This window comes from Leptospira bouyouniensis (assembly GCF_004769525.1).
GTDB lineage: Bacteria > Spirochaetota > Leptospiria > Leptospirales > Leptospiraceae > Leptospira_A > Leptospira_A bouyouniensis.
The window spans coordinates 459708-690393 of the sequence record NZ_RQFT01000003.1; the positions used below are offsets into that span (position 1 = coordinate 459708).

A 230686-nucleotide genomic window follows, 5' to 3' on the forward strand; every position below is an offset into this window, starting at 1 on the left:
ACATCCGCACTTCCATCTGCAAATAAATGTATAGAAACATTATGGTTTGTTGTTTCAAAATATGAAGTTGGTTCTGGGGTACTACTGGTTGAATAAGAGTTAGATGAATGATTTGATTTTGATGAGGACGAACTTGAGGTTGAAGAAGGTTTGTAACTAGAATAAGTAGAGCGACTGCTACTCGAACTTGAGCTGGAAGATCGATAAGAATTTCCCATCCCTGGCCTTGCGCCAATGGAAGTTATCCAAAAGACAGAGACGGAAAGGATTGAGACGAATTTAAGCAAGGTATTTTTTTTCGACTCTAACTTTGTCCATTGGGCTAATTTTGAATTCTTTGGCTAAGTCCTCTAAGAATTGGATTTCTGCTTGGTTTAAGGATCCGTCAGAAGCTACGATACAAACCGCATCTTCAAAAAAATTAAGAGCATACTCATCACTATCTGAAACAACCTTTGAAATGGTTTTCATCGGTAGTGGGTTCTCAAACGTTTTCGACAAAATATCCAGAACTTGTTTTTTTTGGGTTTGGAATCCACTAAGCAAACAATCAGGTTCAAAAAGGACATTCACAAGTTCTCCAACGATTTCCCCTTCTTTTTTTTTGAACTGACCGTCTGCATTACAAGCATAGGACCACAAACTCAAAAGAACTTTCGCATATTCGATATGGAGGTCACTTTCAATATCGAGGGTTTTATGAATGGTTTCCGGGTGACTCTTTTTATTTCCCTTAACTTGTTTCAAATTTTGAACGATTTTCTTAGCCATGACAAACAGGAAGTTTATTGGCGATCGAACTGACTTCAACTTCATTTTTTTTCTCTTTTCTTGATTTTTCTCAAAAATAGGCTGAATTGGAAAATCCCATCAGGAAACTGGAATTAATCTATGTCGAAACACATATTAGTTACAAGTGCTTTGCCTTATGCAAACGGCTCGATCCATTTGGGCCATATACTAGAAGCGGTCCAAACAGACATTTGGGTACGATTCCAAAAGTTAATTGGAAATGAATGTTATTTTTTCTGTGCGGATGATACACATGGAACTCCCATTATGATCGCTGCCAAAAAAGCTGGGAAAACTCCGGAATCTATGATTGAGGAAGTCCAAAAGGAACATTTTCAAGATTTGACTTCCTTTGGTGTTGAGTATGACAATTATTATACAACCAACTCGGAAGAAAACCGCAAGTTCTCAGAATCCATTTATTTAACCCTTAAAAAAAATGGACATATCGTTTCTCGCAACATTGAACAGTCGTATTGCGAACATGATAAAATGTTTTTGCCTGATAGGTTCATTAAAGGGACTTGTCCAAAATGTGGAGCCAAAGATCAGTATGGTGATTCTTGTGAAGTTTGCGGGACAAGTTATTCACCAAAAGATTTAAAGGAATCGTATTGTTCAATTTGTGGCAACACTCCAGTCCTCAAAGAATCGAAACACTTATTTTTTAAACTCCAAGATTTCCAAAACCAATTAAAAACTTGGATGGAAGAAGGGAACCGTTTGAACGAAGGTGCCCAAAAGAAATTACAAGAATGGTTTACTTCCGGATTACAGGAATGGGATATCAGCCGTGATGGTCCTTATTTTGGTTTTGCGATCCCAGAAGAAGAAAACAAATACTTTTATGTTTGGTTGGATGCTCCCATAGGATACATGGCATCTTCTTTAAACCATCTCAAAGACGAAAAAAAATTCAATGAGTTTTGGAAAGATGGAAAAGGAGAGATTGTTCATTTCATAGGAAAAGATATATTATATTTTCATGGTTTGTTTTGGCCAGCGATGTTAATGGGTTCGGGTTACAAAGCACCAAACCAATTAAATGTACATGGTTTTTTAACTGTGAATGGGGAGAAAATGTCCAAATCTCGTGGAACATTTATCAATGCTTCCACTTTTGCAAAATACTTAGATGTGGAACATTTTCGTTTTTACATGGCATGTCGGTTAGGTTCTGGAATGGAAGATGTCGACATTTCATTCGATGATTTTGTATCGCGGGTGAATTCGGATCTAATTGGAAATTTAGTGAATTTGGTTTCGAGAGTTTCTACATCGATTTTGGATAAAATGGATCGAAGACTCGGAAATTTATCAGCAGAAGGTAAATCATTAGTATCCGAGTTACTTGCCAAAGAATCTGAAATTCGAGACGCATATGAATCACGTAATTACTCTAAGGTGATGCGTGAAATCACAGGTCTTGGCGATAAAGTAAATAAATATGTAAATGATTATGCTCCTTGGAATTTAATCAAAACAGACGTAGAAAAAGCAAGAGAGGTTGTCACAACTTCACTCAATTGTGCGAAAATTCTATTCACTTATCTGGCTCCAGTGACTCCGAAAATTGCATATGCAATCACAGAGTTATTCCAGATTCCACCATTAAGTTTTGTGAATTTAACGGAAACCATCGAAAACAAAGTCCTTGGTTCCTACCAGATGTTATCCAAACGAGTTGAGGAAAAAAATATATCACTTATGATCTCAGAAACAAAAGAAGCGTTTGAAAAATCTAATCCAAACCAATCAAAACAGGAACCATCTAAGTCCAATACAAACGAAACAAAAGTTGGTTCAGTATCCGAAGATGGATATATCACAATCGACGAACTTTCCAAAGTGGAACTTCGTGTGGGTCTTATTAAGGAAGCAAATCCAGTAGAAGGTGCCGACAAACTTTTGTTTGTAAAAGTAGATTTAGGAGAAAAAGGGATCAAAAATGTATTTGCGGGGATAAAAGCAAGTTATACTGCCGAAGAATTAGTGGGTAAAAAAGTTGTTGTTGTAGCAAATTTAAAACCACGCCAAATGAAGTTTGGTTTGTCGGAAGCAATGTTACTTGCCTCAGGTAAGGACAAATCTTTATCACTGTTTGTTCCTGATCGAGATGCAAATCCTGGTGATCTTTTGAAATAAAAGAATATGGCAACAAAGGCAGAAAAAATACTAAGGGAAAAAGAAATCCAGGGGATTAAATTTAGTCTCTATGGAAAAATGATAATCTTTAGTCTACTTACGATTGGAACTTTCTTTGTTGCACAAACACTATTTGAATTATTTACTATCACTGCAATTTCCTTAGCACTTAACATTGTTTTGTATATACTTTCTAAATTTTTAAAAAAAGGAAAGTATGTATCTTTTGTAGGACTTTTTTGTGTTGTTATCGATTTGGTCATCATCACAATTTTGCCTTTCATTTGGTATAATGCTGTGGGTGGAGAATCGCAAGTTCCAAGAACCTATTTGATCAAAACATATCTCCATTTTATAATTGCTGGTACTCTTGTGATCAATGCTTTTAGTATTCAACCCATATATCCAATGTTATATGCTCTAGGGGTAGTAATAAGCCAAGCCGGGATTTTAGTGTATGCACAACAAGACCCACGTTTTGTGAGTACGGAAAGTTTTAAGGAAGCATTTCTTGGTCCTGCCGCTCACGTAAACAATTACATCATGTCTATGGGTATCATTGGAGTTTTAGGTTTCTTTTTAGCTTACTTAACATATCGAGTTAGGCGAACAGTGCTTTCTGCTGTTACCAATGAAGTCAAAATGACCCAACTCACGCGTTATTTTTCACCTAACGTTGTGGAAGAAATGGACCAAGCCGATGAGGACTTTTTTAAACCGGGTGGAAAGGAATCTACCGTTGCTGTTTTGTTTTGTGATATTGCTAATTTCACACAAATTTCAGAAACATTGGGACCTGGGAAAACCATGTCACTACTTTCAGAATACCATAGTTTTATGTTGGATATCGTTTTTCAACACCATGGGACTCTTGATAAATTCATTGGAGATGGAATGATGGTAACATTTGGCACTCCTATGACTTCCAAAGATGATGCAACCAATTCAGTAAAAGCAGGAATCGCCATGTTGCAGGCATTAGCTGATTGGAATAAAAAAAGAGAATCAAATGGAGAAAAATCTATATCGATTCGAATTGGTATTCACTATGGACCTGTCATCGTGGGAAATGTTGGGATAGAAAAACGATTAGAATATACCGTCATTGGAGATACCGTTAACGCGGCCAGTCGCTTGGAAGCCCTCGGGAAAGAATTAAAACGAAATTTTCTAATTTCAAAAGAATTATATGATCATATTTCCTTGGAATTCAAACAGAGTTTAAAAATCAAAACAATGGGAACACTTTCACTTCGTGGAAAAACTAAAACTACTGAAATTTTGGGAATTGAGGTAACCACATGATCCAAATTCCCAAGGATAAGGACATCGTTTTATTGACCAAATCCAAGTTTTTATCCCACGATGTTTCCATTCAAATTTTGAATTCAAAACAAACAGAAGTGCTCGTTCAAGATTTTAATTTTACGGAGAATCAGTTGTTTGTGGACTGTGACGAGGATTGTTTTTTAGAAATTTCACCAAAGTACACCAATTTCAATAAACAATTGTTATGGGAAGATGGAAATCTAGTGATGAATAAAGAAAAATTGGATTCTTTATTAAAGTCTATGCCTTTATTGTCACCTTTTTTGGCGCAGGATACTACGGGAAAAGATTTGATGTTGGCATGGGGAAAAAAAGAAAGTTTGTTACATGCGATCGAAACTGGAAACGGAACCTACTTTAGTCGATCAAGGAATGGAAAGTGGGTGAAAGGAGAGGAGTCTGGTCACTTTCAAAAATTGAAACAGATTTATGTTCACTCCGAACCTTTTTTTGTTCAGTATGTTACAGATCAAATTGGGGCAGCTTGTCACACTGGGTATTACTCCTGTTTTTTTCGAGAACTTGGTCAGAATGAAAAGGTTTCATTCGTCTATTCTAATAAAGTAGGAGAGTGAGTTTGAATCGAATGATTTTAATCGCAATCGTAATCGTCGCTGTTTTATTCATTATATACCAATTGAGAAATGCATCTGGAATGAACCAATCGCAACTCAAAGAGAAAATAGATTCAGGTGCCTTGGTTGTCGATGTTAGAACTGTTGCTGAATTTAATGTTGGTCATTATCCTAACGCACGTAATATCCCAATTGATGAAGTTTCCAAACGTGTAGACGAGTTTGGTGATAAAAACCAAACCATCATTGTGTATTGTGCTTCTGGTGGTAGGAGTGGCAGCGCCAAATCCTATTTAGAATCCATTGGCTACAAACAAGTGATCAATGCGGGTGGACTTTCGAATATGCCAAATCCTTAATCGGATTTGGCAGGTTTTCGATCAACACTACATACGTTTACGTTTCATATAAAGTTGTAATCCTGTGACTGCTTCCTTTTTGACTTTATTGCCAAGAGCAGGCCACCATCCAAGTAAATACCCTATGGGGCCCATAGCCATTCCCAGCCATTTCCACATAGAAAATTGGTCTTTGTGTTGGATAATTTTCCCGTCCTTGAAGGTAAACTTAGCGTGGATTTTATTCTGAACAAGCCTCCCGGTTTTGCTAAAACTATAATCGGCTTCCCAGTCAGCAGAACCTTCTGTTTCATTTGCTTTGATATTGGAAAATCGAATGGTTAGATTTTGGCTTCTTTCCAATAACATTTGCCACATAGCTCCTGCTTCTTTTCCTTTTAATTTCCCGAAGGCTGGGTCTTCAAATTGAATCTCGGGATGGTAAACGGACACCATGGTTTGCCCATCTTTGTTTTGGAAGGCTGTGTAAAACTTTTGGATCAACTCTTCATTTGCATTCATTGTGGAAAAGATTATGATTGATCCTTTGGGCACATAGCAAGAAAAAAAGCTATGAAACGGATTCTTCTTTTCGCCTTTGGTACGAGTTTTTTACTAATAGGACTCGTTGTTTTATTTTTAGCAGTGGGTTATTTCCAAGAACCAAAGTTTCATAAAGAAACAAGTGAGTGGTTAAAAGCGGAACCAGAAGACATTTGGAATTATATCACCGATATCAATGACCTTCCGAATCGAAGGAAAGAAGTGGTTGCGATTCAAATTTTGGAATCAAGGCCAGATGGAACGCCCACAAAATGGATGGAAACACCAGATATGGGTGGGTTTATGATCTTTGAACTCAGAGAATTTGTCCCCAATCGTAAATGGAAAATCGAACTGACAGATGCCAGTTTTAAAATGCGTGGAGCATGGACTTATGTATTGGAACCAAAAATTCCGGGAACACTTGTGACTATTATAGAAGATTCGGAAATCACAAGTATACCAGTGAGAGGGGCGTATTTTTTAGCCGGTCGTGATGCCACCTTACTGAAAGAAATGGAACTGGTTCGCAACCGGTTTAGCGGTCGTTAGGGGAATCTGAGGTTATTTTAACCCTTGTATCCACTCATCCATTCCCTTACAAATTTTTCTTACTGTTTCCCCATGGAAAATGATCCCAAGATGACCTTGTTCATAATACGTGGTGACTTTGTTTTCAGATTTGAGATCTTTTAATTCTGTTAAACTTTCTTCCGGAACAATTTTATCAACAGTACCAACCACACTGTAAATTGGCATCGTAAAGTTGTTAAGAAAATTCTCTGTGTAGTTGATACGACCATCGTTAGACCAAAAACTTTGTTCATTGGAAATTTGGCTTTGGAAAAATTGCATGATCACTGAAACGGATTCTTCGCAAAACACGTCTTCCATGAGAAAATACCATTCAGGCGGTGTAATTTCTTTATAACCAACAAAGTCCTTGATCGTTAAAACTTTTGTTCCAATATTATAGCTAAAACTTCGCAGACTTGAATGTAAGTTTAATATCAGTTTAAAGAATTTTTTGAGGTCGATTGTTTGAATCGTGGCTTGCATTGAAAAACTTGCCATACTCAGAATCATATCGGAAATCATTTTGTGTGGGAGTAAACTAAATCCACGTTTTAATGTATCTAAACCAATGAAATTGGATTTCAAACTAATATAGTTCGGAGATGTAATCGAAACAATTCCTGCTATGTATTCTTCTGGTTTTGGTAAATTGAATTCTTCTTTGAGTTCTTTGATTTTTTCATAAGAAGAAACATAAAACCTTGGGATCATTCCTCCCATACTGTGTCCTACAACCACAGTCCTCTCACTTGGATAATGCCAGCGAATCCAACGAAGGACTTCCGGAAAATCGTCTTGGATATAATTGTCAACGGTCCATCCTTCTTTTTTTCCATGTTTTGGCATGGTTTGTCTCGACCGACCCCGCATGTCCATAAGGAACACTCGGTATCCATATTTGAGAGCTAATTCTTTTGCCAGTTTGTCCATTACGGAACGCCTACAAAAAAATCCTGGGATAAGCAAAAGGTTTTTACCGGTGTTGTTTAATTTTTCAGGGATAAAACTTTTGAGTGAGACAGCATAACCATCCGTAGTAGGGATAATAAAAGATGCATCCATCCTGTATTCAATGTTATACTGGTGCGATTTGAATATAATCGATGTTACAGGTTCTTTTTGGTCTTTTGTAGTGGTATAAAAAAGGTTCCTTGAGTTAGAAACCGTATCGGCCTTTTCTATATTTTTTTGAGCAATGTAATGATCATTCCCCGATTCCATTTCCTTTGCTACAACAAACTCTATTACATCAAAAAGAGAATACAATTGTAACGTTAACTGTCTGATTTGGTCTTCAGGGATTGGATCTTTGGTAATTCCCCATAAAATTCCTATTGGGTTTTCATTCACAAAGAGTGGAATCCCAATCGCATGGTTCATGGTTTCAGAAAGTAATACTTTTTTTTCAGGGTGAATCTCTTCTTCTTTCAGATTCACAAAGGTGACTTCTGGACGAAGCCCTTTATTGAAATCAATGATCGCTTTTCGAATGAAACGAGCTGATTCATTCCTTGGGTCAGCTATGTGAATGGGTCTCGATTTTTTAATGTATTCTTCGATTCCTGGGATTTTCCGGCGTTCTGCGATTTCTTTCAGTTTGAAGTGAGTGGCAGTCGCCACAATTTTCATTTCATCTTGGTCGATGACCTCAAAAATGGAAAAATTGAAAATGGGATCATCGTTAAAATCAACAAGGGAAACCATTTTATTAGTGAAGGATTGCCAAATATTTTCCAAAAATTGGAAGGTTGTTTTTGGTACCGGAAAAATGTAAATTTTGTCCGGGCTAACCATGAGATTTTTGTTACTTTCTCTGGAGGAAATTTTGATCAAACGATCTTCCAACGTATTTTCTTCAAGTGCCATTTAGCATCCTTTCTATTTATGTGCCTGTGCGGTACGCTATAACTCTATTTTCGACTTTTCATATGCCTGTGAACTAAAAAATAAAGCTAATATGCAACAATCTGATTTCGAATCCATTTCAAGAGTATCCGTTCCCGAATTAGACTCCATTTTAGGAAAACCATTCCCAATTCTAGATGATGGATTTGTCAGACTCGTGGATTATATGGGTTCAGATGAATCGATCGTTCAGGCAGCACGCGTTTCGTACGGAAAAGGAACAAAAAAGGTAAATGAAGACCGTGGGCTCATTCGGTATTTAATGCGCCATCGCCACAGCACACCATTTGAAATGTGCGAACTCAAGCTACACGTGAGAGTTCCTATGGACACCTGGCGCCAGTGGATCCGCCATCGAATGGCAAATGTCAATGAATACTCTACGCGTTATTCCGTAGCCATCGATTCAGCTCAAACCACTTTGCCTGGAGAATGGCGAGTACAATCCATTGGTAACAAACAAGGAAGTGATGGATTTTTAGAATCATCTAAAGGAGACCACCTAACAAAGCGTGAGACGGAATTTCAAAAATTTGCCAATGATATTTATAATGAGAGATTGGAAATGGGAGTTGCCCGTGAACAAGCAAGAAAAGACCTTCCGCTTGCTACCTATACAGAAGCGTATTGGAAGATCGACTTACATAACTTACTCCATTTTTTGGCACTTCGAATGGATGACCATGCACAATTAGAAATTCGTTTATTTGCAAAAACCATTGGCGAACAAATCGTAAAAAAATGGGTTCCATTTGCTTGGGAAGCGTTTGTGGACTACCGATTGAGCGCCCTCAACTTGACAAAGTATGACACGGAGATCATCGCAGCTCTGAATGCTTCGGGCAAAGAGGGTGCACGTAAAAAAGCAATTGAACTTGGGATGTTAGATGACCAAGGCACAACCGCTAAAAAAAATCGAGAACGTGAGGAATTGGAGTACAAATTAACTAAGTTGGGTTATTCTATCCCCTGGTAAGGTCTTAGGATATCCTTGCTAATTTAGTTTTTGATTGATAATTTATTTCCCTATGGTTGTTAGAGTGATTATGAGCCTCAAAATCCCTCTAACCATCCTTTTTTCCCTCCTAACTTCCGTTTCCCTGTTTGCAGAGGAATTTGCAGTTGCAACTTTCACACGTGGGAAAGTGAGTTTTTTATCCGCATCTGATACTTCCAAACTTTGGAAAACTCTCAAGGTCAACGATGTTCTCAAACCTGGTGACCGGATCAAAACTGGAAATGGATCGAAAGTGGACTTTTTGTACCAAGAAACGGAAATTCGAATCCAACCAAATACAGACTTTACTTTAAAAGAATGGAATTCGGACAAAAAGACTGCAAAAGCTTATGTGCAAAATGGAGCTGCATGGTTTCGGGTAAACAATTTCAAAAAAGGAAGTTTTGAGGTTTCCACTCCAACTACAACTGCGGGTGTTCGTGGGACTGCTTTCGGTGTCTTTTTTGAAGAAAAAGAGAAAAAAGGTTATACCTGTGTTTGTGAAGGTCTTGTGAATATCAACGGAACTGATTTTGCAAAAGGGACAGGTGGTGCCAAAAAAGAAGGTGCCACGGATCTCGAGAAAAACGAATATAAAGATATCATCACAAAAGATGGAGCCACCATTCTTTTGAAAGAAAAACGAAAGGAATTTCCTATGTTGAATCGTTGTTTGCCTTGCCATAAACCAATTGGTTGGGAAGACAAATCGATTACACCGGATGAAACTTACGGCAAAAAGTGAAATTATTTTATCAAATTATCATTGGATTCTCACTCTTCACCTTACCTATATTTGGTGAAGAGGTTGTCACAACCAAAAAAGACGAACCCGATGGTTATTATGGTTTAAAACTTGGTGCCATCATTACACCCACTGCATCTTTACGAATACGAGATAAAGCTTCAGGAACCACAGACCTTTCTCCATCTGATAAATCTGGGTTTTCCATGCCATGGACTATGTTTTCAATTTCCAAAGAATGGGAAGATTTAGGATTAAAAGCTGAATTTTGGGGAGAAATTTTAAGAAATGATGCCCTAACAAATGATACTTCTGCTGGTACTGGAACAAAAGAAAATCCTTATGTATTTCTTGTTAGGCGAGCGAATTTAGCAAAAACTTTTGAACTTGGAAATACAAAACACCAAATCCAATTTGGAATGTTTGAATTACCTCATATGTTCTCTGTTTGGTCAGGTAATTACGATTGGCGATATTTTGATAAATCTCCATTGGAGTCACTTGGGTTTGCAAGAGACCCTGTCGATTTAGGGATCAATTATTTGGTTAGATGGAAATCATTTTCCATTCAAACTGCAGTGGTGAATGGAGAAGGATACAGAAATGTTCAGAATACAACGAACACTGGCTATGATGTTATTGGAAAAATAGGATGGGAACCAACTTGGTCAGAAAATCTAAAAACTGGAATCCATCTCCTTGGCCGTGCTTCGAATGCATTCGGTTATGCGAGTGATGAATGTCGAGAAGGAAAAACAAAATGCCTTTTGGATGATGGAAATCCAAACACAAGAAGGCAAGGACCTGTTTCCCTAAACCAAGAACAAGTGGTCGCTTTGGAATCTCATCTTTTATGGAAAGATACTGTCAATTTAGGATTAGGAGGGATGTTCAAAAAACATCTTGGTGGAAAAATCGTTGATCGATTTTCACCTTACCAACCCGGGACAATGATTCCAGAGTCAACAGGTCGTGGTGCTTACTTTTGGTTGGGAATAGGGAATGGAATTCTAAGACTTGTCGCTAGGGGCGAAATTGCCAATGGAGGGCCAAGTCCTGGTCTCAGGACCACTGAAACTGTTGAAAGAGAACCTTGGGTACGATTCCAACCTGGAGCCACCGAACCACGTTATTCAGATCAGTCTTATTACGTATCGCGACAAATTTTTGGAGAATGGTTTATCACTCCGTCGGCAAGGCTTGCATTGGGATACACAGAAGTTCGTTCTTATGACACAAAAGGAGAACCGAATAAATGGTATGTAGACAGTACTGGGGAGTTGTCAAATCGTGTCGAATATATAGGACAGTTTTCAAAACCGGTGGCGTATCCAATTTCCGAGTACGGTCGATTGGATCGAAGCATCGTTTTGAAAGCTACAGCTACTTTCTAAGATAAAGTTTATGTTTTCAGAAATCCAATCTCTTATCGAAGTCCAATTGTCTTCTGGCAATTTTACTTTTGTGACAGTGTTATTTTTAGCTCTCGGTGGATTGTTATCAGGGTTACTCCCGTGTGTTTATCCATTGTATCCCATCACTGCAGGCATCTTAAAAACTCGTGTTAACAAACACAAATGGACTCATCCTCTAGTATATTACTTTGGGCTTGCTTTGATGTATGCCATATTTGGATTGATCGCGGGAGTGAGTGGAGGTGTGTTTAATTCTTTTTTACGTTATCCAGAAACACAATTGGCTCTTTCCATACTGTTATTCATTTTAGGACTAAGTGTAGCAGAGTTTTTATACCTTCCTTTTTTTTCAGGGGATGTTAAAAACTCAGTTAACGTAAATTATGCGAATACCTTTTTTTTGGGTATGGGTGCCGGATTGTTATCGTCACCTTGCGTTGGACCTGTTGTTGTTTCTATATTAGTCCAACTCATTACTTACCAAACGGAAGGATTTAAAATTTTACCAATTTTATTTACATCCTTTAAGATGTTTCTGTTTGGGATGGGACTTGGAATTCCCTTTTTGATGATTGGAGTGTTTGGATTTTCATTACCAAAATCGGGTAAATGGATGAAGTATATACAGTGGGCACTCGCTATCCTTATCTTTTATTTTTCTTACACCTACTTGGATAAAGCTTTCGTGATATGGGGACTTGGTTCTGGACTCAGTATTAAAGTTTACCTGCTTTGGACTCTCTCCTTGGTATTTTTGTACCTTCTGAAAAAAGAAGGTACAAATTCTGAGAAGATGAAACATTCACTGTATCAGATATTTGCTATTTCATCGCTTCTGCTTTTGTTTCTACTACTAACTATTTCGATTTTAAAGAAGGGAGATGTACTGACTGGATCCAATCATACCAACTCAGAGCAGATGTTAAGAGAAGAACATGGGAATTTGGTTTGGTACCGGAACAAATCAGATGTTTTTGCCCTTGCGAATGAAAAAAACCTACCCATCTTTATCGATTTTTATGCGGATTGGTGTACGAACTGTAAGGAATTCCAAAAACTCACTTTATCTAACGAGGATTGGAATTCTACATTCCAGAAAGATGTTGTTTTATGGAAAGTATACGATACAGATCCAATTTTTGAAGAATTTTCCAACAATCCGAACTATCCTGAATTAAAGATTGGATTACCGTTTTTTTTGATCGTAGATGCTGAAGGAAAAATGTTATACAAATCGAATGATTATCTCGATACCAAAGGAATGATCGAAACTATTCAGAATTGGCAAAAAAAGAATTGATTGAGGTTGAATTATGCGAATCTTTTGAAAAAGATTCGCATAATCTTAGTTTAGCGAATTTAACGAGGAAGGGAATTGATCGTTTCTAAATATTGATTAGCAATTTCCTTCACAATTTCACCAGCAGGTTTCACATCGTCAATTTGCGCCACACCCTGACCTGCAGACCAAATGTCTCTCCAACGTTTGTATTCTTGTTCAATCGCTTGTTCGCCACCAGCATGACTTGCCGCAATTTTTTTAGGACTGTCTTCTAAAATATCTGGAGATCGTTCCACAGACTTTGCTAACCAATTGGCAGGGATACCTGAAATTTTTTCCGTATAAATAATCTCGTCGGGACTAGAATCAATTAACATCTGTTTGTATTCATTTTGTGCTCGTGATTCTGGAGTGGCGATAAAACGTGTTCCAATGTAAACAGCATCTGCTCCAAGTGATAAAGCCGCGGCCATCTGCGAACCATTTGAAATGGCGCCTGCAGCGATGACAGGGAGACCTGTTTCTTTTTTGAGATAGGGAATTAAAGCAAAAGGAGTGATAGCTCCAGCATGACCACCTGCTCCTTGTGATACGGCAATCAAGGCATCAGCACCAGATTTTGCTACGATGTTTGCATGTTTTAGTGTTGTTACGTCGCAGAACAAAGAAGATCCATTTGCTTTGATTTCTTTGGCAATGGTCCTTGGTGTTCCAAGACTTGTAATGATTAGCTCTACTTTTAAGTCCATCACCACTTCAAATTGTTTTGCCCAATTGGGATTATGTTCCTTATGTAAGATTAAATTCACACCAATTGGTTTTTTTGTTTTGGAACGAATTTCAAGAATTCCTTCGCGTAATTGTTCTGGAGTTCTGTAATTGAGGGAAGGAAAACATCCAATGCCTCCTGCTTCCGAAACAGCAACTACTAACTCGGGATAGGAGACAAGAAACATAGGTGCGGCAATGATCGGTAGATCAATTTTTAACATTTCACTGATTTTTGTTTTGATTTTCATAAATCTCCTGTTATACGATTATGGCTGGGTTGGTTTTGGAGTTAGGTTAGGAAGGTCCGATGGATACCTGCCTGATCTTGGAATACAACTCATTGCAAAACCCTGGATGATATAACAAATGGAATCTTGCGAAATGCATTTGAGAGACTTTTGGTATTCTTGGCCATCAATCTCAGTTGCAATTGAATAACATTCCATTTTGTCTTCTATGAAGAGTTGTTGTGGAGTTTTGATCTCTTGTGCCACAAGTGTGGAAAGGGACATGAAAAGGAAAGGGAATCGGTAAAAAAATGATAGGAATCGTCTGCGATTCATTGAACTTAATCCTGCTTTTCCAATAGGAACAAAAAAATTGAAAGAAGTCAAATCATATAAATTCATTCTATTTAAGATTCAATTTGTTCTTTTTTTGATTTCGATTCTAGGTATTCAAAACTGTTTTGACCTTTATTCTGACAGTAAACAAGACGGCCAGTTACAACAGTCAGTATATTTGATCGACAGATACTATTACTGGTCTGAGGAAGAACTGTTAGATCCAGAAATTTTGCCAGAAAATCAATGGATTCCATTTGAATCTAAGTCACTTGGATTTAAAAAGAAAGAAAAAGAATATTTGTATGTTAGGTTTAGTGATCAGTTCATTCGGCAATTACAAAGTCCAATTTTATATGCAGAAATAGCTTTAGAAACTTTTAAAGTATTTCAAGGGAAAGAAAATGTGTATATTGCCAAAGATTATGATTTTATTTTTCCTCATTTGATACCTTTGAGTCCTGAACCAAAGGGATTTATTGTTTTTCAGTTCCAATCTAGGTATAGTGGTTATATCGGATTGGATCGTGATGTTATTTTTAAAAATCATTCCCAAGCGTTAATAGAATTATTCATGGAGAATTTTTCTAAAACATTTTTTGCACCCATACTCCTCGTTTTATCGATTATTTTTATGGGATTTTATTTTTTACGTAGAAAGGAGATGATCTTTTTAAATTTTTCTATACTTCTATTATCTGCATCTCTCATCGAAGCATTAAATGGATTTGTTGGTTTTTCTTTACGTCAATATGCTACTTATATTGTCCCACTTGCTTTTATTAATTTTACTTTTTTCCCATTTGCGCTGCTTTTATTTTTGATAAGTGTTTTTCCGCCTTTTTTTAGAAATCTTTTTAAGTTAGTAGCGGCATCGCATGTGATTATATTTTTTATTTCAATATTTAGGAATTATGAAAACGGAATTTCATTTTTGAATAGTGAAGAAGGTTATAACTGGATTGTTGTATTGGAAGCAATTGTTGCAATTTTTTCATCAATTTATGTGTTTAGCAAAGGCAATCGTAAACTAAGAGAAATTATCTTTGGAATTCTAATCATTATTATTGCTGGTCTTCATGATACATTGGTAGATTTAGAAGTTTTAAGTCATCGATTTAGAGTGATCCATTATGGATTTTTTTTGATGTTAGGATTTTTTGGATATTATGTTTTCAAACATTACTGGGAGTTGCTACATTCCATTAACCGGATGAATGCAGAATTAAGATCCAAAAACAAAGAATTACAAAGGCTCATCCAAATTGACAAAGACTTAGCTTTGGCACATGCATTACAAAAATCTCTTCTATCTTCTAAATACAATGAAGATGAAAAAATTAGAATTATTGGGTTTTCACAGAATTTAGAATCTGTAGGTGGAGATTACTTTGATCATACAAAAGATAGTATGGGCAATTGGGCATTCCTCATAGCCGATGTTTCAGGTCATGGAATCTCATCTGCAATGGTTGCTGCTATGTCTAAAATGGCCTTTGTTGGAGCAGGCCCCTATTTGCAATTTCCCGCAAGAGTGTTTCATTTGATGAATCGACATTTAGTTGGAAAAACAAAAAATTTGTTTATCACTGCTTCTTATTTATTTATCGATACGGAATCTTATACGGCTACCTTTAGTAATGCCGGACATCCTAGTTTTTATCTAATTCGAAATACTGAAAATGAAGTCATACAACTCACCGCAAAAGGAAAACCTTTGGGTCTATTTTCTCATCAATCGTATGCAGAAGAAATCGTCAATATCCAACCAAAAGACAAAATATTACTCTATACAGATGGAATTTTTGATTTATTGAATGCAGAAGGAGAAAGTTTTGGGGAAGAAAGACTCAAATCATTGTTATGGGAATATCGTTTCCACAACCTCCAAGATTTATCTTCGATTTTACAAGATTCCTTATTCCGTTTTTCCAATGGTTGGAAGCATCAAATGGATGACTTAAGTTTTTTAATGGTGGAAATAAAATAGTCGATTGGATTTCGAACCAAATCGGAAGTCAATACCTGCTATAAAAAAGAATACTATCTAGTTATGCTTGAAGCTTCAAAAATATTATAAGGTACCATTGGTCTTCAAGGATCAAAGTTCTGGGTTAATGATAAACCGAATCGGATTTCCTTTTTTCTCTTCTAATGCATGCAAATATTCATTTGTATCTTCCAATTTATGAATCCCACTGATTGACTTTGTGAGATTCAATTTTTTTTCTTGGTAAAGTTTAATGAGTTCAGGGATAGCACGTCTATCAGAACCATAAGAACCTGTAATACGAATTTGTCTTTCGATGAGAAAAAATGGCATAGGGATTTCGAGTTTGTTTCTGCCAATTCCAACGAGTACAATCCTTCCCCCACGGTTCATTGCTCGGACACTACTCTCGATATTGGGCATATAACCAGTAAAATCACATAAAAGGTCAATCCCACCCGATTTTTCTTTTAATACCTTTCCCACTTGCATGTTTTTTTCAACTAATATTAGTTCGTCGGCACCATAAGCTTTTGCATTATCTAAACTACCACTATCGATATCGATTGCAAAAATTTTTCCAGCTCCGAGAGCTTTTGCGATAGCAACAGCATGAATTCCTAAACCTCCACATCCGATAATTGCAACGGATTCTCCTGCCTTTAATTCACCTTGGTATTTGACCGCATGATAAGGAGTGGAAACTGCATCAGCTAAAATCGCACCTTCAGCAAAAGGGATTTCTTCAGGTAATAGGTGCAGGTATCTTTCTTCAGTTTGGATGAATTCTGCAAATCCACCTCTTTGGTTAAAACCTATGACACCTATAGCCTCACAAAGATTTTCTCTCCCAGATAAACAATGTTTACATTTTCCACAGGAAGTTCCTGCACTAACTACAACACGATCACCTACTTTAAGTTTTGTGATCTGTTCACCAATTTCTGCTACGACACCAGAGGTTTCATGGCCAGGGACACAAGGAGAATAGGTAGCCTTCATTTTTCCATGTAAGATAAAATGAATATCAGATCCACAGATTCCACATGCTTTTACTTTTACCTTTACTTGATTTGGTTGGAGTGCGGGAAGGTCTAATTCTTGAATTTCAAGTGATCGCGATCCAGAAGGTAAAACAGCAGCTTTCATAACATGATACCGTCAAGTTCAGACAACATATCACTCGAATCAGTTTCATTCAATTGTTCTAAAGTGAGTTCAATGGTATCATTTAAATAATATTTCAAATTTTTATATTCGGTTAAAAAGGTTTTTAGGCTTGATTTTTCTTCTTCAGAAAGTCGATTTTCCATATTCAGTTTGCATAAAGCCAAAACTCCAAATGCTGATTTGAGTTCATCGGTATTTGAAGCGATGGAAAAAAGTTCTCGGATATCAAGTTCAGGAAAGGTAGGGAGTAAGTCTGAGATCAATTCCATCGCGCCAATTGGAATTGTTCGATCTAAAGATTTGACATAATTCACTAGCACCCGGTAACTTTTTGAATCTCCAACATAGGCTAATAAATATACCATTCCTGAAAGTAAAACTTTGTGATACCCCCAAGACAATCGTCCTGAGTCGGCTTCCCGGATGATTTGGTAGATCATCGCCCAAACATTTTTATCATTGTTTGCAGCTAATTTCATCAAATCTAAGAGGCGATTTTCCCAGACTGGTTGGTCCATTTCCGTTTTTAGTTGGTCAATGGCTTCTAAGGGAGAATTGGGTAATGATCCTAACTTTTGCACTGTTTCCTCTCGACATAATTCTAGAATATGAGACGTATATGTCTTTTCTTTTTTATCATGCTAATGTTTTCTATATACGACCGAAACTAGTTGCATAGATGAAACGTTTTTCGGTAATACTGATCCTTCTCCTAACCACATTGGGAGAGATGACACCGGACCAATCCAGTTCAAAGGCTACACAGTTAATCCGTGTTAGCTACGGACTTAAGGATAACTACGAGTTTCTTCGCATTTTAAATTCAACCATCAGCAATCGTGGGACAGAAGACCAAAAAAAATACTTCAAACGTTGCGTACAACACCATATCGAGTCTGAAATTTTACATTTGCAGATGGATTTAGGAAAATCATACGCAGAACTACGTAGAACCCAAGCTTTACTCATTCAACTTTACATACATGTTTTGGAAGACGAAATCGAAGAATTGGAAATTGAGTTAGGCAGGTTGGCTCGCCTTGCAAATGGAAAAGAAAAAACAGAAACTAAACTATATTTACGACTCGGGTATAGAGAAATAGCGGTTGCGAAACAAAAGTTGATTGTTGGTAAAAACATTCGCCCATATTTGTATTTGATGAAATTGCAGGAATTGGCATATTCTTTAAAATCTTTAAAACAAGCTGAGAAATACATTGTTTTACTCGGATTGTTACATGATTCAATTGATGAGTTTGATAAAGAGAGTAGAAGTTTTGAAGCGATGGTGAATGAGGTCATTAGGATCATTGTGAGTGATAAAGAAAAATACCTTAGATTATTATACGATAGCCACTTTGATTCTTATGGAACTCTTAATTATTATGAACAAATTTGGAAACAACCTGATTTGCATGAGTTATCGACTGGTATCCCAAATTTTGACCCAGCCTATTTTCGAAATCCTGAAGAAGCAAAAATTCCAACCTTTAAATAGTTATGCGATCATTCATTTGGGAGTTTCCATTAACCGCTAGTTTTGCTTTGTTTTTATTTTTACTTTATCCAATTGTTTCTATTTTTATGCCAAACTTAGTTGGTGAATATTTTATCGCAACACCAGGTGAATTCGAACCTATCAATTGGATTTTATCTACGTTCTTTCATGGTTCTGGTGCTCATTTATTATCCAATTTATTCTTTCTACTTTTGCTTGGTAGAGTCGTTGAAAAAAGAGTTGGTAAAACAAAATGGTTGCTCTTTTATTTTATGGCTGGTTTGCTTTCTGTGTTAGGTGATGGATTTGTTCGCGGGATTATATTGGGAGACAAAACCCCAATTGTTGGTGCGAGCGGTTCTATTTCAGGATTAGCATCAGCAGCGACACTTTTGTCCCCATTTCGATTCCCAATTTCTAAACAAAAATCTATTCCATTCCCAGTGTTTTTATTTGGTTGGATGATGGTTTATTCAGATATTACCAATCTGTTTGCGAGAGATAATGTGGCACATTGGGCACACTTAGGTGGATTTTTTTCCGTATTTTTGACAAGTTATTTGTTTGGAGAAAAAGAAAGACAAGAAATCCGGCAGGGCTTTCTGATCAACTTTACCTTTTTTACATTGACTATCATTCTTCTATTTTTTATCAACAATAGGTAATGAATCTAAAATTCCGAGCAAAAGATTACCTTTCTGATGATTCGTTTGAATCAGCGGAATACGAATACATTGGAAATCAAAAAGACGGATGGGAAATCAAACGGAATGGTTCTTCCTACCTCCAATTGGGGCCAGGTTACATTCCTTTAAAAACCATTTCCTGTGGTGTTTGTTCCACAGACATCGATAGACGGTTTTTACCTTTCCCACTCCCACAAATCATTGGGCACGAAGTTCTCGCAGAAGGATTAGAAGAAAACAAAGGCAAACAATTTGTTGTCGAAATTAACGATACATACGAAGCGCGTGGAGATAAAAATCCTGACGTATTTTGTTTAGAAGGGATCCCAACACATTCCCCAGAAAGAAGGGTACTCGGAATCGATCGCCTACCTGGAGGATTTGGTCCCTATATCTTAGCTCCTATTCACGCAGCAATCAACCTAGAAGGTGTTTCACCGAAAGCCGCAGTTTTGATGGAACCATTTGCGGCTGCATTACAAGCCATCATTGCTTCACCTCCCAAATCGGGGGACCATGTAGCTGTGTTGGGACCAAGGCGACTGGGTAGTTTGGTGCTTGCAGCACTATCGTCTTATCGCAAAACAAATGGTTCTAATTTTCGCATTACTGCAATAACGCGGCATGACCATTTGGTTGTTTTGTCCAAAGAGATGGGTGCAGACGAGGTAATCGATCTTCGCATAACAAATATTAGTGATATTTCGAATCAATTTGATATAGTATATGATACTACATCTACTGCTTCGGGTTTTGAATCAGCATTACAAATCTCTAAAAGAGAAGTCCATCTTAAAACAACAAATGGCCAATCAATGGCTGGACTAGAACATTTAACTGAACTAGTTGTTGATGAACTTTCTATTCTTCCCTATTCAACTCAAAACACAAATTTTCATTGGCAAAAGGAAAACAGAACTAACAAAAAAGTTTTTGTTTTCGATGGAGTATCAGAATCAATTAAAGTCGATTTACGATCTAAGTTTCAAGTCTTTGAAGGAGACCAAACTAAGGGAGAGTCGTATCTGACATCAGAACATTTTACCAATCGAATGCCACGTTTTGATTTTGTGGTCGTTTCAAACCCATCAGAGATCGGTCAAACGATTCGACCAAATCCTACACATGAAAATTCATTAGTTCGTCCAAGAGGAGCTATTCTCATAGACACATCAAATACAGAAAATTGGCCATCTGATTTCCGTTTGGTGAGTGAATTTTTTAAAAATGGGAAAGAAATCCATAGCTCTCGTTGTGGTGACTTTCATATGGCAATATCCTTATTAAGAGATAATCCAGAGATTACAAATTCCTTAGAAACACATTTGATTTCTCACAGATTTCCTTCTGATCAACTTGAACTTGCTTATTCGAAAGCAAAAGACCCGTCCAGTGTAAAGGTAGTTGTTGATTTTCAATAACGATATGACTTCAGAAAAAAATATAAAAACATCACTCGGTCCAACCTTACACCAAGTAGAAGATGGATTATGGGAAATTGATTTATCCAATTTAAGGATATTTTTTGGTCTCTCCATTTTATCGCGAACAATTGGAGAAGAAATTGGAAATTTATTACAATCTTTACCTGGAGATTTAGCATTTACATATAAAATAAATCCAAATATAAATCACGAGTTAGTCGATATGCACATCCAACATGTGCAGGTGTTGGCGAGAGCTGGGATTTTAAAAGATTGGGTATTATTCCGTGAAGAATTTGAGGAAAATTTACGATTCGTTTTCGGATCTTTCCAACAACAGTCGATAGCCAAAAAAATTCATCCTGAGTTTTACGGCGAAGACCCAAATCGAAATTCTCCTGTTGCACTTTTATTTCCTTTCGATACCGAGTTTGTTCATCCATCGGGTTATTATATCTTGATGGAACGAGTACCGAGCCAAAATCGAATTGGTGATTTTTTTCTACGCATTACAATAGATTCCAGAGAAGACGGATGTTTAAATTTAGCGAACATTACACACGAAGTGATTAGTGATGTTCATACTAGAACCTATATTGCAGGAGCTTCCAAAATCAGTGAATCATTGAGTAATGGAATTATCAATGTTGCTCAAAAAGGTGAAACTTTTTTTGAAGAGGAAAATAGTCATTTTAGCAAAGTATTTTCCCAGATTGAAAAAACACCTTTGGGAAAACTTTCAAATATAAATTTTTATTGGGAAGAACAGTATCGGAATTTGATTCTAAGTTCGGATCCTAGTATTTCACTTTCGATACTAAAAAAATTGTTTTTGCTATTAGAAGATTCTTCAACTTCTAAAAAAATAAAAGAAGGTAATACATTAAGAGCGATCATCGGAAAAACGTCAGTATATGTTGATCTTTCTAGACTTGATCGAGTTTTAAATTTTAGTTTCAATCAAAAACGAACTTTAGTAGATTCAAATTTTTATTTAAAGCGAATGCCAATTTTAGAATCCATTGCCAATGGCGAAGGACATAAATATAATTTTGAAGGTGTTCATATTTTTTTAATTCACCATATCACTTCTGAGATTATTTCATTAATTGAAACATTTAGAAGGTTAAAAGCAAAATCGTTGAATGTTGCCTTTGTAAAATATGGTGGAAACATTCCTCCAATTTATTTAGACATTTTATTGGATATCCCAACGGAATCATTTTATATGGCGGGACTTGAGTTTAAACTCACAAAAAATAATACGCCATATTATGGTGTTTCCCTTTTATATAGTGATTTTGAAGAGCATATAAGTTTTCGCCATAAATTGGAAGAAGCCAAATTAGGTTTTTTCGATGCGATGCGCAGATTGGCTTTATATATGTTTCTCAATCAGTTGCAGAGACTTATTGAAAAAAATGAAAGAATGATTTTAATAGAAGACGGTGGTTACATTGCTCCAATCCTCAATGAGCGAGCATTAGATGGTGTCACTTTCGGTGAAGTTCTCAAGGAATTTTGGGTGGAGAATAAAAATTCTTCAGTGAATGAAAGGAAATTTTCTGAAATATTAAATCATCATGTCATTGGAACTGTCGAACATACTCGGAATGGTTATGATAGATTACTCAAAGTGAAACACGAAAGGAAATCATTGTTTTTACCGGCATATTCAATTGCAATTTCAAAGGAAAAAACATTAGAGGAATCAAAAGAGGTTGCTCGTTCTATTATCAATGCCATCGAAAATACATTACATGGAATTGGTAAAGTTTTATCAAAACGAAATATTTTGATCCTTGGTGCCGAAGGAAATATAGGTAGATTCTTAAAGAAATATTTAGTTGGTGGTTCTTTACACGAAAACAATTTAAATGTTTTGGAAGTGGATCGTAAATTTGAAATGAATTCTACATTTCGAAAACAATCGTTTGATTCTCTTTCAAATAAAGATTTTTCAAATATTGATTTAGTAATTGGAGTCACAGGAGAATCCATACTTCAACAAAAGGACTTTGAAAATTGGATTTTTTACAGCGAACACAAACAATTATTTTTAGCATCTGGTTCCACAAAAACAATAGAGTTTGAAAATTTTATCCAATGGACCAATGAACTGAATTCACTCGATCAGGTAAAACTTAGAGATAAAGAAACAGTCATTACATTTCATAGAATTTTGGACCCACAAACACAAATGGATTTAGGATCGAAGGTTGTATTCAAAATTCCAGAATTAAAATTGGAAAAAGAAATCTACCTAATCAGTGATGGCAGTCCTGTAAACTTTTTGTTTTTTGGTGTACCAACTGAATCTATGGATCCAATCATATCACAACTAGCGAGTGTTTCACTTGGAATGGTAAATCAATTTAAATCTAAAAAACTTCCATCACCAGAGATTTATGCAGTAGACCACCAAATTGATGTTTGGGGAAAAGTATTGTGAGTAAACACGGATTTTTTCAAATCACACAAAAACTCTTTTTAAGAGATGGGGACTCATTATTAGTTTTACGCGATCAAAAGTCGGGACATGGAGACCTTCCGGGAGGAAGGATGAATGAGGATGAATTTTTTGAAGATTGGACAGAAAGTATCTTTCGGGAAATCAATGAAGAACTTGGCGATCATATCAAAATTGAAGTAAACCCGACTCCTATTTTTGTACATAAACATAGAGTGAATGATGGCAATTTTCCATGTATTATCATTGCATACGACGCCAAATTAATTGATGGCAAAGTAGAATTGTCAGATGAACATGATTATATGGAATGGGTAAATATAAATTCTTTTGATCCTAAGAAACTTTTTTCGGAGTATATGTTGGATGCAGTCCAGCTTTATTTAAATCACTATGCATAATTTATATGTACCACCTCATAAAATCTTATTATTTATACTTTTGTTTGGAATTGGATTTGGTTCTGCAACTTACTTAAAAGAACATGAATCAACTGTTCCAATTCCAAAATTGGAGATGCCTAAAACAGACTTTAGTTTTAACTTCGATTTCAATTTAAACTTTGATTTTAGCAAACCAGAAGTTGACGAAGAAATACAAAAACCAAATAAAACCTGGAATGAAGTTTCTATCCAAACGAATGGAACAGACCGTAAATACGGAAACCTTGTTGGAATTCAACTTGTTCTAAAACCTGAAGATTATGTTAAAGAAGAATGGTGGAAAGAAAGGATTGAAGAAACATTAATCCAAGGTAAAAAATCTGGAATATTTGACCGTAAAACAATCGTTATTTTTCCAGAACATTTAGGTTCAGGATTAATATTTCTTAATGAGAAGTCCAAATTTCTCAATTCTGATAGCTTAAGCGATGCACTTAAAACAAAAGGAGATAATTTTACTTTAAACGATCTATTACTTTCTAAGGCTAATATGATGGCTGATGTATATGTACGTACGTTTTCTTCATTAGCAAAAGATTATAATGTACCTATCCTTGGTGGAACGATTGTACTTCCTAATCCAAAAATTGTGAAAGGAAATCTTGTTTTGGACTCTACAGGACCTCTTTATAATGTCGCAATTCCATTTTCTGCTGATGGTAAATTGATGGAACCAATCGTAAAAAAATCTATATTATCAGAAGAAGAACAAAAAGTATATGCTGCAGGAGATATCAACCAAGACAGAATTTGGATTGTTCCTGGATGGAAAGTTGCGGTTTTTATAGGACAAGAGGTATTTGATTCATCCATTTATTCTCGCCTAACAGGAAAAGCAATTGATGGTTTGATTTCCCCTTCTGCTGTGTTTCCAAATATGAAATGGTCAGGAAAAGATTTGTCTGATATGAACGTTTGGAAACAAGATGGTATGTCAAAATATATAAAAACCACCCGAGCACAAGATTTAGTACAAGTGTTTCTCTCTGGGCATTTATTTGAAAATCATTGGAATGGGAAAACCTTCAATCTTAGAGATTTTACATTTGAAGATGAGGTCATCTCGGTAGAAAGCCCAACAATCTTAAATTTGTACTTTTAAAAAAAGAATCAGACGAGTTGGTTTTTTAATTTTTAAATTTAGGATTTTGCTGAAAATCCGTTTGACAGTGGATTGAATTCACAAAAAATTTTCAGAGTTATGCCACAGAAGTCCCTTCCTAAAAATGAATTTTATGTAAAATGCCCTTTGTATGCGAAAGGACTTTCTGTTTGTCCAAGTTCCAAGGATCGTTTGCAATCAGATGACTTAGAGAGATTAACTACACATTGTGTGCAAGATTTGTACAAAGCTTGTGAAGTGTTCTCTTCCAAAAAAGAAAAGGAACAGGCGGCTTAACCGTCGTTCATTTTTCTTACTTTTTTGAAATAATCATAAATCTTCCAATCTTCTTCACTAAACGTCAAATCATCTAACACAAGTTCCCCTTTTTTACTTTCATAGACAATTTTATCACCCGCTACACCCCACAATCTTTCAATAAAAAATGGAAAGTGTTCTTTTTTACCAGAAACTTTCCATTTCATAGGTTGGTTGGGATCATTTTGATTGGTCGTTATGAACTCATCCTTTCCTGTTAATTTCCAAGAATATGCTTCTCTTGTGACAATGGGAATCCCTCGATTGATGGAAGGAGATTTACCTTGGTGGTAAAGAACTTCTTTCAAATACAAATCTCCAATTTTTCCTCCAACGACATAACCTGAGTTACCATTATGATAATAAAATTTTGGAAGAACAATATCTTTGGAGAGTAAAGACACTCTTTTTGATTCAATATTTAGGAAAAATAAATGATAAGCTCCACCAACTCCAGACCAAACTAGGTATTCATTTCCAATTGGTGAGATATGGTATTGGATTTTTAATTTTGGATAGGGAGACGGAAATAAATCGCTGGATAGAAATTTTTCAGGCTTCGAAGATTTTCCTGTTTTTTCGATGAAGAGTTGGTTTTCAAAAAAATATAATAAAAGATCACCAGAATTTGAAATTGCCATTCCCGTTTTACAAGGAATGTGAACGATAGATTCATGTTCTAAAGATGAATCCATTGTAGAATATCCAAATAAAGCACACCCACCGTATTGTTTCAAAGGATATTGAATTGCAACATAATTTCCGTTAGCTGATAGTTGTATCGAATCAGGCCGAAGTTTTAATTCGATTGAGTTACGATTGTCGTTTACCAAATCTTTGAAATAAAGTGTTTTATTTTCAGTCCAAACGATTTTTGTTCGATCTTCGGAAAGTGCAAATAGTCTAGGTTGGTTTGGTTTATTTTTTGAGAGAATTTCTGCATTCGAACGATTTGCTGAGAGTCGATCTTGTAATAAAACCAAAGCCTTCTCAAATTTTTCTTTCGAGATAAGATCTTCAATTTCTGAAACTAAAGATTCATGTTTGGATTGGCAGTTACTTAATGATAAAAAATAAAATAAGAAGATGAAATAATATTTCACTGAGACTCCAACATTTCCCGAATTTCATCCGAGTGGATTTCTTTTGAAAACAATTCCATCGCCGTTTTTCCTACTCGTTTGGTATCATAATAGGCAAATGTTCCGGTGACCACAGCTCCGCCAATAGGAACCCAACGTGCAAATTGTTTACGTATAATTGATTTTGAAATCATGATTCCTAATTTTTCTAAAACGGATTGAAATACTCTAACAGTTGTTGGGCGAATCAATATCTTAAAACTTGATTCTTCTATGATTTTTCGAAAAACATGGGCTCCTCCATGTTTGAATAAACAATAAAGCAACAATTCTTTGGTCACCTGTACTTCCTTTCCATAGAGAGCGGCAATATCCATAATCAAATGACCCTGGATTCGGTAGACCATCAAAAGTTCCGGCAAAATGCTGAGAATGCCTAATGGACCGGGTGGTAGGGAACAGGTTGCGCTAATGAGTCCCGATTTAAAAGAGGCGTTCTGAACCAATTCTTTTAATAATTCCTCTGGAGGTTGGATTGTCGGAGCGTAAGGGCTTCTATAGTCCTCAAAACCAGCAAATAATTCGATAAGGCCTTCTAAAAATCCATTGGATTTGCCCTGAGATGGAAGTTCGTTCACGGGTTTCTTAAATCCTCGTTAGATTTTGGTTTATCAAAAACAGGCATTCTGTATCCTTTCCATAGACATGATAGATAGATTGAAAAAAATTCAAGAAAAATACCTGCGTATCGAGGATGAGCTCGCCAAAGCTACTGCATCGGATACTTTAAAGAATCTATCGAAAGAAAGATCTCGCCTAACTCCCGTATATACAAAAGCAGATGAATATTTAAAAATTACCAAAGATTGCCAAGATGCAAAATCACTTTTAGAATCAGAAAATGATCCAGACATGCATGCCATGTTAAAATCAGAAATTGAAGAAGGTGAAAAAAAATTAGAAGAACTGGCAAAAGAACTCGAAATTATGCTATTACCACCTGATCCCAATTCAGGCAAAAGTATCCTCGTGGAAATCCGTGCTGGAACAGGTGGCGAAGAATCAGGTTTATTTTGCGCCGATTTGTTTCGTATGTATAACAAGTATGCGGACAAAAAAGGACTACGTACTGAGATCATTGATATGAGTCCTACAGGGATTGGCGGTTATAAAGAAATTGTGTTTTCTTTAGATGACGACAGAGCGTATGATTTATTCAAATTTGAATCTGGTACACATCGTGTACAAAGGATTCCCGAAACAGAATCTGGTGGAAGGATTCACACGTCTGCAGTCACTGTTGCGATTCTGCCAGAAGCAGAAGAAAAAGAAGTGGAAATAAAAGAAAGTGACCTTCGTATTGACGTTTATCGCTCGTCAGGTGCCGGTGGTCAGCACGTTAACACTACTGACTCAGCTGTCCGGATCACACACATTCCAACGGGAATCGTAGTTGCATCCCAAGAAGAACGCTCTCAAATCAAAAACCGAGATAAAGCAATGCGAGTATTAAGGGCAAGAATTGCTGACCAAGCAGCCGAGTCCGCCAAACAAAGTGCGGATGCCTTAAAAAAAGCACAAGTTGGTTCGGGAGATAGATCAGAGCGTATTCGAACCTATAATTTCCCGCAAGGACGTTGTACTGACCATCGGATTGGTTTTACGAGTCATAATCTTCCATCCATTATGGAAGGGGATTTGGATGAACTAATTGATGCACTTATCCAGGAAGACCGGTCTAAACGATTAGCAGAAGCAAAAGCTTAAAAAAAAGATTTTTGTCAAAGGAATTCGATTGTATCAATTGATTCAATTGTTATTCCTATAGTAGGATGAAAACCATATGAAGTTTTGGAAATTTGGCTTGGTCTCCATTACCATCGTCAGTTTAAGTTTTGGAAATTGTAATCCTATTAAAAAAAGTGATCCGTTCAGTGATAATTTACTTTTACTTATTTTATTGAATGCACTTACAAATGCTCGCGAATTGGATTGCACATTTGATCCTTCTAGTTCGGATTCTCTTTACGCTGACCAGTGGCACCTACAAAACTACGGTCAATTAGGTGGAACCACGGGTGAAGACGCTAGAGTCAAACCTATCTGGGACCAAGGTTATTCTGGAAACCAGGTGATTGTCAGTGTTGTCGATGATGGAATCGATATCCGACATGAAGATTTAACAGCAAATATGTCGGTTTCCACACGGGGTCTCAATTTATTTAATAATACATTCAATCCATCCCATTCTTATATAAACAGTTTTCACGGAACATCTGTTGGAGGAGTGATAGGATCGAGTGGTGGGAATGGAATCGGTGTTAGGGGAGCCGCACCTTGTTCCAAACTTGTAGGTGTTAATATTCTGGAAAAATCAACAATCTATACTTCAGACGAATACCGAGCTATGGTAAACGAATCTGCGAAGGTTTTTATATCAAATAATAGTTGGGGTTCCCCTGATTTATACGGTTGGTTATGGCCATCCAATTCTTTATGGCAACAAGGAATTAATGAAGGTGTGACATTTGGTCGTGGTGGTAAAGGAACTGTTTATTTTTGGGCTGCCGGTAACGGAGCGAATGGTGGAACAGTCGCATCACCCGTATTAGTTGACAATGCAAATTATGATGGCCAGGCAAATTATTATGGAGTGATGGCAATTGGAGGTATTGGTCAAAATGGTGTCAAAGCAACCTATTCCGAATCAGGTGCCAATCTTTGGGTAGTCGCACATACTCAAGGGAATAATGCAACGGCCTATACTACTGCAATTTCCACAACAGATGCTTCGGGTGGATTTGGACTCAATGCAGGTGGAACTTCTGGTGATTATGTTTTTTCGAGTTATACAAGAAGGTTTAATGGAACATCTTCTGCAACACCACTTGCTGCCGGTGTAGCAGCTTTACTTTTGAGTAAATATCCAAATTTAAGTTGGAGAGATGTAAGAGAGTTAATTGCTTATTCCGCCAGACAAAATGATGCCGCGGATCCTGATTGGACGATGAACGCTGCGGGTTTGAATATCAATCATAAATACGGATTTGGAGCCATCGATGCGACACAACTTTTTGTCCGTGCCAATTTATGGACTCCAATCACGGCTGCATTCAAAGCGGAAACAATGAATTCTGTTTCTCCTGGCACTTCCATTCCAGACAATGATCTTGTTACGGGAGCAAGTGTTGCTTATCCTGTATCCTCTTCGGTAACCTATATAGAATATGTTGATGTTGAGTTTACTTCAAATCATACTTATTTTCCGGAGTTAAGGATTACTATCACTTCCCCTAGTGGAACCGTTAGCGTTTTATCAGAAGTTCATGCCTGTCGAAATCCTATAAACAATTCCGGATGTACATCTGGGAATACTTCGATTGCAACAATGACAGGTTCTTCTACATATCGATTTGGTCTCACTCGATTACTCGGAGAAAATCCAAACGGAAGTTGGACCATTCGAGTTTTTGATGGTGGAGCTGGAGATACAGGATCTATACAAACGGTTCGATTGAGAATTTATGGGAGGTAATGTATGAAATTTTTAGATTTAATACCAAATCAAAACACAATAAATTTTAAAAATCAGTTTTTTAAACTAATACTATTTACTCTAATTATTGTATGTTTTCAAACTTTGGAAGCAAAAGAACCTCCTAACCAAATTTCATTTACGGAAGGTGGGATCCAAAAAACTTTCTATCGAAATCCGAATGTAGAAGCTGAATACATTGATCCAAATTTAATCAATTCACAACAAAACAAAAGTTTGGGGAATATGAAATTGAAGGCTGGATGGAATTTCCGCCAATCTGGAAAACCAATAATAGCAAAACAATCAAAGTCGAATGTTTCAACAAAGGTGACGGAAGTATACAATCCTGGAGTAGGATCTGGACCCAATATTGTTTTGCCTGGAGTTATCATTGTTTCGTTCAAAAAAGACCAAACAAATGAATCACTTTCTAAATTGGCGCAAAAATTTAAAATTCAGTTATTACACCATTTAAGTCCACGTTTAGCAAGCTTTCAAACAGAGTCTGGATTTTTGTCTGTAGAAAAGGCCGTTGAGGTTTTGACTGATGAATCTATTTTAGAAGCATACCCAGAGACTGCAGTAGAAAAAGTATTAAAATAAAATGATAAAGATATATTTTTTTTACAATGCTAAATAGAAATAAATAAGTTTTAGAATTTCTAACTTACGCACAGGTTTTGGCAGATAAGATGTTATCCCCGCCAAGATACTATTTCTAATCACTTCTTTTTGAACATTTGCTGAAATTGCTATGATCGGAATTGTATAGAGTGGATCAACATTTCGATGTTGTTCATATTGCCGTATGTGTTTAGTAGCTTCTAAACCATCCATCTCTGGCATTTGCATATCCATAAGTATTATATCAAATTTCTCTAATTGAAACATTTGAAACGCTTCTTTCCCATTTTTTGCAGTCACAATTTCAATGGGATATTTTCTTAAAAATGTTTTGATGATATAAACATTTTCTAAAGAATCTTCAGCTAATAAAATTTTACATCTTGGAAATTGATCAGGTTCAGGTAATTCCAAATCCAACCAATGTTGGTGAATAATCGAATCTTTGTTTACTATTCCTTCATAAGGAATCTTAATAATGAATTTTGATCCTTTCCCTAATTCACTTTGTACTGAAATATCACCATTCATCATTAAAATTAAATTTTTTGTAATGGTAAGACCAAGTCCTGTTCCACCATATTTTCGTGTAGTGGAACTATCAACTTGTGTGAAACTTTCAAAAATTGAATTTAGTTTTTCCTTTGGTATTCCTATGCCTGTATCTTCAACGATTAATATTAAATACTTTTTGTCATCGCTTAACAATGCTTTAACAATTATACTTCCTACTTCAGTGAATTTCATGGAATTTCCAATTAAATTAATCAAAATTTGTTGGATACGAGTAGAATCTCCTTTTGTATGTTCTGCGATATCGTCGCTTACAAAATAAGAAATTTGAATTCCTTTTGCGTTTGCTTTCATCAAGAAAAGTGAAATCGTTTCATTCAAAAGTTCGTGAACTGAATATTCGATATGTTCCATTTCTAATTTCCCAGATTCAATTCGTGAAAAGTCTAAAATATCATTGATAATGTTATACAATGCCTTTCCAGAATTTCTAAGTACCGTTAGGTATTCTAATTGTTCATCAGATAAATTTGTTTCTGTTAAGGTGTCTGCCATTCCAAGAATGGCATTGAGAGGAGTTCTAATTTCATGACTCATTGAAGCCAAAAAATCAGTTTTTGCTTGGGATGCTTTTTTTGCTTCCGCTTCCCTTTCTTTTGCAAAAACCATTTGTTCTCTTAATAATTTCTCTCTCGTTACTTGTTGCGAAACATCTGAGATTTGAATCATACAAAATCGATTCGGCTCATCATCAATTGAAATTGGAATGATATGTAGGTATTGAAAAATCCTTTCATTTTGTTTCATCTTTTGTTCGTTGTCAAACAAAGGAAATGGAAATGGATTTAATGTATGGGTAAGTATTGAATATTGTGAGAATTCTAGACATTGTTCAATTGATTTTAATGTACGAGTTCCTACTAATTCAGGAAATACATCAAAAATTAATTTGTTCTCAATTTTTTGATCAGCTAAAAATGAATTTTTTAGAAACCAATGATTTGTTAATATGATTTTAAAATTTTGATCTAAAATCAGAATTCCTATTCCTGATTTTTTAACTATCGTTAATAGGTGTTTTTCGTTTAAAAAACTCACTACTTTAACTTTTCAATGAGTACTCGAGAAAGATTTTTGATACTATCGAAATTTAGAATAAAGAATATATAACCTTTGATTTCTTTTCCTTTTAACTGATAATCAATAAATACTAATAAAATTGAATTATCTTCATTTGGATTTGGGTTACGATTTAAAAGAATTTCTTCATATTTTCCTGAGAAAAATTCTGGCACTTGAGTTTCAATTTTGTAATCGGACATCTTTGCCAAATTTGATAAAATTGCATTTAATATTATGTTTCCTATTTCGCTCAATGCATCCTTCTCAAATTGAGAAACTTCATTGAGAGCTACGTAGTCTTTCATCATCATCTTTACAATTTCTAAACTGGAACTTTTATGAAATAAAAGGAAAGCGGAACCATTTCCTATATCTCCCACAAACTTTTGCTCAACTGTACAAACTTCTTGTTCTGCTAAATTTTCAAAATTTCGTGCTTCAGATTTTGTGATCAGTTTTAAACTTGGAACTGTTAATAGAATTTCATCGGATATCATTTCACTCATCAATTTGGCGGCACCTCCTAAACTGATGTTAAATAATTCGCAAAGTGAATCTCGTTCTAGTTCCGTTAGGTGGTTCATAAATTTTCCAATTCAGGTATGATTTTTTCAGCTGTGACTGGTTTTTCAATGAATACAATGGCAAGGTCTTTTGCCTTATTTTTAATGGCATCCTGTATATTAGCAGTAATTAACATAATTTTTGAATTTGGGTAATTTGATTTTAAAATTCCGACCAAATCTAGGCCAGAAAGTGTACCTGGCATATTTTGATCCAAACTAAACAAGTCAATGTCTGGATGTTCTGGCAAAATTGATTTCGCCTTATCCGCTGATTCAGCTTCCAAGATCTCCCAATTGGGGTATTTTTCGGAGATAATTTTCCGAATCATCAATCTGGTGACAGTGCTGTCATCAACTATGAGAGCTTTTTTTTGTGACATATGGATTGCCTTAAATACAAACTAGTTTTAAATGAGCATGTACAGACTTAGTCGACGAAAAAATCTCAAGTAAGCCATCCATGCGTTCTAAATACTTTATCGTTTTATTTTTCTATCTTTTTGTATTTTGTAAGTCGAATCAAAAAATTTGCGAAGGCGAAAATTGCCGAAATGGGAAACACTCCATCCAATATGAAAATGGTGACTTCTTTGAAGGTGAATTTTTTGAAGACATCAAACATGGATTTGGATCATACCATTATGCCAATGGAGATGTATTTGAAGGTGAGTACAAATATGGTTATAAGGAAGGACAGGGATCTTATCGTTATGCCAATGGAGATCGATTCACAGGTAATTTTGAAAAAGGGAAAAAAGAAGGATTAGGCAAATATATTTTTGCCGACGGATTCATTTTGGAAGGAACTTGGTCTCAAAATGAATTATCAGGGAAGGCAAAAATTACAAATGCAAAAGGAAGTTTGGTGCTAGAAGGTTACTGGCACCATAACAAATTCATTGGTTTAAAACCAAGAGTGACATCAAACGATACGATCGAAATTTCGAATCCCGAGTGATTCGTATATTTTACGAGTGGCTTTCGATTTGTTTAATGTGTACATATGGATCCCAGCAATTTTGTGATCCAATAAATCTCGCACTTGTTCTGTAGCCCAGTGTATGCCCACATTTTCAGCGTAAGAATCGTCTTCAGCACGCGATAAGGATTTCAGTAGTTTTGCTGGAAAATTGGTTCCAAGTGAGAGTTCTGCCATACGTGCCATCCCCTTTCGAGAAGTGACAGGCATAATCCCTGCAATGATTGGAACTTTTATACCTGCAATTTCACAACGTTCAACATAGTCATAGAAATGATTGTTATCAAAAAACATTTGGGTACAAATGTAATCCGCTCCTTGGTCCACTTTCCATTTTAAGTATTCAATTTCTTTCAAACGATTCGGTGTGGAAGGATGACCTTCCGGGAATCCTGCAACGCCAATTCCCATATTTGGATATTCTTTTTTAATAAATCCAACTAACTCACCTGCATAGGCAAACCCATGGTCAGTTTTTTGAAAGTCTTGTTGACCTTTTGGTGGGTCACCACGAAGAGCCATGATGTTATGAATCCCACTTTTGTCGTATCGTTTTAAAATTTCGCCAATTTCGTCTTTCGTTGAACCTACACAAGTAAGATGACTAACAATCGTTAAGCCAGTTTCTTCTTGTAATTTAACAACTAAATCATGAGTTAAGTGTCTGGTGGATCCGCCAGCACCGTAAGTGACACTCACATATGCCGGGTTCATTTGGGAAAGTTCTTGGATATTTCGAAACAAATCCTCTGAAGCTTCTTCATTTTTTGGAGGGAAAAATTCGAAGCTGATCGTAGTTTGTTTTTTTCCAAGGATCTGAGAAATGTGCATAAAACCTATCCTCTAAACAGGAATATTTTTCTCAAGTCCCTTGTTGGCAAGTAACCAACCTTTTGACGCTTTTGTTTTCATCGCAAGCCAGAGGGAAAACTTAGGAAATAAGGCAGGCATGATGACAATTGTGGATCGAAGATACGAAGGCACAAGGACTTCTCCTGGATTCTTTTCAATCGCCTTACAAATTGCTTTGGCTACTTGCTCGGGTTCGATTACAGGTGTAAAAAACGAAGGTTTTACCCCATCGATCATTCTAGTTTTTGCCATAGAGGGACAAATCCAGCTAACACCAATTTGAGTATCGTATAATTCCATTTTTAAAGCTTGGGAAAAACCAACCATAGCATGTTTAGTCGCAGAATAGGTAACGGTTCCTTCCGTTCCAAATTTACCTGCAATACTCGCCAAATTGATGATCGTAGCCTCTTTTTGCTCTCGAAGGATTGGCAAAGATTCATGTACCAACTTCATCGGTCCATGTATATTGATTTGTAATGCTTTTTCCCAAACGGAAAAATCTTTACCTTCAAATGGGCCACTTGGTGCAATCCCTGCGTTATTGATGAGGATCTGAAAACTGAGTTTATTTTTTTTAATTTTTTTGATGAGTGATACAATTTGTTCTTCTTTGGACAAATCACAAACATAGCCATAGAATTTTCTACCGAGTGACTCTACTTTCATTTGGATTTCTTTCATTAGTGTGGAGCTTATATCGACACCAATGATATCATTTCCTTCTTTGGCCAATCGTTCTGCAGTAAGAGCACCAATTCCCATACCACAACCTGTAATTAAAATCGTGTTTCCTGATAATTTCATACGATGAATCTAAGCGATTTTTTGGTTTCGTCAATCTGAATCATATACGAAATAGACTCAAATGCAGTACCGTCTTTTAAAACCTGAATTAGGCCATCGGTTACCATCTGTCAATTCTACCAACGAATGGATTAGAAATCCTGAAATCCCTTTTGGTTCTTGGGTAATTGCCGAAGAACAAACTGAAGGCAAAGGACGTGGCAATAATATTTGGCAGTCGTTAGGTGAAGAACCTCTGATTTTTTCAGGTAAACTCCGGCTTTCAGCTGCTGAAATTTCTTTGCCTTTATTATCGATTTTTGTTTCATCTGCACTTCTCAAAACAATTTTTGCATTTTTTCCCGATCGTGAAGAAGACACCACCATCAAATGGCCAAATGATATTTATAAACACGAAAAAAAAGTAGCTGGAATTTTGGTACAATCTGAATTCACAAACGGCGTTTATGATGTTGTGATTGGCATTGGACTTAACTTTTTTGGAAATCTAATCCCTGAACCTCTAATCGATAAGGCAACATATTTATGTGAATCCAAAATGGGTGAAGGGGAACTCGAAAGGTTCGTCAATCATTTAGTAATTGAAATCAACCAAGCAGTGATCAATTTACTGGATCCAAGCCAAGTCATGAAAGATTTGGTTTGGATTGAAGCACATTCTTTATTAAAGAACAAGGTCATCGAAGCAGAATGGGAAGAAAGAATCGTAAGAGGAAGAGTTTTGGGAATTGATGAATTAGGATTCCTTCTCATTATGACTGAAACTGGCCAAAAGATTGAACTCATGGACACTTCACCAAAATTTCGGATGATATAAATGTCAGAATCACCATTATTACTAGTTATCGACGTAGGAAACACAAATACAGTATTCGGAGTTTTCCGTGAAGGTGAAGAGACTCCGGATTTCCATAAAAGAACTGTAACTCGAAGGGATCGAACCTCTGATGAACTTGGTCTTTTTCTTAAAGGATTTTTAACACAAGAGAATGTAAAAGCAGATCGAGTTAAGAGGGCAATTTATTCGAGTGTTGTACCTTCTCTCAACCCAATTGTGGAAAGGATGTTAGAAGATTGGTTTGATGTAAATCCTTTGCGGGTTCATTACCAAATGAATTTGAATTTTGGCATCAGTTACCCACGTCCTTTTGAAATTGGAGCGGATCGTTTAGTCAATGCAGCCTATTGTGCAAAAACCTATCCAGGCAAAAAAGCGATTCTCGTAGATTTGGGAACAGCCACCACATTTTGTGTCATTAGCGAAAAACCAGAATATATAGGTGGAGTGATTGCACCTGGATTAAAAATTTCAATGGATGCATTAACAAGGAATACTGCCCAACTACCACCTATTGTATTTGGATCACCATCTAGAGTGTTAGGCGAATCAACTGTTGAGTCAATCCAAGCAGGATTTTTCTTTGGATGGATTGGACTTCTGAAAGAAATAGTCAGAGCCATCAAAGATGAACACCCTGGCGATTATGTGGTTGTGGGAACTGGTGGACTTGTCACAACAATCCATGCATCGCATAACCAAGTATTTGATGAAATAGATCCAATGATGACTTTAAAAGGATTAAAGATTTTAGCCGATTTAAATTCTTAATTCTTTTTTCTTGATATGTAAATACCAGGAAAATTACTGCCTGGTATAAACTATTGTTTTGTAATGCAACCAATGGTTGGATGGAACTGAAATATCCCATTCTTCCCGTTTCCATTTTCGTTTACCAAGATACTCTTTAATCGTTTCATTTATTAAAGTTTCATCGTAAAAAACAAAACTATCTCTTGAATAAATTGTTTTTAAGTACGTCTCAGTTGGGATTTCTAATTCACCCGGTATAAATTCTAAAATATCCAAGTCCTTTCGTTTCGATTTGAGATAAAAATAAGGATCAGGTAAACTTTGAAGGTAAACTGCCTTTGATTTGGACAATCTTCTTTCTATTTTTTGGAAGTGTGAAGTTAAGATTTCATCAGAATTCGATTTGGACCAATGGATATTTGTCATAGAAACCATTGCAATCAAAGAAACCGAAATACCAACCAAAGGCAATCGATTCAAAATGGTTTTTTCTTCCACTAACATTGCCATACCCATAGATAATGGGAATACAATATGGTATACATACCATCCTTCTGAAGATGTGTACAATGCTGCAAAAACGGAGATCGTCCAAATCCAGAATAAAAGCCATGAATTCGAAAGTTTGTCTTTTTGTCGGAACTGTTTGAATGTCAGATACGATAAAAATGATAACTGGATAAGAATAATAAATAATCGAATTTTTGGAAATCCGAAACCAAAAGAAAAGATTTTGATTTTATCAAACAATGTAAATGTATTGAGTAGATTTTGTTTTCTTGTGAGTTGTGCTCCAAATTGAATTTGGAACCAATCCCAATTTGGATGAATGTAGGTAAACCAACAAAGTATTGGAATGATTCCACCTAACAAAAACCATACTATATTTTTGATATCAAAGTTCTTATAAACTAAGTACAAGGTTACAAGTCCAAATGATGCTCCGATCGGATGGGAAAGTGCAGACAATGATAATAAGATTCCAGCAAAAAAAGGATTCCATTTATTATTTTTTTTGTTCGTGGCAAATAATAAGCTGATGATAAAGAAAAAAGCAGTGAGTGCTTCCATCCTTGCAACTGTTCCAAAACGGAATATAAGCGGCTCCCAAAGCACACTAACAAAAGCAACTTGGGCTGCTACGTCTGAAATGTGAAACCTTTTTAACAAAAAGTAAAAACTAAGTGCTGTCAAATAAACAATACAAACATTCGCTATGCGAAGCGTTAATAATGAATCAGGGAAAATGGATAATGAAAAACCAGAAAATAATAGATAAAGAGGAGGCATCCACAGTGTTTTGGATTCCATTCCTGGAATGAGTCCAGAAAGAACTTCGGTTTTGAAATGTCCGTTGGTCGCAAACGAAGTCGAAGGGGAATAAAACAAAACTTCATCAGGCCATACAACAGGTAATACACCTAAGTTGATGGCAACTTGGACGAAGAATAGAAGGGATATGCAAATAAACGAGGCGTAAGCCACGTTCCGACTACTTTGAGAGAGAGTTAACGGCTTCTTGTTCCGTTTCGAAAACTTCAAACAAATCTAAAAGTTCAACAACATCAAAAACCTTTTTTACAGGTGGAGTGATGCAACAGAGTTTCAGCTTTCTTCCTTGTTTATCGAGTTCCCTGACCATACCAACAAAGATACGAATCCCAGAAGAAGAGATATAGGATATAAGCTCCAGGTTGATGATGATGTCACCATCCCCGTTTTGTACGTCATCGGCTAATTTTGCCTCAACCTCATCAGAATGTGTAATGTCTAAACGACCATTGAGGTGAACGAGTGTGTGCTTTCCGATTTTTTTGGTTTTTATTTCCAAAGCGAGCCTACTTGGAGACTAGAATCTTTGAAAACACCAAAGGTTCAAGAAATTTTTACGCTGCTTGGTTTCTGTTTCTCGTAAAAAGTCGAGGGTCTTTATGTTCTGTTTCGGGAATATGCAACATAATCCTCTGCCTCGTGGATCGACTGGTTCTATGGCCCAAAAATTCTTGGATTTCCCAAACAGGGAAACCTTTTTGGAACAAGTCCAATGCAATCACATCTCTTAGGAAGGGAATGTGGATTTCTTTTGAAATGAGACGACTTGCCGTTTTCAAAATTTTTTGGATGGTTCTTGTGCGTAAAACGCCATCCCGTCCAGGGAATAGATAATCACTGGGTGAAAACTCACAAGCATAACGATAAAGTTCAACTGCAAACTTTGGTTCGAGAAAGATGTTCCTCCTACGCAAACGACCACCGTTCTTTAAATGAAATCGATCCATTTCGGAATTAAAATCAGCAATTTTTAAATGGATGAGTTCCGGTAATGACAAACCTGTACAAACTAAAAACTTGATGATCAAATAGTGGATGTGATTTCGACCCCTGATTCGATTGAGTAAATTTCGGACTTCTGTCTGGTCTAATAGACGATTCCCTAATGTACAAACATCAACTGTGAGAATGTGTGGAAGAAAGGTTGGTAAATTCAAATTTGTATTTAGCATATTTTTGTCGTGGAATGTAGCAGAGTTTAACATTCTCTGCAATAAAATTGTCACCAAACTGTAGTTTTGGATCACAATTTTCAGAGAAATAAATTTCCTAGTTCATGTTTTTGCACGATGAAGTTTTCTGCTTGATTCAAAATCAAAAAACGATTTTATCTTTGGGAGAAACAATAAAGGATTCAATCGTATGGACTCGCTGGAACTCAAAACAAATGACCCGGAACTACAACTGACTAAGGAAGACATTCAAAAAGTTGAGGAACTCACCGGACAAATTAAACTCAATAATCCAAATGACATCGTTTCTTATGGATCTTCCGCCCAAGCAAAGGTATCTGATTTTGCAGACAAAGTACTTTCTGAGATAAAAACCAAGGATTCAGGTTATGCGGGAGAACTCCTAAACCAATTATTATTCAAAATCAAGGATTTGGATATGGATAGTTTTGCTGGAGAAGGCAGTACTCTTTCTAAAATTCCACTGATTGGAAGTTTGTTTGATGCCTCTCGAAAATTTTTAGCAAAGTTTGAAGATTTGGAATCACAGATCGGAAAAATAGTCGATGAACTGCATTCAGCAAGAACGAACCTCACAAAAGACATAACTTTATTGCAGGCGTTATACGAAAAAAATTTAGAATATTTCAAAGAGATTCAAATTTTCATCGCAGCAGGAGATAAAAAAATCCAAGAGTTACGTGATAAGATTTTGCCAGAGATGTTAGAAAAAGCGAAAGCTCAAGGTGACACGTTAGCATCTCAACAATACCAAGATATGGTTCAAATGGTGGATCGATTTGAAAAAAAGATTCATGATCTAAAACTCACTAGAATCCTTTCTTTACAAACTGGACCACAAATTCGTTTGATTCAAAGCGGAAACCAAGTTTTGGTCGAAAAAATCCAAAGTTCTATTTTAAATACGATTCCACTATGGAAGAACCAAATCGTCATTGCACTTGGATTGATGCGTCAAAGAAAAGCATTGGAAGCGCAAAAACAAGTTTCGAAAACCACAAATGATCTCATCCAAAAGAATGCAGAAATGTTAAAATCGGGAACAGTTGAGATTGCAAAAGAATCAGAGAAGGGAATCATTGAAATCGAAACCTTAAAAAATGTAAACCAACAGCTGATTGAAACGATCACGGAAACTTTAAAGATCCAAGAAGATGGGCGTCAAAAACGGAAATTGGCCGAACAAGAAATGATAAAAATCGAATCAGATATTAAACAAAAACTTTTGGAATCAAAATAGAATGACAGATGTACAATTGGAACAAAACCAAGAAGAGAAAAAATGGGCGAGACGTGCCCATATTTCAACTTTGCTAACATATCCAATGGCACTTTTACCGTTTCCCTTTTATTTTTCTTCATTGGGTGCAATGGTATATCCATTTGTAATGTGGTTGTCTAGAAGTAAATCTTCCTATTCCGCAAAACAATCGTTAGAGGCAATGTATTTACAAGCACTTTTATCGCTTGGATACTTTGGGTTTGGAACAAAGTTTGGTGATGATCGTGTATTGCTTGTTTTCTCGTATGTGTTTATGGCTTTCATTCATGTAATCTTTTTGGGGATTGCCATCTACCGTACAACCATTGGAAAACCACACCATTATCCATTTAGTTTTTTTCCTTTCCTATTTTCTTCCAGTCAGACGAAAGAAAATTGGAATGAATTGAAAAAGAAATTTGAAGACAAAGTAGAGTTTTCTGAATACAAAACTCAGATGGAGAAATTAGATGCGTTTCGGTTGTCCACAGAAAAAGATGCAAAAATATTAACGGATGCTAACTTACAAGGATTGTGTAACGAATACTTACATTCGTTGTCCGATTTACGAGTCAAACTAGCAGAGGATCCACTCTCTTATCGTAAAGCAAAACAGTTTTTAAATTATTTCCCGGAAACAGTTTCAAAAATTCTAAGCCAATACATTCGTGTGAGTCAAAGTGGTAATTCACCAGATTCTGAAAAAAGAAAATCCGAACTCAATTCTTTGTTAAGCGAAGTCATCAAAACCACAGAACAAGTTCGAAATAAATTAAAAGCTGATGAAACCCTAAATTTAGATGTTGAGATCACCGCCATGAAAAAAAACATCGAATTTGGTGGGTATTGATGGATTCTGAATTACATGATAGATCATATCATTTTCTAAATTTTTTACCAAATGTCGCAGATTTCCTTGTAGCGAAACACAAGGAGTCTACATTAAAAGTAGATGAAAAAAGTTTATACAATTTAGTTACGGAAGCTGATCTCAAAGCAGAATCTATGATTCTGGAAGAAATCCAAAAAAATTTCCCTTTGGATGGAATTCTTGCGGAAGAAGGTGGTGCAATACCAGGTACATCAGGATATACATGGGTGATTGATCCATTAGATGGAACTACCAATTACACACATGGATTGCCTTTGTATGGTATATCAGTGGGAGTCGTGGAAACAGAATCAATGTCCCCTGTGATTGGTATGGTATTTTTTCCCGAGTTAGGTACTTACTACCACGCAATTAAAGGGCAAGGTGCCTTCCGAGAAAAAAAACAAATTCAAGTCTCACAAACAAAATCCATGAGAGATTCTTTATTTGTCACTGGTTTTCCATATGATCGAAACTTGTCTTTAGATACACTTATGCAGTATTATAAATCGATTTTACAAAAATCGAGGGGCATTCGTAGAACAGGCGCTGCAACTTTAGACTTATGTTGGTTAGCTGAAGGAAAATTCGAAGGGTATTATGAGTTAGGATTAAAACCTTGGGATATGGCGGCAGCTGGTCTTATCGTCATGGAAGCAAATGGAAAATTAACTTCCATGGATGGTAATGATTTTTCCATTATGATTCCAAGTTTACTCGCAAGTAATGGACATGTTCACGAATACTTACTTGCTGAATTTGAAGGACAAATCAACCGAGTAGTGTACTAACCATTTGGTTGAGTTTTGTTTGGATTATAGATTCTGTAAAATTTGATAATACATATTTTCTGCCATTTTTTCCCAATTGATTTGAAATCAAAGGGTTTTCTAATAAAAAATCCAACATCCTTTGGAAAGATACTTTATCAGAATAATATAAACCACCTTGGCTTCGAATACAATGTCCTTTCATAACAGATGATTTTCCATTTACCAATACTGGTTTTTCATGAAGCCACGATTCCATAATCGAAATCGAAAAACTTTCATAAGCAGATGGATTTAAAAGTAAATATGAATTTTGAATTTCATTTCTTTTTGTTTCTTCTGTAACAAAACCGGGAAAAATAATATCTTTCTCTTTTGAAACATCCATTGAAAAAACAGAACCTAAACATTTTAAAATAACATCAGATCGATGGTTTAATTGTTTCCAATCATGAAAATCTAAAAATAGTTCGGGATATCCTTTTGCTGGTTCAATCCTTCCGATTGTTAATATTTGGAATTTTTTATCTGATTGATTGTGTGTAGAAGGAATGTCCGGTTGAACATGATCTTCAACATAAGTTCCGATCATAAAATAATGTTTTGCCCTTTGATTGGTATACGTTTCGTAAACTTGTAATTCTTCCGGTGCGTTAAAACTATAAAAATAATGATTTAAGTATGTTTGTTTGTATATAGGAAGTTTGAAAGGTGGTTCATCATGAAACGTTGGTACAATCACAAACGGAACTTTTAAGATGGGAATGCTCATCACAACAGGATAATATAAATATCCAATTAAAATTATGAGATCAAATTGTGATTGGCATTGCCTAACATATTCAACTAGGCTTGGACAATAGGGTCCTTGTTCTTTCAGAAAATTCAATTGGTCTTTAAAAGAAACTGAGTCACCAGCTTTTAAACATCGATCTAAAATTTGGTTCATTCGATTCATGTTCCTAGTTTTTTCGACGGGGAAACGTAATACTTTAAATTGGTTCTCTTCTGTTATGCCTGTATTGAATTCATTTTTCCAAGTAACATAGTTTTTTGCAGCAGTTGTGCAAACAGTAACCGAATGCGTTTTTGAAAGTATATTCACATAATCAGCTGCTAATTTTTCGGCCCCTCCAGAAGCGTTTTGCAAAAATCGTGGTGTTATGAATAATATTTTTGCCATACAAGTTAACTTTTGATCACTTCTAACAAAGGTAAGATACTTGTAGATTTTAAGTATGTATCTAGATGTAAATTTTGATGATATATGATTGAATTGCGATAATCGTTATTTTTAAAAATTTTATCGATTTCACGAACCAATTGATTAAAATCTTTTGAATGAAAAAGGATACCTGAGTTTCCAAGAGTTTCAGGTACGGCTCCTGCTGCATAAGCCACAACAGGTAACTGGAAGTGCATCGCCTCCAAAAGTGGGACACAAAACCCTTCATGTTCACTCATTGATAAAAATAAATTACTTTCTAAATATATTTTTTTCAACATCGCTTCATCAACGTAAGGTATGATTTTAACTTCATTTTGTAAGTCAAATTGTGTGATCATAAAATTGAGTTCATCTAAATAAGATTGTTGGTCTGGATTACAAAAACCTAACATACGTAATGAAAATTGGTTTCCATAAATTGATTTCCATGACCTAGCAAATCGAATCAAATCATCTTGGCATTTATTTGGCGCAATTCTTCCTACAAACAAAAATGAAGGAAAAACAAATGTTTTATGTTTTGATTCTATATGGTTATGATCCCATTTTTGAAAATTGAGATGTAATGGAAGAAGTCTAACGTGTTTAAATCCAATTTGGATAAGTTCTGCTAAGTTGAAACTGCTAACTGCAAATGAATGTTGAAAATGATCACGAATGATTTCTAAATCTTCTCTTCCTCTTCGTAACAAATAACTAAACCGAAGGTCATAAGGTTCAAAAAAGTTTTCTGGTGTGACATTATGATAAATGAGTATTTTTTTATTTGGGAATTGTAAAAGAAAATCTAAAACTTTCGAATGTATTGAATGGTGATAAACAATCACATCTTGTGGTTTGATGTTTACCTTTGAAATTTTTTCAGCATATTTTCGATCATTAGAATAGACATTTTCTGCGTAAATTTTTCCAGTATAACCTTCTTTAGCCAATAAACGTTTCATTTCTAACATCTCTTGAGAGATAGCATCACCTAGTTGAAATCCTGCTGAAAATTGGTGAATGTTCATTTGATACCACTATTTAATATTCCAGATATCGTTTCAACAAATGGAAAATGGTTATAGTAATCTAATGCTTTGTATTGAGTTTGAATAATTTCGTTTTTTCGATTTTCACTGCTTAAACTTTCTTTGATTAAATGCAGTAGTGACTGATAATCCTTTTTGCGAAATTGGATTCCACCTTCTCTCATTGTACCAGGGATAGCACCTGCAGCATAAGCAAATACTGGAATTCCGACTCCAAATGCTTCAAGAATAGGAAGACAAAATCCTTCATGTTCGCTCATTGAAACAAATGCACTAGATTGTTTGAGTATTGACAAAACTTCTAAATCTGACTTTCCAGTAAGAAAATGCACTTTTCCTTCAAGTTTCAGATTTCGTACAATGTTTGTTAAGCGAGAATAATATCCATCAAATGCTCCAATGACAGAACCTATACAATAACAATGTGCTTCAGGAAATTCCTTTATCCAAACCGAAAAAAATTCAATTATATCCTCCCATTTTTTTTGAGGAGAATACCTGCCAACAAAGGATATGGAATAATTGGTCTCAGTAGTCTCATTCAAATTGCGGACTAATTGATATTGTTTACAAATTGGCAAAATATAAGGGTTACGGAAATGATACATGCTAAGTGTATCATAATTAAACTGAGAATCGCACCAAACAGAATCACAAAAAATTGATAAACTTGCCAATTCTAAAAAGGAAAGAGATTCAAATTTTTCCATCGCATTGTAAATATCTTCAGTTGTGGTATGTTGATAAAACTTAGCTGGAGTAATATTATGAAATCTTAATATTTTAGTACCTGGTAAATTTTGGAAAAGTGTGTAAGGATAACCTGATCCACCATAATGTAAAATGTGTATGTCTTTGGAGTGAGTTGGAAAATCAAATGAATCAACCAAATGGAAATGACTTTCCAAAGGAATCCCTTTTCTAGGGAGTCTTGTTATAAAGTGAGTCCTATATCCTAAATTTTTGAATACATTTGCTAAACCGATGGCATCATTTCCGACACCATCTGAATCTTTTAATTCATCTAAATGTTGGAAAACATTCATTTCAGTATTTGGTATATCTAAATACCTTTGTACCTTCGGAAACAGTGAGATCTCTCGATGAATTAAGTCCCAATGAGTTTAGATAATCTGGTAATAGTTCTAAATTGATTTCAGACACTTGGAGATCACGAAACGGTCGATGATTGTCTTCGGGAATGACTGAAACCGAAAAGTAAACATGATTTCCTTTTGTTAAAACAGATGTAATTTCAGAAAATAGTCTTTCGATTACAAAAGTTGGAAATTTGTTTAGCGGTAAGAAAACTAATATATCAAAGTTTTGAATTTTCATCTGAGTCAGAGGAAATAAATTTTCAAGATAATATACGTTATGCGAAACTTTACTTTTGATAAAATCAAAATGTTCTGAATGCGATGTGACAGCCTGGAATGGTATTTTGGAAATTGATAATTGTTTTAAAAATTCTCCCCATTCAGGAAACAATACGAGAACTTGTTTTGAATGTTTGAGATCTTCGACTGCAAGTTCCCAATTTGGATTGATACCTGCATCAATGAAGTATGAATTTGTTGCCCAACTAAAGTTAGGCGAAGATTTTTGATTTGTATGTAACAAATGGTCTCGATAAAAAACATCAAATCGTCTTTCCATTTGTTCCAATCGTTTTCCCAATCGAATCAATTCATGAAGAACAGAAAAAAATGCTCGGATACGATTTTCAGAAAGTTTTTTGTCAATTTGTCCATAAACTGAAATTAGTCGATTGATGATAAATTTCACGGGTCCACGGATGTACCAAAATTTTGGATTGGAAAACTTCGGACTCGAAATTCCTTTTTCAAACAAATGAGCAGTTCCAGCTGGATCAAATTTACGAAATCCGAGTGGAGATTCTGGTTTGTAACTGATTTTAGTGAGTTCAGTCCATTGGTTGTTTTGGTTTGGGTCCAGTGGGATCTTTGATTCCAGAGTTTCTACGATTTCCTGTACATTGAGCTGTGGGTCTCGGATTTCGACAAAGGGGGATGGATTGAATTTCTTTTTGTCTTCCACAGTTTTCTTTCTTTTGTTGAGAGGATTTGAAAAATTGGAAGAATGGCAACTAAATCTTAGGGTCAGATCAGAAAATTCCCTTTTCTATGAAAAAAAAACAAACTTTAGTCACCGGAGCCAGCGGATTTGTGGGAAGTTATCTCCTCCCTGCACTCCAATCCCAAGGAAGTTATGAAATTCATTGTTTCCAAGGTGATATCCGTAGCCGTGAAACCGTTGAAGACCAATTGCAAAAAGTCCAACCAGATATTTTGATCCATTTGGCTGCCCAAGCCTTTGTTCCTAGTGCGATTGCCAATCCTTGGGAAACGGAAGAAATCAATGTGCGTGGCACCTTAAATCTATTAGAAATACTCCATCGTATTCAAAAACCGTGTAAGATGTTGTACATTTCCTCGGCAGATGTATATGGAAAACAAAATATGGATGTACTTCCTCTTGACGAAAGATTATTACCGAAACCTGTAAATCCCTACGCAGGCAGCAAACTGGCGGCTGAATCATTTTGCAGACAGTATTCTGAATATAGCCCTTCCGTTTCAGTTGTGATTGCTCGTCCCTTTAATCATATTGGCATTGGCCAAAGAAAAGAATTTGTGATCCCTAATTTTTGTTCTCAAATTATCGAAGCGAAACATGCAGGCAAAAAAGAAATTTCCGTTGGAGATCTGGCTCCTACACGTGACTTTTCTCACGTAAAGGATATTGTTGATGGTTACCTTACCTTGATCGAGAAAGGTGAATCGGGAGAAATATATAATATTTGTTCTGGGGAAGAACGTAGCATTCGTTATATGGTCGAAGAATTGGTAAAATTTTCAGGTGAAAAAATCAAATTCCTAGTAGATGACAATCGAGTGCGAGCATCCGAAACTTCACGAGTTTACGGAAACAATCAAAAACTAAAATCTTTAGGATGGGAAACCAAACATAGTTTAAGCGAAACTTTGAAAGAAATTTATGATTATTTAGAATCTGAATTTTTAAAGTCTAAACAAACAGTTTGAACCTCTTTCCAGGTTTTATCTGAAACCACTTTTTTGATCGTTCCTTTTTTCCCTTTTTGGATCAAAGACTCCAGGGTTTTCATTCTTTCTTTTGTCGCTGGATGTGTGCTTAAAAAATCTGTGATTTGACTCACTGTTTTGTCACCTTCACTGGCACTTGCTGTGGATTGACTTTCTTCTTGGTCTGTTTCTCCATTTTCCAATGTTTCCATACGTTTGAAAAAACTGAGTAATCCATCTGATGAAAGATTTTGCGATTTTAAATATTCAATCGAAGTTTTGTCAGCTTCGGTTTCAAAGTCTCTAGAAAATTTTAACACTAATATTGTAGAGCCTATCTCGGTAAAGGTCTCTAAAAATTCCATATTTCCAAGTCCAGGTCCGATCACCAAACTGATTGCAAGAGAGGTTCCACCTGCCTTAACTAAATTGCGCATATGGTGTCTTTTTTCCACATGTGCAATTTCATGTGCCAAGACTCCGATCACTTCTTCTTGTGAATTTGCCTCATTGAGTAATCCTGAAAAAAAATAAATTTTCCCATTTGATAATGCAAATGCATTGGGAACTTCGGATCGAATCACCGAAACTTGAAATAGGTGTTTGCTATCCTTTGGAACAATTTTTTTAAGAGCTTCAGCAAAAAATCGATCTGTTGCCTTTGAATCACATTTTTCAAATTGTGATTCCATTTTCATTTGAACAGAATCTCCTAAGGATTTGTCCATAGAGAGGGGAATAAAATTTGTAACGAGTTCTAATCCTTTAAAGTAGAAAAATCCTACAACCGAAACCACCAATAATGAAAGGATCCCGAGGACAATTGGATTCATCTCGCGTATGGAATAAAATAATGCACTGGAATGGCTTTGTGATTTTTTATTTTGGATCCAGATTTTTTCTAATCGTTTTGCATCTTCTTTAGAACAGAAAATTTCCAATACAGGACTTTCTTGTGTTTCGTCTGGAAGAAGTATCAGCTTACAGCCTTTATGCGTCTGAGTGAATTCGGTAAACTGAGATAAATTTAATTTATGATGGGTATCAAAAGATGTGAACTGGACTGTCTGACCATGGACAAGAACGGTCCCTTCTTCAGGGACCGCCGAGACACCATTGAAATATCGTGATGTAAATGTTTGGTTTTGAAACAATGTTTATGATAGGAAGGCTTCTAGAGTTTCTGCAAGTGCTTCCAATCCTTCCGCGGTAGCATTTGCTTTTGTATCTGGTTGGGCAGAAATCGAAGAGAAGTCAACTTCCGCTTCTAAACTTACTGATTCGATAAATAGTTTTGTCAATCGAACCACAGCCCAAGCAAATCCAATACCGAGTGTGAAGAGAATGATCAAATAAGCGACCAGAAAATTAACAAAAATCTTACCACCTGTGATATCGGATCTAAATTTTTTACCTTGGAAACTAGTTCGATTCCAAATGTAGTTTTGAACATCGGCTAAAAACCAAGAATAGTAAATTCCAAGTGTTACAATGCTTAGAAGGAATCCTTTTAGATACAAAAAGAAAATTTCCTTTCCATCAGCAGAAAAACCAAAATTTGTATTCCCGTAACGTGTTTTGCTTTGGATGTAAGCTTCCTTTTCAGCAAAAAACCAAGGATAATAAATCCCTAGTGTAACGATGGTGAGGAGAATCCCTTTCCCATAAATTTTCGCAACTTCTAAGATTTTCCCATCAAAACCAAAACGTAAGTTTCGGTACCCAGTTCGAGAAGTTATGTACTTACGACCACCGACGATGATGATAGGGACTAACGCCAAAATCACTCCAATGTATAAGACCGCACCTATGATTGTAGCAAAGTAAGGTACAGGAATTTTATTTGCGATCCAAAGGATGATCATAATCGCGATGTAGAGTACGATAAATACTCCAGCTGCTTTCAAGAATCCGATGAATCTTTCTTTTCCTGTTCCGTGAAAAGAGAAACGCTCACCGGCCCATTCCAAATTTTCAGCCATAAACTTTTGAATGTTGGTCCTTGCCCAAAAGCTGTAGATCCCTAACGTCACTACCGTAAGAAACATATTCTTCAAAAATAATATGAAGAGTTGTCCGCCAGTGGCGTGATATTGTAGTCTTGTGTTGCTCATTGATTTCCCCAAAGGATAAATAGTGTCCAGAGTATCTACTATATTAGAATTGGGTAAAGAAAAATATTTCCAAATCATTAGAAATACATTTTATACGGTTGAACACAATTCACTATTTTTAAAAAATCATAGAACATGAGCTTTGGCCCTGAAGTCTACTTGTGTAGAATGCGTTCCATTTTTGCAGTTTTCCTTATTTACGTTGGTGTTTTTAGTTTGGTGGCAGATCCAAGGCAGGAATTACCTCCCACTCTTGGAGATTTAAAAGGCCAAGATAAATCAGTAAGGCAACCTCCAGAACGAAAGGATAAAAAAGGTTGTTGTAAAATCAAATACCCTGCGGGAGGGTATGACTTCTTTCTGGCAACGGAAGAAGATTGTCGTGCGAGTTTGTATTTTGACAGGTTTCTGGGAGAAAACAATACACTATGCTTTCGTTGGGAAGGGGACTAGAAATAGCCGAATTTATGGGCGTCCGCGAACAAGTATTACAAACATTAGTTAAGATATTTCCAACTTATGATGCATCGCTTGCCATTGCAGGTGGTGGTTGTAAGGCGTTTTATGCTCTTGGTGTTGGAAAAACTCTCAGAGAGTGGGGAGTCCGTTTTACTGAACTGTCGGGAGTTTCTGCGGGTGCCGCCATGGCACTTTGTATCCTCTCACAATCCGAAGAAGAATCGGTGGAATACTTTGAGGAAATCACCAAACGTAACTCCAGAAATTTCCATTTTTCAAATTTGTTACGTGGTGAGTCCACATTTCCTCATGAAGATATGTATCGTAGGACCATTCGATTTGGAATGCGTTTTGATCGTGTTTTGGAATCAGGGGCAAAAATTTGGATCCACTCTGTGAAAGCGCATCCTAAAGATGATTCCTTAAAAAACAAATTTCGATTAGCAAGATTGATTTCCGAAACAGGGAGAGCCTTCATTCTCGATGATAGAGATAGGTCAGAAGGAATTCCTGCAAATCGTACGGCTGAAATTATCAAAAAATGGAATATGGAAGATGTTGATTTCACAGAAAAAGACTTTGTGAATCCTGAGACCATCGAACAGTTTATTCTAAATTCATCCTCAATTCCTCCCATAGTTGACTTTCAATCAGTTGGAAACGAATACTATTTAGATGGAGGTCTTACCAATAATATGGTGATTGAAACCTTTTCACCAAATGCCAAAATCATTGGAATCCATTACGAACCAAATACAATCGTTGGGAAAGATCCAGACTTACTTGCAAGATCATTTTTAATCACACCATCGAAGCCATTACCCATCACTTCTTTCGACTACACTAATCCGAAAGGAGTCAGGGAAACCTATGAATTAGGGAAGGCTGATGCCCTTGCAAAAAAATCTGAAATAATTAATTATTTAAAAAAGGACTGAAGTAATTTTAGTCCTTTTTCTAATGTTTCTTCTTCCGTAATCAAACTAATTACAAGAATACACCTGTTATGCGAAAATCCATACCATGTTCCAGGATGGATAGATACGCCAGTTTCTTTTAAAATCTCGTTTACAACTTCTTCATCCTTTTTATCTAAATTCACTTCGAACAAAAAATACCAACCTGCTTCTGGAGAGTAAATTTTTTGAATTTTTGGGATTTGATGAATGAAACTTTGACATATCGTTAAATTTCGCATAACTCTTGTTCGAATTCTATCTTGAACCATCGTTTTCCAGGGCAAAAGTTCGTTATTAGCCAATTGGATAAAGGAATTTACCGATAAGTAGGTATCTGCGATAAAACTTAGTTTTTTTTGAATTTCAGATTGGATAGGTTCTGGAGAAAGATTTAAAATCCATGCCAATTTAGCTTGGGGTAATGCCAACATTTTCGAAAAACCATGACAGACAAAAAGAGGGAAGTTCGGTTTTGGAGGTAAATAATGAGATTCTCCTTGATAGTCATATGCCTCAAATACTTCATCGACAATCACGGGGATTTTGATTCCTAACGATTCCCAATCCTTCCAAAATGATTCCGTTGTTTTGGAGCCAGTTGGGTTTGAAGGACTTACAAGTATGATCACTTTTGTTTTTGTGCTGATCGTGTTTGCAATTGATTCTGCATTGTAAACCCATAACCCAGTCGTAGGATCTTCCTTCAATTGGTAATGGACTTCTGTTAAATTTTCCAAACCCACAAGGAAACTAAAAAGTGGATAACCGGGGTTTGGTGTTAAAATTTCATCACCTGGATTTGTTAATAGTTTAAATAAAAAGGAATATGCCTCTGATGTACTTGCTGTGAGTTGAAAATTTGAGGCAGCTGTTTGGATTCCTCGATTGTTATAAATAGAACTGATTTCTTTTCTGACGGATTCTAAACCTTCTGGAATTGGTTCATAAATGCTTAGATTCAGATTGGAAAATATATGTGTTAGAACAGAAGGCGGAAATTCCAAACCCAATTGTGTTGGATTAGAGTTTCCTAAATCTAAAATTGGTTTTCCCGTTTTTATTAATTCTAATTTAGTTTTATGGATCGAATTTTCTGATTCGATTTCTCCTAAAGAATTGAATCGTTCGGAAAACGGGAAATTTTTTTTTGTCATTTCATCCAACTTTATTCAGATACTTTGCGATTTTTCGAATGATAAATCGAGGTGTCACTCGAACTGACTCAGCTAGTATAAAGTTTAAGAATCCAGGAATTTTTACTACCCTCTTCCCAAACAAAGCTTTTAATCCAATATCCACAACCTCTTGAGAGTTCATTGCTAAAAATGAAGATTGGACCAATTTGCTTCCTGTCATATTCGCTCTTTCAAAAAATTCTGTTTTTGTAGGTCCAGGACAAAGACAAGAAACGGTGACTCCATAATCCTTCACTTCTTCCGCTAATCCTTCGCTTAATGAAAGTACGTATGCTTTTGTGGCATAATAATTTGTCATGAATGGTCCTGGTTGAAATGCTGCTGTAGAGGCAACATTTAGAATGTAACCTTCCTGATTTGAAATCATATCTTGTAAGAACAAATGGCATAATTCAGCTAATGTTGTGACATTCAGTTGGATCATTTTTGATTCTTCCAAAAAAGAATTTTTATGAAATTCTCCGTTGAGACCAAAACCTGCATTGTTGACCAAACAATTAACTTGTATTTTTAACTTTTTTACTGCTTTGTAAATTTTTTCGGAAGCATTTGCTACTGACAAATCTTCTGCAATGACAATGCCATCTAATCCATATTGTTGTTTGATTTCTGCTGCAATACTTTTGAGTTTATTAGCACTTCTTGCGACTAATATGGGAGTGTACCCTAATTTTGCCAATGAATGGGCAAAATCCTTTCCGAGACCTGTTGATGCACCTGTAATTAAAGCATATTTCATAAGGGAAATTTATTTCAGTTTCGAAAACTTGGCAATTCTAAATTAAATTGTTTTGGCAATTTTGACTAGCTGGTCAATATTCGTATTATGGACCAATCTCTTACCCATCCGCTTCATACCATTCAAAAAGAAAGAGTTATAATTTTTATATTAGCAGCCTTACAGTTTTTACACGTTTTAGATTTTGTGATCATGATGCCACTTGGACCAGTTTTTATGGAAAGTTTCAAAATTGATGCTGCTGCCTTCGGTTTACTTGTTTCTTCCTATTCAATTAGCGCAGGTGTATTTGGTTTGATTGGTGCACTTTTTTTGGATTCATTTGATCGAAAGTTGAGTTTGCTCGTTTTATTTTTTGGTTTTTCATTTGGAACATTTTTATGTGCATTTGCTAACAGTTATGTTTTTTTGCTGATTGCTCGTGTCATCGCGGGAGGATTCGGAGGAATGATCGGTGCCACCGTTCTTTCGATCATTGGGGATATCATTCCGGTCTTCCGAAGGGGAACGGCAACTGGGGTTGTAATGGGATCCTTTTCTGTTGCCTCTGTAGTAGGTGTTCCTTTTGGACTCGAACTCGCTGAACGATTCGGTTGGCATTTTCCTTTTCTTTCATTGGGGATTGCTGGATTTTTAATTTTGCCAATCGGTTATAAATTTTTACCCTCTATTCGTTACCATCTCGATTCTGATACAAAAGTGAAACAGTCGCAAATCAAAACATTACGATTGGTAATACAGAAAAAGGAACATTTCCCTCCATTTATCTTTATGGTGTTTTTAATGTTTGGTGGTTTCACAGTAATTCCTTTTTTAAGTCCGTTTTTGGTATCAAACGTTGGTTTAACGACAAAACAGATTCCCTATATTTACTTTTTTGGTGGTCTCGTAACATTTTTTACAAGCAGGTACATAGGAAAGTTGGCTGATCGTTATGGTAAGTTTTTTATCTATCAAATCATCACGGGACTTGCGATTTTGCCTATAGTTCTTGTTGTCACTTTAACAAAAACATCACTTCCAATTGTTTTAATCATCACTACAATCTTTATGGTTTTTGTATCTGGGAGGATGGTCCCAGCTTTTGCTATGGTCACATCTGCTGTGGAACCTAGAATTAGAGGCGGATTTATGTCAGTCAATTCGGCTATCCAACAAATTGCCCAAGGTGCTGCTTCCTATGTCGCTGGATTAATCCTCTTCCAAAACGCAGAAAAACAATTTGTGAATTATGAATTGGTAGGAATGATTTCTGTCTTTAGTTTGTTGTTTAGCGTGTATTTAGCGAAAAAAATCAAAATCGCTGGGTAATAGTTGGCGTTAGCAAAAGTTAGATTATACTATAATTCTAATTTTCCAGTTTCAAGAAAATCTATGATCATACGTTTTTGAGGAGGTGTGATCATTTTTTTTTCAAGTAATTGATTTAGAATTTCTTCTGCCGTTCCAATTTCTATTCCATTTAACTCAGAAAAAATATACTGAAAGTATTTATCAATACGATGGTCAGAGATATATGAGGTTAGTTTTGCGCTGGTTTCTAAGATCAAATTTTGCCTGCGTACCAATTCTTCCATCGTAGAAAGAATGATAGAAACCTCTGGGTCTTCTGCAAATAATTGCAACATATGATCGTATATTTTAGGTGATTGTAAAGGAAGTTCGTAAATAGAATCACCCAAAGCAGTGTATAATGATTTTTCTTCTTCGAAATCCAGTCCGGTATATTTGGAAAGATTGGATACCACTTCAGATGGTAAAATGGTCAAAAATTGACATGCATACTCAGGTTCTTTTAAGTACCGTACAAAATACTGAATTAAATCACAGATTCTTAAATAACTTACGAATGTCCAATATTTGAAACTTCGAATATCAAACATATGTTTAATTGATTTTTCGCGTTTGATCGATTCCCGAAGGTTCATATAATTTTCAAAATCGATTTTAAATAAATAACTTAATGTATGATTTGAAAATGTTTCTATGATTTCTCGAACCAATGTAGGTTCACCAATGTATAAAAAGTATGTAATAAGTTCGAGATTGTCTTTATTCGTCCAAAGAAATTTTTCTAAATTTTTCGCAGGAATTTGCGAAAATGCAGAGAAACCTATTTTGAAAGTTACTTTATCTTGTAAAAATGCTTCTAGTTTACTCTTCGCAATACAATCTTCATCTACGTCTTGTTTAGCGAATGAATGCCTGCAACTCGGTGGGCAGGCATCGTAAAGTGATGTACCTAAAAAACAATTTGGCATGAATTACGGCATCAACTCTCCACAGTCTCTCATTTCTGGAGCGTATGGATTCTTTACTTCTTTTCCAGTCATTAACCAAGATTTATCGACCATTGGACAATAAAAACGATTGTACTTCGATTGGTTTGGCACTTCCGCTTTCATTTGTATCAATATTTCTTGGATTTTTGAAATTTTTTCATAACTAGATTCTAAATCGGTTTGAATGGATGGGATATTGGATGTAATTTGTTTCCCCCAAGATTTTAATTTAGGATGGTCATTCGCAACTAAACTTTGAACGGCTTCAGAAAATTCTTTCCAATTTGGTTTTGGATTCTCTTTCAAAAATTCTTCGAGAATGACTTGGTTTTTTGTAAACAGAGTTTCCACGAGTTTTTGATGGTTAGGACCGAAGGGAATGACTTCTTCCTTACAGGATAGGGCGAAAATGGCGAAAACAAGGAGTGAAATCCGAAATACTTTCATAATTTGATTCTTTTTTCCTTACTTGGAATTGGAATTCAAATTTTACGTCCGAGTTTGTTGGATGGAAATTGCTTTTTTCTCGACAAAGCCGCTTTTTCAAGCATGATGACAGAAAAGTTCACGAAGGTGTAATTCCATTATGATTATTGTAGAAGGCATTGGCCACGTCAGTATCCCCGTCTCCCAACTCGACACCTCTATCGATTTTTACCGAGACATTTTTGACTTCGAAGTGGAGACAAAGAAGGCTACTGAGGCAATTCTTTCTCTCGATGCGTTCCGAATTCGTTTGGTAAAAGCGGAAGTGTCCGATCGTTCGCTTCCGATCCTAAGTTTCGTCATGGACGTAGATGATTTTACAGAAGCAATCAGCGAACTAGAAGAGAAGAACGTAAAGATCATCAAAGGACCTGAAGGAACTGATTCCGGAGAGAGTCTTACTTTTGCTGATCCAAGCCAAAATTTAATCGAGATTTTTTACTCTAACTAAATCCTGTTGCTTTTTTAATCTTTTATTCGTAACATCCTCTTGGTATGTCCCAAGAAAATCAAGAGGGTGATCACGAAATCCAAGCCATCGTCGATTTTAAAAAAGGTTACGTTTACTATCTCAATAATTTCCAAAACATAGTCGGTAGTTTTTTACAATTCTTAAGCACAGGACTTACGGAAGCAAACAAACGAGAAATTCTTTCCTTTCGAAAAACACTCGACCAAGAACTCGATAAATCTCAAAAAAAAATCAAAGAAATCATCTTCAATTTAGATGAAAAACATTTATTCGCACAAGTGCGGAAAGATTATTCCCGTTACTTTTCAAGACATATTGAAGACTCGAATAGAGATGAGTTTATCCAGTTTCATTTGATTTTCGAGATGTTACGATATTTCTTAATCGAATCAAAAGAAGGATGGGAAAAATTAAAAGCTGCAGTATTAGACAATCAGTTTAGTGATTTAGAATTCCAAAATAATGGATTGTTAAACTATAGAATTTTACCAGCTTTAGAAAAACTTAATAATTTAGAAATCCTACTCAAACGGATGAGATTTATATTACAAATTGATAATCCAAACTGTTTAACTGAATTCAAACCAACAAAACCAAAATACCGTGATAAAGGTACTTATCGACTATCTGCAGTTTTTGAAGAATCTTTGTATGACAAACCAAAAGAATTGGATCCAGAGGATTCTGGAATTGAATACAAAGCAGATGAAGTCATAAAAAATCACCAAGAAAATGAAAAAGACAATTGGAAGGTCATAAAACAAAAAATTAAATCGGAAGCAGATCTCAATTATATCCAAGCGTATGGAAAATACACTTGGAATTCAGACCAACATTATTTCTTTCGGTATGAATTAGACAAATACAATGCTGAAAAAACATTATTCAAATCTGCAATAAGTTTAGATTCACACTTAGGCGCTGATGAACAGATTTTACGTTCTGAGCTCATTCGATCGATGACAAGTGCAGAAAAAAAAGGAAAATCAGCTGATGATTTTGAAATGGAATACCAATCTTTTCTCAAACAATTTTTTACTTTTTGTGAAAACATTATACTTATGAATATGATGTTACCTTCTCAATTTAAATATGTTTTTTTATTTCACTTAGGTCCTTCTCATTTTTATATGATTGCTAAAAAATTCTTAATGGAAGTTAATACAGGTTATATTCACGCACGAGGGAGTGATGGAAAAAAAGTGATCCGTGTTATCCCCGGTGAGTATGTAAAAAAACATGTGATTGATTATTGGAATGAGGTGATTTTGCCAAACGTTGGCGAAGAAAAAAACAATTTGGCATTACTTAAAAAAATCACTGAAATGATTGAAGAGAAATATAAAGAAATTTCAAAATTGGCGATTAAAAATTACGAAAATCTCGATCCCGAAATCAAATCATCAAAACCTAGAGAAACCATTTTCAGAGAATATATGAATGAATGGATGGGTGCAGCCAATCTGATTGTTTTCAAACGATTTGTTAAAAATAAATCGTTCTAAAGTACTAAACTACAAGTTGCTGATTCTGCTGTGATATAGAATTGAGTCGCAACACTAGCTGGAAACGGAATGATCGGATTATTTTGTAAAACGTAATCTGTTGCTTGGCAAGAACGGCTAAACACTCTTACTGTGACGACACTTTCACAACTAATCGTTAAATTCCTTGCTGACAGTAATGTATCGGTCCGAAATGCTTTTGTTTCATTTCCATCATATTCAACAGAAATTCCTTGGCCTTGTTTGAGTTCAATTTCTGGTCCGTATTGTTTATTCGTAACAGAGTAACAATCGACAAAAAATTCCATTCCAGAACAATTCACACCTGTTTTGGAATTCGGTAAACAAGAACCACCTGATTTAGAAACGGTTATGAAACCAGAGTAGGTACCGTCTGGAACCTTGGTATAAAGTTCGGTTCCTAAATTCAGAGTAACGGTAGCAACAGTATCATTAAACCGAACAACCGGATCGATCCCAAAATTTTCGCCCTTAATGATAACTTCTGTGGCGGTATAAGTTGCATTTGCATTGTTTTGGGCAGGTGTGCCGATCTGCGGTGTCACAGAGGAAATCACAGGTGGTGAGGTCAAAAGAGCTGATAGTGGATCTTCTGATGACGATTTAACGCAGGAAAAACTGTTTCCAAACGCTAGTGAGAATCCGATTGTGTATAAAATCCTTCTCATGGCTGCTTTTTCCATTATCGGATATTTTTTTCAAGATTCATTTCTATTTTTAATAATATGGGAAATTCTATGAACACCGTCTCGCTCCAAACGATCGATTCTTATGTAGCATTCATTGAACTGAACAGGCCAGAAGCAAAAAACGCTATTTCCGTTCAATTTTTGAAAGAATTACAAAACTGTATATCTCATGTTCAAAAAGGAAAATTTCGTGTTCTTATGATCATGGGAGTAGGAGATTCATTTTGTTCAGGTGCTGATTTAAAAGAAAGAAAAAAGATGTCAGAACCAGAAGTCAAAAACTTCCTGCATAACATCAATGATTGTTTTTCTAGTTTAGCAAACCTGCCCATTCCAACCATTGCTGCCATTAATGGATTTGCATTTGGAGGAGGTTTAGAATTAGCAATTTCATGTGACATTCGTTATGCGAGTAATTCTGCCACTATGGGTTTAACGGAAACAAAACTTGGAATTATACCAGGTGCTGGTGGTACCCAAAGATTATCTCGAATTGTTGGTGAGGCAACCGCTATGGAATGGATTTTTTCTGGGAAAAAATTATCTAGTGAAGAAGCGCTCAGCCGAGGTTTGGTTTCAAAAGTTGTGGAGCCAGAAAAACTCAAGGAATCTTCTCTTGCCTTAGCAATGGAGATATCGGAATCTGCACCTATAGCTGTTTCTGCTGCAAAAAAAGCAATTCGACAAGGATATAATTTGCCGATGGAGTCTGCTTTAAAGTGGGAACAATTGTGTTATGGTGAAACTTTCACTTCGAAAGACCGACTGGAAGCCTTACAAGCATTTGCCGAAAAAAGAAAACCTATATTTACGGGAGAATGAACTTTGATTTTAACTGGTAAAGAAATTTTAAAAAGACTTGGTTCCGATATTAAAATTGAACCTTATGATGAAAAACTTTTAAACCCTAACTCATACAATTTAAGATTACATGAGGACTTGTTAGTTTATTCTGAATTTCCGTTGGATATGAAAAAACCAAATCCAGTCCAATCTTTAAAAATACCGGACGAAGGTTTATTGTTAGAGCCTGGGAAATTATACTTAGGAAGAACCATAGAATTCACAGAAACTCATAATTTGGTACCAATGTTAGAAGGAAGATCTTCTATCGGAAGACTTGGTATGTTTGTTCATATCACAGCCGGATTTGGAGATGTTGGATTTAAAGGGTTTTGGACTTTAGAAATACAAGTCACACACCCGTTACGCGTATACTCAGGAGTACAAATTTGCCAAATATTCTACCATACTGTGGAAGGGGAAATCAGCGAATATAAATCAGGAAAATACCAGGCTAACCAAGGGATCCAACCATCCTTATTGTACAAAGATTTCGAAAAAAAATAGAATTTTTTTCAGCTAACAAAAGTTACCTGCCAGCCTAATTGGTCGGCAGGTGCCTTTTCAATTCAATTATTTTTTAGATTTAAACGTACAATCCCATTTTGGATCGTCCAAGTTGACTCCGGCTAGTTTCACCCAGCTGTTTGTTTTTCCGATGAATGTAATGGAACAAAGTGTACCTTTTAAATCCAATCGGTTTCCACCGTCGAGTGCTGTGAATTTTCCACAGTATGTTTTTCCATCACGCGGGTTGTAAATACGACCATTTTTGTAAACACCTTCCCCAACGTAATCGAAACCCGTAATGAAAACCATTCCTAAATTCGGACGTGTTCTTAACTTAGGATCTTCATTGTTGTGGTCCAAGTAAGGTGTTCCTGGAATTCCCTTGTCTTTTTCTTTTTCAGGGTATGCGTTGTCTTTGATACAAACTGTTTTTCCGCAGTATTTATCACCACATTTGAAAATTTCGATCACCGAATCTTTTTCAGGTGGAAGGTATTTTCCGAGAGCCACATTGGCATCTTGAGCAAGTAAAGTAGTACTAACAAGTAGTGCTACAGCCCATACACTTAATACAATTCTTAAATTCATACAAATCCTTATTCTTAAAAATGGATTCGCTTATTTTGTCAGATTTTATGGTCTATGGCAAGCTGGTTTTTTAAAATTCAAGTATTGATTGTAAGAAAATAGTGAACGAAAAAGAAAAATTCCTAAATAAATCCTGGATTAGATTCGCTTTTCAATTGTACAGAACGATTCCAAACGATTGAGTTCCAATTGAAATGTGAAACCCGTTAGCGAACATATCGTAAGGAATTCTACTAATGTTCAATGGAGCCAATGAACATTAGGAAATGATATCGATTTTAAATCATAAACTAACCTCGATTAATTGAGGCTAGTTGCTTTTTCTAAAAGTTTGGAAAGTTTCACAACATTTTTATTTGTTGGGTCAATTGATTGAGCTCTTGTTACATAAGTGAGGGCTCTATCAACGTTTCCTAAAAGTCGGCTAACATCCGCTAAGTTGATTAGGTTTTGAAAATTTTCCGGCTCATGTTTTAAAGCTTCTTGTGCTGCTTTCAGAGCTCTTTCATAATTTCCAAGTTTTTTCTCAGACATAGCCAGATAATACCAATATTCACCCGATCCCTCATTTTCTTTTAAAAATTCGGTAAGAACTTTGGCAGCAATGTCATATTCTTTGCCTTTATAACTCACCAGACCAAGAAACTTATTTAGTTTTTGGTTGTTGGGATCTGCAAGGAATGCTTTTTTCATGACAGTGATAGCACGTTCAATTTCACCATTTTGGTAGAGAGCTTTGCCTTCCTCGAAAGCACCTGATGTTGTGAGAGCTTCATCCCAATCATCGCCAGGTGTATCGAAAAAATCATCTATTGGTTGATTGGAAATTTCATCTTTAGGTGGTATATGATGGATAGGAGATCTTTCACTTTTGAAGACAACACTTAACATGGAAATATCGTCTGTGATATCTCCAGCATTTTTAACAAGTCTCTCCACTTCATAAATATCACCGTCAGCTTCTTCTACAAAACGTAAGACCATAGTTTCATCTTCATTGATTGTTCTTACATCTTCATCTGGTGTTAAGTCGATGTCATCTCTACCATCGGAACCAAGGATAAGTTGATCACCGGGTAACAATTGGAAGGTTTGGACTTCAAATGGATATTCTGAATCAAGACCAAGTTTTCTAAGTTTTAATTCATCTTCAATGAAACTTGCTTTCCCATCACGGTATAAAATACTGTAAGGATGTTCCGCATTAAAATACCAAACTTTTCCAGTTTCGTCATCTATGAGCATAACTGTCGCAGAAATAACCATTGTTCCACTGAAAGATTTGAAGACCGCATTCACTTCTTCATAAACATCAGTTAACCATTCTTCTGGAGTTCGATTTAAAATTCGTTTGTTTCCGGCAGAACGTGCCATGATTGAATTCATCACAACACCCATCACAAGTGATCCACCGGCACCTTGCATGGATTTACCCATAGCATCACCATTCATAACCATGGTATAACGGCGGAAATCGTCAGGTTTTCCTAATTTTAAGTTCCCTGTAATACAAATATCACCACCTAAGTCCCCTGTTTTATTACGGAATTCGAAGGTTTTTTTTTGGTGCACATAAAAATCACATCGAATGTTTTCTGATTTATTTGCATTGAAAAACAAAGGTTTGGCGAGAAGGGAAGTTAAGAAGTAGTCTCCATCTTGTTGTACTTTCAAACGATGGATTTCATCCATTTTTTCTTGGAGTTCTTTGGTTCTTTCTTTTACTTTTTCTTCCAAGTTTTCGGCATAATCTTGCAGTTCGCGTCTAGCATCACGGATTGATGACACCATTCCATTAAATGACTCGGCCAAATATCCAATCTCATCATTTACTTTGATAGGAACTTCAACTTCCAAATTTCCTTGGTTTACTTTCTCCACACCAGCAAGTAATGCGTAGAGTGGATTGACAAGTGCTGATCGAAAGAAAAGAGGGAATACAACTAAAAGTACGATCATTACAATCGTTAAAATGACAAGTTCAAGTTTTGCGGACTTGTGCATGTAACTTCGATAATCCCGGTAATTGAATCCTACTTCTCGGTTGATTTTTCTTTTTGCATCATACGTCATATAAGCAACGTAATGCGAAAGTCCATCCAAGTCTTTGCGGTAATGTCGAGTTAAGTCTGGCTTAAAATACCGAAAATATTTTAACATCTCCACTTTTAAATCACGACCAGAAATCTCTTTCCCGTCCCACTTACATTCGTTTACGTGTTTTAAGATTGAATCGCGGAAAGTATCAACATTTTTAACTTTCTCAATGTATTTTACACCTTCTTCACAAAAGTTATCAGGATCGATATCAGCCAATTTATTGGTATTAATGAAGGTTCGTTTGTTTAATTTTTCGATAAGTTTGGAGACTTCTGTTTTAAGTTCTTTACCTTCTAAATCTGCATTTTCTTCGATGAAGTTGAGAATAGCATTTTTGTAACCTTCAAAGTAATAAGGGGTTTTAGAGAGTATGGAAGTGATGGAGATTCGATATTCTGATTCATTGATAGAAACTACTTCATCATACAAGGCGGTATTATATAGGTCTGCTTGAACAAGTGGTAAGTCTAAAGTAACGTTTGAAGGAAGGTACGCTTTCTTTAAATTTTGTCCGCTGGAATCATATTCAATGACAAATACAATGTCCTTGGACCTTTCTCCACCTTCAGCGACACGAAGTGCTTTTTGGATTGCCGTATTGTCGAAGGATAGTTCTTTTTCTTGGTCCACCAAATACGAAAAAGCTTGCATGATGAGTAAGATTGTTACGAAGGAAATCCCAACTATTTTCACCATAAATGTTGTACGTTCTGTACTATTATTGATGAACGTGATTGTAATGATGAAAAATGTAAAGGTAAACAAAAGAACAAGTGCGGTGAGGTAAGTAGACCTTTCCATGGCACCATCACGGCTCATCACATTTGTGATGTTCGGAACTACTGCTGCAATCAAAGCAGCAATCAACATGATGATAAGTGTTCCCCGTTTTTCTTTTTCAACGTGGAAAATTCGATAACCAGGTAGGACTAGGAAGTTAATGAATGAAAATCCTGCGATGAATAAACTGAGTATTCGACTCGCACCTTCTGAGTTAAAATCCCAATGGTGAGCAGTGAAGTGGTATTTCCTTTCTCCTTGTGAGACAGTCACAAGAAACCATAAGACAACAACGATCGCAATTGCATGTAAAACATACTGAATGATATTCGCAGTTTTATGATCTCGATTGTCAGGGAATCGAAAGAAAAATTGCCCAAAGTGAATAATACCAAAAATGATAAATCCACCTGTAATCCAACGATGGTACGAAGCAATAGGATGGTAGTAAAATGCGCCTAACAAATAGCCAAATTGAAAGAGACACAAAAACAAACACGCAAATGCCATGTGTTTTGTGGCGACGGTTTTGTCTTTTAGAGAGAAAAAGAAAGTAGTCAAGACCGCAAGGAGGACAGTGACAATTAAACTACCGAATGTATAATAATTTGTTAGTATGTGGTCAACGGATAAGGTGCTTTCACTCATAGGGTCTTCTAATTGTTAATTTAATACGAAATCGTAACAGGAGAAAATGTGAAATCAATTCATTTTCCATCCACTCCGAGCAAATCAGCGCTGTACTTTTTTGCTCGGAAGAAAGAGGAAAGGTTTAACGAGTTGCGATAAAACAATCAATTCCGTCGTATTTCAATTTGGACTTCAATGATTCAGCCTTAGCGCGGTCTGAAAAATCCCCAACTTGGACGACGTATTTTCCATCTCTTGGAGTCACAAAGACAGTTTGGTTGTATTCTGACTTGATGGTTTCCTGGTATTTGATGGCTCTTTCTTTCTCTTGGAAAACACCGACTTGAACAGTAAAACCTTTGCCTGTTGCAATTGGTTTTGTCACACCAGGTTTGACAGGAGTCAATTTTTCAGGTTTTGTAGGGGCATCATCTAAAAGGTCCGAATCATCTAAATCATCGGCAAGTTCATCTTCCCCTTTTTTGAGGACTTTGATTCCAACTTTTGTGATCCCTTTGTCTTTAAATTCTAAGATCTCGGCTGTTTTTTCAGAAACATCAACAATCCTTTCATCAACAAAAGGCCCTCTGTCATTGATTCTGACAACAGCTTCCTTTTGGTTTTCGAGGTTTTGGATTTTCACAACGGTCCCAATTGGAAGTGTACGGTGTGCACCAGTCATCTTCATTCGATCAAAAGGTTCTCCACTGGCTGTCGGACGGCCTTGGAATTTTTGTCCATACCAAGAAGAAAGTCCCACTTCATCAAATTGAGTCGTTGGTTTTTTGGTTGGTAATTCAGTTTGTGCCGTAGTTGGTTTGGACTTTGAATCCAAATCATCCATGATCGATCTTGCCACAGGGTCATTTGATCCATTGGCTCCGGATGTTTTGTTTTTTTGTGAACGTTCGAAGAAAATATCTTCTGGATCTCCGGAAGCACTATAATCCCTACGCGTGGCATCTGCAGAACTGCAGGACACGAACCACATTAAAATCGTAATGAGTATGAGTCTTTGCATAATTTTCCCCTTTCTCTGGACTCTTGTGTGTACCTTTCGGATGGTTTTTCCAATCTCGTGATAAAATTTCTAGGGGGAGAATCGATTCTGAAACGATAATCGCTTTGTATGGCACAGGAAATTCAGGCTCTATTCAATGAAGCAGTCCGCTTGGAGCGAAATGGTGAGTGGGAACGTGCCGAAACCCAATACAAATCCCTTCTTGAAAAAAATCCAGATTATCATTTGGCCTTACAAAATTTGGGTGTGATTTACGCCAAACAAGGAAAACACGCAGAAGCAATTCCTCTATTTTCGAAAGCATATAAATTACATGCGAATGTGAAGAACTGTTATAATTTGGCAGTTTCTCTTTATAAACATGATGAAACGGAAAAAGCAGTCAGTTTTCTAAAACAAACATTATCCTTTGAAAAAAAATTCATCTCAGCTCACTTGTTACTCGCCCAAGCTTATCAGAAATTGGGTCACGATGATAAAACTGAAGTGTATCTTAATAATGTCATTAAAATCGAACCAAACCATAAATCAGCTTTAGGAGGGCTTGCGATGTTTTATTACGAAAGGAATCGTTTTCCAGAAAGTTTAAAAATGATAGAGCGTTATTTGATTTTATATCCTGGGAATGCCCAATTAAAAATCATCCAATCAGAAATTTTAGCCAAACAAGGGAATTATAAAGCATCCGCAAATTTACTGACAACAATGGTAAAAGAAGATGTTGGATTCACTCATTTTAACGAAAGTTTACAATCAACCTGGCAAGAAGATGATGCAATAGCCAAAGAAAGTTTGGAACGAATCCAATCGAAAGCAAAACAGAAATTAAAAGAATTTAAGACCAAATTGGAACTTTCAAAAGAGAATCCTGACGAATTTGCTCCTCCTGACCCACAAGAAGCGTTGGATTTAAGTTTATTGTATCTTTTCAATGGAAACCCAGAAAAAGCGATGCAGTATTTGGTATTTGCTCAAAAGATGAAGGAAAAATCAGATACTGACGGAACTTCCTAAATTGAAACAAACCAAATACATTTGTTTTTTCCTCCTTTCCTTGTTTGGATTGGAATTTTGTCGTTACCCAATCGCCAAACAAGACATTCTGGAATCCGATACGTTGTTTCTAGAATCAACAAATCCAAAAACAAAAGAATGTAATGAAGAAGGAATTCGATTCACCAAAACAATCCAATTGGATTCGGCTGCGGCCACTTGGGACAATTGTATCTTATCAAACCCAAATGAAGTAGCAGTCCATCTCAATCGTCTGCGATTTTATTATTTATTGGATGAGTATGAAATTCTCAAACAAAAAGTAACCAGGGAATCTCCATCGCGGAGTTCTGTTACCTACCAAACCATTCTGAAAGAATTGGATTTAAGGCTGAGAATTGAAGAGAAGGTCATTCTACTCGACGCTCTCTCCCGAGTGAAAGGTTGGGAGTTATATGCTTATGAAGAACTCGCCAATTATTATTTGCAAGTAGGTAACTTTCCCTTTGCTGAAGGTTATTTTAACCAAATTTTAGAAGTTGTACCTTTCCATGAAAATGCATTGTATGGGATGGCCGACATCCAAGTTCACAAAGGGAATTGGTATAGTTTGTTGGATTATGCAAAATCATTGGAAGTATCCGCTAAAAAAAATAAGGACTATCATTTTTATTTTTTGAAAGGGAATTATGAATTGGGTCGGTATGAGCTCGCACTTAAGTGGGCTGAATCTGCATCACCCAATGAAAAATCAGAAATTCATTTTTTGGAACTGTGGAGAGATACTCTTCTTGTTTTAAAAGACAATCCAAAATGGGATTCTTTGTTACCATATTACCGCAAGGCAAAAGAAAAAGGATATTCAGTACCAGAGTCTGTTTTTTTTCCAACTCTATCAAAAGAAGGAAAAGACGTGAGAAAAGCAGTACGAACAGGAAGGAGTTAATTGAATCTATCACTTAGAAATAAGTTCATTAAATTGATGGAGTCTATTTCCAAAGGAAAAATTCCTTTAATCATTGTCTTGGCACAAATTCCAAATTTTTTCAGCTTGTCTCAGCTTAAGTACGTTATGCGTCCGTATGAAAGGAATTTTGTTTTTTAATAGATGTAATTCACATGCTAGTGTCGCAAATTCCCTATCTTCGATTGGTAAATTTCCCAATACATTCCCTAAAAAAGATTTTCTTGAAACACTTACCATCAGTTGTGGAAATTCTAATTTTAAGATTTCCAAATCTTGTAAAACCCGAAAGGAAACCATAGGATCGTCACTGAGGAAAAAACCCATTCCTGGATCATAAAAGATAGCTGACTCTTCAATACCGAAGGATGATAGTTCGTTCCTTCTGTCTCGGAAAAAAATTTGGATTTTTTTGATCACTTTTTCAGGTGATAATGTGGATTTAATTTTCGCAATATTATTGTTATGCGAATGCATAATGACGAATTTTAGATCAGGATATTTTTGCCCATAGATTTTTAGAAAATCCCTATCTCCTTCGTAGGTAAATCCAGTAATGTCATTCAAACAGCGAACTCCAGCCTCAATTGCTTTTTTTTGCACATTGGGACGGAAACTATCCAAACTGATTCGAACACCTTTTGGCACAAAGTAACGAATGACAGGTTCAACACGATTCCATTCTACCTCCTCTTCCACTAACTCAGCAGCGACATTAGAAGACTGACCTGAGACATCCAACCAGTCGGCTCCTTCCTGGAGGAGTTGGACTCCTTTCCGAATGGCATCATCTGGGTTTAAAAACTTGCCTCCGTCACTAAATGAGTCAGTGGTGATGTTTAAGATTCCGAAGATTTCAGCCATGATTTAGAGGATTCCTTGGTGGGCTCACTCTTAAAGCCATATTTTTCCCTTGGCAGAAAATTCCGTTCAGCCGATACATAGGAGAGACGGCAGATGAAAAAAATCCTTATTTCCTTATTCATTTCGGTGTTTCCACTCCTAAGCCAACCACTTCCGAAAGTGAAGGATGTAAGGTTTTACCCACCTCTCAACACCCAAAATGTGGAATACAACCCGATCATTTCGCCAACAGGAAGGTATTTGGTATTCCAATCCAATCGCCCAGGTGGGGAAGGTGGGATGGACATATGGATTTCTGAAAACTTAAGTTTTCCCGACCGTATGAAATTGCCAGTCTGGTCAGCACCGAAAAATTTTCGTGAGCTCAATACGACCAATTTCGAAGGAATGTTTTCTATCCTTTTTGATGAAGAAGAAAAACCATACGAACTATACTTTACATCCGTTCGCGATAAGTCTCAGAAAGACACCAAAAAAAACAGAGAAGGATATGACGGATTAAACCTCTATTATACGAAAATTAACCAAAGGACTGGACTTTGGTCAGTACCCATTCATTTAAACGAAATCAACTCAAATTTCGAAGATAAAATGCCGGCTATTTCGCCTGACGGTTGTTCGGTTGTATTTTCTTCCAATAGACCAGGTGGTCTCGGTGGATTCGATTTATGGATCTCCAAACGAGAACCAACAACAAAAGATACGGAAAAAAACCCAGACAAACCAAAAATCAAATGTAGGGATGGAATTTGGCAGAAACCTATTTCTCTGGGTCCTATCATCAATACAGGTGAAGATGAAATCAGTCCTAATTTTCATTGGGATGGTCTTCGTTTGTATTTTAGTTCCAACCGAGGGGACAAAAATCGTAAGTTTAGTTTTTATTATAGTGAATACAATGAATTGAATGGAGTCTTTGAAATACCCAAATTACTTGGTAATCCATTTAACACCAACCAACCCTTGTCAGGCGAATCAACTGGATTTCCATTTGATACACCTTCAGATTATTCAACTTATAGTTTATGGGAGGAAAGTGATAACGAAGGGATTTCTGTCACTTTTGATGACCTTTGGTTTTACTTTGCATCCAACCGACCTGGTGGCGAAGGCCAGTTTGATATTTACCGTACGATGGTGCCAGAAGACCTTAGACGCACTTATGAGTTTGTATTTCGAGGTTTAGTCCTTGATGGATCAGAAGCGATAATGATAGGTCTTGACTCCACATTAAAAATTTATGATGATACAAAACCCATTCAAGTGATTACTTCCAAACGTATTGGTGGAGATTTATCCACTGAAGATGCGGAAAACTTTCGCACTACGATCAAAACAGGAAAACTATATAGAGTAGAAGTGTCTTCTCCAGGTTTCCATCCAACGGAAATTTTACTCGACCTTCGAGGGAATGTAGGAAAAGACAAAGAACAATATTCCCAGATCATTTTACAACCAATCCGGCCTACAAAGGACAACCGCCCAGACAAAACCATCCAAGGCATTCGTTTTGTCGTTAAAGACAAAAAAACAGACTTGGTAATTCCCAATGCAATCTGTTTTTACTTTGATGATTTGACCAGGAAAGGGAAATCCTTAACTTCGAAAGATGGCCACTTTGATTTGGATCAAACACCTACAATGGATTTTGAAATCTTAGCCCGTGCGAAAGGTTTTAAAGAAGAAACCTTTTTGTTCCCGAAAGAAAAAATTTCCGAAATGTCGGGCAAAGAAACGGTATTGTATCTGAGGAATTTAAAAGATTTTGATGAATTATATAATACAATTATTTATTTCCCGTTCAATGAACGAACGTTGAGTGATGAAGATAAGAAAAAACTGGACCTTTTGGCCGACTTCCTCATCCAACATAAGAATGAAAAAGTTGAAATTGGTGGACACACCGATAATATAGGGAATAAAGAATACAACATCAATCTAAGTGAAGATAGAGCTCTCTCTGTATACCAATACTTACGTCTGAAAGGTGTTCCAAAGGAACGAATGAAAGTACAAGCTTACCATTACTCCCAACCAATTTCAGACAATGAAACAGAAGAAGGAAGATCACGCAATAGACGTGTGAATTTCAAGAAGATAGACTGATATGATCAATCGAGTTAAAATTCATTTCGACCAAGATCGAGAGTATGTTCCTTTAGAAGCTGTCCGTGTTTTGCCAGAGTTTTTTAAACAAATGATGGCTGGTAATGGGTTGTACTTAAAAGGATACGACTCATCAGTTAAAGTGAAGTTTAAAGGAGAACGTGGTGACGGAGCACATATCTGGGAATTGGAAACAATGCCCGAAATGATCGAAACAATATTTACGATCCAAGCAACACCAAGTTTCCATGTCGAAATCGATTACGAACTGCAAAATCAAAAAGACAATTTGTTACTTGGTAAAGCGATTGATCGTAGGCAAACATATACAACTAGGCAGGATCCGAGAAATGAAAAAGTTAGAGGTAATGTTGTTGCTTCAAACTTTTTAATAGCTAAAACAAATATTGATTTTTCTAAACTAACAGGCGTAAGTTCGCAAGTTATTCTATCAGATATCCAAAGGACAGTTCTTCGAAATTATCCTCAATCCAAAGTTGTTTTCCTCTCGGGAACGATTCATAGCGATGAGGTTGAATTGATGAAAGAACATAAAAAACCAATTTTTGTTCTGGATACTGAAACTTTTGAATCATTCAATTCGGATGAAGTTTTTGATCCCAAAAAAACTTTTGAAGATGAGTTCTTGCTTGATGATAAAGTAAACGAATACAAAAGAAAAAAAATAGGTTCGTATATTTATTATCCCTTATTCATTCAAATGAAGGAAATGCATTTTTTCGCATACCTTTCTCTAGAAACGGAACGCACCAGAATTCCAAGTGAAGTGTTGGATTTGTTTAAAGAGGTTGAACGTACGTTTCAAGAAAGAATTATGGATTCTAATACCCATATTCTTGATATCAAACAAAACGTTTTAAACGTTTCCCGGGGTGGAGTTGCCTTGGAAGTGAACGATATGGAAATTATTAAAGCATTGAAAGTGAAACCAACTTTTACCTTGGATATCAATTTTAAATTACAGGCTCCAATCCGAATGGCAGTTGAATTGCGTCATTTGGAAGAAGTGAATGATTTTTATCGATTAGGTGGAAGGATCACTGGTGTAAGCGGAGATAAAAAAGCCAAAGAGATTTATCATAGTCTCATTGAATTTTTTAATTAAACTGCGCGGTTCAATAGGAGCCAATCATTGAAAGAACAAAAACTAACAACAGAAAACTATAAAGGCACTCGGGATTTTTATCCCGAAGATATGCGCCTTCGAAACTATTTATTTTCCGTCATGAAAGACGTTGTAAGATCCTATGGTTACGAAGAATATGATGGTCCCATGGTAGAATCATTGGATTTGTACCGAGCAAAAACTGGTGAAGAAATTGTTGGGAAACAAATTTATAACTTCATCGATAAGGGTGATCGTGAAGTTGCCATACGTCCTGAAATGACTCCAACTGTCGCACGAATGGTTGCTAAAAAATTAAGAGAGTTACCAAGGCCTATTCGTTGGTTTTCTATCCCAAACCTTTGGAGGTACGAACAACCCGGGCATGGAAGACTGCGAGAACACTGGCAATTGAATGTCGATATGTTTGGCGTGCCGGGAAGCCGAGCTGAATTAGAAATATTGTCCTTAGCCTGTGATATTTTATTTGCATTTGGCGCACCTAAGAATAGTTTTAAAGTTACCATTTCGCATAGGTCTTTACTCGACGAATTTTTGTTAGATGGACTTAAAGTTAGCCCAAACCAAGCTCATGAAGTTTCGAAAATTTTAGATAAAAAAAATAAAATTACTCAAGATGAATATGTAGCTTTAGTTAATAAAACTATACCTAACGATCCAACAGCTGTTTCTAAAATCGATTTATTCTTAAATGCTTCAGTTGCCACTTTAAACCAAATCCCAGGGATAAAAGAAGTTACATTGGAATCCATTAATGGATTGTTTGAGGATATCAAAACGATTGGCTTGGATGACATCATTTTCTTTGATCCTTCTGTTGTTAGAGGATTTGATTATTATACAGGTTTTATTTTTGAAATCTTTGATACATCTCCACAAAACAAAAGGTCTTTGTATGGTGGTGGAAGGTATGATAATTTAATTGGATTATTTTCTAACGAAGAATTAACAGGGATTGGATTTGGATTGGGTGATGTGACGTTACAAAACTTTTTAACTTCCCACAATTTATTGCCTAATTTTGCAAATGAATCAACGGTGTATATACCACTTTTAGATGATTCTTCCTATACAGAAAACCATAATTTTGCAAAAGAGTTGCGGAAAGAAAAAATCAATGTAGAAGTCTCGTTAGTTTCTCAAAAAATGGGAAAACAACTTTCCTATGCTGAAAAGAAAGGATATCGATGGATTTTACTTCGCGGAGAAGATGAAATCAAAACTGGTACCATAACTTTAAAAGATATGGTAACTAGAGATCAATTTACTTTTAGTTTTGCGGAAGCACTTCAAAAGATCAAAGAAGAGCTTTCGAAATGAATTGGATAAATACAATTGATTTAAAACTATCCACTTGGATTCAAAAACACTTACATCATAAAAATTTAAGTTGGGTTTTGTCTCGAATCAATCGAGGTGAAATGTTTGCTCTTGTTTTATTACCTTTGATGTTTATCAGTGAATTGTACAAACCTGTTTATATCAGTTTGCCATTTGTTTTAGTATTTACTTATGCTACTGATCGATTGGTTTTGGTACTAAAAAAGTATTTTGCTAGGAAACGTCCCCTAGTCAGTGTTATGGGAAAAATCGACTCTAATCCTGATATGAAACATTCGTTTCCTTCTGCTCACAGTGCAAATTCAATTGTTGTGGCTACAATTCTCGTGTTTGCTTTTAGAGAAACACCATATTTCTTTTTCTTTAGTTTGTTTGCAGGAGTGGGTAGGTTAATCACTTTGCACCACTTCGTCAGTGATATAATTGGAGGTTGGGTCATTGGATTTAGTATTGGTTTAATTGCTGTCACTATCCATTATTTGTTTTGGCCCGTATTGATAACATTATGAAATACATCGGATATTTTTTTTCCTTTCTTATAGTATATTTGTTTTATTTTCCTTTTAAGGTGCTTCCGTATAAGTTGTGTTTGTCGTATGGAATATTTTTAACCAACTTGATTTATAAGTTTGATAAAAAACATAGAAAGGTCGCAGCAGAAAATATTCGATATGCTTTCCCTGAATATTCAGAAAGTCAAATTTTAGATTTAGTCAAAGCCCACTACCGCCATTTAGGAATTTTACTTGCCCACACTCTTTGGGCTCCTCGTATGACGCGTGCTTGGTTGGATAAATACCTAGAAGTTGATGAAACTAGTTTAAAAATTGAAGAAGATACTAAAAAAGAAGGTGTAGGTGTTATTTTAATCTCGGGTCATTTTGGAACTTGGGAAATCTTGGTTCAATTTTTAGGAATTCGAATGAAGGGTGGTGGAATTTACAAAAAAGTGAGAAATCCTTTTGTTGATACCCTTTTAAAAAGAATGCGTTCTAAAAATGGGGTGGTTTTGGTACCTGTGGAAGAGTCCACTCAAGTCATCAAATTACTCAAACAAGGATATTGGATTGGTTTTGGAGCAGATCAAAATGCAGGTAAGGCTGGGATTTTTGTACCATTTATGAATAGGCAAGCATCGACATTTGTTGGTCCGGCACTTATGGCATATTTAACTGGTGCTAAAATGTTGTATTATTCAGTGTTAGCTGGTGAAAATGGGAAAGTCATTGTACGTGTTAAAGATTTAGGATTTGTGGATAAAAAGTTATTCCCAAATAAAGATGATGTGATTCGTCATTATACGGAACTTTGGACTAAAACTTTGGAAGAAGAAGTTAAGTTATTTCCAGAACAATATTTTTGGGTCCACCGTCGTTGGAGAACTCAACCTCAAGTGGTTTAAAATAAAAAAAAGGTCAGAGAATCTCTGACCTTTTTTATGTGATTACTCTCCTAAAAGCGCCAGTGTCGGTTTATGGCGAATGGCACCATTTTCAGCAATCATACATGCATTGATGATCTCATCTTCCAAATTGATAATGAACTGTTTTTCTTTGTTCACAAACAATTTGAGAAAGTTTACGATGTTTTTTGCATACATTTTACTTGCATCCATCGGCTGTGTACTTTGAAGATTTGAGTTTCCAATGATAGTGATACCTTTGTAAACAATGGTCTTATCATTTTCTGTCAATTCACAGTTCCCACCATTTACCGCAGCAAGGTCAACGATTACTGAGCCTTGTCGCATTTTATCTACCATTTCTTTTGTGATTAAAACAGGAGCTTTCCTTCCAGGAATGAGTGCTGTAGTGATGATGATATCAGCTTTTTCGGCATATTTTGCAATTGCTTCTTTTTGGCGTCTTTGGTAGTCTTCTGATTGTTCTACTGCATAACCACCTGTGTTTGATGCATCAGCTGCACCCTCTACTTCCACAAATTTAGCGCCAAGGGACATACACTGCTCTTTGACTTCAGGGCGAGTATCAAAGACGTCTACTACAGCACCTAATCTGCGTGAGGTTGCAATCGCTTGTAATCCTGCAACTCCAGCTCCAAGAATTAATACTCTTGCCGGCGTAATTGTCCCTGCAGCGGTTGTTAACATTGGAAAAAATCGGCTATAATTAGAAGCCGCTAGTAATACAGCCTTATAACCTGAAACTGTTGCTTGGCTACTGAGAACATCCATCGATTGGGCACGAGTTATCCTTGGAATAGTATCCATCGAAAAGATTTTGAATGAGGAAGTTGCGATTTCTTTTACTTTTTTAGGGAAAGCCAAAGGTGAGAGAGTTGCGATGTATAGTTTATCTTTACCGATTTTTTTAGCACTCGCTTCATCCAAAGCATGAATTGATACAACAATATCAGATCCAGATAAAATAGAGTCTCTCGATTCTACAGAAGCACCAGCATCTTTATAATCTTGGTCGGAGAAAAATGCATTGTCACCGGCTGTCGATTCAATTGAAATTGTGAATCCCAACTTCTTTAGTGGATCGATCACATCTGGTGTGATCGCAACTCGGTTTTCATATGATGGTTCTTTGATTACGCCTATTTTCATTTTATACTCTTTTGCTAAAATATTCGATGGTTTTTTTTACACCTTCCACAAGTGGAACAGTGGTTGAATAATTCAATTTTTCTTTCGCCAAACTTAGATTTGGTTTTCTTCTGGATGGGTCGTCTTGTGGAAGTGGAAGGTAAATGATTTTTGATTTACTTCCTGTTTCTTTGATGACAAGTTCCGCCAATTCTTTAACAGTAAATTCACCATCGTTTCCAAGGTTAACTGGTCCAATAAAGTTTTCTACATTCATCATGTCTATAATTCCCTTTACGAGGTCATCAACATAACAAAACGAACGTGTTTGGCTTCCATCGCCGTAAATGGTAATGTCCTCACCGCGTAAGGCTTGGACAATAAAATTACTAACCACACGGCCATCATCAGGTATCATCCTTGGACCATAGGTATTAAAAATTCGAATTACTCGAATGTCGACTCCGTGTTGTCTCTGGTAATCAAAACACAATGTCTCCGCGACTCGTTTTCCTTCGTCGTAACAACTGCGAATCCCTATCGTGTTGACATTACCCCAATATGATTCGGTTTGTGGGTGTTCCAAAGGATTGCCATAAACTTCTGAAGTACTTGCCTGTAAGATCCTCGCTTTGACACGTTTTGCCAAACCCAACATATTCATCATACCGAGTACATTGGTTTTGATGGTTTTGATTGGATTACTTTGGTAATGGACTGGCGATGCAGGGCATGCCATATTATAGATTTGATCCACTTCTAATTTGATTGGATCAGTGATGTCATGACGGATGAGTTCAAAATTTGGATGGGAAAGGAGATGAGTCAAATTTTCCTTCCGACCTGTATGAAAATTATCCAAAACGATGATTTTGTTTCCAGCATTGAGTAAGGTTTCTGCCAGATGAGACCCGATGAACCCAGCTCCCCCGGTAATGAGAATTCTTTTTGCCATTGAGATTCTATATTTGTGAAGTCGGTGTCCTACGCAAATGAAAATTTGCGAGAAGGACTAACCTTGTTTGTCTTTAGAAGGTGGATCAAGGAAGAAATTTGGTGGTAAAACGATCCCACTTTCTGGATCTACTCCACGTTTTTCCAACCAAAGTTTGGCTTCGGGGGAGAGTTCTCCAGGGAATCGTTCAAATTGTTCCATAGGATCGGTTGCCTGGTGGACTTCATCATGGGAAAGTGAAGTTCGTAGGGACATAAAAATGATGCCTATGCTTAAGAGGGACCAAAGGGTGGCGATTAAATAACCGAGGATAAGGACAACTGTTGGAATTTCTTGGTTTTGTAAATCTTCTGGTCCAAGACCTGCCATCCAAAATGCGAGAATACCAGCATCAGTTTCCGTGATTCGATCTGCAAAATCTGATAAATCATATAATGAATACAATGAGATACTGGTTCCCAAAAAAACAAGTGAGAGAATGGATGCAGTCTCACCTAACATTCCTACAACAAGGATTCCAACACCCCAAAAAATACCTGTAAAATAGGCCAAATCACCTAATTTGGAATACAGCACACTCACAGAAATAAGAAACAAACCAAATAATATCATTGTTTGGCGAGCATGATGTCCTTGGAATCCTAACCGTAATAAAAAAGCTCCAACAAGCGAAGATCCAATGTATCCTGCTGAGACAACCAAAATGAAAGAGCCGCGAAAGGAAGCAGGCACAGCAATTGTTTCTCCTCCTTCATTGCCATGAAGGGCGATTCCTTTTACCACTCCTCCACTAAACAAAGCCGCGGTTGCATGGCAAATTTCATGGATCAATACCACAAATTCTTTTAAGTAGGAAGTGAATTGGTGGTCCCAAAAAGCTACTAAACTCAAGATGAGAGATAAAAAAATGACAAACTTAACCGGTTTTTCTGCCATCATCGGTTTTACTATCGGCTAATTTGGAGTAAAAGAAAGACCAATAAATGTAATATCGTCTGATTGTTCTCGATTTCCTCTGAATTGGGTCATGCGAAGATCTAGAAGGGGAGGAATTTCTTTGACGGTTTTGTCTGCATTGTAGTGTAAAAAATCGATGAGAGTATCCTCACCGAAGATTTCATCTCGTTCACTAAAGGCTTCTGAGATCCCATCGGAATATAAAAATAGTTTTGTTCCAGGTAATAATTTTAATTCCTGAACATGGTAATCTGTTTCTAAGATTCCAAGAACACGTTGGGTTTTAGAATGTAATTTGATTTGGCCATCAGCTCGCATCTCAATCAGTGAAAGATGGCCGGCGTTGACATACTTAAAAACATTTTCAGTGGAATCAAAAATCCCGCCGAGTAATGTCATAAATTCATTACCTTTGTATCTAGCGCGAAAGAAGGAATTGATCTCTCTGAATAAACCTTCGAGAGAAGTTCCATTTCGCAATTGTTCTCTTACAATTCCTTTAATCGCGCTTACTAAAAATCCAGTGCCTAATCCATGTCCTGCTACATCACCTAACAAAACGATCATTTTTGTATTTGAGACTGGTATGATATCAAGATAGTCACCTGAAATACCAACTGCTGGTTTCGAAATGTAACCATAATCGATACCTTTGACTTCACTTGGTAAGATTAAACGTAACGTATTATCAACAATCGATGCAGTTTGGATGTCCCTGACAATTTTACGTTTTTGAATCTCATCTTCGAGTAAACTATAGTTTTCAAGTAACATTCCTGAGATTTTAACAACTTCGTTAATGAACTTTAATTCACCGATGGAAAAATATTTTTTATCTAACTTTTCTCCAATCAGTATCATCGCTTGGATATTTTTTTTATTAGAAGATGAATCATAGGCAGGGAATGCTAGTTGGATTTGTAGACCTTTTAGAAAATTATAAAGAGTTTCTCTAAGACCAATTCCATATTCTAAATGTGATGTGACTGTAACTCTGTCCGTACTCTTGAAATAATTCCAAATTTCAGACTGTGGAGAGATTCGCATAAAATCGATATTTCTTAGATCCGTATTTGCAAATTGGTCACCAGGAATTAGGATGATTAAATTGGAAACATTTACAGTTTCCTTCACTGTTTTATTGATTGTGAGAATTGTTTTTCTCATCGAAAGAGGTGAAGACAAAAGAGCAGTAATTTTATTGATGCCTGCACTTAGTTTTGGATTTTTTTCAAAAAACCAATAATCAAAAAGTTCTTTTACCTTTAACTTTAATGGAATTAAATAAGCAGTCACCAAAAACAAAAAGATAAAATTAAAAACCCATCGATCTTTGAGATAACGAATGGGTAAGATATAATCTAATACAAAAATAGAACCAATGTAAGTTCCTAATATGATGGCTACCAAAATCAAAGTGACAATACTTGGAGTAAAAATCACAAAAGATGGAACAAAGGTATAACGGTAGGTTCCGTAAAAAAAACTTAAGATAAACAATAAATAAGTAAAAATAAAAAAAGATCGGTGCACATAAAACCAAGGATAACCATCAAAGAATAAAATACTCGTTGGCAATGCCACATAAAGAACAATGGAAAAAACCAATACCAACCTTTTTAACAGAGCTTCTTCTTGTGGTTTTGACCGTATTAACTCAAATATATTTGCAATAATATTAATAGATCCAAATAAAACCGTGATCGCATGTGCTATGATGGCAATACGTTCTATTAAAATCATATCGTATCTTTCTTGAGAAGCGATCATCGCCATGATAAAGGATATCAAAACTTGGGGTAATAACCATTTTGAATTAATTTCTTTTCCTCGTAGTCGATAGATCAAATGGTATTGTAGAAAACTCCCCAAATACAAGGTTAAGATAAAAAGAAAAATCGAATTTTTAAATGCTAAAACAAAAACATTTGAAAGAATGATTAATCCAAAATTAAAGAAAAAACCAAAGATTAAGGCATCTCTTGTTGAATAGTAAAAGTATACTGCTATCGCTAAACTAAAAAAGGCTAAAAATAAATCGGAAAAAAATACTCCCAAAACATCTGTTTTGTGAACATTTCTCAGTTTAAAATCTTCTTCGTATATTTCTCCATTAGATTTTTGGATTTTGAGTCGATATGTATCTGAAATTGTAAGGTCTTGTATGGATTCAAAGATTTCTAAGTCAGAAAGAACAATAGAATTTCCCCAATGGGTTTTGTTTTCTTCACCAATATTGACGATCAAACCTGAGGGGAAATAATAAAATGGAAGTCTCTTGGAGCTATTTTGAACTCCAATAAAGGAAAAAAATAAAATCAGAAAAAATAGAAGAGATGAAAGGATTGTAATCGCTAGTTCTCTCATATAATTTCGGACTCATTAAAATTAAATTTTAAAACAGGTTCTCCTCGTTGTTGGATGATGATGGGTCCCTTGTCCATGCTGATCATATTTTTCCAACCCATACTTGCGACTACTTCTTCCGAATTTCTTAAGATTTTAAATTGTTTCCCTTCTTGGATGATATACAATTCGGAATAACCAATTTTACCAATGATCATTTCAAAATTTTCTTTCCAGTCTAACTTTTGAAATGTGGATTGTATCAGTGTTTTGATATCTGAAAATCCTTTTAAAAGTTTTAACCTAGATTGAGAATATACAACTCCCAAAATATAAGAAAGTATGATCCCGATATGTTGGTAGGATTTGCCAGCATTTAGGATAACAAAAAACCAACTTCCATCTTCTACTTGGAAAAATTCGATTAAGTTTCGATTGGTTCGTTTAAACGGAGTAATTTCCCAACCCAGAATTTTAGGTATTGTTCCTGTTTCCAATAAGTTTTGAACACGCACAGCATACTCTGCTTCTTTTTGGTATTTTTTGTTTTCGGAAATATGATAAGAGAGGATATGGTTGTGAATCGTTAGGGCCGATTGTCCTGCTAACAATGATAAACTGTGACTTGCATCCGAATTTGGAATATTAGATACTGCGATAAAGCCAAATAATTTTTCTCGAAAGATGAATGGGTGTATATAATTTGCATGGAGTTCCATAAAGTCATTATTGATGTTCTCATTTGAAAACGTATTTGCAACCGATGCTCCATTTCGATTGGCAAGTAAGAATGATTGAAAACTGGATTTAACAACAATATCTTTCGTTGGACTTAATTTTTTCTGTCTACCTCGAAAATAAGAGTGAAATGCAAAAGTACCATTTTGGGTGAGTACTGCCATTGTACCAGATTGGCTTCCGGTAATTTTCACCATATCTGGAAAAACATTCTTAATCAAAGAGTCAAAATTAAATCGTTTAATGGCCTGGCGATATGATTCGGCATCTTCTGTCAGGTATTCTGATAAAAACTTTGTTCGCATATACCTAGTTAAACGTTCAATGAGAGGCAGATATAAGATGAGAGAAAATGCGCAGGTGAGAAGCAATGCCAATTCAAGACGATAGGACATACTTTCTGGTATTTGTAGAATGATGATAAAATAAGAAATGTAAACCATTAAGATAAAAACAGTACGAGTGAATAAATTTGTAACCGAAAGTTTTAATTGATAACTTGAAGGTAAAAAGTATTTAAATGTATTTTTTAACTTATTGGAGATCATGTAGTGTAATATGCGTTTTCCTGGATGTAACCTTCGGTGAAATCACAACTCCAAAATGTTTTTTGAATGTTTCCTGTATTTAGTTCCACAGTGATAAAAATTTCTTCGTTCGATTTTAAGTATTCGGCTAACTTTGATTTTGTTTCATTGTTTGCACCTTTTACAGAAATTCCACCTAATTGAATCTCTAGATGATCATATGGAATAGGTTCATCAAACACTTTCCCGATTGCCATAATAAATCTCCCCCAATTGGGATCCCCTCCATAAATTGCAGTTTTAACAAGTGGTGAATTCAAAATTGATTTACCAATCTTTGTGACTTGGTTTTCATCTCTCCCTTTTGTGACAGTTAGTTCAATGAGTTTACTTGCACCTTCTCCATCCCTCGCAATTTTTTTAGAAAGTTCAGTGGCAATTTCATTTAGAGTAGATTCAAATTGATCATCAGGGATGGATCCGAGTTTTCCAGAACACATTAGTACCACTGTATCACTCGTCGAAGTGTCCGAATCGATTGTAATACAATTATAAGTTTGGTCTACCACATGTTTTAAAATTCCGTTGAGGTTATTTGATTCGGGTAAATAATCACAAAGGATATATGATAACATTGTTGCCATGTTGGGTTCGATCATACCCGCACCCTTGGCTATCCCAAACATCACTCCTTCTTTGCCTTCATGTGAAATTGTGCGATAGGAAATTTTTTTCTTGGTATCAGTTGTCATGATGGCTTCTGCCACTTCATCCAAATTTCCAGGTTTTAGATTTTCTTTCGCATTCGAACAAGCTGTTAGGATTTTTTCAATCGGAAGTGGGACACCAATCACTCCTGTTGAAGATGGTAAGATATCTTCTTTTTTGATTCCAAGTGAATTTGCCAATGTTTCACAAATTTGGTAAGAATCTTGAATACCTTTTTCACCTGTCGCAACATTTGAATTTTTTGAATTGATGACGATGGCTTGTAAGTATCCGTCTTTGATATGGTCTCGGCCAACATAAATGGGAGCTCCAGGAAAATTATTCCGAGTGAAAACGGCTGCTGCTTGGCAACGCACATCAGAATAAATAACTGCAAAATCTAAACTTGCATCTTTGATGCCGATGTTTTTGCCAAAGGAGTAAAATCCCAAAGGATACTTCATATTTACCTACCGGATACCAATATTCTATCCGGGGACTTCTCTTACGAGAATCTATTTTTTAGGAAAAACAAAGGAGAAAATGGAACCACCTTTCGGATTGGGTGCTACACTGACTTCACCTGAATGGAGTCTTGCAATGTGTTTTACGATCGAAAGCCCAAGTCCCGTGCCTCCCTCTTTCCTCGAGCGATTGGTATCAACGCGGAAAAAACGTTCAAAGATTCGTTCGGCATCTTCCGCAGAAATTCCAATCCCTTGGTCGATAACTTGGATTACGTTAGATTCTTCTGTCGTGGAAGCTTTTACGATCACACTAGCACCTTCAGGACTATATGCTGATGCATTCGAGATTAGATTCACAAGTAAATCTTCCAAGAGCAAACGATCTGCTTTGACCTTTAATTCAGGGGGAATATCCAATACCAAATATTGTTTTTTTTGGGAATAAATGACACCCAATGATTCAGAAACATTTTTTACCAAGTCATAGATGGGAACATCAGTGAGATTCAATACCGTTTTGTGGTTTTCTAGTCTCGAAACAGTTAACATATCTTCAACAATACGAATCAATCGATCTGTATTTCTTAGGATTGCATCTAAAAACTTTCGCTCATTCGAATCGGGAGCCAATTTCAATTTGTACTCTAACGTTTCTGCATAACCTTTGATCGATGTGATAGGTGTTTTTAATTCATGAGATGCATTCTGAAAAAATTGTTCCCGAATCATTTGATTTTGTCGGTCTTCTGTGATATCTGAAATCACTCCAATGTAAAGTTGGACCATCGCATCCGATTTAATTGGATAAATTCTTGCTGTATAAAAATGAAGTCCATCTTGGAATTCAGTTTTGCCTTCTTTTCCTGATTTTATTTTTTCAGATATAAAACTTAGTAGTTCTTTGTTTTTAATAAACGGAGCAAATTCTTTAAATTGAGAATTCTTTTGAATGAGAGTTTCTGAAATATTTCGATTCAAAAATAAGAATTTCTGATTTCGGTCGATTGCAAAAACTCCTTCCTTTAAGTTTTGGAGAAGGTAATTAAATTTTTCTTTTTCGACAGTGAGATCCAAAAATTGTAATTTAAGTCTCCTTGCCATTTCATTGATTGAAGAGGTAAGAGTTGCCAACTCACGGATATCAGGCGATGATAACTCAACACCAAAATCACCAGCATTGATTTCTTTTGTTTTTTTCTCTACAGTGGCAAGTGGGTCAGTGATCCGCATTGCAATGTTGGTGGAGATATAAAAAGTTCCAAAAATGGTAATGAGAACAAATCCAAAAAGGATCAGCGGACGGACAGCAGGAACCACTAAATCATAAATATAAAATACACCTAGGGCAAGTGTCAGTAGGACAAGTAGTAGGCCCCAGTTGAGTAAAAGTAGTGTAGAAAAAAAACTACGCATCTCGGAATCGATAACCGACTCCGCGAATCGTTTCGAGTCGTTCTTTTTCGGAGAGTAATTTGTCTCTTAGTCGTTTGATATTAACATCTACGGTGCGATCCGTAACAAATACATCTTTGCCCCAAATCCGATCTAACAATTTATCTCTTGAAAAAGCCACTCCTGGATTTCCAGCAAACAATTGTAATAATTTGAATTCAATCAGCGTGAGATCAATTTCTGTCCCTTCGACAAATACTTTGTGTGCAGTCGGATTGATTTGGATTTTTCCAGTCGTGATGGTACCTTGGACTTCTTGGTTTGGGTCAGTTGTACGCCGAGTTACAGTCCTTACACGAGCGACTAGTTCTCTGATATTGAATGGTTTGCGGATATAATCGTCGGCTCCTAGTTCAAGACCTAGGACAACATCAGTTTCGCCCGTTTTTGCAGTCACCATAAGGATCGGAATTTGTGGGTATTTTTCTTTGATACGTCTGCATAAATCCATCCCACCAATTCCAGGTAACATTAAATCTAAGATGATTCCATCAGGTAGGTTTTTTTCTAAACGAGGGAGGACTTCCATTCCATTATGGCAAACTTCCGTTTGGAAACCTTCTTCTTCCAAATGGAATTGGATAAGGCCTGCAATGTCTTCTTCGTCATCTACGATCAGTATTTTCATGAATATATTTCAAAGTAACAGAGATTCGTTACAAAAAGAATACAAAAAGATTACAAAAAATCGAATCCTTTTTATTTGCTTAACATTTGGTTTATATCTCGGATTGCTTGCCTTTGGCGAAAAAGGATGAGCCCTAAAAATCCAGTAAACAACAGGAAGGCGAGAACATAGACCCAGAGTAGTGATTTGAGTCTTGCTTGTTCTTTTTCAATCGCTTGGATTTCTTCCAAATGAGAAATGAGAAAGTAAAAATGGTCAGCTTTCGGGTATGATTTTTTTATTTCTGCCCGTAGTTCGGAAACAAGAACCTTTGCATCTTCCTTAGAAAGTGATTCTACGAAACGAATGGATTTGTCCAAATCCATATTTAAAAATTCTTCTGCCGAAGGCAAAGCCTCTGCTGATACCGAAGTGCCAATAATAAATATGAGGGAAACAATAAGACCTTTCACGAATGATTAAACCTCTTCAAAGCCAAGTTTCTCTTTCCATGCATTCAGAAAAGGAATTCTTGTATTGAGGAGTAAAAAGCCAAGAACCAAAGAATAAAAACAGAAAAACAAACTTGAACTGATCAGGAGAGGCAACAAATACATGGAACTTTCATCTTGTTTGATCGAAAATAACATGGTTCCAAATGGAATGAGTAATAAGATAAAGGATACGAACAAAGAGGAAAACAATAACTTGAGGGGTAAAATTTGACCTAACACTCGGATGCGAATGATAGAAGGAGCATCAATTTCTTTCAGAAATGGATCTGGATGGGTGAACAAAGTTTCCAGATTTCCTTTCTGTTTAGCCTTCGATTTCATGTGACCACCATTTCCTCAAAAGTTCTTTTCCTCTCGAAATATGACTTTTGATTGTATTGAGTTTGATGTTGAGATCGTTCGAAATTTCCTTTAAGGGTTTGTTTTCAAAATAATGCAAAAGGATAGGCAACTGGTATGACTTAGGAAGTTTTGCGATCAGAGAATGTAAAATATCGTGAGTTTCTTCTTTATCTAATACATCCGCCACTGAAGGTTTAGAATTGTCCGCTAACGTTGTTACATCGTCTGTCCAATCAGTGATTAAGTGTGTTTTCTTTTTGTTAACTTTTGTTAAGCGAAATTTGGCTATTTGGAATAACCAAGTTGAAAACTGAGCTTCTCCACGAAATAAACTTAAAGATTCATATGCTTTGATAAATACTTCTTGAGTGAAATCTTCGGCTTCTTCTTCTGAAAGAAATGCCTTTCGTGCTTGGGAATATACCATTCCCTGGTACCGTTTCATGAGTACCTCGAATTGAGAAACATCCCCACGTAAGACTAACTGAATTGAATTCCAGTCTTCATCATTACACTTTCGTTTTGTCTCTGTTACCTGTGTAGTTTGTAAAAGGTCAAGAGACCGAGTCCAATTGCGAATGGGATTAACCCTCCTAACATCGCCATAGAACGACCTAAGACGAGTATAAATACAAACGATAAGGCAAATCCAGTGAATGTCAACAAAAGACCCACGAAAAAAGAATACAATCTGATGTCAAAACTCCAGGGTTTGTACTGTCCTGATTGGATGAGTGCCATTTTTTGTTTATGCCACCACTGAAACAAAAAAAACAAAAATGTGGTACCGAAGATAATCCCTATGTGGGGAACTAAATATAAAACCAATCGATAGGGGTCTGACCCACCTTGGTATTGAATTTCTTTTAAAATTGAAATGATGGCTTCATACTGCTCTGGAGTCATGAAACGGCTTCTCCAATTAAATTTGATGCATAAGATCTTAGAAGTGATAGACCTTCTACTTTGTCACATTGAAAAATTTGAACTCCAATATTTGTTGTGTCATTCTCCCCTTTTTTAAGACTTCTTAAACTTCCAAAAAAAGTATACGGAGAAGAATTGATTTTGAGTTGGAATGAAACAGGGGAACCAATGGGTCTTGATTCTATATTGGAACCTTTGGGCAATGTGATACCAATTCCCCTTCCATCTTGACTAATGTCTCTAACAGGAGTTGTGCGAATAATTGTTTCCCAATCTTTTGCATAAGCAAATTCAAGTTGGAAAACAAATTCTTCTGCTTTTTGGTCTAAAAATAATAATAATGGTCCTATGCCTTCTGGACCTTCGATGTCTGATTGTAACGAAGAATTTCCTAGATCTGGTAAGTTACTAATAATTTCAAAATAACCCAAAAGGACTTTTCCATTCGAAAAAAATGGAAAAATCAAAGTGGATTTTGTATTATTCAGTAATAGAGAATCCAAGTACGATCGCACGTAAATTTCACTTAATTTTTTGGGACTATAAAAACCTCTATCGGTATAAAAAATTCTGCGATTCGCATCACGCACGTAATATGGCGCTTTGGAAGTAGCAAGTGCCTCCATGAGTTGGGTATCCGCTGCATAATAAAAACCAATTTGTATTTTTTTGATAAAATACCCGAAATTGGTGAGTACTTGTTCCAAGTGAACTTGCCATTGGTTCAATGCTTGGTTGATGATGGAAGTTTTTCCGTATATGGAAATGACCGTTCCTAAATCTGCAGTTTGTGCCATTTGTAGTTCGTATGCAGAGATATCTTCAATAGCGGCTCTTTTGGCAGAACGTTCCAATGGTTCGATTAGAATTTCGTAGACTTGCAATAAATCATCTTGGTACGGATTGACTGGTTTGACACGCAATTCCACTCTGTTTTCTTTTAAGACACAGACCAAGGATTTGGGTTTAGAGAGCATAGGTTCTGTTGTTTCGATGGTGATGTGGACTGATTTTAAGATATCATTGACTGCCACAGGACTCGTAAAAGTAAACTTTTGATTGGTGTCACGATCTTGAAGGATAGTTGCAGTGAGCTTGGAAACGATCCCTAAAAGTGTCCTTTGGTCGGTCAGTCTGTATTTTTTCATGGTCTAAGGAATATGATACGTAAAATTCTATTTTTCGCCATAGTTTTTCCATCCTTTTTGCCACTCTTGGCAGAAAAACCAAGGTTTCAATATTTTGGCAAAGCATACGACCTCAACACCGGAAAATACGTTTATTCAGATAATCATAAAGAATATTATAATAATGGAAAACACACCCATTCCGAAATCCAATACAAAGATGCAAATGGGAAGGTATTTGGATCCAAACACATTGAATTTGATCAAAATTCAGAAGTACCAACTTTCAAAACTGTTGATGAAAGGGATGGTTATACTGAAGGAGCGGATGTAAAAGGAAAATCGGTTCGTTTGTTTTATAAAAGGAAAAAGGAAGATCCACTTTCTGAAAAAACTTACACTCCAAAAACTCCTGCAGTAATGGATGGGGGATTCGATTATTTTGTCAGAAACCATTGGGATGAATTGTCACGTGGTGAAAGACTATCTTTTCATTTCATCGCTCCTGTTCAGTTAGATGATTATAAGTTTGCAGTTTTGAAAATCAAAGATGGAGAATGGAAAGGAAGACAAGCCCTCTATCTACGATTGGAGATTGATAATTTTGTTTTAAAACAAGTCGTAAAACCATTTTTACTAGTGTATGATGTCCAAACACGAAGGATATTACAGTTTGATGGTCTTTCTAATATTAATGATGAAAATGGGAAAAGTTTAAAAGTAAAAATTGTATATGATTATCCTAAGGAAGTTTTGGAACCTTGACAAAAAGGAGTTTTGAACAATTTTTTAAAAACCCACGTTTATGGAGGGAAGATTTAATCGCAGTAGGGGGAGATTTTTCCGTTGATCGATTGTTATACGCATATACTCACGGAATTTTCCCTTGGTCTGAAGATCCGATTCGATGGTATTGTTTGGATCCTCGTGCCATATTTGATATCAACCGAGTTCATTTTTCTAAAACTGTCCTAAGAAAAGTCAGACAAAACAAATTCCGGATCACCTTTAACGAAGCCTTTCCAATTGTTATGCAAGCATGTGCTTATCGAGAAAAAGATAATACCTGGATCACTCCTGGATTTATCGATGGGTATATTGAGCTTCACAAACAGGGCTGGGCACATTCGGTGGAAGTTTGGAACGCAGACAGTATCCTTGTCGGCGGTGTATACGGGGTAGCGATTGGAAAATTCTTTGCTGGTGAAAGTATGTTTTCCTTTGAGTCAGATGCAGGGAAAATTGGACTTTTTCATTTGTTTGGCAAACTGAGAGATTCGAATTTTGAATTATTCGACACCCAACAACTCAATCATGTGACCTGGCAATTGGGTGCTTACGAAATTCCCAAATTATCGTATTTGGATCGTTTAGAGAAAGCCGTTACAAATGTTGTTCCTTGGGTCATTCCACCTTCACGCGGCTAATTTCATCCAATTCCACTTTCCAATGTTTTTGGACTTCCTCTGTAGTCGATACCCATTCTTTATCGCCTAACTTTGGACTTTTGTAAGGATCAAACTTGGGATGGTTTTCAAAAAATTTAACAAGATCTAGTTGGCTAATTGTAGTTCGGAATATTTCAGCTTCCTGGATTTCCGTTTCTGGATTTTTTTCACCTTGGATGAAAAACGGTTTGGAAAGGCTGAGAGACAATCGATGGAAATGGTGAAGGTTTAAAGCATATCCAATCCGTAACATAACTAAACTTTGGTACTCTGTTAGCACTTTACGATATTCGGAAGGATCGTTAAAGGTTAACGCACTATTGCTACCGTACGTGATATGAACTTCGTTCTGGTTGTCTTTGTCCACACCTGTTTCCACTCGTTTGAATTCTGATCCAAGTATCTTTGGCAAAATTTTCTCAGAAAAGATTGTCAGCGTTTCTTTGTTTTGATCACGAATCGATGTGATTTCCTCTTTCGTGATCTCGCTTGGTCGACAAGCAGAGAACAAAACAAGAGTTATGATCAAATTGAGAACTAGATTCATCTTAATTATGTTTTGACTTAATTTTGGCAAATTCAACATCAATGCGACCCGTTAACATTTTAAAGTACATGATCCAATCCGAAATAAAGGAATAAATCGGGTAAGTAAAGGTAGCTGGGCGATTTTTTTCGACGAAAAAATGACCTACCCATGCAAAGAAATACCCACTAACAAGTGCCAAACCTAAGATGTAGAGTTTACCAGTTGCAATAAATCCTAGAATACAACCGAGTGCAAGGCTTGAGCCTATAAAATGTAACGCACGGTTAAACGGATGACTATGCTCTTCTAAATAGAATGGGAAAAAATCTTTGAGTGTTTTGTACTTCTTTTCCATAAATTGGTCCTTTCACTAAACCATAGTCGATCTTTTTACTTTGCCAACTCAAAAATCATTCCAAATATTAGAGTTTGTCCCTAGTTTTTCAATCTATATTCGAGAATTCAGATATGATTTTAAAATAGAGTTGCGCGTTAGTGGGTACAAACTAATGTGCATTAACATTTAGAATCTAACAGAGAGTTAAATTTAGCAGGAAAGCAGGAGATTGTATGAAACCTAAATCGATTAAACCGGATGAGCTGAACAAGATTTTTTCCGAATTAAAAAAAGGAGAAGAGTCTGCCATCGGAAGTTATTTGGTAAAAGGAGTTCGTCTTCAAATCAGTAAATACAATTTATCAGGTGCCGAACGAGTTCAATTGTTATACAAAAGAAGAAGGGCACAAGGATTGTGTATTGTATGCGGAAAAAAAGTCACAAAGAAAAATCCATCTACAGATCAACTCTATAGACTCTGTGAAGAACACCGCAATAAAATTGATAAAGGTTCTAAATAACCAATTAAATGGTAGAGTTTCCCGCCTTTCGTTGCGGGAGCTCCCGCCAAACTGATTCCCTTTCCTCTTCGGTCATACTTGACCAATTCCCAATTTCCTCAATGGTTCGGTAACATCCGGCGCAAAGCCCAGAATCCGGGTCCATCATACATACTTTAATACATGGTGATTTTCGAGACATAGACCTGAAAATAGTAAATTTTTATAAATTTTCCTAAGCTAGTTTGGGAATCCGTCGATCCTTCCCATAAGGGAAAAGGAATTCGCATGTTGGATTGGGTTGAATCACTAAGAAGTTTATTTACTACAGAAATAGACTGTTACAAGCGCCTTTTGGATTTGGAAGGCAAAAAAAGAGCGGCAATCCATGTTGCGGACGGCAAAACTCTCGAGTCCCTTGTCAAAGAAAGTTATCATATCATGGTCGAAGCCTCTGAACTCGAACGAATTCGGATGAAAACCATTGAAGACGTCTATGAAAAGGAAAAATTCCAAAAAGACGAATCATCAATCACACTGACTCATTTTTTAAACCATATGGACCGTGAGTCCAATTTTAAACTCAAAACCTTTGCATTGGAACTTAAGAAGGTTGTTGCCGACTTAAAAGATGCCATCATCACAAACGAAAAACTTCTTAGGACCAGAAAAGAATTTTTACAAGCAACCGTTGACTCGCTACAAGAGTTATCTCGTGAAAAAGTTTATACATCACACAAACAACCAACAAGGCGTGGGCAGAGCCAGAAAGGCGCGATCATTTTGAACGCGACTGCCTAGGAGAATCGTATGGGATCAACATTCCAAGGTATAGAAATCGGAAAACGAGGACTTTCGGTCCACCAACAAGCGATCCAAACCACAGGTCATAATATTTCCAACGCGGATAACAAACATTATGCGCGACAAAGAGTTGTCATGAATAGCATGGATCCCATTTATGATCCTGCGTTTAATCGTGCAGAAGTACCTGGCCAAATTGGCCAAGGTGTCAAAATCTCTGAAATTGAAAGAGTTCGTGATAACTTCATCGATGACCGTATCATTGATTCTTCATCTCTGAAAGAGTATTGGGGTAAAAAAAATGATTATTTGTACCAAGTAGAAACCGTTTTTAATGAACCTACAGGAACTACACTTCGTTCCATGATGGATCAGTTTTGGTCCTCTTGGGAAGACCTGTCGAACTACCCAGAAGAAACAGCTCACCGTGCTGTGGTTCAGGAAAAAGCAGAAGCACTTGGTTCACGGATGGAAGATGTTTACAGAAAACTTTCCCTTCTACGTGACCAATCCAACCGTGAAATTGAAGCGAAGGTCAATCATCTCAATACAGTTGCGGAAAACATAAAATCTCTCAATGAAAAAATTACCAAATCACAAGCATTAGGTGATAATCCAAATGATCTTTTGGATAGAAGAGATGAACTTTTACAAGAACTCGCTGGTATGGCAGACATTACCATTGGTCGTAGTGATGAAGATGAACTTATGGTATTCATAGGCCAACAAATCCTCATCCAAGGGCAAAAAGTTCATAAAATTGATTTGGTAGGAAATCCAAATAACGATGGACTTTTGGATTTGAAATGGTCAGAGACAGGTGATACGGTTCTCCTTCGCAAAGGAAGTATCCAAGCTTTATATGAAATCAGAGACCGGATCCTCGTTGAAAAAATCAATGCAGTAGATGCTCTTGCGATCAATGCCATGGATGTCATCAACGAAATCCATAAAGATGGATTTGGTCTCAATGGTAAAACCAATGTAAACTTTTTTGAACAAAGAGCACTTGCCACAAATACCTTTGGGGAGATTGACACTGATGGCGATGGTCTCAATGACAAAACCGCAGTGTTTCGTGTGACAGGTCGTACCTCTCTTGATCCCGATCGCCCGATTGGAATTTCAGGAACAATGCGTTTTTTAAAGGCAAGCCCTGGTGGTGAAACTGAAATTTTAGTTCCTTATTCGAAAGATGATACCTTAAATGCGATCATCAAACGAATCAATCGTTCAGAAACGGGAGTTGTTGCTTACATGTCGCATGACAACCAATTGGCGCTAAAAGCGACAACAAACCCTCACGATAAAAAAGAAAACTTTATGATTCGTCACTTAGAGGATTCTGGAGAACTCCTTGTGGGTCTCACTGGAATTTTAACTGCCTCTGGAGTATCGGGATCTTTTGATTATCGTAAGGTTGGTGAGATCAATAAATTTCAGTCAAACGCACAAGACATCACTCTCACACCGATGTATCACCCTTCATCATTCTTTAAAATGTCAGAAGATGTGAGAAATAATCCTGCAAACATTGCAGCGGCACGTGGTAAAGATGTCAACGGATCCGGTGATTATAATTCACCTAACGGCCAAAAGGACGGATCCAATGCACTTCTCATTGCAGCTGCCTTACGTGAAAAGCCAGTGATGTTTGATTATTCCAAAACAACGGATGATTTTTACAATTCACTCATTTCAAGGCTTGGAACAGAAGCACGGGAAGCGAAACAAGAATATACCACTCAAAATGAACTAATGGTTGAGTTGGAAAATATGCGTCAATCTGTAATGGGTGTAAACTTAGATGAGGAGATGGCCAATATGGTCCAGTTCCAACAATCGTACAATGCATCCGCTAGGATGATCTCAACTCTCAATGAAATGTTAGATACCATCATCAATAGGTTAGGTGTATAATCATGATCAGAATCACTAACATGATGCAAAACAATTCCTTGGTGCGGAACTTAAACCGCCATCAAGTAGCAATGGACGAAACCCAAACCCAATTGGGAACAGGTTTAAAAATCCGAAAACCATCAGATGATCCTGGTGCAGCCACAAACCAAATGTATTTTCGTTCACGCCTCAACGAACTTTCTCAATATGAAGAAAACATTGGGGATGGATACCAAAGACTCCAACAGGTTGATGGTGTTCTGGATAAGATGGGTGAAATTTTCCAACGAGTGCGTGTTTTGACAGTACAAGCTGGAAATGGTATTTACCAAGGTGACAAAGGTTTTGAGCTCGAAGTTGCGATTGGAAAAGAGATCGATCAACATTTAAGAGCAATCGTTGACCTTGCAAACGCTCGTGATGCGACAGGGCAACCCTTGTTTGGTGGTCATGTGATCGAAAGACCTCCTTTTGAGCCAATTGAATCAAAAATCAAAGGACTACAAGGTTTAGAACTCAAAAACCAATATGTGGGTGTGGAATATCGCGGTGATATTGGGGAACAACTCCGTGAAATTGAAAAAGGGGAATATATCCCAATCACCATCCCTGGTAATAAAGTATTTTGGGGAACAAACGTCAGTGTGACATCCAAAGTAGATAACTCTGCATACCAAGCTACTTCCGACCAAAAGTTTAAAATTGATGGTGTGGAAATTCATATCTCTGTTGGAGATACTATTGATGATGTAATTGATAAAATCAACAATGCTCCCTTGGAAGTGAAAGCAAGTAAACTCGCCCAGGATAACATTTCGATCTCTTCAACAGCACCACACCAAATTTGGTTGGAAGATGTAGATGGTGGTACTGTATTGCGAGATATAGGTCTCATTGAACCTAGCGCGAGTGAACCACCTAACAATTTTTCCAAATCTGCTACAGTAACAGGACTCTCTGTATTTGATGTTCTTATCCAACTTAGGAATGACCTCATTCAAAAAGACCAAGAAAGAATTGGTGGTCGTGATTTAGGAGACTTGGATTTAGCATTGGAAAACATTTTACGTCACCGTGCTACAATCGGAGCTCGTATGAATCGTTTGGAACAACATGAAGAACGAGTATCTTATGATAAAATGTACATGACCGAACTTCTTGCTAAAAATGAAGGGATCGATTTTCCGGAAACCATCATGAACATGAAGTGGTTAGAAACAATTCATAGTTATGCGCTCAATGTTGGATCAAAAATCATCAAACCAACTCTGATGGATTTTCTTAGGTAATTAGAGCATAATGACAGGCACGTTAGAAAGATTAGAAACAATAGGAACTAGAATGTCGGTAACGATTCATACAAAACCTTTCGGAACCATCCAAGTGGATTCAAAACAAATTCTAAAATTCCCACAAGGATTACTTGGATTTGAAGAATTTGATGAATATGCATTGATTGAAGAAAGTGCAGAAAGTCCATTCAAATGGTTACAATCCACCAAAGAATCGGGCCTTGCCTTTATTGTGATCCAACCTGAACTATTTATGAATCATTACAAACCGGCAATTAGTGATGAAGAATTGCATGATATTGGTCTTTCAAGTTGGAAGGAAGGTATTATTTTCCTAATCGTTACAATTCCGCATGACAATCCAAAGGGTATGACAGCCAATTTACAAGGCCCTATCATTCTCAATGGAAAAGAAGGAAGAGGCAAACAATGTATTTCGCGCGATGAAAATCATCCAATCCGCAAAAATATCATTGAGTCTATGGAAGAAATGTCTTCCGAAAAGGTTTAACTCGTGTTAGTTTTAGCAAGGAGAAGTAACCAATCCATAATGATCGGTGATGACATAGAAATTGTCATTGTTGATATTAAAGGGGATCAAGTAAAGATTGGTGTCAAAGCTCCTAAAAATGTTTCTGTTCATCGAGCAGAAGTGTACAAAGAAATTCAAGAAGAGAACAAAAAGGCTGCTGGTACAAATATTAAACCAGAAGATTTAGGTAAGTTGGGAGACTTATTCAAAAAGAAAACTTAACTTGATCTTTCTCTAAGCTCAAAATTCTCTGGAGACAACCTTCAGGGAGTGAATTCATCGTTTGAAACGTAAAATATTAATATGGCTTCTGCCCTTAATCGTTGTTTGGTTCCAGCGGATCATTGGTCTCACATCTCGGTTTCGTATCCTCAAAAACGAACAATACGAAGAATTATTTAAAAATAAAAAACCATATATCTATTCGATTTGGCATACGAATGTTTTGTATTCCCCTTACTTACACCGAAAGAAAAACGTTGCTGTTTTGATTTCCGAATCAAAAGACGGTGATTATATCAATGAAGTTGTCCATCGATTTGGTAATACAAGTATTCGTGGAAGTAGTTCTAAAGGTGGATCCAAAGCACTAAAAGCTGTAATCCAACATTTAAAAAAAGGGCTACCTGCAGCCTTCACACCCGATGGTCCAAGAGGGCCAGCATTTATCGTTCAACCAGGGGTCATTGCTGCCGCCCAAGTCACACAAGTTCCCATTGTTCCGTTTCATTATGAGTGTAGTAGACAGTGGATATTAGAAAGGGCTTGGGACAAACATCGAGTTCCAAAACCTTTTACCACTTTTGTTATTTCCTACGGAGAACCAATCTATGTCCCTCGTGAATTGAACGAAGACGAATTTGAAAAAATGCGATTGAACGTCGAAGAAGCTATGTTACAAAATCGGGACAAAGCGATCCATGAAGCTGAACGCATTCATACAGGAGATTCCAAATGACAGCAGTATTCGAAGACAAAGTCATTGTCACAACAGAGAAAACAAAATACGAAACCAAAATCACAAAAGGCAAACACCAATGGGTTGCAGATGAACCGGCAGATAAGGAAGGAACTGATTTAGGTCCAATGCCAACGGAATTACTTGCTTCCGCTTTAGGTGCTTGTACATCGATTACTGTCAGGATGTATGCAGACAAAAAAGGGTATGCTTTGGATTCAATTTCTGTCCAAGTAACAATCGATAAACGGACTCCGGAAGATCATAAATTCATTCGCGAAGTCGAATTAAAAGGGAATTTAAAACCAGAAGAAAGAGACAGATTGTATACTGTCGCTAATGCTTGCCCTGTTCATAAAATTCTTTCTGGTAAAATTGAAATTGAAACTGTGTTAATGCCATAAACATAACCTGGAAACAGATGGATACTCATTCGACAAAGGAATCAAAAGTAGCAAACTGTTTCTAGGATCTCGATTATATCCAGATAGGGATGACGGTGGCAGAACCACCTGACCATTCAATCTTTGTGTGAAAGTGTTTTCCTTCTCTGATCCTTGGAACCTTGGCACCATTCACATAAAAAGTACCACCTGTGTATTCATGGGTTTCTCTTTCTTTTGTTTTGCTGATGGAGTGGTGCATATGACCTGAGAGAACGAGCGGAACTTTTTTTCCAATGGATTTGGCATATTGAATAGCTTCCGTTAGATCGATGTCTCCCCAATCCCCACCTTCTTTTTTAAATTCGGCACCATAGATGGAATTTTTGGCACTACCGAGCCCAAAAGGTCCGTTATGCGAAAGGAAGATGATGTTTTTTTCTTTTGTTCCATCGATGAGTCGTTTGTATTTTTCAACCGAGGTTTCCATATTCGAAACCAAATACGTTTTTTTCATATGTGGTGAAAAACTGAGACCTCCTCCCATGGCATGTGGGCGACCAACAATCAGTGATACATCGAACTCTTGAGACAAAACAACAGAACTATATCCAAGGATGGTGATGGGTTTTACTCTTTCCGAAAGTTTTCGTAACCTACGACTTTGACCCCATTGACCTGATTGGATGAGAAGATTCGATTGAATGATCTCCCCTATGACCGATGTTAGGCTTGTCCCATCCCAATTTCCTGGAATCATATACGCGCGTTTGGTGAGGCCTTGGAACGATACCTTACCCATTTTGGGATTCCCTCGTAGGTCACCTGTGAAAAATAAAAAATCGTAATCGGACTCGTTAAAATAATCGATGTCATTTCTGTTCCAATACCCATGGATGTCTCCGATGAGAGCAAATTTCATTTTGTGCTGCCTTAATTTTTATTACGAATGCTTTCCAAAGATGATCGAATCAACATTTCAGATTTTCCACCAACACGGATGAATGCGGGTGGCTTACCAATTGGTGCTGACACTTGGATCTTTCGATTCCCTTCATAAGTTGTACCGGTCCAAAAATGAGTCCACTTTCCACGGGGTAGATACACATCCTGTACAATTTCATTTGATACAACTACAGGTGCGACGAGTAGGTCATCTCCAAGGAAGAATTGGTATTTGTATTTAAGAAGTGTTTTGTCTTCTGGTTCTACAATAGCATTGTGTCTGACAACCGGAAGTCCTGTTTTCGAAGCTTCTTCCACCAAACTTTGGATATATGGTTTTAAGGCAAAATGGATCCTTGCTATTTTTGCAAATAGTTGCACAGTATCTTCATCACCAAGGGATTTGGTTCCATCAGGTTTTGTGTATGTGTACACTTGCCAGTTTTTCAGAGGTCTATTCCCTTCGTGTGTTCGGAAGACTGGCGTAAAGGCAGAGGCTTCGGCCCAACGCAGTAATAATTCTTTGGAACGATGGTAATTTTTTAATGGGTTGGAAATCGTTGTGTATCCACCAATATCACTATGATTTAACGCATAACCACTGATACCCGATGTTGTAAGTCCAATGATGGATGATGGAAGTCCATCATTGGTTCCAAAACTTACCATTTGGTCTCCTTCCCAAAATAGAGTGGAATGAGCGTTGGAATAACTGTAACCAGCTCTTGTGAAGAATACGATTTTTCCTTCCATCCCTGCTTCTTTAATTGCTTCTCGATTGATCCTTGCCCAATCCACAGGATATCGGTTATGATAAACCTTTGCATCCACTCCAGAGTGGAGTTTTGCATCATAAGGCAACCATTCTCCGAAGTCTGCCATCCATCCTGAAAGTCCCATTCCAATTAAATTCTTTTTGATAAGATCCTTGGTCCATTTCACGGCTCCTGGGTTTGTGAGATCGATGAGGTAAGCAGGAAAACCAACAGTTTGGATAAGGTAATCTTCCCCTTTTCCATTTTTGACAAGGTAACCTTTTGATTTTGCTTCTGTTAGGAGTGGATTTGTAAAATCATCACCAGGTTTTTTAGGGTCGGTATCAGCTAAAAAAGAATTTATATAACCTAATACTTGTACGTTTTGATCGTTCATTGATTTTACGAATTTTTTAAAATCTGGGTATAATGTTTCATCCGCATACCAACGCCATTTGAGTTGGTCACCAAAGTTGGTAACACGTCTACCACACCAATCTTGGATCCAAAGCGCTGTGACAGGGTTACCAGCGTCTTTTGCTTGTTTGACAATGGTTGTTACTTTTTCAGTTCCTCCCTGTACCCCAAGCCAAGTTCCATAGGCCCATTCTGGAAGTTTTGGAAAACGGCCTGTTTTTTTCGTATAGGTTTCAATAAGGGCTTTTGCTGAACTTCCTAACCAAAGAGTACCAGTGATAGATTTTTCCGATTGGAAATCCCAAAACTCTATTTTTGTTTTGTTTGCATCACTGAAATCAAACTTCGCATAACCGCTGTTTTCGAAAAAGACAGATCGATTTTCAGAACTAATATAGTGAGGGATTGGAGCATATGTTGTATATTCATTTCCTCCTGCGCCTGCAAGTAAATTGGCACCTGCCGTTATGGGTTGGTCACCGCGTCCAACCCCTTGTTCTTCTGTAAAAAAGAATGGTTTTTTCCCTTTGAATTCATCGTACGTGAATTGTTCCCCGAGACCATAAATCTTTTCTTCTGGATGCGATTTATAGATGAGTTGGATTCGATTCAAAGTTTCATCTGAGATTGTGATTTTGAATTCGATTTCAGTATCGGATTTTGTTAAGAATGTAACTTGGTAATTACTAACACAATTTTTTCCTGATAACTTTCCTTGGATGGTGATTCTACCAGTTTCTTTTTTAATAGAATCAACTGTTTGTTCGTTACAAGTACGTTTAGTCAATTCTTCAAATTTAAAAGAAGCCATTCTGTATTTGGAAACAGTTTCCACCTCGGAAACGGTAAGAAAAGGTTCGTTTAACGAAAGTTCAATGAAATTGCGATCAAAAGATGTATTTCTAAGTTTGAACTCATTTTGAGATTGGATCCATTGGATTTGTTTGGAGACAGAGAAAGTTTCTTCTAGAATGGGTGTAGTTGAAACAACATGTGAGGCACATTCTAAGAATAAAAACAAAGAACATAGGGATAAAAAACGAAAAACCATCGGATCCTCCAAGAGCGAGAGCTTAGTGAACCGATGGTCTTTGGATTCGTAAATCTTTTTTTAGACTTTCTTGCGATCGACTCCGCCGACTCGAGGAGCTCCTGCTGCTGCACCTTGTTTGGCACCAAATACGGCCACCGCTTGTTTTGGTAAGTTGGATTTTCTCCATTCAAACCATGAACCTTGGTATGTGGTCACGTCAATGTATCCTGCTTCTCGTAACATAAGTGCCAATAAACAAGATCTTGCACCGTTGTAATCATAGATCACAGTGGGTCTTTCAGGCATAAAAGGAAAACCATTCAGGCGTTTTTTGAAAATAGAACGTTCAATGAGATTGGCTTCACCATCATACAAATTCCTCCAGTCCCAAAGGAATGCGCCAGGCAAACGCCCGCAAAGAGTTCCTTCTTCTGGAGCAGTGAGGCGGGGAAGACGGCCTTCGTATTCGTCCATGGTCCTTGCATCAAAGATTTGGAGTTTGGTGAGATTACGTTCCATAAATGCTTTGTCGACAACACCTTCAATTGGTTTTGCTTTGTCTGCAATCGGAGGTTCGATTTTGAGTTCACCTTTTGCTTTTTTCCCTTCGACAGGCCATTTCTGACCTAAGACATAAGCATCTTTGATTCCCATCCCACGGAGTAAATACACCATCCGAGTGGAAAACATCCCCATTCCTTCATCAAATACGATGATCCGAGTTTTTTTGGATTTTTGAAACTCTTGGATGACAGAAGCCATAGGACCATATAATTTTTTTTGGGATTCTGGGTCAGAGCCGAATGCTTTTTTGATGAATGGATAGTAGTATGCACCTTCTAACGTTTCTTCTTCATATGCTGATTGGGAACGACAATCGATGAGGAAGTCACCAGGTTCTATTTCGGTTTTAAGAAAGTTCCAGTTCAAAAAAGTATTCTCCTATTTCTTACATTACTTTTCCCCCCCTCGAATTTTTGAAAGTCTGAAAACCAAAAAAAAAATTCATCCAAGCCTTGGGACATAATGAGATAAGAAATCAATTGTTCAAGAGTTGATTCCAAGGGGTATAGAAACCGATACTATGGATAGTCGGTAATCCATGAATTGGCATGTTTCTTTATTTTCAGCAGTGATTTTGATTCTATTTTCGTTGGCCAATCTATTTGCTGACAAAATTCCATTAGATCAGTCTCTATTATCCTTAAAAGATGAAATAAGAGAATGGAAACATGGGAAAATATCTTCACACTTCCAACAAAAAATACGCAAAAAATCTATTTATCCAATAGAAGATGGAAATTGCAAACTAGAACTCGCCTCAAAAATTTCATCCGTCACGTATTACCGTCTCAGTTGCCAAGAAAGTGAAGAACCGAGTCTCATTGAATTTTTGTCGCAAAAAAGTAAGCAAATTGCCAAGGATAAATTTCGTTTAAGGGCTGTTCATCGAATTGGTAAAAAACAGTACTTAGAAATTCAAACAGGACTCAGTGAAGCAAAAACCACAGAAAGTAAAGAATTCAAAAAAAATTTGGATGATACGGAATTAGATTACCCTATCAAAAAAGAAAAAAGTATTGGAGATGAAAGATACCAACATCAATCCAAATACAAACCTATTCAAAATCCAAATTTATTTTATTTTCAATCAATTGCTGAAAATCCAAAGAGAAGGAAAGAAGTTCCATCCAACTTGGAAGTTTTTTTTGATACTTCATGTCCATTGGAGTATTTAGAAAAAGACCAAAGTTTCTATTGGGACCAAACGGTTTCTTATGTTTTTCGCATAACATGCGTCAAAGATTCTGTGTATCGACTGATAAGGGTTCCTTCTGTTACATCAGGTGAGTTAATGGTTTCCAATACCATTTGGAGAGACCCAAAACCTGGGGAAAGAGTTTTAGGAAAAGCTCTCCTTAAAAAAATTTCAGAAACTCAAATAATTTGGGAGAAAGTAATTTTGTATTATGAATAAGTTTTTATTAGTTTGTATCACAGTTTTATTTTGGAATGGATCCATTTTTTCACAATCAGAATCGGAACCTGCAGTTGATTCCATCTTTCGATCCGTTGTACTCATTCGGAACGAAGGATTTAATACAGAGAATAAAACTCAACCTTGGATGAAAAAAAACCTTTATACTGGTTTTGGATCAGGACTTGTTTTGCCAAACCAAACAATCCTAACGAACGCACATGTAGTTAGAGATGCAAAAAGGATATTGGTGAGAAGTAGTTTTACAAAAAAAGAATATCTGGCGGATGTTAAATTCATAGGATACGATTGTGATTTGGCTTTATTACAAGTCAATGACCCAGATTTTGCAGAACAAACCACTTCTTTATCACTATTAGAAGGAATACCTAATTTAGGTTCTGATGTATTGTTACTCGGATTTCCTAATGGAAATGATAGTTTGTCCGTTGAAAAAGGTTCTGTTTTACGTTTTGAAAAAAATCGTTACACCTATTCTGGGTTAGATTATCGTAATGTACTTAAAATATCAGCCAATATCCAACCTGGAAATTCGGGTGGTCCCGCAGTTCAAAATGGTAAGGTAGTTGGACTTGTTTTTCAAATCAGCACACTTGAACAAGGAATCGCTTATCTTATTTCCAACGATATCATTCGGCATTTTTTAGAAGATATAGACGATGGGAAGTATGATGGATTTCCAAACATAGGTTTTACTTTCCAAAATGGGAATCCAAAAAGTTTGAAACAAGCAATGAAAGTTCCTATATCGGAAACTGGAATTTTTGTGAATCGAATATATCCTTCTTCTACTTTTTCAAAAGTGTTAAAAGAAAAAGATTTTGTCACAGCATTTGATGGAATCCCAATTTCTAACGATGGGGAACTAAAATTATCCAATAAAAAAGAGTTTATCATCGATTGGATTGAAGACAAACAATTGAATTCAAAAGTAACCATTAGTTTTTATCGAGCAGGAAAACAAAACCAAGCGGAAGTTAACTTACAAAAAAATTATGCGTTGGAACTCTATCGAGATTCAACTGAAGATTATTTTTTACAAGCAGGGTTTGTTTTCCAGCCAATCACAAGATCTTTTTTTCATTCAGAAGATGGTGATCTAGATAGTTCTTTACAATATCATTATAGTTATTTTATCCAAGATCTTCTTTATCGGTATACGACAAGGGACATTGTGCTTAGTTATACTTTTAATGATCCAGAAACATCCAAGTATAAAAAATACAAATACAAAGTTGTAGAATCGATTAACAGCCGTGTTCCAAAAGATTTGAATGAATTTAAGACAATTTGGAAAGAAAATAAACGAGGTATGATCGTATTAAAATTTCGAGGTATGGATTTGCCGATAGTGCTCCGACCTGAATCGATTTACCAAATGAACCAAAGAGTCAAAAAAAGATATGGTGCCAATTATGAAGAACTTTAAGTTATTTGTTTTTTCATTTTTATTCGTTTTTTCTGGATCAATTTTATTTGCGGAAGAATTCGAAGACAAACGAGTCATTGAATCACGTGTTACATTCCAAAAAACAAGCCATCAGAATCCTTGGCTTGTCGGTGAACCATTCACACGTAATTTAAACATCATCCATTTGGGAAAGGGACTTTTTTTTGGAGTCACTCTTTCCAAACAAAATCCAGTGTATGCTGAATTTGAATCTTTTGATTATTCTGTACCAAAACTTAGTATCAAAGCTTATGATGAAGAAACTGGTTTTTTGTTATTAGAATCAGCAGGAATGCAAAAACTACCAAAACCTGTTGGTTTGGATTTAAAAAACTCGAACAAACAATGTCCGACTGGTAAAACAAAATATGTATACTTACCATTTTCAAAAACACCAATCAAAGCATTTGTCTTAGATCAAAAAAAGCAAGAAGGTGCTGATTTTTACTTCAAAAATCAGTTGTTATGTGGAATTATAATCTCGGATTTTTTAATTCCTACAGAATATGTAGAATTATTTTTTCGATCTGGAGGTAAATCATTTCCTCATCCAGGATTTTTATTCGATGTAAACTTAACACCATCGGAAAAAGAATATTATTCAAAAACATTTCCGAATCCACTTCTTGTGACAGAAGTAGTACCTGGAGTTGGACCTGCTTATAATTTATTTCCAGGTGATTTAATTACTTCGATCAATTCAATGCCACTTGCAAAGGTGGATGAATGGGACCGCGCTGATAAAATATTTGATTTAGTTTTACGAAAGTCAGATGGTCGGTTAAGAGAGTTAGGTGAGACAGTCAAACTTAGTCTTTATCGTAATTTTCAAAATATCAATGTTTCTTATGATTTACGTGCCTATGATTCAAATGAATTTTTGATTCCAGAAGAAGCAAAAAATCGTAGACCTTTGTATCTGATTGTCGGTGGATTTTTTTTTACGGAACTTTCCAATGCTTATCTTAAAGAATTTGGTACAGAATACCGGGTGAAATCTGAAAAAAAACTAGTTTATCTTTCTGATTACTACCAAAAAAAGGTCCATCCAGTCCGTGAAAAAATAGTAATTCTAAGTCGTGTTTTTCCCCTAGAAGGTAACCTAGGATACCAAGATTTCCAAGATTTGGTTTTGGAAAAGGTAAATGGAACTCGTATTAGTTCTTTAAGCCAATTGAAAAATCTCTTACAATCAGAACAGACCACCTATTACGCGTTTGAATTGTCTGGAGGGAAAATTGCTTTTTTCACAAAAAAAGAGATTTTGGATCTCCAACAAGAGCTACAATCAACCTATAAATTGGGCCGTTCATACAACTTGGAAGACTAATTTTCAAAAATAGATTTACAATTGTTAAAGATTAGGCATTCTAATTCTCTAAGACTTTAATATATGAAAATCCTTTTTGTTGACGACGAAGAAACAATCCGCGAATTGTTTTGGGAATACTTCAAAGACGAATTTAATGTCACACTTGCCTCAGATGGAATGGAGGCACTTGAGATTTCCAACCAAAATACTTTTGATCTAATCATTTCTGACATCAGCTTACCAAAATTAAATGGAATTCAATTCATACAAAAATTAAGAGCAGATGGAAACCAAACTCCATTCCTCGTGATTACAGGTGATAGCGATATTCAAATCGCAATTGATGTTTTCCGGATGGGAGCAGTTGACTTTTTTTTGAAACCCTTCCGAATGGATGCACTTCGTTCACGAATCAAAAAGTTTGAAAATGCGGACATCGATCTCACATTACTGTTTAATAGTGGAGAAATCACACAATTTAGTGGTGATTGTAAGATTAAATTAAAACCACAGATCAAAAAATTAAATTCCTATATCGCATTTTTAACCAAACAAATTTTGAATTCTCCACACGCTTCATCAGAAGATTTGATTTCTATCAAAATTGTATTGTATGAACTTTTAGCAAATGCCATTGAACATGGTGTAGCTGGTGTGAGTTATGCAGAAAAACAAGAATGTTTAGAATCCAATTTGGATTATTTTAAATTTGTAGATGAAAGGTGTGCTGATACTAATTCATCAGTTTTTGTAGAGTTACTCATGGATGATGTGGGTGTGACCGTTGTGATTCGTGACGAAGGGAATGGTTTTGCTGTCAGTAGTATTCCAAACCCGATTGAAAATCCAAGTGCCAATTTAGTAAGTGGTCGTGGGATTTTTTTAGCAAAGATGAATATTGATTCGATAGTTTATAATGAAAAAGGGAATGAAGTTCGATTTTTCAAAACCTGGAATCGATTTGGAAACGTGAGGTAAAGTTTAGAAAAAAATTCAGAATGAGGATACAAACAAAACCGATACTATAAAAGATGAAGAAAATACTTTTGAAATATCGGCATGGATTTCTTCTCATTTTCCCGCTTTTATTAGTGATTTTTTCATATAGGGAAGCAAATACCAGATTTTCTTATGACTTAAGTCGATTTTATGAGAAAACTGATCATAGTAAGGAAGAAACTGTCATTGTTTCTTATTTAACCTCAAACGAATCGTCAAAATTATCTCATAGAAGGAAACGAGAGCTTGCACGGGCAATCGTTCGATTTTCGCAAAAATTACAATTACCAGATGGAACGATGTTTGGTGAATACCCACCGATCCCAACTTTATTTTTATTAGCTTGGGCAAAAACAAGATCTGACCTGCAACCAAATCTAACAAAAGGTTATGGTATCCTTGCATTATCAGAAATCTTTGTAAGAGAATTTGAGTTGTCTTCTGGAGTCAAAATCAATCGAGATTATGACATTCACATTGATTCGATTCAGTTTAAGATGGTTTTGCTTAAACTAAAAGAATATTTGGCAGAAGGGAAATCGGCAAAAGAAGCCTATCAAAAGTTATACGGAACAAATCTTAGTGCAAATGAATGGGAAATTCTTATATCAAATTACAAAAAGATTTATGAATATGTTATTTCCGAAAGTAAGCCATAAAATATCCGGTTAAAAGTAACCAGGAAACAATTTGTCCTAAAAATAACGAAACTGCAGCTCCATTAGCACCAAAGTCTGGAATGATCCAATAATCAAATAGGGCTCCAAATACCAATCTAAGCAAAGCGAGACCTGCAAGTAACCTCGGTAAACCTAACGCAAACAAAGCGGTTCCAAGAGGTGCAAACACTAACTGTAATAAAAAATTTGGATATAAAATCTTAAATACGGAGATAGAGTTTGTGTATTTAGTTCCGAATAATAAAGTTAAAATAGGTTCTGCAAGTAAAATCCCAGGTGCTAAACATATAGCAATCATACCACCTAAAAAGACAGATTTTTTAAGTACGGTAGGAAATTCTTCTGTTTCTGCAAGTCTTGCTAATTTGGGATATATAATTGAATTAAAAGTCGCTAAAATAATAATAAATCCACTAAACAATTGCAAGGCGGTTCCATAATCTGCAACAATTTCTGGTGGATGGAATTGATTTAAAAAGAAAATCTCCATTCGATCTGATAAAATTGCAAAAATGGAAGCAGCAAATGCCCACAGATTGAATAGAAGTAGTTTTTTTTCATTCAAATGGATGTCAGTTGTATCAGCTGAAAATGAAATCTCTTCTTTTCCAAAAAAAAGAAAAAACAAAAATAATACAAAAATAGGAGCAATACAAAATATTGCTAGGATATCCATATAAGTCAATGGATGTTTGTTTGTTTCAGAAAAGTAAATAAGTAGGATAAGGCGAATCACATTGGGGAGTGGATTCCAAAGTGATAAAGATTTATACTTTCGATAGGAAACAAACAAACTTTCAAAATAAGAGATAAAGGATATGATGATTCCGCCGAATAACAAAAGTAATAAGACAAAATAATTTTCATCACTCACTAAGTATGCGATTAACGTTACAATTGATAAAAATACAAAAGAATAAAACTTAATCCGAAGAGATGCATTTAAGATGGCACCTGGATTCTCTTTTTTATCTGCCAATGGAGAGATGTACTTGATGAGTGCATTTGGTAAGCCAAATTCAGCAATCGCTAGGACAACCGGGAGAAAGCCTAAAAAGTATTGGAGTTTTCCGTTTTCTGCTTTGCTTAGCAAATTTACGGAATAAATCATAAATACTAAATTGGTAACAGCGGAAATCGCTTTGGAACTACTCACATAGAATGAGTTTTTTAAAACTCCTTCTTTCATGAGTTCCACTTTTAACATTTGGAAGATTTTTTTGATTTTTTGCATGTATTAGTTTTGCAAAAACTTTCCTTTTTGTATCTTTTGTAAGGTTAGAGGTACGATACAAACTAAGGCAAATCCCACCACTAAATAACGGATGTATCTTAAAAACAAATCATCTTTCCAAATGGATTTTTTAATCAAAATGCCAGGAACAACATAAAGTAAAACAATGATAGTTCCTAGGACCAATAGTCTTACCAAAAAGGTTTTCCAAAAAGTTCCAAAAGAATTGGAGCCAAACTGAAAACTAAGGTTTGGCATACTCCAATTCAAAAATTCTTTTTTGCTGAGTCTTGGGTAAAATAATATCCCAAGCCAAAATCCGCCAAGTGCCCCGCTCGACATGATCATCCCTACCAAAGTATAATGATGTTCTTCCGAAAGAAACGGTGAATCAAGTGTGATTGGTAAAAGTGTGATGACAATACCTAATAAACACAAAGTTCGGTATTGTTTTGTTTCAATAAAAACTTTTTCTTTAGGAACGTAAAATTGATTCAATAAAGTTAATAGAATGATTAAATGTAAAATTCCCAAACCAAATCCTAAGCTAACATCACCCAAGTAATGAACTTTAAGGTACATTCTTGAAAAAGGCATAATAAGAATGATGAAAATGGATACGATTCGTAACCATAAAATAGGAATATAATACGCTAACATTCCCCAAACAACTGTTGTAGTATACACATGACCAGAAGGCAAACCAAATGCTTTTTCATCAAAGACTTCTGGGTAGGGAAAGGGTCTTGGACTTTCAAAATAAAATTTGGAAAGATAACCTAAAATTCCTGAAGTGAGCAGGCCTAGTGCAATTTGGAATGCAAGTTTTGGTCGGTAATAAATATAAAGAAAGGAGATAAGACCGAGGAAAAAACTACTCCCACCCAAATAGTGGCAGATAGTAGAAATCAAATAAAAGACTCCCCCAAGGGAAGGGTCTAGGGTGTGTAAGGATTCGAGAGGGATTTGGGAGAACCAAAGGGAAGTCTCTGCTAAAATGAGTTCTTTCATAGGATTTTCCATCTAAGATGAAAATCGAACTTGATTTCATAAAGTTTTATTTTGAAATATGTGATGTTTCTATGGAACCTAACCAAAATCCAGCTGATATTCTTGAAAGTTTGTTCGTAATCCCTCGTGAAGTGCCAAAAACCATCCTCCGTAACCTTTTGGAGATGATTTATGATGTCAAAGTGGCTGGATCTGAGAATATCCCAGAATCCGGTGGGGCACTGATCATTTCTAATCATACAGATTATTTAGACATACCTGTTCAGGGAGCTTTTGCGGATCGAAAAATTGTATATTTAGGCAAATATGAACTCTTTCACCCTCAAGAAGAGATTATGGCCATTTTAAACCATAAAAACTCTCCATTCCATTATCCACCTTTAAGTCTCACAAAACCAGTCATCGAAATCCTGTTAAACTCTCTTGGCAGTGTGGTGAAAAAAAACCTCATCAATTGGGGGAGTATGCCCATCATCCGCAATGCAGCCAAAGAATCAGAGATGGACAAACGGGCAGCGATGGAATATTACGAAAAATTGGAAACCTATATGGTCGACCTGATGAAGGATGGAGAGCTACTTTCCATTTATCCAGAAGGGTCTCGTTCCGAAACGGGGGAATTACAACCCTTCCGCGCCATGGCAGCTAAACTTGCGATCCGAGCGGGTGTTCCCATCATTCCTTCAGGGATTGTTGGTGCGACCAATATGTCCAAACCCAAAGCGTTTCTCACGGGTGATGCTTTCAAAACCAAAATCCGATACCAAATTGGGAAACCAATCCTACCTTCGGAGTTTCCAACGGGGCCTGAGAAAAAAGCAGCAAAAGAACTGACAGAAATGTTAGAAAATCGAGTCCGAGAGCTGATGAAAGAGGCAGAATCCATCCTTTAGACTCGACCTTTTTATGAAAATATGGCATGATCTTAGAAGTTATGTCATTCTCGTCACATTTTCATATTGAATCCCTACCCGTGATTATAGAACGTTGTTCTCTATGAGCACCGAAATTTCGACATATACCCCTCAAAACAAAATCCGCTTTGTCACGGCGGCTTCCCTTTTTGATGGACACGATGCTTCCATCAACATTATGCGAAGGATCTTACAACAAAGTGGGGTAGAGGTGATCCATTTGGGTCACAATCGTAGCGTTCAAGAGATTGTCCAATGTGCCATCCAAGAGGATGTACAAGGGATTGCCATCACTAGTTACCAAGGTGGTCACGTAGAATACTTCCAATACATGATTGATTTGTTAAAAAAGGAAGGTGCTGGTCACATACGTGTGTTTGGTGGTGGAGGAGGGACAATTTTACCTTCTGAGATCCAAGTATTACACAAATATGGTGTAGCTCATATTTATTCCCCCGACGAAGGTCGAACCTTAGGATTACAAGGTATGATCAATGATGTCGTCAAACAATCTGATTTCCCTACTCCATTGTCATTTAACGGAGATTTGGCGTCTCATATCCAAAAGAAAAACTATTTAGCTTTGGGGCAAGCCATCACACAGATGGAATTTTCGCTCTTACAGGAAAAAACAAATTATTCGATTAACTTTGATTTTCCTACTCCTAAAAAAACAATCCCTGTCCTTGGAATTACAGGAACAGGTGGTGCAGGCAAATCTTCGTTAACCGATGAACTGGTCCGTCGGTATTTGGATGATTTTCCAAATCAAACCATTGCAATTTTATCTGTGGATCCATCCAAACGTAAAACGGGTGGAGCACTTCTCGGTGACCGAATTCGAATGAATTCCATTTTTAATGAAAGGGTGTACATGCGTTCCTTTGCCACGAGAGAAGCAAATATTGCGCTCAATCGTAGTGTGAAAGGTGCCATCCAAATTTTAAAATCAGCTGGATATGATTTGATCATCGTTGAAACAGCAGGAATTGGACAAAGTGATTCTGAAATCACAGAAGTAGCCGATGTGTCTTTGTATGTGATGACTCCAGAGTATGGTGCTGCTACCCAATTAGAAAAAATTGATATGATCGATTATGCCGATGTGATTGCGATCAATAAATTTGATAAACGGGGAGCACTAGATGCGTTACGTGATGTCAAAAAACAATACCAAAGGTCCCGCAATTTATTCAATGATCCAATTGACGCGATGCCAGTATTTGGAACCATTGCTTCTCAATTCCAAGATGCAGGTACGGACGAATTGTATGCGCACTTACTTGGTGTTGTGATCCAAAAGACAAAACTGGATTGGAAATCAAAATACCAAAAAAATCAAAACGGTAGAGAAGCATCGGTTGTCCTTCCTCCTGACCGAGTTCGTTACTTAACAGAAATCAAAGAAGAAATCAATCGAAATGCAGATTGGATCAAACAAGAAGCAGAACTAGCAAGGACCGCCTACCAATTGAAAGGTGCTATTTCTCAACTTTCTAAAAAAGGAAAAGTTGTCACTGATCTAGAATCGGAATACCAATTGGTATGGAATACTTTGTCTGTTGATTCTAGAAAAATCATTGAAACCTGGTCTGAAACCATTGAATCCTTTCGTAAAGACCAATATTCATACTTTGTTCGTGGGAAAGAGATCAAAGTTGATAATTATACCGTATCCCTTAGCCATCTAAAAATTCCAAAAATTGCGACTCCTCGATTTGTCGATTGGGGAGATATTTTGGAATGGTCTTACCAAGAAAATTTCCCAGGATTTTTTCCTTATACAGCTGGTGTTTACCCTTACAAACGAAGTGGAGAAGACCCAACTCGTATGTTTGCGGGTGAAGGTGGCCCTGAAAGGACCAATCGTAGGTTTCATTACTTAAGTTCAGGTATGCCCGCCAAACGTCTGTCAACTGCATTTGATTCGGTTACATTGTATGGAGAAGACCCTGACATCCGGCCAGATATTTATGGAAAAATTGGAAATTCAGGTGTCAATGTTGCAACGTTAGATGATGCAAAAAAATTGTATTCAGGTTTTGATCTTTGTGACCCAACAACTTCCGTTTCGATGACAATCAATGGACCGGCACCTATGGTGCTTGCTTTTTTTCTAAATGCTGCCATCGACCAAGCTTGTGAAAAATACATTCGATCTGAAGGGAAAACCGAAGAAATCAAATCCAAAATCAAACAAATTTACGATTCTAGAGGTGTCGCCATTCCAAAGTTTGATGGTGTATTGCCTGAATCTAATGATGGTTTAGGTTTATTATTACTTGGTGTGACAGGTGACGATGTCCTTCCTAAAGAAACCTATGAAAAGTTAAAAAAAGATGCTTTATCCCAAGTGAGAGGAACAGTGCAAGCGGATATTTTAAAAGAAGACCAAGCACAAAATACTTGTATCTTCTCTACAGAGTTTGCATTAAAGATGATGGGTGATATCCAACACCATTTCATCCAAAACCAAGTTCGTAATTTTTATTCTGTTTCGATAAGTGGATATCACATAGCGGAAGCAGGTGCAAACCCAATCACACAAGTGGCATTTACATTAGCGAATGGATTTACTTATGTTGAGTATTATCTCAGTCGTGGGATGGATATCAATGAGTTTGCTCCAAACTTGTCCTTTTTCTTTTCAAATGGAATTGATCCGGAGTATTCGGTCATTGGACGCGTAGCTCGTCGGATTTGGGCAAAAGCGATGAAGTTCAAATATCGTGCCAATGAACGTTCACAGATGTTGAAATACCACATTCAAACTTCAGGAAGGTCGCTTCACTCCCAGGAGATTGATTTCAATGATATTCGAACCACATTGCAGGCATTATATGCTATTTATGACAATTGTAATTCTCTTCATACAAATGCCTATGATGAGGCGATCACAACACCAACAGAAGAATCTGTACGTCGTGCAGTTGCCATCCAACTCATCATCAATCGCGAGTTAGGTCTTGCAAAAAATGAAAATCCATTGCAAGGGGCTTTCATCATCGAAGAACTTACAAATTTGGTAGAAGAAGCAATTTTAACTGAATTTAATCGATTGACAGAACGTGGTGGAGTCCTCGGTGCCATGGAACGGATGTACCAAAGGAATAAAATCCAAGAAGAATCTCTCCATTATGAAACTTTGAAACATACGGGAGAGTATCCGATCATCGGTGTAAATACCTTCCTCAATCGCAATGGTTCGCCAACGATCATCCCTTCAGAAGTGATTCGTTCAACAGATGAGGAGAAACAACAACAAATTGGCAATCTTAAAGCATTCCAAAAAGCAAATGTTTCCAAAACGGAACCTGCGATCACAAAATTAAAACAAGTAGCCCGTGCAAAAGAAAATATCTTTCAAGAGTTGCTAGAAACAGTGAAAGTGGCGTCTTTAGGGCAGATCTCCCATGCCTTATATGAAGTGGGAGGTCAGTACCGCCGCAATATGTAAAAAGGATAGGGTAGGGAAAGTCTGCCCTTGGTAAGATTATGATTTCCTGGGATTTGATCAAAAAACACAAATTGGGAATTCCACTATTATGGGACATCACAATGGTGTTTGTCGTCCTAGGAAACTTGGCTCTCATCATTTTTGATTTGAGTTATTTGAGTATGAGGCCATTTTACTTTCACAAATTTCCAGAAATCCTTACATTATATGACAAACCTATTTTAGGGATAGAACCTCACAGAACTACGACAGCATACACTGATTTGGTGGACGACCTCAAATACCTCACACAATTACGAGATGATGAGTTTCGCGAATCACAAAGAAAAAATACGAGAGAAGAAATTTATAAAATACTAACAACTCTCAAAACCCAGGTGGCAAATGAGAAATTTGATTCACTTTATGTCAATTTTGAATTGGCACTTCAAATTGAGGATGTTCAATCCAGAAGAAAGAAAGTAGAAGAGATACTCGCACAATTGAATGATTTTTTCAGTGTAATGGAAGAAACAGATGAAATCACAACACTTGGAGAACTTTCTGAAAAGTATGCATTTATCAATCGGTTGAGTATTGAAACGAACGAATCAAAAGAAATTTCATCCATCATTCAAAAAATGGACAAACGGATGTTAGAGATTGTTGAAACCAATCCATTTGCGATGTCTGGACAAACGCAATTTTTATTGGATATCCAATCAGGAATTAAAAACGAATACCAAACACATAAAACAAAAGCTCGAGATTTAAAATTAAGGCAAGAACTAGATCCAATCCTAGGTCGTGATCGAATTCCTTCCACTGTTGTCGCTTTTGCATGGTTTTGGAGAGACCAAAACAGGTCTTTAGAACAAAAAATTGATTTTTTTAACCAAAATTTTCGAGAGTATTTTTCACTCAATTATTACCGTTCCATCGCTTCTGATGGAAATCCAGTAAACAACTATTTGTTGTTAGATGCTCCATTTCTGTTTTTCTTTTTGGCAGAATTTGTTTTGAGTTGGTTACTCGCTATCAAAAATAAAACCTATATTGCATGGTTTTTATATCCCATCTACCATTGGTACGATGTGTTAGGTCTTATCCCTATTGTTGAATTTCGATTTTTTCGCTTGGTTCGTGTTTATAAAATTTATTTAATGTTACAAACAAATCAATTCACCAAGATTTTAGGGAATGATTTGATCAGTAAAACACTTCGGTATTATTCCAATATCATCAAAGAAGAAATTTCCGATATTGTTACCATCCAAATTTTAACAGAAATGCAGAATGAAGTAAAATCTGGCAATTCACTTGACCAATTGGTGAATGCCATTGACCAAAACCGTACGGAGTTAAAAAAGGTAGCGATCAAAAACATAGCTAAGTCTGCACAAAATCCAAATTTGCAAGCGTTAATCCAAAACTTAGTGACAGAAGTTTCAGAACGAGTGTCGACCAATATGAAACCTATCTCTTTACTTCCAAAAGAAATGCAGGCAAATCTCACCAAACAAATTAGTTTGACTATTTACACAGCTTTGTCCCAAGCAACTGTTGCGATGGCAGCAGATCCTTCTGGAAGGAAATCGATTGAGAACTTAATTGATTATCTAATTGATGAAATGATCCTTGTGGCAGAAGATCCAGACATGGTGAAACTCAATACCAATATCACAGTCGCGCTCATTGAAAATATGAAGAGGTCTATTGGTGAGAAAAAATGGTTGAAATCAGAGATTGGAAGTAGTTAAAACCATTCCAATTTCCTCTTTTCAAACATATTCAAATCGATAGATTCGAACACCGTTTTCCATTGAAAAAATGTCTTGTTTTCTTTTTAAAACAAGATGGAATCGATCCACTTTGGTATTCTTTGTAAAGATATTTCTATCTTTGTCCTTATGGTTATCATATGGAGGAGATGTTGTAGCAAATCCAAAAACAATGGAATCTAAAATCCAGTCTGTCGCCACACCATCAAAGAAAAAGTCAGAACCAATTCATATTCAAAAAACAAATTCAAAGATAAGTCCAAATCTAGTATCAAAGAATAGAAAAGTAAAATTGGATTCGAGTAAACTTTCGATCCAAAAGACAAATTATAAAAATCATAAAGGAAATTGGAAACCGATGGAACTAACCTGGGAAGAAAGTTCTGGAGCAGTGGCACCAGAATTTCGTTATGCAAAAAAGTTTCATCTTTTTACAGATGTTAAAAAAATTTTCCTCTCACGAAAGGTAATCAAAAATGGAAAATTAGTTTTGGAAGAAACAAAAGAAATTCCAGACAAGTTGTACCAAAAATGGATGAATGAGCTTTTCAAAATTGGTATTCAACAATTATCTTTTGAAGAAATTCCAGAATCACAAATCACCGGTATCAGTTATAATTTCGTGAATTTTAGGTATAGTTCCACCAAATCAAAGTTTTATTATACTTTGGAAGAAATTAACCAACCAGAATGGGAACAAAAAAAAGCAATCATTGAATCGATAGAAAGGATGAAACCATGAAAATCAAACATAAAACAATCTTAGTTGGACTTGTATTGTTCTCAATCAGTACAATTATTGCTGAAGAATTTGATCCAAGTAGCGTACGTTCGCCGGGATGCAAACCAGGTACTTTTTCCTGTGGATATATTCCAAGCCCTAAAGAAATCCAAGATACAATCCCTCTCAAACGAGATTTTAACTCTTTTGAAGACCTACCGTCGTCTATTGATTTATCATCGCAAATGCCACCCGTTGGGAATCAAGGTCGGCAAAATAGTTGTGTAGCGTGGGCAACCGGTTATGCGATCAAATCGTATCTTTTGAAAAATAACGGACAAAGTACATCCTATGATCCTCCATTTGCCGGTGGAAAAGGGAATTATGTTTTTTCGCCAGCCTTTATCTACAACCAACAGAATGGTGGTGAAGACAAAGGATTGTATTATTATAAGACGATGGAATTTTTAAAGTCAAATGGAGTGGCTCCTTGGAGTTCCATGCCTTATACAGACAAAGATTATTTGTCGCAACCATCCGTAGATTCAAAAAGAGAAGCGTTAAAGTATAAAATTAAATCGTTTTCTAGATTGAATTTTAAAAATCCAGATGAGATAAAACGTGTATTAGCTGGCAAAAATGTGGTGATGGTGGGAATGATTATAGATGATGCATTCTATAAGTTAAAAGGTGATACGGTTTATGATGCCAACGGTGGACAAAGTTATGGTGGGCATGCCATGACAATTGTAGGTTATGATGATAACAAAAAATCCAAATCAGGCAAAAAAGGTGCATTTAAATTACAAAATTCTTGGGGAATCAATTGGGGGGACAAAGGTTTTGGTTGGGTTTCGTATTCTATCCTTGCCAAAGTAGGGCAAGAAACCTATGCCATTATTGATGAACCTGCACAACCAAACACACAAACACCCACTGTCAATGTAAGTCCGACTAAAAAACCACTTCTCCCTCCAGCAGAAATTAAAGTATCCAAAGGTGATTTTGATAGTAAAATTTTAATCACTTGGAATCACCAAGAATCTGCAGTTGCTTATTTGATCCAAAGAAGGGAAGAATCTGATTTTTTTGACTTAGCATATTCTGATAAACCAAGTTTTACTGATTTAAATGTATCACCTAATTCATCTTATGCGTATCGTATTTTGGCAATAGGAGCAGACGAAGTTTCTGTTGCTTCAATGGAAGTGGAAGGTTTTACCTCATCCGAGTCAACAAATGATGGAAATGTCACCCAAGTGGCCGGATTATCAGGAATTGTTTTCTCTACTGGGAATACAACGAGCGTACAATTAACATGGTCTGAAATTGATGGAGCGACAAACTATTCCATCGCAAAAGCAGATTCATCCTTTAAATGGAAAACCATTGGTAATACAAAATCCGCCGATTTTGTGGATACATCACCAAAATCTGGTGAGGTGAATTATTACAAAGTAAACGCAGTGCTTAGTTCGAAACTTTCCACTGATTGGAGTGATTCAATTGCAGTGGAAGTAGCCAATCAAAATTTGTTACCAAACCAAGTGACCCAACTCTCTGCAACCAATGGAGATTATGCAAATAAAATTCTATTGAAATGGAATGCGGCCCCGGGCGCTAAAAATTATTTTTTATTTCGATTTGATGAAAATGCCGAGCCATCAGGCCAATATGAAGTTTCTGGAACTGCATATACGGATGCAGATACAACGATTCAAAATGGAAAATCGTATATTTATACAGTGATCGCAGCAAATGATATGGGTTATGCGGAGCCTAGTGAAGTTGCATTTGGAAAAACAGATCCGGGTCTTACAAAACGAGCGGGTGGAGTCACACTTGCTGCTCCAAAACAATTAGTTTCGAATCCAGTTGGAAAGGATAAACAAGTTTCTTTAAAATGGGAAACTGTGAAGGATAGTTTTGAATATTACATTTACCGAAAACCAATTCAAAACGGGAAACCAGGTAAATTGGAATTTGTTTCGAGTGTAGAAGGAAAAAAAACAAATTTTACAGAACCGTTCCCTGGTAAATCGGGAGATTTGTATTTATATTCGGTTCGTTCCAAATCAGAATTTGGATCCGAATCAAAAGACTCTAATTTTGTATCTGTATTTTGGAATGAACCAAAGCAGATGGTGAAAAAGAGAGCGATGTCTTTGGAAGAGTTGCCTTCTCAATTTACAGGAAAGTGGTCATCGATGTATTGGAATCCTAAACTCGGTCCACAAAATTTACTTATGGAAATTTCAAGTAATGGACAAGACTTTGTCGCAAAATTAAAGTTAAACGATAAAGAAGTAAAACAATTCTCTGGTTCTTGGACCCCTGGAAGTAAAATGATCAAAACAAAGGGATTTAGTTTGGAACTTTCTAATGCATTGGAGGGAAATTCAACCGTTCAGTTCCAATCCATTAAAGAGATTGAAAATGGAGTGGAACTGAGTTTCGAAAAAGAAAATTAGATACGAAGTTTCCTATGTGGGCAAAGAACGATCCATTTTTTTAAATGGATTGTAAGTACATCCAAAGTGCTTTCAGTTCTGTGTCTGTTAGTTTTGCCAAACTTTGCCAAGGCATTGGGAATTTCATCTCGGATCCATCGGGACGTTTGCCTGTTCTGATGGCTTGGATAAAACTGCTCTCAGAATAATGAGTAAGCCCAACCTTAGTTATGTTTTGTGCAGGTGGCCATTCTGGGGGAGCACCTTGGATGGGTCCGCCAATCAATTGCAACCCATGGCATCCTGTGCAGGTGGCTGCTACATACTTTCCATATTCTAAGGAAACCGTTGGTTTCAAATTTTCCAGATGTTTCACATCATGATCGATTTGTTCCGCCGATACGAAAATTGGAATTTCACCAATCAGATATAAAAATCTACCCAAAGGTCCTGGTTTGATATCACCCGGTTCTTTGTTGACAGCAGGAGCTGAACGAAGATAGGAGATCAGTTTCCCAACGTCTTCATTTGTCATCCCGTGGAAATCTGTGGATGGCATAAAAATAAGGGCACGTCCATTTTTACCAACTCCGTGGCGGATGGCAATTGCCAACTCTTCATCACTGCGTTCGTTGAGTATCCCCCCATTACCGGTTGTTAGGTTTGCACCAGAGATTGTCCCAATGGCCGGGTCATTGATGAATGTTCTACCGCTACCATCAACATCATGGCAATCACCGCAACCACGCGATTGGTAAAGCCGTTTCCCTTCCAAAAGGTCCTGGGAAGAAATATATTTTGGAATTGGGGTTGGGTTTATGGTAAAGGTTTTTGCCATGCGATGATTACTGATTAGGTAAACCGCGGAGACAATCACTGTGATGAGGAGGATTAGGGTTACGAAAAAGATAAGGAGAATTCGGGAAATTTTTTTCATAGGTGGAGGAATTGGAGTGTAGTGGGGGATTTGGTCAAGTGGGATTTGGGGGGAATTTGCGGAAATTATCTCCCCGCCCTGACAATGGGTGGGGTTATCCACCCGCCACCCATTGACGCCAACCTACCACAAATCCTCTCGTTTGACGAATCATTCGCCAAAACTAAAAAAAAAATTCTAAAGAATGTTCATGTTATCCGAACATTCTGTTCGCGTTTCTACTGTAATTTGTCATCTAACACAATTAGATGTTGGTACTTTTCAGGTTGGTTGGTTTTTAAATAGTATTCTAAAATGGTATCGACATCCGCTTCTGTTTTCATTGCAAACCATTTCCCTTCGGGATAGGATACTTGGATAGGACCAAGTTCGCAACGATCCAAACAACCGGATTTTTGGACTCGAAATTTGTATTCGATTCCAGCTTTCGCCGCTTTTTGTTTAAGTAATTTTAGAAGTTCAATTGAACCTTGGTTCCCGCAAGACACCCGTTCGCCGGGTGCCCTTTGGTTTTCGCAGACAAAAAGATGTTTTTCGTAAAACATATGAAAATAGGTCTCTTAAGATACGACGTAATTTTCCATCGGAATGCAAGAACAGACCAAGTTTCTATCGCCATATACGTTGTCTACTCGACCAACACTAGGCCAAAATTTTCGAGTTCGTAACCAAGGTAATGGGTAAGCCGCTCGTTCTCTTGGATACGAATGATTCCATGTATCACTGATTACCATGTCTGCTGTGTGAGGTGAGTTCTTCAGTGGGTTATCTTCTTTGGAAAGAACACCGGATTCAATGTCTTTGATTTCACCCGCTATGGACAACATGGAGTCGATGAAACGATCCAATTCTTCTTTGGATTCAGATTCAGTTGGTTCAACCATGAGTGTTCCAGGGACTGGGAATGACATAGTAGGGGAGTGGAAACCATAATCAATCAAACGTTTTGCGATATCTTCTACTTCAATCCCACTTGTTTTTTTGAATCCACGCATATCAAGGATACATTCGTGAGCAACAAGACCTTTGTTACCTTTGTATAACACAGGGAAGGCGGATTCTAATTTTTTTGCAATGTAGTTAGCATTGAGGATGGCAATTTTGGTTGCATATCGCAGACCATCAAATCCAAGCATCGCAATGTATGCCCAAGAGATCACAATGATGGATGCAGATCCCCATGGTGCCGCTGACACAGCCCATTGGCTATTATTGGATCCATTTTCTACAAGGCTATGCCCTGGAAGGAAAGGAGCTAAGTGTTCAGCCACACCAATCGGACCCACTCCTGGTCCACCACCACCATGAGGAATACAAAAAGTTTTGTGTAAATTCAAATGGCAAACATCAGCACCGATGTCACCTGGTCGTGTTAAACCAACTTGTGCATTCATATTGGCACCATCCATATACACTTGGCCACCATTGTCATGGATAGTTTGGCAAATTTCTTTGATGGAAGCTTCAAAGACACCATGTGTAGAAGGATAGGTTACCATTAAAGCACCTAACTTGTCTTTGTATTCAACTGCTTTTTTCTTTAAGTCATCTACGTCGATGTTTCCATTGATATCGCAATTGACTGGAACCACTTGGAATCCTGCCATCACAGCTGATGCTGGGTTTGTACCATGGGCAGAAATTGGGATAAGACAAACGTCTCTATGCATATCATTTCGGCTTTGGTGGTAGTTACGAATGGCAAGTAGTCCAGCGTATTCACCTTGTGAACCAGCATTAGGTTGGAGTGATACTTCCGAAAATCCTGTAATTTCACATAACCATTTTTCTAATTGGCTAAATAGAGTTCTGTATCCTTCCGTTTGGTTTTCTGGAACAAAGGGATGGATGTTGGAAAGTTCAGGCCATGTTACAGGATACATTTCTGTCGATGCATTGAGTTTCATCGTGCATGATCCTAATGCAATCATGGAGGTTGTTAATGATAAATCTTTTGCTTCGAGTCTTCGAATGTAACGTAACATCTCTGTTTCTGTGTGAAAACTATTAAACACAGGATGTGTTAAGTAAGATGACTTTCTTTCAAGTAGTTCTGGAATTTTCCATTCGTCTTTTGATGTTAAATCTTCCAGTGGAAAATGTAGTGCTTTGTTTTCGTTAAATACTTCAAGTAAATCTTTGATGTCTTTTAAATTGGTTGTTTCATCTAAAGATACACTGATCACATGACCAGAAACTTGTCTGATATTGATTTCCCTTTCTTCTGCATAATGAATGATTTCTGCGGATGATATCTTTGATAACTCAATACGAATTGTATCAAAGTAAGGTTGCGAAATAATTTTATATCCTAACTTTTCGAGTCCTGTAGCAAGGATGGTTGTCATTCGGTGGACACGAGAGGCAATTTGTTTGAGGCCTTTTGGTCCATGGTAAACTGCATACATGGATGATAATACTGCGAGTAATACTTGCGCTGTACAAATGTTAGATGTTGCTTTGTCGCGACGAATGTGTTGTTCGCGTGTTTGTAAACTGAGTCGATAACCAGGTTTACCTTGTGAATCTTTGGAAACACCGATGAGACGACCAGGCATATTGCGTTTGTATTCTTCTTTGGTTGCAAAGTATCCTGCATGAGGTCCACCAAAACCAAGTGGCAATCCAAATCGTTGTGTGCTTCCAACAACCACGTCTGCATTCATTTCCCCTGGTGCTTTGAGAATTGTCAGGGCAAGTAAGTCAGCAGCAACTACAGTTTTGGCTCCAACTTTATGCAAACTTTCAATGAATTCGCTAAAATCATAAATGGTACCATCAGTGGATGGGTATTGGACAATCGCTCCAAAAAAATCATTGGAAGGAACCATCTTTTTGAAAGAGCCTACAACAATATTAATTCCTAGCGGAATTGCACGTGTGCGGATCACATCTAAGGTTTGTGGGTGAACGGATTGAGAAACAAAAAATGATTTCCCTTGTGTATCATCTTTCAATGAAAACAACATATTCATTGCTTCCGCTGCAGCTGTCCCTTCATCAAGAAGAGATGCATTAGCAATTTCCATTCCGGTAAGATCTGTAATCATCGTTTGGAAGTTGATGAGTGCTTCCATACGTCCTTGTGCTATTTCTGCTTGGTAAGGAGTGTAAGCAGTATACCAACCTGGATTTTCCAGAATGTTTCTTTGGATTACAGGAGGTGTGATACAAGAATAGTAACCAAGTCCTAAATAAGATCTGTAAATTTTGTTTTTAGAAACAATCTTCTTGAGTTCTTTTTGAAGAGCATATTCACCAATGGGTTTTGGTAAATTGAGTTCCTTACGCAACCGAATGTTTTCGGGTACTGCATCATTGATGAGTTCATCCAACTCTTTGTAGCCAATCGTAGATAACATTTCAGAAACAGTAGTTTCTGTCACGCCTACATGACGGCGAAGGAAGGTATCACTTGGTTCAAGTGTTTCTTCGTATGGGGAATGGATGGGTGATGTAGGTTGTACGGAACTCACTTGCAAATAACTCCTATTAGTCTAATTTCGAAACGTATTCTTTGTATTGTGCTGCGTTTAATAATCCACTCAACTCAGATGTTTGGATGTTTTTTAATTTAACCATCCAAGTATCAAATGGTTCTGCATTCACAGACTGTGGATTTGATCCAAGAGAAGCATTGGTTTCTACTACCTCGCCGGAAATTGGGGAATACAAATCTTCTGCTGCTTTCACAGATTCAATGGTTCCAAGGCTATCCTTTGCTTTGATTTGTTTTCCTGGTTTTGGAAGGTCGATGAAGACAATGTCACCTAATGCATTTTGTGCGAAGTCAGTGATTCCAATGAGTGCAACATCACCTTCTACCTTTACCCATTCATGTTTTTCAGTATAATAATATCCGTCTTTTGCTTGTGTGTCTGCCATGGTTTTTTTCCTTACATCTTTTGGTTTAGCGATTGTTTCGGACACTGCCTTGGATGAAGGCACCAGTCTCTACTTTAGCCAATTTCTTCTGGCCACGAATCTCCACAAATACTTCCGTTTGGTTTTTTGTGAATTCGGTCTGAAGGATGGCAAGTCCTAGGGATTCTTTCCGGCTTGGAGAGTGGGTTCCAGAGGTTGATTTGCCAATTTCTTTGCCATCTGCTGAAAAAATAGGAAAATTTTCTCGTAGTACCCCTGGCTCCATCAGGCGGATCCCCACAACTTTTGATTTTGGGCCATTTTTTTTATCTGCCATGATGCGGTCGTAACCTAGATATGGTTTTGTTTTTTCCTTCACGATAAAATTGATTCCCGATTCTACAGGAGTCCATTCTGCATTCAATTCATGTCCATAAAGTGGGTATTTTGCTTCCAATCGAAGTGTGTCGCGTGCCCCGAGGCCAACGGGAACAAGTCCAAAATCCTTTCCTATTTCGAGTAACTCTTTCCATAAATTGACTCCAAGTGAGTTGGAAGTATAAATTTCAAATCCATCTTCACCCGTATAACCAGTGCGAGACACGATGATGTTTTCTCCTTTCCAATTCAATTCATTGAAATGATAATAAAGTAGTGATGATAAATCTTTTCCTAAGTATTTTGAGAATATTTGATCAGCCTTTGGGCCTTGTAATGCAATTTGGTGCCAATTTTTACTATCATCAACAACAGTGACGTTTCCTTTTAAATATTTCAGTAAATGTTTGGTCACGGCTTCGTAGTTGGATGCATTGGAACAAATCATATACTTTGTTTCATTGAATTTATAAACAGTGATATCATCCACGAGTCCACCTACTTCGTTTACAACTGCATTGTATTGCACTTGGCCTTCTTTCATTGAAGATATGGTATTACATGTGACTGATTCTAAAAATTCCAAAACATCATTGGCATCACCTGTGACAAAAATTTCACCCATATGGGAAACATCGAAGAGGCCTGCGTTCGATCGTGTTGTCAAATGTTCTTGGATGATTCCAGTATACTGGACAGGCATGTCCCATCCGCCAAAAGGAACCATCTTGGCTCCCATTTCTTTATGAATTGAGTGTAAGGGTGTTTGTTTTAGTTCCACGGTGTTCTCTTATGTAGACTCTTATACCATAGAAAAATGGTTTCATCGTTATGGAATTGAATTTTTTTTAACCCATCATGCAAAGAGAAGTCTACCGAATCGATAAAACTGGATCCATCGATCATTTACATCGAAAAAAAGAAATGTTACGTCCACCAGAGAACGATGAGGTCACTATCGAAGTGGGAGCAATTGGTCTCAATTTTGCGGATGTATTTTCAGTCTATGGTTTGTACTCAGCAACACCCAAAGGGAGTTTTATACCAGGTTTAGAATTTTCAGGGAAAATCGTAAAAATAGGCCCAAATGTTAAGGATTTTGAGGTAGGAGACCTAGTTTTTGGTGTCACTCGGTTCGGCGCATACACAACTCATCTCAACATTTCAGAAAAAACAATCTTCCCATTACCAAAGGAATGGAGTATGCAAGATGGAGCAGCATTTGTTGTTCAAGCACTCACTGCATACTATGCACTCGTACCACTCGGACAAGTGAGAGAAGGTGATCATGTTTTAATACATAGTGCTGCAGGTGGTGTTGGGATCATGGCAAGTCATATCGCAAAGAAAAAAAAAGCGATTACGATCGGTCTTGTCGGTGATTCTCGTAAATTTTCGATCTTAAAAGAGGTTGGTTATGATTTTTTTCTCACTCGATCACCAAATTTTAAAGAAGATATGCATAAAATTCTCCAAGGAGCACCTTTAAAAATCGTTTTAGAATGTTTAGGCGGTCGTTATTTTCACGACAGTTATGATTTGTTATCACCAATGGGAAGATTAGTTACGTATGGTAGTGCTAACTTCACACCATCTCATTCATTCAGAAATTGGTTTTCAATCGTCTATTCATACCTCACAAGACCAAAAATTGATCCTTTATCGATGATTTCAGACAATAAATCAGTGTTGGGATTCAATTTAATATGGTTGTGGAATGAAATTGATGAACTTAGAAAACATTTTTCGGAATTAATGATGTTATCTTTACCAAAACAAACGATTGGACATCAATTTTCATTCGATTCAATGCATGATGCACTCCGTACAATGCAATCAGGACAAACGATCGGTAAGATTGTTATCAATGTTCCGTAGAATGAGTATTAGTCTGTTTTTTTATTTTGAATAAAAATTCATGCAAAAAATAAAATTTCTTTACATTTAAAATGATCTGATTTAATTATGTCGTATCAATTCACTCTCTGTTTGCCAAGGACAGCCGTGTTTTGAAATCAAAAGATAAGGACGATCACAATGGTTGCTAAAAAGAAAGCCGCAAAAAAGAAAGCCGCTAAGAAAAAAGCTGCAAAGAAAAAATCTAAGAAATAACTTAGATTCGATTCTTCCTTCGAAACTATCGAAGTAAGATTGTGTGAACCCGCAAAACCTGCGGGTTTTTTCATTTATAGAGGTTCTGTTCGTAAAATTTTACGCAATTGCCCTTGTAAATCCCCTTCTTGTCATGAGAAAACCGGATTTTCTATCTGAATTTGTTCTTTCAATGCCTATAAATTGAAAATGATCCTTTTTATTGATCGAATCAAAGAGAGCTTTCATCAGTGATTCAATGTTAGGATGGATCACATTCTTATAACTTTTTCTCGCATGATCCTTTCCCCAAATCTCTAAATGATCATTGTCAGGCATTTTAAGGATGAGAGAAGGTAAATCATATCTTTTGATGAGAACATTGCACACTTCTTCAAATCCATACTCTGTGATTGAGTTAAAATCGAAAAAAACAAGCAAGTAGAGGATATTTGTCGGTTCGAGTCTTCCATTCTCATCTGAAATTTTTTGGATTCCATCGAGCACTACGTAGCGTAAGTTCTTTGATTGGATCCATAATTTTTGATCTTCATGCCGTTTTAGATTCACTTCTTCTGAAAACCGCTTTTGAAATACGGTAGAGAGGAAAAATCCTGCGGAATCTTGTCTTTCTTCGAGGATTTTTTCTAAAGAAAAGGGTTCGAACTCTAAATTGAAATACTTTGTGTACGTCTCTGCCATATCATATAGAGTAACGGACAGAATTTAGAGTTTGATTCGGATTTTTTTTGAAAATTGGAACTAGAATTCTAACATTCTGCGTTCTGAATCATGAAAAAAACCATATCCTTCTTTTTTCCAAGTGTCCCAAAACTTTTGTGAACCTTCTCTCATAAAACAAATTCTTTCTTCTGTTGAGATAGGAGTTAGAAAAAGAAAGTTTGTTCGTTTTCCATTTTCTGTGATGAGTCCATTCAGTTTAGGTAAAAGTTCGTTCGATCCTTGTTCAAGTTCTTCTGTGACATTGCGAAAGACAAACCAATTGAAATCTAAATACAATTGGTCAGGGTCTTTCCTTGGATTTTGAATCGTATGAGAATGACCAAACCAAATCCCAGTGTTCCAAGGGAATTTTACCATTTCACCTAAAACATGTTGGATCCAAGTTTCTGATTTATCTGGCGCATCTTTTAATAATTGGATCGCAAATACGAGTTCGATACGTGAAAAGTTTTCGTAGTCTTTGTGATAGAGTTCAATACTCGGTTGGTTTTGTACACTCATCCCAATGGTTGAAAAAATTTTGATCCCTGGAAATTCTTTCGGTAGAAAAGAAGCAATCCCAAGGGAAGGGTATTTTCCTCCATCTGCCGACCAATAAGTTTGGTGTTTGCCAAGTTTTGATTCTAAAAATTCTAATCTTAAGTTTTGCGCTTTTTTCCAGTGGTCTTTTTCTGCGACAGATTCCCAGAACTTTCGATTGGTTCTCACTCGTTCTGCGATCACACCATTCTCTGGGTCACCAAGTGGTGAAGCTGTTGGTGCTTCTTCTTTTGCAAACTTTGAATACCCATGGATACCTTTGATACCAGACCAAGAGGGAAGATAAGCTTGTAGTTCTTCTTCTACAAATAAAGCAACCGCATCACCTTCTTCAGACCAAATGAAATGGATTTGGTCTTCTGTTAATGAAGATTGAGCTTTTGTATCTGTGAGTTCTGATTTTGTGAGAACGGGAGCAAGTCCCAAATCAAAGTCTTCATCAGTTCTAGAATCTGGTGCATCAATTAAGTTACGAACCCAAAGTGTTTTCATCGGCCACTCAGGATTGTTATGTGATTGTAAGTATAAGTAAATGGTCCTTCCATCATCTTCTAAAAAGGCAGTGAACGAACCATAAGGATTTGCTTCTTGGTATAAAACTTTAGGGGTATTGGGATTCATTAAAATTTGTGTGGTACCACTTTCTCTTTGAATTTTGCGAGTAGTTTCGAAATGGTTTCATCCATACCAGGTTCAAAATAAATTTCTGGATAAAATCCTGAGGCGTTCCGAAGTCCGATGAGTTCAGGTTCATTCCATTGGCGGTAACCTTTTAATGCATTCCAAACTTCAACTGAAGGTGTGGTATTTTCTTTTTTGGCATCGATGAAAGCTTGTATTGTTCGCGTCGGGGTCATACTATCGTATAGATTCTTCGGGATCGAAGGGAATCCAACCAAAATTTTATAGAAAAGGTGATGAAATTCATTGGATTTTTCCTGAGGTTAGGAGAAAACTTCACTAGGTTCTGATCGAGTCTAATCAGCCAATCACTGAGATTATCTTTTGAGTTATGAATTTATTCCAACAAACTCCGCATTCGAATCTTTTGCCCTTTGATGGGATTTTGATTTACCACCCTCAGTTTTTGGATTCGAAAAAAAGCCATGAATATTTCGAAACCTTTCTCAGAACCATTGAATGGAAACAAGATGAAGCCATTCTTTATGGTAAACACATTACGACCAAAAGAAGTGTAGCTTGGTATGCAGACAAAGGCTTTTCCTATCGGTATTCTGGGACGACGAAAACCGCCTTACCTTGGTCCAAAGAACTATTAGAATTAAAAGAAGAAGTAGAAAGAGAAACAAACGAAACTTTCAATTCCTGTTTATTAAATTTATACCATAATGGTTCGGAAGGGATGGCTTGGCATAGTGATGATGAAACGTCTCTCAAACAAAATTCGACGATCGCTTCTGTCAGTTTAGGCGCAGAGAGGATCTTTCGATTCAAACATAAAAAAAAGAATTCATTCGTGGAATTGTCTTTAGAACCGGGGAGTTTGCTTTTGATGCAAGCAGAGATCCAACACCATTGGCTTCATTCTTTACCGAAAGCACTCAAAGTCAAACGACCCCGCATCAATTTAACCTTTCGGCAATTTGGAATGATGTGAGAATCAATTCGATTCAAATAGAATCTTTTCGTAAAAGAGATTAAAATCCATTCAATTCCTTCATTGAATCATTCATTCAATTAATCCCAACACTCAAAAGAATCAAAAACCATTTTTGGATAGCAAGTCTCTATACTCATCGTCCGATTTCTGATTCCAAAGCAAAAGTGTTTTGAATGGATCCCCTTTGAGCGAAAGAGTTTGGCAAAAGGCATGTTCTGTTTTCATTCCATTTCGTTTTAAATCAAGTATGGACACTCGAAAACGATCATTCGCTAAATTTAAAAATCGATTTTCTACCATCATATGGATCCAAGCATATTGTTCCGTTGGTTCTACCGACTGGCCAAAAATTTCATATTGGAACTTCGATGTTGAAAAACGACAGATCAAACTGACTCGAAGAGAAATGGTTTTTTCTGAGAATGAATAATTCGGGAGGTTACGAAATTTTGCGTAACAGACTTTTTGCAAATGTGAAGGGAGATTGAATTTGACTAATATATCGACATCACTTTTCTCGGTATCAATTCCAATCGGGATCGTACCGGCAAGAGTTGGTTTAAATCCATTTAAGTGTTTTATAATTTTCCATTTTTCTAAATCTGCCCACAATTCTTGTTGTTTGGGATTTCCCAATCGCAAATAGTCTGGTTGTAAAAACGGATTGGTCTCTAGCGATTGCATATTATGTCTCATGTGCTCGGTACCGGCCCCCACCCTCATTGGGTGGTGGTGGTGGGCTTGTGGGTGAAAATTCCTGCCCGAACTCCTACCATAAAACATAACGCTTGTCTCTTGGGAATTCAATCTTACCAAAAATTTTCAAGAAAATTTCGCAGTTCCACCAATTCCCAATCTCATTAAATCAATTCAATATTATAACAATCCTGAGCTTTCCATTTGGTTCACATGGTCGATGATAGTTTCTTTTAACGGACGATAGGTGAGAGACAAATCTTTTTTACTATAATCATTGTTTAAGTTTAATGGTTGGCCAATATTTTTTTTTGTATAACCCCAAGATAATCCAAAAAAAGGACCTATCAAATACACAAGAGGTTTAGGAAGAACACTCGTTGGAACAGAATATTTTTTTCCAAATTTTTCTTTGATGATTTTTGCAATGCCTAACATCGGTAAAACTTCCGCCGAAGTGATATGCCTTCCCTTTGCGTTTTGTGTAAAACCTGCTAAGATATGTGCTTTTGCGACATCTCTGACATCAACAAATCCCATTTTTGTATCAGGAACACCTGTGCGGAAAATTCCTTTCAACATATTCTTCATAAACTCCACACTTGTACCATCCAAACGTTTGGAAAGTGATGGACCCATTACAAAAGAAGGATTGATGACAACCAAATCCCAACGTGATTGTTTTTTTTGAATTTCCCATGCTTCCTTCTCGGCAAGTGTTTTCGAGTAAGCATATGGTTGGTGTGTCAGGCTACTTGTGGTATTCCAATGTTCTTCTGTAAATGTTTGGTTTGGGACTTGTAAGGAATCAATATTGTCCCCATGAATTGCGGCTACACTCGAAGTTAAAACAACTCGTTTAACGGAAGAAATGCGATTGCAAGATTCGAGAACATTTCTGGTTCCTTGTAATGCAGGATCGATCAATTGTTTTTGTGCATCTTTAATACCTGCCACAAAAAAAGGAGAAGCAGTATGAATCACGAGTTCGGAGCCTTCAATACATTTGTCGAAACTTCCTTCGACCATAAGATCTGCCTCAAAGAAAGTCAGATTGTCTTTGAACTTTTCTTTTAAATCCAAGAGATGTTGGATTTTCGAAGTATCTTTAAGGCTTCGAATCGTAGTTCTTACTTTCTTTCCATCTTCTAACAAATATTTTACGATCCAAGAAGCAATGTATCCTGAACCACCAGTGACAACAACGGGCAAATTTTCATTAATAAATTTCATATTAAAATTTAGACTCGAATCGTATCTGCAGTGCCAACATTTCCTAACCAATACAAAAAAACAAAAATCAAATCTGTATTCTTTTGGTGGGCGAGTCCCTATGGGTCGGGCTTTTCCGGAGTCCGCATTCGCTCCCGTCCCTCTTTTCCAGAATGTGGAAAAGAGGGACCAAGTCCTTCAAATCCCTCTCGCAAGTACAAATTGATTCATCGAAAGCATACAAATCACAGTTAAACGAGCAAACTACGCCCCGGATCGTAGCGTAAATCCTTTGCGAAGCAAAGATTGCAGCGTAGAGCCGGAAGAGGCGCCATAAAAAAATAGTTAGACATGAAATAAATTTCGATTAGAGTTTAGGCAATCCAATATTTCGGGGTATCATGAGAATCTTAATCAAAGTTAGTCAAACTATCTTCATACTATTTTTTTTGTACCATTGTCTAGGAAGTCGAAGACCAATCGTTCCCGGGTATGTCGACCCGCAAGGTAGTTTGAGAGATGTAAGTATTGGGAAAAAGTATATGGTAGCAACAGGAAATCCTCTTGCTACGAAAGCAGCGATCAAAGTCTTAGAAGACGGAGGGAATGCAACTGATGCAGCAGTAGCAGCCTTACTCGTGTTAAATGTAACAAATGGAGAGGCTGCAAGTTTCCCTTCCGTTGCACCAACTTTGATTTATGAAAATAAAACTGGCAAAGTCAAAAGTTATATCGGAGCAGGGACAGCCCCCAAACAAGCTACGATCCAATGGTTCAAAGAGAAAGGTTATGATGTAATGCCAAAAAATTCCATTTTATCACAGTTATTACCTGCCTCACCTGATGTCATTGTACGTCTGTTACAGGACCATGGAACCAAATCTTTTTCAGAATTAGTGGAACCTGCGATTCGTATCGCAGAAGAGGGATTCCCAGCCAACCGAATTTTGGTAAAAAATTTGGATTTACCACTGTACAAGCGGTTGGGTTTCACAATCCTTATGCCTTACAATTCGGAAGTTTATCTAGAAAAAAAATGGTGGTACAATATCCAAGAAGGTGAATTAACGAAACGATTGGATTTGGCAAAAACATGGAAATTGATGTCCGATGAAGAAAAATTTGCATTAAAAAAAGGAAGAACCAGAAAACAAGCGTTAGAAGCAGTCAGGGATTATTTTTATAAAGGACCAGTTTCCGATGCGATTGTCAAATTACATAAAGAAAAAGGTGGTCTTATCACAAAGGATGACTTAAGCGAGTATTCTGGAGGTTGGGAAAAACCAGTTGTTGGAGAGTATCGTGACTATCAAATATTATCAAACCAAACTTGGACACAAGGACCAGTGGTACCAATGGTTTTGCAACTGTTAGATGGAGTTGATTTGAAATCAATGGGTCATAACTCACCTGAATACATTCATACGGTCTCACAAGCGATTGAGTTGGTGATTGCAGACCGAGAAACTTATTTTGGCGATCCTAAGTTTGTTGATGTTCCTATGGATGGTTTATTATCCAAAAAATATGCTGAATTGAGACGAAAACTTTTGCAAAAGGAAGCTTTTGGTAAAACACCTCCTAATGGAAATCCTTGGGCCTTTTCGAGCAAAAAACCTAAATCAAAAAATGATTCTATCAACAAACATGAAGATCAATCAGTAAGTGAAATTAAGTATGGAAAAGACACAACTTATCTGAGCATAGTAGATGCCGATGGCAATGCAGTTTCACTCACACCTAGTGATTTTCCACAATCACCGATGGTTCCAGGTACTGGGCTCACACTTGGAATTCGTATGACACAGTTTCGATTGGATCCTAATCATCCTTCGTCCTTATTCCCAGGCAAAAGACCTCGAATAACACCTAACCCTGGTATGGTTCTCAAAAATGGAAAATTATGGATGAGTTTTGGTACTCCTGGAGGAGATGTGCAAAGCCAAGCGATGATTCAGTTTTTTTTGAATGTAATCGTTTTTGGAATGGACCCACAAAAAGCTGTTGAGGCACCAAGGTTTCGATCCGTGAACTGGCCTGATAGTTTTTCTCCTCATACCTATCGTCCTGGTGGTATTGAACTTGAAGAGTCACTTTATAAAGTTGTATCCGATTCGCTTAAAAGTAAAGGATACAAAGTGTATCAAAAAGGACATTTGGATAATGACTTTGGAGCCATATGTGCGGTGATTAATGATGCAAAGAATAATCGTTTGCTTGGGGTTGCCGATCCTAGAGAAGTGTCTTTTGCGGAAGGAAAGTGATAAGGATTTTTAATTTTCTAAGGAGAGGACATTAGAAATAATTTTGGAGAAACAATGATTCAATATTTAAAAAACAATCGATTACAAGCTTTGTTTCGAGGATTCCTGTTTGGAACATTTGCATTAATGAGCCTTCATTGTGCGTTTCGACCTTCAGGTGATCTAAAAGGATATGAATCGTATTTTCCTCATGAGAATCCAAACACTTCCATCCAAAAAGGAAAGATAAGAGTTACTTTTTTAGGTACGACATCCATATTGTTAGATGATGGAGAAACACAAGTTTTAACCGATGGATTTTTTACGAGACCGTCATTGTGGAAAACGGCATTTACAAAAATCGAATCTGATCCCGTCACTCTGACTTCTGTTCTAGAAAAGGCAAAGATCAATCGATTGAAAGGCATTTTCGTTTGCCACTCACATTATGACCATGCCATGGATGCACCATTTGTGGCAAAATTCACCAAATCAAAGTTATATGGATCTAATTCGACAATCAATGTTGGACTTGGGGCAGGTTTAGATAAGGAAAACATGGAAGAGTTTCAAGTTGGAAAACCAATCAAACTGGGAAAGTTTACCATTACTGTATTAGAGTCCAAACACACTCCTCCTTTTCGTATCTTAGGAAAAACTAATGCAACGGATCCAAATTTTCCTAACATCACAACTCCGCTAGTCCCTCCAGTAAAAGCATTAGAGTATATAGAGGGGGGAACTTTTGATTTTTTTATCCAACATGGTAAAAATAAAATTGTGATCAAAAGTAGTACCAATTTTGTAAAGGGAGCATATGACAAAATCAAAGCAGATGTTTTGTTTTTAGGAATTGCCCAATTGTCCTTACAACCAAAACCTTTCCAGGAAGAATACTTCGAAGAAACCATTCAAAAATTGAATCCAAAACTCATCATTCCCATCCATTGGGATAATTTTTTCAAACCACTAAACAAACCGTTGGAACCAAATCTGAAACTTGGAGATGATTTTGATGCCAATATGCAAGAATTGTTAAAAAGAACATCGAAAGACCAAATCCAAGTTCAGTTGTTACAGGGTTTTGAATCTCTTGATTTATTTTAATTATTTAACCTAGGTTAAAATTTTTCCCGATCATTCCACACTCTATAGATAAAGCCAATCATTCCATTGATTGGCTTTGAATACTAGTTAGTAGGAGTGAATGTGATGGGTATTTTGAATCAAAAGAATGGTAAAATCATTACGCAATCGAAAGAGAACAAGGATAACAAACAAACTGATTTTCTTGGATGGGGAAAATTTAGATTCTACTTGGTAACATTGTGTTTAACGAGTCTATTGCCATCTGGACTTATGGCAGATCCCGAAGGAAAACCTAAAATTCTTGTGGTGATGAGTGCCTCCGATACAATTTTGTTAGATGGTTTCAGAAAACATCCAACAGGTGTTTTTTTAAATGAACTCTATTTTCCTGTTAAAATGTTACATGAAAAAGGATTCGAAATTGTGTTTGCGACACCATTTGGAAAAAAGACAACAATCGATCCCGAAAGCACAAAAGAAAAATATTGGAAATCCAACGCTGAAAAAGAGGAAGCAATCCAATTATTATCATCGTTTCCTACATACAAAAAACCAATCACTTTAGAAAAAGCGATAGGAGACAATCATACATTTTTGGGAATTTTAGTACCTGGTGGACAAGGGCTTATGACCGATTTGTTGTACGATGGAAAAATACCACAATTACTAAAAATTTTCCACGAAAAACAAAAACCAATCGGACTTGTTTGCCATGCACCTGCTTTGTTAACTACATTACACTTGGAAGGTGAAAATGAACATTTTATTTTCAAAGGATATAAAGTGAATTCAGTAACAAAAATTGAAGAGTGGTTTATTGAAACGTTTGTCATGAAGGGTACACCCAAAGTAAGAAATATTTCAGGATCTCTAAAAGATTTAGGTATGGATTACAAATCTTCTTTTTTACCTGGTCGAAGTTATGCGATACGAGACAGAAATTTAATCACATCTCAAAATCCATTTTCTGGCATCGAATTTAGCGAATTGTTTTGGGAAGCTATTCAGGATTATTTGCAAAAAAACGTTTCCTCAACCGACTAACTTCCACGTTTGTGATTCCCAAATAGGCAGCTTGGTCTATTTGGGAAATTCTTGAAATATGAGGGTAATATTCTTTTATAAATTCTTGGTATCGGTGACGAGCATCTAAAAGCAAAAAATCGGAAACACGTTTTTCTTTTTTTAAATACAGAGTCGTTAAAAATTGAATGAGAAATTTTTGGAAGGAGGATTCCTCTCCAAACAATTGTTTCCAAACGTTTTTTGGTAATACGAAAACTTCAGATGTTTCTATCGAAATGATGGAATAGGTACTTGGTTTTTTTTGCAAAATACTTGGGATACTTCCCAGGAATGAACCTTCAAAGAGAAAGGATTTGATCCATTGTTTTTTCGTGTTATGATAAACAAGTTTAAACGCACCTTTTTTCACATAACCAATGCTATCGAAAGATTCGTTTTGTTTTGCATAGAATTCTTTTTTCCTTAATTTTATAAGTTTGCCTTTGTTTTGGAAAATCTCAATGATTTGTGCCCACTCATCTGTATGGTTTTGTAATTGCGTCATAGGATTCCCATTTCCATTACGAATTCAGAAGTTTGATAGAAAATAATATTTAAAAATTTAATGTAAGTTCAAAATTTTTTACTTTTTCTATATACCCTGGCAGGTATATAGTCTAATGGATAGGAGGCAGTTATGTCTGAAGTTTACCCAAAAAGTTTTGAATCCTTACTCCAAACTCATGATAAACCTATTTTAGTGGATTTTTGGGCTCCTTGGTGTGGTCCCTGCAAAATGGTAGCGCCTGAACTTGAAAAACTTGCCAAGGACTGGAAAGGAAAGGTTTCCATCATCAAAGTGAATACTGATGAAAAACAAGAAATTGCTGGCAAATATGGAATCTCAGGAATACCAACATTTATTTTATTTAAAAATGGGAAAGAGATTCATCGTATTTCTGGTGCTATGCGAAGTGAAGAGTTTAAAAAAGTTTTTGGAAGTTACATTTAACTCTTTATTTTTTACTTGAACCATCCAAAAGAGTATTGGATTCTTTGTTTCTCTGAGGTGAACCTTCTTGAAAAAAACAATCTTTGCTCTTTTGTCATTTTATTTACTATTCTCCTATCAAAGTTCGATTGAAACGTCAATTGTCATTGAAAGGATCCAAGCAGCTTCTTCCGCAGATGGAACCATTCCCATCAATGTATTCATCCCTGGTAAACTATGGAAACCGGAAACAAGTTTAGATGGGATTACCATCTTTTTTTCCAATGGAGCTAAATGGAACCAAGCTGGGAAAACAGATGGACGTGCTTACTTTAATGAAATATCCATCGAATGCCAAGAGAAAAAAGGATACGTAGCTTTTTATAAAGATGGAAGTTATGCGACTAATTTTGACTGCTCAAAAGAAACACCACTCAAAATCAAATCCAATGGTGTCCATGTTATTTATCTTTTACCCGATGCTGCCAATGGTATCAAAACAGTTTCATTTTTTAAAAATGGAAAAAAACTCGATGTACTTTATCCGGAACCAGTAGAAGGACAGGTAACTGCTAGTAGTACTTTGCCTAACTATCCCGCCTATGGATTGTTTGATGGGAGTATCGATTTTGCTTGGGTGGAAGGTGTAAAAACCGATGGGGTGGGAGAATCCATCCAAGTGCAATTGGAAGACAAGATTGATTTAGCAGGGATTGAGATTTTTAATGGTTACCAAAGGTTGGATGCACTTTTTCATAAAAATGGATCGGTCACAGAATTACTTGTGTCCAACGGATCGGAATCCTTTGTTATCCCTGTAGCGGACAAACAAGGAGGACAAAGGATTTTTTTTCCAAAAACTCTTTCTGGCAAAACCTTTACTTTTACGATCCAAAAGGTTAGAACAGGGAAAACTTGGAAGGATACTGTGATCGCTGAAATCATCTTTCTTGGTGAAAAAGGAAAACGATTTACCGTCTTTGATCAGAACGCTAACGAATTCAAAGAATCGATTATTTCCAAATCCAAAAATACGATTCTTTCTTCTATAGTGAACAAAGCTTACTTTGCAGATATACCTGAAGGGAGAATGGATTATGTCTTTCGATCAAATGGATCCTTTGTGATTTGGTTAGATGATCTGAATGAAAAACGAGTGTTAGATGGTAATTGGGTCTTTTTGGAAGCTACAGCCACCGAAGCAAAAATTAAAATTTTTGGTCGTGATCACAAAGTGGTGACCCAAAGTTTAGATTCCAATAGTCCTTATTCTGAAAAAACGGAAGAGAAATCAACGGTGATCTTTGGTGATACGCTGATCGTGAAAAAAGTTGGGAACGGAATCCAAATGGTGGGCAAAAAAGTCCAAATTTCCAATTAACTCGTTTGTTTGATTCCTTATTTGGTAAGGACATCTATTGGTATGGTGTCCAAGCAATTTCACTCATAGAAACTGGAGAATTACATTCTCCAGATCGTTCTCCTGTTTTTCACATTGTTGCCCTCGTTTTTCGGTTTTTAGGAACCAACGACCAAAGTTTATTTGTATTTCAATTACTAACAGTCATTTGGTTATTAACCTGTTTATATTTGGCTAGGTACTTACTCAAATCATCAAATGAATCTTGGAATCCGTTACCAAGTGTTATGGTTTTTGTTTTGGGTTTTCTTTATCCAAAACAAGCTTGGGCACTTGGATTTCTCCTTTTGACATATGGTATTTACTTTTCAGATCGATTCACAAGAAAATATGGTAAATGGTTGATTGTTGGAATCTTTTTTCTATGCACAACTTGGTTTCATACCATGGTAGGGGTTTTGGGACTAGGACTTTGGTGTATTTATAAAATTCCAAGAAAGTATGATTTAATTCTATTTTTGATTTTGGTCATCGTCCCATATTTGCTTCCTACAAATGATAATGACCGTTTTGTGGTGGATGGTAAAACCTTTCCAATCTATGCAGCATATGAAATAATGGGTATTGGGATTTTGTGGGATTGGATTGTATTGATTTTTGGAAAAAATGTTCCAGATCGATACCTTTCCATTCGCCTTAACCTTGGTTTGATCGGAATGTTTCTCGTTCTACCGTTGTTTCATTTTGCCGATATCCAATTTCGAATTTTAATCTCTTTTCTACTTGTGACAGAAATTTTTTCCCAATTCAATTCCAAACAAGTTCTCATTACAGCTGTTAGTTTTGGGTTGTGGTTCTTTGTTTTGATCCAAACTCCCAATTTATTTCGTTACCCTTATGAAACTATGTGGATTCCAGGGGAAAAAGCCGCATCTGTTTCGAGTAATGGTCTGCTTGTTGCACACCATGGTTTCTGCGAATACTATCATTTTCAATTTAGAAAGGATTGTATGTCTTGGGAGCCAGATGACAAAGCCATTTCGGAACTTCCTAGAGGAACGCAAGTGTATCGACTTGTATATGGCATCCGAATGGAAAACCTCCGTGCCAGTAAAGAGAATGGAAATCCAATTTTTTCTCTCATAGAACCCATGGGTGAATACCAACTCGTATTGGAGAATGATTGGCAACATTACCGTCATTGGTTAGAAAAAAGAAATTCGAAACTAATATCGATTGCCAAGTCTTGGAAAAATCCATATCGTAAACGGCCAGGATTCATTCAGAGAAAACAAAAATATGGGATTTAGGTTTCGAAAACACATTCCTGGATTATTCCCCAAAAAAGTTCACAGAAGTGAACTCCGTCTCTTCTTAGGAAAATTGTATTTCCAATGGAAAAGAAACTTTGTTTGGTTATGCGAACAGAAATTCTTCGCTAAAAAAATTGTGGAATCGAAACTTATTGAGAAAGAATTTCCAATTTCTATAGTTTCACACAATTCTCCCATCTATCGAAAACTGAAAGATGTTCCTATGTACCTCCAAGAAAATAAAAAAGTCAATTTATCAATCGCCTTACAAAAGATAAATGGAATCCTTTTGGAACCAGACCAAGTTTTTTCTTTTTGGTATTTAGTGGGGAAACCTACGAAACGAAAAGGTTATTTGCCAGGGATGCAGCTTAAGAATGGCGGGTTTGTGGAAAGAACAGGTGGTGGTCTTTGCCAAATGGCAAATTTAATTTATTGGATGACACTCCACTCGCCACTCACGGTAAAAGAAAGATGGCGGCATAGTTTTGATATCTTTCCTGATTCCAACCGAACACTTCCCTTTGGATCGGGGGCTACCTTGTCTTATAATTACATCGACCTACAAATTCAAAATACAACCAAACAACCGTTTGTGTTACATATTTGGATTCAAAATGATCATTTAAATGGTGAATGGAGAACGGATCGTGAAATCCCTTACTCTTACTCCGTTTATGAATCATACCATGCTTTCCATGCCGAGCCTTATGGTGGTTATACACGTAGGAATACTATTCGTAGAAAGGTTTTCTTAAAATCCACAAAGGAAATAGTGGATGACCAATTGGTCACAGAAAATATCGCTTGGATGATGTATGAACCATTATTAGAATCAGATCAAAGGAAAAATGATCCCACACAGTGATTTGCTCAGTTGTATCCATTTTGCAATTATATTTGGAATAAAATAAGTGGAAGTGAGCAGGAAAGATGGAAGGTCGTGGTATGTTTAAAAATTCTGAAATTCGTATCAATCAATTGCATAATAGAATCGTAACTTCCTTAAAAATGGTTATAAAGAGTTCCTATCTCCCTTTTCTTTTTCTAACAATCCTAAGTTTTTCAATACACAGTGAGGAAACGAAACTCATCGTTTTTGACAAAAAGGCCTATCTACATTCTGCTACAAAAGATCCAAATCGTGTTTTGGTTAACTTAGAAACCATTCCCCAAATTGTTTTGGAAATTCGTTATGCCACAGACAACAATTTCTCGGGTAGGAAGATTTACACCCTCGGTAAGGCCTTTGCTAGAAAACGAGTCGCAGAGGCTCTCCGCAATGCCCAAATGGATTTTTTAAAACAAGGATATTCGATTCAGGTTTACGATGCATATAGACCATATCGCGCGACTGTTACGTTTTATGAATTGATCAAGGATACTCGTTATGTGGCATCTCCCAAAACCGGATCAAGACATAACAAAGGTTGTGCGATCGATTTAACTTTGGTAGATAACAAAACGAAACAGGAATTACAAATGCCAACCGAATATGATTCCTTTGAAAAAGCAGCTTGGGCGAATGCTCCGGTATCTGATCCAATGATCAAACAAAACAGAGACAAACTCATCGCCGGGATGAGCCGATTTGGATTTAGAGTCAACAAAACGGAATGGTGGCATTTTGATTTTTTGGATTGTGCAGGGTATGAAGTATTGGACATTCCATTTGAAGAGTTACAAGATGATGGTGTAAGGTAATACGAATGAACAAACGAATTTTACTCTTGTATTTGATTGTATCTAATTCTCTCTTTGCAAAGACCAAGAGTCTTACCTCCTTTGAAGAAAATGGATTGTACGGATTTAAAGACAAAAAAGGAAATGTGATTATTCAACCCCAATATGAACAAACAATGGAATTCACTAGCACCGGTGTGTCCTTCGTTGTTTCAAAAAATAAATGGGTTTGTATCGATCAAAAAAACAATGTATTACTCGAAAGTTTTCTGTATGACAATGGTCCTGACTACCTTTCTGAGAAGCTCGCAAGGTTTGTGGAAAATGGGAAAATGGGATTTCATAACGAACGTTGCCAAAAGGTCATTGTTGCAACTTATGATTTTGTATATCCTTTTGAAAATGGACATGCGATTGTATGTAACGGATGTGAGTTGAAACCAGAAGGAGAACACAAACGAATTGTGGGTGGTTTGTATGGACTTATTAATCGAAAAGGAAAATTGGTGGTGCCGGTCCTATATGATGCGATCCTTTCTTTCGATGCCAAAAAACGATTGGTCGAAGTGAAGGAAGCTGGGAAGACTAGAAAGTTGAAAATGGAATAGGAATGGGTAAGAATTTTTCTTATCATTTTAAGAATTTAGAAATATATTTCCTCTTTTCGAGCGATTCCAGTTTTGTCGAATGACTGCACCTACAGCAGTCGAAATTTATACTCTCTCTTCGAGAGGTATTTTGAAATTAGAGCCGTAGTATCGATAATTTGAACACAACAGTTGATAAGTGAAAATTTAAATAATCGTTTTGACGCTAAACGCCTGTTGGTCGGACAAATTAGCTTCAAATTGCAAAAAAAAAGTTATCTTTGATCAATCTCACTCAATTTTTTTTAATTGTGTTTGGATAGATTTTTAAGGAAAATTTCAAATTTGATTGTGAGAATTTTTAATTAGAATTTATGATTCAATAAAAAAAGAAATGGAATAATGTGATGTTCAAAGCGAGTTTAAAACCAATGACAAAGCGTCAGCTTCAGGAGATGAGAAGAAAGGCTCAGGAAATGTTAGATAACCCCGATTGGCCGGAGGAAATTGAAGAGATAGAGTATTCTGATGAGGACTCTCTAGCAATAAAAATCTATTTGGAGCATTTGGATTTGATCATGCAAGAATTAAAGATAGATTTTGCTACGGCAATATTGAACCCTCCAGTTTCCCTTCGGTCTAAAAACATACCAAGATCTTTGCTCGAACTTTAGATTTTGTGATTCAGTGAAATTTGAATTTTTAATTTCCAGTTTTGATCCTCCATCCAACCGATCCCTGCGCCAGCGATTGTAGCGGAAATCCTTTCGTGAAGCGAAAGATTGGAGCGTAAAGCGCGGTCGATTTGGAATCGATTTCGAATGAACTATCAATTCGAGGCGCCAAGAATTGATTCGAAGCAAATAGATTGCGAGTGTTAAGCGAACAATTCAAAACTTTTATTCGATTTATATTACTAAATGAAATGCGCAAAGATTTGGATTATTTTAAATGCGGTTGGAAACTTGGCAAAAAGAATTGGTAATCTTTTTTTCCAATTTGGATGAGCCGAAACGTCTCTTCTTCTGTTTCCAATTGAATTTGGCCAAAAAACCAACCGAGTTTTGTTGACGTGTTTTGTAATTTTACGAAGTCAATTGGGATGTGCGTTGGGTTTCCTAACATTGGATTACGGAGCAAATGGATTTGTTTGTCCGTGAGAACCAGTAACCATTTTCCCGCCGTATGTTTTTGTTGTTTTGTTTCCAAAAGGCCAATGGTATACCCTTGGATGGTTTCATCCTCTTGAAGGTACTGGTTTAGGATTTTAAATTCAGGCACATACAAAAATAGAACGTCGACACTGATTTCAGGGTGATTGGAAAGTAAAGTTTGGATTTGTGATTTGATTTGGTCCGAAGTTTGCATTATTTTCCTTTCACCTCAAGGTAGAAGTGCCAATTGTGTATGTTTGTTCCAACTTTGGCAATAAAAAAGGCACCCAACTTTCGTCAGATGCCTTTTTTGATGTAAATTAAAATTTCCGAATCTTATTTGAGATTCAAAATTTTTAAACTGCGTTGACGACTAAATCTCCACCAGCCTTCACTTCGCCAGCTTCGTTTTTTGCTTCTACGAGAACTGTCACAGTTTTTTTACCATCTTTTTCAAATTTCTTTTTGATGGTTCCAACAACTGTTAGTTTTTCGCCAAGTTTTGTCATCGCTTTGAAAGTCACACCAAAGTATGCGATGTCTTTTTGGTCTGCCCAAGAAGTACAAAGCCTTCCTACTTGTGCCATCACGTACATACCGTGAGAGATAGTTCCATCTAGACCTGCTTTCCTTGCGAAATCAGGATCATTGTGAATGGGGTTAAAATCTCCAGATGCCCCCGCATAACGAACTAAATTTGCATGTTCGATCACAGGAACGTCTAGCGGAGGAAGAGTTTGACCAACTTCTACTTTATCAAATTGAATTTTTGCCATTGTTTGCCTCCTTGGAATTAATCCTTACGAATGAAAATCGCCATCTCTGCAGAGAGAATTGGATCATCTTTTTCGTCGAAAATGGTGGTTTTGAAAGTTACGATTTCTGCTCTTCCCACTTTAACGTCAGAAATCTCAGATTGTGCGTACACTTTGCCCGGATATAGGATTTTATGGTACGTGTATTCTTCTTTCAAGTGAAGGATTTTGGAAAGGTCGATCCCAAGTTCGGCCATATCGTTCCAAATCTTTGGGTATCCCCAAAACATGATGACTGTAGGGAAAGTTGGTGGAGCGGGAACATCTGAGTATCCTGCTTTTTTTGCTTCTTCTACGTCAAAATAGATAGGGTTTTTTTCGTTGATGGCGAGGCAAAATTCTTTGATTTTTCCTCGTTCCACTGTGAAATCAAAACGATCTAGTTTTCTTCCAACTATATCTTTTGTTATTGCCATTGGCATTTTCTCCTTAGTGTTTGTCGATCCAAGCAACTAATTCTTGTAAGACGATAGCTCTGTCTTTAGGAAGTTCGTTCATGGTTTCATGGTATAATTCATCAAAAAGTCTTTTGGTTTTGTCTTTGGACGCAACACGTTCAAAGGCATCGTTTGTCCCTTCAGGGAGAGCAATTTGGTCCTCTTTCCCATGGAACATGTAAATTGGCACTTTGATTTTTTCGGCAGATTCCAAAGCAAGTGTATAACAATTGAGAAGGTAATCGCCTAGATAAGCACAAACATTTCCATGTACAAGTGGGTCCTTCACGTAAGCATCAACTACTGATTTGTCACGAGAAATGAGATTCACATTAAGACCAGTTGGGATAGTGAGAGTCGGGAGCGCTTTAGCTAAAAAACCACCTGCTGCTTTTTTAATGTCCATCACGATATCAGTTTTCACTTTTATGGGAAGGGCACTGCAGATATAAGCATCCAAATCATTTTGGTAGTTGTCAGTGGCTGTGTATAAGAAAGTGATGGCAGCACCCATAGAGTGACCGAGTAAAGTGACTTTACTAACACCTTCATTTTGTTTGGCGATATCAATCAGTTGTTTTAAGTCGGCAAAAAAATCAGAAAAATGAGTGATGACACCACGACGTCCATCGGACTTACCATGGCCTCGACAGTCGATCAGGTAAATTGCATAATTACGTTCCGCCATCGCTTCCAATAAAAAATTATAACGACCACCATGTTCCCCGATCCCGTGGTGGACAACGAGCACTCGTTTGACACCTGACTTTGGTCGGTAGATTTGGTAATAAATTTTACCACCATCTTTGTTTTGAAAGGTAGACTCCACGCGGGAGTAGGCTTGTTCCCAATTGCTCATAGATGTCAAGGATGGACGATGGAAACCTAAAAAGAAACAACTTTTCCTATTCTTAGGAAACCTGTTTTGCAAACTGGTTCCAAATGCGAAAGATCCTTCCCTTCGCCCTAGTCCTTTGTTTTTGTCTCATTCACTGTTTGAACAAATCGGAATTTCGTTTCCCTGTGGATTTGGTTTTGGAATTAAAACATGCTAGGTCTAAAATCAAAATTGCTAAGGATCCATTACCCTACCATTGGAAAAAAAATCCAGGGAGGCAAAGTGGACTGCCTCTGTCTCGAAAATGGGAAAACACGCAGATCACCTTTAACACAAACAAAGATATATTTTTAAATCATTCCCTGGATGCTCTATTTTTCCCACCAGGACAAGAATACCAATTTACGATTCCGAAAGGAAGTTACCAATTTTCTTCGCTTATGGGTCTGTTAGGTGAAAAAGAATTCCAATCCTCAGTATCAGGAAAATTGAAATTGTATTCCCAATCAGAACTCATTTTGGAATGGGACTTAACGGGCACACCTAAAGAACAGTGGCAAAAAAAAAGGGAAACTATCACTCTTGATGGGGACTTACGCCTTGTTTGGGAGAGTAAGGATAGTTATCTTTTTGTCGGTGAACCTTTGTTATATCCAATTGAGTGGTCAGAGACTTTTTCCAATTTGAAAAAACCCAAATCAGTGATCTTGATTGTCATAGATTCCGCAAGGAAAGATTTTTTTGGTGCATATGGATTTAAACACTCCGTTACACCTGTAATGGATGAACTTGCGAAAGAATCAGTGTTCTTTGAAAATCCATTCGCAAATGGGAACTGGACAAAACCTTCGATGATGTCTTTTTTTCATTCGGAATACTCATCTAACCTCGGTTTGGGGAATTCTTGGTTTTCTACAAAACCCTACCAACGAAAAGTGTATTACGGAAAAAAACGTGATAATTTAGCCAAAACATTTCGGGAAGTTGGGTATTTTACCCAAACCATTATGAATAATGTGTTCTTTTTGGATTATACAACTGTGGGATTGGATTTAGGATTTCATAATTCTTTCCAAGTTGGGATGGACATTGTGGATACAGAAGTCCTGACAAACGAGGCCATTTCGTTTGTGTCCGAGAAAAAAGACATTCCATATTTTTTACATTTTAATTTGAACACTCCACATGCATCCTATTCTCCTCCGCAAGAAGATATGCAGGCAGTACGTAAGATTGTCCCTGACTCCGAATTTTATCGATTTGAATCCCCCGTACAGCGTTACTTAGGTGAAATGCACTATACAGACCGTGAGATCGGTCGTTTGGTAACTAAATTAAAAGAACTTGGAACTTATGATGAGACCATGATCATCGTGACCGGGGATCACGGTGAACTATTTAGCCCAGAACATGATTATAGTTATCATTTTATCATGCAAACACGGTTTGGTCATGGGGAGACCCATTATGATGAAGAAATCAATGTGCCTTATTTTATCAAACTACCCAAATCACTGGCAGATAATTTGGTAAATAAACAAAACAAATCATTGTTTAGCGAAGATAAAGATTCAATACAAAACCGCTACCCGATTGTGAAACACTTCACAACACAAAACCAATTGGAAAACGTATCCGATTCTCAAATCGGTTCACTTAGAATTGAGAAAACACAAATCCGAATTTCTGGTCAGTCATCGTTATTATCTTTGGCACCAACCATCCTGGGATTTTTGAATTTGAAACCCCAAAATGCAACTTACCAAGGAGTGGATTATGCAAACTGCATTTTACAATCCAATCCGTGCCCAGTGGAAAAATATATTTATACGGAAGGGAGGATGTCGGAATCAGTTCGAACAGAAACCTATAAATACATCCGTCGTTATCCAGGATTTACGACGGTTAGGCGAACCGTTGCTGGTGAACCCCATACTATGGCCGAAGAATTGTACGATCTTAAAAAAGATCCAAAAGAACTGCACAACTTAAGTTTAGAGAAGGATGGGGAAACTCTTTTGCAAATGGCAAGAGTCGATTTTAGAAGGGAAAACTTTTTGAAACGGAATGGTATTCGCATATGGATCCCAGCTTGTGAGGAAGCGATCTGCCGTGATTTTTTATCGATGAATGTGCAAGGTTCCGTTTATGATTGGGAAGCGCCCGAAACAGTGCAAATACTATCAGGTTCTGCAAAATCAGTATCGGTGACTAAGGAATCTCAAAAACGGAATGAGCCGAATGGATCTAAAAAAACAAACGATCCTAAACATCAAAATTTGGACCAACCTGAAGAGATTATTCTGAAAACGGTAAATCCAGAACTAGGAGCTTATTTTCAATTCACTCGGAATGGAAAAACGATCCCTGTTCGTTTTGGAAGGTTTGGATTGGAATACCAAAGGTCCATGTCGAATCTCGATGACTTAATTGTATCGGAAAGGCAACCAGAAGGACTCTTCCAATCACCACTACCATGGGTATATAATGATGGTGCCTTTAGTGGATCCGGTGAAACAGAAGTACAAAAAGAAATGGGTAAAGAAGTGAAAAAAATATTAGAAACTTGGGGTTACATACACGAATAATTGCTCGTAGTGAATACGGGTATTTTCTTAGTCTAAATAGACAGTTTTATGAAAGATACTTTTATCGCTCCTCGTTTTGAATTTCCTGTAGCCTTGGGATTGGATTTGGGATTTCCCATTCTCACAAAACTTTTGTTTAACTTAGATGGAGTGGTTATACCAAAAGAAGATGAACAACGTTTGAAAGAAACAAAAAACAAACGAGTTGTGTATCTTTTTAACCAACCTACAGAAATCGAATCCATTATCGCATACCAAGTTGCCAATACCATTGGCACACGTTTTCATTTTATGGCATCACGCAGTATTTTCAATTGGGGTTTCGGTATTGTTGGAGAGCTGATCAAAAGGGTTGGTGCCTATTCTGTTTTACATGGAAGTTCCAATCGTAAAATGATACGCACCACTAAACGGATATTATCCGATAAAGAAGGGAAACTTGTGATGTATCCAGAAGGGATTATGTCAGGAGAGAATGATAACTTGGTTTCTTTTTTGCCAAGTACGGCTCAACTCATTTATTGGGGTTTGGAAGAAGCCAAAAAAAAGGATCCAAATGCTGAAATGTTTGTGCAACCCACATTTGTGAAATATAAAATTTCGGGCACTCGTGATTCGATTCTCCGAGACATAGAAACTTCATTATCTCGAATTGAACGTAAGTTAAAATTATACCCTGGTGGAAGGACAATCCTAAGGCGATTTTTGACTGTGGGTCGTGTGATGTTGGAAGAAACCGAGTTTGAACTTGGGATACCAAGATCTGCAATTGACGGCAAGGATTTTGACTACCGATTGGGGAGAGCAAGGCATACTGCACTCAATCTCGCAGGCCAAATACTAAATTTAAAATTCCGAGATTCAGACAATGCCATTCAAAAAATCAGAATTTTATTCCATACATTAGATCGAATTGAGGCTGGAATTCCCTTGGAATCTACCCCCAAACACCTAACAGACCAAAATGTACGACGTGCCAAACAATTGGTAGAGACAGCGTATGCCTTTCTCGTCACCCAACCTAAAAGCCTTATCCAATGGCCATCTGCAGAGCGTCTGATGGAATGGATTTGTAGTTTCGAACGGCATATCTTTGGCAAATCAGAAGTGAGAGCAAAAAAAGCCTATGTCTATGCCTCTTCAGCTATCCCTCTGACTTCCTATTTTCAAAAATACCAAACAAATAAAAAAGACAGCTGTCACTTGTTACTTGGTGATATTCGCAAAGAGATGGAAAAACTATTGGATCGAGGGAAAAAGGAAAGTGAACCTTTGGTTCCTCCTTATTCAGTTGGTCTCGATTTACAAATCGGTTAATCAAGAACCAAAGTAATTTCTACCCTTCTGTTTTTATGTCGATTTTCTTCTGTATCGTTCGGTGCTATAGGAAACTCGTCTGCATACCCTCGAAAGGAGATATGTTTTTCGTCCATTTTATGATTGTCGACTAAAGAATGTAATACGGACTTCGCTCGTTCTTCGGATAATTTCTGATTGTATTCTTTTTTTCCAATATTGTCTGTGTGACCAGAAACTCGTATTTCCCGGTCAGGGTATTTTTTTAAGATCTCAGCAATTTTTGCTACAGCAGATTCCGCATCAGATTTTAATTTGCTATCATTAAAATCAAAAAGAATGGAATCCAATGAAAACACAATTCCATCGTCTGTGGTACGAACCTTCACAGGTAATTGTTCGGCAATTTGATTTGGGTCATCTGGTCGTAAATTTGGCTCTAATGTTTCATTTGTTTCTGGGGGTGAACCTTGGGTGTTAGTGTTTTCTTGAATTCCCGATGTTTCTGGTCGTTGTATTCCAAGAAGTTTATCATTTGGAAATAATTTTCCTGGATTTTGTTTTCTTTGGATGCGTCTACCATTGGGAAGACCATCCTTCGTATATCCTACAATCAAATCATTTAAGATGTCTTCACGAATGGATTCTTTATCTTTGGCATTCACGTGGTTTCTTAAAAAATAAACACCTTTTACAAAAAAGTTAGCTTCTTGTACCGTCCCATTTGGATAAATAAATGTATAAGAAAGTTTAACTTCTTTGAATTCAGGAACTCCTCGTTCTGCATTAAAAAAAACAGTTCCAGTTGCAAAACCAAATATCTTATAAGGTACGTTAGGCGCCATTTTTTCTGATTCTGGTTTCGCATAAAAAATTGGATAGGTATAAGTAATTTTTTCACAATTGCCAGAATAGTTACCTTCTTTCCATGGAAATATTCCCTGAAATGTATACTCTGGTGTGACCTTCACACGGATACGTTCCGATGAAAAATCAAATGATTCCTCCGCAGGTAGTTTCCAAACATCTCCGACTGATACAGGTGAATCAGGAAAGGAAGGAAAACTTCGAAGGTTTGGCATAATGAATTCGTTCGGGACTTCATACCGACCATTTCGAAACAAAGTAAAATCGGAAACAAATTCCTTATCTTTCCAAAATGGGCCAGATGTTTTGCCATACCGAAGGTATGTATCAAACCATGCATTCACCAAACAGGAGTCTTGTGAGCATTGTTTGGTTTTCATTACTACTCGATTTTTGTCTTCACGTTCGACGGTTTTTGTACCAACTCGAAACAGAACTTCATGGTATTCGTTCAGTTCCAAAACTTGGTTTGAGGCCCATTTCCAATGGAATTTTGTTGTACCAACTGGGACTGCTAACAAATCCAGATATGGTAGAATTGTAATAAAACAAATCAGTAGGAATCTGCTCTTAGTCATCACTTAGCAAAGATCGGGGATTTTTAATAAAAACTGAGGGGAGAATTGGAAAAAACGAAGGGTTTTTGCGATTGACGGAGGATTGAATTTGGGCTTTACCTGAATTACGATGAAAAACCTCTCTCTGCTTTTTTACATTTTGATTACAATCAACTTTGTCGCTTGTAAGGACAAACAAACTTTAAAAGTAGCTGGTTCTGAGACAATGAACAGCATGATGCGATTTTTAGGCACAGAATACGAAAAGGCAAACTCAAATATTCGTGTAACAGTCGAAGGTGGTGGTTCAGAAGCAGGGATTGACCGTCTCCGAAAAGGAGAAATTGACATGGCAGTTTCTTCAAGGGCACTCAACGAAGCTGAATTTGACGATCTAAGAAAAACAGGAAACTTGGAAATTGTAAGATTGGCATATGATGGTGTTGCACTGGTTGTGAATTCCAAAAACCCTGTCACAAAGTTAAATTTGATACAAACTTCAGATATATTTGCTGGGAAAATTAAAAACTGGAAAGAAGTGGGTGGTTCCGACGCACCGATCTCGATAGTGATTCGTAATGATAAATCTGGAACCCAAGACTATTTCCAAAATCACATTTTAAAACGAAAGGATTTAGGTTCTAATGAATTTGCAAAGTTTAAAACCAATGTTTTTTCACCAAGTGCCAAAATCGTAAAAGATAATGCAGAAATGGCAAAATTCATACAAGAAAATCCAAATAGCATAGGTTATATGGGAATGGGTTCTGCTTTAGTTGATCACAAAGATAAATTAAAGGCACTGGATTATGCCAAAAATGCGCAAGACCCTTATGTGGCACCTTCCGTTCGAAATGTATATGATCGCAAATATAAACTTGCGCGTGAATTGTTTATGATTTATAAAACAGACCAAGGGGATAAAATTGATGCATTTGTTACTTACCTTACAAGTGAAGAGGGACAAGTAGCAGTTTTACAATCTGGTTATTTAAGAGCTTCATTGCCGGAAGTAGAAGTTTCAGCTGAACCTGTGAAGTAGGGTGAGACCGATTCCAATTATCTATAGCAGAACATAAAATATATAATTGTTATTCTTCTGAAGGATAACAATTATATGCGGAAGATGCATATTATAGTGAAATTACAAAATCCGTTTTTTCAGCAAATTAACTTCATTCGTTGCAAATGTTTGAACGATACTCGGAGAAAATGAAACGGTAGATTGTTTTGTTAAAAATCAAAATCTAAATCTAAGATTCAAATTTATCATTTATTGAAGAGTTGTTTCCACATGGGTGGGGATTTCAACTTATTTCGGCTGAGTTGGAAAACTGGAACCGGTGTTCCGACTCCTTTCAAAGTTGCTTTTTGTTTGCGAAAAAAATAACCATGTTGTTTGACTAGGTCTTCAGATCCAGTGGCATTCCAAACAGTTTCGCTGAGCCATACTTCACCTGATTTGGCAAGGCCTTGCACGCGGGCTGCTATATTCACGGATTGGCCAAAATAATCGAGGCGTTCATCATTGACAACTGCCAAAGCAGACCCTTCGTTGAGTCCCACTTTCAAACCAATTTCATAGCCTTCTTTTTTCCACTCTAGATTCATGGATTCAATTCGTTGCATCATTTCGAGGGCTGCAAGAAGTCCTTCAGTTGGTGTGGAAAACGTTGCCATAATCGCATCACCCATAGTTTTAACAATAGCACCTTTGAACTTTCGCACAATCTCTGTTAGGATACGGAAGTGTTCTTGTACTAATTTATAAGCAAGGATATCACCCGCTGTGTCATACATTTCCGTTGAACCTTTAAGATCAGTAAACATGATTGTAAGTGATTTTACATTTAAGTTTAAATCGGGAGATAGTTTTTGGATGCGAAATAAATCACGGAATGATTGGTTGTTTAACAACATTTTAGCAGTTAAAAAAGAATGGCGAACAGTTGGGAATGAGTTGGCAATCCTCTCAATTTCTTTTGGATTCGGAGTTAAAACATTCAGTCCTACTTGGAACCGAGTTCGGTTGTGAATGGTAAAATGGTGATGGCCTTCAGGAATCGATACAGCATCTGGTTTCATTCCGCTTTCCATCAAATCCACTAAGTAAACTTGATTAGAATGAGGAAGGTTTGGGTCCACGGAAAACAAACACATTGTATTTCGATCGATGCTGACAAACTGAATGAGATGGCCTTGTAATTCACCGTATTTTGCATCAAACTCGAAAGTATAGGAATCATCTATATCAAGTTTCGCATAATCTCGAATCGATGATTGGATCCATGTTTTTAGTTCATTTGATTTATCAAAATTTTCTGAAAAAAAATAACGGAAGTAGTTGGTTACGTCAACAAAAGGATCGATATGATTTTTTTGTAATGATGGGTGTATTTGAAAGGCAACTTCCACCTGGTCATCGAGTAGAGTAGGCACAACGATATTACAAGAAACACAATGGAATTCTTTTCCTTCGATATCGTCGAGTTTATGGTGGCTATGTACGATTCCTCCACACATTGGACAAATCAAATTATAGGCAAAATCAAATAGTCCCACCTTTGCCGCATGCACAAAAAAATCTACTGAATCATTTTCGCTTAAACTATGTTCGGCGGCAAATTTCAAAGGATTGATCCGGAGTAATTTCCAATCATCAGAATGGTTTACATAATTTTCCGCTATTTGTAATATCTTTGAGTTTAAAACGGGAAAGGATCTCAGGGTGTCAAATTTTTGTTTGATGATAGAATCTTTCAATCTGTACCTTCTAACTTCGCAACGTAAGGTAAATTACGATATTTACCTTTGAAATCTAATCCATACCCCACAAGGAAATCATCTTCGATGATAAAACCTGGGTAATCGACAAGGATATGAGGATTAGCCTTTTGTTGTTTCCAGAAAAGAGCAGCCACTTTGAGATCCTTAGGTTTTTGTTTTTGGACTTCTAAAAGAAGGTATTCCAAAGTTTTTCCAGTATCCACGATGTCTTCGACTAACAAAACAGATTTATTATGGACTGATTTTTTTAGTTCTTTTGTAATTTTGAATTCTCCAGAAGTAGTCCCATCACCATAGGAAGATGCCGCCATAAAATCCACTTCGTGGGGGATGGCAATACTCCTACAAAGATCAGCTGTAAAGATAAACCCTCCGTTGAGAATTCCAATGACAACCAAATCTTTACTCAAAAAATCTCTAGAGATTTCGCGTGCCAATTCTTCCACGCGGTGATGGATACGTTCTTCTGAATATAAAGGTTTCATTCTTTTCCTATTTGCCCAGGGATCCAGAATACTACTAATTGGCAACTTCCCCAACTAAGATTTTTCCAAGTATCTTCAGAAAAACTAAGTCCTAAAAAGGAAGCGGTCGGGAATTTATGAAATATGGATTGGTCCTTGTCACCCAAAAGAAGGGCAGAACCAAAGGACTCTAATCCAGGATTGTGTCCAACGAGGCAAACGGAACGGGTACTTGCAGCAAGCCCATGTAATACAAATAACAAATCTTCTTGATCCGCATCGTATATTGATTCTCGGATTTCAGGTTTGGGAAATCTAAGGATTTCCTTTCGTAGAGAAGCATAGGTTTTCAATGTTCGTTCGGCTGGCGAGACCAAACATTGGTCAAATTCAAATCGACTTTCTTTGAGATAATCCCGTAAGGCTTTGGATTGTTCTTTTCCCCTGCGGGACAAGGAACGATCTAAATCTGTCTCGTATGGCTCGTCCCATTCAGACTTAGCATGTCTGAGTAAATAGATATGTTTCATACATATAGATTAGTCTAAACATATGACTTAGAAATCACGAAATCGCTATTTTTGTATTTCTTTTTCGTATTTAGAAATGAGTTCGTTGTTGTTTTTACAGGAAAACTTTGTCCTCATTTGGTTTAAGTGGTATTCCACTGTTTTTCTTGATTTTTGGATCCTGTCAGCCACTTCGTTTTGGGAAAGTCCTTGGACGAGAAGGTTTAGGATTTCCATTTGGAATGGTGAAAACGGAAGTTGGACTTTGCTCACACCATCCGAGACAAAGGAGCCACCTTTCATCACAAGTTGAATGACTTCTGGTAGTTTTGAGATGGGATCTGATTTGAGCATGTAACCATCTGCCTTCGATTTAAGAGCATCTTCCACATACACACGGCTTCCATGTAAGGAAAAAATGATGACTTTGGTAGGTTGGTGTTTTTCTTTGATTTCTCTTAAAACATCGATTCCGTTTCGGTCTGGAAGATCAATATCGAGGACTAATAAATCGATGGGATTTGATTCAATGAATTGAAACAAATCAGCGGCCGTTCGAAATTCTCCGGCAAGAGAAAAGAAAGGATTGGATTTCAGAATAGATATGATTCCTTCAGTGACAACGGAATGGTCTTCTAAGATGGCAATTTTAACGGATTCCACAGCCTTATGATTTTCAGCGTCTCCATCTCATCTATCCAAAAATCTTTTTCTGACTTAGTAAAATTTTGTCGTTATCCCTTAATTTTCGTCTTTTCCCTTTTGGTCTCTCTCTCGTGCCACTTGGAAGTTTCCCCAACCTTACTCGCGAAAGATGGTGTTTTGGACGCTAGTTCGGTCGATTTATCACAGGAAGCGGTGAACTTGATTGGAAAATGGGAATTTCATTGGAATGAATTTTTAGATCCAAATGAAACTTCACGAACCAATATATCATACCTCCAAGTTGGTGTTCCGTGGTTTTCTCAAGTCAATGAAGATGGAGATGACTATCCCAGTTTCGGGTATGCCACATATCGTCTAACTATTTTATTACCAAAAAAAAATAAAGAGAGGGAGACTTACGCACTACTAATACCAGTGCTTCACAGCGCATATAAAATTTACGCCAATGGTAAGTTAGTTGCTGAGAATGGAGTGATTGGAAAAAATATTGAAACACACAAACCATCTTTTCATACCAAAATTGTTCCTTTGTTAGACCTGGAACAAAATATAGATTTGGTAATTCATATTTCCAACTTTTCTCATAAATATGCAGGCATTCATGGAATTATTCAGTTTGGAAAGTTAGATAAAATAATCCAAGTATGGAATGGGTATCATTCAGCCACATGTATCATTTTGATATTTATGGGTCTACTATCCATCTATCATGCGTTAGTTTATTTGATCAATCGATCAGAAAAAAATGCGCTAAGAATGTCATTTGTTTATTTAGGAATATTGATTCTAAGTGCTACCTTAACTGAAACGAGAATTTTATTTAATTTTTTATCAGATGAGTATTGTATTCCATTATTCCGATTATCACGGTTAGGATTTGTCATTGTTCTATTTTTTGGAGGAAGCGTTTTGCTAAATTTGGCACAAATGCGAATCTTCAAAAAAATGTTAATTTTACTTAAAGTTTACTCATTAACATTTTTTTTAGTTTCACTATTGACTCCTGTAAAACATTTAGCGCTTGTTAGTTATTATTTTGAATTTTTTTCAGTCATTTTTGTCATCATGGGTTTGTTTTCGGTTTCACTTGCTCTCTACTTCCAAAGAAAAGAAAGTAAGTTATATTTTTTCAGTTTGTTTCTTGCTGTCATTGGCGGAGTGATCGATGTAATTCTGATATCGAATCCAAATATTGGATTTAGGCCAATGGGACTAATTTCATTATATTTATTTATTTTTCCGCAAACATTGGGTGTCACCTTTGGTCTTGTAAGAGTCTACAAACGATCTGAGTTAATTTCAAAAGAACTCTACAAAAGAAAAGAAGCACTCGAAAAAAAAGTAAAAGCTCGTACAACAGAATTAGAGAAAGCAAATCGTTGGAAGGCTAACTTTGTTTCATTAATTTCGCATGACTTACGTTCGCCGCTCAATAGTGTGAATCAAATTTTGGACGTAATCGATTTTAGTTTTAGCGAAACTTCCGAAGAAGAAAAAAAGAAATTTTTAGGAATTTGTAAATCAGGCGTAGCACAATCTTTAAAAATGTTGGAACAACTTCTTGACGTGAGTCGTTTTGATGCTATTGGAACGAAACTTATCCAAACCAAATTTTCCGTGAATGAATTGTTAAATGAAATCATTGAATCAGTTGAACCTCTCGCAACTCTCAAAGGCATCCGAATCCAAAAAGATACACCGATCGAAGCAGAAATTATAGCGGACCGAACTCTTATCGGCGAAGTTTTTAAAAACATTCTTACGAATGCAATTAAGTATTCGAATCTCAATTCTGAAGTTTGGGTAGGAGTTTCCTTTAAGGGTAAATGGCTGAGTGTTGAAATCCGAGACCGTGGACTCGGAATGAGCGAAGAACAAATCCATAAGCTAACCGGTGAAGAAAATATCAAAAGTACCCCAGGTACTGCAGGTGAAAGAGGGACTGGTCTTGGGTTACAACTTTGTATGAATATTCTAGAAGCTCACTTTGGAAAATTAAGAATCAAATCGGTTCTTGGTGTTGGTTCTTCTTTTGAAATTTCTCTGTCGAAAAGTACTAAATCAGTATTACTCGTCGATGATTCGGGTAATTTCAGGTCTGATTTAGCGGAAGTTATGCGAAGAAACCAATGGATTGTAATCGAAGCTGGGAATGGAGAAGAAGCACTTTCTCATTTATCTAGGATCACACCTACGCTCATCATCACAGATTTACATATGCCTGGTATGAATGGAATCTCTCTCATTCATGAATGGGAAGGAAAAAGAAAACAAAACCAAAAAATCCCAATCATTCTCATCAGTTCCGATGCTCCTTTGTCAGGAGGAAATTCTTTTTTAGAAGAGGAAGGATTGGAAACAATCGTATCCGCTTACCTATCGAAAATGTACAAAGCCGAAGATCTATGTGAACAGATTGAAATGATCTTAATGTAATAACCTTTCCATATGATTTTTGATATGAAGTGTGTGTGCTAGATCATATTCTTCTTTGGTTAATTCTCCATAAGCAAAATGCGGGCGAAGTGAAGATTCGGATGTTTTTTCAAACAATTCAATCGCTTGTATAAGGCGTTTTGCACCAACTTTTACTTCTGTTTGGTTGCTGATCTCTTCGGCACCAGGGATGGGTTCTTCCAATCCATGATTCATTTTGTTTTTAAATGCAAAAACGGAAAATGCTATTTTTCCAATGGATCCGCGAAAGAGAGAAGACTTCATTTCAGGATATCCGTTGATCGAAAACTCGATACTTTGAGCACAATGTGATAATACTTTTCCTGGAGACCAATTTCCAGCTAACTTTAGTTCGGTTGGTTTCGTGAGCAAATTGATGACTAAGGTATGGTAGTCTTTTAAAAATTCTGCTTCGAGCCAGGGAGACACAATCAAATCTTTGTTTTCTATTTCTTTCTCTTTTTCTTTGTTGGACTCACCATATAATGGAAGTTGTGCGACTGCAAGTGTGAGAGTGGATCGTTTGATAAATTCTTTACGTTTCATTTTATTTTCCTCTTAAAGCAATAGGTTTTTCGGATTTGGTTCGTAACTTCATGTTTAAAAATTCAACGATCACTGAAAAACACATCGCAAAGTAGATATACCCTTTTGGGATATGCAGTTCTAATCCTTCCCCAAGTAAGGCAACACCAATCAAAATCAAAAAACTAAGTGCAAGGATTTTGATTGTCGGATGGCGGTCTACAAAGTCCGAAATACTACCACTTGATAATAACATAAATCCAACTGATAAAACGACAGCTGCGATCATAATCCCTAATTTATCTGTCATACCCACGGCCGTGATGACGGAATCCAAAGAAAAAACGACGTCTAAAATCAAAATTTGTACGATCACTTGCATAAATGAAATTTGTTTTTTAGATTCATCGCTGATCGAAGTTTCACCTTCCAGCTTATGATGGATTTCTGTTGTTGATTTTGCGATGAGAAATAAACCACCGAGTATCAAAATGATATCTCTTCCGCTAATCGTATGCTCCAAAATTGTAAATAGTGGCGTTGTGAGTTTCATAATAAAGGAAAGGGAAAAAAGAAGTAAAATTCGTGTTCCCATGGCTAAGAACAGTCCAATTTGCCTTGCTTGTTTTTGTTTGGATTTTGGTAACCGAGAAGAAAGGATCGAGATAAAGATGATGTTATCAATCCCCAAAACGATTTCCAAAGCAGTTAACGTGAGAAGGGCAAGCCAAAGGGAAGGATCGGAAAACAGTTCTATCATAACCTGTCCTAAACTGCTCGAAGGAAAACTGGAATCAATTCAATTCTTAGGTTTCGTATTTCGTTGATCTGAATTTCTTTGAAAAAAATACCAACCTTCACATTCTTTCACCAGTTCTACTCCCTTCCATATTTCCAAATTTTCTTTTGAATCCGTGACTCCCCAAACGAAGGAAGAAAAGGAAAGGTTATTGGATTCGCCATCCCAACTGGTATTTGCCACCCAAGGGTAATATGTTCCGTCTTTTGTGAAAGGAACAAGAGTCCATTTTTGATTGGAAAAGGCATAAATATATTTGATCGGCCAATAGGTGGCGGCTCCAACAATGTGCGGGTTAAATGCCTCCAAACATGTAAGTCGGTTCGTACGTCTAGACTCACCTGTTTTGATTTTTGTGATCAAATCCGAATGAATCGAAAGATAAAAGATAAAAAGTCCAACCAAAATTAAGACCGGAATGATTTTTCGAAACCAAGGAAAAAGTTCGATACTTCGAAATAAAAAATACAACGTACCAAAAGGAAGTATATACAAATATCGTATGTTAGGTTCTATTTGGAATCCGTATAGGAAAACCATCGTAAAAAATGGTGATAGGAAAAATAGAAACTCTTTTCCAATGTTTTTTTTTGAAATGTGAAAGATTGAGAGAATAAAAAAAAGGAATCCAAAAACAAGGTAACGTTCCCACCAAACGTTGATGAATGGATTTTTGGTACTTGAAATTAAAATTCCATCAAAACTTTGGATTGGATTTTGAAATAATAATGTGAGTAAAATTTTTAGTTTTGGGATCAATTCAAAACTTTCTGTCCCAATTGTGCCAATTCCAAAAGTCCGAAACCCTTTTGTAATCAATTTTGCAATGAAAAATCCTAACAATGTTGAACCAATTGGAATGATGATTTTCCATCGCAATCGAACCAAACCATATAAGAATAGAAAGGGAGCAAGATTCACAAAAAACCAATACTCCGATATCCAAATCATTGTCATAAGGAACAAAAACCGAATTTGTTTTGGGAACTCTTTGTTCTCATCATTCCATCTTTCAATTTCCATCAATGCCCAAGCTGCCAAGATGAATGTCATACCATGAAAACTTGGAAAATAAAACTGACCGAGTTGGTTTGGATCAAGGCCTGCGAGAATTAAAAATCCTAAAGAGGTTAGGGTTGAAAGTGAATTGGATAGCCCGAGAGATTTCGCAAAAATAAAAGGTAATAGAAAAACAAAAAATCCATACACTAGATGGAAAGAATACACCGATCCTGTGAGGGGATAAAGTAGGATGCATATCATTCCATCTGGAAATAAAGTGGTACTTGGTGGTAAGTTCCAACCACTTACTTTCCCATTCCAAACATCTTTGGCAAACAAGTAGGGATACAATACATCACTATCCGTCCCCTCTCCCAAATGGTTCTCATAGATCACATCGTAAAACAGATGGAAGCTGGCAAAAAGAACCAAAAGGAAAAAGAAAGGTTTGAACCAACGGATTTGTTTCACGATTTCTTACAATCCATTAGGAATCACTGGTGATCGAATGTGATTGATTCATTGTTAATAAACGCGTATTCGATGCCGTTTCCATTTTTGAATTTCCAAATTTTAATAACTAGGGCATTTTCGTTCAAATATCTTAAATCGTTCTGGGAACTCAAGTTCCACAACAATCCGTTTGTCAGGAACAAAGGGATGAGGGAAATCTAATTTTTTAGCAAAGAGTAAAAGTCCATACTGAGTGTAATCTTTTGCGGATCTTGAGTACAAACTGTCCCCAACCACAGGGCATCCTACTTTTGCCATATGAACACGAATTTGGTGGGTACGACCCGTTTCTAATCCCAACTTCATCAAACTAAACTTACGACCCGTTTGGGTTTGGACAATTTTTTCTGTTTTGTAATGGGTGATGGCCATACGTCCATCTTCTCTGACACACATCTTCACTCGTTCTACGGGATGACGACCTATTGGCATATTGATGGTCCCTTCTGCTTCCACAGGTGCTTGTAAGACCCAAGCATAATAGGTTTTGTCAACAAGCCTATCTTGGAAGAGTTTTGATAATGCGGCATGAGCACGATCAGTTTTGGCAATGATGAGAACCCCTTCTGTGGGTTTGTCCAAACGATGGACAATTCCTGGACGGCGTTCTCCACCTGTCCCCGATAGGTTCTTAAATTGGTGGAGGAGTCCATTCACAAGGGAAGGGGAATCGTCTCCAGGACCACTGTGGCACGCAATCCCTGCTTTTTTATGGATCACCATAAATTCATCTTCATCATACAAAACAGGGATATCCATGGGGATTGGTTCCAATCGAGAAGGGGGTCTTGCGATGACATCCACCACATACTCTTCTCCTAAGGCCACCTTATAGCCGTTTTTATGGACAACTTGGTCCTTTGTTTTGTTTGTCACAAAGCCAGAATCGATCCATTTTTGAACGGTGGAACGACTAAGATCGTCGCCAGCGTTATCTTTTAGGAAAACGTCTAAGCGACTTTGGTCATAATCTTCGGAAACGGTTACAAATATTTGCATTTTCGGTTGTTATCTAATGAAAAGAACTAAACTATGGAAACATTAAGGTAGGTCAACTGATGAAAAAAGGATTTTTTTTAAGCCTCATCCTCCTCGTAGGTCTTTCTATTTCATTAACGAATTGTTCGTCTTCTGAAGAAAAAGAAACTCCAAAAGAAACGTCCACAACTACGGACAACACAACCGCAGTTTCTTCGAGAGATCTCAATGGAGCTCTTTTGGACGAAATCAACGTAGCACTCAAAGACTACCGTTACCCAGATGGCGTTCGTCGCAGAGGATTTAGCTACAAACAAGCAGATATCCAAGCAGAAGATTTCAAAACTTGGGCAAAAGACAATGTTGCTTATATCAAAGACGCTCTTGCAAAACTTCCTGATAGCTATGCAATCGAAATCACAGGGCATGCAGATGCATCTGGTCCTGAAGAAGCAGAAGGTGCTAAAAAAGGAAATGGATACTACTCACAAATCCGTTCTGATGCTGTAAAGGCTGCACTTGTAAAACAAGGGATCCCTGCGGAAAGAATCGTGACAAAAGCAGCTGGTTCTTCTAAACCAATCTCTGGTTTTGATGAAAAAGACGCGATCAACCGTCGTGTGACTTTCCAAGTTGTTTCTAAATAAGAAATTCGATTTTCTTACCTAGAGACCTTTCTCTAATAAAAGCCCACCAGTTTTGGTGGGTTTTTTTATGCTGTTTTAGTTGTTGCGTCTTCAAAATTTTAACTTAATGTAAAACCACATTCAGGAATTCATTTAACATTCACTTTCATGCCAGCAACAAGAAACATTTGGATCGTTAAAGGTTACGAAATGGTAGCCATCGATGGATTTGATCATTTGAAAATTGAAAGGTTAGCCAAAGCTGTTGGAAAACCGAAATCTTCTTTTTATTTTTTGTTCATTGATTTGGAAAATTTCACAAAACAAATGATTGAATTCCATTTGAACCAATGCATTCAGATGGCAAAAAAAGAAGCCAATGCCAATTCCATTGATCCTGAACTCATAAATATCATTATTGAACATAAAATTGACTTGTTATTTCACAAACAAATTAGGATTCATCGGAACAATCCTTCTTATCTTGAATTGATTGAAACTACCGATTCGATCGTAACAATTCCATTCTTAAATGTTTGGAAAAAAGATTTGGGAATAGAACTAACTGAAATTCAAATGAAAGGAATGTTCTCTTTAGCATTGGAAAACTTTTATATTCAAATTCATTCTGATAATTTAAACGAGTCTTGGCTCAAAAATTATTTTGCGAATTTAAAAACAACGATTCTAAATTTAACTTCACTATAATTTACTGTACGGATACGTACATCGATTCTTTTGTTCTCAATATGAATTTGATTGTGAATTTCTTACTTCATAACTCATGTGAAGGTATTAAAAGAGAACTAGGTAATCGTGATGACTCAAAAATTTCACAAATTCTATTTAAAGGTTACATCCATTGTAATCGCATCGTTTGCTCCCATATTTTTTTTGGGAACCATGCAGGAAACATCTGAACTTGCAAGATTTACATTGGATCTACTGAGCTGGCCAATTGATGGACATACAACGTATGCTTCACCAGATACAAAATTTTTGTCTGCTTTAACAGGTGGATTTTTATTAGGTTGGGGAGTGACAGTTTGGATGTTGGCAGTCTTGGTTTATGATAAGGCACCCGAGGAAGTTAGAAAAGCAGTTTTATTTGGTTTGCTTTCTTGGTTTGTTTTGGATAGTGCGGGTTCTATAACATCCGGGAATCCATCAAACGCATTGTTTAATGGAATCGTTTTACTGATTGGAGTAGGTCCTTTGTGGATTCCTGCTAAAAAATAATCCTAAATTCCTTCCCTACTATTGAATGTTAGGGAAGGATACAACCTCACAAATAATAATGTATCAATTTTCAGCCAGATCATTTTTCTAATGCATCGAATGAAAATTTCTTTCCGAAACAATGTCATTTTGTTTATCCTTCTCTCGTGGCATCATCGATAGAAGAATATATTGAAACCCTTTCAGAAGAAAGAAAAACCGTTTTTTTAAAACTTCGTAAGGTCATTCAAAAAAATCTCCCGAAAGGTTTTGAAGAAACTTTCCAATACAATATGATTGGTTATGTGGTGCCAAAAAAAATGTACCCGGCGGGTTATCATGTCACACCTGAGCTTGCATTACCATTCCTCCATATTGCTTCTCAAAAGAATGGCCTTGCCCTCTACCATATGGGAATTTATTCCGATCCAAAATTACTCCAATGGTTCCAAACGGAATACCCAAAACATAGCAAAACCAAATTGGATATGGGGAAAAGTTGTATTCGATTCAAAAAAATAGAAGAGATTCCTTGGAAATTGATTGGTGAATTAGTCAGTAAAATGGGTCCTAAGGAATGGATTTCATTGTATGAAAAGAATCTTCCGAAGTCGAAAGAGAAGGCAAAGTAGGAACATTAAATTCAAATAGTAGTATTTCTTGTACACCTTGCAATAGATTGGTGAGAATCAAATAAGCAAATAAATCAGCTTAACTTAAGTAACAGGATAGGAAGTTCAGGGAGAAATCATTTATGTATTACATCATTTTCAAATACCTGATCACAGCAGCCCTTGTTGTCCTCATCTCCGAAGTCGCAAAACGAAATGACCGATTGGGGAGCCTCATTGCATCCCTTCCACTCGTTACCATTCTAACACTAATTTGGTTGAAAGTTGAAAATGCATCAGATCAAAAAATTTCAAACCATGCCTATTATACGTTTTGGTTTGTAATTCCTACCTTACCGATGTTTTTGGTATTTCCAAAACTGAATCAACTAATTGGTTTTTATATGGCTCTTTTTGTCAGTATCATTCTTACATTTGTTTTGTTTTACTTATTCCAATTGGTCCTCGGTCGATTAGGGATTCAAATGTTTTCATCATGAGGCAATCTGAAAATACTAAGTTTGACTTGGAATCTGTCCAACTTGAGTCTAAGTCATATGGAAATAGAATTTTATACAAAATGGGAAAAGGACTCAAATTTAATCACCACAAGGTTAACAGGTCCAATCTCGGAAGCAGATGCAACCGCTTGGGCAAAGGATCTGACGCAAGTGTTACAAGCGCTACCAGAAGGCACTAAATTCAAAATATTCGTCAACTTTTTTGGACTGAATCCAAGTTCAGTCAATGCGCATAAATCTTATCGAAATGTGATGCCACTTCTTTTAAGTGAGTATGGTTGGAGGATAGGTTATTTGGATTTATTTGAAGAGGCCAATGGTTTAAAAATAACATCAGAAAAAGGGATTCAATGTTATGCGGCAGTTCATTGTCATCAGGATAGCTACAAAATACAAGAATATGAAAAACGATTCGGAAAAGAGAATGAACATTTTTATGATGATCCAATTGTATCAGAGGAGTGGATTCGAAATTTTAAAATGTTAGACCCTGTTAGGTGAAGCATACTTTGGAATTTCTTATTTAAAACATTGAAAAATTGCTAGAATTTTCATGATGATCCGTCTACAGTAGTTTGAATTTTGGAATGTTAGGAATCCAAGGCACGAGAGGGACCATCATGAAACTAAATTTAAAAATGCCAAATGATTTGAAGTTTGCTTATCAAAACGAACTAAAAAAATACAAAGAAGCTTTAGCACATAATAACGATTCGTTGGCATGGCATCATTTGGAGCGAGCCCATATCATTGGACAATACCATCCAGTTTCACATACGGGTGTTCATTTCCGGATGTTCGTTTTTGGAATCAGAAAGTTCGATATAAATGAAATTTTAGGACAATTTGTGCGAATGAGTTTTGGTTGGATTGGGAGTCTATTCAATAGGATCCCAGTGGGAAATACTGGCAGTGCAACTGTACCTATTTTTGCTCCCATGCCGATTCCAGAAGATCTAAAATCTCTATTATGGAATGCGGACACAGAAGCAAAAGGATTATCTGGCTTTAAACATTAAACGATTTTTCTCATGCCTCAATCATTCTGAAGCTCAAAGATTCGCCTAATATTCAATAGGCGACTTTGCTCAATTTGTTATTTTTCAGCTACTAAAAGAAATAACGATGCGTCCTCATTCATAAATACTTTTTTCTCTTCCAAAATGGTAGAAGACGATACCTTTCGGAATCCAATTTTTATGAATAATTCCTGTAAGTCTTTCTGATTAAAGCCATTGTGAACTTTTGGATGGGATACTTTTTGATTTTTGTCAAAGTCCACAACAAAAAGTTTTCCACCTGGTTTGAGTAAATCATACAGAAACCTTAGTATTTTTTCTGTATCGGGTATATGCAATAATACAAGTGACAAAAGAATTTCATCCACTGGCAAAAACTTTGAACCGGTCAAATCACCTGTGGCCATCGTATTTGCATTTTGAATCCCATTCGCTTTGATCTTGGACTGTAACACTTCTAACATTACAGGGGAGTCATCGACAAAAATTACTTCTTGGTAATGTTCGGTAAGTGGGATCCCGAGAAGGCCTGTCCCACATCCAAAATCAAGAAGGGTTTTTTTTGTGCCAAGTGACAAAGTTGGATTTAATTTTTCTAAAATGCGTCGAGCAAGTTGGATTCTCTCTGCCGTATCATATTGATTTGCAATTTGATTGAAAACATTTGGTTCCATTTGGAATCAGCAAAACACAATCCACTCTTATTGTCGTGAAAAATTCATTTACGAAAGAAGGATTCCTAAGAGATTAGAAGTACAAAATAGAGGTTTCTATGCCAGAATTCTTTTACGCCGATCCATTCCCACTCACTCAAGATACAACCGAATACAAACTTTTGACAAAAGATTATGTCAGTACAGTCCCCTTTGGCGATAAAGAAATTTTGAAAGTGGAACCAGAAGGCCTCACCTTCCTTGCAGAAAAGGCGATGGAGGATGTTTCCTTTTATCTACGAACGGCCCATTTGGAAAAGGTGCGTAAAATTTTAGATGATCCAGAAGCAACACCAAACGATCGTTTTGTGGCTATGGCACTTCTTAAGAATGCAGTAATTGCTGCTGATAAACAATTACCATCCTGCCAAGACACTGGGACAGGCATTGTTATGGCAAAAAAGGGAGAGTATGTCATTACAGGTGGTGATGATGCACAAGCTCTTTCCAAAGGAATTTATAATACTTATGTGAACCGAAATTTGCGTTATTCACAAGTGGTTCCTTTGACTATGTATGAAGAGGTAAACTCTGGATCCAATTTGCCTGCTCAAATTGATATATATTCCACACCTGGTGATAAATATAGTTTTCTCTTTTTAGCGAAAGGTGGTGGTTCAGCGAACAAAACCTATCTCTTCCAAGAAACAAAAGCACTTCTTAATCCAACATCCCTTGAAAAGTTTATTGCAGACAAAGTATCCAATTTGGGAACAGCAGCATGTCCTCCTTACCATATCGCGGTTGTCATTGGTGGGACTTCAGCAGAAGCCAATTTAAAGACCGTAAAACTTGCGTCAGCTGGGTATTTAGACCATTTACCAACAAAAGGAGATAAGTTTGGTTCCGCATTTCGAGATACAGAACTCGAAGCAAAAATGTTGTTAGCGGCTCAAAAATCTGGGATAGGTGCACAGTTTGGTGGAAAATATTTAGCACATGATTTTAAAGTGATTCGCCTTCCACGTCACGGAGCTTCATGTCCCGTTGGACTTGGTGTGAGTTGCAGTGCTGATCGAAACATCAAAGCAAAGATTACAAAAGATGGAATCTATTTAGAAAAACTCGAATACGATCCAGCCAAATTTTTACCAACCATAGATGAAGTGGATTCCAATACTGAATCAGTTCACATTGATCTAAACCAACCTATGCCAGAGATTTTAAAAGTGCTGACCAAATATCCGGTGAAAACTCGGGTGATGCTTAGCGGTCGTTTGGTGGTTGCTCGTGATATCGCCCATGCCAAACTCAAAGAAAAATTGGACAAAGGAGAACCACTTCCTGAATATTTTAAAAACCATCCGGTGTACTATGCAGGCCCTGCGAAAACTCCTGAAGGTATGCCATCTGGTTCCTTCGGACCAACCACTGCTGGACGTATGGATATTTATGTTCCAGTTTTCCAAGAGAAGGGATTTTCGATGATCACTCTTGCGAAAGGCAATCGTTCCAAAGTTGTAACAGATAGCTGCAAAAAAAATGGAGGGTTTTATCTGGGATCGATAGGTGGCCCTGCGGCATTACTTGCAAAGGAAAACATCAAAAAGGTGGAAGTTTTGGATTTTCCTGAACTTGGAATGGAAGCCGTATGGTCTATCGATGTGGAAAATTTCCCTGCCTTTATCGTCGTTGATGATAAGGGAAATGATTTTTTCCAGATGTTGAATTAGTGTTATACTTCAAACCTAAGGAAGTGACATTCATTGGTCAATGTGTGTCACTTCCATCTATGTCGCGAATACGACAAAAAAATACGCTTTCGTTTTTATAATATCATTCGTTTGCTAAAAAGTTCTTAAAATCTGGCTTTCCAAAAGGAATGATTTACATTAACATTACTTTGTCGTAGAAAGAAGCAGAGTTTAGAAGACGTTAATTCTTCACAAGAGGTTGGAGTAAATATGAAAGTTATCGATCGAGTTGGAATCATTAAAAAATTTGGAATTTTTTTATTTTCACTCTCTCTATTAAATGGAACAAATTTTTCTAAGAATATTGATCCAACAGAATGTCCGAAACAATACAACTGTTTGACGACATTTATTTCACCTGGTTCGATAATACCTGGACTTGAATTAGATTTATCTCTTATCAAAGTAGATCCCCCTACACCTTTAGACAAAGTTACGTTACCTTTAGATAAAAACGGAAAATTCATCGAAGTCAAAGTTGATAAAAATGTTTTTTATTATAAAGCATTTTGGAAAGGGAAAGAAATTTTAATAAGTCAATTTGATTTAGATATTAATAAAAGATTACGTACACTTAGTAACAAAATAGTTCAGCTAATATCAGAACCTAGTCCCAAAGCTTCCATTTTGACAATCATTCCAAAAAATATTCTTTTAGAAGTCATCGAAAATACAAATCCATTAACCGCCAATGTCGGATATGTGAAAGTCAATTATAATGATACAGTAGGTTGGGTGAATCGTACTTCGTTAAGCGATGATGAATATGATATTCGATATTATAAAAAAAATCTCCAAGAACTGGTCTTTCCTTATGCGTTCAATGTCAAAGATGACAATTTAGCTACTGAATTTAAAATTATAGGAAAAGGATTTATTGTCACTGATTGTAAAGTTGGTGAATTTGATTGTTCAGCCACTTACAGAATGGGTGAGTCAAGTTTTGGAATGCCAGAAGAAGCAGTATACTTTGATTTAAGTGTAAGTGATGGAAAACAATATATTTGTGAAATGCGAAGAGTCGACTTTGTTGGAGAATTACAAAGAGTGATCGATGAGCATATTACAGAAAATGAATTGGATCCATTTATCAACTGCAATCTCAAGGAAGGAGAAATGGAAGAAAACACATCTGATGAATCAATGGAAACGGAATGAAATTGATTCCTGGTTGATTCATCGCATATCTTTTTTGATTTTCAATCTATCCTCTTTTTCGTGTGTATTTCCATATTCTAAATTTTCCATTTTTTGGATGATGCGCAAATCAAATTGGGATTAGTTACCAAAGTCAGTATTATATTTGAAGAGAATTTTGAAATCTATTATTGATTCAAATACATTGTTGCAAATTCTTCTCTCCAATAAGCGATTCCAGCATATCCTTGTTCGGTGCTAATCTTTTCCCAGTGTTTTAGGAAGTGAGCAGTTGGTAAGTATATAACTTCACCATTATGTTTGATGATTGAATAGTCTGATCTTGAACTTTGAAATTCAGGAGTAACAATCCAATTCTGAATGGGAACTACTTTTCCAAATTTTCCCGATTTGGTTTTTGCATATCCATATAAAGGAAGTCCTAAATATATTTTTTGACGAATCGATGCGATGGGTATTTCAAATGGTAACTTTTTCTTATGAAGTTTCTTTTCGATCTCACTTAGATTTGATTCAATCCAATTTGATGTGGAAATGGGACCAGGTTTGGTCCTTGGACTATGTTCATCATAGAACATGAATATCCAGTTATCAGAACAACTGTACAATTTTGCTAAATCATAATAACCATGTTGGTCTGGGTGGTTTGGTGGAAATAATGCTAAGTGGAACTGAAGATTTGAATCTTTTGTTTTAATGAGCTTGTGAATGGAACAAACAAAATTAGTATAAGAATCTTTGGATTGTTTTGCACCGAACTCAGCGTCCAAGACAAGACCTTTGGTTGTTGGATTTGTTTTAAGTAACAAGGTGATGGAATGATAGAATTGATTTTCAAAGGTCGGATTCATTGGCTCGTTCCAAACGGAAAAGGAAGGCACAATCATCAAGAATGATGATTTGGGTATTATTTCTTTTGTTAGTTCGATTTTTCCATTTTTTTCCAATCTTCCTGAAACAAAAATGGGGATTCTGTTGTGGGTTGCTAGTGAATCAATTTTACTCGTGAAAAAGTAATCGAATGAGTCTTGAGATAAATTTAGGTTCTTTGGTTCCGCTGTGAGCAGGAAAATAAGAGGATAAAGAAATATAAATAAACAGTATTGGAAAATGTCCCTTTGAAACAAAAAAAATTCCTTGATTTGGTTTGTGTTTTGTCTCATCCAAACATATAAGACGGCCGTTAGGTGTGCATCAATATATTCATTTTTCTTTTTTCACTCAATTATTTTTTGAAGTGAAAAAAACGTATAGAATTTTTTCTGGAATCATGGGTGGTAAAGATAGATGAAAATTGAATTAAAACCTGTTGCATTTGTGCGAAATGTAAGAACGAAGCCAATCGATGATGAATGGTCTAGCGTTGTCAGCCACATCATACTGGCTCCTGATATTCCACATTCAGCATTACAGGGAATTAAGGAATTTTCGCATTTGGAAATTATCTATTATTTTGATCAGGTAATAAAACAAGAAATTGTTTATGAAAACCATCCTCGTGGGAATACAAACTATCCAAAAGTTGGTATTTTTGCTCAAAGAAAAAAGGATCGTCCAAATCAACTGGGAATTTGCACAGTTGAGTTAATTCAACTAGATGGCAATCAATTAACAGTAAAGTATCTTGATGCTATCGATGGAACACCTGTTTTAGACATAAAGCCTGTTCTGCGAGAATTTGAACCGCAGTCTTCCATTCGGCAACCAGAATGGGCAACGGATCTCATGAAACATTATTGGTAATTGGTATGACAACTAAAAAACATTACGAATCACATTTAGGAAATTTTTATACGTGGATGTTAGGTGATTGGGAAAAAAAATCCCAAGAGTTTAAATCGTTTTTAATACAAAAGAATTTAATTCCTAAATTCAGCAAAAAAGCAATCGATATGGGAGCTGGCAATGGAATGCAAGCAATCCCATTAGCAGAATTGGGATATGAAGTAACAGCAATTGATTTCAATCCACAATTACTGAGTGAGTTAAATCAAAATGTTAAAAACAGATCATTGCCAATGCAACTAGTCGATGGCGAGATTACAAATTTTTCCTTATGGAAAGACATTAATCCTGAGTTAATTCTTTGTTGTGGTGATACAATTTCACATTTGGATTCCTTTGAAGAAATCAAAGCATGGATGGAACAATGTTATACCAGATTATTGCCAAGAGGTAAATTCATTTTATCTTTTCGAGATTATTCTAAAACTCTTCAGGATCAGGAACGCTTTATACCAGTAAAGTCTGATGAGAATCGGATTCATACTTGTTTACTTGATTTTTCAGACAAAAACATTTTGGTGACTGATTTACTGTATGAAAAAATAAATGGAGATTGGCAAATGAGTGTTAGTTCTTATCGAAAAGTTAGAATTACTGTTGCCATCATTCACAACTATTTAAAAGAAATTGGATTTCGTGTTGATGTATCAGAAGAATTCCAAAGAATGAATTTAGTCGTTGCAACAAAATGAATTGATTGTTTTAGAAACAATCTGTATTGCTTGAATGTTTTAACTATAAAATTAACTAAACTAATATTCAATTGGTAAATTAAAATGTGTAAAACGATTAAACAAAAAGTTAAGTTTAAAGATTCTCCTAGAATCATATACCAATGGATGACTGATTCAAAGAAAGTAACTGCACTAACTGGTGAGACTGCTGTGATCAGCCAGAAGATTGGTGGCCCATTTACGACTATGTCAGGAAAAGTATCTGGCATCATCGTTGACCTGGAACCAGCGAAGAGAATTGTGCAAGCTTGGCGAAGAAATGATTTTCCTGAAGGAATTTTTTCTATGGCATCATTTACGTTCAATGAAACTAGCGATGGTGGGACAGAATTGATTCTGACACACCGAGGAGTTCCAAAAGAGCTAATCACGGATGTTGAAGGAAGTTGGAGGAAAAACTTTTGGAACAAGATTCAGAAGAAAGCTTTTACCTTGAAATAAAATTTACAAAAAAAAATTAGCAGGTCTTTAAATCATATCCTTCGGGTTTACCCATTTTTCAAATTCCTCTGTTGTTAGAAAACCTAGCTTAACGCCTGCTTCTTTCAAACTTAGATTCTCCTTATACGCCAGTTTGGCGATCTTTGCAGCTTTATCATAACCGATATGTGGGTTAAGTGCCGTCACTAACATTAGTGAGTTTTCCAAATTGGTTTTGATTTTCTCCAGATTTGGTTCGATTCCTTCTGCACAATGAATGGCAAAGGAACGACAACCATCAGATAACAAACGGATTGAGTTGAGAACATTGTTTATGATGAGGGGTTTAAAGACATTCAATTCAAAATTTCCCGATGCTCCACCGATTGTGACTGCAACATCATTACCAATCACTTGCGCACAGACCATAGTGAGTGCCTCGGATTGAGTTGGATTCACTTTTCCTGGCATGATGGAAGACCCAGGTTCATTTTCTGGGATTCGGATTTCGGCGATTCCAGATCTCGGTCCAGAAGACAACCAACGTACATCATTTGCAATTTTCATCAGAGAACTCGCAATGGTTTTTAAAACTCCACTCACTTCCACTAACGAATCATTGGCGGCCAATGCTTCAAACTTATTGGGAGCTGTGACAAAAGGAATTCCTGTCTCTTCTGATATGGCTTTTGCCACGTTTACTGAAAAATTTGGATGAGTATTGAGTCCAGTTCCTACCGCCGTTCCACCTAATGCCAGTCTGTAAATAGAAGGTAGGACATGACCGATCCGATCTAGGCTGTAAGATAACTGCTGGGCATATCCAGAAAACTCCTGACCTAATGTGATAGGAGTGGCATCTTGCAAATGTGTTCTTCCAATTTTAATGATGTCTTGGAATAACTTTGATTTTTCTTTGAGGATTGATTCAAGGAGTTTGAGACTTGGGATAAGGTTTTTGTGAATTGATTCTGCTGCGGCTATGTGCATAGCAGTTGGAAACACATCATTGGAACTTTGTCCTTTGTTGGCATCATCGTTGGGATGAATCGGGGATTTTGAACCAAGTGTACTTCCAAAAATTTCATTGGCTCGGTTGGCAATTACTTCGTTCGCATTCATATTGGTTTGTGTACCAGATCCTGTTTGCCAAACAGAAAGAGGGAAATGGTCATCTAACAAACCATCAATGACTTCTTGTGCCGCTCTTAGGATCAGATCTTTTTTGGATTCTTCAAGTAAGCCAAGTTCTGCATTGGTGATAGCAGATGTTTTTTTGACAATTCCCAAAGCTCGAATCAATTCTCGGGGAAATTGGTCCTTTCCGATTTGAAAGTAGTGTAATGATCGCTCAGTTTGTGCTCCCCAATAACGAGATGATTCAACTTCGATTTCTCCCATGGAGTCGGTTTCGATTCTGGTTTTTTTTGGTTCCATGATTTGTTTCCTATCGTTGGATTCTGATCAGTCAAAATTAGATAGATTTAATAAGTGAAAAAGATTGATGAAGTCGATCTACTTCTCAGTGGATACCCACCGAGAAGATTTGATGAGAAAATTAACTTGGTTGGTAAAAAGCCAAATAGGCTGCAAGGAGACCTAAAAGTGGAAATACGAACCAAAGAATTTTTGCTGCTTTCGCATTTTTATAAGCGAGAGTGAGAAGTCCACCAAACGCAAGCCAGATGACAATCTTTAATATGATCCAAACAGGTAGAGCAGAGTGAGAGATATCACGGAACTTCATAAGTCCAAACCCAGCTACCAAAATCAAAACCAAACCTACACCATGGGAAATAGCAACAAAGGCTTTGAATTTGTTTTCTGATTTTTTTCCGCCGTTAATGGAATAGAGTGTGACTCCACCTAAAGATAAAAATAAAAGATACATTCCGAAAATATGGATGAGTTTATACGCTTCGTATGACACAAAAGCCTCCTTTCAATCACACAATTCTTTCAAAACTTCGTTTTCCTTGCGAGAGTTTTCTCTAATAATTTTCGAGAAAAAGAACTAGGAATTCGGATTGGATTTGGGAATCTAACCATGTTATGGAGACAGATCCAAACTCTTATCGGCCCTCCCCACCCAATCAAAAGACATTGCTGCTCTTGCGAGGCATTCCTGGTTCTGGAAAATCCACATTTGCAAACCAAATTGCTAGTACAAACGGAGCACCCATTTTTTCTATTGATTCTTATTTTGAAAATGAAAAGGGTGAGTACAATTTTGATTTTTCTAAAAATCATTTGGCATACAAAGAATGTGAATCCAAAACAAAACTAGCATTAGAAAAAGGGATTCCATTTATCATTGTGGATAACACATTCACTTTAGAATGGGAATTAAAACCTTACGAAGATTTAGCGAAGAAATTTGGTTATCTATGTTTTGTAGTCACAGTAGAAAACAGACATGGTGGGAAAAATGTTCATCAAATTCCAGAGGGACAAATTGAGAAGATGAAGGCAAAGTTTAAAGTGGTTTTGTAATGAATTAGGGTAGGATGTTTATTAAGAGACGATGATCGTGGAACAATTGATGGGATTCCTATAACAAGTATTGGAAATATGATTTTTTTATTTTTCGAAAAACTTCACTCCCTGTAATCCACGGAAATCATTGTCTTGTGTCCAGAGAATTGCGTTGTTCAATTGAGCAGTTGCATAAATGATGCTGTCTGCCATTGGAATTGACTTTTCAACGCTGATCTTAGCTGCGTAGATTGAAATTCTTGGGTCTAGGTTTATGACTTTGCCTTGCTGCATATGGGCGACAATTTTTAACGCAATATCTTCTCCTTTTTCTTTATAGACTTTTTTAAAGATTTCAAATAAAGATAAACTTGGTACAATTAAGTTTTCTGTTTTTTCAATCGCTTCCGCAAAAAGATTCGCACGGTTAGTTCCGCTGAAATATTCTAACCATCCTGATGAATCTACGACATTCAAAATCGATCTCCTTCTCGATCAATTTTGGAATTGATTCCTGACAATGATCCTCTCAATTTTTTGATGGGTTCAATCGGAATGAGCTCCATTCGATTGCCAAAAGTGATGATTTCGAGTTTCATACCTACTTTCACACCGATTTGTTCGCGAACCTCTTTAGGAATTACTACCTGAAATTTTGGAGAGACTGTTACTTTTCCCATATCGATACTCCTATCGTAATACTAAATGCTGATCGATCAAATGTCAAGGTGTTTGGATACGAAAAATGAGATCATCAATGAAAAGAAACTGGAAAATTGATTGAGAAGGATATATCTATAAATCCTTTCAATTTAAAATTTTATAAACATCGATTTGGTTTAGAGAAGTTGAAGAGAAATGAATACAAAAACGAAATAAAAATCATTGAAGGCAAAAAAAACCGCCACTTAAACAGAGTTAAGCGACGGTCTTTATACAAACTTGGATTATCTCCAGTTGTTTGTTTTAGGTTTTGCGATGTTTACTTTCATCTCACGGTTAAGTACGTTTTTTCCGTTAAGATCTTTGATCGCGTTATCAGCTTCTTTTCCATCTTTCATTTCGATGAATCCAAAACCTTTAGAACGACCAGAATACTGGTCAGTGATGATTTTTGCAGAAGTCACTGCTCCGTGTGCTCCGAAAAGCTCACTGAGTTTACCTTCAGTCATATCGTAAGAGAGGTTGCCAACGTAAATGTTTACTGACATAGTTTTTGTCCTGTTTGTTAAAGTTGACTCGGGAATTCTAGATTTACAATCGTCGGGACCCTATAAGGGATTTTGGGTAAGAACTCCAGAAAAATGCAGGGAAAAACTTGGGAAAGCTACCAGCGTGCAAGCTTGAAAGGACTACTTCGGCGGTGAAAATCAACAATACTCTGAATCTTCTGTCAGTGTAATTACCCTTTCTAAAAAAAGCAATCTGAAAGAAGACCCAGAGAAAAAATATAACCAAAGAATTCGTTTTTAGTGGTGGTGATGTCCACCTGGACCATGTACGTGTCCATGTTGTTTTTCTTCATCCGTTGCTTCGCGAATCGATTTGATGGTAACATCAAAATGAAGGGTTTCGCCAGCTAACGGGTGATTGCCGTTCAATATAACATCAGCATCTCTGACTTCTTGGAGGTATAGAATCATTCTACCTTCTGGTGTGTCGGTTTGGAATTCCATTCCCACTTCTAGTTCCGCTTCGGCAGGGAGTTCTGTTTTGGGAACTTGGAAAATCAACGCTTCGTTATATGTCCCATAACCTTCTTCAGGTGGCACTGTGACATTTTTGGAATCTCCGTTCACTAATCCTTCCAGTTCTTTTTCCAATCCAGGGATGATATTTTGCCAGCCATGGAGGTATAATAGCGGTTCGTCTGATTGGTCCAGAGTTTCTCCCTGGGCGTTCTTTAGGTGATAGGAAAATCCTACAACCATTCCTTTGCTGATGGTTTTTGACATATTCATTACACTCTACATACGGAAAAAAATACTGCAACCGAATAAAAGGTTGGTACCATATTGTAATCAAAGAAATTGAACCCTGGAAATATCAATATCTATGAATTGGCCGTTACTCATTCAAGTTTTAGGTGGGCTCGGGATTTTCATCTATGGGATGAAATTACTCAGTGAGTCCTTACAACGTGTGGCAGGAGATAGGCTTCGTTCCTTTCTTTCGTCCATGACACGAAATCGTGTGTCTGCTGTGTTCAGCGGATTATTCATCACTTCAACCATCCAATCTAGTTCGGCAACAACCGTCCTTGTTGTTGGGTTTGTGAATGCTGGTTTGATCTCACTTGCACAAGCCATTGGCGTGATTATGGGAGCCAATATTGGAACCACGATCACTGCATGGATTGTTTCCTTATTAGGATTCAAATTTAACATTGCTTCATTTGCTTTACCTGCAATTGCTGCTGGTGTCATCCTTCACTTCTCTCGCAAAGAGAGTCGTTCCGGTTGGGGGAGTTTTCTCATTGGATTTGGATTTTTGTTTTTGGGGTTGGATTACCTAAAAACATCTGTTCCTGATAGTGCCAAAGACCCAGAGAGTTTTGTGTTCTTACAACAATTCACAAACATGGGTTTTAATTCTATCTTGTTGTTTGTATTGATTGGAGCATTGTTAACCATTGTAATCCAATCTTCTTCCGCTTCTACCACCATCACCATCACGTTAGCTTTCTCTGGGTATATCCCAATCGACGCTGCCTATGGTATGATCCTTGGTGAAAATATTGGAACCACAATCACAGCGAATTTAGCGGCTATTGCTGGTAACCGAAATGCAAAAAAAGCGGCGCTTGCCCATACATTGTTCAATGTGTTTGGTGTGGTTTGGGCACTACTCTTTTTCAAAGTATTCACGGGAATTGTGGATGATTTGATTCCTGGTGATCCATTGACAGACAAAGAATCAACAAGATTTCATATTTCGTTATTCCATACTATGTTTAACGTAACGAACACTTTGGTTCTCATTTGGTTTGTGAATACAATCTCCAAAGTGGTGAGTACGATTGTAGACGGTCTCGCTTCCAAAACAGGAAAAGACAAAGATAGCATTCGTTTGTTACAAGCAGGAACTGTGAAAACCACAGAACTTGCTATGGTGGAACTTGTTGAGTTCACAAAAAAAATCATAAGAGATACGTATGATTTTTTAAGATTAACAGAACAAATTTTACTACAACCATATGATGCAGCAAGGGTAGTTCAAGTCCTGAAGAAAGAAGAGGAACTTGATCAAGTTAGAACTGAAGTTTTGACCTATTTGAACCAAGTACAAGAATCTGGAATCACTGGTAACTACGCAAAAGATGTGTTAGGGATTATGGAAAGGGTGAAAGCTGTAGAAGAGATGGGAGATAATTTTGCATCTATTGCGAGAAAAATTCGTAAGTCTCACAGACAAAAAATTTCATTTGATAAAAACTTTTCAAATTCTGTCAAAGACCAAATGGATTTACTCAAACACCATTACGATATCCTGCTTGTGAACTTAGAACAAAGTGAAACATTTGATATCCTTGGAAACCCTCAGGTTCGTAACCAAAGCCGTGAGTACAGGTTCCAAATGATTCGTTCCATCAAAAAGAATGAATCAAAAGTGAAGAAGAAAAAGTATCAGAAAAAAGATAATCTGTTACCGGCACTCCTTTACCGTGATATTTCCAGAAACTTAGATAATATCTCTAGGTTGTTGAATGCTGCTATTTATGCGGATGTATAGTCCGTATTTATTTGAGAGAAATAATTTAGGTTATTTCAAATAGTATAAATGTGATATCGTCGTCTGCGGGACCTTCTTTGTTTCGCAGGCGAATGTGCTCATCGATCCCACCATACAAAGATTCAACGGATTCCCCTTTTCGGTGGAGTAACCAATCGAGAAGAGCTTCTTCACCAGAGTCACCATTTTCCCAAAGATCCCAAATCCCATCGGTAAACAATAACAGTTTGTCACCTTTTTTTATAGAGTGAACTTCTTCGGGATACAATCCTTCTTTGGAATACCCAATGAGTTTTCCTTTTGGTCGGATCACATCTATAAATTTTGATTCTTCGTTAAACATATATAAGGCGGGATGACCTGCATTGGCAATTCTTAAAACCTTCTGTTCCAAGTCGATAAAGATAGCACTGGCAGTTAAAAATTGATTTTTGTAATTTCCTGCGAGAGCTTGGTTGATGCTTTCTAACACCTTTCCTGGTTTATTGGCAAATGCCAATGTTTGCATGTAGGCAATTTTTAACATCGCCGCCTCGATCGCCGCAGGGACACCATGACCTGTTACATCTGCAATCAATCCGCAGATTTGTTGTTTTCCATAAACAGTTAAATCGTAAAAATCTCCTCCTACCAAAGATGCTGGAAAATAACCAGTTTTGATCGAAAGTCCAGGGAATTTTGGGAGGATTTGAGGTAAGGTCGATTCTTGTAGTTTTTGTGCAAGTTTTAGTTCTTTACCATAGGCAATTAACTTTTGTTTGTTGATCTCTGCTTTGATTTGAATCCTTTCTTTTTCTTTTTGGACGACCGAGATGCGATCCCCAAGACCAAACGCCATGAGTAAAACTTCCAATGCCATTGCAGCCTGGAAGGCATTTTCCGTAAAAACATTCACAGGAAAAAATCCCATGTACTTCAGTACAGTGGTCAAACCACCAACGATGAGCATAAAATAACCAAAAAAGTAATACCTTGCCGGTGGGAATTTTTTGATAAAAGAAACATAATAAGAAACAAATAAGGCATAAAAGGCTAAAAAAGAAGAAAGCGAATCTCCGAATTGGTTTAAAGGTCGATATGGTAAAAATGGTAAAAGTGCCAAACAAACCATCGGTATGATAGAAAGTCCCATAAACCCTTTGTACAAGAGAGGTGCATTTTCCTTTAGATTCATAAAGGTGATGCTCATCGGAAAACAAGAAAGAAGGAATAAAAAATATAAAAAATTGTGAACATTGTAAACTAACTCTGGTGAGTTGGGAAAAAACAAAACAGGCAACAAACCTTGCAATGATAGTTGGAATAAGATTGCAGCAAGAATAAGGTAATTTACATAAAAAAGGTATGCTATGTCTTTTACCATAAAGTAAACAAACAAATTGTATAAACTCATTACACACACAATTCCAAAAAACATTCCTTGTAAAAGTGTATCAATGGATTCATACGAATCAAAATGTTTCTCTTCGGCGATCATTAGAGGAACTGACACAGAACTGTCAGTTTTTACACCGACAAAATAAGTTACCGTTTCACTCGGTAAAAGTTCCGTTGCAAAACTAAACCCTCTGTAATCTTTATCGCGGTTACGAAATGGAAATTTCCTTCCTTGGATGTTTTGATTGATCTCACCTGATTCACGTAAGGCGTAAAATCGAACTTCATCTAATAATGGGTATTTGATGAATGTGATCATTCTTTTGTTGTGGTTTACATCATTATGCAAAACAAAACAAAACCAATATTGTTTTGCTGTATTTCCAAAATTAGGGATCACACCGTTTGCAAACGAAACACGATTGGTTTTGAATTGATTTAAAATTTCTGGAAATGTGTTTATCAGTTCATCACTTGCAAGGAATGCGAGGCCCTTTGACACATCAAAAGGTTTTCCTTGGTTTGTTGAAATGGGAATTGTTTTTACATTGGGGCAGTGTTTCTCTTCTGCTCCAAGGATAGTATGAAAGAGACATAAAAGAATGATGGAAAGAGTCTGTTTCATACAGGAAGGTCACTAGTATAAAACGTGTACCTTCCTTTGTAAATCTGTTTGTATGGGAAAAAAAGGAATTATGTGGTAGCGACTGTGATTCCCGCTAAATTGCGGAGAGCGTCGTATGCTTTTTCTTTTTGTTCCACTTTGGTTTTGTTCACTGCTTTGCGAATGATTACATCCCATTGTTTTTCTGGGTGTTCCATCTTCATGTTTTCTAGCAGTTCCAAAATGTTTTCATCATCAGATGCATTGAAGATTTCTTCTGTATCATAGCGAAACATTCCAAAAAGAGCATCAATGTAATCACCCACACTCATGGATTCCTTTTCACCTGTTTGGATTTTCTTCTTTTCTGCCTTTCGCAGCTCTCGTTCTCTGCGTTCCAGTTCTGTGCGTTTCATCGTTAGGGCCTCTAGCTTGGATGCATTTGGTTCCAAGACCATCTTTTCAAACGGCGGGAGGGGGAACACTCAATTTGTCCAAAAATTGTCTCGATTTTTGATCCGAAGGAAAAAGATTAGGGTAGATGGTCTCCTTTCGGTGGATTGCTGGGCTTTTAACCTTGGTACTGACGACCCAATTTTTCTTTTTGGGGAGTGGGTTACTCGGATATTGTCTAGAATCAAACTCCAAAATTTGTAAATGTAACCACGGATCTAAAAAAGAAAAACATACTAGTTCCGAAGACAAATTGTTCTCCGAGAGCCAAAATTCTAATATTACCTCATCAAATGAGGAAACCCACGCCCATACAAAAGAATTAGCTTTAAAACCAAGTTGTCATGACGCCAAAGTTGGGGAAGCCCACCTCTGTTCTTGCAAAAAGAAAAAAAAGGATGCTATGTCCCTTCGGATGCACCACCAAACCATGGATAAACCAAAGTTTGGATTCGGTATTGAAGTTCCCGTTTTGTTTTCTTACACAATTTTCGAGTCTCCTTCCACTCTTGAGGATGGAAACCTACCTACTTTACTAAGACCACCGCGCATCACTTAGGAATTTAATTTCCTACAATCAACTCTAGCGACTATGGAGTTTGTATAGTTTTGTCGCAAAACAAATCTTAAATTATATTAAAATATTAGGTATTTATGAAATTACTTCAAACAATTTTTACTTCTCTCTCTCTATTTGCTTTGTTGTCATGTGGAACTAGCGCAGAATCTGATGACTCTCAAGCATTAGCACTTTTAGCATTGGCTTCCGCTCCTCAAACAGTGAATTTAAACTTTGAGGCATTAGCTAACGGGCAAAATTTGACTACTGGTTCCAACATTACAGCGAATGCAAGGACAGTACAGTTTCGTGATTTCCGACTATTTGTATCGGAAGTCAAAATGGTAAGAGCAGATGGAACAACGGCAGATGTAACATTGACTACGGATAATGTTTGGCAAGCCAATGGTGTTGCACTTATAGACTTTGAAACAACTCAAACAACGGAAAAAAACTTAAAAGTTACTGGTTCTGCTCCTGCTGGTGCTTATACTGGAATTCAATATACTGTCGGTGTTCCTGAAAGTTTAAATCACTTGGACAGAACAACTCAAGTTTCGCCATTGAATATCGGACCAATGTATTGGGCTTGGACAAGTGGTTACAAACATTCCAAAATAGAATTTAGTTTTGATTCTGGAACAACTTGGACAAACCTTCATGTCGGATCAACCAACTGTACAGGCGCACCAAATTATGGAAATTGCGGAAAGAAGTATAGAGCATCGATCCAGTTAAATGGATCTATTAATCCAAGTAACCAAACGATTTCTTTGAGTGTTGATCAATTGATTAAAGATCACACAGGAGGAATTAATACGACATGTATGCCTGCTCAAGCTGGTGCCGATTGTACTCCTTTGATCCGAGCCTTTGGAATCAATGAAACCAGTGGTTCTGTTGATAGTTCTATTTCACAAAGAGTATTTAGTCTAAAGTAATTAATTAAATCACATGGTTACACTCGAAACTTTGTGACCATGTGTATTTAGGAATCAATATATGAATTTTACAAAATTGAGAATTTTTCTTTTATCAGTGCTGATGACTGGATGTAATGTATTACCTTTTCAAAAAAAAGAATCCAATGATAACTTGATGTTAGCTGCCCTTGGAATCTTGGCATCAGCTTCCGACTGGGTTTGGGACTTGCCACCTGGATTTCCAGTTCCGAATGTCCCTGCTGAAAATCCAATGTCCAAAGCAAAAGTTGAATTGGGTAGGCATCTATTCAATGAAAAGTCACTTTCAGGAAACGATACCATGTCTTGCGGAAGTTGCCATATCCAATCTCTGGCGTTTGCAGATGGAAAGGATTTTCCTTCAGGAATCACAAGCGAAGTTCATCCTCGTAATTCTCAACATTTATCCAATGTGGCTTATTTACCTAGACTCACTTGGAATAATCCAAGGATGACAAGTTTGGAAGTGCAAGCAAGGGTTCCCATGTTTGGAGAAAATCCGATTGAACTTGGAATATCTTCGAATTCTTTTATCGATAAATTAAAATCAAAAGAACTCTATCGAACATTATTTACGAATGCATATGGAAATGCTGATGCTGCAGTCAACGAACAAAATGTACGGTTTGCAATTGCAAGTTTCCAAAGATCAATGATTTCAGGAAATTCAAGATATGACCAATATGCATTTCGCAATAACAAATCAGCACTCAATGCTTCTGAAATTCGTGGTTTAAATCTTTTTAATGGAGAAGTGGCCGAGTGTTTCCATTGTCATGGTGGATTTAATTTTACAGACACTTCGTTTCATGGAGGATCGCCGGAAGAGTTTTTTTATCACAGCAATGGAATCCATGATGATGCTTATTATGCTGGAGTTCCTAGTAACAAACGAGGGTTATATGATTTAACGGGAATTGCTTCTGATACTGGAAAATTTAGAGCTCCCTCTTTGCGAAATATTGGTGTCACATATCCTTACATGCATGATGGAAGTTTTATGTGTGATAATGCAAACAATCCGAATATCACGATTGGCAAAACCAAAACAGATTGTGCAAGGGATGCCTTAACAAAGGTAGTTGATCACTATCGATCTGGTGGACAAAACCATAGTGCGAAAGATTCTACTTTGATCCGTGCATTCACGATTACAAATTCACAACGTGATGATATGGTAAACTTCCTTCTATCCCTCACCGATGAAGAGTTCCTCACGAATCCTAAATTTGCGAGCCCATTTTGAAAGCACCTAATCTCTCTTTTATTTCACTCCTAACAGTTTGTTTGGGAGTGGTTTCCCATTGTACCTTTGGTTCTGTTGGGGATAGCGAGGAAGAAAAACTGGTGATCCTCCAAAATTTGATTTTCTTCAATAACAACCAGACGATTGCCGTGGGAACTAATTTGCGAGGTTATGATGACCAAGCAGATGATAATTTAAATCAGTTTAGTTTGACAAGCGCAGGGAATCCATACAACATCACTATCCAAACAAACACTTACATCCATTGGGAAACAGGAACATACCGGATCAACCCACCAAACCAAGTACTAGGTGTGTCCACTTCTAGTTCTGAAAAAAGTGCAACCGCTGTAGCAAAGACCCATACCCCATTTACAGTCCCTTTGGATTTGCCAGCAGATGATTTGTATGGAAAATCTTATCCATTTCTTGCGACGTCTATTGTTTCAAACGTCACGCAGTATAATAGTACGATGGAAACAGGAGCCAGTTTTTTGTATCCCAATACCAGAACTGCCAATTTACCTTTAGGTGTTGTTGCCATTGCCAATGTCAGTTGGGAAGAGATTTACATACAAATGACGGTGACGAGAGCACCAAATACAAAAACAGTAACAATTCTACTCCCGCAGGGAAATAAACAAATCACCCCCAAATGTAAAATTCCGATCAAAAATGGAAGGAGTGGAAATATTGAGATCTTAGTTTCACTATCGGCTCTCTTTCAAGATAGGACTGTATCCGGAACGCCGATCCGTTTTCTAGATCAATTGCCGATTGGAACTGACCCTGTGGTCATCTCCAAAGTATCCAATGTGAATTTATACAATATCCTCCAACAAAACTTACAAGCTGAAGATATCACCTTCAGTTTCCCTGGTTGTTTTCCTGGAGTCGAACGATGAAACGTCTGTTTTGCGAAATTACATTTCATAGAATCTTTTCATTTATTCTTTTTCTGTTTGTTTTATTTGTGAACTTTTCTTTGTATTCGCATCACACGGGTTCGTCGGATAGCCCCAATGCAACAGCAAGATTTGTGGATCCATTTACAGGGAAACGGGAAAAACCTACAAATTATCTGGTGATGACCCAAGACTATTACCAATCTACACGTGAGAATAGTCACCTGTTCACAACCACTGCGTTTGCGGAGTTGAATTTTTTTGATGGTCGGTTTGCCTTGAATGCTTCCGTACCTTGGAATTATTACCAACAACGAGGCAGAGAGGATGCGGCTCGCATTGGAAAAACATATCTTGGTTTTAAATACCAACCGTTTTTCGATTTGGATAAACCTTATTTTTTTGTGATTGAAGGAGCGGTTGGTTTCCCGAGTGGTCCTGATACGGATCGGTTCACAGGAGGGAATTATTATACTGGCTCTGGTTTTATCAAACTTGGGTATCTATATGAAAAGTGGTCTTTTGTGACAAAGATTGGTGGACTGAATCCGCTTTCTAGGCCACAACCAAATAATTTACAAGATAATGATGGGATTCCGTTTTATCTACGAAAACCGTCTGCCACACCGCCTGAACCAGAATATGAATTCAAAAAAACGACACTTGTTTCTGCGTATGTGACGTATTATCTGATGCCTGAGATCTCCCTTTTTACAGGTGTATTGTATCGAAATCCATACAATGGAGTTGATTATTCCAAAGAAAAAGACAAAAACAATCCATCGTATTTTACGGAAGCGAGTGCGGGATTTTCTTGGAATTTTTCTGAGAAATACAACATGAGTTTAGCATATCGTTATCCTTTACAGCGTGATCGTGAGTATAGATTGTACCAGTCTGCTTGGACCTTTGCCTTCTCGATGGAGTGGGGAAGCGATTGACATTTCATGCCTTTTTTAAAACGTTCTAAGAAACTGTATAAATCTTAATCGTAAAAGGTAATCTATGAGCAACGTAGAAATCGTACCAATAGGGGAACTACCTCCTATTGGAGTCGTGCCAAAAAAAATGCACGCACAGGTCATTCGCCCGGAACGTTACGGCGAACCGAAAACTTCTTTCCAATCAGAAGTCATTGATGTTCCGGAGATCGGTCCGAACGAAGTTCTCGTGGCCACTATGGCTGCTGGAGTAAACTATAACAACGTTTGGGCGGCTTTAGGTTACCCTGTTGATGTTATTGCTGCGCGTAATAAAAAAGGTGAACCAGAAAAGTTTCACATCGGTGGCTCTGATGCTTCTGGTATTGTGTACAAAGTTGGTTCCGAAGTAAAAAATGTAAAAGTCGGTGATGAAGTTGTTGTCCATTGTGCGATGTGGGATCCAAAAGATCCATGGGTTCTTTCAGGCAAAGACCCAATGTATGCACCATCACAAATCATTTGGGGATATGAATCCAATTGGGGTTCCTTTGCACAATTTTGTAAAGTGCAAGACCACCAATGCCTCCCACGTCCTCAGCACCTAACATGGGAAGCATCCGCTGCTTATATGTTAGTTGCTGCGACTGCCTACAGAATGTTACACCATTGGAAACCAAATGATGTAAAACCTGGTGATGTTGTACTCATTTGGGGTGGTGCAGGTGGACTTGGTGCCATGGCAATCCAAATCGTAAAAGCAGCTGGTGGTATTCCAATTGCTGTTGTATCTTCTGATGATAAAATTGAATTCTGTAAAAACTTAGGTGCTGCAGGTGTGATCAACCGTAACAAGTTCAAACACTGGGGTGCACTCACTTCTGATATCAACAAACCAGAAGCATTCGTTGAATGGACAAAACAAGCACGAGAGTTCGGAAAAGCAATTTGGGACATCGCTGGCAAAGGCAAAAACCCACAAATCGTTTTTGAACACCCAGGGGAAACCACACTTCCAACTTCTGTTTTTGTATGTGAAACTGGAGGTATGGTTGTGATTTGTGCGGGAACTACTGGTTTCAATGCAACTGGTGATTTACGTTATCTTTGGATGAGACAAAAACGTCTGCAAGGTTCACACTTCGCAAACGACGATAATTGCCGTGACCTTAACCAATTGGTGATTGATAAAAAAGTGGATCCAGTTTTAGCAGAAACATATCGTTTCGAACAAACTGGTGAGTGCCACCAGTTGATGCGTGAAAACAAACACCCATCAGGTAACATGTCAATCCTTGTTGGTGCAAAAACGACAGGTTTAGGAAAGAAATAATTTTTTCTTTTAGCCTGTATTTAGAGTACATGTCCCCGCCCATATCGAACTGGGTGGGGTTATCCACCCGCCACCCAATGACTCCATTTACCACACAACCTACGTTTTGTGAATCCAATTCCCAATAACCAAAAAATTTCATTTTCAAAAGTTCATATTTCCGCATAGGAAGGCTACACATGTTTCCAAGAATCAATTTGATCACACTCGGAGTTTCCGATTTACAAAAATCAGTCCATTTTTATAAAACAGGGCTAGGTTGGAAAAAGTCGTTAGAGAGCAACGACAAAGTTGCCTTCTTTCAAATCGGAGCATTGGTATTTGCATTATTCGGTGAAAAGGATTTGGCTGATGATATTGGAATTCCTTTTCAAAAAAGACAAGAGTATTCAGGAATTACGTTAGCTCAGAATGTAGAAAGTGAAATCGAAGTGGATAAAATAATTAACGGTGTACGTAAGTTAGGTGCAGTTATATTAAAAGAACCACAAAAAGTGTTTTGGGGTGGGTATAGCGCATACTTTAAAGATTTTGATGGCCATATTTTTGAAATTGCATACAATCCTTTTTTTCCACTCAATGAAAAAGGTGAAGTTGTATTGAATCAGTAACAATGATTAATTGGTTTATAAATGAGTGACTTGTTGCGTCTCAAATGATTTAACTTAGTTTCATTGAATTTAAACGCCTGTTACTTCTATTTCGTTATGCTAAGCATGAGTTTTTGAATTTATTTTAACGAATTTCTTATAAGGATCAATTGAATAATGAGACAAGCTGAGATAAAACAATTTGGACTTGAAAATTTAAACCTCATTGAGGTACCAGAACCAAAAGAAGTAGGACCAACAGAAGTTCTAGTTCGGTTACATGCTGCCTCATTGAATTATCGAGACTCACTTGTTGTGGAAGGGAAATACAACCCCAAGTTTCCTTTACCACTTGTTCCCTGCAGTGACGGGGCAGGGGAAGTCGTCAAAATAGGTTCCCAAGTCACCGAATGGCAAGTGGGAGACAAAGTACTCCTCACCTTTGCACCAAAATGGATCGCAAAAGAAGCAACCCATTCGGAAATTCGTCACACGATCGGCGGCCCACTTCCCGGCACCCTTCGTGAATTGGCCATTGTTCCTGAAACGGGTTTAGTCAAAATGCCAAAACATCTAAGTTACGAAGAAGCCGCTACCTTACCTTGTGCCGCACTCACTGCATGGTCGGGACTATTCCAATATAGCCAATTAAAACCAGGTGAATTTGTCGTTGTACAGGGTACAGGTGGAGTATCGATTTTTGCTTTGCAATTTGCAAAATTGATGGGTGCCAAAGTGATCCTCACATCTTCGAGTGACGAAAAACTAGAAAGAGGGAAAAACTTAGGTGCAGATTTTTTAATCAATTATAAAGACACGAAAGATTGGGGCAAAGAAGTTCGGCGGATCACAAATAAAGTAGGAGCTGATCATATCATTGAAGTGGGTGGGGCAGGTACTTTGGAGCAATCCATTGCCGCCTGTCGTCCGTTTGGTGTGATCCATCTGATTGGAATTTTAGCGGGTCGTTCAGGAGAACTCAATTTATTACCCGCTGTCATGAACAATTTAAAAATCCAAGGCCTTGTTGTAGGTGGTAGGAAAGCATTTATCGAAATGAACCAGGCGATCGAACAATCTGAATTAAAACCTGTTGTTGACAAAGTTTTCTCATTAGAAAACGCAGTGGAAGCCATCAAATACTTACGGTCAGGTTCTCATTTTGGAAAAATTGTGATTACGATTTGATTTGGGTAGAGGAATCTAAAATGGATTTTCTTTCAATATCCAATGCATTGACTGATAAATGGATTTCGATCAATGCCAAAATGAGAGAGACAACCATAAACAATAACGATATCGAAAAGAATATCCAAGCAATCAAATTATAAAAGGGTATCATCCCAAGTGAACAAGTACAAAGAATTAAACTTAAGATTCCTGCACTTTGCGAATATAAAATGAGAGAGATCCGAAAACGTAAATTATGAATTTGTTTTGCAAGAACTTCCGATTTGGAAGTCTCATATTCTGCAAGAAGTTGTCTCGATAATCCAGCCAATCCAAAAAATCGATTGGTAAACCCTAACATCAATAAGGAAATCGCAGGGAATAATAAACCAGGAATGTTATACGTTAAGTGGTCCAATGGTTTCTATTTGATAAACAGTTATCAGTAAGTTGAATTAAAGTATGGTATCAGACGGAGATGTTTGGATACCCAACGCTATGGAATACCAATCATACCTATTGGTAATAGCAGAAATCCATTGGGCCGAAGGAACGACCCAATTTGTATGAATCAATATTATTCTTCTGCGAATAAATTGTTTAGAGAGTCGATGAGAGTGTCTACTTCCACTCCATACCCCATACATACTTGTTCAATGGTTTCCACTTCATTGATCGAACAGTGCGAACACCCACCCAAGTGGTAACTTGAGAAAACAAGCCCCGCTTCCGGATGGATGGCAATTGCTTCGCCTACGGTCATTTCTTTAAAAAAGCGTGGTTTTGTTGATTCAGTCATCTTCTAGAGTCCCCTTAGAGGAAATTACTATACAAATATTGGACTATGCTCTATTCGTCAATGGAATGTTTACCCAAGAAAACGGGAAATTTTATGTCCGCATCGAGGGACGGTTTGAGTCCGCTCATTTCCTTTACCAGTACTTTGCCGATGGAACGGATGAGCCTATCCACGGCCATTCCTGGAAAGTCGAGGTATTTCTCGAAGGAAAAACGAACATCCGCCCTGATGGAATTTCGTATGATTTTTTGACAGCAAGGAACAAACTTCTGGAACTTGTCCACTCCATCGACCATATCCTTATCAATGACCATCCCGACTTTAAAGGGATCAATCCTACATCTGAAAATGTAGCTAGATGGTTTTATTATGGGTTAAAAGAGGAAGTCAAAGCATCGGAAGGCAAAATCCGTCGCATTGTCATCCATGAAGGGCCTGAAAATTTAGCTTTTTTTGAACCTGAAGCCTAGGATCTCGTGCTGATCAAGTCTGCACGAAACCTAGGTATAAGAATTGTAAATCTTGTGTTTAAAATAAGTCTTCACCAAAACTTTTCGAAAACTCAATTGTAAAATTAATAGAATCAAAATCCAATTTGGTATTGTTTCTTCTTCCGATGGCAGACATAAGAAGTGATGTTTGGTTATCAAGGGTTGTCATATAATATTGATTAAATTTTATATTGATATTATCTCTTGTATAACCCCATTTCGTTGCAAACCAAGAAGAATACCGAAACACAACATCAAATTTATCCTGAACTCCTGAATATAGAAAATCACTTTGTACAAAAAAAGGAGCGTACAAGATTCCCACCGTTGACGGGATAAAGTTTATGGCACTTCTACTCACATCACCACCCATATGATAATACAAACGACTCAAATGGATTTCAAACCAACGTAATGGTCGAAATTCTAAGTGAATACCTGGTACCCATCCTTTAGTTCTAAGTTGTGATTGGACATTGGGAGTAGAAAAGATTAAACTATTATCAAATTTATATAAATTTAAGTAGTCTGATCGAAAATCTTGTTTGATATTTGCATCCCGAATAGAAATGCCAATACTGAAAACTTTAAAGATTGGATGAAAGTATCCAACTCCCGCTCTTTTTTGATATTCTTTAAAATTTAATATATCTTTATATTCTCCAGCATCTCTTATCGTTCGATTTTCAGCAAAGATCCTATATCGATCTTTAAATCGATATTCGAACTCAAATTGTCCCAATTCCAAATTTCCATTTGGCAAAGGAGCAATTTGGTAAATCTGACTTTGGCTAAATAAAATCCCATCGGTTAACTCCATGTTTTTTTCGGGAATTTGACCGCGAGCTGCACCCAAAACATAACGAAAGTATATTCTATGGTTGTCTGGATCGACTAACTGTGGTTTTTCGTGGATATTGTCTGTTTCTTTTGCAAGTAGGGCAGTGACACTACTAAACAAATATAAAAACGAAATTAATAAATAATATGTAATTCTGCGTGGTAAATACAATTTATTCACCCCAAACTACGATACATTCTCTGTAAAATAATGCTCCAAGTATAGATAGAGATTCCCTATCTACTAATGCAACTTTTTGGATGTTTCCATTTCTTGTTGCTTCTTCAATGGAATTTCCTGCGCCGTAATAGAATACATTCATAATATATCCCGACATTGAGCAGGATTTTCCAAATTTTACAATCTTTGCTGACGTTAGATTATTTCCAGTACTATCTCCAATCATATGTTGGGTGGAGTATTGGTAGATAAATGCAGGATATGGACCTGATTGGCAATTGGTGAAAAAAGAAAAAAGGAATATTAAAAATAAAGTTTTGATAAATTTCATGTTATTCGCCTACAACAAATGTGCAATAATTTCGGATGAGTCCACTGAACAGACTAAACGTGGAATGATCGATGGTGGCAATTTTAGTGATTCCATTTTTATGAGCCACACTTCCTGCACCTGCATCTCCATAGGTGACCAAATATAAAACTGTATATTGGCAACCTTTGGCTTCTTTGTCAGCTTTTACATTATTCTCTGGGTTAAATGTTCCCGGGAAATGTGTTTCCGTCACAATGTAACCATGAGTAGGACCTACTGCACACCCTGTGGAAAGGAAAAATGATAAAACGATCGTTATATAAAATAGAATATTATGTCTTTTGAATGTTAGCATTAGTTGGAACCTTTTACGATAGTACAGAACTGGTGGTAAATAAAACCGGCAAAAACTCCTGTGTTTTCATAATCAACAAAGGCTACTTTTTGTATATTTCCGTTTTTTTTAGCGGTTTCAATCCTTGCATTGCCAAAAGAGAACAGCCCTAGATAAGAATTACTACATGCTTTTCCTTCGAATTTGGGTTCTGCACCGATGCCAATCGGGCCAGGTGTTGTGTTCCGATGGTAAAAAAAGCCACCTTTCCAAAGTGGTGCTGTAGTCGCATATTCGCGTGTTGGATTAGTATTTCCATTCGCAGATGTTTCGTATAACAGGTTAAACCCTGTGCACTGGAAAAAAAATAAAAAACTGACCAAAAAAACAAATTTATATTTCAAATGAAACTCCGTTTCGCATTATGATAATATGACAAACAAACAAACGTTTGTGTAAAAATGCAATCGAATACTGCTCACCTAACGAATTTATGTAAGTGTTTCAATTAATTAAAACACATAGGTTGGGTATCATTTTATTGCACTCAGGCTATTTTTTTTGGAAAAAAATTTTGCCTATATTCGATTGCATTTCTTGCACCTAATTTTAAAATTCGGTAGAATCAAGTAGTACAATGCCAACCACTGAAATCAAACATAGTTTAGGTCATATCCTTCTCGTTGAGGATGAAGCTATTTTGGCAGTTTCACAGGCTGAGTTTTTAAAGCTCAAAGGTTATACGGTGGAACATGTCGCCACTTCTTCGGATGCCATTGACTGTATCGCCTCGGGAGAAGAGGTAAACTTGATTCTTATGGATATCAACCTTTCAGATAAGTTAGATGGTATCCAATTAGCAAAAAAAATTCTAGAAATCAAAGAGATTCCCATACTGTTTGTGAGTGGATATTCAGACCAAAAGATTTTAAATCGTGTTGCCGACTTAAAACATTATGGTTTTATTCCAAAAATTTCAAGTCCTGATATTGTTGAATGTATGATTAAGTCTGCGCTGAAACTTCATGCAGCGGAACAAAGTTTGACATTTCGTGAAAAGGAACTTCGGATTACTTTTGAAGCAATGGGAGATGGACTCATTGTACTAACTCCAGAAGGGCATATCCGTGAAATCAATCAAAAAGCACTAGATATGTTAGGTTATAATAAGACGGAGGTGATAGACAAAGATTTATCTTCTTTTTTATTTTTGGTGCAAGCTGAATCTAGGATGCGGGTTTCTTATTCTTTTGATCATCTAACTGATACATTGATTGAACCTAAAAGAAGAAACAATCTTATCATCGTAGCAAGTAACGGACGAGAAACAAATGTTACTGAAACCATTTCTCCTATCCTTGATGGAAATAAGAATCTCAATGGAATTGTTATCGTTTTTCGGGAGAATCCAGAATCGCAAATTCTTGTCCCACCTAAGGACGGAGAAAGTTTGTATGCAAAGGTTTTTCAATTAAGTCCAATCGCAATGGCTATTTCCACAATCAAAGATGGCACTTACTTGGACATCAATCCCGCAATGGAAACCATCTTCCGATTTGAAAAATCAAAGGTCATTGGAAGGAAAACAGATGAATTCAAATCGTGGTGTGTCCCTGAACAAATCGAAAAGTTAAATCAGATCTACCGTGAAAATGGAAGTCTTTCAGGGGAAAGGATGTCTGTTCGACATCCTGATGGTGTAAATTACGAGGTCATTGTTTTTAGCCAGGCAATTGAAATTGCAGGGGAACGATTTGTTTTATGGTTTAACTTAGATGTAACAAAAATTTTAGACATCGAAGGTCGTTTGGCAAAATCTTTGGAAGAAAAAGACGTACTCTTAAAAGAGCTACAACACCGAGTCAAAAATACGTTAGCAATCATATCAGGATTACTCAACCTTGAATCGTTCAAAGTAGAAAATGAATTGGCCAAACAATCATTTTTAAATGCACAATCGAGGATCATGTCAATGTCAAAGGTATATGAAAATTTATACCAATCAGAAGATTTAGAATCAGTTGATCTTCGTAAGTACATTGAAGATTTGGTTTATAGCTTACATGATATATTTGTACTAAATCCAAGTAAAATTCGATTTGATGTGAAATTAGAAGAGATCCGATTGGATCTGAAACGTACTTTGCCACTTGGTTTGATCCTTAATGAATTACTGACAAATGCATTAAAATATGCGTATCCGAATGAAAATGGTGGGGACATACGCATCCAATTAGGGCAGTCTAAAGAAAACCTAATTTTAACTGTCGGTGACGATGGTGTAGGTTTGCCAGAATCAGTGAATATTGAAAAAGGAAATCATTTTGGTTATGAACTCATACGTAGCTTAACTTCACAACTGAAAGGTGTATTCTCATCCGTTTCGAAAAAAGGAGAAGGATTAAATATCATGATCTCCTTTCCCATTCAAAATAAAGAATAGAAACCGTATCGAATCAAATTTCCCTTATGTGTGATGGGAACGGTGTTTGTGTTTTCTCCCACGAATGGTTCCGATGAACACCAACCGAACTTGTTTGATGGTTTGGACTTTTAGTTTTCTCATTTCAAAATGTTCATTGGGTTCTAAATCCAAATAATCAGATGCCATTTGGAAACAGATACTCACAATGAGTTCGGATGCAAACAACGTGTCTTCTTTGCTTAGAGACTTTGGCATTCGCATGTCTTTTGCTAGTTCCCAGGCAATACGTTTCATTACCTCGCGGATTCTTTCTCGAATTTTTTTGTTCCCTCCAGTGCGTTCTCTAGCAATGAACCGAAATCGAGACCGGTGGTTTGTAACGTAGTCGAAGAAATATCCAATGGTGAGTTGTAACGCAGACCGATAGGCTCCTTTTGTCCTCGCATCGCCGACGATCAGTTGGATCCGATTCCCACATTCTTCCACCAAATGGAGCCCTAATTCCTCCATCGATTTAAAATGGCGGTAAAAGGCTGCAGGGACAACACCTGCCTTTGCTGTGACTTCTCGGAGGCTTAAATCTCCCAAACCCTTTTCTTCTCCCATGAGTTGTAGGGCACTTTCTAGCAGGTTTGTATGGGTGATTTGTTTTTTGGTGTCTCTAATGCCCGATTTCATGGTTTGAATTGAGTAAACATTCGTTCACTTTTTTTCTAAAGGCAAGGAAATAAATCCATCTTTTGGGTTGACATAGCTAACGATGTAAGTTAACACTATTAGATAAATCCGTGAACATGTGTTCACTTAAATGCGAAAACGAGGCGAAAATGAAAACATTTCCTTTTATCTACAACGAACCACGGGAATTTTTAAGTTTCCTACAACCCAAAGAGTGGGCGAATTTTTTCTTAGGAGAATTGAACCCAAGGTTCTCTGTCACCGCGACCAAGGCAAAAGTCATCGAGGTAAAAGAAGAAACTTCTGACACTAAAACTTTTGTGTTAAAACCAAACTGGCTTTGGAAGGGATTTGTTTCAGGCCAACATGTGCCAGTGACTGTTGAGATCGCCGGCCGTAGGGTCACTCGATTTTATAGCCTCTCGTCTCATCCCAATGATCGATATCTACAAATCACAGTCAAACGCCAAAAAGGTGGACTTGTATCAAACTTTCTGAACCAAAATATCAAAAAAGGTGATATTCTGGAACTGGGAGAAGCTTCTGGTGAATTTGTCCTTCCGAAAGACCTTCCCAAGGAATTATTGTTTCTAGCGGGTGGTAGTGGTATCACACCAATTCACTCCATTCTGAAAGACTTACAAACGTTAAATTACAATGGTAAAGTGACCCTTTTGTATTTTGTAAGATCTTTTGAAGATATAATATTCAAATCCTCCTTCGATTTGATGCAAAAAAATGTTAGTTGGTTAACTGTACATTATGTATTTTCAGATACTCCAAAAGAAGGTTATGCTTCTGGATTTTTGACAAAAGAAATTTTAGAGAAGTATGTTCCAAACTTAAAATCATCTTCTGTGTATGTTTGTGGTCCTTCACCTATGCAAACTAAGGCTTTGTCATTATTAGAAGGATTACCCATCAAATCCGAACTATTCTTATTACCTGGTCAAAATGTAACAAAAGTTAAAAAAGAAGGAACTGTTGATGTATTTTTAACTTTGAGTCACAAAACAATCCAAGTAAAGGGGGAACGTTCCCTTTTGGAAGAGTTAGAAGAACAAGGAATTTATCCACAAAGTGGATGCCGAATGGGTATCTGTCATACTTGTGTTTGTAAAAAACAAACTGGTTCTATCACGGATTTATCTAATGGAGAAACTTCACAGTTAGGTGAAGAAAATATCCAAATCTGCGTTTCAAGAGCTGAATCTAATTTGGAATTGGAACTTTAAGAATTCTATAAAAGAAAATGAAATTATCATAGGAAAATAAAATGAGAACGATTAGCAAAAAATTAAACAAAGAAGAAATTGAAGCATTTGGTAAAGAAGTAGATTCACTTCGCGAAGAAGTAATGGCGAAAGTTGGAAAAGAAGATGCAGATCATATTCGGTTTATTTATAAAACTTACCGATATACTGAAGTTTTGGGAAGGGGTTTAATTCACTTTAGTTTTGAACCGATTTCCTTTATTGCAGGCACATTGTTGTTATCCATTTCCAAAATCATCAACAATATGGAGCTTGGCCATAACGTATTACATGGGCAGTATGATTGGATGAATGATCCGCGATTCAACTCAAGAACTTTTGAATGGGACATTGTTTGTAATGCTCACCAATGGAAATTTTACCATAATTATATGCACCATACATATACGAATGTTCTGAACAAAGACCATGATTATGGGTATAATTTTACAAGATTAACAGAAGCACAAAAATGGAAACCGGTTCACCTAACACAACCATTCACAAATATGTTTTTAGCAATGAACTTCCAATGGGGAATTGGAGCTCATGGATACCGTGTTGAATATTTGGAAACTCCAAAAAAACTGAGAAAGAAAAAAACACTTAAAGATTATAAAGCTTTATTCTTTAAAAAGATAGAATTGCAACTTTTAAAAGATTATATTTTGTTTCCAGCACTTGCAGGTTTAAATTTTCCAAAAGTGATTTTAGGGAACATGTTAGCAAATTTGATTCGCAACCTTTGGACATATGCAGTTATTTTTTGTGGTCATTTTACTGAAAATGCAGAGTCATTCACTACCGATGAAATCGTTGGTGAAACAAAAGCACAATGGTATTTGAGACAATTAAAAGGTTCATCTAACTTGGATGGTAACAATTTGTTTTACACTATGACTGGTCATTTGAGCCACCAAATCGAACACCATATGTTCCCTGACATGCCTGCAAAACGATACCGTGAAGTAGCTCCACGATTGAAAGAAATTTGTGCAAAGTATGGGCAACATTATAACACTGGAAGTTTCGTAAAACAATTTGCATCTGTTTGGAAACGAATCATTGCATATTCTTTTCCAGATCATATCGCAACCAAAGTGATGGGAAAACGTAAAAAGTATTTAGAACCAACTGTAGTTTTAAACCAACCAAGTTTTCAAGTATCTCTTTCTACTGAAGAGAAAGCTGTAACACTTACTTAATCTGAACGATCTCGGACTTCCTTCACTACGCAATGAAGGAAGTCATTCCCTTTCTTTTCTCGTGGGTCCTCTTGAAAGAGGGCCCTTTTTTTTATATGGATTTTAGTTTGATAAGATTGGCAGAAAGAATCGCAAAACTATCGTTATGAAATTCTTTGCTCCATTTGGTTCGGATTTCCTTTCTTGATTTTGATTTATTTTTACTTCTTTCCAATAGATAACCAATGATGACTCTTGCTGCAGATTCTACGACTTCGAAACTATAAGCTTCTTTTGTGCTTTGGTCTTGGATCGATTTATAGGTTTCTACGATTGACTCAAAAGCTTCACGAATTTCCTTCAACTTTATGTTTGTTTCACTTCCTTGAGACAAGTGGTCCAAATAAGCTCGGAATGTCCCAGTGACACTCATTCCCGAAGTGATTCCACCGATAGCAGCGTTGACTTGGATTTGTGTGGTACCATCATATATATTTGTAATACGAGCATCACGGTACAATCTGGAAAGATCATAATCTTCTGTGTATCCAGCACCACCTAATACCTGTAAACCATCATATACCAAATCATTACACATTTCTGAATTGTAATACTTTGATATCGGCGTGAGAGTATTCGCTACTTTTTCCCAGAATTTTGCAGATTTACTTTCTTCTGAAGTAACTTCTCTACCATCTTCAAACCAATAATATTTATCTACTGAATATGCTGCTTCAACCATTAAACAACGCATTCCTGCTTGTTCTCTTTCCATACGATCTAACATTCTCCGTACGGCCGGGATTTCATAAATTGGTTTTCCGAATTGTATTCTTTCATTTGCATATTTGAAAGATTCTTCAAATGCCGCGGTAACAATGCCTGTGCCTTGGCTTGATACACTGAGTCTTGCTCCGTTCAACATTCCCATTACATATTTCACTAATCCAAAACCTTCTTTTCCAACTAAATGACCTTTACTATTTTCAAAAACAGTCTCACAAGTGGCAGAAGCTTTGATTCCTAATTTTTTTTCAATGCCTTGAACTACATAATCTTTGTTCTCAACGATAAAGAAAGAAAGTCCTCTAGCACCACTTTCTTGTGTGCCAGTCCTTGCCAAAGTGAGAGTGATTCCAGGGCCACCATTGATACCACAAGCAACCGTTTGGAATCTTTTCGTTCCATTTAATAACCAGCCATCACCATTTTTTGAAGCTTTTGTCGTGATGTTTGGAAGGTCTGAGCCAAAGTCTGGTTCCGATAATCCCATCGTTACAGTATAATTACCCGAAATAAGTTTCGGAATCCATTCGTTTTTCATTTCTTCTGAAGCACATACTTCTAAGATTGCTGCAAGACCCATACTTCCAACTGCGATGGTAATCGAACTATCGGATCGATACATAATCTCGGCTATCATAGCTTTGATGATACTCGGAACACCTAATCCACCGTATTTTCTTTTGAAAGCTGCAGGACCAAGTCCTGCATCGTGATACATCTGAATGACTTCTTCCATTTCTTTAGGATGAGTTACTACACCGTTTTCAAATTTTAATCCTTTCGAATCAACAGTGGAAGCAACTTGCGAAACATACATCCCACTAATTTCACCACATGATTTTAAAATCTCTTCATAATATGATATGGCTTCATCAACGTTAGTTGGTGCCATTTCTAGTTTTGTATTTTTTGTAGATTCAAAAAGTTTTGCGTCGGAAAATTGGTTTTCATAGATTGGGACAATTTCATTCCAATCGATTAGTTCGTAGAAATGTTCCTTAAGGTCTTCGTTGCTAAGAAAATAATTGTTTTGGATCATTTTTGTCCTCTGGTTAAAAAGATAACACAATGTGTTTGAATGCGATTAAAAAAACCAACTAACAAAAATAATTTAAATTTAATTTAATAAAATGTGAACCAAATGGTTCACTAATTCCAAAGCTATATAGAGACTGGTCGGTCTATTCTTTCAGATTTAGGAGGGATCAAATTTGAGGTGAATCTTTCTTTCTGAAACAATTTTCTACTTTCAACCTCAAAATTTTCATCTAAAATTGGAAAAGGTTGTTCTTGGATTCCATGTAATTCCAAGATCATAAGGAGATTTATGAAACTATTCCTTTCTTTGTTAACAACATTGTTTTTATTACAATGTAGTACTTTGCCAACGGCAGAACTTCCCGTCAAATCGACGATCACAGGTAGTCCCCTAGAATATAAATTGGATGGAAAAACTTACGAAGGTTTTATCGCAATGGATTCAAAAATGACTGGTAAAAGACCTGGAATCCTTGTGATCCATGAATGGTGGGGTGTCAATGAGTATCCTAAACAAAGGGCAAAACAATTGGCTGACCTAGGGTATGTTGCCTTTGTGATGGATGTTTATGGAAAAGGAATTTTAGCAAAAGACCATGTTGAAGCTGGAAAACTTTCTAGCGCAAACGGCGAACCAAAAATACTCCTTAAAAAAATCTACAAAGCTATTGAAATTTTAAAATCAAATCCGAATGTTGATCCGAATCAAATTGGAGCGATTGGATATTGTTTTGGAGGTGGAGGAGTCATTGAGCTTGCGTTAGATGGAGCAGATTTAAAAGGTGGAGTTGTATCATTCCATGGATTTTTAGGAAGTAAAAATTTAGCCACTGGGGTTAAAAAATTGAAAACCAAAGTTTTAGTCCACCACGGTGCCGAAGATCCATTTATTCCAAAAAACTCAGTCGATACATTTGTAAAAACAGTTACAGAAGCGAAAGCTCCTGTAACATTTGTAAGTCATCCTGGAGCGGTTCATGGTTTCACAAGACCTGGCTCCGAAAAACACGGATTACCAGGGCTGTCTTATAATGAAAAAGCTGACTATGCTTCTTTCGAAAGTATGAAAGATTTTTTTGCGAAAAATTTTAAATAAACAATTGGTAAAACAAAGAGGGTTAAGCCACTAGCAGTGATTAACCCTCCTATAACAACAGTAGCCAATGGTCTTTGTACTTCCGCCCCTGGTGATGTACTAATTGCCATTGGAATGAATCCAATCGAAGCAAGTAGTGCTGTTGTCAAAACTGGCCTTAACCGAGAGATGGCCGCTTCTTTAATTGCGTCTTCCAGTTTTTTACCACTGTTTTCTAAAGATTTGATAAAACTGATAAGAACCAGACCATTTAAAACTGCGATTCCAAATAATGCGATAAAACCAACTCCAGCCGATATACTAAAAGGTAAGTTACGTACGTATAGTGCCAAAATGCCGCCAGTAATTGCAAATGGAACATTTAAGAAAATAATAAATGCAGCTGAAACTTCATTAAATGCAAAATACAAAATCAAAAATATAATCAACAAAGTGATCGGCACAACAACTAACAATGTATTTGTGGCTGATTCGAATTTTTCAAATTCTCCTCCGAGTGTAAAATAATATCCAGCTGGGAATTTGATATCATTTTCTAAAACCTTTTTTACTAACCCAACCGTGCTTACCATATCACTTCCTCTAATATTAAATTGAACAAGAGCATAACGATTTTGGTTTTGATGGTAAATTTGAACTGGTCCATCTTCAATTTTGATCTCAGCCAATTCATGAAATGGCGCAAATTGATTTTGACCTACATTTACTGGTGTATTGCGGATTTGATTTGGATCTGAATTGATCTCAGTTTTAACAACAATTTCAAAACGTTTCATCCCTTCATATACAATTCCAGCAGGAACACCTGATGAAAAAGATTCTGTGATACGATTGATATCTAAAATATTTAAATTATATCTAGCTAATTTCTCTCGATTGGGTTTGATTCTTAAATATTCTAAACCATACAATTGTTCAATTCTAAGATCAGCGACTCCTTCAAGATTTTTAATTTTTGAGGAGATTTCTTCTGCAATTAATTTTAATTGAATCAAGTCATCACCAAAGACTTTAATTCCAACGTCAGCTCTGATTCCAGCCATGATTTCATTATTTCTCATTTCAATTGGCTGAGATAATCCATACGCTACTTGTGGTGAAACTCGTTCGATGATCTCTGACAATTTGGTTTCAATTTCGGATTTTGAAAGACTCCATTCGGACCTTGGTTTCATATTTAAATACATATCAGTTTTTTCGACTCCCATAGGTTCAATGGCAAGTTCAGGAGATCCAGTTCTGGAAACAATTTCCGTTATTTCAGGAATTTCTTTTAAGATTGCTTTTTCAATTTTTGTAGATGATGATAATGATTCAGTTAGAGTCGTTGAAGGGTATCGGCTAACTTCAATTAGTAAGTTTCCTTCATCTAGTTTAGGCAAAAATTCTCCTCCGAGTCTAAAAAACATAAAAATAGAAATGATAAATAATCCAATTGTTGAGTACATAATTTTATTTGGTGATTTAAAACAGTATTCAAGTTTCGGTACATACCAATTTTGAATTTTTTGAAATAAAATTGTTTTAGATTCTTCTTTTATATCGGAATGCAAGAAGAGTGATGCCAATACTGGAATCACTGTGAGAGTCAATATAAACGAACCAATCAATGCGAATAATACTGTAGTCGCCATTGGTATAAACATTTTGCCTTCAGTTCCACTGAGTGTAAGGATTGGAATATAAACGATACCAATGATGATTTCTCCATAAATAGTTGCTTTTCTCACTTCAATCGTTGCATTGAGGATAGTGTCTTTTTTTTCTGAAGCTGTAAGTGCGCGTTTAAGTTCTTTAACTTTTAAACCTAAATGCCTATGTGAGTTTTCAATTAGAATGACTGCCCCATCTACGATTAATCCAAAATCAATAGCACCCATGGACATCAAATTAGCTGGCAAATCTCTGATAAACATTAGAGATATTGCAATCAACATAGCTAGTGGGATCACGGAAGCGATTACGAGTCCTGAACGAAAATCTCCAATCATCAAAAACAAAATAAGAATCACTAAAAGGGCACCTTCAGAAAGATTCCATACAATTGTTTTCAATGTATTTGAAACCATTATCGATCGATCATAATATGGTTTGATTTTCATACCACTTGGTAAGGTTTTTTCAATCTGGGTGATTTTTTCTTTTACGGACTTCGTGACTTGAAGAGAATTTTCTCCAAGTAACATTAAGGTTACTGCCCCAACAACCTCCGATTTACCTGATGAGGTAGCAGCTCCTTTTCTTAATCTTGGACCTTCAATTATCTTTGCTACTGAACTTAGATAAATTGGAAATCCATCTTTCATTTTGCCAATTTGAATTTTTTCAAAATCTGCAATTGATTTTAAAAGTCCGTCACTACCGATAATCAGTTGTTCATTTGATTTTTCAATATAACCACTTCCAGTTGATAAATTATTAGATTGGATTGAATTTACGATTTGATTAAAGGAAATGCCAAGTGATGCAGCCTTCAGTGAATCCACAATGATTTGGTATTGTTTAGTTTTTCCTCCAAAACTATTTACTTCAACGATACCTGGTACAGTTTTTAATGTAGGATTGATATACCAATTCAAATAAGTTGCCAATTCCATTTGGCTATGAAAGTTACTTTCAATTGTAAACTGAAATACTTCGCCAAGACCTGTAGTGATTGGCCCGATGACAGGTTTCCCATAAATAGATGGAATATTTTCGGATGCTTCGTTTAATTTTTCGCTCACCAATTGTCTACTTTTATACAAATCTGTTCCTTCGGAAAAAACTGCAGTCACTAACGAAAATCCATATCGTGACACAGATCTAACTTCCATTAAATTTGGAATTCCAGTGATGGCTCTTTCTACAGGCAAAGTTATATATTGTTCAATTTCCAATGTAGATAAAGAAGGAGATGTAGTAATGATTTGAACCTGAACATTTGTAATATCCGGTACAGCATCTACTTTTAGATGTTTTAATGAATAAAATCCACCAAATAGTAGTAATGTGGTAAATATGATAATTAATAAACGATTATGAAGTGAAAAGTGAACGAGTTTAGTTAATAATTCCATTTCACTCTCCACCAAACGTATCTTTGAACAAAATTGCTTTAAGTTCGAATGCACCTTTTGTTACAACTTTATCACCTTCTTTTAGTCCACTTAAAACTTCAGTTTTTTGATTGTCTGTTGAACCTGTAGTTACTTCGATCCATTTGTAATTTTCTTGAGATGATTCAACAAAAACAAATTTAGAATTTTGGTAAGATTGGATAGTCGATTCAGAGATTTGAATTCCAGTTCTCTCATTCACATTGAGAATTGCTTTTCCAAACAAACCAATTTTTGCTTTTCTGTTTTGATTTTTAAATACTACACGGGCATGAACAGTGCGCGACTCTGGATCTACTTTTTCGCCTATATGTTCAAGTTTACCTTGGAAAATTAAATCTGGATAGGCATTCAAAATCACTTTAGCAGATATTCCTTCTGTCAAATGTTTGAGATCGTTTTCATAAATTTTGGCTTGAAACCAAAGGTTGTCAAGATTTGCAATTGTCGTCAATATTTGGTTGGCAGAAACGATTGAACCAGGAACAGCATTTCTTGAAAGGGCTAATCCAGATCTTGGAGAATATACAATGTACTGACCGGTTGATGAATCACTGATACCTAAACCAATAGCGCGTAAATTTTCTTCTGCAGAGATTTTTTCTGATTCAATTACCTTCATATTTGCTTCAGCATCAATTAATTCCTGTTTTGCTGCTAAATTCATTTTTACGAGTGAATTAATTCTATTTAAATTTTGTTCTGCTGCATTAAATTTAGATTTTGATACCAAATAAGTTGATCTAAGTTTGGCTAGTTCTGGTGAATCAATCACTGCTAATTTTTGACCTTTTTTTATCGTATCTCCTTCCACAAAGTACACGGAAGTGACTCTTCCTGAAATTCTCGCGGGGACATCCATAATGTCATCGGGAACCGATTCAGTTTCACCGATTAATTCAATATTGGTATGAATTTGCGATAAACCAACAGTTTCTATATCGATTACGATTTCTTTTTTTTGGTCTTTTGTGAGATGGAGTGTGTCCTTCTCTTCAGCATCAATGATTTGGATGGACTTTTTTTGACGTGATTGCCAATAAAAAAAGGCTATGATGATTAGAAAGCTAGATAGTAATAATAATTTTACATTTTTATTCATGGTTGAATTTCCATAATGTTTGAGGATAAACCAAGTACTCGAACTAATTCGATTTGTGATACTTCATACTCTGATTTAGTATTTAGATAATTTAATTTAGTTTGTAACAAAATTCTTTGGTGGTTGATAGCATCTATGATTTTTATTTTCCCAAATCTGATGGCTTCTTGAAGATTTTTTAAATCAGATTCTGCCCTTCCCATCTTATTTTCATCATAGAGTTTTATTTCCTCAGAAAGAGTAATATAATTAGTTAATGCGTATAACACTTCTTGTTTTATATTTCGTGATACAGATTCTTTCAAAACTTTGGAACTTTCTATTTTCGAAGAGGTGATAATCGATTCACCTTCGTAATCTCTCCAAATGATGAGTGGAAGTGTTATCATTCCTCCGATAACTCGTTCATTAAAACCATCGTTTTGAGCAAAAGCGCCTAAACTCACATTGGGAATTTTTTGTTTTCGTACTTCATTATGACGTAGTAGTGCAATTTCAATTTCCTTTTCAGTTAAAAATACTTCAGGTCTATACTGCATCGCAGTTTTAACCAATTCAGATTTTTCAGTTGGAAATTGGTTGGGTAGTTTCCAATGGTAAGAGATCAAATCACTCGGATCAAATGCAAACCCTAATAAAACTTCTAGTTCTGATTTTGCATTTTCATATAACCTATGTGTTTGGTTCCATATTTTGAAAATACGTATTTCTTCGGATTCGGAAAGTGATTCATCAATACCAGGAGAAAGACCTTCATTGATTCTCGCTTTTGAAACTTTTTTAAGTTCTGAAACTAAGTTTAAGCTATTTAAACTATTTTCCTTTTCTAAGAATAGGTAACGAAAACGTGTAATTTTTTTCAGTGCTTCAAATTCTAAAATTCGTTTTACACTTTCTAACCGAAATACTTGTGCTCTAAATTCTTCATCTGCAATTTGGATTGCGATTTCCCTTTTTCCATTTGTATAGATTTCTTGGTTCACCATAACTTGAAAGTTACTAGCAGTGGTCGAAGATTGTCCGAATAATGGAGTTGATGTTTCTCCCTTTCGATTCGCAATGTAGCCTGTAAAATTTGGATTTGATGGAAAAAAATATGAAGCTATTTTTTTTCTTCCTGAAATCTCTTTCAGTTTGATTTCTTCAAGTTGATAGTCTGGATGGCGTTTCACAATGCATTCGCTCAATTCCATCATTGCTATCACTTTTGGGCATGGTTTTCCAAAATTCTCCTCTGATTTTAATTCCGAAAATTGGAATGTAAAAATCAGCAGAATGAATCCAGATAAAAAATACTTAGATTTCTCTAATTTATAAAATAAAAACATGGTACCTCCAACGTGTTTTTTCGCAAAAAACTAAATGGCGGATAAACTATGTTAGGTATTCTTTGGGTGGTCGAAAGAGATAATTAGTAAGAACAAATTTTGGAATTTGTATTTCTTTTGGTTCAAAATAAATTTTATGAAGTTGGATTAGGATATGTGATAAATATAAATTCCAAGTTACTGCGACAATTGAATTACATGGACATGAAATACAAACATGATCCGCGTGTTCACCTTCTTCTCCAAGATCATGGCCAGGATCAATGCCAAATGTATGGTCAAGGAATGCATAAGGACAACCACTTTCAGGTGAACCTAGTAATCCACAATTGACTTCGTTGTCAACGATGCGTTGGTACATAAAATTCATAGAAAACAGTACAATAAAACAAAATAAGATACTTTGTTTGATCGTTCGAATTTGTTTTCCATTCAGTTTCATAGTATATTGAAAGTTTAGATTTTCCTTTGCAGTTTGCAATAACTTATCTGCGATTCTTGGGATACAAAAATGCTAATCATTTTTAGAATCAAAATATATCTGACATTCAATATACCATTCATTCTCACTAATAAAGTGAATATTGATTGAATTTAGATTTACAAATTCTTGCTTATTTCGTTTCACGGTATTTTTTGATTTTTGATATTGGTGTAAAAATCCTTCTTTAACATACTTGCCTTAATTGTTAATTCTATAAAGATCAGTAATCAAGATGACACTAAATCCTCTATGGACTCCAATCAATCAACAGACAAACCTTTATAGATTCCAAAAACATTTGGAAGAGAAGTTAGGAAAATCATTTCCTGATTATGTTTCTTTCCATAAATTTTCCGTTGAGGAGAATGAAGTTTTTTGGCGCGAGTGGCTTTTAGAATCTGGTTTTCGTCTTAGTGTCAAACCAACACAAATTTTAGAAACAGGTAATCACTTTGCAAAAAGTAAATGGTTTCCAGGTGCGTTATATAATTTTGCTGAAAATTTATTAGAAGGTGGTGAGCCAAACCAAGAGGCAATTGTTTTTTATAATGAAGATGGAACCATACAAAGGTTAACTTATCGTGAATTAAAAATTGAAGTAAGTAAGCTTCAAAAACATTTGATTACACTTGGTGTTAAAAAAGGAGATAGAGTCGTTGGAATCGTTCCGAATGCTCCAATTTCTACCATTGGAATGTTAGCAACCACTTCGTTAGGTGCAATTTGGTCGAGTGCATCGCCTGACTTTGGAGTGAAAGGGATTTTAGATCGATTTGAACAAATACTTCCTAAGGTCATTTTGACTGTTGAGTCTTACTTTTTTAAAGGCAAAAAGATATCGATTGTAGATAAATTAAAAGAGGTGTCTCAAGCACTCGCTTCCAGTAAAAATTCAGAATTTATACAGACAATCGTTTACGAATTTATTGAACCCATAAAAGATTTTGGAAAGATCAAAAATCCTATCCGTTACCAAGAAATCAATCCAGCATACAATTCAAAAATTGAATACACTGCGATCAGTTTTTCTGATCCCGTATACATCATGTTTTCTTCCGGTACTACTGGACTTCCTAAATGTATTGTTCAGGGAGGAGGTGTACTTTTGAACCATACAAAGGAACTTTCGTTACACTGTAATCTATCGAGAGGAGACAAATTTTTTTATTATACAACATGTGGTTGGATGATGTGGAACTGGTCACAATCAGTCTTAAGTCTGGGAGCCACCTTATATCAATTTGATGGTAATCCTTTTTATACAAATTGGGAAACACTTTGGAGTATGGCAGAAAAGGAAAACATCCAAGTATTTGGAACAAGTGCAAAATATCTATCTGTATTAGAAGAAGAAAATATTTCTATAATTTCAAAATATTCTCTTCCTAATCTCAAAGTTATCTTATCAACAGGTTCACCTTTACCTGTATCAGGATTTCAATACGTATATGAAAAAATAAAAAAAGATATCCAACTTTCTTCTATTTCCGGTGGAACCGACCTTAATGGATGTTTTGCACTTGGAAATCCCAATTTACCTGTGTTTGCTGGACAAATTCAATGTAAAGGACTTGGAATGGACGTTCAAGTCTTTGACGATATGGGAAAATCAGTTGTTGGAGAAAAAGGTGAATTAGTATGTCCGACACCATTTCCATCGATGCCACTTTATTTTTGGAACGATGAATCAGGTGCTAAATATAAATCAGCTTATTTTGAAACATATGATAATATTTGGTGCCATGGGGATTTTGCATCGATAACAGCTGAAAATGGAGTCATCATTTATGGTAGGTCAGATGCTACATTAAATCCAGGAGGGGTTCGTATTGGAACTGCTGATATCTATTCGGTAGTAACGAAAATTCCAGAAATTAAAGATTCTGTCATCATTGGACAAGACTACAAAGATGACGTTAGGGTGATTTTATTTGTAGTTTTAGCTGATGGAATTCAATTGGATGAGAAATTAATTAATAAAATTAAAAATCAAATCAAGTTGGAAACTTCTCCAAGGCATGTTCCTTCACTAATATTAGATGTGCCAGAAATACCATATACCGTAAATGGCAAAAAAGTAGAAATCGCCGTAAAACAAACCGTAGCTGGCTTAGAAGTTAAAAACAAAAATGCCCTTGCCAATCCAACTGCTTTAGATTTTTTTAAAAATAGAAAAGAATTGATGTTATGATAGTTAACTTGATTCGTCTGTTCTTTCTATCTCAAATTATTCTTTTGGTGAATCCACTATTCGCTGAAACAGATAAGTGGAAAACATGTTTTCAAACTCATTGTATTACTTTTCGATTGCCATCTAATTGGTATTTAACAAATCGAAGGTCCAATGGACATTCAACAAAATTTGACCACTTTCGCACAAATAGTTTGAAGGAAGAATCTGGCAGAGAGATTATACCAGCAATTGTCATTTTATTCAAAGAATCAGAAAACAAACAAATCATAGATCCAATTTTATTCCATTTAGAATCCAAAAAATTTACTCTTATCACTAACATTCGTGACTATTACAATCTTCAGAAGTTATCTGTAGTAACAGATAACGATGTCTATAAATTTATTGGAATGGTTGGAACTTTTAAAGATAAAGAAGATACTATTGTCCAACATTACATCACTTCAACGGAAGGTGAATTTGGTTTTACAATTTTAATTACATGTTTTGAATCAGTGATTCCACAAATTCAAAAGGATATTAAATTATTTTTAGAATCATTGTCTTATGAAAAGAGAAATTCACCATGGAAATTTGTTTCACTTGATGATCAAATTAGAAAATCTAAAGAATTGGAAACAACTGCACAATCCAGACTGAAGACCAAACAAATCAATGAGATCACACTCGCCTTGGAGGAACTTGGGGATTCTTGTGATTTAGGTTCTATTTCATCCTGTGAATTATTCTCGAATTTAATGAATGTCGGTCGCTAAATTTTATTTTTTTGCATTTTTTGAATATAATCGGCCAGTGCATCAATTTCGTTTTTTCGCATATGCGAATATGATTTCATAAAAGTTCCAGGGATTCCGTTTTGGATGGTTTTGGATATATTTTCTTTGGAAGATCCATACACATAAGTGGTCACATCTTGAAAATTAGGAATTCTAGCGTTTTTTAGTAAATGGGTTCGGGTGCCTCTGCCATTACCTTCTGGTCCATGGCAGGAAATACATCCATTTTGGATGTACATTGCCTCCGGAAAGGGAACTGTGATTGCTTTCGGAGGAGGGGGTTCTTTTTTTGCAGATTCATTTTCTGAGTTACATTTTATAAAAATACAACTTATGAGTGAGATTATATAACAAGGGTAAAAAAGTAGATTCACAAAATAATGATAATTATTTAAAGAATTTGCTTTCAATCGCAGTATACCGAAGCAGCTGTTAAATCTAAATTAAATTTCTGTGAAAGATAACAGAAAACTATATTCCTACCTATATTGGTTAAACTAACATTGTAATACAAAACCTCACTGATGTTCCCTGCAAAAAAACTAGATGTGGTTGAATTCGCTCCCAGATATAAATTGTTTGGTGTATAAACTCTACTTGCATCTGTTGTTGTGCCGGCACTAAAGCCACTTGAGAAAAATCCAAAACTTACACCAGACAATTGTTCGAGGGCGATTAAATATGGATAATAAGTATTTGTTAGCTGGATTGTGCTTGAGCCAACAATCCCTTCAGAAGGTTTTGCCATCCTAACAAAATCTCCATCAAAATAATAGGACACACCTGGGTTTGCAGATTCAAAAAAAGTTCCATTTGCATTTGAAGTTCTGGAAAAGGCAATAAAGAATGTGGAAGTATTTGAAGGAATACCTGTTGCACTCCCTCTGAAAAAGTATTCAGAGTTTGCTGAATTAAAGTTGACTGTTGGTTTGCCACTGAATCCAGCATTATTGAAAGTTGGTGAATTTCCTCCTACAAAAAAGGAAGCCGCATTTCCACTACGGTCATGCCAAATTGTAATCGGTGTAAAATTGGTTAAATTTGAAAAACTATCAGCACTTAGGTGAAGTTTCAAACTACTTGTTGCAGGATTGGAATTCCAAGAGACAACTTGTTTTGGATCGAAACCTGACATTGCTTGGATTTCGTTCATAGTTAAAGCTCGGTTGTATACTAATACTTCATCCAATTGTCCATTAAAACCATTTAATAAATCGGATCGGATTCCGATTGTAAAAACACTTGGATCTGCATCCCATGAACTTTTCGTTTGTGTGTTGAGTTTGACACCATTATGGTAAAGAGTTGCAGCATAACCTCCTCCAGGTCCTTCAAATACACCACATAGGTGATGCCAAACATTTTCGTGGTTATAATAAAATTCTTCTACATCATTTAGATAACCGGAAAAGAAATACTTTGAATTGGTAAGACCTGCACCCAAAGCAATCATTCGATCTGTAACGTTTGGTCCGATACTTATCATTGTTCCCGGATTGAGTGCTCCTGATTTATATTGAACACAGACTGTACGAGGTTGTGTGCTTTTCGGCAAAGAGGAATTGGTAGTAGTTATATTCAAGTAACTGCTTCCATTTGTATTCAATGCTGACATTGAGTTTCCATATTTGTCTGCGACAAGTGACGCACCAAAATTACTAGTTGGATTTCCAAAACCACTTATATCTTGAAAATCTTTATTAAAATCATAACGAGCGACTAATCCATCCGGGATTTGTGCAGAAAGAATACGTACTTCTTTTGCTGTGAGAGCTTTGGCGTAAATTTTGATATCATCGACTTTCCCACCAAAAGAGTGCGCAGGAAAGGATACCATTCGACCAACATATAATCCAGTACCTGTTGTTGTATCGATAGAAGCTCCAATATTTGTTGGCCCTCCTACTTCTACTCCATCTACATATACTGTCCCAAAAGTTCCATCGAATGTACCACAAATGTGGGACCAGCGGTTGAGAGGGAGAGTGTAACTCGGATACACTTCACCCGCACCAAGACCACCAAACCGAAGTTTGAGTTCCCCGGTGGGTGAAGCCCTGTACATGTTCAATATAAATTCGGATCCTGCTCCAGCAGTTCCGTAAGTAATGATGGGTGCATTATCTCCCATATTGGGGTAACGTTCTGGGTTCACCCAAACACAAATACTTCTTGGTTGTTTTCCATGGGGAAGGCCAGCTTCTGAACCTAACAAATACCCACCGGAACTAGAGACAATCCTGACAGCTGCGTTTGTCGAACGATCGATTCCAGTTGCATAATAGGTGAGTGGACCAAAAAATGAGAGATTCCCTCCCGCCGGTCCCTTAGAAGTCGCATCTCCAGTAAATGGAAACAATGCAGCCAATTGGATGGGTCTAGATGCATATGAATTTCCAACTAGAGCACTGTCTGCATTTTTTGCTAAGTCATTGATTTCTGCTTCGTTGAGTTCCCTTTCATAATAACGGAGGTCAGCAATTCGTCCTGGAAAGAAAAATGTTCCAGATGAGGAAACGCCAATGGTTAGATTTCCAGTGATGGCAATCGTTGGCATGGTTCTTTGTAATACCAAATTTCCATTAAAGTACACTTTATACACATCGTTACTATCAATAGTTAATGCAACATGTGTCCATTGGTTAGGAACAACTGTTATATGAGTAGGGGTAGGAGTAAACCCACCTCGATGTACTGCCAATTGATTATTTGAATCTATGAATAAACCATGGCCATTGCTAACAAAATCACCATGATAGAAGATCACTTTTCCAATTCCAGGACTTGTCCCATCCCAAAGAAACCAACTCGAAAGTGTGACTTTATTGACAGTTGAACCTGGAGAAGGAGCAGAACCAGCATTCCCGATGGAAACACTCGCTGATCCACTTACCTCGCCAAACCTTCCATTCGCAAATGTGGGACTACCGACTGGTGTGATGAATTGACTATTTAAAAAATTGGAAGTAGAACCATTTAGCGGATAGTAGGCGGTGAATTTATTTGATTTGATAGTCCTTAATGTATGAACAGTACCAAATACAATTACTTCCCCAAGGTTTGATATGTATTTTGGAGATTCAATATTGGCAGCAGCCCCAACATCATCCGCAAGTCCAGTGTTGCCTGACCCAGCGACGGTGATCACTTCTGCTGTGACACTATGCACCCTTCGAATCCGGTTGTTTCCATTATCGGCCACATATAAAAAAATACCATCTGATGTAATCCCATGCGGAAGGTTAAAAGATGCTTCGGTTCCTATGGCATCAATATAACCTGAACTTGAGTTTCCACATAGGATTGTAGTGGCACCCGTAACTTTATGGGTTTTAGTAATGTTATATGTACCTAAATTGGTAGTATAAAGATAATCTCCTATTACCGTTATCCCTTCGGGAAAACTAATATCCCCACCACTCACTAACGTTGTGACTTCTCGGTTGTTTAGTTTCATCACTCGTATGGATGAGTTGTTGCGATCAGCAATGTAGAGTTTATTATCATCAATGACAATGCCTGCGGGAGATGCAAATCGGGCATTCAATGGATCAGTTCCATCTGCAAAAGCATTTGGTGGTGATAAAACAGTATCATCTCCTGCTATTGTTTCCGCATAACCTGAGCTGATTAAAATTCGTTTGATTCGATTACCAAGGGTTTCTGTAACATATAAATACGTTCCATCAGTAGTGATACCTTTTGGTAGATTAAAAGTGCCACTCACACCAGAACCTGGTGTATTCCCTGCCGCTCCACTTCCTACAAGTGAGGATACAGAATTGGTAGCGGGATTAAATACTCGGATTTTATGATTTCCTGAATCTACGATATATCCTTTTGAACCATCAAAGGTGATTCCGCTAATATCGTTAAATGATGAAATGGCAGCCAAACCATCACTCGCACCACTTCCTAATTGGCCTGCTGCAGTTGTCACCTCACCTCGATAATAATGGATTTGGACTGGTGATTGTTTTTTTGGTCCGATCGCATTACCATACCGGTGTCCTGCTACACAATTGACAGCTACATTTGTGATATTGGCACCTAACATAGTACCAGTTATATCTGATTGAACGGCACAAACAAATCCTGGTGGTTCTTGCGTGATTTGAACTTCATAAGCTGATCCACTTGCAAGCGGTGTGGTAAACACAATGGGTGTATTTGTAGCACCTGCCGTAACATTGATTGTATCGGTTCCGTTATTGATTATGAGTCCACTAGGTAGATTTGTCGAACTTGTTACATTACCACTCATATTGTATTGGTTGACTGTGCAAGAAATAGCAACATTTGTAACAGCAGCATTTGTGATTGTGCCATTCGCATTAGTGATGTTACATGTTTGCCATGGATTTTGTGGTCCAGAAAAAACAGTCACTGTATAGTTTGAGCCAGTCGGTAGTGCTGTATTAAATGTAAATGAACCGTTACTTGCAATGGTTAAATCATCACCAGCATTGTTTTGAAGTATAAACGTTCCAGCGCCAAATGGAGTTGTCAGTAAACTAATCGTTCCTCCAACCGTGTATACATTCGGTTGGTAATTGACACTTAAGACATCACTTTGAGCAAATCCAACCCTACACATTCTAGCTTTTACGTTTTCGGAAAGACCAGGTGTTGGAAAAACATAATTACCTAAGGCTCCCGTATTGCAAGTATTAGATGTGATTCCGCAATCTGGGTCGACAGGTACTCCAATTGCTTTCGTGTGACAATCCCAGGTACTTCCTGTTGTGGTTGTGCTAAAACTTACGGTTTGCCCCGAATCCATTAAAGATCCCGTCGCTAAACTGGGTGTGGGTGTTGCCACTTTTAAAGTGTAAGAAGAAGTAACAACTTGTGATTCTACCCATCCTACTTTACAATGGATGGCTTTGATGACTGCTTGTGTATTGTCAGTAATGTTAACCGTCGAAGTAGTGACTGTACCTGTGGCACAGGTAGGATCAACTTGACCACCGTTTCCAATTGTGAAACGATATTCCGATCCTGGAATCAAACTAGTAATTGTGACTGTACCATCATCATTGAAAACGGTTCCGCTAACAGGAGAAAAACTTGGCAGTGTCAGACTACAATTGAGAATAGCATTGGACATATTGGAAACAATTCCTGAATGTGTTGCTCCCGTTGTGATTGTACAAGTTTGGTTAGGTGGATTTGCTGAGACAACAATTTGGTAATCAACCCCACCAGGGATAGTGTTCCCAAATGTAAAACTACCGACACCTGGATTGATTGTCACTGATTGTGTCGGGAAAACAGGTGTTCCACCAGTATGTACCAAATCTAATGTGACTGACCCACCTAACACACTTGTTGTGGTTCCACCAGGGCTTGATACAGAACCCCCAACAAGAAAGGCATTGGAACAATTTACAGCAAAAGTAGTGGCAGCATTACCAACTGTCACTGAACTTGATACCAATGTACATACTCCAGTTGTGATCACACCACCTGGGTTATCGATGGTGATAGAAAATGACCCGCCGCTCAAATAAGTTCCTGGAAAAACATAGGTTCCATCAGCCGTTATATTTATTGTATTTGAACCATCTAACGTGAGTTTAAGTTCATTACCAACGGTTAGAGTTCCTAGGATGCCGATGACTTGTGCACTTACCGCAAAGGAATTTGTTGTACAATTGATGGTAGAATTTATAGGTGTGGCAGTCATTGTACCAGATGTAACACCTGGTGTTGTGATGGTGCAAGTTTGACTTGGATTTGTAGGTTGGCTTATGATGCTGAAGTTATAAGTTTCTCCAGCAGGAAGCGGAGGGAACGAAAAATTTGCACTGTTGACATTGATGACATCAGTTCCAACTCCTGTAATATTTTGCAATTGTAGGCCATTGCCTGAAAGTCCAGTGGTTGTTCCACTGATGAGATACAAGGCATCTCCACATACCACTTGGATCCCTTCAATATTCCCACTCAATACTATCCCTTGGCCTGAAGAAACTACACAGTTTTGGATAGGTGAAGTCGGTGGTGATTTAACAGTTACGTTGTATGTGGCTCCGGAATTTATTTTTTTTGCAAACGTATAAGAGCCGTTTGCTGAAACTTCGACCACATCTCCATTATTTTCCAATTGTAAACCAGTTCCGAGTAATCCAGAAACTTGGAAGCTGACAGAATAGGAAAGGGCATTTGATTGGAGGAAACGAAAGGTAGTAAATGTTTCAAGAAAGGAACGGTTGATGGACGGAAAAGCACAACTAAAACTCGGAATCAACCAAACGATGAAAAAAATTTTTTGGAATAAAAATGAAAAACATTTGGACCAGGAAATTTTTTCTTTCATCTTCATTCTTATCGAATCATAACAAGTGTGAATCGATTTCGTCTAGAGAAAATCAAAATTTTTAGCCGTTTGGGAGCAACTAACCTTGAGGTCTATTCCTAATGAGTTTAGACAAAGTGTACGAAATATGAGATTCAACCTCAATAAAAAAGAATTAGTGTCTCAAACTACAGGATCGATTTCGGAATCAACATGGCAAAAGGAATGGATTCGTTTTCCATTCCAATTTTGGTGAATATGATTTAGGAAATTGAGAGAATATTTTGTTTCATTCACAAATCATAGAAGTTCTTTAGATTGTAAAAATTCTGGATTATATATTTTCGATTGGTATTTCGTTCCAGTGTCACATAACACAGTGACGATCGTATGGCCAGGTCCGATTTGTTTGGCGATCCTAGTCGCTGCGGCAAGGTTAATCCCTACACTACCTCCCATAAACAATCCATCTTCTTTGAGAACTTTTTGTAAGATTGAAATTGCTTCTTTGTCATGTATGCGAATGGCATCATCAGCCGGCATACCTTCCATGTTTTTCGTGATACGACCCTGGCCAATTCCTTCTGTGATAGAAGAACCTTCTGTTGCAATTTTGCCTGTTTTTACATATGAATAAACACCTGAGCCATAAGGATCCGCAACGATACATTTTATGTTGGGATTTTTAGATTTGAAATACATAGCAGTCCCAGCATAAGTCCCACCAGTTCCAATCGATGTGGTCCAAACATCAATTTTTCCTTGGGTTTGATCCCAAATTTCGGGACCAGTCGTTTCATAATGAGCAATCCGATTGGCAAGGTTATCAAATTGGTTGGCCCAAAGAGAATTGGGTGTCTCTTTCGCAATTTGTTCTGAAACACGAACATAATTCCCTGGATCCGCATAGGGTAGTGCTGGTACAAGGATTACCTCGGCACCTAACGTACGTAACATTTCTATTTTTTCTTTGGATTGGGTTTCAGGGATTACAATGATTGTTTTGTAACCTTTCGCATTACAAATATGAGTGAGACCAATTCCAGTATTTCCTGCCGTTCCCTCGACAACTGTCCCCCCTTTTTTCAGAAGGCCTTTTTTTTCAGCGTCCTCTATAATATATAGTGCCGCTCGGTCTTTTACTGATCCACCTGGGTTCAAAAATTCAGCTTTTCCTAAAATCTCACAACCTGTTTCTTCACTTAAAGAACGTATACGGATGAGAGGTGTTTCTCCAATCGTTCCAATAAATCCATTTCTAATTTCTGTTTGCATGAGAATACACTTGACTCCTTTTTATTAGTCTTCATCTTCCAAGTTTATGTATAAATCCATTCGGCAGTGGTTCGCACCAGCTCCCGCAATCCCCCAAAAATCAGAAAAAGAGATACAATCTCTTTATCCAAAATTTAGATTCCAAGTATTAGAATCAACTTTCATCGGTTATACGGTATACTACCTGACTCGAAATAACTTTTCTCCAGTCTCAAAAGAAATTGGTGAAGCTTTGTCTTATACCAAATCCGATTTAGGTGACATACTTGCAGTCACTGCCATCACTTATGGGATTGGAAAATTTTTTATGGGAGCACTATCCGATCGTTCCAATCCTAAAAAATTTATGGCAGTTGGATTATTTCTCACAGCCATTTTAAATTTTTCATTTGGGTTTGCGAATCATTATTGGATACATCTTTTTTTATGGGGTGCCAATGGTCTGGTACAAGGTATGGGTTGGCCTCCTTGTGGTCGTTCTCTTGGTCACTGGTATTCGGTCCGTGAGAGGGGTACTACGTTTGCATTTTGGAATATTGCACATAATATTGGAGGAGGGATCGTAGGAGTTGTGGCATCTCATTCCGCAGCAAAGTTTGGATGGGAATATGCTTTTTTTGTTCCAGGTGTCATTGCCATAATTGGCAGTATTTATCTATTTATAAGACTTGTGGATACACCACAATCCGAAGGTCTTCCACCAATTGAAGTATACCGAAATGATTATCCACCGGAAGAAAAAGAAGACCATGAAAAGGAACTCACAACCAAACAATTGATAGTTGAACAAGTTTTGATGAATAAATACATTTGGTTATTTGCAATCATTAATTTTTTTGTTTATATCATTCGTTATAGTTTGATCGATTGGGGTCCTACCTATTTAAAAGAAACAAAAGGTGCTGACTTACTCGGAGGAGGATACTCCACTTTAATCTTAGAATTTGGTGGAATAGGATCTACACTTCTAATGGGATGGGTATCCGACAAATTTGATGGTCGGCGAGGAATGGTAAGTTTACTCTGCATCATCCCAATCTTTTTTGCCTTTGTTGGCATATTGATCAATCCACCTGGGAATATATGGATTGACTATGTGTTGTTTGGTCTTATCGGACTTTTTATCTACCCACCAGTCATGTTGTTAGGTGTCGCTGGTATGGATTTTACATCCAAAAAAGCCGTGGGAACAGCTGCAGGATTTATAGGTTTGTTTGGTTCTCTCGGAAGGACTGCTCAAGGGAAAGGTCTTGCCGTTCTCTCTACTCATTATTCATGGGATGTGGCACTTGGTGCGATTTTAGCTTCAACGCTAATTGCGATTTTCCTTCTGATTTTCAGCTGGAATTTACGCCCAAGAGGTTAAATCTATTGACGAACGAATTCAAATGGTTCAGATTTTGCAGTTATGAAGATAGGTAAAAAAATTTCCATCGGTATCATTGGCATCATTGTTATCCCTTTAGTAGTAGCAATATTTTTGCCATCGTCTTACCAAGTTGAGAGGTCCATTGACATTGGAAAACCAGCAAGCGACGTATTCGCATTTATACGCCTTTTAAAAAACCAAGACCAATACAGTGTCTGGGCAAGACGTGATCCCAATATGAAAAAAATTTTCACAGGTGAGGATGGAACGGTAGGTTTTATCTCGCGATGGGAAAGCCAGGTAAAAGATGTGGGTGTTGGTGAACAAGAGATCAAAATGATCAATGCCGATGCTTTGGAGATGCAAACCGAACTCAGATTTTACGAACCATTTGAAGGAACAGAAAGAAGTTATATGAAGGTATCTTCTCTTGATCCTAAAAAGTCCAAAGTCATTTGGGGTTTTGACGGATCGATGCCCTATCCATTTAATTTAATGTTATTGTTTATGAACTTTGAAGAAATGATTGGAAAGGATTTTGAAGATGGACTCTCTAATCTTAAAGAAGTATTAGAAAAATAAGGAATTTTTTCTCATTTGAACAAACAAAATATCTATTGGCAACTCTACCAAGATGATCCCATCATCAAACCAGGATTCCCATCTCCAATCCTGGCTGATCCAAGTTTTTTATTCCCTGAGGATTGTCCAGACGGACTCTGGCATTTATTTGCGCATAACATCTTTGGTGTGTTAGAGTATGTTTCAGAAGATGGAATTCAATGGAAAAAAAGGAAGTCCATCGTTCGGAATGCGATGCGACCTTTTGTTTTTTTTGAGAATGGAACTTACTATTTGTATTATGAAAAATACAAATTTTTACATGTTCTGATGTCTTGGTTTCCCTATCGAAAATGGAAATCTCACATAGAAGTAAAAACAAGTAAAGATCTAGTGAATTGGTCGGATGCAAAAACTGTCATTGTGCCAAAATTTCCTTTCCACAAAGATCCAAACTTTGGTGAATCTGTCAGTAATCCTTGCCTTGTGAAATTTGGGAATCGGTACAGAATGTACTTTTCATCCGCGTTAGTGATGATCCCTGATTGTGGATTTTGTGAACCAAAGTACATTACAGTAGCGGAATCAAATTCCCCTCTTGGTCCCTTTTCGTATTTTTCAGAACCCATCATTTCACCGAATGAGATGGATCCATTTTGTAATTTAGGAGCAGGCTCGATTAAGGTCATCCCTTGGAAAGGCAGGTATTTAGGTTTTCAAAATGGAATTTTTTGGAACCCAGTAAGAAAGGAATCTTGTTCTGCGATTCTATTTTTACAAAGTGAAGATGGGATCAATTTTGATCGGATCAATCATACTCCCATTCTTGGTCCTACTGGAAAAGGTTGGAAGGCAAGTCATGTCTATGCATGTGATGTAAAATACTCGGAAGCAGAAAAGATTTTTATCCTTTATTTTAATGCAAGAGACAAAGCCCATTGGACAAAAGGAAAAGAAGCCATTGGACTCTTTGTAGGTAAGGTAGAAGAAACAATAGGGAATGCTAAATCACAATCCAAATCGAAGTTAGCTTCTCACTCGAATCGAAATTCTAGTTCTAAGTCTCATACATTTACCAAATCCAAAGATAAGTTCAATCAAACTTCCAAACTTAAGGTAAAATCTAAATCGAAAGATTCTGCAAAAAAGAAACGAACAAAACCAAAACCAAAGAAGTCTAAAACCAAATGACGAAATCTCTAACCGGACATTCAAAAGACTTGGGTGACAATTTTATCATTCGTCGCGTATTACCTGCCTTAGAAAAAAGATCTGTAGGACCCTTTGTTTTTTTTGATCACTTTGGACCCGTACCTGTTGTCACTGGGGAAGAACTTGTTGTCCGAGCGCATCCTCATATTGGACTTGCGACCATCACTTTTTTATATGATGGAGTGATTACACACCGTGATAGTTTGGCTATTCAAATGGACATTCGCCCAAATGAAACCAATTGGATGGTGGCGGGCAATGGAATTGTACACAGTGAGCGGTCAAAGTTCGATCCCAAATACGAAGTGTTAGAAGGAATTCAAACATGGATTGCATTGCCAAAAGAAAAAGAAACAACGAATCCAAGTTTCCAACATTTGTCAGAGTCAGAAATTCCTATTAAGAAGGAAAAAGGACTTACATTTCGCTTGTTAGGTGGAAAATTTCTAGGATTAATTTCAAATGCTGTGGTCCATTCTCCACTTTTTTATGCTGATATCGATGTAAAAATGGAAGCAGATGCAGTCGAATGGAATCTTTCCTCAGAGGAAGAGGCTGGACTTTATGTTTCCCGAGGAGCTATCGAATCGGGAGGAGAGTCCTATACAATGGGTTCAATGGTGTTGTTTGAAAAAGGCTCCAAAGTGACGTTTAAAGCCAAACAAAACAGCCGTTTAATGTTACTCGGAGGGGAACCTTTAAAAGAAAAACGCCACTTGTATTGGAACTTCGTTGCGACAGACCAATCTTTGATTGATGAAGCAAAGGAAAGATGGGCAAAGGATGAATTTCCAAAAGTTCCTGGCGAAACGGATCGAATACCTTTGCCCAACTAAAATTGAAATTTTACCATATCTGATCCGGCAGACATAAAAGTAAGTTTTGTTCCTGGGTCGGCATAAGCTGAAATGGTTTCTGAAAAACCGGATGCAGTGACAAAAAACGTTTCACCTGGACCCACTTTTCGCTGAAGCTCTGGAAAATACACGGAACCTGATGTGGTGAAAAAAATACCGAAACAAGCCGGTTCAGCTAACGAAGAAAAGGTGAAATTTTGAGCTTGGTCAAATTCCCAAGACTCGAGTCTAAATTTATCATTAGATGTAAACAGGTAACGAGGGAAAGGTTGGAATCCTAATGGGATTTTTTCTAATTTCTCATTCCCATTTGATTTTTCAAAATTTAGAACGGAGAGTGCTTTTTCTAAGTGAAGTTCTCTTGGTTTTCCATCATCACCAATCCTTCCATAATCATAAACACGATAAGTAGAATCAGATGATTGTTGGACTTCAAGTAATACTACACCACCACCGATGGCATGAATTGTTCCTGGATTGAGGAGGAATACATCACCAGCTTTTACTTTCCATTTCCTAAGAACAGATTCACCTAAGTTCTTTTTAACGAGAGATTCGTATTCTTCTCGGCTTGTATTGATGTCAAAACCAACCACAAGTTCAGCACCTGGATCTGCGGACAAAACGTACCAACATTCTTTTTTCCCTTTTGATTTTGGATCAAACTCCAAGGCATAAGCATCATCGGGGTGGACTTGAACAGAAAGTTTTTCTTTTGCATCAATGACTTTGACAAGTAAGGGTAAACCAGAATTGGCAAATGGTTTCCCAAGCACTTCGTTTGGTGCTTTTTGGATGAGTGTAGTTAAGGGGAGGTTTTGAAACTCTGGATTTTCAATGAGCGAAATATCGGAACCGTAAACAGAAACTTCCCATGATTCACCAATGAAACCTTCTGGGATCTTTCGTCCCAATTGGGATTCTAATTTCCTACCACCCCAGATTTTTTCTTTGTAAATTGGGGAAACAAATAAAACCTTTGGCACCTTTTCCATTGATTTCCTTTTTAGACCGCGGTCTTTGTCCGTAAAGGGATATTTTTATGTACTAAGAGTTTGACCCGAAGGTATTTTTTCTTAAAATGTGTGAAGGAATTTGGACGGAATTTAGAAAGATCAAACTCAAAAATTTTTGAAGGGATTAGAGAAGAAACCGGAAATTCTACTTTTAATTTGCTATACCCTTTATAACTCCCTCGGCCACTACAGGCAGCACAGTGTGGGTCACTTCCCATACAATCTCGGCAAACAATTCGAACCGTGAGCGGGATGACGACAATGATAGGTCTTTGTATTTCTGATTCCTTTAAATCAATCACCAAATCATAATCAATCCCTGTGACTTTCCTTCTGTCCTTATTTCGAAAACCTTTTCTCATTAACCCACGTTTCGCAAGTTCAATCATCCCAGTGGTAAATCTTACTCGCGAAACGGGTAAAACGATAGGATGTTCTTCTAGTTTTCGTTTTAAAAAAGCCATGGCATAATTTTTTTTAAACTCTTCATCATACTGTTTTCTCATAACACCCGTTAGTGTCTGGTATGCAAAGTAAATTGATTGGAACTTGGCATAAGACCCAGTGAAAGGGATATCGGGATGATAAAGTTTGGCAAGACGACGGAAAGAAGATTTGATTTCTTCCGTCGTGGCTCCGAAAGGGATTTCTAGTACTTCGTAAAGATTGGTGTTTTGTGGTGGCATCTAGAATCTAAACCCCACCAAAATCCTTTTATGGTTCTTCGAAATCTCCACTCACAGAGACTTCCAGTATGGATTCAGAAACCATTTTCGCTTCTAATTTTCCTTTTGCTTGGATGTATCGGTCAATGGTTCGTGCGACTTCACGAAGTCTATCTCGGTAAGCAGTTGCTAATCGAAGTCTTTCCCAAGGGCTTTGGATTTTTTCAAATTCATAATTCAATGTGTTATCATCAGCATTTGTCACTGTGCGAACAGAAAGTACGAGTCCTTTCACACCACCAGAAGTATTGTTTTTTAACTCACGGTAGGTTGTGATTGGGTCTTTTCCTTTTTCTGTTAACGATTTACGGGACCAGAAAGAGATTTCATCCAATGAAAAACCGCCACCTTCTGCACCGCCACCACCTTTCAATTTCATCACGAAACGACTGTGCATCACATATCGTGGTTCATAAGGGAGGTGGATTTCTCTTGCACTTGTGACTTGTCCATAACGACTGTCTTTGATTTTTTTCTCAAAACTGAGGAATTTCACTTTTTCGTTGATCATGGCATGGTAATCATCCACTTCCTTGCCAATCCGCTCAATTTTCTGCTGTTGTTTTGCATTATAAGGAATGAGTCCAATGCTTCCATCTGGATTCAGTTTATGGGCATTAGCTTGGCTCACAGGTTCATTTTTTTCATCCGCGGCAAAAAGACCCATGGTGAAGAGGAAGGTAAAAATTAAGACAAACGAGGTACGCATACGATCTCCCAGATACTAGACTCTATATCTATTTTCGACTTTTGAAATGAAATCATTAATTTGTTAAAAATAAGGTTGAATAAAAAACGTAAAAACAGGACGCTTGCGGTAGGTCTCCCATGGAAATAAATCTGAAAAAGAATGCAGACGCCTTTGTGATCAGCATTTCTGGAAGTTTGGACATTTACACTTCCTTGGATTTTAAAAACTTCCTTGAAACCAATATCCCAAACCAACCTTCTACCAACCTTCACGTCATCATCAATCTAGAAAAACTCAACTACATTGACTCTTCTGGGATTGGAATGCTCATCAAACAGCTGAATTATGTCCAAGAATTGCAAGGGAAGTTCTCAATTGCGAATATGAAACCTGCGATTGAGAAGGTATTCAAAGTGGCTGGGCTTACCAGTTATTTCCAAACCATCGGGGAAGACGAATACCGCGAAAAATACGCGGTATAATCACTCCTTTTCGTCCAAACGATTTTCCACCAGAAACGCATCCCAAATCCCCCAGAAACGTCCCACTGAATTCTGGCTCGGTAAAAGTTCCACGTAAATCTTTCCATCTGGGTATTCAGAAGGTTCCAGCGGGATTTCCACAGGATTTTGAAATCCATGGTGTTTTTCTGTGAGGATGGAACGTTTGGGTTTCCCATTCACAAGGATTTTTAATTTCCGCGGTTTGAATTTAGAACCCCGCAACGGACGGTATTTGGTTAAGTCCAAATAGAGATAAACAGTGGATTTCGTATTACTTGGTTTTTCGAGTAAAAACCGAAGACCTGATTCCGGGACCATCCGACAGATTGAATCTTGTAATCCCAGATGAGGGGAATCTGGTTCTAACTCGTAGGACTGGTAAATCGCCCAGGTTTTGAGTTCTGGGAATGTGGAAATGTCTTCTGGTAGTAATCCTTCTTCTAGTCCAAATTCCTGTTTGGGAATGGAGGAATCATCTGCGAAGAGTGTACCTATGTTTGATAAAAAGATTGCCGTTAGGAGTAGGATTCGTAGTTTCAATGGTAACACCTTTTACAAGTATCGGATTACGAGACAAGTCCCCCTTTGAAAATTATTCGCTCTTTAGAATCGATCCAAAATGAATTTCCCAACGGCTCTTCGTTGACTCTTGGAAATTTTGATGGAATCCATGTCGGCCACCAAACACTTTTGTTACGGACTGTTGAGAAAGCAAAAGAACTTGGAATTCCTTCCGTCGTTGTGACTTACTTTCCAAATCCGTCTGTTGTACTTGGTAAAAAACCAAATTTCAAATACCTTTCCTCTGAAAAAGAAAAAGAAAATCTCATCCGCGGTTTTGGGATTGATTATTTACTTGTATTAGATTTTACCTTGGAACTTTCTAAAATGTCTGCTGAAGACTTTTTAGAGAACATTGTGATCAAAGCTCTTCATGCAAAACACATTGTGATTGGATACAATCATTTTTTTGGTGCAGAACGTCGTGGAGATTTTGCTCTTCTTGAATCCAATAAATTTAAGTATGGTTATGCGGTGGAACTCCGAGAAGCTGTCTTGAAAAAAGATAGTAAAATATCTTCGTCTCTCATCAGGGGATTCCTCGACAAAGGGGAAATGGAAGAAGCAAAAATCCTACTTGGACGGAATTACCATATCACAGGAATCGTAGTAGAAGGTGCCAAACGTGGTCGCTCTATTGGTTTTCCGACTGCCAATCTAAAAGTTCCTGGTGATAAACTCCTACCTTCTGTAGGTGTATATGCTTGTTTTGTCAAATTTGATGGAAAAGACCATAAAGGAATGGTAAACATTGGATTCAATCCCACCTTTGATGGGTTAGGTTTGCATGTGGAAGTGAACATCTTTGGCTTTGATGGAAATTTGTATGGCAAAGAAATCGAATTAGAGATGGTAAAAAAAATCCGAGACGAACAAAAGTTCGACGGAATCGATGCCTTAAAAGTCCAACTCACAATAGACAAAGAAACTAGTTTGCGAATTTTGCAATTTTAGTTCGTCACTTCGATGAACTCAGAGACCTTGTTTTGGTGTTATTAAATTAGTGATGTGGTTGATGTTAGGTGGGTGCCTCGATTTGATTTTTGATCTATATTTTTTTATATCCTGACCGCGCTTTTCGCTCCAATCTTTCCAAATCCAATTTTAGATTCAGATTGTTCGCTCATCTAGGAAAGGATTTCCGCTGAAATCGCTGGCGCGGGTTTGTCCTTCAATAAACTAGAGTGTTGTGCAAGACGATAAACGAAAGTGAGTGAAACGTCATTAAACTCAATTCGAAGATAATCGAGAGTGATGTGCACTAAGACGATCGTTATAGTTTGATGATATGGTAAAGTTTGCCTTTGCGTTTGATTTTACCGAGGATGGAATTGTGACTGTTTTCAGGTTCTAAGATGGCATCGAGAGAGGGTTTCGAAATGGCCCAGTCTTCTTTTAATTCATCAAAATAAAAACCACATTCCTTTTTCTCAGCATTTTTCATAAGGATCACATGTTTGTTTTTGGATTCACCTTCTTCCATTAGAATAAATCCAGGACCAGGGAACATAGGAATTAATTTCTCTTTGATTTTAATCTGTTTTTTAAAAGCAGGGATGTTACGAATGATTCGATAGGATTTTTTTGGTAACAAAAAATTTACACCTTCTAACACATAACATATAAAAATGAGTTTTCCAGGTGATGATTTGATCGGATTTGTTTTTGTCAATTTTGATGCGTTCATCACTCTTTCAGTGAAGGATAAACTAGTGTTTTTTTGATGGGAATCTGATTCGATTTGTTTTTTATCCACCAATCGCTTTGCAATTTTTGTGATTCGATTTTTGAGAGCGGAATCTAAAAATTCAATTTTATCTTCCGATTTGATCTTATTTAAGATATGGTAAATGGAATCAAATTCCTTCTGTTTGTATTCGTTTTTGATTTTGAATTTTACAATTTCAGCATTTAGTCGTTTACTACGTTGTAAAAAATAAGGTGATTCATTTGTTTCAGAACTTTGGATTAGTTTTTCTGATAGACCAATTAACTTCACAATTTGTTCATTTACTTCCCGCTCCAACTTTTCTAGGAGGATGAGTTCTTCTTCTAACTTTATCTTTGTTTCGAAAAACTCATCTGCATCCAGAATTTTTTTGGTGGGTTTCATGGTCTTTGTTAGTTGGCGAACTTACGTTTTTTAATCGATAAAATAATACCAACGGCTGTCATCGCCATCACTAAATGGGATCCACCATAACTCATAAATGTGAGTGGAACACCTGTTACTGGAAGAAGTCCAATCACAATGCCCACATTGATGGCAATATGGAAAAAAATCATGGCAACTATCCCTGCAGCAAGTAGTGATCCAAACCTATCCTTACTTTCAAAACTGATTTGTAATCCACGCAGTGGGATAGACATCAAAAAGAATAATAATAGAACACTTCCAAAAAATCCAGTTTGTTCTGCCCATGATGCAAAGATAAAGTCCGTACCCGATTCGGGAACATGTGGGATTCTGCCTTCTGTCATCTCTCCATGGAACAGTCCTTTTCCAAAGACCTTACCAGAACCAACAGCAGGTTTGGAGGCTCGGAGTTGGTAACCTGCACCTTGTTTGAATTGATCAGGGTTTAAAAAAGCTGTAAGACGGATCACTTGGTTTTCACGGAATGGAATGGATTTGTGTACAGCGATAGCGGAAAGAACAGAAAGTCCCAATATTCCTATGGTGATATAATAATTTCTAAGATGGCGGGAACCACGTGCGATACGAATGAAAATCATGACAAGACTAATAAGTGTTAGTGTGCCACCAAGACCAAACATAAAGGCTTCATTTGACAAAATTTTATAACCTATGCTTGCATATTCCTCTTTGACAATATCTGCAGCTTCACGGATCATCTGAAGGTTTTTGGGATTCTCTATTCCAGGAAGTGTGAGTCCGGATACTTTTTTCCCATCCAAGATCAACCAAATTTTTCCTTGGAGTTGGTTCACAAGTGAGACAAGTTCTGTTTTATTGTCTTTGCGAAGTAAATCAATGAGTGGTTGGATGAGAGTGAGTTGTGAGTAAGCAAGGTACATTGGTACCATCAGTGAAATTCCACCAAAAGTGAGAAGGGAACCAACATGTAAAATATCGGCACCACCTAAATACAGCATGGTGAATAACATCGGTAAAAAGGAAACTGCGGTTCCAAAATCTGGTTGTAATATGATAAAAAGCATTGGCACCAAACAAATGATAAACGGTATGATAAGAACCGTAATTTTGTGCATTTCTTTTTCTTTCATTACGAGGTATTGACCCAGTAAAATTACAGTGGCAAGTTTGGAAAATTCTGATGCTTGTAAGGTGATAGGACCAAGTTTTAGCCATGACCTTGCTCCTCGACCCGAAGGAAGGTATCCAATTCCTGGGATAAGGGTGATCACAAGAAGGAAAATGGAAAATAGATAAATAAAGAGCGCATACGAACCAATCAATTGGTAATTGATCCTCGACATAAACCACATAGATATGAGACCAACAAATACAAATGAAAATTGTTTGTACCAACGACCTAAAGCATCTGCCGTGTTTGCCTCTTGAGTATAAAGGGTGAGAACACCGGCCATTGCCACAAGTACAACGGAAAATATTAAAAAATAATCGAGTTTTTCTGTATTACGATCAGCCATTAAAATGCCTCTTGTTCGACTGGTGCTTCTTCTTCCATGGTTTTGGCACGGGATCTATCCGTTCTAGGGAAGGAACCTGGTGGGAATGCTGCCTTAAACACTTCTCTTGCTGCAGGCGCCGCTGATGCCGCACCACCTACACCATATTCTACGAAGGCAGCAACTAATATTTGTTTTTCGACAGGCGCATTCACAGGTGCATACCCAATAAACCAAGCGTGATTGGAAGATGATGCACCCCTACGCCTTGTTTGAGCCGTTCCTGTTTTTCCTGCAATTTCAGGTAAGGTTGGAGAATTCAAAACTCCAGATGCAGTTCCTGAATAACCAACTAAATATAATCCTTCTTTTAAGGCTTCCACTGTGGATTTTTTGAGTGGGATATCACGTAAGATTGTTGGTTCCGTTTTTTGGATGAGGGAGTTATCAAGTGGGCTTCTAATTTCGGACACAATGTACGGTTTGTAAATTTTTCCATTGTTGACAACTGCCATATAAAACAAAGCCATCTCAATAGGTGTAACAGAGATAAATCCTTGCCCGATTGATAAGTTTACAGTATCCCCATCAAACCATTTGTTGCCGTAGGTTCTTTTTTTCCAATCGGAGCTTGGGATAAATCCAGTGGTTTCTCCCGGCAAATCGATTCCAGTTTTTTTATCTAAACCGAATAATCTTGAGTAGGCGAGAATTGGTTCTGCTCCCAGTTTATAACCCAATTGGTAAAAGTAAACCGAATTGGATTTTTCTAAGGCTTGCGCTAAGTTTAATTCACCGTGATTTTTTTTATCCCAGTTATAAAATACTTGGTCCGGTACACCTTTAAAGGTTGATTTTAAAGTGAAACTTGCAGGGCAAGAGAAAGTTTGTTTGGGATCATAATTGATTTTGTGTTCACTTTCCATGGCGGCAAGACCCACCAGAGTTTTGAAAGTAGAAGCAGGTGGGAACCTAGATTGGATTGCTAAGTTCAAAAATCCACCATTGTTTGTGACTCTGGTGAAGTGATTTGATCTTTCGAGTTTGTTTTTTCCTGACAAAATATTGGGATCATAGGCTGGGTTTGATGCCATTGCCAACACTTCTCCAGTTGTTGCTTTGATGGCAAGGACCGTTCCCCTAACACCCTTTAGTGCCTTGTAAGCGGCAATTTGCATATCTCTGTCAATGGTAAGGATTAAATTATTACCAGGTACAGAATGTTCAATGACTCGTTCTTCTTCAATATTGCCTTCTGTGTTTCGTTTTTGGATACGAAACCCATCGAGTCCTCTGAGTGTTGTGTCATACAAAGATTCGATTCCACCTTTTCCAATTAATTGGTAGGTTTTGATTTCTTTTTCTTGTAAGTCACTTGTTGTTGGTTTTCCCACATAACCTGTCACATGCGAGAGTGCAGGTCCCATATGGTATACTCGGGCAGGTGAGGACACAAGATAGACATAACGATTGATATTATCTAATACTAAAATTCGTTCTTGTTGTTCCCTTGAGATCCCTTCGAGTAAAACAAAAGGTTCTCTCGATCGAATTTTTTTGATGAGGCGAGATTCTTGTAATTCTTTTTCGTAATAAACGATAGGAATCGAAAGAGCTTCGCAGAATTTATAAATGAATTCTTTTACTTTTTTGGCATCGTTTTTTAGTAAACTTGTATTGAGGATCACATCCAGGGAAGCGGAGTTGGACACAAGAGGTTGGCTTGTTTCTGGTGTTAAAAAGTTACGATCAAAAATATTACCACGATCAGCAGGAATGGATTCACTGCGACGAACAAATCGTTCGGCTTTGAGAGAGTTTTCACTCCCTTGTACAATTTGTAAGTTGAATAATTGTAATATATAAGCAGTTAACGTAAAGACAATCATTCCTGTAAAAAAATACAAACGTTTACGGAAACTTGCTTCTAAACGAAATTCAGATGCCGACTGGCTCATTGCCGCACCTCATCTCCATCCAATCGATATGCCCATGAAAACAAAAAGAACAAAGCTGGACCTAGGAAAGCATTATAAAGAGAAACATACAAAAACGAATAACTATGGTTTGAATGAAAGAACATCAGAAACAACAAGTATGTGATGAGCCTTGAAACAAACGTGAGTCCCAAAATGTAGATTGTTATGGAGATATAATTTTCTGTATATGAACTTCGAAGCCCTTTCCCAACGATATAACCAACAATCGCATAGGAAAATGAATGTAGTCCAATTTTGTAGTACACAAGATTGTCTCCACCAATTTCACCACCGAGAGCGGTGTCTGTGAGAAGGCCTCCGAAAAAACCTAACCATAGTCCATACATTGGTCCTTTACGGAGTGCAAAAAACACAACAAAAATCACCATAAAATCTGGTCTTACAGCATTTCCGAGTTCAAACACATTAGAACCATTTAGAAAATGAGCAAGTAACAGACCTATGATGATGAATAACTTATCTAAAATCATGGGTTTACCTCTCTTGGACCATCAATGGTCTGAGGAGATGGGGAAGGAGCAGGAGAAGGCTCTGATGGAGAACTAGGATTTGAGTTGGGAGTGGTTCGTCCTGTGTTTGGAGTTCCAAACGGACTTGGTCCACCAAACCCTTGGTTTCCTTGTTTTTTCTCTTTTTTATTATAATCTTTTTCTTTAGGGAAATCAATTTCTCCAAAATAAGGGCCTTCGATTTGGATTGTTTTTTCTGCAGGCCACTCTTCACGCCATTTCTCTGGAAGTTTTTTTAAGACAATTACATGTAATAAATTATCAAACTCAACAAACGGGCGTAATATGGCAGTTTTAAAAGAACCATTCCTTGGTCCTTCTTCGATTATGGTTCCAACGGGTATCCCTGGAGGGAAAACTCCCGATCCACCAGAACTATACACCGCTTTTCCAATTTTACTAAATCCTTCTGTGAACATTGTGTTCGCTGAAGTGGGTGGTGGATTTGGTCCCATTGGAAAATTTCCGATGGCTTTAGGATCGATTACGATTCCGGAATCAATGTAATCTAACAAAACGTCTGTTCCGCGACCACTGTTTCCGTTGAGAGAAGCCCATAAATTTGTGCCAGGGATGGAGACTCCCATAGAAAAGTTAGAATTGATGATTGGTTGTATGACAGCTGATCCTTTCGAGACAGCAATGATTTTGCCAACAAGTGCCTCTGTGAATTTGCCTTTTTCATCTAACGCCCGTGCTACGACAGGCATATATGGTTTGATTCCCGATTCAGATCCTTTGTTGATGATGATAGTTCTGTAAATTGCATTCAAACGAACACTTAAAACTTCTGCTCGAACCGATGGATATTCGATGCGGAGTGGGAAATTTAACTCTTGGCGGAGGATTGCGTTTTCTGATTTGAGGCGTTCTACATCTTTTGAGAGCTGGCGGTATTCTTCCATCACGTTCAAACAAGAGTCACGTTCTTCTCTCACACGTTCGAAGGATTCAAGTTTGTTATAACTACTTTTGATGAGGGATCCAAAGGAATCAAAAGACCCAGAAAAAAAGTCGCCTACACCCTGAAAGCTGGCAATCCCTCTTACCATGAAGTTGCCGTTCCAAATTAGGGAAGTAAAGGAAAACAGGAATACGAAAAGTAGGGAAAACAATTCGTCATTTTGATTGATACGATTCCACTTCATGGACTTATGTCACATTAATTTTCGTGGAAAGAATATTTCAAGCGAGAATCGGATTTGGCCCATTTTTCATTCGGAGGGCTCTCGTTTCTCATGGGGGTGGAAATAAAATGTGGAAGGGGACTCCATTTCCACGCTGCCTTGAATGGACAAAAATCCCTTTGGTTCCCGAAACACTGTGACTTTCGTTTGGCTGGGAGGTCCGCCGTTTCGCTTTGTTGGACTGAACCTGATTCTAACCTCACCGACACCCGGATCGACGACTTGTGCCAGGTAGGATTCCCTTCCCCAATGCACGAGGACAAACTCTCGGATACCAAAGATTGGTGATTTGACTCTTGCGGTTCCTAAAAACTTCGCAACAAGGGAAAGAAAGGTTCTTTCTTCCTCCTTGTCCAAATGGGAAACAAATTGTAAGAGGTGGGCTCGTAAATATTCTTTCGCATGGTTGTGGGCCAGTAGGACTCGGTGGCGTCTGTCCAGTTGGTTGTAAAAGGTTTGTAGGAGGGAACGTTCTATTTGGTTGCAACCCGCTTTGAACGCCAAGCGGTCGAGACGTTTCCTATGCATTTGGATGAGTTCATAACGGTGGGTGAAGTAGGCACTGATTCGAAAGGCATAATAAAAAAATAGGATAAGGCCTACGAGTTGTAAGAGGACAAATTCAGGATTTCCTTTCCAGATCCAAACAGGTTTTTCTGGGAACATTGTTGGTTAGACGAAAGGGAAAACTCCTTGTCGTCTGCCGAAAGAACAATTAAAAGCGGCTGTATGTAAGTGATGTATTCTTAATATAAAAAGACAATGTGTAAAAGGAAAAATGGGGTCCATCTAACGGATCTCGTCACAAGGATGAATTTTTGCCGTTTCTTCAATATTAGGTGGTAAATCTAATACGGCATAAGGTTCCCATTTAGAAGCAAGGTCTTTGGCACAAATGGCAATAGAAGAATTTGGTTTCACTTTGATTTTTAAGGAACCGATCCGATCAAAAGGTGATAAATTTTCTGTAACTCGAGGTTTGGTATAATCTAAATGAAAAGTATATTCTCCTGGTAGAACTTGGTAAATGACATGGTTCAGATCGGAAAATTTTTGCTGGAATGCCCCATCGATTGAAGAAATTTTTACCCATTGGCCTAAATAAATCACTGCATATTCATTTCGGGGTTTCCCATCAGGGACATTTACATTCCTACCTTTTTTATAAGAATTGATGATGGAACAAGATTCCAGAATCAAAATCAAAGTGGCAACAAGGTATTTTATTGTTAGGTTCTTCATCGAACCCATTTATAGAAATTCTTTAATCGTTTGTCAATTTATTTTCTAAATTCGAAATACTTACTATTATAAGGAATGATACCAAATTAGGTAAATAGTATTTAAATATAATTTGTTATAACAACACAATGTAATATTTTATGAACTAATTATGCACATGGTTTCTGATTACAAAGGATGACAAAAAATATTTTAAATGGATGCTGCTTTTTTAGTCGCAACGGAAAGTTAAAAAAAAGTCAATGTTTGGCTAATTTACTCTCTTGGATTAGAAACTTTTCTTTTTCATTTAACAGTTGTTCATCCGTTGTTAATTGTTGGTTTTTTCCCAATCGCATTGCAATCAGCTTCCCGTTTTCAAAAAAAAAGATGTCAGCCACTTCATCTGATTTCTCATATGTATTTGGGTTTGAAGTTACTTCGCGATTGAAATATTCTGTAGAATAACGGACATAGAAAGGAACGTTATTCTCAAAATAAAATTCACGATTTTTTAATTCCTCTCCAAAATAAGTTTGTTTGATCATCTGCACCTGACCATCTTTTGAAAATTCTTTTGAAACTAAATTGTATGGCATTCCATAGACGATTACATTTTCTTTTTGTAATTCCTTTAAGGTAAATAGACTCGCATCATCATTTAGTTTTTTTACCCTGTTTTCCAATAAAAGCAAACGTTTCTCCAAGCTTTCCGTTTGGCAGTGTAAGCCCAAAAATATACAAACAACGATCAGGTAAGAAATGAATTTCATACGAAAAAAATCATTCTTCAATAAAAGACGTAAAGAAAAAAATTGTTTCCTTTTCTACAAAATGATTTCGTAATTTCCAAATTACTCATTTTGTAACACGATTCAGAGGATAGGTGTAAAACGAAATTCATAGAATCAAATTGGTGGGAATTACAAATAGAAATCTTTCACCTGCGTACAAAAACTTTCAAAAGGTCTAAAAGTTTTTTTTCATGAATTCACTTGCAAAGTATGGATTCTCTTCTAATGAATTTCCAAAAATGAAAGTTATATGTTCTATGGTTGTTGCGGAAGATGATGTCATTCCTTCTATTTCATTCCCATCAATCGTACTAACGATCCAAGTGCCTCTTCCCAAATCGACTTTAGCTCTGCGTTCCATTGCTCTCCTAAACTTTTTTCTAAAGCAAAAAGCAGGCTTGGTGCAATTTCTGCTAAATCTGTAGCTTGAATTCCCATTTCTTCATGCATTTTTCCTAAATTTTTAAGTTCGATCTGGATTTGGCTTAAATTACCCAATCTCTCAATGGTTCTCCCAAACATCGCAAGTAACTTTTTGGCTTGGGTTTCCATATCCGTATTTTGGAAAAATTTTTGGAACTCCGGTTTTGTTTCGAGAAAGTGGATGTAAAAATCCCGAGCTAAATTTGGATTTAAATGTAATGCTAATTCTAAGGATCTTTGTAATTCTAATATATGATCTTTTGATTTAAAACCTAATACAGAGTAAACGGCCATCTTTTCCGTTTTTCCTCTCAGTTTGGTAAGAATTTTTTTGTCGATTTGAATTTTGTCAGAAATGTATTGGTAAATCTCGTCAGAGATCAAAAATCTTGTTCCCGTTTTTTTATTTAGAGCTTCCAATCTAGAGGCAACATTGACTGTATCCCCGAGTACCGTTTGAGATTTGTAATCGGAGTGGCCTATGTCACCGTAAATCACCTGTCCCGCATGTAATCCCAATCGAATTTCAAATTCATGGTGGAACCTTTCTTTGACATAGGCATTGAATTTTTGAAGTTGATCAAAGATACGAAAACAAGCTCGTAAAGCTTGTTGAAACATTTGTTTTTTTGCATCTTCTAACGTAGGTTGTGAAGATTGTAATTTTGTTTTATCTAAAA

Annotated in this window: 229 protein-coding genes (2 of these 229 only partly in view); 112 read left to right on the top strand and 117 right to left on the bottom strand. The window is 36.9% G+C overall.

Features of this window, described 5'->3' with window-relative positions:
- A protein-coding gene (locus tag EHQ43_RS03790; RefSeq protein ID WP_135770176.1) for a Tim44 domain-containing protein crosses the window boundary here: on the bottom strand, positions 1 to 287 show its 5' end (the start). Its footprint begins 2404 nt before the window's first position; 287 of the gene's 2691 nt are visible here — the first part of the coding sequence; it begins with the start codon at positions 285 to 287; its stop codon lies beyond the left edge, outside the window.
- Complete coding sequence (locus EHQ43_RS03795) at positions 280 to 771, bottom strand: tellurite resistance TerB family protein (protein WP_425269618.1); 492 nt, start codon at positions 769 to 771, stop codon at positions 280 to 282. Before EHQ43_RS03795 ends, EHQ43_RS03790 begins: the two co-directional genes overlap by 8 nt.
- Before the next feature lie 120 nt (positions 772 to 891).
- Here EHQ43_RS03795 and metG point away from each other — a divergent pair, with 120 nt between their 5' ends.
- Genes metG through EHQ43_RS03815 form a run of 4 tightly spaced genes read left to right on the top strand, consistent with a single transcriptional unit; the run spans position 892 to position 5200 of the window.
- Positions 892 to 2937 carry a methionine--tRNA ligase gene (gene metG, locus EHQ43_RS03800; RefSeq protein WP_135770177.1) on the top strand — a complete coding sequence of 682 codons (2046 nt, stop codon included), beginning with the start codon at positions 892 to 894 and terminating at the stop codon, positions 2935 to 2937.
- 6 nt (positions 2938 to 2943) lie between these two features.
- Positions 2944 to 4242, top strand: a complete 1299-nt coding sequence (locus tag EHQ43_RS03805; protein WP_135770178.1) for an adenylate/guanylate cyclase domain-containing protein — start codon at positions 2944 to 2946, stop codon at positions 4240 to 4242.
- Positions 4239 to 4841 carry a phosphoribosyl-AMP cyclohydrolase gene (locus EHQ43_RS03810; protein WP_135770179.1) on the top strand — a complete coding sequence of 201 codons (603 nt, stop codon included), beginning with the start codon at positions 4239 to 4241 and terminating at the stop codon, positions 4839 to 4841. Before EHQ43_RS03805 ends, EHQ43_RS03810 begins: the two co-directional genes overlap by 4 nt.
- Positions 4842 to 4843: 2 nt before the next feature.
- Positions 4844 to 5200: a rhodanese-like domain-containing protein gene (locus EHQ43_RS03815; protein WP_135740057.1), complete on the top strand. Its 357-nt coding sequence runs from the start codon at positions 4844 to 4846 to the stop codon at positions 5198 to 5200.
- A 27-nt stretch (positions 5201 to 5227) separates the two neighbouring features.
- On the opposite strand, the gene EHQ43_RS03820 is transcribed toward EHQ43_RS03815, so the two are convergent.
- Complete coding sequence (locus EHQ43_RS03820) at positions 5228 to 5701, bottom strand: nuclear transport factor 2 family protein (protein ID WP_135740056.1); 474 nt, start codon at positions 5699 to 5701, stop codon at positions 5228 to 5230.
- Positions 5702 to 5752: 51 nt separating this feature from the next.
- On the opposite strand from EHQ43_RS03820, the gene EHQ43_RS03825 reads away from it, so the two are divergent.
- Complete coding sequence (locus EHQ43_RS03825; protein WP_135770180.1) at positions 5753 to 6274, top strand: SRPBCC family protein; 522 nt, start codon at positions 5753 to 5755, stop codon at positions 6272 to 6274.
- A 12-nt stretch (positions 6275 to 6286) separates the two neighbouring features.
- Here the strand turns inward: EHQ43_RS03825 and EHQ43_RS03830 are convergent, their stop codons facing one another.
- On the bottom strand, positions 6287 to 8164 hold the full coding sequence (locus EHQ43_RS03830; protein WP_135770181.1) for an alpha/beta fold hydrolase: 1878 nt from the start codon (positions 8162 to 8164) through the stop codon (positions 6287 to 6289).
- 91 nt (positions 8165 to 8255) lie between these two features.
- On the opposite strand from EHQ43_RS03830, the gene thyX reads away from it, so the two are divergent.
- From thyX to EHQ43_RS03850, 4 genes are read left to right on the top strand one after another with little or no spacing between them, the layout of a single operon-like run.
- On the top strand, positions 8256 to 9179 hold the full coding sequence (thyX, locus tag EHQ43_RS03835; protein WP_135770182.1) for an FAD-dependent thymidylate synthase: 924 nt from the start codon (positions 8256 to 8258) through the stop codon (positions 9177 to 9179).
- Positions 9180 to 9231: 52 nt separating this feature from the next.
- A complete protein-coding gene (locus tag EHQ43_RS03840) occupies positions 9232 to 9945 on the top strand; it encodes a FecR family protein (RefSeq protein WP_135740052.1) in 714 nt (237 codons plus the stop codon).
- Positions 9942 to 11339, top strand: a complete 1398-nt coding sequence (locus EHQ43_RS03845) for a hypothetical protein (protein ID WP_135770183.1) — start codon at positions 9942 to 9944, stop codon at positions 11337 to 11339. The genes EHQ43_RS03840 and EHQ43_RS03845 overlap by 4 nt, the downstream gene beginning before the upstream one ends.
- A gap of 10 nt (positions 11340 to 11349) precedes the next feature.
- Positions 11350 to 12660, top strand: coding sequence for a protein-disulfide reductase DsbD family protein (locus tag EHQ43_RS03850; RefSeq protein ID WP_135770184.1), 1311 nt, complete (start codon positions 11350 to 11352; stop codon positions 12658 to 12660).
- Positions 12661 to 12719: 59 nt separating this feature from the next.
- On the opposite strand, the gene EHQ43_RS03855 is transcribed toward EHQ43_RS03850, so the two are convergent.
- Positions 12720 to 13661: an NAD(P)H-dependent flavin oxidoreductase gene (locus EHQ43_RS03855; protein WP_135753459.1), complete on the bottom strand. Its 942-nt coding sequence runs from the start codon at positions 13659 to 13661 to the stop codon at positions 12720 to 12722.
- 18 nt (positions 13662 to 13679) lie between these two features.
- Positions 13680 to 13976, bottom strand: a complete 297-nt coding sequence (locus EHQ43_RS03860) for a hypothetical protein (RefSeq protein WP_135740048.1) — start codon at positions 13974 to 13976, stop codon at positions 13680 to 13682.
- 37 nt (positions 13977 to 14013) lie between these two features.
- Here EHQ43_RS03860 and EHQ43_RS03865 point away from each other — a divergent pair, with 37 nt between their 5' ends.
- Positions 14014 to 15966 (top strand): PP2C family protein-serine/threonine phosphatase, encoded by a 1953-nt coding sequence (locus EHQ43_RS03865; RefSeq protein ID WP_135753458.1) that lies wholly within the window; start codon positions 14014 to 14016, stop codon positions 15964 to 15966.
- Positions 15967 to 16077: 111 nt separating this feature from the next.
- On the opposite strand, the gene EHQ43_RS03870 is transcribed toward EHQ43_RS03865, so the two are convergent.
- Together EHQ43_RS03870 and EHQ43_RS03875 are read right to left on the bottom strand one after the other, a co-directional pair.
- Complete coding sequence (locus EHQ43_RS03870) at positions 16078 to 17115, bottom strand: zinc-binding dehydrogenase (RefSeq protein WP_135753457.1); 1038 nt, start codon at positions 17113 to 17115, stop codon at positions 16078 to 16080.
- Positions 17112 to 17654, bottom strand: a complete 543-nt coding sequence (locus EHQ43_RS03875) for a hypothetical protein (RefSeq protein ID WP_244242666.1) — start codon at positions 17652 to 17654, stop codon at positions 17112 to 17114. The genes EHQ43_RS03870 and EHQ43_RS03875 overlap by 4 nt, the downstream gene beginning before the upstream one ends.
- Before the next feature lie 161 nt (positions 17655 to 17815).
- Here EHQ43_RS03875 and EHQ43_RS03880 point away from each other — a divergent pair, with 161 nt between their 5' ends.
- From EHQ43_RS03880 to EHQ43_RS03910, 7 genes are all read left to right on the top strand, one after another.
- On the top strand, positions 17816 to 18634 hold the full coding sequence (locus tag EHQ43_RS03880; protein WP_135770185.1) for an adhesin OmpL37 family surface protein: 819 nt from the start codon (positions 17816 to 17818) through the stop codon (positions 18632 to 18634).
- Between the two features lie 2 nt (positions 18635 to 18636).
- A complete protein-coding gene (locus EHQ43_RS03885; RefSeq protein WP_135740043.1) occupies positions 18637 to 19299 on the top strand; it encodes a rhomboid family intramembrane serine protease in 663 nt (220 codons plus the stop codon).
- Entirely contained in the window at positions 19299 to 20741 is a 1443-nt protein-coding gene (locus EHQ43_RS03890) for an MDR/zinc-dependent alcohol dehydrogenase-like family protein (protein ID WP_135770186.1), read from the top strand. Before EHQ43_RS03885 ends, EHQ43_RS03890 begins: the two co-directional genes overlap by 1 nt.
- A 4-nt stretch (positions 20742 to 20745) precedes the next feature.
- Complete coding sequence (locus tag EHQ43_RS03895) at positions 20746 to 23196, top strand: hypothetical protein (protein ID WP_135770187.1); 2451 nt, start codon at positions 20746 to 20748, stop codon at positions 23194 to 23196.
- The gene (locus EHQ43_RS03900) at positions 23193 to 23615 is read left to right on the top strand and encodes an NUDIX domain-containing protein (RefSeq protein ID WP_135740040.1); all 423 of its coding nucleotides are present in this window, start codon (positions 23193 to 23195) and stop codon (positions 23613 to 23615) included. Before EHQ43_RS03895 ends, EHQ43_RS03900 begins: the two co-directional genes overlap by 4 nt.
- On the top strand, positions 23608 to 24759 hold the full coding sequence (locus EHQ43_RS03905) for a carbon-nitrogen hydrolase family protein (RefSeq protein ID WP_135770188.1): 1152 nt from the start codon (positions 23608 to 23610) through the stop codon (positions 24757 to 24759). Before EHQ43_RS03900 ends, EHQ43_RS03905 begins: the two co-directional genes overlap by 8 nt.
- 99 nt (positions 24760 to 24858) lie before the next feature.
- On the top strand, positions 24859 to 25056 hold the full coding sequence (locus EHQ43_RS03910) for a hypothetical protein (protein ID WP_135740038.1): 198 nt from the start codon (positions 24859 to 24861) through the stop codon (positions 25054 to 25056).
- On the opposite strand, the gene EHQ43_RS03915 is transcribed toward EHQ43_RS03910, so the two are convergent.
- Positions 25053 to 26180 (bottom strand): hypothetical protein, encoded by a 1128-nt coding sequence (locus EHQ43_RS03915; protein WP_135753453.1) that lies wholly within the window; start codon positions 26178 to 26180, stop codon positions 25053 to 25055. The two genes, EHQ43_RS03910 and EHQ43_RS03915, sit on opposite strands and share 4 nt — an antisense overlap.
- Positions 26177 to 26797 (bottom strand): hypothetical protein, encoded by a 621-nt coding sequence (locus EHQ43_RS03920; RefSeq protein WP_135740036.1) that lies wholly within the window; start codon positions 26795 to 26797, stop codon positions 26177 to 26179. The genes EHQ43_RS03915 and EHQ43_RS03920 overlap by 4 nt, the downstream gene beginning before the upstream one ends.
- 67 nt (positions 26798 to 26864) lie before the next feature.
- Here EHQ43_RS03920 and prfA point away from each other — a divergent pair, with 67 nt between their 5' ends.
- The 3 genes from prfA (at position 26865) to EHQ43_RS03935 (ending at position 30300) form a co-directional block, all read left to right on the top strand.
- Positions 26865 to 27926: a peptide chain release factor 1 gene (gene prfA / locus EHQ43_RS03925; RefSeq protein ID WP_135740035.1), complete on the top strand. Its 1062-nt coding sequence runs from the start codon at positions 26865 to 26867 to the stop codon at positions 27924 to 27926.
- 76 nt (positions 27927 to 28002) lie between these two features.
- Positions 28003 to 29694: a S8 family serine peptidase gene (locus EHQ43_RS03930; protein WP_135740034.1), complete on the top strand. Its 1692-nt coding sequence runs from the start codon at positions 28003 to 28005 to the stop codon at positions 29692 to 29694.
- A 3-nt stretch (positions 29695 to 29697) separates the two neighbouring features.
- The gene (locus EHQ43_RS03935; RefSeq protein WP_135753451.1) at positions 29698 to 30300 is read left to right on the top strand and encodes a hypothetical protein; all 603 of its coding nucleotides are present in this window, start codon (positions 29698 to 29700) and stop codon (positions 30298 to 30300) included.
- A gap of 21 nt (positions 30301 to 30321) precedes the next feature.
- Here EHQ43_RS03935 and EHQ43_RS03940 read toward each other — a convergent pair whose 3' ends face one another.
- From EHQ43_RS03940 to EHQ43_RS03950, 3 genes are read right to left on the bottom strand one after another with little or no spacing between them, the layout of a single operon-like run.
- Positions 30322 to 31932 carry an ATP-binding protein gene (locus tag EHQ43_RS03940; RefSeq protein ID WP_135753450.1) on the bottom strand — a complete coding sequence of 537 codons (1611 nt, stop codon included), beginning with the start codon at positions 31930 to 31932 and terminating at the stop codon, positions 30322 to 30324.
- Positions 31932 to 32540 carry a chemotaxis protein CheX gene (locus tag EHQ43_RS03945; protein WP_135740031.1) on the bottom strand — a complete coding sequence of 203 codons (609 nt, stop codon included), beginning with the start codon at positions 32538 to 32540 and terminating at the stop codon, positions 31932 to 31934. The genes EHQ43_RS03940 and EHQ43_RS03945 overlap by 1 nt, the downstream gene beginning before the upstream one ends.
- Positions 32537 to 32902 carry a response regulator transcription factor gene (locus EHQ43_RS03950; RefSeq protein WP_135770189.1) on the bottom strand — a complete coding sequence of 122 codons (366 nt, stop codon included), beginning with the start codon at positions 32900 to 32902 and terminating at the stop codon, positions 32537 to 32539. The genes EHQ43_RS03945 and EHQ43_RS03950 overlap by 4 nt, the downstream gene beginning before the upstream one ends.
- Before the next feature lie 80 nt (positions 32903 to 32982).
- Here EHQ43_RS03950 and EHQ43_RS03955 point away from each other — a divergent pair, with 80 nt between their 5' ends.
- Entirely contained in the window at positions 32983 to 33480 is a 498-nt protein-coding gene (locus tag EHQ43_RS03955) for an MORN repeat-containing protein (RefSeq protein ID WP_135770190.1), read from the top strand.
- On the opposite strand, the gene metF is transcribed toward EHQ43_RS03955, so the two are convergent.
- Positions 33445 to 34332: a methylenetetrahydrofolate reductase [NAD(P)H] gene (gene metF / locus EHQ43_RS03960; RefSeq protein WP_135740028.1), complete on the bottom strand. Its 888-nt coding sequence runs from the start codon at positions 34330 to 34332 to the stop codon at positions 33445 to 33447. The genes EHQ43_RS03955 and metF overlap by 36 nt on opposite strands.
- 12 nt (positions 34333 to 34344) lie before the next feature.
- The gene (locus tag EHQ43_RS03965; RefSeq protein WP_135770191.1) at positions 34345 to 35160 is read right to left on the bottom strand and encodes an SDR family NAD(P)-dependent oxidoreductase; all 816 of its coding nucleotides are present in this window, start codon (positions 35158 to 35160) and stop codon (positions 34345 to 34347) included.
- A 61-nt stretch (positions 35161 to 35221) separates the two neighbouring features.
- Here EHQ43_RS03965 and EHQ43_RS03970 point away from each other — a divergent pair, with 61 nt between their 5' ends.
- Positions 35222 to 35977 (top strand): biotin--[acetyl-CoA-carboxylase] ligase, encoded by a 756-nt coding sequence (locus EHQ43_RS03970; protein ID WP_135740026.1) that lies wholly within the window; start codon positions 35222 to 35224, stop codon positions 35975 to 35977.
- Positions 35978 to 36769 carry a type III pantothenate kinase gene (locus EHQ43_RS03975; RefSeq protein WP_135740025.1) on the top strand — a complete coding sequence of 264 codons (792 nt, stop codon included), beginning with the start codon at positions 35978 to 35980 and terminating at the stop codon, positions 36767 to 36769.
- Positions 36770 to 36802: 33 nt separating this feature from the next.
- Here EHQ43_RS03975 and EHQ43_RS03980 read toward each other — a convergent pair whose 3' ends face one another.
- From EHQ43_RS03980 to EHQ43_RS03990, 3 genes are read right to left on the bottom strand one after another with little or no spacing between them, the layout of a single operon-like run.
- Entirely contained in the window at positions 36803 to 38236 is a 1434-nt protein-coding gene (locus tag EHQ43_RS03980) for an ArnT family glycosyltransferase (RefSeq protein WP_135770192.1), read from the bottom strand.
- A gap of 7 nt (positions 38237 to 38243) precedes the next feature.
- Positions 38244 to 38582 carry an STAS domain-containing protein gene (locus EHQ43_RS03985; protein WP_012390191.1) on the bottom strand — a complete coding sequence of 113 codons (339 nt, stop codon included), beginning with the start codon at positions 38580 to 38582 and terminating at the stop codon, positions 38244 to 38246.
- A gap of 55 nt (positions 38583 to 38637) precedes the next feature.
- Positions 38638 to 39330, bottom strand: coding sequence for a tyrosine-type recombinase/integrase (locus EHQ43_RS03990; protein ID WP_244242632.1), 693 nt, complete (start codon positions 39328 to 39330; stop codon positions 38638 to 38640).
- Between the two features lie 115 nt (positions 39331 to 39445).
- Between EHQ43_RS03990 and EHQ43_RS03995 the strand changes: the two genes are divergently transcribed.
- Genes EHQ43_RS03995 through EHQ43_RS04005 form a run of 3 tightly spaced genes read left to right on the top strand, consistent with a single transcriptional unit; the run spans position 39446 to position 42199 of the window.
- Entirely contained in the window at positions 39446 to 40516 is a 1071-nt protein-coding gene (locus EHQ43_RS03995; protein ID WP_135740023.1) for a toxic anion resistance protein, read from the top strand.
- 1 nt (position 40517) lies between these two features.
- Positions 40518 to 41387 carry a magnetosome magnetite crystal formation protein family gene (locus tag EHQ43_RS04000; protein WP_135740022.1) on the top strand — a complete coding sequence of 290 codons (870 nt, stop codon included), beginning with the start codon at positions 40518 to 40520 and terminating at the stop codon, positions 41385 to 41387.
- Positions 41387 to 42199: an inositol monophosphatase family protein gene (locus EHQ43_RS04005; RefSeq protein ID WP_135740021.1), complete on the top strand. Its 813-nt coding sequence runs from the start codon at positions 41387 to 41389 to the stop codon at positions 42197 to 42199. Before EHQ43_RS04000 ends, EHQ43_RS04005 begins: the two co-directional genes overlap by 1 nt.
- On the opposite strand, the gene EHQ43_RS04010 is transcribed toward EHQ43_RS04005, so the two are convergent.
- Genes EHQ43_RS04010 through EHQ43_RS04025 form a run of 4 tightly spaced genes read right to left on the bottom strand, consistent with a single transcriptional unit; the run spans position 42180 to position 46498 of the window.
- Positions 42180 to 43361, bottom strand: a complete 1182-nt coding sequence (locus EHQ43_RS04010) for a glycosyltransferase family 4 protein (protein ID WP_135770193.1) — start codon at positions 43359 to 43361, stop codon at positions 42180 to 42182. The genes EHQ43_RS04005 and EHQ43_RS04010 overlap by 20 nt on opposite strands.
- Positions 43362 to 43366: 5 nt before the next feature.
- The gene (locus EHQ43_RS04015; RefSeq protein WP_135740019.1) at positions 43367 to 44416 is read right to left on the bottom strand and encodes a glycosyltransferase family 4 protein; all 1050 of its coding nucleotides are present in this window, start codon (positions 44414 to 44416) and stop codon (positions 43367 to 43369) included.
- Entirely contained in the window at positions 44413 to 45483 is a 1071-nt protein-coding gene (locus EHQ43_RS04020; protein ID WP_135753444.1) for a glycosyltransferase, read from the bottom strand. Before EHQ43_RS04020 ends, EHQ43_RS04015 begins: the two co-directional genes overlap by 4 nt.
- A gap of 1 nt (position 45484) precedes the next feature.
- Positions 45485 to 46498, bottom strand: a complete 1014-nt coding sequence (locus EHQ43_RS04025) for an LIC_10202 family protein (protein WP_135770194.1) — start codon at positions 46496 to 46498, stop codon at positions 45485 to 45487.
- A gap of 86 nt (positions 46499 to 46584) precedes the next feature.
- On the opposite strand from EHQ43_RS04025, the gene EHQ43_RS04030 reads away from it, so the two are divergent.
- On the top strand, positions 46585 to 47505 hold the full coding sequence (locus tag EHQ43_RS04030) for a GDP-mannose 4,6-dehydratase (RefSeq protein ID WP_135740016.1): 921 nt from the start codon (positions 46585 to 46587) through the stop codon (positions 47503 to 47505).
- On the opposite strand, the gene EHQ43_RS04035 is transcribed toward EHQ43_RS04030, so the two are convergent.
- Together EHQ43_RS04035 and EHQ43_RS04040 are read right to left on the bottom strand one after the other, a co-directional pair.
- Positions 47463 to 48659 (bottom strand): M48 family metallopeptidase, encoded by a 1197-nt coding sequence (locus tag EHQ43_RS04035; RefSeq protein WP_135770195.1) that lies wholly within the window; start codon positions 48657 to 48659, stop codon positions 47463 to 47465. The two genes, EHQ43_RS04030 and EHQ43_RS04035, sit on opposite strands and share 43 nt — an antisense overlap.
- Positions 48660 to 48662: 3 nt before the next feature.
- A complete protein-coding gene (locus EHQ43_RS04040; protein WP_244242633.1) occupies positions 48663 to 49619 on the bottom strand; it encodes a YjgN family protein in 957 nt (318 codons plus the stop codon).
- Between the two features lie 168 nt (positions 49620 to 49787).
- Here EHQ43_RS04040 and EHQ43_RS04045 point away from each other — a divergent pair, with 168 nt between their 5' ends.
- Positions 49788 to 50072 (top strand): LIC_11321 family protein, encoded by a 285-nt coding sequence (locus EHQ43_RS04045; RefSeq protein ID WP_208730884.1) that lies wholly within the window; start codon positions 49788 to 49790, stop codon positions 50070 to 50072.
- Complete coding sequence (locus tag EHQ43_RS04050) at positions 50048 to 51016, top strand: patatin-like phospholipase family protein (protein WP_135753441.1); 969 nt, start codon at positions 50048 to 50050, stop codon at positions 51014 to 51016. The genes EHQ43_RS04045 and EHQ43_RS04050 overlap by 25 nt, the downstream gene beginning before the upstream one ends.
- Here EHQ43_RS04050 and EHQ43_RS04055 read toward each other — a convergent pair.
- Entirely contained in the window at positions 50998 to 52191 is a 1194-nt protein-coding gene (locus tag EHQ43_RS04055) for a pyridoxal phosphate-dependent aminotransferase (RefSeq protein WP_135770197.1), read from the bottom strand. The two genes, EHQ43_RS04050 and EHQ43_RS04055, sit on opposite strands and share 19 nt — an antisense overlap.
- 1 nt (position 52192) lies before the next feature.
- Positions 52193 to 52972, bottom strand: a complete 780-nt coding sequence (locus tag EHQ43_RS04060; protein WP_135740010.1) for an SDR family NAD(P)-dependent oxidoreductase — start codon at positions 52970 to 52972, stop codon at positions 52193 to 52195.
- Positions 52973 to 53059: 87 nt separating this feature from the next.
- On the opposite strand from EHQ43_RS04060, the gene EHQ43_RS04065 reads away from it, so the two are divergent.
- The gene (locus EHQ43_RS04065) at positions 53060 to 54283 is read left to right on the top strand and encodes an MFS transporter (RefSeq protein WP_135770198.1); all 1224 of its coding nucleotides are present in this window, start codon (positions 53060 to 53062) and stop codon (positions 54281 to 54283) included.
- Positions 54284 to 54312: 29 nt separating this feature from the next.
- Here EHQ43_RS04065 and EHQ43_RS04070 read toward each other — a convergent pair whose 3' ends face one another.
- Together EHQ43_RS04070 and EHQ43_RS04075 are read right to left on the bottom strand one after the other, a co-directional pair.
- Positions 54313 to 55233 carry a hypothetical protein gene (locus tag EHQ43_RS04070; RefSeq protein WP_135740008.1) on the bottom strand — a complete coding sequence of 307 codons (921 nt, stop codon included), beginning with the start codon at positions 55231 to 55233 and terminating at the stop codon, positions 54313 to 54315.
- Between the two features lie 3 nt (positions 55234 to 55236).
- On the bottom strand, positions 55237 to 55701 hold the full coding sequence (locus tag EHQ43_RS04075) for a DUF3347 domain-containing protein (RefSeq protein ID WP_135753438.1): 465 nt from the start codon (positions 55699 to 55701) through the stop codon (positions 55237 to 55239).
- Between the two features lie 139 nt (positions 55702 to 55840).
- On the opposite strand from EHQ43_RS04075, the gene EHQ43_RS04080 reads away from it, so the two are divergent.
- Positions 55841 to 56191, top strand: coding sequence for a VOC family protein (locus tag EHQ43_RS04080; protein ID WP_135740006.1), 351 nt, complete (start codon positions 55841 to 55843; stop codon positions 56189 to 56191).
- A gap of 44 nt (positions 56192 to 56235) precedes the next feature.
- Positions 56236 to 57717 carry a hypothetical protein gene (locus EHQ43_RS04085; protein WP_135770199.1) on the top strand — a complete coding sequence of 494 codons (1482 nt, stop codon included), beginning with the start codon at positions 56236 to 56238 and terminating at the stop codon, positions 57715 to 57717.
- On the opposite strand, the gene EHQ43_RS04090 is transcribed toward EHQ43_RS04085, so the two are convergent.
- Complete coding sequence (locus EHQ43_RS04090; protein WP_135770200.1) at positions 57714 to 58406, bottom strand: LIC10067 family putative lipoprotein; 693 nt, start codon at positions 58404 to 58406, stop codon at positions 57714 to 57716. The two genes, EHQ43_RS04085 and EHQ43_RS04090, sit on opposite strands and share 4 nt — an antisense overlap.
- A 69-nt stretch (positions 58407 to 58475) precedes the next feature.
- Between EHQ43_RS04090 and EHQ43_RS04100 the strand changes: the two genes are divergently transcribed.
- Together EHQ43_RS04100 and dcd are read left to right on the top strand one after the other, a co-directional pair.
- Entirely contained in the window at positions 58476 to 59249 is a 774-nt protein-coding gene (locus EHQ43_RS04100; protein ID WP_135770201.1) for an enoyl-CoA hydratase-related protein, read from the top strand.
- 3 nt (positions 59250 to 59252) lie between these two features.
- Positions 59253 to 59777, top strand: coding sequence for a dCTP deaminase (gene dcd, locus EHQ43_RS04105; RefSeq protein WP_135740002.1), 525 nt, complete (start codon positions 59253 to 59255; stop codon positions 59775 to 59777).
- Positions 59778 to 59843: 66 nt separating this feature from the next.
- Here the strand turns inward: dcd and EHQ43_RS04110 are convergent, their stop codons facing one another.
- From EHQ43_RS04110 to mpl36, 3 genes are all read right to left on the bottom strand, one after another.
- Positions 59844 to 60368: a DUF2147 domain-containing protein gene (locus EHQ43_RS04110; protein WP_135770202.1), complete on the bottom strand. Its 525-nt coding sequence runs from the start codon at positions 60366 to 60368 to the stop codon at positions 59844 to 59846.
- A gap of 300 nt (positions 60369 to 60668) precedes the next feature.
- Positions 60669 to 63896, bottom strand: coding sequence for a SpoIIE family protein phosphatase (locus EHQ43_RS04115; protein ID WP_135740000.1), 3228 nt, complete (start codon positions 63894 to 63896; stop codon positions 60669 to 60671).
- 124 nt (positions 63897 to 64020) lie between these two features.
- The gene (gene mpl36, locus EHQ43_RS04120) at positions 64021 to 64899 is read right to left on the bottom strand and encodes an RlpA family plasminogen-binding lipoprotein MPL36 (RefSeq protein WP_135739999.1); all 879 of its coding nucleotides are present in this window, start codon (positions 64897 to 64899) and stop codon (positions 64021 to 64023) included.
- Between the two features lie 108 nt (positions 64900 to 65007).
- On the opposite strand from mpl36, the gene EHQ43_RS04125 reads away from it, so the two are divergent.
- Together EHQ43_RS04125 and EHQ43_RS04130 are read left to right on the top strand one after the other, a co-directional pair.
- Complete coding sequence (locus EHQ43_RS04125) at positions 65008 to 65913, top strand: tetratricopeptide repeat protein (RefSeq protein WP_135739998.1); 906 nt, start codon at positions 65008 to 65010, stop codon at positions 65911 to 65913.
- A gap of 1 nt (position 65914) precedes the next feature.
- Positions 65915 to 66838: a tetratricopeptide repeat protein gene (locus EHQ43_RS04130; protein ID WP_135739997.1), complete on the top strand. Its 924-nt coding sequence runs from the start codon at positions 65915 to 65917 to the stop codon at positions 66836 to 66838.
- A 66-nt stretch (positions 66839 to 66904) separates the two neighbouring features.
- Here EHQ43_RS04130 and folP read toward each other — a convergent pair whose 3' ends face one another.
- Positions 66905 to 67720, bottom strand: coding sequence for a dihydropteroate synthase (gene folP, locus EHQ43_RS04135; protein ID WP_135753432.1), 816 nt, complete (start codon positions 67718 to 67720; stop codon positions 66905 to 66907).
- A 93-nt stretch (positions 67721 to 67813) separates the two neighbouring features.
- Between folP and EHQ43_RS04140 the strand changes: the two genes are divergently transcribed.
- The 5 genes from EHQ43_RS04140 to EHQ43_RS04160 are packed head-to-tail and all read left to right on the top strand — an operon-like array spanning position 67814 to position 73716.
- Complete coding sequence (locus tag EHQ43_RS04140; RefSeq protein ID WP_135739995.1) at positions 67814 to 69826, top strand: OmpA family protein; 2013 nt, start codon at positions 67814 to 67816, stop codon at positions 69824 to 69826.
- 1 nt (position 69827) lies between these two features.
- Positions 69828 to 70952 (top strand): DUF1577 domain-containing protein, encoded by a 1125-nt coding sequence (locus EHQ43_RS04145; protein WP_135739994.1) that lies wholly within the window; start codon positions 69828 to 69830, stop codon positions 70950 to 70952.
- 27 nt (positions 70953 to 70979) lie between these two features.
- Complete coding sequence (gene hisS, locus EHQ43_RS04150; protein ID WP_135770203.1) at positions 70980 to 72293, top strand: histidine--tRNA ligase; 1314 nt, start codon at positions 70980 to 70982, stop codon at positions 72291 to 72293.
- Positions 72290 to 72823: a phosphatase PAP2 family protein gene (locus EHQ43_RS04155; RefSeq protein WP_135739992.1), complete on the top strand. Its 534-nt coding sequence runs from the start codon at positions 72290 to 72292 to the stop codon at positions 72821 to 72823. The genes hisS and EHQ43_RS04155 overlap by 4 nt, the downstream gene beginning before the upstream one ends.
- Positions 72820 to 73716: a lysophospholipid acyltransferase family protein gene (locus EHQ43_RS04160; protein WP_135753427.1), complete on the top strand. Its 897-nt coding sequence runs from the start codon at positions 72820 to 72822 to the stop codon at positions 73714 to 73716. The genes EHQ43_RS04155 and EHQ43_RS04160 overlap by 4 nt, the downstream gene beginning before the upstream one ends.
- Positions 73717 to 73758: 42 nt before the next feature.
- Here EHQ43_RS04160 and EHQ43_RS04165 read toward each other — a convergent pair whose 3' ends face one another.
- The 13 genes from EHQ43_RS04165 to EHQ43_RS04225 all read right to left on the bottom strand — a co-directional run bounded on the left by EHQ43_RS04165 (position 73759) and on the right by EHQ43_RS04225 (position 86554).
- The gene (locus EHQ43_RS04165; RefSeq protein WP_135753426.1) at positions 73759 to 74886 is read right to left on the bottom strand and encodes a Re/Si-specific NAD(P)(+) transhydrogenase subunit alpha; all 1128 of its coding nucleotides are present in this window, start codon (positions 74884 to 74886) and stop codon (positions 73759 to 73761) included.
- A 1-nt stretch (position 74887) separates the two neighbouring features.
- A complete protein-coding gene (locus EHQ43_RS04170; protein WP_135753425.1) occupies positions 74888 to 75820 on the bottom strand; it encodes a UDP-glucuronic acid decarboxylase family protein in 933 nt (310 codons plus the stop codon).
- A gap of 57 nt (positions 75821 to 75877) precedes the next feature.
- Positions 75878 to 76759, bottom strand: a complete 882-nt coding sequence (locus tag EHQ43_RS04175; RefSeq protein ID WP_135753424.1) for a M50 family metallopeptidase — start codon at positions 76757 to 76759, stop codon at positions 75878 to 75880.
- 15 nt (positions 76760 to 76774) lie between these two features.
- Positions 76775 to 79144, bottom strand: a complete 2370-nt coding sequence (locus tag EHQ43_RS04180; RefSeq protein WP_135770204.1) for a SpoIIE family protein phosphatase — start codon at positions 79142 to 79144, stop codon at positions 76775 to 76777.
- On the bottom strand, positions 79141 to 80409 hold the full coding sequence (locus EHQ43_RS04185) for a hypothetical protein (RefSeq protein WP_135770205.1): 1269 nt from the start codon (positions 80407 to 80409) through the stop codon (positions 79141 to 79143). Before EHQ43_RS04185 ends, EHQ43_RS04180 begins: the two co-directional genes overlap by 4 nt.
- Entirely contained in the window at positions 80406 to 81560 is a 1155-nt protein-coding gene (gene argJ, locus EHQ43_RS04190) for a bifunctional glutamate N-acetyltransferase/amino-acid acetyltransferase ArgJ (RefSeq protein ID WP_135753421.1), read from the bottom strand. Before argJ ends, EHQ43_RS04185 begins: the two co-directional genes overlap by 4 nt.
- Before the next feature lie 51 nt (positions 81561 to 81611).
- On the bottom strand, positions 81612 to 82976 hold the full coding sequence (locus EHQ43_RS04195; RefSeq protein ID WP_135739984.1) for a HAMP domain-containing sensor histidine kinase: 1365 nt from the start codon (positions 82974 to 82976) through the stop codon (positions 81612 to 81614).
- Positions 82969 to 83643 carry a response regulator gene (locus tag EHQ43_RS04200; RefSeq protein WP_135739983.1) on the bottom strand — a complete coding sequence of 225 codons (675 nt, stop codon included), beginning with the start codon at positions 83641 to 83643 and terminating at the stop codon, positions 82969 to 82971. The genes EHQ43_RS04195 and EHQ43_RS04200 overlap by 8 nt, the downstream gene beginning before the upstream one ends.
- Positions 83644 to 83714: 71 nt before the next feature.
- Positions 83715 to 84095: a hypothetical protein gene (locus EHQ43_RS04205; RefSeq protein WP_135739982.1), complete on the bottom strand. Its 381-nt coding sequence runs from the start codon at positions 84093 to 84095 to the stop codon at positions 83715 to 83717.
- A gap of 6 nt (positions 84096 to 84101) precedes the next feature.
- Positions 84102 to 84458 (bottom strand): hypothetical protein, encoded by a 357-nt coding sequence (locus tag EHQ43_RS04210; protein ID WP_135739981.1) that lies wholly within the window; start codon positions 84456 to 84458, stop codon positions 84102 to 84104.
- A complete protein-coding gene (locus tag EHQ43_RS04215) occupies positions 84442 to 84924 on the bottom strand; it encodes an RNA polymerase sigma factor (protein WP_135739980.1) in 483 nt (160 codons plus the stop codon). The genes EHQ43_RS04210 and EHQ43_RS04215 overlap by 17 nt, the downstream gene beginning before the upstream one ends.
- Positions 84925 to 85010: 86 nt before the next feature.
- A complete protein-coding gene (locus EHQ43_RS04220; RefSeq protein ID WP_135753420.1) occupies positions 85011 to 85385 on the bottom strand; it encodes a hypothetical protein in 375 nt (124 codons plus the stop codon).
- The gene (locus EHQ43_RS04225; protein ID WP_135770206.1) at positions 85382 to 86554 is read right to left on the bottom strand and encodes a hypothetical protein; all 1173 of its coding nucleotides are present in this window, start codon (positions 86552 to 86554) and stop codon (positions 85382 to 85384) included. The genes EHQ43_RS04220 and EHQ43_RS04225 overlap by 4 nt, the downstream gene beginning before the upstream one ends.
- A 12-nt stretch (positions 86555 to 86566) precedes the next feature.
- On the opposite strand from EHQ43_RS04225, the gene EHQ43_RS04230 reads away from it, so the two are divergent.
- Both EHQ43_RS04230 and aat read left to right on the top strand, forming a co-directional pair.
- Positions 86567 to 87298 carry a hypothetical protein gene (locus EHQ43_RS04230; protein WP_135739977.1) on the top strand — a complete coding sequence of 244 codons (732 nt, stop codon included), beginning with the start codon at positions 86567 to 86569 and terminating at the stop codon, positions 87296 to 87298.
- Complete coding sequence (gene aat / locus EHQ43_RS04235; RefSeq protein ID WP_135739976.1) at positions 87295 to 87960, top strand: leucyl/phenylalanyl-tRNA--protein transferase; 666 nt, start codon at positions 87295 to 87297, stop codon at positions 87958 to 87960. Before EHQ43_RS04230 ends, aat begins: the two co-directional genes overlap by 4 nt.
- Here aat and EHQ43_RS04240 read toward each other — a convergent pair.
- Together EHQ43_RS04240 and EHQ43_RS04245 are read right to left on the bottom strand one after the other, a co-directional pair.
- Positions 87938 to 88528: a hypothetical protein gene (locus EHQ43_RS04240; RefSeq protein WP_135770207.1), complete on the bottom strand. Its 591-nt coding sequence runs from the start codon at positions 88526 to 88528 to the stop codon at positions 87938 to 87940. The genes aat and EHQ43_RS04240 overlap by 23 nt on opposite strands.
- 1 nt (position 88529) lies before the next feature.
- The gene (locus tag EHQ43_RS04245; RefSeq protein ID WP_135770208.1) at positions 88530 to 88865 is read right to left on the bottom strand and encodes an Mpo1-like protein; all 336 of its coding nucleotides are present in this window, start codon (positions 88863 to 88865) and stop codon (positions 88530 to 88532) included.
- A 215-nt stretch (positions 88866 to 89080) separates the two neighbouring features.
- Between EHQ43_RS04245 and EHQ43_RS04250 the strand changes: the two genes are divergently transcribed.
- A complete protein-coding gene (locus EHQ43_RS04250; RefSeq protein WP_108960565.1) occupies positions 89081 to 89368 on the top strand; it encodes an LIC10235 family protein in 288 nt (95 codons plus the stop codon).
- A gap of 4 nt (positions 89369 to 89372) precedes the next feature.
- Here the strand turns inward: EHQ43_RS04250 and EHQ43_RS04255 are convergent, their stop codons facing one another.
- On the bottom strand, positions 89373 to 89549 hold the full coding sequence (locus EHQ43_RS04255; RefSeq protein WP_135739973.1) for a DUF1289 domain-containing protein: 177 nt from the start codon (positions 89547 to 89549) through the stop codon (positions 89373 to 89375).
- A gap of 86 nt (positions 89550 to 89635) precedes the next feature.
- Here EHQ43_RS04255 and flgN point away from each other — a divergent pair, with 86 nt between their 5' ends.
- The 7 genes from flgN to EHQ43_RS04290 all read left to right on the top strand — a co-directional run bounded on the left by flgN (position 89636) and on the right by EHQ43_RS04290 (position 95239).
- Positions 89636 to 90148 carry a flagellar export chaperone FlgN gene (gene flgN, locus EHQ43_RS04260; RefSeq protein ID WP_135739972.1) on the top strand — a complete coding sequence of 171 codons (513 nt, stop codon included), beginning with the start codon at positions 89636 to 89638 and terminating at the stop codon, positions 90146 to 90148.
- 9 nt (positions 90149 to 90157) lie between these two features.
- The gene (gene flgK, locus EHQ43_RS04265) at positions 90158 to 92071 is read left to right on the top strand and encodes a flagellar hook-associated protein FlgK (protein WP_135739971.1); all 1914 of its coding nucleotides are present in this window, start codon (positions 90158 to 90160) and stop codon (positions 92069 to 92071) included.
- A gap of 5 nt (positions 92072 to 92076) precedes the next feature.
- The gene (locus EHQ43_RS04270; protein WP_244242667.1) at positions 92077 to 93342 is read left to right on the top strand and encodes a flagellar hook-associated protein 3; all 1266 of its coding nucleotides are present in this window, start codon (positions 92077 to 92079) and stop codon (positions 93340 to 93342) included.
- A 52-nt stretch (positions 93343 to 93394) separates the two neighbouring features.
- Entirely contained in the window at positions 93395 to 93856 is a 462-nt protein-coding gene (gene fliW / locus EHQ43_RS04275; protein WP_208730886.1) for a flagellar assembly protein FliW, read from the top strand.
- Positions 93857 to 93859: 3 nt separating this feature from the next.
- Positions 93860 to 94099: a carbon storage regulator CsrA gene (gene csrA, locus EHQ43_RS04280; protein WP_012390131.1), complete on the top strand. Its 240-nt coding sequence runs from the start codon at positions 93860 to 93862 to the stop codon at positions 94097 to 94099.
- A 61-nt stretch (positions 94100 to 94160) separates the two neighbouring features.
- Positions 94161 to 94835, top strand: a complete 675-nt coding sequence (locus EHQ43_RS04285) for a lysophospholipid acyltransferase family protein (RefSeq protein ID WP_135753415.1) — start codon at positions 94161 to 94163, stop codon at positions 94833 to 94835.
- Entirely contained in the window at positions 94832 to 95239 is a 408-nt protein-coding gene (locus EHQ43_RS04290) for an OsmC family protein (protein ID WP_135753414.1), read from the top strand. The genes EHQ43_RS04285 and EHQ43_RS04290 overlap by 4 nt, the downstream gene beginning before the upstream one ends.
- A gap of 73 nt (positions 95240 to 95312) precedes the next feature.
- Here the strand turns inward: EHQ43_RS04290 and EHQ43_RS04295 are convergent, their stop codons facing one another.
- From EHQ43_RS04295 to EHQ43_RS04305, 3 genes are read right to left on the bottom strand one after another with little or no spacing between them, the layout of a single operon-like run.
- Positions 95313 to 96140, bottom strand: a complete 828-nt coding sequence (locus tag EHQ43_RS04295) for a metallophosphoesterase (RefSeq protein ID WP_135753413.1) — start codon at positions 96138 to 96140, stop codon at positions 95313 to 95315.
- Between the two features lie 11 nt (positions 96141 to 96151).
- On the bottom strand, positions 96152 to 98386 hold the full coding sequence (locus EHQ43_RS04300; RefSeq protein WP_135770209.1) for an alpha-glucosidase: 2235 nt from the start codon (positions 98384 to 98386) through the stop codon (positions 96152 to 96154).
- A 60-nt stretch (positions 98387 to 98446) separates the two neighbouring features.
- Complete coding sequence (locus tag EHQ43_RS04305; RefSeq protein WP_135739964.1) at positions 98447 to 99298, bottom strand: sulfurtransferase; 852 nt, start codon at positions 99296 to 99298, stop codon at positions 98447 to 98449.
- Between the two features lie 172 nt (positions 99299 to 99470).
- Here EHQ43_RS04305 and EHQ43_RS04310 point away from each other — a divergent pair, with 172 nt between their 5' ends.
- The 5 genes from EHQ43_RS04310 (at position 99471) to EHQ43_RS04330 (ending at position 104787) form a co-directional block, all read left to right on the top strand.
- Positions 99471 to 100346 carry an LIC11113 family protein gene (locus EHQ43_RS04310; RefSeq protein WP_135770210.1) on the top strand — a complete coding sequence of 292 codons (876 nt, stop codon included), beginning with the start codon at positions 99471 to 99473 and terminating at the stop codon, positions 100344 to 100346.
- Complete coding sequence (locus tag EHQ43_RS04315; RefSeq protein ID WP_135770211.1) at positions 100339 to 101796, top strand: S1C family serine protease; 1458 nt, start codon at positions 100339 to 100341, stop codon at positions 101794 to 101796. The genes EHQ43_RS04310 and EHQ43_RS04315 overlap by 8 nt, the downstream gene beginning before the upstream one ends.
- Positions 101783 to 103147, top strand: a complete 1365-nt coding sequence (locus EHQ43_RS04320; protein WP_135770212.1) for a PDZ domain-containing protein — start codon at positions 101783 to 101785, stop codon at positions 103145 to 103147. The genes EHQ43_RS04315 and EHQ43_RS04320 overlap by 14 nt, the downstream gene beginning before the upstream one ends.
- Before the next feature lie 63 nt (positions 103148 to 103210).
- Positions 103211 to 104107, top strand: a complete 897-nt coding sequence (locus EHQ43_RS04325) for an ATP-binding protein (protein ID WP_135770213.1) — start codon at positions 103211 to 103213, stop codon at positions 104105 to 104107.
- A gap of 53 nt (positions 104108 to 104160) precedes the next feature.
- Entirely contained in the window at positions 104161 to 104787 is a 627-nt protein-coding gene (locus EHQ43_RS04330; RefSeq protein ID WP_135739959.1) for a hypothetical protein, read from the top strand.
- Here EHQ43_RS04330 and EHQ43_RS04335 read toward each other — a convergent pair.
- Positions 104765 to 106042, bottom strand: a complete 1278-nt coding sequence (locus tag EHQ43_RS04335) for an oligosaccharide flippase family protein (RefSeq protein WP_135770214.1) — start codon at positions 106040 to 106042, stop codon at positions 104765 to 104767. The two genes, EHQ43_RS04330 and EHQ43_RS04335, sit on opposite strands and share 23 nt — an antisense overlap.
- Positions 106043 to 106045: 3 nt before the next feature.
- Positions 106046 to 107053, bottom strand: coding sequence for a phosphatase PAP2 family protein (locus tag EHQ43_RS04340; RefSeq protein ID WP_135770215.1), 1008 nt, complete (start codon positions 107051 to 107053; stop codon positions 106046 to 106048).
- 71 nt (positions 107054 to 107124) lie between these two features.
- On the opposite strand from EHQ43_RS04340, the gene EHQ43_RS04345 reads away from it, so the two are divergent.
- From EHQ43_RS04345 to EHQ43_RS04365, 5 genes are all read left to right on the top strand, one after another.
- Positions 107125 to 107946, top strand: coding sequence for a lysophospholipid acyltransferase family protein (locus EHQ43_RS04345; protein WP_208730920.1), 822 nt, complete (start codon positions 107125 to 107127; stop codon positions 107944 to 107946).
- 103 nt (positions 107947 to 108049) lie between these two features.
- Complete coding sequence (locus tag EHQ43_RS04350; RefSeq protein ID WP_135753407.1) at positions 108050 to 111424, top strand: methylmalonyl-CoA mutase family protein; 3375 nt, start codon at positions 108050 to 108052, stop codon at positions 111422 to 111424.
- A 38-nt stretch (positions 111425 to 111462) separates the two neighbouring features.
- On the top strand, positions 111463 to 113163 hold the full coding sequence (locus tag EHQ43_RS04355; protein WP_135770216.1) for a hypothetical protein: 1701 nt from the start codon (positions 111463 to 111465) through the stop codon (positions 113161 to 113163).
- A 70-nt stretch (positions 113164 to 113233) separates the two neighbouring features.
- On the top strand, positions 113234 to 113926 hold the full coding sequence (locus tag EHQ43_RS19670; RefSeq protein WP_244242635.1) for a hypothetical protein: 693 nt from the start codon (positions 113234 to 113236) through the stop codon (positions 113924 to 113926).
- On the top strand, positions 113923 to 116376 hold the full coding sequence (locus EHQ43_RS04365; RefSeq protein WP_135770217.1) for a C1 family peptidase: 2454 nt from the start codon (positions 113923 to 113925) through the stop codon (positions 116374 to 116376). Before EHQ43_RS19670 ends, EHQ43_RS04365 begins: the two co-directional genes overlap by 4 nt.
- A gap of 40 nt (positions 116377 to 116416) precedes the next feature.
- On the opposite strand, the gene EHQ43_RS04370 is transcribed toward EHQ43_RS04365, so the two are convergent.
- The 5 genes from EHQ43_RS04370 to gcvT all read right to left on the bottom strand — a co-directional run bounded on the left by EHQ43_RS04370 (position 116417) and on the right by gcvT (position 122315).
- On the bottom strand, positions 116417 to 117193 hold the full coding sequence (locus EHQ43_RS04370; protein WP_135770218.1) for a c-type cytochrome: 777 nt from the start codon (positions 117191 to 117193) through the stop codon (positions 116417 to 116419).
- 317 nt (positions 117194 to 117510) lie between these two features.
- On the bottom strand, positions 117511 to 117837 hold the full coding sequence (locus EHQ43_RS04375) for a (2Fe-2S) ferredoxin domain-containing protein (protein WP_135739951.1): 327 nt from the start codon (positions 117835 to 117837) through the stop codon (positions 117511 to 117513).
- 15 nt (positions 117838 to 117852) lie between these two features.
- Positions 117853 to 120768: an aminomethyl-transferring glycine dehydrogenase gene (gene gcvP / locus EHQ43_RS04380; protein WP_135770219.1), complete on the bottom strand. Its 2916-nt coding sequence runs from the start codon at positions 120766 to 120768 to the stop codon at positions 117853 to 117855.
- A gap of 16 nt (positions 120769 to 120784) precedes the next feature.
- Entirely contained in the window at positions 120785 to 121177 is a 393-nt protein-coding gene (gene gcvH, locus EHQ43_RS04385) for a glycine cleavage system protein GcvH (protein WP_135740459.1), read from the bottom strand.
- A 25-nt stretch (positions 121178 to 121202) separates the two neighbouring features.
- The gene (gcvT, locus tag EHQ43_RS04390; RefSeq protein ID WP_135753403.1) at positions 121203 to 122315 is read right to left on the bottom strand and encodes a glycine cleavage system aminomethyltransferase GcvT; all 1113 of its coding nucleotides are present in this window, start codon (positions 122313 to 122315) and stop codon (positions 121203 to 121205) included.
- 77 nt (positions 122316 to 122392) lie between these two features.
- On the opposite strand from gcvT, the gene EHQ43_RS04395 reads away from it, so the two are divergent.
- The gene (locus EHQ43_RS04395; protein WP_135739948.1) at positions 122393 to 123412 is read left to right on the top strand and encodes a synaptic vesicle VAT-1 family membrane protein; all 1020 of its coding nucleotides are present in this window, start codon (positions 122393 to 122395) and stop codon (positions 123410 to 123412) included.
- Between the two features lie 137 nt (positions 123413 to 123549).
- On the opposite strand, the gene EHQ43_RS19545 is transcribed toward EHQ43_RS04395, so the two are convergent.
- Genes EHQ43_RS19545 through EHQ43_RS04410 form a run of 4 tightly spaced genes read right to left on the bottom strand, consistent with a single transcriptional unit; the run spans position 123550 to position 125766 of the window.
- Positions 123550 to 123720 (bottom strand): hypothetical protein, encoded by a 171-nt coding sequence (locus EHQ43_RS19545; RefSeq protein ID WP_165779507.1) that lies wholly within the window; start codon positions 123718 to 123720, stop codon positions 123550 to 123552.
- A 25-nt stretch (positions 123721 to 123745) separates the two neighbouring features.
- Positions 123746 to 124327 (bottom strand): hypothetical protein, encoded by a 582-nt coding sequence (locus EHQ43_RS04400; protein ID WP_135739947.1) that lies wholly within the window; start codon positions 124325 to 124327, stop codon positions 123746 to 123748.
- A gap of 60 nt (positions 124328 to 124387) precedes the next feature.
- Positions 124388 to 125530 carry a suppressor of fused domain protein gene (locus EHQ43_RS04405; RefSeq protein ID WP_135739946.1) on the bottom strand — a complete coding sequence of 381 codons (1143 nt, stop codon included), beginning with the start codon at positions 125528 to 125530 and terminating at the stop codon, positions 124388 to 124390.
- Positions 125530 to 125766 (bottom strand): hypothetical protein, encoded by a 237-nt coding sequence (locus EHQ43_RS04410; RefSeq protein WP_135739945.1) that lies wholly within the window; start codon positions 125764 to 125766, stop codon positions 125530 to 125532. The genes EHQ43_RS04405 and EHQ43_RS04410 overlap by 1 nt, the downstream gene beginning before the upstream one ends.
- A 155-nt stretch (positions 125767 to 125921) precedes the next feature.
- Between EHQ43_RS04410 and EHQ43_RS04415 the strand changes: the two genes are divergently transcribed.
- Positions 125922 to 126527: an alpha-ketoglutarate-dependent dioxygenase AlkB family protein gene (locus EHQ43_RS04415; RefSeq protein ID WP_135770220.1), complete on the top strand. Its 606-nt coding sequence runs from the start codon at positions 125922 to 125924 to the stop codon at positions 126525 to 126527.
- 102 nt (positions 126528 to 126629) lie between these two features.
- On the opposite strand, the gene EHQ43_RS04420 is transcribed toward EHQ43_RS04415, so the two are convergent.
- On the bottom strand, positions 126630 to 127214 hold the full coding sequence (locus tag EHQ43_RS04420) for a DUF4269 domain-containing protein (RefSeq protein WP_135770221.1): 585 nt from the start codon (positions 127212 to 127214) through the stop codon (positions 126630 to 126632).
- Positions 127215 to 127406: 192 nt separating this feature from the next.
- Positions 127407 to 128459: an SDR family oxidoreductase gene (locus tag EHQ43_RS04425; protein ID WP_135739943.1), complete on the bottom strand. Its 1053-nt coding sequence runs from the start codon at positions 128457 to 128459 to the stop codon at positions 127407 to 127409.
- Positions 128460 to 128839: 380 nt separating this feature from the next.
- Between EHQ43_RS04425 and EHQ43_RS04430 the strand changes: the two genes are divergently transcribed.
- The 3 genes from EHQ43_RS04430 (at position 128840) to EHQ43_RS04440 (ending at position 132814) form a co-directional block, all read left to right on the top strand.
- Positions 128840 to 130702 carry a gamma-glutamyltransferase family protein gene (locus tag EHQ43_RS04430; RefSeq protein WP_135770222.1) on the top strand — a complete coding sequence of 621 codons (1863 nt, stop codon included), beginning with the start codon at positions 128840 to 128842 and terminating at the stop codon, positions 130700 to 130702.
- 54 nt (positions 130703 to 130756) lie between these two features.
- A complete protein-coding gene (locus EHQ43_RS04435) occupies positions 130757 to 131788 on the top strand; it encodes an MBL fold metallo-hydrolase (RefSeq protein WP_135770223.1) in 1032 nt (343 codons plus the stop codon).
- A 105-nt stretch (positions 131789 to 131893) separates the two neighbouring features.
- A complete protein-coding gene (locus EHQ43_RS04440) occupies positions 131894 to 132814 on the top strand; it encodes a type 1 glutamine amidotransferase domain-containing protein (protein WP_135770224.1) in 921 nt (306 codons plus the stop codon).
- On the opposite strand, the gene EHQ43_RS04445 is transcribed toward EHQ43_RS04440, so the two are convergent.
- A complete protein-coding gene (locus EHQ43_RS04445; RefSeq protein WP_135770225.1) occupies positions 132771 to 133340 on the bottom strand; it encodes a Crp/Fnr family transcriptional regulator in 570 nt (189 codons plus the stop codon). The two genes, EHQ43_RS04440 and EHQ43_RS04445, sit on opposite strands and share 44 nt — an antisense overlap.
- Before the next feature lie 132 nt (positions 133341 to 133472).
- On the opposite strand from EHQ43_RS04445, the gene trxA reads away from it, so the two are divergent.
- From trxA to EHQ43_RS04480, 7 genes are all read left to right on the top strand, one after another.
- On the top strand, positions 133473 to 133787 hold the full coding sequence (gene trxA, locus EHQ43_RS04450; RefSeq protein ID WP_135739939.1) for a thioredoxin: 315 nt from the start codon (positions 133473 to 133475) through the stop codon (positions 133785 to 133787).
- A gap of 67 nt (positions 133788 to 133854) precedes the next feature.
- The gene (locus EHQ43_RS04455) at positions 133855 to 135147 is read left to right on the top strand and encodes a discoidin domain-containing protein (protein ID WP_135739938.1); all 1293 of its coding nucleotides are present in this window, start codon (positions 133855 to 133857) and stop codon (positions 135145 to 135147) included.
- Between the two features lie 5 nt (positions 135148 to 135152).
- Positions 135153 to 136436, top strand: coding sequence for a hypothetical protein (locus EHQ43_RS04460; RefSeq protein WP_135770226.1), 1284 nt, complete (start codon positions 135153 to 135155; stop codon positions 136434 to 136436).
- Positions 136426 to 137307, top strand: coding sequence for a VanW family protein (locus EHQ43_RS04465; protein ID WP_135770227.1), 882 nt, complete (start codon positions 136426 to 136428; stop codon positions 137305 to 137307). Before EHQ43_RS04460 ends, EHQ43_RS04465 begins: the two co-directional genes overlap by 11 nt.
- Before the next feature lie 80 nt (positions 137308 to 137387).
- The gene (locus tag EHQ43_RS04470; protein ID WP_208730888.1) at positions 137388 to 138143 is read left to right on the top strand and encodes a M15 family metallopeptidase; all 756 of its coding nucleotides are present in this window, start codon (positions 137388 to 137390) and stop codon (positions 138141 to 138143) included.
- Positions 138144 to 138148: 5 nt separating this feature from the next.
- Complete coding sequence (locus tag EHQ43_RS04475) at positions 138149 to 138730, top strand: WG repeat-containing protein (RefSeq protein WP_135753391.1); 582 nt, start codon at positions 138149 to 138151, stop codon at positions 138728 to 138730.
- Between the two features lie 386 nt (positions 138731 to 139116).
- On the top strand, positions 139117 to 139383 hold the full coding sequence (locus tag EHQ43_RS04480; RefSeq protein ID WP_135739934.1) for a hypothetical protein: 267 nt from the start codon (positions 139117 to 139119) through the stop codon (positions 139381 to 139383).
- A 268-nt stretch (positions 139384 to 139651) separates the two neighbouring features.
- Here EHQ43_RS04480 and EHQ43_RS04485 read toward each other — a convergent pair whose 3' ends face one another.
- The 4 genes from EHQ43_RS04485 to EHQ43_RS04500 form a co-directional block, all read right to left on the bottom strand.
- Entirely contained in the window at positions 139652 to 140077 is a 426-nt protein-coding gene (locus EHQ43_RS04485; protein WP_135739933.1) for a PH domain-containing protein, read from the bottom strand.
- 142 nt (positions 140078 to 140219) lie between these two features.
- Complete coding sequence (locus tag EHQ43_RS04490; protein ID WP_015677334.1) at positions 140220 to 140639, bottom strand: MaoC/PaaZ C-terminal domain-containing protein; 420 nt, start codon at positions 140637 to 140639, stop codon at positions 140220 to 140222.
- A 17-nt stretch (positions 140640 to 140656) separates the two neighbouring features.
- Positions 140657 to 141094, bottom strand: coding sequence for an FAS1-like dehydratase domain-containing protein (locus EHQ43_RS04495; RefSeq protein ID WP_135739932.1), 438 nt, complete (start codon positions 141092 to 141094; stop codon positions 140657 to 140659).
- 13 nt (positions 141095 to 141107) lie between these two features.
- On the bottom strand, positions 141108 to 141974 hold the full coding sequence (locus tag EHQ43_RS04500; RefSeq protein WP_135739931.1) for an alpha/beta hydrolase: 867 nt from the start codon (positions 141972 to 141974) through the stop codon (positions 141108 to 141110).
- Between the two features lie 83 nt (positions 141975 to 142057).
- Here EHQ43_RS04500 and EHQ43_RS04505 point away from each other — a divergent pair, with 83 nt between their 5' ends.
- Positions 142058 to 144541, top strand: coding sequence for a sulfatase family protein (locus EHQ43_RS04505; RefSeq protein WP_135739930.1), 2484 nt, complete (start codon positions 142058 to 142060; stop codon positions 144539 to 144541).
- A gap of 48 nt (positions 144542 to 144589) precedes the next feature.
- Positions 144590 to 145858 carry a lysophospholipid acyltransferase family protein gene (locus EHQ43_RS04510; protein ID WP_135770228.1) on the top strand — a complete coding sequence of 423 codons (1269 nt, stop codon included), beginning with the start codon at positions 144590 to 144592 and terminating at the stop codon, positions 145856 to 145858.
- Here the strand turns inward: EHQ43_RS04510 and EHQ43_RS04515 are convergent.
- Positions 145855 to 147282: an OmpA family protein gene (locus EHQ43_RS04515; RefSeq protein WP_135739928.1), complete on the bottom strand. Its 1428-nt coding sequence runs from the start codon at positions 147280 to 147282 to the stop codon at positions 145855 to 145857. The two genes, EHQ43_RS04510 and EHQ43_RS04515, sit on opposite strands and share 4 nt — an antisense overlap.
- Positions 147283 to 147391: 109 nt before the next feature.
- On the opposite strand from EHQ43_RS04515, the gene EHQ43_RS04520 reads away from it, so the two are divergent.
- Entirely contained in the window at positions 147392 to 148303 is a 912-nt protein-coding gene (locus EHQ43_RS04520) for a phosphate ABC transporter substrate-binding protein (protein WP_135739927.1), read from the top strand.
- A gap of 227 nt (positions 148304 to 148530) precedes the next feature.
- Here EHQ43_RS04520 and EHQ43_RS04525 read toward each other — a convergent pair whose 3' ends face one another.
- From EHQ43_RS04525 to EHQ43_RS04540, 4 genes are read right to left on the bottom strand one after another with little or no spacing between them, the layout of a single operon-like run.
- Positions 148531 to 150024, bottom strand: a complete 1494-nt coding sequence (locus EHQ43_RS04525; RefSeq protein WP_135770229.1) for an adenylate/guanylate cyclase domain-containing protein — start codon at positions 150022 to 150024, stop codon at positions 148531 to 148533.
- Positions 150021 to 150533, bottom strand: a complete 513-nt coding sequence (hpt, locus tag EHQ43_RS04530) for a hypoxanthine phosphoribosyltransferase (RefSeq protein ID WP_135739925.1) — start codon at positions 150531 to 150533, stop codon at positions 150021 to 150023. The genes EHQ43_RS04525 and hpt overlap by 4 nt, the downstream gene beginning before the upstream one ends.
- Positions 150530 to 151042, bottom strand: a complete 513-nt coding sequence (locus EHQ43_RS04535; protein WP_135739924.1) for a SixA phosphatase family protein — start codon at positions 151040 to 151042, stop codon at positions 150530 to 150532. Before EHQ43_RS04535 ends, hpt begins: the two co-directional genes overlap by 4 nt.
- 45 nt (positions 151043 to 151087) lie before the next feature.
- Positions 151088 to 151684: a response regulator transcription factor gene (locus EHQ43_RS04540; RefSeq protein ID WP_135739923.1), complete on the bottom strand. Its 597-nt coding sequence runs from the start codon at positions 151682 to 151684 to the stop codon at positions 151088 to 151090.
- A 120-nt stretch (positions 151685 to 151804) separates the two neighbouring features.
- Between EHQ43_RS04540 and EHQ43_RS04545 the strand changes: the two genes are divergently transcribed.
- A complete protein-coding gene (locus EHQ43_RS04545) occupies positions 151805 to 154123 on the top strand; it encodes a hybrid sensor histidine kinase/response regulator (protein WP_476737592.1) in 2319 nt (772 codons plus the stop codon).
- Here EHQ43_RS04545 and EHQ43_RS04550 read toward each other — a convergent pair.
- From EHQ43_RS04550 to EHQ43_RS04565, 4 genes are all read right to left on the bottom strand, one after another.
- A complete protein-coding gene (locus EHQ43_RS04550; protein WP_135770231.1) occupies positions 154115 to 154690 on the bottom strand; it encodes a DUF1569 domain-containing protein in 576 nt (191 codons plus the stop codon). The two genes, EHQ43_RS04545 and EHQ43_RS04550, sit on opposite strands and share 9 nt — an antisense overlap.
- A gap of 1 nt (position 154691) precedes the next feature.
- A complete protein-coding gene (locus EHQ43_RS04555; protein WP_135739920.1) occupies positions 154692 to 155429 on the bottom strand; it encodes a TerC family protein in 738 nt (245 codons plus the stop codon).
- A gap of 39 nt (positions 155430 to 155468) precedes the next feature.
- The gene (locus EHQ43_RS04560; RefSeq protein ID WP_135770232.1) at positions 155469 to 156941 is read right to left on the bottom strand and encodes a hypothetical protein; all 1473 of its coding nucleotides are present in this window, start codon (positions 156939 to 156941) and stop codon (positions 155469 to 155471) included.
- 102 nt (positions 156942 to 157043) lie between these two features.
- Positions 157044 to 157982 carry an RluA family pseudouridine synthase gene (locus EHQ43_RS04565; RefSeq protein ID WP_135753381.1) on the bottom strand — a complete coding sequence of 313 codons (939 nt, stop codon included), beginning with the start codon at positions 157980 to 157982 and terminating at the stop codon, positions 157044 to 157046.
- Positions 157983 to 158038: 56 nt separating this feature from the next.
- Between EHQ43_RS04565 and loa22 the strand changes: the two genes are divergently transcribed.
- From loa22 to EHQ43_RS04600, 7 genes are all read left to right on the top strand, one after another.
- Complete coding sequence (gene loa22 / locus EHQ43_RS04570) at positions 158039 to 158608, top strand: OmpA family outer membrane lipoprotein Loa22 (protein ID WP_208730924.1); 570 nt, start codon at positions 158039 to 158041, stop codon at positions 158606 to 158608.
- 147 nt (positions 158609 to 158755) lie between these two features.
- The gene (locus tag EHQ43_RS04575) at positions 158756 to 159295 is read left to right on the top strand and encodes a TetR/AcrR family transcriptional regulator (protein WP_135770233.1); all 540 of its coding nucleotides are present in this window, start codon (positions 158756 to 158758) and stop codon (positions 159293 to 159295) included.
- 111 nt (positions 159296 to 159406) lie between these two features.
- Positions 159407 to 159826 carry a hypothetical protein gene (locus EHQ43_RS04580; RefSeq protein WP_135770234.1) on the top strand — a complete coding sequence of 140 codons (420 nt, stop codon included), beginning with the start codon at positions 159407 to 159409 and terminating at the stop codon, positions 159824 to 159826.
- 146 nt (positions 159827 to 159972) lie between these two features.
- Entirely contained in the window at positions 159973 to 160437 is a 465-nt protein-coding gene (locus tag EHQ43_RS04585; RefSeq protein WP_135770235.1) for a DUF1801 domain-containing protein, read from the top strand.
- A gap of 122 nt (positions 160438 to 160559) precedes the next feature.
- Complete coding sequence (locus tag EHQ43_RS04590; protein ID WP_135770236.1) at positions 160560 to 160916, top strand: DUF3147 family protein; 357 nt, start codon at positions 160560 to 160562, stop codon at positions 160914 to 160916.
- Positions 160917 to 160973: 57 nt separating this feature from the next.
- On the top strand, positions 160974 to 161438 hold the full coding sequence (locus tag EHQ43_RS04595) for a hypothetical protein (RefSeq protein WP_135770237.1): 465 nt from the start codon (positions 160974 to 160976) through the stop codon (positions 161436 to 161438).
- 119 nt (positions 161439 to 161557) lie between these two features.
- Positions 161558 to 161956 carry a DUF3703 domain-containing protein gene (locus EHQ43_RS04600; protein WP_135770238.1) on the top strand — a complete coding sequence of 133 codons (399 nt, stop codon included), beginning with the start codon at positions 161558 to 161560 and terminating at the stop codon, positions 161954 to 161956.
- Between the two features lie 77 nt (positions 161957 to 162033).
- Here EHQ43_RS04600 and EHQ43_RS04605 read toward each other — a convergent pair whose 3' ends face one another.
- Positions 162034 to 162630: a class I SAM-dependent methyltransferase gene (locus EHQ43_RS04605; RefSeq protein WP_135770239.1), complete on the bottom strand. Its 597-nt coding sequence runs from the start codon at positions 162628 to 162630 to the stop codon at positions 162034 to 162036.
- A gap of 98 nt (positions 162631 to 162728) precedes the next feature.
- On the opposite strand from EHQ43_RS04605, the gene EHQ43_RS04610 reads away from it, so the two are divergent.
- Positions 162729 to 164342 carry a fumarate hydratase gene (locus EHQ43_RS04610; protein WP_135770240.1) on the top strand — a complete coding sequence of 538 codons (1614 nt, stop codon included), beginning with the start codon at positions 162729 to 162731 and terminating at the stop codon, positions 164340 to 164342.
- Between the two features lie 231 nt (positions 164343 to 164573).
- Positions 164574 to 165521 carry an SH3 domain-containing protein gene (locus EHQ43_RS04615; protein ID WP_135770241.1) on the top strand — a complete coding sequence of 316 codons (948 nt, stop codon included), beginning with the start codon at positions 164574 to 164576 and terminating at the stop codon, positions 165519 to 165521.
- Positions 165522 to 165688: 167 nt separating this feature from the next.
- Here the strand turns inward: EHQ43_RS04615 and EHQ43_RS04620 are convergent, their stop codons facing one another.
- Positions 165689 to 166372 (bottom strand): glycosyl hydrolase family 18 protein, encoded by a 684-nt coding sequence (locus EHQ43_RS04620; protein ID WP_244242637.1) that lies wholly within the window; start codon positions 166370 to 166372, stop codon positions 165689 to 165691.
- A 436-nt stretch (positions 166373 to 166808) separates the two neighbouring features.
- On the opposite strand from EHQ43_RS04620, the gene tsaA reads away from it, so the two are divergent.
- The 3 genes from tsaA (at position 166809) to EHQ43_RS04635 (ending at position 168481) form a co-directional block, all read left to right on the top strand.
- On the top strand, positions 166809 to 167264 hold the full coding sequence (tsaA, locus tag EHQ43_RS04625) for a tRNA (N6-threonylcarbamoyladenosine(37)-N6)-methyltransferase TrmO (protein ID WP_135739906.1): 456 nt from the start codon (positions 166809 to 166811) through the stop codon (positions 167262 to 167264).
- A 5-nt stretch (positions 167265 to 167269) separates the two neighbouring features.
- Positions 167270 to 167998 (top strand): class I SAM-dependent methyltransferase, encoded by a 729-nt coding sequence (locus EHQ43_RS04630; RefSeq protein ID WP_135770243.1) that lies wholly within the window; start codon positions 167270 to 167272, stop codon positions 167996 to 167998.
- Between the two features lie 84 nt (positions 167999 to 168082).
- Positions 168083 to 168481 carry an SRPBCC domain-containing protein gene (locus EHQ43_RS04635; protein ID WP_135739904.1) on the top strand — a complete coding sequence of 133 codons (399 nt, stop codon included), beginning with the start codon at positions 168083 to 168085 and terminating at the stop codon, positions 168479 to 168481.
- A 27-nt stretch (positions 168482 to 168508) separates the two neighbouring features.
- On the opposite strand, the gene fumC is transcribed toward EHQ43_RS04635, so the two are convergent.
- Complete coding sequence (fumC, locus tag EHQ43_RS04640; RefSeq protein ID WP_135739903.1) at positions 168509 to 169897, bottom strand: class II fumarate hydratase; 1389 nt, start codon at positions 169895 to 169897, stop codon at positions 168509 to 168511.
- 121 nt (positions 169898 to 170018) lie between these two features.
- Entirely contained in the window at positions 170019 to 170351 is a 333-nt protein-coding gene (locus EHQ43_RS04645) for a DUF2878 family protein (protein WP_208730932.1), read from the bottom strand.
- A gap of 161 nt (positions 170352 to 170512) precedes the next feature.
- Here EHQ43_RS04645 and EHQ43_RS04650 point away from each other — a divergent pair, with 161 nt between their 5' ends.
- Positions 170513 to 170953, top strand: a complete 441-nt coding sequence (locus EHQ43_RS04650) for an AAA family ATPase (RefSeq protein WP_135770244.1) — start codon at positions 170513 to 170515, stop codon at positions 170951 to 170953.
- A gap of 87 nt (positions 170954 to 171040) precedes the next feature.
- On the opposite strand, the gene EHQ43_RS04655 is transcribed toward EHQ43_RS04650, so the two are convergent.
- The 4 genes from EHQ43_RS04655 to EHQ43_RS04670 form a co-directional block, all read right to left on the bottom strand.
- Positions 171041 to 171412, bottom strand: coding sequence for a type II toxin-antitoxin system VapC family toxin (locus EHQ43_RS04655; RefSeq protein WP_135739900.1), 372 nt, complete (start codon positions 171410 to 171412; stop codon positions 171041 to 171043).
- Complete coding sequence (locus EHQ43_RS04660; protein WP_015676399.1) at positions 171409 to 171615, bottom strand: AbrB/MazE/SpoVT family DNA-binding domain-containing protein; 207 nt, start codon at positions 171613 to 171615, stop codon at positions 171409 to 171411. Before EHQ43_RS04660 ends, EHQ43_RS04655 begins: the two co-directional genes overlap by 4 nt.
- Positions 171616 to 171882: 267 nt before the next feature.
- Positions 171883 to 172146 (bottom strand): RNA recognition motif domain-containing protein, encoded by a 264-nt coding sequence (locus tag EHQ43_RS04665; protein WP_039928132.1) that lies wholly within the window; start codon positions 172144 to 172146, stop codon positions 171883 to 171885.
- A gap of 258 nt (positions 172147 to 172404) precedes the next feature.
- Positions 172405 to 172896, bottom strand: a complete 492-nt coding sequence (locus EHQ43_RS04670) for an FKBP-type peptidyl-prolyl cis-trans isomerase (RefSeq protein ID WP_012390050.1) — start codon at positions 172894 to 172896, stop codon at positions 172405 to 172407.
- A gap of 94 nt (positions 172897 to 172990) precedes the next feature.
- Here EHQ43_RS04670 and EHQ43_RS04675 point away from each other — a divergent pair, with 94 nt between their 5' ends.
- Complete coding sequence (locus EHQ43_RS04675; protein ID WP_135739899.1) at positions 172991 to 174667, top strand: Na/Pi cotransporter family protein; 1677 nt, start codon at positions 172991 to 172993, stop codon at positions 174665 to 174667.
- Positions 174668 to 174692: 25 nt separating this feature from the next.
- On the opposite strand, the gene EHQ43_RS04680 is transcribed toward EHQ43_RS04675, so the two are convergent.
- The gene (locus EHQ43_RS04680) at positions 174693 to 176669 is read right to left on the bottom strand and encodes a 7TM diverse intracellular signaling domain-containing protein (RefSeq protein ID WP_135770245.1); all 1977 of its coding nucleotides are present in this window, start codon (positions 176667 to 176669) and stop codon (positions 174693 to 174695) included.
- A 68-nt stretch (positions 176670 to 176737) separates the two neighbouring features.
- Positions 176738 to 177064 carry an LB_289 family protein gene (locus tag EHQ43_RS04685; protein ID WP_135739897.1) on the bottom strand — a complete coding sequence of 109 codons (327 nt, stop codon included), beginning with the start codon at positions 177062 to 177064 and terminating at the stop codon, positions 176738 to 176740.
- A 125-nt stretch (positions 177065 to 177189) separates the two neighbouring features.
- On the opposite strand from EHQ43_RS04685, the gene EHQ43_RS04695 reads away from it, so the two are divergent.
- The 8 genes from EHQ43_RS04695 (at position 177190) to EHQ43_RS04730 (ending at position 184804) form a co-directional block, all read left to right on the top strand.
- Complete coding sequence (locus EHQ43_RS04695) at positions 177190 to 177660, top strand: LIC_11090 family protein (protein WP_135753368.1); 471 nt, start codon at positions 177190 to 177192, stop codon at positions 177658 to 177660.
- 95 nt (positions 177661 to 177755) lie between these two features.
- Positions 177756 to 178601 (top strand): MbnP family copper-binding protein, encoded by an 846-nt coding sequence (locus EHQ43_RS04700; RefSeq protein WP_135770247.1) that lies wholly within the window; start codon positions 177756 to 177758, stop codon positions 178599 to 178601.
- A gap of 61 nt (positions 178602 to 178662) precedes the next feature.
- The gene (locus tag EHQ43_RS04705; protein ID WP_135770248.1) at positions 178663 to 179868 is read left to right on the top strand and encodes an MbnH family di-heme enzyme; all 1206 of its coding nucleotides are present in this window, start codon (positions 178663 to 178665) and stop codon (positions 179866 to 179868) included.
- Positions 179865 to 180773 carry a hypothetical protein gene (locus tag EHQ43_RS04710; protein ID WP_135770249.1) on the top strand — a complete coding sequence of 303 codons (909 nt, stop codon included), beginning with the start codon at positions 179865 to 179867 and terminating at the stop codon, positions 180771 to 180773. Before EHQ43_RS04705 ends, EHQ43_RS04710 begins: the two co-directional genes overlap by 4 nt.
- Positions 180770 to 181714 (top strand): LIC11086 family outer membrane transporter, encoded by a 945-nt coding sequence (locus EHQ43_RS04715; protein ID WP_135753364.1) that lies wholly within the window; start codon positions 180770 to 180772, stop codon positions 181712 to 181714. Before EHQ43_RS04710 ends, EHQ43_RS04715 begins: the two co-directional genes overlap by 4 nt.
- A 64-nt stretch (positions 181715 to 181778) precedes the next feature.
- Positions 181779 to 183026, top strand: a complete 1248-nt coding sequence (gene ccrA, locus EHQ43_RS04720) for a crotonyl-CoA carboxylase/reductase (RefSeq protein WP_135739890.1) — start codon at positions 181779 to 181781, stop codon at positions 183024 to 183026.
- Positions 183027 to 183205: 179 nt separating this feature from the next.
- The gene (locus tag EHQ43_RS04725) at positions 183206 to 183637 is read left to right on the top strand and encodes a VOC family protein (RefSeq protein ID WP_135770250.1); all 432 of its coding nucleotides are present in this window, start codon (positions 183206 to 183208) and stop codon (positions 183635 to 183637) included.
- A gap of 156 nt (positions 183638 to 183793) precedes the next feature.
- Positions 183794 to 184804, top strand: coding sequence for a zinc-dependent alcohol dehydrogenase family protein (locus tag EHQ43_RS04730; RefSeq protein WP_135770251.1), 1011 nt, complete (start codon positions 183794 to 183796; stop codon positions 184802 to 184804).
- On the opposite strand, the gene EHQ43_RS04735 is transcribed toward EHQ43_RS04730, so the two are convergent.
- Both EHQ43_RS04735 and EHQ43_RS04740 read right to left on the bottom strand, forming a co-directional pair.
- Positions 184794 to 185204, bottom strand: coding sequence for a DUF2721 domain-containing protein (locus EHQ43_RS04735; RefSeq protein ID WP_135739887.1), 411 nt, complete (start codon positions 185202 to 185204; stop codon positions 184794 to 184796). The genes EHQ43_RS04730 and EHQ43_RS04735 overlap by 11 nt on opposite strands.
- Before the next feature lie 159 nt (positions 185205 to 185363).
- Positions 185364 to 185585, bottom strand: coding sequence for a DUF1858 domain-containing protein (locus tag EHQ43_RS04740; protein ID WP_012390037.1), 222 nt, complete (start codon positions 185583 to 185585; stop codon positions 185364 to 185366).
- Positions 185586 to 185650: 65 nt separating this feature from the next.
- On the opposite strand from EHQ43_RS04740, the gene EHQ43_RS04745 reads away from it, so the two are divergent.
- The gene (locus EHQ43_RS04745; protein WP_135740455.1) at positions 185651 to 186055 is read left to right on the top strand and encodes a 6-carboxytetrahydropterin synthase; all 405 of its coding nucleotides are present in this window, start codon (positions 185651 to 185653) and stop codon (positions 186053 to 186055) included.
- Positions 186056 to 186113: 58 nt separating this feature from the next.
- On the opposite strand, the gene EHQ43_RS04750 is transcribed toward EHQ43_RS04745, so the two are convergent.
- Genes EHQ43_RS04750 through lsa14 form a run of 4 tightly spaced genes read right to left on the bottom strand, consistent with a single transcriptional unit; the run spans position 186114 to position 188148 of the window.
- Complete coding sequence (locus EHQ43_RS04750; RefSeq protein WP_135770252.1) at positions 186114 to 187097, bottom strand: hypothetical protein; 984 nt, start codon at positions 187095 to 187097, stop codon at positions 186114 to 186116.
- Entirely contained in the window at positions 187090 to 187428 is a 339-nt protein-coding gene (locus EHQ43_RS04755; protein WP_135739885.1) for a TRL domain-containing protein, read from the bottom strand. The genes EHQ43_RS04750 and EHQ43_RS04755 overlap by 8 nt, the downstream gene beginning before the upstream one ends.
- Position 187429: 1 nt before the next feature.
- A complete protein-coding gene (locus tag EHQ43_RS04760; protein WP_135739884.1) occupies positions 187430 to 187765 on the bottom strand; it encodes a TRL-like family protein in 336 nt (111 codons plus the stop codon).
- Complete coding sequence (gene lsa14 / locus EHQ43_RS04765; RefSeq protein ID WP_135739883.1) at positions 187765 to 188148, bottom strand: adhesin Lsa14; 384 nt, start codon at positions 188146 to 188148, stop codon at positions 187765 to 187767. The genes EHQ43_RS04760 and lsa14 overlap by 1 nt, the downstream gene beginning before the upstream one ends.
- Before the next feature lie 233 nt (positions 188149 to 188381).
- Here lsa14 and EHQ43_RS04770 point away from each other — a divergent pair, with 233 nt between their 5' ends.
- Positions 188382 to 190187 (top strand): PAS domain S-box protein, encoded by a 1806-nt coding sequence (locus tag EHQ43_RS04770; RefSeq protein ID WP_135770253.1) that lies wholly within the window; start codon positions 188382 to 188384, stop codon positions 190185 to 190187.
- A gap of 24 nt (positions 190188 to 190211) precedes the next feature.
- Here EHQ43_RS04770 and EHQ43_RS04775 read toward each other — a convergent pair whose 3' ends face one another.
- A complete protein-coding gene (locus EHQ43_RS04775; protein ID WP_135739881.1) occupies positions 190212 to 190847 on the bottom strand; it encodes a TetR family transcriptional regulator in 636 nt (211 codons plus the stop codon).
- 149 nt (positions 190848 to 190996) lie between these two features.
- Between EHQ43_RS04775 and EHQ43_RS04780 the strand changes: the two genes are divergently transcribed.
- Positions 190997 to 192082 carry a flavin reductase family protein gene (locus EHQ43_RS04780; RefSeq protein WP_135739880.1) on the top strand — a complete coding sequence of 362 codons (1086 nt, stop codon included), beginning with the start codon at positions 190997 to 190999 and terminating at the stop codon, positions 192080 to 192082.
- Between the two features lie 41 nt (positions 192083 to 192123).
- Complete coding sequence (locus EHQ43_RS04785; RefSeq protein ID WP_135753358.1) at positions 192124 to 193305, top strand: fatty acid desaturase family protein; 1182 nt, start codon at positions 192124 to 192126, stop codon at positions 193303 to 193305.
- Between the two features lie 91 nt (positions 193306 to 193396).
- On the opposite strand, the gene EHQ43_RS04790 is transcribed toward EHQ43_RS04785, so the two are convergent.
- Positions 193397 to 195109: an acyl-CoA dehydrogenase family protein gene (locus tag EHQ43_RS04790; RefSeq protein ID WP_135770254.1), complete on the bottom strand. Its 1713-nt coding sequence runs from the start codon at positions 195107 to 195109 to the stop codon at positions 193397 to 193399.
- Between the two features lie 288 nt (positions 195110 to 195397).
- On the opposite strand from EHQ43_RS04790, the gene EHQ43_RS04795 reads away from it, so the two are divergent.
- Positions 195398 to 196204, top strand: coding sequence for a dienelactone hydrolase family protein (locus tag EHQ43_RS04795; RefSeq protein WP_135770255.1), 807 nt, complete (start codon positions 195398 to 195400; stop codon positions 196202 to 196204).
- Here the strand turns inward: EHQ43_RS04795 and EHQ43_RS04800 are convergent.
- The 4 genes from EHQ43_RS04800 to EHQ43_RS04815 are packed head-to-tail and all read right to left on the bottom strand — an operon-like array spanning position 196153 to position 202174.
- The gene (locus EHQ43_RS04800; RefSeq protein ID WP_135770256.1) at positions 196153 to 199263 is read right to left on the bottom strand and encodes an efflux RND transporter permease subunit; all 3111 of its coding nucleotides are present in this window, start codon (positions 199261 to 199263) and stop codon (positions 196153 to 196155) included. The two genes, EHQ43_RS04795 and EHQ43_RS04800, sit on opposite strands and share 52 nt — an antisense overlap.
- 1 nt (position 199264) lies before the next feature.
- Positions 199265 to 200404 carry an efflux RND transporter periplasmic adaptor subunit gene (locus tag EHQ43_RS04805; RefSeq protein WP_135753354.1) on the bottom strand — a complete coding sequence of 380 codons (1140 nt, stop codon included), beginning with the start codon at positions 200402 to 200404 and terminating at the stop codon, positions 199265 to 199267.
- Positions 200401 to 201732, bottom strand: coding sequence for a TolC family protein (locus EHQ43_RS04810; protein ID WP_135770257.1), 1332 nt, complete (start codon positions 201730 to 201732; stop codon positions 200401 to 200403). The genes EHQ43_RS04805 and EHQ43_RS04810 overlap by 4 nt, the downstream gene beginning before the upstream one ends.
- Positions 201733 to 201778: 46 nt before the next feature.
- Complete coding sequence (locus EHQ43_RS04815; protein WP_135770392.1) at positions 201779 to 202174, bottom strand: hypothetical protein; 396 nt, start codon at positions 202172 to 202174, stop codon at positions 201779 to 201781.
- A 274-nt stretch (positions 202175 to 202448) separates the two neighbouring features.
- Here EHQ43_RS04815 and EHQ43_RS04820 point away from each other — a divergent pair, with 274 nt between their 5' ends.
- Both EHQ43_RS04820 and EHQ43_RS04825 read left to right on the top strand, forming a co-directional pair.
- On the top strand, positions 202449 to 204407 hold the full coding sequence (locus tag EHQ43_RS04820; RefSeq protein ID WP_135770258.1) for an acetoacetate--CoA ligase: 1959 nt from the start codon (positions 202449 to 202451) through the stop codon (positions 204405 to 204407).
- Positions 204404 to 205165, top strand: coding sequence for a hypothetical protein (locus EHQ43_RS04825; RefSeq protein ID WP_135770259.1), 762 nt, complete (start codon positions 204404 to 204406; stop codon positions 205163 to 205165). Before EHQ43_RS04820 ends, EHQ43_RS04825 begins: the two co-directional genes overlap by 4 nt.
- Here EHQ43_RS04825 and EHQ43_RS04830 read toward each other — a convergent pair.
- From EHQ43_RS04830 to EHQ43_RS04840, 3 genes are all read right to left on the bottom strand, one after another.
- Entirely contained in the window at positions 205162 to 205560 is a 399-nt protein-coding gene (locus EHQ43_RS04830) for a c-type cytochrome (RefSeq protein WP_208730933.1), read from the bottom strand. The genes EHQ43_RS04825 and EHQ43_RS04830 overlap by 4 nt on opposite strands.
- Positions 205561 to 205592: 32 nt before the next feature.
- A complete protein-coding gene (locus tag EHQ43_RS04835) occupies positions 205593 to 211508 on the bottom strand; it encodes a LamG-like jellyroll fold domain-containing protein (protein WP_208730890.1) in 5916 nt (1971 codons plus the stop codon).
- Positions 211509 to 211787: 279 nt separating this feature from the next.
- A complete protein-coding gene (locus EHQ43_RS04840; protein WP_135753348.1) occupies positions 211788 to 212762 on the bottom strand; it encodes a cysteine synthase A in 975 nt (324 codons plus the stop codon).
- Between the two features lie 46 nt (positions 212763 to 212808).
- Between EHQ43_RS04840 and EHQ43_RS04845 the strand changes: the two genes are divergently transcribed.
- Genes EHQ43_RS04845 through EHQ43_RS04860 form a run of 4 tightly spaced genes read left to right on the top strand, consistent with a single transcriptional unit; the run spans position 212809 to position 216740 of the window.
- Positions 212809 to 214128 carry an MFS transporter gene (locus EHQ43_RS04845; RefSeq protein WP_135739868.1) on the top strand — a complete coding sequence of 440 codons (1320 nt, stop codon included), beginning with the start codon at positions 212809 to 212811 and terminating at the stop codon, positions 214126 to 214128.
- 42 nt (positions 214129 to 214170) lie between these two features.
- Positions 214171 to 214713, top strand: a complete 543-nt coding sequence (locus EHQ43_RS04850; protein ID WP_135739867.1) for an SRPBCC family protein — start codon at positions 214171 to 214173, stop codon at positions 214711 to 214713.
- Positions 214714 to 214728: 15 nt separating this feature from the next.
- Positions 214729 to 215883: a family 43 glycosylhydrolase gene (locus EHQ43_RS04855; RefSeq protein ID WP_135770261.1), complete on the top strand. Its 1155-nt coding sequence runs from the start codon at positions 214729 to 214731 to the stop codon at positions 215881 to 215883.
- Positions 215880 to 216740, top strand: coding sequence for a pirin family protein (locus tag EHQ43_RS04860; protein ID WP_135739865.1), 861 nt, complete (start codon positions 215880 to 215882; stop codon positions 216738 to 216740). Before EHQ43_RS04855 ends, EHQ43_RS04860 begins: the two co-directional genes overlap by 4 nt.
- Here EHQ43_RS04860 and EHQ43_RS04865 read toward each other — a convergent pair.
- The 3 genes from EHQ43_RS04865 to EHQ43_RS04875 are packed head-to-tail and all read right to left on the bottom strand — an operon-like array spanning position 216737 to position 219211.
- A complete protein-coding gene (locus tag EHQ43_RS04865; protein ID WP_135770262.1) occupies positions 216737 to 217756 on the bottom strand; it encodes a type I phosphomannose isomerase catalytic subunit in 1020 nt (339 codons plus the stop codon). The genes EHQ43_RS04860 and EHQ43_RS04865 overlap by 4 nt on opposite strands.
- Before the next feature lie 11 nt (positions 217757 to 217767).
- Complete coding sequence (locus tag EHQ43_RS04870) at positions 217768 to 218463, bottom strand: J domain-containing protein (RefSeq protein ID WP_135770263.1); 696 nt, start codon at positions 218461 to 218463, stop codon at positions 217768 to 217770.
- A gap of 28 nt (positions 218464 to 218491) precedes the next feature.
- Positions 218492 to 219211, bottom strand: a complete 720-nt coding sequence (locus EHQ43_RS04875) for an LIC_12936 family protein (protein WP_135753346.1) — start codon at positions 219209 to 219211, stop codon at positions 218492 to 218494.
- Between the two features lie 119 nt (positions 219212 to 219330).
- On the opposite strand from EHQ43_RS04875, the gene EHQ43_RS04880 reads away from it, so the two are divergent.
- Positions 219331 to 219675: an STAS domain-containing protein gene (locus EHQ43_RS04880; protein ID WP_135739861.1), complete on the top strand. Its 345-nt coding sequence runs from the start codon at positions 219331 to 219333 to the stop codon at positions 219673 to 219675.
- On the opposite strand, the gene EHQ43_RS04885 is transcribed toward EHQ43_RS04880, so the two are convergent.
- Entirely contained in the window at positions 219676 to 220245 is a 570-nt protein-coding gene (locus EHQ43_RS04885; protein ID WP_244242638.1) for an LIC10729 family protein, read from the bottom strand. It abuts the gene before it with no gap.
- Positions 220246 to 220281: 36 nt separating this feature from the next.
- Here EHQ43_RS04885 and EHQ43_RS04890 point away from each other — a divergent pair, with 36 nt between their 5' ends.
- Entirely contained in the window at positions 220282 to 221211 is a 930-nt protein-coding gene (locus EHQ43_RS04890; protein ID WP_135770265.1) for a bifunctional riboflavin kinase/FAD synthetase, read from the top strand.
- A 319-nt stretch (positions 221212 to 221530) separates the two neighbouring features.
- On the opposite strand, the gene EHQ43_RS04895 is transcribed toward EHQ43_RS04890, so the two are convergent.
- From EHQ43_RS04895 to EHQ43_RS04935, 9 genes are all read right to left on the bottom strand, one after another.
- Positions 221531 to 222370 (bottom strand): hypothetical protein, encoded by an 840-nt coding sequence (locus EHQ43_RS04895; RefSeq protein ID WP_135739858.1) that lies wholly within the window; start codon positions 222368 to 222370, stop codon positions 221531 to 221533.
- A gap of 8 nt (positions 222371 to 222378) precedes the next feature.
- Positions 222379 to 223893, bottom strand: coding sequence for a rod shape-determining protein RodA (gene rodA / locus EHQ43_RS04900; protein WP_135753344.1), 1515 nt, complete (start codon positions 223891 to 223893; stop codon positions 222379 to 222381).
- The gene (gene mrdA / locus EHQ43_RS04905) at positions 223893 to 225830 is read right to left on the bottom strand and encodes a penicillin-binding protein 2 (RefSeq protein ID WP_135739856.1); all 1938 of its coding nucleotides are present in this window, start codon (positions 225828 to 225830) and stop codon (positions 223893 to 223895) included. The genes rodA and mrdA overlap by 1 nt, the downstream gene beginning before the upstream one ends.
- A complete protein-coding gene (gene mreD, locus EHQ43_RS04910; RefSeq protein WP_135739855.1) occupies positions 225827 to 226342 on the bottom strand; it encodes a rod shape-determining protein MreD in 516 nt (171 codons plus the stop codon). Before mreD ends, mrdA begins: the two co-directional genes overlap by 4 nt.
- Complete coding sequence (gene mreC / locus EHQ43_RS04915; RefSeq protein ID WP_135770266.1) at positions 226339 to 227529, bottom strand: rod shape-determining protein MreC; 1191 nt, start codon at positions 227527 to 227529, stop codon at positions 226339 to 226341. The genes mreD and mreC overlap by 4 nt, the downstream gene beginning before the upstream one ends.
- Positions 227530 to 227595: 66 nt before the next feature.
- Positions 227596 to 228234 (bottom strand): hypothetical protein, encoded by a 639-nt coding sequence (locus EHQ43_RS04920; protein WP_135770267.1) that lies wholly within the window; start codon positions 228232 to 228234, stop codon positions 227596 to 227598.
- Positions 228235 to 228357: 123 nt separating this feature from the next.
- A complete protein-coding gene (locus EHQ43_RS04925; protein ID WP_135739852.1) occupies positions 228358 to 228810 on the bottom strand; it encodes a hypothetical protein in 453 nt (150 codons plus the stop codon).
- A 239-nt stretch (positions 228811 to 229049) separates the two neighbouring features.
- Positions 229050 to 229562 carry a hypothetical protein gene (locus EHQ43_RS04930; protein ID WP_135770268.1) on the bottom strand — a complete coding sequence of 171 codons (513 nt, stop codon included), beginning with the start codon at positions 229560 to 229562 and terminating at the stop codon, positions 229050 to 229052.
- A gap of 309 nt (positions 229563 to 229871) precedes the next feature.
- Positions 229872 to 230686, bottom strand: partial view of an adenylate/guanylate cyclase domain-containing protein gene (locus EHQ43_RS04935; protein WP_135739850.1) — the 3' portion only. Its footprint extends 529 nt past the window's final position; only the last 815 of its 1344 coding nucleotides appear in the window; its start codon lies beyond the right edge, outside the window; it ends in the stop codon at positions 229872 to 229874.

Bases quoted from the DNA above. Each gene is read 5' to 3' on its own strand.
- EHQ43_RS03795 (WP_425269618.1), bottom strand. From the start codon at position 771: ATGGCTAAGAAAATCGTTCAAAATTTGAAACAAGTTAAGGGAAATAAA.
- metG (WP_135770177.1), top strand. From the start codon at position 892: ATGTCGAAACACATATTAGTTACAAGTGCTTTGCCTTATGCAAACGGC.
- EHQ43_RS03805 (WP_135770178.1), top strand. From the start codon at position 2,944: ATGGCAACAAAGGCAGAAAAAATACTAAGGGAAAAAGAAATCCAGGGG.
- EHQ43_RS03810 (WP_135770179.1), top strand. From the start codon at position 4,239: ATGATCCAAATTCCCAAGGATAAGGACATCGTTTTATTGACCAAATCC.
- EHQ43_RS03820 (WP_135740056.1), bottom strand. From the start codon at position 5,701: ATGAATGCAAATGAAGAGTTGATCCAAAAGTTTTACACAGCCTTCCAA.
- EHQ43_RS03825 (WP_135770180.1), top strand. From the start codon at position 5,753: ATGAAACGGATTCTTCTTTTCGCCTTTGGTACGAGTTTTTTACTAATA.
- EHQ43_RS03830 (WP_135770181.1), bottom strand. From the start codon at position 8,164: ATGGCACTTGAAGAAAATACGTTGGAAGATCGTTTGATCAAAATTTCC.
- thyX (WP_135770182.1), top strand. From the start codon at position 8,256: ATGCAACAATCTGATTTCGAATCCATTTCAAGAGTATCCGTTCCCGAA.
- EHQ43_RS03840 (WP_135740052.1), top strand. From the start codon at position 9,232: ATGGTTGTTAGAGTGATTATGAGCCTCAAAATCCCTCTAACCATCCTT.
- EHQ43_RS03850 (WP_135770184.1), top strand. From the start codon at position 11,350: ATGTTTTCAGAAATCCAATCTCTTATCGAAGTCCAATTGTCTTCTGGC.
- EHQ43_RS03855 (WP_135753459.1), bottom strand. From the start codon at position 13,661: ATGAAAATCAAAACAAAAATCAGTGAAATGTTAAAAATTGATCTACCG.
- EHQ43_RS03860 (WP_135740048.1), bottom strand. From the start codon at position 13,976: ATGAATCGCAGACGATTCCTATCATTTTTTTACCGATTCCCTTTCCTT.
- EHQ43_RS03870 (WP_135753457.1), bottom strand. From the start codon at position 17,115: ATGAAAGCTGCTGTTTTACCTTCTGGATCGCGATCACTTGAAATTCAA.
- EHQ43_RS03875 (WP_244242666.1), bottom strand. From the start codon at position 17,654: ATGGACCAACCAGTCTGGGAAAATCGCCTCTTAGATTTGATGAAATTA.
- EHQ43_RS03880 (WP_135770185.1), top strand. From the start codon at position 17,816: ATGAAACGTTTTTCGGTAATACTGATCCTTCTCCTAACCACATTGGGA.
- EHQ43_RS03885 (WP_135740043.1), top strand. From the start codon at position 18,637: ATGCGATCATTCATTTGGGAGTTTCCATTAACCGCTAGTTTTGCTTTG.
- EHQ43_RS03890 (WP_135770186.1), top strand. From the start codon at position 19,299: ATGAATCTAAAATTCCGAGCAAAAGATTACCTTTCTGATGATTCGTTT.
- EHQ43_RS03895 (WP_135770187.1), top strand. From the start codon at position 20,746: ATGACTTCAGAAAAAAATATAAAAACATCACTCGGTCCAACCTTACAC.
- EHQ43_RS03905 (WP_135770188.1), top strand. From the start codon at position 23,608: ATGCATAATTTATATGTACCACCTCATAAAATCTTATTATTTATACTT.
- EHQ43_RS03910 (WP_135740038.1), top strand. From the start codon at position 24,859: ATGCCACAGAAGTCCCTTCCTAAAAATGAATTTTATGTAAAATGCCCT.
- prfA (WP_135740035.1), top strand. From the start codon at position 26,865: ATGATAGATAGATTGAAAAAAATTCAAGAAAAATACCTGCGTATCGAG.
- EHQ43_RS03930 (WP_135740034.1), top strand. From the start codon at position 28,003: ATGAAGTTTTGGAAATTTGGCTTGGTCTCCATTACCATCGTCAGTTTA.
- EHQ43_RS03935 (WP_135753451.1), top strand. From the start codon at position 29,698: ATGAAATTTTTAGATTTAATACCAAATCAAAACACAATAAATTTTAAA.
- EHQ43_RS03945 (WP_135740031.1), bottom strand. From the start codon at position 32,540: ATGAACCACCTAACGGAACTAGAACGAGATTCACTTTGCGAATTATTT.
- EHQ43_RS03950 (WP_135770189.1), bottom strand. From the start codon at position 32,902: ATGTCACAAAAAAAAGCTCTCATAGTTGATGACAGCACTGTCACCAGA.
- EHQ43_RS03955 (WP_135770190.1), top strand. From the start codon at position 32,983: ATGCGTTCTAAATACTTTATCGTTTTATTTTTCTATCTTTTTGTATTT.
- metF (WP_135740028.1), bottom strand. From the start codon at position 34,332: ATGCACATTTCTCAGATCCTTGGAAAAAAACAAACTACGATCAGCTTC.
- EHQ43_RS03965 (WP_135770191.1), bottom strand. From the start codon at position 35,160: ATGAAATTATCAGGAAACACGATTTTAATTACAGGTTGTGGTATGGGA.
- EHQ43_RS03970 (WP_135740026.1), top strand. From the start codon at position 35,222: ATGCAGTACCGTCTTTTAAAACCTGAATTAGGCCATCGGTTACCATCT.
- EHQ43_RS03975 (WP_135740025.1), top strand. From the start codon at position 35,978: ATGTCAGAATCACCATTATTACTAGTTATCGACGTAGGAAACACAAAT.
- EHQ43_RS03995 (WP_135740023.1), top strand. From the start codon at position 39,446: ATGGACTCGCTGGAACTCAAAACAAATGACCCGGAACTACAACTGACT.
- EHQ43_RS04000 (WP_135740022.1), top strand. From the start codon at position 40,518: ATGACAGATGTACAATTGGAACAAAACCAAGAAGAGAAAAAATGGGCG.
- EHQ43_RS04005 (WP_135740021.1), top strand. From the start codon at position 41,387: ATGGATTCTGAATTACATGATAGATCATATCATTTTCTAAATTTTTTA.
- EHQ43_RS04010 (WP_135770193.1), bottom strand. From the start codon at position 43,361: ATGGCAAAAATATTATTCATAACACCACGATTTTTGCAAAACGCTTCT.
- EHQ43_RS04015 (WP_135740019.1), bottom strand. From the start codon at position 44,416: ATGAACATTCACCAATTTTCAGCAGGATTTCAACTAGGTGATGCTATC.
- EHQ43_RS04020 (WP_135753444.1), bottom strand. From the start codon at position 45,483: ATGAATGTTTTCCAACATTTAGATGAATTAAAAGATTCAGATGGTGTC.
- EHQ43_RS04030 (WP_135740016.1), top strand. From the start codon at position 46,585: ATGAAAAAAAAACAAACTTTAGTCACCGGAGCCAGCGGATTTGTGGGA.
- EHQ43_RS04040 (WP_244242633.1), bottom strand. From the start codon at position 49,619: ATGAGCAACACAAGACTACAATATCACGCCACTGGCGGACAACTCTTC.
- EHQ43_RS04045 (WP_208730884.1), top strand. From the start codon at position 49,788: ATGCGTTCCATTTTTGCAGTTTTCCTTATTTACGTTGGTGTTTTTAGT.
- EHQ43_RS04050 (WP_135753441.1), top strand. From the start codon at position 50,048: ATGCTTTCGTTGGGAAGGGGACTAGAAATAGCCGAATTTATGGGCGTC.
- EHQ43_RS04055 (WP_135770197.1), bottom strand. From the start codon at position 52,191: ATGACAAAAAAAAATTTCCCGTTTTCCGAACGATTCAATTCTTTAGGA.
- EHQ43_RS04060 (WP_135740010.1), bottom strand. From the start codon at position 52,972: ATGAAATATGCTTTAATTACAGGTGCATCAACAGGTCTCGGAAAGGAT.
- EHQ43_RS04065 (WP_135770198.1), top strand. From the start codon at position 53,060: ATGGACCAATCTCTTACCCATCCGCTTCATACCATTCAAAAAGAAAGA.
- EHQ43_RS04070 (WP_135740008.1), bottom strand. From the start codon at position 55,233: ATGCCAAATTGTTTTTTAGGTACATCACTTTACGATGCCTGCCCACCG.
- EHQ43_RS04075 (WP_135753438.1), bottom strand. From the start codon at position 55,701: ATGAAAGTATTTCGGATTTCACTCCTTGTTTTCGCCATTTTCGCCCTA.
- EHQ43_RS04080 (WP_135740006.1), top strand. From the start codon at position 55,841: ATGATTATTGTAGAAGGCATTGGCCACGTCAGTATCCCCGTCTCCCAA.
- EHQ43_RS04085 (WP_135770199.1), top strand. From the start codon at position 56,236: ATGTCCCAAGAAAATCAAGAGGGTGATCACGAAATCCAAGCCATCGTC.
- EHQ43_RS04090 (WP_135770200.1), bottom strand. From the start codon at position 58,406: ATGAGAAGGATTTTATACACAATCGGATTCTCACTAGCGTTTGGAAAC.
- EHQ43_RS04100 (WP_135770201.1), top strand. From the start codon at position 58,476: ATGAACACCGTCTCGCTCCAAACGATCGATTCTTATGTAGCATTCATT.
- EHQ43_RS04110 (WP_135770202.1), bottom strand. From the start codon at position 60,368: ATGAATTTAAGAATTGTATTAAGTGTATGGGCTGTAGCACTACTTGTT.
- EHQ43_RS04115 (WP_135740000.1), bottom strand. From the start codon at position 63,896: ATGAGTGAAAGCACCTTATCCGTTGACCACATACTAACAAATTATTAT.
- mpl36 (WP_135739999.1), bottom strand. From the start codon at position 64,899: ATGCAAAGACTCATACTCATTACGATTTTAATGTGGTTCGTGTCCTGC.
- EHQ43_RS04125 (WP_135739998.1), top strand. From the start codon at position 65,008: ATGGCACAGGAAATTCAGGCTCTATTCAATGAAGCAGTCCGCTTGGAG.
- folP (WP_135753432.1), bottom strand. From the start codon at position 67,720: ATGGCTGAAATCTTCGGAATCTTAAACATCACCACTGACTCATTTAGT.
- EHQ43_RS04140 (WP_135739995.1), top strand. From the start codon at position 67,814: ATGAAAAAAATCCTTATTTCCTTATTCATTTCGGTGTTTCCACTCCTA.
- EHQ43_RS04145 (WP_135739994.1), top strand. From the start codon at position 69,828: ATGATCAATCGAGTTAAAATTCATTTCGACCAAGATCGAGAGTATGTT.
- EHQ43_RS04155 (WP_135739992.1), top strand. From the start codon at position 72,290: ATGAATTGGATAAATACAATTGATTTAAAACTATCCACTTGGATTCAA.
- EHQ43_RS04160 (WP_135753427.1), top strand. From the start codon at position 72,820: ATGAAATACATCGGATATTTTTTTTCCTTTCTTATAGTATATTTGTTT.
- EHQ43_RS04165 (WP_135753426.1), bottom strand. From the start codon at position 74,886: ATGAAAATAGGCGTAATCAAAGAACCATCATATGAAAACCGAGTTGCG.
- EHQ43_RS04170 (WP_135753425.1), bottom strand. From the start codon at position 75,820: ATGGCAAAAAGAATTCTCATTACCGGGGGAGCTGGGTTCATCGGGTCT.
- EHQ43_RS04175 (WP_135753424.1), bottom strand. From the start codon at position 76,759: ATGATGGCAGAAAAACCGGTTAAGTTTGTCATTTTTTTATCTCTCATC.
- EHQ43_RS04180 (WP_135770204.1), bottom strand. From the start codon at position 79,144: ATGAGAGAACTAGCGATTACAATCCTTTCATCTCTTCTATTTTTTCTG.
- EHQ43_RS04185 (WP_135770205.1), bottom strand. From the start codon at position 80,409: ATGATCTCCAATAAGTTAAAAAATACATTTAAATACTTTTTACCTTCA.
- argJ (WP_135753421.1), bottom strand. From the start codon at position 81,560: ATGAAGTATCCTTTGGGATTTTACTCCTTTGGCAAAAACATCGGCATC.
- EHQ43_RS04195 (WP_135739984.1), bottom strand. From the start codon at position 82,976: ATGCGTAGTTTTTTTTCTACACTACTTTTACTCAACTGGGGCCTACTA.
- EHQ43_RS04200 (WP_135739983.1), bottom strand. From the start codon at position 83,643: ATGAAAATACTGATCGTAGATGACGAAGAAGACATTGCAGGCCTTATC.
- EHQ43_RS04210 (WP_135739981.1), bottom strand. From the start codon at position 84,458: ATGAAATCGAAGGCTAAACAGAAAGGAAATCTGGAAACTTTGTTCACC.
- EHQ43_RS04215 (WP_135739980.1), bottom strand. From the start codon at position 84,924: ATGAAACGGTACCAGGGAATGGTATATTCCCAAGCACGAAAGGCATTT.
- EHQ43_RS04220 (WP_135753420.1), bottom strand. From the start codon at position 85,385: ATGACTCCAGAGCAGTATGAAGCCATCATTTCAATTTTAAAAGAAATT.
- EHQ43_RS04225 (WP_135770206.1), bottom strand. From the start codon at position 86,554: ATGAAAAAATACAGACTGACCGACCAAAGGACACTTTTAGGGATCGTT.
- EHQ43_RS04230 (WP_135739977.1), top strand. From the start codon at position 86,567: ATGATACGTAAAATTCTATTTTTCGCCATAGTTTTTCCATCCTTTTTG.
- EHQ43_RS04240 (WP_135770207.1), bottom strand. From the start codon at position 88,528: ATGAATCTAGTTCTCAATTTGATCATAACTCTTGTTTTGTTCTCTGCT.
- EHQ43_RS04245 (WP_135770208.1), bottom strand. From the start codon at position 88,865: ATGGAAAAGAAGTACAAAACACTCAAAGATTTTTTCCCATTCTATTTA.
- EHQ43_RS04250 (WP_108960565.1), top strand. From the start codon at position 89,081: ATGAAACCTAAATCGATTAAACCGGATGAGCTGAACAAGATTTTTTCC.
- EHQ43_RS04255 (WP_135739973.1), bottom strand. From the start codon at position 89,549: ATGTCTCGAAAATCACCATGTATTAAAGTATGTATGATGGACCCGGAT.
- flgN (WP_135739972.1), top strand. From the start codon at position 89,636: ATGTTGGATTGGGTTGAATCACTAAGAAGTTTATTTACTACAGAAATA.
- flgK (WP_135739971.1), top strand. From the start codon at position 90,158: ATGGGATCAACATTCCAAGGTATAGAAATCGGAAAACGAGGACTTTCG.
- fliW (WP_208730886.1), top strand. From the start codon at position 93,395: ATGTCGGTAACGATTCATACAAAACCTTTCGGAACCATCCAAGTGGAT.
- EHQ43_RS04290 (WP_135753414.1), top strand. From the start codon at position 94,832: ATGACAGCAGTATTCGAAGACAAAGTCATTGTCACAACAGAGAAAACA.
- EHQ43_RS04295 (WP_135753413.1), bottom strand. From the start codon at position 96,140: ATGAAATTTGCTCTCATCGGAGACATCCATGGGTATTGGAACAGAAAT.
- EHQ43_RS04300 (WP_135770209.1), bottom strand. From the start codon at position 98,386: ATGGTTTTTCGTTTTTTATCCCTATGTTCTTTGTTTTTATTCTTAGAA.
- EHQ43_RS04310 (WP_135770210.1), top strand. From the start codon at position 99,471: ATGAATTGGCATGTTTCTTTATTTTCAGCAGTGATTTTGATTCTATTT.
- EHQ43_RS04315 (WP_135770211.1), top strand. From the start codon at position 100,339: ATGAATAAGTTTTTATTAGTTTGTATCACAGTTTTATTTTGGAATGGA.
- EHQ43_RS04320 (WP_135770212.1), top strand. From the start codon at position 101,783: ATGAAGAACTTTAAGTTATTTGTTTTTTCATTTTTATTCGTTTTTTCT.
- EHQ43_RS04325 (WP_135770213.1), top strand. From the start codon at position 103,211: ATGAAAATCCTTTTTGTTGACGACGAAGAAACAATCCGCGAATTGTTT.
- EHQ43_RS04330 (WP_135739959.1), top strand. From the start codon at position 104,161: ATGAAGAAAATACTTTTGAAATATCGGCATGGATTTCTTCTCATTTTC.
- EHQ43_RS04335 (WP_135770214.1), bottom strand. From the start codon at position 106,042: ATGCAAAAAATCAAAAAAATCTTCCAAATGTTAAAAGTGGAACTCATG.
- EHQ43_RS04340 (WP_135770215.1), bottom strand. From the start codon at position 107,053: ATGAAAGAACTCATTTTAGCAGAGACTTCCCTTTGGTTCTCCCAAATC.
- EHQ43_RS04345 (WP_208730920.1), top strand. From the start codon at position 107,125: ATGGAACCTAACCAAAATCCAGCTGATATTCTTGAAAGTTTGTTCGTA.
- EHQ43_RS04350 (WP_135753407.1), top strand. From the start codon at position 108,050: ATGAGCACCGAAATTTCGACATATACCCCTCAAAACAAAATCCGCTTT.
- EHQ43_RS04355 (WP_135770216.1), top strand. From the start codon at position 111,463: ATGATTTCCTGGGATTTGATCAAAAAACACAAATTGGGAATTCCACTA.
- EHQ43_RS19670 (WP_244242635.1), top strand. From the start codon at position 113,234: ATGTCTTGTTTTCTTTTTAAAACAAGATGGAATCGATCCACTTTGGTA.
- EHQ43_RS04365 (WP_135770217.1), top strand. From the start codon at position 113,923: ATGAAAATCAAACATAAAACAATCTTAGTTGGACTTGTATTGTTCTCA.
- EHQ43_RS04370 (WP_135770218.1), bottom strand. From the start codon at position 117,193: ATGGCAAAAACCTTTACCATAAACCCAACCCCAATTCCAAAATATATT.
- EHQ43_RS04375 (WP_135739951.1), bottom strand. From the start codon at position 117,837: ATGTTTTACGAAAAACATCTTTTTGTCTGCGAAAACCAAAGGGCACCC.
- gcvH (WP_135740459.1), bottom strand. From the start codon at position 121,177: ATGGCAGACACACAAGCAAAAGACGGATATTATTATACTGAAAAACAT.
- EHQ43_RS04395 (WP_135739948.1), top strand. From the start codon at position 122,393: ATGCAAAGAGAAGTCTACCGAATCGATAAAACTGGATCCATCGATCAT.
- EHQ43_RS19545 (WP_165779507.1), bottom strand. From the start codon at position 123,720: ATGAAAAAACCCGCAGGTTTTGCGGGTTCACACAATCTTACTTCGATA.
- EHQ43_RS04400 (WP_135739947.1), bottom strand. From the start codon at position 124,327: ATGGCAGAGACGTACACAAAGTATTTCAATTTAGAGTTCGAACCCTTT.
- EHQ43_RS04405 (WP_135739946.1), bottom strand. From the start codon at position 125,530: ATGAATCCCAATACCCCTAAAGTTTTATACCAAGAAGCAAATCCTTAT.
- EHQ43_RS04410 (WP_135739945.1), bottom strand. From the start codon at position 125,766: ATGACCCCGACGCGAACAATACAAGCTTTCATCGATGCCAAAAAAGAA.
- EHQ43_RS04415 (WP_135770220.1), top strand. From the start codon at position 125,922: ATGAATTTATTCCAACAAACTCCGCATTCGAATCTTTTGCCCTTTGAT.
- EHQ43_RS04420 (WP_135770221.1), bottom strand. From the start codon at position 127,214: ATGCAATCGCTAGAGACCAATCCGTTTTTACAACCAGACTATTTGCGA.
- EHQ43_RS04425 (WP_135739943.1), bottom strand. From the start codon at position 128,459: ATGAAATTTATTAATGAAAATTTGCCCGTTGTTGTCACTGGTGGTTCA.
- EHQ43_RS04430 (WP_135770222.1), top strand. From the start codon at position 128,840: ATGAGAATCTTAATCAAAGTTAGTCAAACTATCTTCATACTATTTTTT.
- EHQ43_RS04435 (WP_135770223.1), top strand. From the start codon at position 130,757: ATGATTCAATATTTAAAAAACAATCGATTACAAGCTTTGTTTCGAGGA.
- EHQ43_RS04440 (WP_135770224.1), top strand. From the start codon at position 131,894: ATGGGTATTTTGAATCAAAAGAATGGTAAAATCATTACGCAATCGAAA.
- EHQ43_RS04445 (WP_135770225.1), bottom strand. From the start codon at position 133,340: ATGACGCAATTACAAAACCATACAGATGAGTGGGCACAAATCATTGAG.
- trxA (WP_135739939.1), top strand. From the start codon at position 133,473: ATGTCTGAAGTTTACCCAAAAAGTTTTGAATCCTTACTCCAAACTCAT.
- EHQ43_RS04465 (WP_135770227.1), top strand. From the start codon at position 136,426: ATGGGATTTAGGTTTCGAAAACACATTCCTGGATTATTCCCCAAAAAA.
- EHQ43_RS04470 (WP_208730888.1), top strand. From the start codon at position 137,388: ATGTTTAAAAATTCTGAAATTCGTATCAATCAATTGCATAATAGAATC.
- EHQ43_RS04475 (WP_135753391.1), top strand. From the start codon at position 138,149: ATGAACAAACGAATTTTACTCTTGTATTTGATTGTATCTAATTCTCTC.
- EHQ43_RS04480 (WP_135739934.1), top strand. From the start codon at position 139,117: ATGTTCAAAGCGAGTTTAAAACCAATGACAAAGCGTCAGCTTCAGGAG.
- EHQ43_RS04485 (WP_135739933.1), bottom strand. From the start codon at position 140,077: ATGCAAACTTCGGACCAAATCAAATCACAAATCCAAACTTTACTTTCC.
- EHQ43_RS04490 (WP_015677334.1), bottom strand. From the start codon at position 140,639: ATGGCAAAAATTCAATTTGATAAAGTAGAAGTTGGTCAAACTCTTCCT.
- EHQ43_RS04495 (WP_135739932.1), bottom strand. From the start codon at position 141,094: ATGGCAATAACAAAAGATATAGTTGGAAGAAAACTAGATCGTTTTGAT.
- EHQ43_RS04500 (WP_135739931.1), bottom strand. From the start codon at position 141,974: ATGAGCAATTGGGAACAAGCCTACTCCCGCGTGGAGTCTACCTTTCAA.
- EHQ43_RS04505 (WP_135739930.1), top strand. From the start codon at position 142,058: ATGCGAAAGATCCTTCCCTTCGCCCTAGTCCTTTGTTTTTGTCTCATT.
- EHQ43_RS04510 (WP_135770228.1), top strand. From the start codon at position 144,590: ATGAAAGATACTTTTATCGCTCCTCGTTTTGAATTTCCTGTAGCCTTG.
- EHQ43_RS04515 (WP_135739928.1), bottom strand. From the start codon at position 147,282: ATGACTAAGAGCAGATTCCTACTGATTTGTTTTATTACAATTCTACCA.
- EHQ43_RS04520 (WP_135739927.1), top strand. From the start codon at position 147,392: ATGAAAAACCTCTCTCTGCTTTTTTACATTTTGATTACAATCAACTTT.
- hpt (WP_135739925.1), bottom strand. From the start codon at position 150,533: ATGAAACCTTTATATTCAGAAGAACGTATCCATCACCGCGTGGAAGAA.
- EHQ43_RS04535 (WP_135739924.1), bottom strand. From the start codon at position 151,042: ATGAAACATATCTATTTACTCAGACATGCTAAGTCTGAATGGGACGAG.
- EHQ43_RS04550 (WP_135770231.1), bottom strand. From the start codon at position 154,690: ATGAAACGTAAAGAATTTATCAAACGATCCACTCTCACACTTGCAGTC.
- EHQ43_RS04555 (WP_135739920.1), bottom strand. From the start codon at position 155,429: ATGATAGAACTGTTTTCCGATCCTTCCCTTTGGCTTGCCCTTCTCACG.
- EHQ43_RS04565 (WP_135753381.1), bottom strand. From the start codon at position 157,982: ATGCAAATATTTGTAACCGTTTCCGAAGATTATGACCAAAGTCGCTTA.
- EHQ43_RS04575 (WP_135770233.1), top strand. From the start codon at position 158,756: ATGCCAGCAACAAGAAACATTTGGATCGTTAAAGGTTACGAAATGGTA.
- EHQ43_RS04580 (WP_135770234.1), top strand. From the start codon at position 159,407: ATGACTCAAAAATTTCACAAATTCTATTTAAAGGTTACATCCATTGTA.
- EHQ43_RS04590 (WP_135770236.1), top strand. From the start codon at position 160,560: ATGTATTACATCATTTTCAAATACCTGATCACAGCAGCCCTTGTTGTC.
- EHQ43_RS04595 (WP_135770237.1), top strand. From the start codon at position 160,974: ATGGAAATAGAATTTTATACAAAATGGGAAAAGGACTCAAATTTAATC.
- EHQ43_RS04600 (WP_135770238.1), top strand. From the start codon at position 161,558: ATGAAACTAAATTTAAAAATGCCAAATGATTTGAAGTTTGCTTATCAA.
- EHQ43_RS04605 (WP_135770239.1), bottom strand. From the start codon at position 162,630: ATGGAACCAAATGTTTTCAATCAAATTGCAAATCAATATGATACGGCA.
- EHQ43_RS04610 (WP_135770240.1), top strand. From the start codon at position 162,729: ATGCCAGAATTCTTTTACGCCGATCCATTCCCACTCACTCAAGATACA.
- EHQ43_RS04615 (WP_135770241.1), top strand. From the start codon at position 164,574: ATGAAAGTTATCGATCGAGTTGGAATCATTAAAAAATTTGGAATTTTT.
- EHQ43_RS04620 (WP_244242637.1), bottom strand. From the start codon at position 166,372: ATGAATCCGACCTTTGAAAATCAATTCTATCATTCCATCACCTTGTTA.
- tsaA (WP_135739906.1), top strand. From the start codon at position 166,809: ATGAAAATTGAATTAAAACCTGTTGCATTTGTGCGAAATGTAAGAACG.
- EHQ43_RS04630 (WP_135770243.1), top strand. From the start codon at position 167,270: ATGACAACTAAAAAACATTACGAATCACATTTAGGAAATTTTTATACG.
- EHQ43_RS04635 (WP_135739904.1), top strand. From the start codon at position 168,083: ATGTGTAAAACGATTAAACAAAAAGTTAAGTTTAAAGATTCTCCTAGA.
- fumC (WP_135739903.1), bottom strand. From the start codon at position 169,897: ATGGAACCAAAAAAAACCAGAATCGAAACCGACTCCATGGGAGAAATC.
- EHQ43_RS04645 (WP_208730932.1), bottom strand. From the start codon at position 170,351: ATGTATCTTTTATTTTTATCTTTAGGTGGAGTCACACTCTATTCCATT.
- EHQ43_RS04650 (WP_135770244.1), top strand. From the start codon at position 170,513: ATGGAGACAGATCCAAACTCTTATCGGCCCTCCCCACCCAATCAAAAG.
- EHQ43_RS04660 (WP_015676399.1), bottom strand. From the start codon at position 171,615: ATGGGAAAAGTAACAGTCTCTCCAAAATTTCAGGTAGTAATTCCTAAA.
- EHQ43_RS04665 (WP_039928132.1), bottom strand. From the start codon at position 172,146: ATGTCAGTAAACATTTACGTTGGCAACCTCTCTTACGATATGACTGAA.
- EHQ43_RS04670 (WP_012390050.1), bottom strand. From the start codon at position 172,896: ATGAATATGTCAAAAACCATCAGCAAAGGAATGGTTGTAGGATTTTCC.
- EHQ43_RS04675 (WP_135739899.1), top strand. From the start codon at position 172,991: ATGAATTGGCCGTTACTCATTCAAGTTTTAGGTGGGCTCGGGATTTTC.
- EHQ43_RS04680 (WP_135770245.1), bottom strand. From the start codon at position 176,669: ATGAAACAGACTCTTTCCATCATTCTTTTATGTCTCTTTCATACTATC.
- EHQ43_RS04685 (WP_135739897.1), bottom strand. From the start codon at position 177,064: ATGAAACGCACAGAACTGGAACGCAGAGAACGAGAGCTGCGAAAGGCA.
- EHQ43_RS04695 (WP_135753368.1), top strand. From the start codon at position 177,190: ATGGTCTCCTTTCGGTGGATTGCTGGGCTTTTAACCTTGGTACTGACG.
- EHQ43_RS04700 (WP_135770247.1), top strand. From the start codon at position 177,756: ATGAAATTACTTCAAACAATTTTTACTTCTCTCTCTCTATTTGCTTTG.
- EHQ43_RS04705 (WP_135770248.1), top strand. From the start codon at position 178,663: ATGAATTTTACAAAATTGAGAATTTTTCTTTTATCAGTGCTGATGACT.
- EHQ43_RS04715 (WP_135753364.1), top strand. From the start codon at position 180,770: ATGAAACGTCTGTTTTGCGAAATTACATTTCATAGAATCTTTTCATTT.
- ccrA (WP_135739890.1), top strand. From the start codon at position 181,779: ATGAGCAACGTAGAAATCGTACCAATAGGGGAACTACCTCCTATTGGA.
- EHQ43_RS04725 (WP_135770250.1), top strand. From the start codon at position 183,206: ATGTTTCCAAGAATCAATTTGATCACACTCGGAGTTTCCGATTTACAA.
- EHQ43_RS04730 (WP_135770251.1), top strand. From the start codon at position 183,794: ATGAGACAAGCTGAGATAAAACAATTTGGACTTGAAAATTTAAACCTC.
- EHQ43_RS04740 (WP_012390037.1), bottom strand. From the start codon at position 185,585: ATGACTGAATCAACAAAACCACGCTTTTTTAAAGAAATGACCGTAGGC.
- EHQ43_RS04745 (WP_135740455.1), top strand. From the start codon at position 185,651: ATGTTTACCCAAGAAAACGGGAAATTTTATGTCCGCATCGAGGGACGG.
- EHQ43_RS04755 (WP_135739885.1), bottom strand. From the start codon at position 187,428: ATGAAATTTATCAAAACTTTATTTTTAATATTCCTTTTTTCTTTTTTC.
- EHQ43_RS04760 (WP_135739884.1), bottom strand. From the start codon at position 187,765: ATGCTAACATTCAAAAGACATAATATTCTATTTTATATAACGATCGTT.
- EHQ43_RS04770 (WP_135770253.1), top strand. From the start codon at position 188,382: ATGCCAACCACTGAAATCAAACATAGTTTAGGTCATATCCTTCTCGTT.
- EHQ43_RS04775 (WP_135739881.1), bottom strand. From the start codon at position 190,847: ATGAAATCGGGCATTAGAGACACCAAAAAACAAATCACCCATACAAAC.
- EHQ43_RS04780 (WP_135739880.1), top strand. From the start codon at position 190,997: ATGAAAACATTTCCTTTTATCTACAACGAACCACGGGAATTTTTAAGT.
- EHQ43_RS04785 (WP_135753358.1), top strand. From the start codon at position 192,124: ATGAGAACGATTAGCAAAAAATTAAACAAAGAAGAAATTGAAGCATTT.
- EHQ43_RS04790 (WP_135770254.1), bottom strand. From the start codon at position 195,109: ATGATCCAAAACAATTATTTTCTTAGCAACGAAGACCTTAAGGAACAT.
- EHQ43_RS04795 (WP_135770255.1), top strand. From the start codon at position 195,398: ATGAAACTATTCCTTTCTTTGTTAACAACATTGTTTTTATTACAATGT.
- EHQ43_RS04800 (WP_135770256.1), bottom strand. From the start codon at position 199,263: ATGGAATTATTAACTAAACTCGTTCACTTTTCACTTCATAATCGTTTA.
- EHQ43_RS04805 (WP_135753354.1), bottom strand. From the start codon at position 200,404: ATGAATAAAAATGTAAAATTATTATTACTATCTAGCTTTCTAATCATC.
- EHQ43_RS04810 (WP_135770257.1), bottom strand. From the start codon at position 201,732: ATGTTTTTATTTTATAAATTAGAGAAATCTAAGTATTTTTTATCTGGA.
- EHQ43_RS04815 (WP_135770392.1), bottom strand. From the start codon at position 202,174: ATGAAACTGAATGGAAAACAAATTCGAACGATCAAACAAAGTATCTTA.
- EHQ43_RS04820 (WP_135770258.1), top strand. From the start codon at position 202,449: ATGACACTAAATCCTCTATGGACTCCAATCAATCAACAGACAAACCTT.
- EHQ43_RS04825 (WP_135770259.1), top strand. From the start codon at position 204,404: ATGATAGTTAACTTGATTCGTCTGTTCTTTCTATCTCAAATTATTCTT.
- EHQ43_RS04835 (WP_208730890.1), bottom strand. From the start codon at position 211,508: ATGAAAGAAAAAATTTCCTGGTCCAAATGTTTTTCATTTTTATTCCAA.
- EHQ43_RS04840 (WP_135753348.1), bottom strand. From the start codon at position 212,762: ATGCAAACAGAAATTAGAAATGGATTTATTGGAACGATTGGAGAAACA.
- EHQ43_RS04845 (WP_135739868.1), top strand. From the start codon at position 212,809: ATGTATAAATCCATTCGGCAGTGGTTCGCACCAGCTCCCGCAATCCCC.
- EHQ43_RS04850 (WP_135739867.1), top strand. From the start codon at position 214,171: ATGAAGATAGGTAAAAAAATTTCCATCGGTATCATTGGCATCATTGTT.
- EHQ43_RS04860 (WP_135739865.1), top strand. From the start codon at position 215,880: ATGACGAAATCTCTAACCGGACATTCAAAAGACTTGGGTGACAATTTT.
- EHQ43_RS04865 (WP_135770262.1), bottom strand. From the start codon at position 217,756: ATGGAAAAGGTGCCAAAGGTTTTATTTGTTTCCCCAATTTACAAAGAA.
- EHQ43_RS04870 (WP_135770263.1), bottom strand. From the start codon at position 218,463: ATGCCACCACAAAACACCAATCTTTACGAAGTACTAGAAATCCCTTTC.
- EHQ43_RS04875 (WP_135753346.1), bottom strand. From the start codon at position 219,211: ATGCGTACCTCGTTTGTCTTAATTTTTACCTTCCTCTTCACCATGGGT.
- EHQ43_RS04880 (WP_135739861.1), top strand. From the start codon at position 219,331: ATGGAAATAAATCTGAAAAAGAATGCAGACGCCTTTGTGATCAGCATT.
- EHQ43_RS04895 (WP_135739858.1), bottom strand. From the start codon at position 222,370: ATGAAACCCACCAAAAAAATTCTGGATGCAGATGAGTTTTTCGAAACA.
- rodA (WP_135753344.1), bottom strand. From the start codon at position 223,893: ATGGCTGATCGTAATACAGAAAAACTCGATTATTTTTTAATATTTTCC.
- mrdA (WP_135739856.1), bottom strand. From the start codon at position 225,830: ATGAGCCAGTCGGCATCTGAATTTCGTTTAGAAGCAAGTTTCCGTAAA.
- mreD (WP_135739855.1), bottom strand. From the start codon at position 226,342: ATGATTTTAGATAAGTTATTCATCATCATAGGTCTGTTACTTGCTCAT.
- mreC (WP_135770266.1), bottom strand. From the start codon at position 227,529: ATGAAGTGGAATCGTATCAATCAAAATGACGAATTGTTTTCCCTACTT.
- EHQ43_RS04920 (WP_135770267.1), bottom strand. From the start codon at position 228,234: ATGTTCCCAGAAAAACCTGTTTGGATCTGGAAAGGAAATCCTGAATTT.
- EHQ43_RS04925 (WP_135739852.1), bottom strand. From the start codon at position 228,810: ATGAAGAACCTAACAATAAAATACCTTGTTGCCACTTTGATTTTGATT.
- EHQ43_RS04930 (WP_135770268.1), bottom strand. From the start codon at position 229,562: ATGAAATTCATTTCTTACCTGATCGTTGTTTGTATATTTTTGGGCTTA.